The organism is Providencia sp. 2023EL-00965, from assembly GCF_033550225.1.
GTDB classification, from domain to species: domain Bacteria; phylum Pseudomonadota; class Gammaproteobacteria; order Enterobacterales; family Enterobacteriaceae; genus Providencia; species Providencia manganoxydans.
The window spans coordinates 1-230,686 of record NZ_JAWUEH010000007.1; the positions used below are offsets into that span (position 1 = coordinate 1).

General features: G+C 40.2%; 196 protein-coding genes, 3 tRNA genes, 1 rRNA gene, 1 other RNA gene, 1 pseudogene and 1 other annotated feature (1 of these 203 cut by a window edge). Of the genes and pseudogenes, 125 read left to right on the top strand and 77 right to left on the bottom strand.

All coding sequences use genetic code 11. From position 1 onward, the window contains the following. The first annotated feature begins 2 nt into the window (after positions 1–2). Both rrf and SC428_RS10320 read left to right on the top strand, forming a co-directional pair. Positions 3–118, top strand: a 5S ribosomal RNA gene (rrf, locus tag SC428_RS10315). Positions 119–314: 196 nt separating this feature from the next. Beyond that, the gene (locus SC428_RS10320; RefSeq protein ID WP_318707482.1) at positions 315–1,862 is read left to right on the top strand and encodes an HAL/PAL/TAL family ammonia-lyase; all 1,548 of its coding nucleotides are present in this window, start codon (positions 315–317) and stop codon (positions 1,860–1,862) included. Positions 1,863–1,867: 5 nt separating this feature from the next. Here the strand turns inward: SC428_RS10320 and idi are convergent, their stop codons facing one another. The 4 genes from idi to SC428_RS10340 all read right to left on the bottom strand — a co-directional run bounded on the left by idi (position 1,868) and on the right by SC428_RS10340 (position 5,894). Then, positions 1,868–2,383 carry an isopentenyl-diphosphate Delta-isomerase gene (gene idi / locus SC428_RS10325; RefSeq protein ID WP_272580455.1) on the bottom strand — a complete coding sequence of 172 codons (516 nt, stop codon included), beginning with the start codon at positions 2,381–2,383 and terminating at the stop codon, positions 1,868–1,870. Positions 2,384–2,524: 141 nt separating this feature from the next. Next, positions 2,525–3,181: a two-component system response regulator NarL gene (gene narL / locus SC428_RS10330; RefSeq protein WP_070927025.1), complete on the bottom strand. Its 657-nt coding sequence runs from the start codon at positions 3,179–3,181 to the stop codon at positions 2,525–2,527. A 36-nt stretch (positions 3,182–3,217) separates the two neighbouring features. Continuing rightward, positions 3,218–4,936, bottom strand: a complete 1,719-nt coding sequence (narX, locus tag SC428_RS10335) for a nitrate/nitrite two-component system sensor histidine kinase NarX (protein WP_318707486.1) — start codon at positions 4,934–4,936, stop codon at positions 3,218–3,220. Positions 4,937–4,967: 31 nt separating this feature from the next. Next, on the bottom strand, positions 4,968–5,894 hold the full coding sequence (locus tag SC428_RS10340) for a DUF808 domain-containing protein (protein WP_318707488.1): 927 nt from the start codon (positions 5,892–5,894) through the stop codon (positions 4,968–4,970). Positions 5,895–6,242: 348 nt separating this feature from the next. Between SC428_RS10340 and SC428_RS10345 the strand changes: the two genes are divergently transcribed. From SC428_RS10345 to SC428_RS10370, 6 genes are all read left to right on the top strand, one after another. Further along, a complete protein-coding gene (locus tag SC428_RS10345; protein WP_070927019.1) occupies positions 6,243–7,226 on the top strand; it encodes a glycosyltransferase in 984 nt (327 codons plus the stop codon). Positions 7,227–7,456: 230 nt separating this feature from the next. After that, on the top strand, positions 7,457–8,227 hold the full coding sequence (locus SC428_RS10350) for a helix-turn-helix transcriptional regulator (RefSeq protein WP_070927017.1): 771 nt from the start codon (positions 7,457–7,459) through the stop codon (positions 8,225–8,227). Between the two features lie 220 nt (positions 8,228–8,447). After that, a complete protein-coding gene (locus SC428_RS10355; RefSeq protein WP_140182516.1) occupies positions 8,448–9,749 on the top strand; it encodes an NAD(P)/FAD-dependent oxidoreductase in 1,302 nt (433 codons plus the stop codon). Positions 9,750–9,796: 47 nt separating this feature from the next. Further along, positions 9,797–10,165 (top strand): cupin domain-containing protein, encoded by a 369-nt coding sequence (locus SC428_RS10360; RefSeq protein WP_070927014.1) that lies wholly within the window; start codon positions 9,797–9,799, stop codon positions 10,163–10,165. Between the two features lie 27 nt (positions 10,166–10,192). Then, positions 10,193–11,686, top strand: coding sequence for an aldehyde dehydrogenase family protein (locus SC428_RS10365; RefSeq protein WP_318707492.1), 1,494 nt, complete (start codon positions 10,193–10,195; stop codon positions 11,684–11,686). A 142-nt stretch (positions 11,687–11,828) separates the two neighbouring features. Continuing rightward, positions 11,829–12,572 (top strand): SDR family oxidoreductase, encoded by a 744-nt coding sequence (locus SC428_RS10370; protein ID WP_070927010.1) that lies wholly within the window; start codon positions 11,829–11,831, stop codon positions 12,570–12,572. A 28-nt stretch (positions 12,573–12,600) separates the two neighbouring features. Here SC428_RS10370 and SC428_RS10375 read toward each other — a convergent pair whose 3' ends face one another. Continuing rightward, positions 12,601–13,272, bottom strand: coding sequence for a LuxR C-terminal-related transcriptional regulator (locus SC428_RS10375; protein ID WP_070927007.1), 672 nt, complete (start codon positions 13,270–13,272; stop codon positions 12,601–12,603). 397 nt (positions 13,273–13,669) lie between these two features. Here SC428_RS10375 and SC428_RS10380 point away from each other — a divergent pair, with 397 nt between their 5' ends. The 7 genes from SC428_RS10380 (at position 13,670) to SC428_RS10410 (ending at position 21,941) form a co-directional block, all read left to right on the top strand. Then, positions 13,670–15,163 (top strand): APC family permease, encoded by a 1,494-nt coding sequence (locus SC428_RS10380; protein WP_318707496.1) that lies wholly within the window; start codon positions 13,670–13,672, stop codon positions 15,161–15,163. Beyond that, on the top strand, positions 15,126–15,743 hold the full coding sequence (locus SC428_RS10385) for a DUF3156 family protein (RefSeq protein WP_081335918.1): 618 nt from the start codon (positions 15,126–15,128) through the stop codon (positions 15,741–15,743). Before SC428_RS10380 ends, SC428_RS10385 begins: the two co-directional genes overlap by 38 nt. 61 nt (positions 15,744–15,804) lie before the next feature. Continuing rightward, positions 15,805–17,382 carry an alpha/beta hydrolase-fold protein gene (locus tag SC428_RS10390; RefSeq protein WP_233445781.1) on the top strand — a complete coding sequence of 526 codons (1,578 nt, stop codon included), beginning with the start codon at positions 15,805–15,807 and terminating at the stop codon, positions 17,380–17,382. 189 nt (positions 17,383–17,571) lie between these two features. Then, positions 17,572–19,011 carry an alkaline phosphatase gene (phoA, locus tag SC428_RS10395; protein WP_140182525.1) on the top strand — a complete coding sequence of 480 codons (1,440 nt, stop codon included), beginning with the start codon at positions 17,572–17,574 and terminating at the stop codon, positions 19,009–19,011. Positions 19,012–19,420: 409 nt separating this feature from the next. Next, a complete protein-coding gene (locus SC428_RS10400; protein ID WP_070927001.1) occupies positions 19,421–21,073 on the top strand; it encodes a Na/Pi cotransporter family protein in 1,653 nt (550 codons plus the stop codon). Then, positions 21,057–21,584, top strand: a complete 528-nt coding sequence (locus SC428_RS10405; RefSeq protein ID WP_318707501.1) for a GNAT family N-acetyltransferase — start codon at positions 21,057–21,059, stop codon at positions 21,582–21,584. The genes SC428_RS10400 and SC428_RS10405 overlap by 17 nt, the downstream gene beginning before the upstream one ends. A 96-nt stretch (positions 21,585–21,680) precedes the next feature. Beyond that, entirely contained in the window at positions 21,681–21,941 is a 261-nt protein-coding gene (locus SC428_RS10410) for a DUF1435 family protein (protein WP_070926997.1), read from the top strand. Positions 21,942–21,969: 28 nt separating this feature from the next. On the opposite strand, the gene SC428_RS10415 is transcribed toward SC428_RS10410, so the two are convergent. The 3 genes from SC428_RS10415 to rsmC all read right to left on the bottom strand — a co-directional run bounded on the left by SC428_RS10415 (position 21,970) and on the right by rsmC (position 23,491). Next, a tRNA-Leu gene (locus SC428_RS10415) sits at positions 21,970–22,055 on the bottom strand. Between the two features lie 54 nt (positions 22,056–22,109). Next, a tRNA-Leu gene (locus SC428_RS10420) sits at positions 22,110–22,195 on the bottom strand. A gap of 282 nt (positions 22,196–22,477) precedes the next feature. Further along, on the bottom strand, positions 22,478–23,491 hold the full coding sequence (rsmC, locus tag SC428_RS10425; RefSeq protein WP_283126613.1) for a 16S rRNA (guanine(1207)-N(2))-methyltransferase RsmC: 1,014 nt from the start codon (positions 23,489–23,491) through the stop codon (positions 22,478–22,480). A 212-nt stretch (positions 23,492–23,703) separates the two neighbouring features. On the opposite strand from rsmC, the gene SC428_RS10430 reads away from it, so the two are divergent. Both SC428_RS10430 and rimI read left to right on the top strand, forming a co-directional pair. Continuing rightward, positions 23,704–24,114, top strand: a complete 411-nt coding sequence (locus tag SC428_RS10430; RefSeq protein WP_318707504.1) for a DNA polymerase III subunit psi — start codon at positions 23,704–23,706, stop codon at positions 24,112–24,114. Then, on the top strand, positions 24,083–24,535 hold the full coding sequence (rimI, locus tag SC428_RS10435) for a ribosomal protein S18-alanine N-acetyltransferase (protein WP_070926993.1): 453 nt from the start codon (positions 24,083–24,085) through the stop codon (positions 24,533–24,535). Before SC428_RS10430 ends, rimI begins: the two co-directional genes overlap by 32 nt. Positions 24,536–24,583: 48 nt before the next feature. On the opposite strand, the gene SC428_RS10440 is transcribed toward rimI, so the two are convergent. Together SC428_RS10440 and SC428_RS10445 are read right to left on the bottom strand one after the other, a co-directional pair. Beyond that, a complete protein-coding gene (locus SC428_RS10440) occupies positions 24,584–25,636 on the bottom strand; it encodes a hypothetical protein (protein WP_283126611.1) in 1,053 nt (350 codons plus the stop codon). A gap of 319 nt (positions 25,637–25,955) precedes the next feature. Beyond that, positions 25,956–27,524: a BCCT family transporter gene (locus SC428_RS10445; protein ID WP_318707508.1), complete on the bottom strand. Its 1,569-nt coding sequence runs from the start codon at positions 27,522–27,524 to the stop codon at positions 25,956–25,958. Between the two features lie 289 nt (positions 27,525–27,813). On the opposite strand from SC428_RS10445, the gene SC428_RS10450 reads away from it, so the two are divergent. From SC428_RS10450 to SC428_RS10460, 3 genes are all read left to right on the top strand, one after another. Next, positions 27,814–28,941 (top strand): aromatic ring-hydroxylating oxygenase subunit alpha, encoded by a 1,128-nt coding sequence (locus SC428_RS10450; RefSeq protein ID WP_140182568.1) that lies wholly within the window; start codon positions 27,814–27,816, stop codon positions 28,939–28,941. Positions 28,942–29,015: 74 nt separating this feature from the next. After that, positions 29,016–30,464, top strand: a complete 1,449-nt coding sequence (locus SC428_RS10455; protein WP_070926989.1) for an NAD-dependent succinate-semialdehyde dehydrogenase — start codon at positions 29,016–29,018, stop codon at positions 30,462–30,464. A 29-nt stretch (positions 30,465–30,493) separates the two neighbouring features. Beyond that, positions 30,494–31,447, top strand: a complete 954-nt coding sequence (locus SC428_RS10460) for a PDR/VanB family oxidoreductase (RefSeq protein ID WP_070926987.1) — start codon at positions 30,494–30,496, stop codon at positions 31,445–31,447. 49 nt (positions 31,448–31,496) lie between these two features. On the opposite strand, the gene SC428_RS10465 is transcribed toward SC428_RS10460, so the two are convergent. Together SC428_RS10465 and SC428_RS10470 are read right to left on the bottom strand one after the other, a co-directional pair. After that, positions 31,497–32,396: a helix-turn-helix domain-containing protein gene (locus SC428_RS10465; protein ID WP_318707511.1), complete on the bottom strand. Its 900-nt coding sequence runs from the start codon at positions 32,394–32,396 to the stop codon at positions 31,497–31,499. Positions 32,397–32,417: 21 nt separating this feature from the next. Beyond that, positions 32,418–33,341, bottom strand: a complete 924-nt coding sequence (locus SC428_RS10470) for a LysR substrate-binding domain-containing protein (RefSeq protein ID WP_140182537.1) — start codon at positions 33,339–33,341, stop codon at positions 32,418–32,420. 104 nt (positions 33,342–33,445) lie between these two features. Between SC428_RS10470 and SC428_RS10475 the strand changes: the two genes are divergently transcribed. From SC428_RS10475 to deoD, 10 genes are all read left to right on the top strand, one after another. Next, positions 33,446–34,513, top strand: coding sequence for a tartrate dehydrogenase (locus SC428_RS10475; protein ID WP_070926983.1), 1,068 nt, complete (start codon positions 33,446–33,448; stop codon positions 34,511–34,513). 239 nt (positions 34,514–34,752) lie between these two features. Continuing rightward, the gene (gene prfC / locus SC428_RS10480; RefSeq protein ID WP_070926982.1) at positions 34,753–36,342 is read left to right on the top strand and encodes a peptide chain release factor 3; all 1,590 of its coding nucleotides are present in this window, start codon (positions 34,753–34,755) and stop codon (positions 36,340–36,342) included. Positions 36,343–36,719: 377 nt separating this feature from the next. After that, complete coding sequence (locus tag SC428_RS10485; RefSeq protein ID WP_070926980.1) at positions 36,720–37,118, top strand: BON domain-containing protein; 399 nt, start codon at positions 36,720–36,722, stop codon at positions 37,116–37,118. A gap of 184 nt (positions 37,119–37,302) precedes the next feature. After that, complete coding sequence (locus tag SC428_RS10490) at positions 37,303–38,457, top strand: patatin family protein (protein WP_070926978.1); 1,155 nt, start codon at positions 37,303–37,305, stop codon at positions 38,455–38,457. Beyond that, positions 38,450–39,259, top strand: coding sequence for a TatD family hydrolase (locus tag SC428_RS10495; protein WP_283126608.1), 810 nt, complete (start codon positions 38,450–38,452; stop codon positions 39,257–39,259). The genes SC428_RS10490 and SC428_RS10495 overlap by 8 nt, the downstream gene beginning before the upstream one ends. Positions 39,260–39,661: 402 nt before the next feature. Then, positions 39,662–40,936 carry a NupC/NupG family nucleoside CNT transporter gene (locus SC428_RS10500; RefSeq protein WP_175442512.1) on the top strand — a complete coding sequence of 425 codons (1,275 nt, stop codon included), beginning with the start codon at positions 39,662–39,664 and terminating at the stop codon, positions 40,934–40,936. 566 nt (positions 40,937–41,502) lie between these two features. Further along, positions 41,503–42,282, top strand: a complete 780-nt coding sequence (gene deoC / locus SC428_RS10505; RefSeq protein ID WP_070926974.1) for a deoxyribose-phosphate aldolase — start codon at positions 41,503–41,505, stop codon at positions 42,280–42,282. Positions 42,283–42,325: 43 nt separating this feature from the next. Further along, the gene (deoA, locus tag SC428_RS10510) at positions 42,326–43,648 is read left to right on the top strand and encodes a thymidine phosphorylase (RefSeq protein WP_070926972.1); all 1,323 of its coding nucleotides are present in this window, start codon (positions 42,326–42,328) and stop codon (positions 43,646–43,648) included. A gap of 65 nt (positions 43,649–43,713) precedes the next feature. Next, positions 43,714–44,937 carry a phosphopentomutase gene (gene deoB / locus SC428_RS10515; protein WP_070926970.1) on the top strand — a complete coding sequence of 408 codons (1,224 nt, stop codon included), beginning with the start codon at positions 43,714–43,716 and terminating at the stop codon, positions 44,935–44,937. Between the two features lie 173 nt (positions 44,938–45,110). Beyond that, positions 45,111–45,827: a purine-nucleoside phosphorylase gene (gene deoD / locus SC428_RS10520; RefSeq protein ID WP_070926968.1), complete on the top strand. Its 717-nt coding sequence runs from the start codon at positions 45,111–45,113 to the stop codon at positions 45,825–45,827. A gap of 69 nt (positions 45,828–45,896) precedes the next feature. Here deoD and SC428_RS10525 read toward each other — a convergent pair whose 3' ends face one another. The 3 genes from SC428_RS10525 to SC428_RS10535 all read right to left on the bottom strand — a co-directional run bounded on the left by SC428_RS10525 (position 45,897) and on the right by SC428_RS10535 (position 47,856). Then, complete coding sequence (locus SC428_RS10525) at positions 45,897–46,400, bottom strand: GNAT family N-acetyltransferase (RefSeq protein WP_070926966.1); 504 nt, start codon at positions 46,398–46,400, stop codon at positions 45,897–45,899. A gap of 115 nt (positions 46,401–46,515) precedes the next feature. After that, positions 46,516–47,364: an AraC family transcriptional regulator gene (locus SC428_RS10530; RefSeq protein ID WP_318707520.1), complete on the bottom strand. Its 849-nt coding sequence runs from the start codon at positions 47,362–47,364 to the stop codon at positions 46,516–46,518. Between the two features lie 30 nt (positions 47,365–47,394). Beyond that, a complete protein-coding gene (locus SC428_RS10535) occupies positions 47,395–47,856 on the bottom strand; it encodes a MarR family winged helix-turn-helix transcriptional regulator (protein ID WP_070926960.1) in 462 nt (153 codons plus the stop codon). 230 nt (positions 47,857–48,086) lie between these two features. On the opposite strand from SC428_RS10535, the gene SC428_RS10540 reads away from it, so the two are divergent. From SC428_RS10540 to SC428_RS10550, 3 genes are all read left to right on the top strand, one after another. Continuing rightward, positions 48,087–49,223 carry an LLM class flavin-dependent oxidoreductase gene (locus SC428_RS10540; protein WP_140187389.1) on the top strand — a complete coding sequence of 379 codons (1,137 nt, stop codon included), beginning with the start codon at positions 48,087–48,089 and terminating at the stop codon, positions 49,221–49,223. Beyond that, positions 49,217–49,687, top strand: a complete 471-nt coding sequence (locus SC428_RS10545) for a flavin reductase family protein (RefSeq protein WP_070926956.1) — start codon at positions 49,217–49,219, stop codon at positions 49,685–49,687. The genes SC428_RS10540 and SC428_RS10545 overlap by 7 nt, the downstream gene beginning before the upstream one ends. 160 nt (positions 49,688–49,847) lie before the next feature. Beyond that, positions 49,848–51,983 carry a hypothetical protein gene (locus SC428_RS10550; RefSeq protein ID WP_318707527.1) on the top strand — a complete coding sequence of 712 codons (2,136 nt, stop codon included), beginning with the start codon at positions 49,848–49,850 and terminating at the stop codon, positions 51,981–51,983. 59 nt (positions 51,984–52,042) lie between these two features. Here SC428_RS10550 and SC428_RS10555 read toward each other — a convergent pair whose 3' ends face one another. From SC428_RS10555 to SC428_RS10575, 5 genes are all read right to left on the bottom strand, one after another. Beyond that, a complete protein-coding gene (locus SC428_RS10555) occupies positions 52,043–54,832 on the bottom strand; it encodes an insulinase family protein (protein ID WP_318707529.1) in 2,790 nt (929 codons plus the stop codon). Between the two features lie 2 nt (positions 54,833–54,834). Then, positions 54,835–56,508, bottom strand: coding sequence for an ABC transporter ATP-binding protein/permease (locus tag SC428_RS10560; protein WP_318707531.1), 1,674 nt, complete (start codon positions 56,506–56,508; stop codon positions 54,835–54,837). 46 nt (positions 56,509–56,554) lie between these two features. Continuing rightward, complete coding sequence (locus tag SC428_RS10565; RefSeq protein ID WP_283126602.1) at positions 56,555–59,329, bottom strand: secretin and TonB N-terminal domain-containing protein; 2,775 nt, start codon at positions 59,327–59,329, stop codon at positions 56,555–56,557. Between the two features lie 118 nt (positions 59,330–59,447). Next, complete coding sequence (locus SC428_RS10570; RefSeq protein WP_140182558.1) at positions 59,448–60,434, bottom strand: FecR family protein; 987 nt, start codon at positions 60,432–60,434, stop codon at positions 59,448–59,450. Next, positions 60,434–60,970 (bottom strand): RNA polymerase sigma factor, encoded by a 537-nt coding sequence (locus SC428_RS10575; RefSeq protein ID WP_318707535.1) that lies wholly within the window; start codon positions 60,968–60,970, stop codon positions 60,434–60,436. Before SC428_RS10575 ends, SC428_RS10570 begins: the two co-directional genes overlap by 1 nt. Positions 60,971–61,160: 190 nt before the next feature. On the opposite strand from SC428_RS10575, the gene SC428_RS10580 reads away from it, so the two are divergent. Further along, entirely contained in the window at positions 61,161–61,943 is a 783-nt protein-coding gene (locus SC428_RS10580; RefSeq protein WP_283126600.1) for an energy transducer TonB, read from the top strand. Positions 61,944–61,963: 20 nt separating this feature from the next. Here SC428_RS10580 and SC428_RS10585 read toward each other — a convergent pair whose 3' ends face one another. Next, positions 61,964–62,728 carry an AhpA/YtjB family protein gene (locus tag SC428_RS10585; RefSeq protein WP_318707537.1) on the bottom strand — a complete coding sequence of 255 codons (765 nt, stop codon included), beginning with the start codon at positions 62,726–62,728 and terminating at the stop codon, positions 61,964–61,966. 113 nt (positions 62,729–62,841) lie between these two features. Between SC428_RS10585 and serB the strand changes: the two genes are divergently transcribed. The 9 genes from serB (at position 62,842) to SC428_RS10630 (ending at position 76,131) form a co-directional block, all read left to right on the top strand. Next, positions 62,842–63,819 carry a phosphoserine phosphatase gene (serB, locus tag SC428_RS10590; protein ID WP_070926942.1) on the top strand — a complete coding sequence of 326 codons (978 nt, stop codon included), beginning with the start codon at positions 62,842–62,844 and terminating at the stop codon, positions 63,817–63,819. Between the two features lie 181 nt (positions 63,820–64,000). Continuing rightward, a complete protein-coding gene (gene radA / locus SC428_RS10595; protein WP_070926940.1) occupies positions 64,001–65,392 on the top strand; it encodes a DNA repair protein RadA in 1,392 nt (463 codons plus the stop codon). A gap of 10 nt (positions 65,393–65,402) precedes the next feature. Next, positions 65,403–66,635, top strand: coding sequence for a multifunctional transcriptional regulator/nicotinamide-nucleotide adenylyltransferase/ribosylnicotinamide kinase NadR (nadR, locus tag SC428_RS10600; RefSeq protein ID WP_070926938.1), 1,233 nt, complete (start codon positions 65,403–65,405; stop codon positions 66,633–66,635). Between the two features lie 360 nt (positions 66,636–66,995). Continuing rightward, complete coding sequence (locus SC428_RS10605; protein ID WP_318707542.1) at positions 66,996–67,706, top strand: class I SAM-dependent methyltransferase; 711 nt, start codon at positions 66,996–66,998, stop codon at positions 67,704–67,706. Between the two features lie 60 nt (positions 67,707–67,766). Beyond that, on the top strand, positions 67,767–70,721 hold the full coding sequence (locus SC428_RS10610; RefSeq protein WP_318707544.1) for a thioester reductase domain-containing protein: 2,955 nt from the start codon (positions 67,767–67,769) through the stop codon (positions 70,719–70,721). Between the two features lie 153 nt (positions 70,722–70,874). After that, positions 70,875–71,456 (top strand): TetR/AcrR family transcriptional regulator, encoded by a 582-nt coding sequence (locus SC428_RS10615; RefSeq protein WP_070926933.1) that lies wholly within the window; start codon positions 70,875–70,877, stop codon positions 71,454–71,456. Positions 71,457–71,686: 230 nt separating this feature from the next. Continuing rightward, a complete protein-coding gene (locus tag SC428_RS10620) occupies positions 71,687–73,837 on the top strand; it encodes a TonB-dependent siderophore receptor (protein ID WP_318707547.1) in 2,151 nt (716 codons plus the stop codon). A gap of 20 nt (positions 73,838–73,857) precedes the next feature. Continuing rightward, entirely contained in the window at positions 73,858–74,991 is a 1,134-nt protein-coding gene (locus tag SC428_RS10625) for an ABC transporter substrate-binding protein (RefSeq protein ID WP_318707554.1), read from the top strand. 18 nt (positions 74,992–75,009) lie between these two features. Then, a complete protein-coding gene (locus SC428_RS10630) occupies positions 75,010–76,131 on the top strand; it encodes a hypothetical protein (RefSeq protein WP_318707556.1) in 1,122 nt (373 codons plus the stop codon). A 201-nt stretch (positions 76,132–76,332) separates the two neighbouring features. On the opposite strand, the gene ettA is transcribed toward SC428_RS10630, so the two are convergent. Both ettA and SC428_RS10640 read right to left on the bottom strand, forming a co-directional pair. Further along, positions 76,333–78,000, bottom strand: coding sequence for an energy-dependent translational throttle protein EttA (ettA, locus tag SC428_RS10635; RefSeq protein ID WP_318707558.1), 1,668 nt, complete (start codon positions 77,998–78,000; stop codon positions 76,333–76,335). Between the two features lie 319 nt (positions 78,001–78,319). Next, positions 78,320–78,982, bottom strand: a complete 663-nt coding sequence (locus SC428_RS10640) for a polymer-forming cytoskeletal protein (RefSeq protein WP_318707560.1) — start codon at positions 78,980–78,982, stop codon at positions 78,320–78,322. 616 nt (positions 78,983–79,598) lie between these two features. Between SC428_RS10640 and sltY the strand changes: the two genes are divergently transcribed. Continuing rightward, positions 79,599–81,512, top strand: a complete 1,914-nt coding sequence (sltY, locus tag SC428_RS10645; protein WP_140187220.1) for a murein transglycosylase — start codon at positions 79,599–79,601, stop codon at positions 81,510–81,512. 151 nt (positions 81,513–81,663) lie between these two features. After that, positions 81,664–81,987: a trp operon repressor gene (trpR, locus tag SC428_RS10650; protein WP_070926923.1), complete on the top strand. Its 324-nt coding sequence runs from the start codon at positions 81,664–81,666 to the stop codon at positions 81,985–81,987. Positions 81,988–82,297: 310 nt separating this feature from the next. Here trpR and yjjX read toward each other — a convergent pair whose 3' ends face one another. Next, a complete protein-coding gene (yjjX, locus tag SC428_RS10655; RefSeq protein WP_070926921.1) occupies positions 82,298–82,834 on the bottom strand; it encodes an inosine/xanthosine triphosphatase in 537 nt (178 codons plus the stop codon). Positions 82,835–82,886: 52 nt separating this feature from the next. Here yjjX and gpmB point away from each other — a divergent pair, with 52 nt between their 5' ends. After that, complete coding sequence (gene gpmB, locus SC428_RS10660; RefSeq protein ID WP_070926919.1) at positions 82,887–83,534, top strand: 2,3-diphosphoglycerate-dependent phosphoglycerate mutase GpmB; 648 nt, start codon at positions 82,887–82,889, stop codon at positions 83,532–83,534. A gap of 38 nt (positions 83,535–83,572) precedes the next feature. Here the strand turns inward: gpmB and robA are convergent, their stop codons facing one another. Then, on the bottom strand, positions 83,573–84,469 hold the full coding sequence (gene robA, locus SC428_RS10665; RefSeq protein ID WP_070926917.1) for an MDR efflux pump AcrAB transcriptional activator RobA: 897 nt from the start codon (positions 84,467–84,469) through the stop codon (positions 83,573–83,575). A 252-nt stretch (positions 84,470–84,721) separates the two neighbouring features. Here robA and creA point away from each other — a divergent pair, with 252 nt between their 5' ends. Further along, positions 84,722–85,198: a protein CreA gene (creA, locus tag SC428_RS10670; protein WP_070926915.1), complete on the top strand. Its 477-nt coding sequence runs from the start codon at positions 84,722–84,724 to the stop codon at positions 85,196–85,198. Positions 85,199–85,372: 174 nt separating this feature from the next. Here the strand turns inward: creA and arcA are convergent, their stop codons facing one another. Further along, the gene (gene arcA / locus SC428_RS10675) at positions 85,373–86,089 is read right to left on the bottom strand and encodes a two-component system response regulator ArcA (RefSeq protein ID WP_070926913.1); all 717 of its coding nucleotides are present in this window, start codon (positions 86,087–86,089) and stop codon (positions 85,373–85,375) included. Positions 86,090–86,877: 788 nt separating this feature from the next. Here arcA and thrL point away from each other — a divergent pair. From thrL to thrC, 4 genes are all read left to right on the top strand, one after another. Then, positions 86,878–86,946, top strand: a complete 69-nt coding sequence (gene thrL / locus SC428_RS22185; RefSeq protein WP_071599685.1) for a thr operon leader peptide — start codon at positions 86,878–86,880, stop codon at positions 86,944–86,946. After that, positions 86,885–87,006: a sequence feature (Thr leader region), on the top strand. (Overlaps the previous gene by 62 nt.) 24 nt (positions 87,007–87,030) lie before the next feature. Then, positions 87,031–89,490, top strand: coding sequence for a bifunctional aspartate kinase/homoserine dehydrogenase I (thrA, locus tag SC428_RS10680; RefSeq protein ID WP_318707566.1), 2,460 nt, complete (start codon positions 87,031–87,033; stop codon positions 89,488–89,490). 3 nt (positions 89,491–89,493) lie between these two features. Then, on the top strand, positions 89,494–90,423 hold the full coding sequence (gene thrB, locus SC428_RS10685) for a homoserine kinase (protein WP_070926911.1): 930 nt from the start codon (positions 89,494–89,496) through the stop codon (positions 90,421–90,423). 3 nt (positions 90,424–90,426) lie between these two features. Continuing rightward, complete coding sequence (thrC, locus tag SC428_RS10690) at positions 90,427–91,719, top strand: threonine synthase (protein ID WP_070926909.1); 1,293 nt, start codon at positions 90,427–90,429, stop codon at positions 91,717–91,719. A 404-nt stretch (positions 91,720–92,123) separates the two neighbouring features. On the opposite strand, the gene SC428_RS10695 is transcribed toward thrC, so the two are convergent. From SC428_RS10695 to yaaA, 4 genes are all read right to left on the bottom strand, one after another. Next, positions 92,124–92,693, bottom strand: a complete 570-nt coding sequence (locus SC428_RS10695) for a hypothetical protein (protein ID WP_318707569.1) — start codon at positions 92,691–92,693, stop codon at positions 92,124–92,126. A gap of 63 nt (positions 92,694–92,756) precedes the next feature. Then, positions 92,757–92,969: a hypothetical protein gene (locus SC428_RS10700; protein WP_070926905.1), complete on the bottom strand. Its 213-nt coding sequence runs from the start codon at positions 92,967–92,969 to the stop codon at positions 92,757–92,759. A gap of 357 nt (positions 92,970–93,326) precedes the next feature. Beyond that, entirely contained in the window at positions 93,327–94,316 is a 990-nt protein-coding gene (locus SC428_RS10705; protein ID WP_070926903.1) for an aldo/keto reductase, read from the bottom strand. A 173-nt stretch (positions 94,317–94,489) separates the two neighbouring features. Then, the gene (gene yaaA / locus SC428_RS10710) at positions 94,490–95,266 is read right to left on the bottom strand and encodes a peroxide stress protein YaaA (protein WP_070926901.1); all 777 of its coding nucleotides are present in this window, start codon (positions 95,264–95,266) and stop codon (positions 94,490–94,492) included. Positions 95,267–95,550: 284 nt separating this feature from the next. On the opposite strand from yaaA, the gene tal reads away from it, so the two are divergent. Continuing rightward, complete coding sequence (gene tal / locus SC428_RS10715; protein ID WP_140182773.1) at positions 95,551–96,504, top strand: transaldolase; 954 nt, start codon at positions 95,551–95,553, stop codon at positions 96,502–96,504. A 376-nt stretch (positions 96,505–96,880) separates the two neighbouring features. After that, positions 96,881–97,459 carry a molybdopterin adenylyltransferase gene (mog, locus tag SC428_RS10720; RefSeq protein WP_070926899.1) on the top strand — a complete coding sequence of 193 codons (579 nt, stop codon included), beginning with the start codon at positions 96,881–96,883 and terminating at the stop codon, positions 97,457–97,459. 74 nt (positions 97,460–97,533) lie between these two features. Here mog and satP read toward each other — a convergent pair whose 3' ends face one another. Continuing rightward, on the bottom strand, positions 97,534–98,100 hold the full coding sequence (satP, locus tag SC428_RS10725) for an acetate uptake transporter (RefSeq protein WP_070926897.1): 567 nt from the start codon (positions 98,098–98,100) through the stop codon (positions 97,534–97,536). Positions 98,101–98,438: 338 nt separating this feature from the next. Here satP and dnaK point away from each other — a divergent pair, with 338 nt between their 5' ends. From dnaK to nhaR, 4 genes are all read left to right on the top strand, one after another. Then, positions 98,439–100,352: a molecular chaperone DnaK gene (gene dnaK / locus SC428_RS10730; RefSeq protein WP_070926895.1), complete on the top strand. Its 1,914-nt coding sequence runs from the start codon at positions 98,439–98,441 to the stop codon at positions 100,350–100,352. Positions 100,353–100,462: 110 nt separating this feature from the next. Continuing rightward, on the top strand, positions 100,463–101,602 hold the full coding sequence (gene dnaJ / locus SC428_RS10735; RefSeq protein ID WP_070926893.1) for a molecular chaperone DnaJ: 1,140 nt from the start codon (positions 100,463–100,465) through the stop codon (positions 101,600–101,602). Positions 101,603–102,141: 539 nt separating this feature from the next. Further along, on the top strand, positions 102,142–103,314 hold the full coding sequence (gene nhaA / locus SC428_RS10740; RefSeq protein ID WP_140182774.1) for a Na+/H+ antiporter NhaA: 1,173 nt from the start codon (positions 102,142–102,144) through the stop codon (positions 103,312–103,314). A gap of 308 nt (positions 103,315–103,622) precedes the next feature. Continuing rightward, a complete protein-coding gene (gene nhaR, locus SC428_RS10745; protein ID WP_070926891.1) occupies positions 103,623–104,546 on the top strand; it encodes a transcriptional activator NhaR in 924 nt (307 codons plus the stop codon). Positions 104,547–104,598: 52 nt separating this feature from the next. On the opposite strand, the gene rpsT is transcribed toward nhaR, so the two are convergent. Continuing rightward, the gene (gene rpsT, locus SC428_RS10750) at positions 104,599–104,859 is read right to left on the bottom strand and encodes a 30S ribosomal protein S20 (RefSeq protein WP_070926889.1); all 261 of its coding nucleotides are present in this window, start codon (positions 104,857–104,859) and stop codon (positions 104,599–104,601) included. A 589-nt stretch (positions 104,860–105,448) separates the two neighbouring features. Here rpsT and ribF point away from each other — a divergent pair. The 6 genes from ribF (at position 105,449) to SC428_RS10780 (ending at position 112,027) form a co-directional block, all read left to right on the top strand. Continuing rightward, entirely contained in the window at positions 105,449–106,387 is a 939-nt protein-coding gene (ribF, locus tag SC428_RS10755; protein WP_070926887.1) for a bifunctional riboflavin kinase/FAD synthetase, read from the top strand. 28 nt (positions 106,388–106,415) lie between these two features. After that, positions 106,416–109,226, top strand: coding sequence for an isoleucine--tRNA ligase (gene ileS, locus SC428_RS10760; RefSeq protein WP_070926885.1), 2,811 nt, complete (start codon positions 106,416–106,418; stop codon positions 109,224–109,226). 3 nt (positions 109,227–109,229) lie between these two features. Then, positions 109,230–109,730 (top strand): signal peptidase II, encoded by a 501-nt coding sequence (lspA, locus tag SC428_RS10765; RefSeq protein ID WP_070926883.1) that lies wholly within the window; start codon positions 109,230–109,232, stop codon positions 109,728–109,730. A 159-nt stretch (positions 109,731–109,889) separates the two neighbouring features. Beyond that, on the top strand, positions 109,890–110,360 hold the full coding sequence (gene fkpB / locus SC428_RS10770) for an FKBP-type peptidyl-prolyl cis-trans isomerase (RefSeq protein ID WP_070926881.1): 471 nt from the start codon (positions 109,890–109,892) through the stop codon (positions 110,358–110,360). Next, on the top strand, positions 110,341–111,294 hold the full coding sequence (ispH, locus tag SC428_RS10775; protein ID WP_070926879.1) for a 4-hydroxy-3-methylbut-2-enyl diphosphate reductase: 954 nt from the start codon (positions 110,341–110,343) through the stop codon (positions 111,292–111,294). Before fkpB ends, ispH begins: the two co-directional genes overlap by 20 nt. A gap of 55 nt (positions 111,295–111,349) precedes the next feature. Continuing rightward, positions 111,350–112,027: an HAD family hydrolase gene (locus SC428_RS10780; RefSeq protein WP_254679858.1), complete on the top strand. Its 678-nt coding sequence runs from the start codon at positions 111,350–111,352 to the stop codon at positions 112,025–112,027. Positions 112,028–112,071: 44 nt separating this feature from the next. Here the strand turns inward: SC428_RS10780 and SC428_RS10785 are convergent, their stop codons facing one another. Further along, a complete protein-coding gene (locus SC428_RS10785) occupies positions 112,072–113,091 on the bottom strand; it encodes a TerC/Alx family metal homeostasis membrane protein (protein WP_070926875.1) in 1,020 nt (339 codons plus the stop codon). Between the two features lie 419 nt (positions 113,092–113,510). On the opposite strand from SC428_RS10785, the gene dapB reads away from it, so the two are divergent. The 3 genes from dapB to carB all read left to right on the top strand — a co-directional run bounded on the left by dapB (position 113,511) and on the right by carB (position 119,177). Further along, a complete protein-coding gene (dapB, locus tag SC428_RS10790; RefSeq protein ID WP_283126356.1) occupies positions 113,511–114,332 on the top strand; it encodes a 4-hydroxy-tetrahydrodipicolinate reductase in 822 nt (273 codons plus the stop codon). A gap of 445 nt (positions 114,333–114,777) precedes the next feature. Next, on the top strand, positions 114,778–115,941 hold the full coding sequence (carA, locus tag SC428_RS10795; protein ID WP_070926871.1) for a glutamine-hydrolyzing carbamoyl-phosphate synthase small subunit: 1,164 nt from the start codon (positions 114,778–114,780) through the stop codon (positions 115,939–115,941). A 14-nt stretch (positions 115,942–115,955) separates the two neighbouring features. Continuing rightward, entirely contained in the window at positions 115,956–119,177 is a 3,222-nt protein-coding gene (carB, locus tag SC428_RS10800) for a carbamoyl-phosphate synthase large subunit (RefSeq protein WP_318707588.1), read from the top strand. Positions 119,178–119,366: 189 nt separating this feature from the next. On the opposite strand, the gene SC428_RS10805 is transcribed toward carB, so the two are convergent. Then, the gene (locus SC428_RS10805) at positions 119,367–119,765 is read right to left on the bottom strand and encodes a hypothetical protein (RefSeq protein ID WP_318707590.1); all 399 of its coding nucleotides are present in this window, start codon (positions 119,763–119,765) and stop codon (positions 119,367–119,369) included. A 319-nt stretch (positions 119,766–120,084) separates the two neighbouring features. Between SC428_RS10805 and SC428_RS10810 the strand changes: the two genes are divergently transcribed. Continuing rightward, positions 120,085–121,110, top strand: a complete 1,026-nt coding sequence (locus SC428_RS10810) for a MerR family transcriptional regulator (protein WP_070926867.1) — start codon at positions 120,085–120,087, stop codon at positions 121,108–121,110. 198 nt (positions 121,111–121,308) lie between these two features. Here SC428_RS10810 and SC428_RS10815 read toward each other — a convergent pair whose 3' ends face one another. Together SC428_RS10815 and metC are read right to left on the bottom strand one after the other, a co-directional pair. Next, a complete protein-coding gene (locus SC428_RS10815; RefSeq protein WP_070926864.1) occupies positions 121,309–121,980 on the bottom strand; it encodes a DedA family protein in 672 nt (223 codons plus the stop codon). 183 nt (positions 121,981–122,163) lie between these two features. Further along, a complete protein-coding gene (gene metC, locus SC428_RS10820; protein WP_070926862.1) occupies positions 122,164–123,348 on the bottom strand; it encodes a cystathionine beta-lyase in 1,185 nt (394 codons plus the stop codon). Between the two features lie 489 nt (positions 123,349–123,837). Between metC and exbB the strand changes: the two genes are divergently transcribed. The 4 genes from exbB (at position 123,838) to yedF (ending at position 128,055) form a co-directional block, all read left to right on the top strand. Beyond that, positions 123,838–124,761, top strand: coding sequence for a tonB-system energizer ExbB (gene exbB, locus SC428_RS10825; protein WP_272580409.1), 924 nt, complete (start codon positions 123,838–123,840; stop codon positions 124,759–124,761). 8 nt (positions 124,762–124,769) lie between these two features. Beyond that, complete coding sequence (gene exbD, locus SC428_RS10830; protein WP_070926859.1) at positions 124,770–125,198, top strand: TonB system transport protein ExbD; 429 nt, start codon at positions 124,770–124,772, stop codon at positions 125,196–125,198. A 1,406-nt stretch (positions 125,199–126,604) separates the two neighbouring features. Beyond that, a complete protein-coding gene (gene yedE, locus SC428_RS10835) occupies positions 126,605–127,819 on the top strand; it encodes a selenium metabolism membrane protein YedE/FdhT (RefSeq protein WP_070926857.1) in 1,215 nt (404 codons plus the stop codon). Beyond that, a complete protein-coding gene (gene yedF / locus SC428_RS10840) occupies positions 127,816–128,055 on the top strand; it encodes a sulfurtransferase-like selenium metabolism protein YedF (protein WP_004926886.1) in 240 nt (79 codons plus the stop codon). The genes yedE and yedF overlap by 4 nt, the downstream gene beginning before the upstream one ends. A gap of 157 nt (positions 128,056–128,212) precedes the next feature. On the opposite strand, the gene SC428_RS10845 is transcribed toward yedF, so the two are convergent. Together SC428_RS10845 and rdgC are read right to left on the bottom strand one after the other, a co-directional pair. Continuing rightward, positions 128,213–128,722 (bottom strand): GNAT family N-acetyltransferase, encoded by a 510-nt coding sequence (locus SC428_RS10845; RefSeq protein WP_283126350.1) that lies wholly within the window; start codon positions 128,720–128,722, stop codon positions 128,213–128,215. A 181-nt stretch (positions 128,723–128,903) separates the two neighbouring features. Further along, on the bottom strand, positions 128,904–129,809 hold the full coding sequence (rdgC, locus tag SC428_RS10850) for a recombination-associated protein RdgC (protein ID WP_140182781.1): 906 nt from the start codon (positions 129,807–129,809) through the stop codon (positions 128,904–128,906). A gap of 174 nt (positions 129,810–129,983) precedes the next feature. Here rdgC and mak point away from each other — a divergent pair, with 174 nt between their 5' ends. The 8 genes from mak to SC428_RS10890 all read left to right on the top strand — a co-directional run bounded on the left by mak (position 129,984) and on the right by SC428_RS10890 (position 140,869). Next, entirely contained in the window at positions 129,984–130,892 is a 909-nt protein-coding gene (gene mak / locus SC428_RS10855; RefSeq protein ID WP_318707630.1) for a fructokinase, read from the top strand. Between the two features lie 301 nt (positions 130,893–131,193). Beyond that, positions 131,194–133,143 carry a bifunctional 2',3'-cyclic-nucleotide 2'-phosphodiesterase/3'-nucleotidase gene (locus SC428_RS10860; protein WP_140182783.1) on the top strand — a complete coding sequence of 650 codons (1,950 nt, stop codon included), beginning with the start codon at positions 131,194–131,196 and terminating at the stop codon, positions 133,141–133,143. 871 nt (positions 133,144–134,014) lie between these two features. Beyond that, entirely contained in the window at positions 134,015–134,290 is a 276-nt protein-coding gene (locus tag SC428_RS10865; protein ID WP_070926849.1) for a helix-turn-helix domain-containing protein, read from the top strand. A gap of 116 nt (positions 134,291–134,406) precedes the next feature. Further along, positions 134,407–134,919, top strand: coding sequence for a fimbrial protein (locus tag SC428_RS10870; RefSeq protein WP_318707634.1), 513 nt, complete (start codon positions 134,407–134,409; stop codon positions 134,917–134,919). 199 nt (positions 134,920–135,118) lie between these two features. Continuing rightward, positions 135,119–135,868, top strand: coding sequence for a molecular chaperone (locus tag SC428_RS10875; RefSeq protein ID WP_318707636.1), 750 nt, complete (start codon positions 135,119–135,121; stop codon positions 135,866–135,868). A gap of 15 nt (positions 135,869–135,883) precedes the next feature. Next, entirely contained in the window at positions 135,884–138,352 is a 2,469-nt protein-coding gene (locus tag SC428_RS10880; protein ID WP_318707638.1) for a fimbria/pilus outer membrane usher protein, read from the top strand. A gap of 7 nt (positions 138,353–138,359) precedes the next feature. Then, complete coding sequence (locus tag SC428_RS10885; protein WP_318707640.1) at positions 138,360–139,559, top strand: fimbrial protein; 1,200 nt, start codon at positions 138,360–138,362, stop codon at positions 139,557–139,559. A 137-nt stretch (positions 139,560–139,696) separates the two neighbouring features. After that, the gene (locus SC428_RS10890) at positions 139,697–140,869 is read left to right on the top strand and encodes a fimbrial protein (RefSeq protein WP_318707642.1); all 1,173 of its coding nucleotides are present in this window, start codon (positions 139,697–139,699) and stop codon (positions 140,867–140,869) included. A gap of 165 nt (positions 140,870–141,034) precedes the next feature. Here SC428_RS10890 and SC428_RS10895 read toward each other — a convergent pair whose 3' ends face one another. From SC428_RS10895 to SC428_RS10905, 3 genes are all read right to left on the bottom strand, one after another. Then, complete coding sequence (locus tag SC428_RS10895) at positions 141,035–141,337, bottom strand: hypothetical protein (RefSeq protein ID WP_070926840.1); 303 nt, start codon at positions 141,335–141,337, stop codon at positions 141,035–141,037. Positions 141,338–141,878: 541 nt separating this feature from the next. Further along, entirely contained in the window at positions 141,879–142,478 is a 600-nt protein-coding gene (locus SC428_RS10900) for a nitroreductase family protein (RefSeq protein WP_070926838.1), read from the bottom strand. A 308-nt stretch (positions 142,479–142,786) separates the two neighbouring features. Further along, positions 142,787–143,644, bottom strand: coding sequence for a MetQ/NlpA family ABC transporter substrate-binding protein (locus SC428_RS10905; protein ID WP_070926836.1), 858 nt, complete (start codon positions 143,642–143,644; stop codon positions 142,787–142,789). Between the two features lie 328 nt (positions 143,645–143,972). On the opposite strand from SC428_RS10905, the gene SC428_RS10910 reads away from it, so the two are divergent. Both SC428_RS10910 and SC428_RS10915 read left to right on the top strand, forming a co-directional pair. Beyond that, a complete protein-coding gene (locus tag SC428_RS10910) occupies positions 143,973–145,007 on the top strand; it encodes an isopenicillin N synthase family dioxygenase (protein ID WP_140181870.1) in 1,035 nt (344 codons plus the stop codon). 42 nt (positions 145,008–145,049) lie between these two features. Beyond that, on the top strand, positions 145,050–146,336 hold the full coding sequence (locus tag SC428_RS10915) for a cystathionine gamma-synthase family protein (protein WP_318707650.1): 1,287 nt from the start codon (positions 145,050–145,052) through the stop codon (positions 146,334–146,336). A 40-nt stretch (positions 146,337–146,376) separates the two neighbouring features. On the opposite strand, the gene SC428_RS10920 is transcribed toward SC428_RS10915, so the two are convergent. Next, positions 146,377–150,054: an AAA family ATPase gene (locus tag SC428_RS10920; RefSeq protein WP_318707652.1), complete on the bottom strand. Its 3,678-nt coding sequence runs from the start codon at positions 150,052–150,054 to the stop codon at positions 146,377–146,379. Further along, positions 150,051–151,271: an exonuclease subunit SbcD gene (sbcD, locus tag SC428_RS10925; RefSeq protein ID WP_318707654.1), complete on the bottom strand. Its 1,221-nt coding sequence runs from the start codon at positions 151,269–151,271 to the stop codon at positions 150,051–150,053. Before sbcD ends, SC428_RS10920 begins: the two co-directional genes overlap by 4 nt. A gap of 300 nt (positions 151,272–151,571) precedes the next feature. Between sbcD and phoB the strand changes: the two genes are divergently transcribed. From phoB to brnQ, 3 genes are all read left to right on the top strand, one after another. Beyond that, the gene (gene phoB, locus SC428_RS10930; RefSeq protein ID WP_070926825.1) at positions 151,572–152,261 is read left to right on the top strand and encodes a phosphate regulon transcriptional regulator PhoB; all 690 of its coding nucleotides are present in this window, start codon (positions 151,572–151,574) and stop codon (positions 152,259–152,261) included. A gap of 20 nt (positions 152,262–152,281) precedes the next feature. Further along, positions 152,282–153,595 (top strand): phosphate regulon sensor histidine kinase PhoR, encoded by a 1,314-nt coding sequence (gene phoR, locus SC428_RS10935; protein ID WP_283126341.1) that lies wholly within the window; start codon positions 152,282–152,284, stop codon positions 153,593–153,595. Between the two features lie 679 nt (positions 153,596–154,274). Beyond that, positions 154,275–155,600 carry a branched-chain amino acid transport system II carrier protein gene (gene brnQ, locus SC428_RS10940; protein WP_140181880.1) on the top strand — a complete coding sequence of 442 codons (1,326 nt, stop codon included), beginning with the start codon at positions 154,275–154,277 and terminating at the stop codon, positions 155,598–155,600. A gap of 66 nt (positions 155,601–155,666) precedes the next feature. On the opposite strand, the gene ggt is transcribed toward brnQ, so the two are convergent. The 4 genes from ggt to SC428_RS10960 all read right to left on the bottom strand — a co-directional run bounded on the left by ggt (position 155,667) and on the right by SC428_RS10960 (position 160,099). Continuing rightward, positions 155,667–157,433 carry a gamma-glutamyltransferase gene (gene ggt, locus SC428_RS10945; protein ID WP_070926819.1) on the bottom strand — a complete coding sequence of 589 codons (1,767 nt, stop codon included), beginning with the start codon at positions 157,431–157,433 and terminating at the stop codon, positions 155,667–155,669. 218 nt (positions 157,434–157,651) lie between these two features. Further along, complete coding sequence (locus SC428_RS10950; RefSeq protein ID WP_140181884.1) at positions 157,652–158,272, bottom strand: hypothetical protein; 621 nt, start codon at positions 158,270–158,272, stop codon at positions 157,652–157,654. Between the two features lie 281 nt (positions 158,273–158,553). Continuing rightward, a complete protein-coding gene (locus SC428_RS10955) occupies positions 158,554–159,156 on the bottom strand; it encodes a peroxiredoxin C (protein WP_070926815.1) in 603 nt (200 codons plus the stop codon). Positions 159,157–159,490: 334 nt separating this feature from the next. Continuing rightward, positions 159,491–160,099, bottom strand: a complete 609-nt coding sequence (locus SC428_RS10960) for an ACP phosphodiesterase (protein ID WP_070926813.1) — start codon at positions 160,097–160,099, stop codon at positions 159,491–159,493. Between the two features lie 396 nt (positions 160,100–160,495). Between SC428_RS10960 and queA the strand changes: the two genes are divergently transcribed. The 10 genes from queA (at position 160,496) to thiL (ending at position 170,113) form a co-directional block, all read left to right on the top strand. Next, positions 160,496–161,566: a tRNA preQ1(34) S-adenosylmethionine ribosyltransferase-isomerase QueA gene (gene queA, locus SC428_RS10965; RefSeq protein WP_318707660.1), complete on the top strand. Its 1,071-nt coding sequence runs from the start codon at positions 160,496–160,498 to the stop codon at positions 161,564–161,566. Positions 161,567–161,651: 85 nt separating this feature from the next. Next, positions 161,652–162,779 carry a tRNA guanosine(34) transglycosylase Tgt gene (tgt, locus tag SC428_RS10970; RefSeq protein WP_070926809.1) on the top strand — a complete coding sequence of 376 codons (1,128 nt, stop codon included), beginning with the start codon at positions 161,652–161,654 and terminating at the stop codon, positions 162,777–162,779. A gap of 93 nt (positions 162,780–162,872) precedes the next feature. After that, complete coding sequence (gene yajC, locus SC428_RS10975; protein WP_004905542.1) at positions 162,873–163,205, top strand: preprotein translocase subunit YajC; 333 nt, start codon at positions 162,873–162,875, stop codon at positions 163,203–163,205. A 27-nt stretch (positions 163,206–163,232) separates the two neighbouring features. Next, positions 163,233–165,080, top strand: coding sequence for a protein translocase subunit SecD (gene secD / locus SC428_RS10980; RefSeq protein WP_081335912.1), 1,848 nt, complete (start codon positions 163,233–163,235; stop codon positions 165,078–165,080). A 10-nt stretch (positions 165,081–165,090) separates the two neighbouring features. Further along, a complete protein-coding gene (gene secF / locus SC428_RS10985) occupies positions 165,091–166,059 on the top strand; it encodes a protein translocase subunit SecF (RefSeq protein ID WP_070926805.1) in 969 nt (322 codons plus the stop codon). Positions 166,060–166,237: 178 nt separating this feature from the next. Then, on the top strand, positions 166,238–166,687 hold the full coding sequence (gene nrdR / locus SC428_RS10990) for a transcriptional regulator NrdR (protein ID WP_070926803.1): 450 nt from the start codon (positions 166,238–166,240) through the stop codon (positions 166,685–166,687). A gap of 3 nt (positions 166,688–166,690) precedes the next feature. After that, the gene (ribD, locus tag SC428_RS10995) at positions 166,691–167,806 is read left to right on the top strand and encodes a bifunctional diaminohydroxyphosphoribosylaminopyrimidine deaminase/5-amino-6-(5-phosphoribosylamino)uracil reductase RibD (RefSeq protein ID WP_318707719.1); all 1,116 of its coding nucleotides are present in this window, start codon (positions 166,691–166,693) and stop codon (positions 167,804–167,806) included. A 173-nt stretch (positions 167,807–167,979) separates the two neighbouring features. Further along, a complete protein-coding gene (gene ribE / locus SC428_RS11000; RefSeq protein WP_070926801.1) occupies positions 167,980–168,450 on the top strand; it encodes a 6,7-dimethyl-8-ribityllumazine synthase in 471 nt (156 codons plus the stop codon). A gap of 26 nt (positions 168,451–168,476) precedes the next feature. Next, positions 168,477–168,893 carry a transcription antitermination factor NusB gene (nusB, locus tag SC428_RS11005; protein WP_070926800.1) on the top strand — a complete coding sequence of 139 codons (417 nt, stop codon included), beginning with the start codon at positions 168,477–168,479 and terminating at the stop codon, positions 168,891–168,893. A gap of 230 nt (positions 168,894–169,123) precedes the next feature. Then, the gene (gene thiL / locus SC428_RS11010; protein WP_318707723.1) at positions 169,124–170,113 is read left to right on the top strand and encodes a thiamine-phosphate kinase; all 990 of its coding nucleotides are present in this window, start codon (positions 169,124–169,126) and stop codon (positions 170,111–170,113) included. A gap of 516 nt (positions 170,114–170,629) precedes the next feature. Here the strand turns inward: thiL and dxs are convergent. The 3 genes from dxs to xseB form a co-directional block, all read right to left on the bottom strand. After that, the gene (gene dxs, locus SC428_RS11015; protein WP_272580395.1) at positions 170,630–172,498 is read right to left on the bottom strand and encodes a 1-deoxy-D-xylulose-5-phosphate synthase; all 1,869 of its coding nucleotides are present in this window, start codon (positions 172,496–172,498) and stop codon (positions 170,630–170,632) included. Between the two features lie 517 nt (positions 172,499–173,015). After that, the gene (gene ispA, locus SC428_RS11020) at positions 173,016–173,933 is read right to left on the bottom strand and encodes a (2E,6E)-farnesyl diphosphate synthase (RefSeq protein ID WP_070926797.1); all 918 of its coding nucleotides are present in this window, start codon (positions 173,931–173,933) and stop codon (positions 173,016–173,018) included. A 3-nt stretch (positions 173,934–173,936) separates the two neighbouring features. Then, positions 173,937–174,188: an exodeoxyribonuclease VII small subunit gene (xseB, locus tag SC428_RS11025; RefSeq protein ID WP_070926795.1), complete on the bottom strand. Its 252-nt coding sequence runs from the start codon at positions 174,186–174,188 to the stop codon at positions 173,937–173,939. A 217-nt stretch (positions 174,189–174,405) separates the two neighbouring features. Here xseB and thiI point away from each other — a divergent pair, with 217 nt between their 5' ends. Continuing rightward, complete coding sequence (gene thiI, locus SC428_RS11030; RefSeq protein ID WP_070926794.1) at positions 174,406–175,857, top strand: tRNA uracil 4-sulfurtransferase ThiI; 1,452 nt, start codon at positions 174,406–174,408, stop codon at positions 175,855–175,857. 82 nt (positions 175,858–175,939) lie between these two features. On the opposite strand, the gene yajL is transcribed toward thiI, so the two are convergent. Then, positions 175,940–176,533 carry a protein deglycase YajL gene (gene yajL / locus SC428_RS11035; protein WP_318707726.1) on the bottom strand — a complete coding sequence of 198 codons (594 nt, stop codon included), beginning with the start codon at positions 176,531–176,533 and terminating at the stop codon, positions 175,940–175,942. Then, positions 176,493–177,407: a 2-dehydropantoate 2-reductase gene (gene panE / locus SC428_RS11040; RefSeq protein WP_318707728.1), complete on the bottom strand. Its 915-nt coding sequence runs from the start codon at positions 177,405–177,407 to the stop codon at positions 176,493–176,495. Before panE ends, yajL begins: the two co-directional genes overlap by 41 nt. Positions 177,408–177,512: 105 nt before the next feature. Between panE and SC428_RS11045 the strand changes: the two genes are divergently transcribed. Next, the gene (locus tag SC428_RS11045; RefSeq protein ID WP_140181946.1) at positions 177,513–178,004 is read left to right on the top strand and encodes a YajQ family cyclic di-GMP-binding protein; all 492 of its coding nucleotides are present in this window, start codon (positions 177,513–177,515) and stop codon (positions 178,002–178,004) included. Between the two features lie 77 nt (positions 178,005–178,081). Here the strand turns inward: SC428_RS11045 and SC428_RS11050 are convergent, their stop codons facing one another. Next, on the bottom strand, positions 178,082–178,879 hold the full coding sequence (locus SC428_RS11050; protein WP_283126333.1) for an SDR family NAD(P)-dependent oxidoreductase: 798 nt from the start codon (positions 178,877–178,879) through the stop codon (positions 178,082–178,084). Positions 178,880–179,160: 281 nt separating this feature from the next. Here SC428_RS11050 and SC428_RS11055 point away from each other — a divergent pair, with 281 nt between their 5' ends. From SC428_RS11055 to SC428_RS11065, 3 genes are read left to right on the top strand one after another with little or no spacing between them, the layout of a single operon-like run. Continuing rightward, positions 179,161–180,447, top strand: coding sequence for an MFS transporter (locus SC428_RS11055; RefSeq protein WP_318707730.1), 1,287 nt, complete (start codon positions 179,161–179,163; stop codon positions 180,445–180,447). 3 nt (positions 180,448–180,450) lie between these two features. After that, positions 180,451–180,816: a nuclear transport factor 2 family protein gene (locus SC428_RS11060; RefSeq protein ID WP_070926785.1), complete on the top strand. Its 366-nt coding sequence runs from the start codon at positions 180,451–180,453 to the stop codon at positions 180,814–180,816. Between the two features lie 29 nt (positions 180,817–180,845). Beyond that, positions 180,846–181,670, top strand: a complete 825-nt coding sequence (locus SC428_RS11065) for a MoaF C-terminal domain-containing protein (RefSeq protein ID WP_070926783.1) — start codon at positions 180,846–180,848, stop codon at positions 181,668–181,670. 81 nt (positions 181,671–181,751) lie between these two features. Here the strand turns inward: SC428_RS11065 and SC428_RS11070 are convergent, their stop codons facing one another. The 9 genes from SC428_RS11070 to SC428_RS11110 form a co-directional block, all read right to left on the bottom strand. After that, positions 181,752–183,116, bottom strand: coding sequence for an MFS transporter (locus tag SC428_RS11070; protein ID WP_318707733.1), 1,365 nt, complete (start codon positions 183,114–183,116; stop codon positions 181,752–181,754). Positions 183,117–183,911: 795 nt separating this feature from the next. Continuing rightward, positions 183,912–184,799 (bottom strand): heme o synthase, encoded by an 888-nt coding sequence (cyoE, locus tag SC428_RS11075; RefSeq protein ID WP_070926781.1) that lies wholly within the window; start codon positions 184,797–184,799, stop codon positions 183,912–183,914. A gap of 12 nt (positions 184,800–184,811) precedes the next feature. Beyond that, positions 184,812–185,144, bottom strand: a complete 333-nt coding sequence (locus SC428_RS11080; RefSeq protein WP_070926779.1) for a cytochrome o ubiquinol oxidase subunit IV — start codon at positions 185,142–185,144, stop codon at positions 184,812–184,814. Further along, positions 185,145–185,759 (bottom strand): cytochrome o ubiquinol oxidase subunit III, encoded by a 615-nt coding sequence (locus tag SC428_RS11085; RefSeq protein WP_140181908.1) that lies wholly within the window; start codon positions 185,757–185,759, stop codon positions 185,145–185,147. It lies immediately after the preceding gene. Further along, complete coding sequence (gene cyoB / locus SC428_RS11090) at positions 185,749–187,740, bottom strand: cytochrome o ubiquinol oxidase subunit I (protein ID WP_140181910.1); 1,992 nt, start codon at positions 187,738–187,740, stop codon at positions 185,749–185,751. The genes SC428_RS11085 and cyoB overlap by 11 nt, the downstream gene beginning before the upstream one ends. 4 nt (positions 187,741–187,744) lie before the next feature. Beyond that, complete coding sequence (gene cyoA / locus SC428_RS11095; RefSeq protein WP_140181911.1) at positions 187,745–188,692, bottom strand: cytochrome o ubiquinol oxidase subunit II; 948 nt, start codon at positions 188,690–188,692, stop codon at positions 187,745–187,747. Between the two features lie 428 nt (positions 188,693–189,120). Next, on the bottom strand, positions 189,121–189,894 hold the full coding sequence (locus SC428_RS11100; RefSeq protein WP_070926775.1) for an outer membrane protein OmpK: 774 nt from the start codon (positions 189,892–189,894) through the stop codon (positions 189,121–189,123). A gap of 246 nt (positions 189,895–190,140) precedes the next feature. Continuing rightward, entirely contained in the window at positions 190,141–191,652 is a 1,512-nt protein-coding gene (locus SC428_RS11105; protein ID WP_140181913.1) for an AmpG family muropeptide MFS transporter, read from the bottom strand. Between the two features lie 250 nt (positions 191,653–191,902). Next, a complete protein-coding gene (locus SC428_RS11110; protein ID WP_318707739.1) occupies positions 191,903–192,481 on the bottom strand; it encodes a YajG family lipoprotein in 579 nt (192 codons plus the stop codon). Between the two features lie 375 nt (positions 192,482–192,856). Between SC428_RS11110 and bolA the strand changes: the two genes are divergently transcribed. The 9 genes from bolA to SC428_RS11155 all read left to right on the top strand — a co-directional run bounded on the left by bolA (position 192,857) and on the right by SC428_RS11155 (position 203,809). Continuing rightward, a complete protein-coding gene (gene bolA, locus SC428_RS11115) occupies positions 192,857–193,171 on the top strand; it encodes a transcriptional regulator BolA (RefSeq protein WP_404826916.1) in 315 nt (104 codons plus the stop codon). Positions 193,172–193,527: 356 nt separating this feature from the next. Continuing rightward, a complete protein-coding gene (gene tig, locus SC428_RS11120) occupies positions 193,528–194,832 on the top strand; it encodes a trigger factor (protein ID WP_318707741.1) in 1,305 nt (434 codons plus the stop codon). Positions 194,833–195,512: 680 nt separating this feature from the next. Further along, positions 195,513–196,133, top strand: coding sequence for an ATP-dependent Clp endopeptidase proteolytic subunit ClpP (gene clpP / locus SC428_RS11125; RefSeq protein ID WP_070926768.1), 621 nt, complete (start codon positions 195,513–195,515; stop codon positions 196,131–196,133). 102 nt (positions 196,134–196,235) lie between these two features. Further along, positions 196,236–197,513 carry an ATP-dependent protease ATP-binding subunit ClpX gene (gene clpX / locus SC428_RS11130; protein ID WP_070926766.1) on the top strand — a complete coding sequence of 426 codons (1,278 nt, stop codon included), beginning with the start codon at positions 196,236–196,238 and terminating at the stop codon, positions 197,511–197,513. Positions 197,514–197,721: 208 nt separating this feature from the next. Continuing rightward, positions 197,722–200,160 (top strand): endopeptidase La, encoded by a 2,439-nt coding sequence (gene lon, locus SC428_RS11135; RefSeq protein ID WP_070926764.1) that lies wholly within the window; start codon positions 197,722–197,724, stop codon positions 200,158–200,160. 212 nt (positions 200,161–200,372) lie between these two features. Further along, the gene (gene hupB, locus SC428_RS11140; RefSeq protein WP_175442508.1) at positions 200,373–200,648 is read left to right on the top strand and encodes a nucleoid-associated protein HU-beta; all 276 of its coding nucleotides are present in this window, start codon (positions 200,373–200,375) and stop codon (positions 200,646–200,648) included. A gap of 172 nt (positions 200,649–200,820) precedes the next feature. Beyond that, entirely contained in the window at positions 200,821–202,689 is a 1,869-nt protein-coding gene (ppiD, locus tag SC428_RS11145; RefSeq protein WP_318707745.1) for a peptidylprolyl isomerase, read from the top strand. Positions 202,690–202,835: 146 nt separating this feature from the next. After that, on the top strand, positions 202,836–203,204 hold the full coding sequence (locus SC428_RS11150) for a ComEA family DNA-binding protein (protein WP_283126327.1): 369 nt from the start codon (positions 202,836–202,838) through the stop codon (positions 203,202–203,204). A gap of 173 nt (positions 203,205–203,377) precedes the next feature. Continuing rightward, positions 203,378–203,809, top strand: coding sequence for an acyl-CoA thioesterase (locus SC428_RS11155; protein WP_070926758.1), 432 nt, complete (start codon positions 203,378–203,380; stop codon positions 203,807–203,809). 50 nt (positions 203,810–203,859) lie between these two features. Here the strand turns inward: SC428_RS11155 and queC are convergent, their stop codons facing one another. Continuing rightward, positions 203,860–204,558 carry a 7-cyano-7-deazaguanine synthase QueC gene (gene queC, locus SC428_RS11160; protein ID WP_070926756.1) on the bottom strand — a complete coding sequence of 233 codons (699 nt, stop codon included), beginning with the start codon at positions 204,556–204,558 and terminating at the stop codon, positions 203,860–203,862. A gap of 197 nt (positions 204,559–204,755) precedes the next feature. Between queC and SC428_RS11165 the strand changes: the two genes are divergently transcribed. The 5 genes from SC428_RS11165 (at position 204,756) to amtB (ending at position 210,664) form a co-directional block, all read left to right on the top strand. Continuing rightward, positions 204,756–205,217: an Lrp/AsnC family transcriptional regulator gene (locus SC428_RS11165; RefSeq protein WP_070927053.1), complete on the top strand. Its 462-nt coding sequence runs from the start codon at positions 204,756–204,758 to the stop codon at positions 205,215–205,217. 80 nt (positions 205,218–205,297) lie between these two features. Next, entirely contained in the window at positions 205,298–207,043 is a 1,746-nt protein-coding gene (locus SC428_RS11170) for a SmdA family multidrug ABC transporter permease/ATP-binding protein (RefSeq protein ID WP_070926753.1), read from the top strand. Next, positions 207,040–208,824: a SmdB family multidrug efflux ABC transporter permease/ATP-binding protein gene (locus tag SC428_RS11175; RefSeq protein WP_070926752.1), complete on the top strand. Its 1,785-nt coding sequence runs from the start codon at positions 207,040–207,042 to the stop codon at positions 208,822–208,824. The genes SC428_RS11170 and SC428_RS11175 overlap by 4 nt, the downstream gene beginning before the upstream one ends. A 207-nt stretch (positions 208,825–209,031) precedes the next feature. Continuing rightward, positions 209,032–209,370 carry a P-II family nitrogen regulator gene (locus tag SC428_RS11180; RefSeq protein ID WP_070926750.1) on the top strand — a complete coding sequence of 113 codons (339 nt, stop codon included), beginning with the start codon at positions 209,032–209,034 and terminating at the stop codon, positions 209,368–209,370. 4 nt (positions 209,371–209,374) lie between these two features. Beyond that, positions 209,375–210,664, top strand: a complete 1,290-nt coding sequence (gene amtB / locus SC428_RS11185) for an ammonium transporter AmtB (protein WP_404826915.1) — start codon at positions 209,375–209,377, stop codon at positions 210,662–210,664. A 144-nt stretch (positions 210,665–210,808) separates the two neighbouring features. On the opposite strand, the gene tesB is transcribed toward amtB, so the two are convergent. After that, the gene (gene tesB / locus SC428_RS11190; protein WP_070926746.1) at positions 210,809–211,675 is read right to left on the bottom strand and encodes an acyl-CoA thioesterase II; all 867 of its coding nucleotides are present in this window, start codon (positions 211,673–211,675) and stop codon (positions 210,809–210,811) included. A gap of 303 nt (positions 211,676–211,978) precedes the next feature. On the opposite strand from tesB, the gene SC428_RS11195 reads away from it, so the two are divergent. Both SC428_RS11195 and ffs read left to right on the top strand, forming a co-directional pair. After that, the gene (locus SC428_RS11195) at positions 211,979–212,437 is read left to right on the top strand and encodes a YbaY family lipoprotein (RefSeq protein WP_318707753.1); all 459 of its coding nucleotides are present in this window, start codon (positions 211,979–211,981) and stop codon (positions 212,435–212,437) included. A gap of 116 nt (positions 212,438–212,553) precedes the next feature. Then, an RNA gene (gene ffs, locus SC428_RS11200) (signal recognition particle sRNA small type) lies at positions 212,554–212,650 on the top strand. Between the two features lie 487 nt (positions 212,651–213,137). Here ffs and SC428_RS11205 read toward each other — a convergent pair. From SC428_RS11205 to gloB, 4 genes are all read right to left on the bottom strand, one after another. Then, entirely contained in the window at positions 213,138–213,341 is a 204-nt protein-coding gene (locus tag SC428_RS11205) for an HHA domain-containing protein (protein WP_004927064.1), read from the bottom strand. 77 nt (positions 213,342–213,418) lie between these two features. Then, positions 213,419–213,787, bottom strand: a complete 369-nt coding sequence (gene tomB, locus SC428_RS11210) for an Hha toxicity modulator TomB (RefSeq protein ID WP_070926742.1) — start codon at positions 213,785–213,787, stop codon at positions 213,419–213,421. A 565-nt stretch (positions 213,788–214,352) separates the two neighbouring features. Next, positions 214,353–215,696: a murein transglycosylase D gene (gene mltD, locus SC428_RS11215; RefSeq protein WP_318707761.1), complete on the bottom strand. Its 1,344-nt coding sequence runs from the start codon at positions 215,694–215,696 to the stop codon at positions 214,353–214,355. 81 nt (positions 215,697–215,777) lie between these two features. Continuing rightward, positions 215,778–216,533 (bottom strand): hydroxyacylglutathione hydrolase, encoded by a 756-nt coding sequence (gene gloB / locus SC428_RS11220; RefSeq protein WP_070926738.1) that lies wholly within the window; start codon positions 216,531–216,533, stop codon positions 215,778–215,780. Between the two features lie 33 nt (positions 216,534–216,566). On the opposite strand from gloB, the gene SC428_RS11225 reads away from it, so the two are divergent. Then, on the top strand, positions 216,567–217,292 hold the full coding sequence (locus SC428_RS11225) for a class I SAM-dependent methyltransferase (protein WP_318707763.1): 726 nt from the start codon (positions 216,567–216,569) through the stop codon (positions 217,290–217,292). Between the two features lie 10 nt (positions 217,293–217,302). Here the strand turns inward: SC428_RS11225 and rnhA are convergent, their stop codons facing one another. After that, positions 217,303–217,773 carry a ribonuclease HI gene (gene rnhA / locus SC428_RS11230; protein WP_070926733.1) on the bottom strand — a complete coding sequence of 157 codons (471 nt, stop codon included), beginning with the start codon at positions 217,771–217,773 and terminating at the stop codon, positions 217,303–217,305. Between the two features lie 54 nt (positions 217,774–217,827). On the opposite strand from rnhA, the gene dnaQ reads away from it, so the two are divergent. Both dnaQ and SC428_RS11240 read left to right on the top strand, forming a co-directional pair. Further along, positions 217,828–218,589, top strand: coding sequence for a DNA polymerase III subunit epsilon (dnaQ, locus tag SC428_RS11235; protein WP_070927051.1), 762 nt, complete (start codon positions 217,828–217,830; stop codon positions 218,587–218,589). A gap of 114 nt (positions 218,590–218,703) precedes the next feature. After that, positions 218,704–218,780, top strand: a tRNA-Asp gene (locus SC428_RS11240). A 207-nt stretch (positions 218,781–218,987) separates the two neighbouring features. Here the strand turns inward: SC428_RS11240 and SC428_RS11245 are convergent. The 8 genes and pseudogenes from SC428_RS11245 to SC428_RS11280 all read right to left on the bottom strand — a co-directional run. Then, positions 218,988–219,350 (bottom strand): hypothetical protein, encoded by a 363-nt coding sequence (locus SC428_RS11245; protein ID WP_154628752.1) that lies wholly within the window; start codon positions 219,348–219,350, stop codon positions 218,988–218,990. Then, positions 219,347–219,739 (bottom strand): hypothetical protein, encoded by a 393-nt coding sequence (locus SC428_RS11250; RefSeq protein WP_036967295.1) that lies wholly within the window; start codon positions 219,737–219,739, stop codon positions 219,347–219,349. Before SC428_RS11250 ends, SC428_RS11245 begins: the two co-directional genes overlap by 4 nt. Then, entirely contained in the window at positions 219,732–220,595 is an 864-nt protein-coding gene (locus SC428_RS11255; RefSeq protein ID WP_318707775.1) for a hypothetical protein, read from the bottom strand. The genes SC428_RS11250 and SC428_RS11255 overlap by 8 nt, the downstream gene beginning before the upstream one ends. 143 nt (positions 220,596–220,738) lie before the next feature. Beyond that, positions 220,739–221,473: an outer membrane protein gene (locus tag SC428_RS11260; protein WP_036941098.1), complete on the bottom strand. Its 735-nt coding sequence runs from the start codon at positions 221,471–221,473 to the stop codon at positions 220,739–220,741. A gap of 627 nt (positions 221,474–222,100) precedes the next feature. Further along, entirely contained in the window at positions 222,101–222,937 is an 837-nt protein-coding gene (locus tag SC428_RS11265) for a DUF932 domain-containing protein (protein WP_318707781.1), read from the bottom strand. A gap of 59 nt (positions 222,938–222,996) precedes the next feature. Next, the gene (locus tag SC428_RS11270) at positions 222,997–223,422 is read right to left on the bottom strand and encodes an antirestriction protein (protein ID WP_154628748.1); all 426 of its coding nucleotides are present in this window, start codon (positions 223,420–223,422) and stop codon (positions 222,997–222,999) included. A gap of 91 nt (positions 223,423–223,513) precedes the next feature. Then, positions 223,514–224,386, bottom strand: a complete 873-nt coding sequence (locus SC428_RS11275) for a GTPase family protein (protein ID WP_004924756.1) — start codon at positions 224,384–224,386, stop codon at positions 223,514–223,516. 230 nt (positions 224,387–224,616) lie between these two features. Then, a pseudogene (locus tag SC428_RS11280) lies at positions 224,617–224,855 on the bottom strand (IS6 family transposase); the annotation flags it as partial. Positions 224,856–225,075: 220 nt separating this feature from the next. Here SC428_RS11280 and SC428_RS11285 point away from each other — a divergent pair. From SC428_RS11285 to SC428_RS11315, 7 genes are all read left to right on the top strand, one after another. Continuing rightward, positions 225,076–225,234 (top strand): hypothetical protein, encoded by a 159-nt coding sequence (locus tag SC428_RS11285; protein ID WP_318707789.1) that lies wholly within the window; start codon positions 225,076–225,078, stop codon positions 225,232–225,234. A gap of 218 nt (positions 225,235–225,452) precedes the next feature. Beyond that, positions 225,453–225,698, top strand: coding sequence for a helix-turn-helix transcriptional regulator (locus SC428_RS11290; RefSeq protein WP_318707807.1), 246 nt, complete (start codon positions 225,453–225,455; stop codon positions 225,696–225,698). A 390-nt stretch (positions 225,699–226,088) separates the two neighbouring features. After that, positions 226,089–226,865 (top strand): fimbria/pilus periplasmic chaperone, encoded by a 777-nt coding sequence (locus SC428_RS11295; protein WP_004927133.1) that lies wholly within the window; start codon positions 226,089–226,091, stop codon positions 226,863–226,865. A 5-nt stretch (positions 226,866–226,870) separates the two neighbouring features. Next, entirely contained in the window at positions 226,871–229,366 is a 2,496-nt protein-coding gene (locus SC428_RS11300; RefSeq protein ID WP_195848264.1) for a fimbria/pilus outer membrane usher protein, read from the top strand. Positions 229,367–229,374: 8 nt separating this feature from the next. Then, positions 229,375–229,791 carry an AfaD family invasin gene (gene afaD, locus SC428_RS11305; protein WP_121875207.1) on the top strand — a complete coding sequence of 139 codons (417 nt, stop codon included), beginning with the start codon at positions 229,375–229,377 and terminating at the stop codon, positions 229,789–229,791. Positions 229,792–229,866: 75 nt separating this feature from the next. Next, positions 229,867–230,382 carry a hypothetical protein gene (locus tag SC428_RS11310; protein WP_154628745.1) on the top strand — a complete coding sequence of 172 codons (516 nt, stop codon included), beginning with the start codon at positions 229,867–229,869 and terminating at the stop codon, positions 230,380–230,382. A 37-nt stretch (positions 230,383–230,419) separates the two neighbouring features. Then, positions 230,420–230,686, top strand: partial view of a hypothetical protein gene (locus SC428_RS11315; protein ID WP_004915994.1) — the 5' portion only. It continues 246 nt past the right edge of the window; only the first 267 of its 513 coding nucleotides appear in the window; its start codon is at positions 230,420–230,422; its stop codon lies beyond the right edge, outside the window.

Sequence of the window (230,686 nt, forward strand, 5' to 3'; positions counted from 1 at the left end):
TGTCTGGCGGCAATAGCGCGGTGGTCCCACCTGACCCCATGCCGAACTCAGCAGTGAAACGCCGTAGCGCCGATGGTAGTGTGGGGTCTCCCCATGTGAGAGTAGGGAACTGCCAGACATTAAATTAGTGAAGAAGCCACCCATTGGGTGGCTTTTTTGCGTTTGGATGATAATTTATACTTTATGCAGCTAATTATTCAGCTAATTTATTTTAGTTAAGATATAAAGATTGAGTCAGCTGATTTTAATTGGAATATATAAATATTTATTTTTGAGGTAATTGTATATTACTCTCATTCATTAAAAGAATATTTATGATAAAGCTCAATGGAAATTCATTAACTCCTTCGATTGTTGAATCAATAGCTAATGGCGAGAAAGTTTGTGTTGATCCTTTCGCTATGGAAAAAGTTAAATTAGCTCATAGCATACTCATTAAAGCTGCATTGCAAGGTGTAAAAATATATGGTCTTACTGTTGGGGTTGGATTAAATAAGGACCAAGAGTGGATTGACCTTAATGGTAAATTAACCAATGAAGTCATAGAAAAATCAGTACAGTTTAATATTAATTTATTACGCGCCCATTCAGTTGGTGTTGGTGCTAGTATAGAAAAAAATATTGTTCGAGCTTTAATTGCAATTCGATTAAATAATCTATTATCTGCTCATAGTGGTATCCAACCAGCTATAATCAACAGTTACATTGCATTTTTGAATTTAGATATAATCCCTGTAATTCCAGTTGTTGGATCAGTTGGTGAGGCTGATATTACTATTATTAGTCATGTTGGTTTAGCAATGATCGGCGAAGGAAATGTTATTTATAAAGGGAAGCAATGTGTTGCGATAGATGCATTAAGTGATGCAAAAGTGCCGCTCATTAAACCGTGGGCAAAAGATGCTTTATCCATTCTGTCTTCGAACGCTTACTCAGCTGCGATAGCTTCTCTTGCGCTTGCAAAAATGGCACGTTATTTAGATATTAATGAAATAGCCTATAGCCTCACCTTACAGTCATTGAATGGAAATCTCTCACCATTTAATGAATTAGTGTTATCTGTACGACCATATGATGAAGTTAATGCTATGGGGGATAAATTGCGTCAGCTTACATCTGGCTCATCACTTGAGTTATCAGATCCTTCCCGTGAATTACAAGATCCCTTAAGTTTTCGTTGTGGTGTTTATATACTGGCTGCTTTACGCAAATACTATGATGAAGCTTATTCTCAGCTATATATTCAATTAAATAGCTCAGATGATAACCCATGTGTTTTGCTCGATAATATAGATGAAGCTGATTATAGTGATAGCGTTGTTCCTAGTGCAAATTTCGAAACGTTACCTTGGGTTTTAGCGCTTGAAAATCTACAACTCGCATTGGCACATAACGGATTATCTCAAGTTCAGCAAATTATCAAATTTAGTGATCCTAGACTCACGCATTTAAGCCGCTATCTCGGGGCAGATAAAACAGTACATGGTCTTGCAGCATTAGAAAAAACCGCAGTCTCACTTGGAACACAAATTAAACTATTAGCCTATCCAGTTTCCTTAGATTATTTACCGGTTTCTGGTGGTGTTGAGGATATCGCAACTAATGCGCCTTTATCGGCGGATAGATTATTAGCACAGATTTTATATAGTTTTGATTTATTATCTATTTTGTTGCTTTATGCAGCTCAAGCGATTGATCTTAGAGTTCAAAAAAATAAAATGTTAAGGCTGTCACCCTCTGCTTTAAATCTTTATTCTAGGATTAGAGATAAGGTTGGATTTATTGAGGCGGATAGAAGTTTATCAACAGATTTATCAGTAATTAACCAATTAATTACTAATTGGGATAGAAATTGCCACTAAAAAAATCAATTAAATTTGAGTTGTGGATATTTATTGATAATTAATTTAAACCAAGGTGTAAATTGTTCGGGATTTTGTTTTATCTCTTTCTGTAAAGCTGAAGGATGCAGCCAACGGATCGCAGATACTTCATCGGGATTTGGTATAATGGTACCGTCATAGTTACCGATGAATAGATGATCGTATTCATGCTCAGTTAAGCCGCCGTTGACTTGAGCATGATAAAGAAAATGACCAACATGTGAAAGTTGGGTAGTGAAGCCCAGCTCTTCCATCAGCCTACGCTTAGCTGCAACCATGGTATCTTCATTTGGTGCAGGGTGACTACAACAGCTATTAGCCCATTGTCCTGCTGAGTGATATTTATGAGCTGCACGTTGTTGGATCAGTAATTCACCTTTGCTATTAAAAATAAACACTGAGAAAGCGCGGTGTAGCTTACCAAGCTGGTGTGCTAAGAGTTTCGGCATGATACCTACAGGTGTATCCAACTCATCAACTAAAATAATATCTTGTTCCATGGGGTCTTATCTTTCATCATCTATCTAATTTGTGGGATCATATTACAGTTTTATTCGAATTACTTGTAGGTTTGAGCTTTATAAGTGAGTAATGTAATTACTCACAGCTATTCAAAATGATAGCTGTGAGTTAGCCAATTGTTATTTTTGCTGAAGTACCCATACCGCTGCTTCAACTCGTGATTTAAGATTCAATTTCTTCAATAAATGCTTCACATGGACTTTGACTGTACTTTCCGCAATATCCAATTTTCGAGCGATCATTTTGTTTGCAAGCCCTTGGGAGATGAGTTCTAAAATATCAGCTTCTCTTGGCGTTAAAGACAGTAGGTTATTGCCTGTCTGTGGTCGTGTCGCTTTTAGTGATTCAGCAAGTACTGAGGTTAAAGCAGGACTTACTACCATTTTACCGCTAGCAGCTTCTTTAAGTGCAGTAATAAGCTCCTCTGGCTCCATATCTTTCAATAAATAGCCATCAGCGCCACGTTTAAGTGCATTGACAAGATCTTCACCGTAATTAGAGACAGTGAAAAGTATAATACGGCCTGATAGCTCGCGCTTTCTTAGTTCGTCTAAAGTTTCAAAACCATTCATACCGGGCATATTTAGATCTAGAAGGATAAGATCTGGATCCTGTTCTTCTGCGATCTTGATACCTGCCGCGCCATCTCCTGCTTCACCAATGACGAGTAATGATGGTTCAAGGCTAATCAGTTGTTTAACACCATTTCTTAGCATTGGATGGTCATCAATCAGTAAAATTGTTGATTTCTCATTTGTTATATTTGTATTTTCCATGAATTACTCTGCTCTAAAAAATAATGAATCTATACATTAAGTTATAGCTAAGGAGAACGTAACTTCAACCTTTGTTCCACCTTGCTCTCTTGGAATAATATTGCACTCACCATTTAAGCTAAGTGCTCTTTCCCTCATTATAATTAACCCATAATGGTTTTGTTTTTCAGGTGTAGAGCCTATTCCTTCACCATTATCTTCAATAATTATTGTTACGGTGTTGGAATTTTGTTGGAGAGTGACTTGTGCCCAATTTGCATGCGCATGTTTTAATATATTGCTAAGCGCCTCTCTGATAATCTGTAAAATATGAATGGATTGATGTGGTGAAATACTTTTCGCGGGTAGATGGTAGTGTAATAAAATTTCGAAGCCCATTTTTTGACTAAACTCATCGATAGTACTTTTTAGTGATGGAAGTAGCCCTGGTTCGGTTAATTTTAATCTGAAGGTTGTTAGTAGCTCTCTGAGTTGGCTGTATGCTGTATTAATTTCCCCTCGCATTTCCCCTAGTAGTTGCTGATGTTTTTCAGGTAATGGCTGAGGCTGCATTTGCAAGTAGCTGATCTGCATTTTTAGGCAAGAGAGTGATTGAGCGATAGAATCATGTAGCTCTCTAGCGATAGCTGAGCGCTCATCCATAATCAGGAGCTGCTGCTGTTGCTCTATTTGGTACTCCATTGCGAGCATGCCTGATATTTGCTTCGCTAACATCAATACTAGGTTATTTTCTTCTTCAGATAATTGTTGATCTTGTCTCATCTCACCAATAATGACACCGTATCGGTGAATATTGTCAGAAAGTTCCCACGACAGTGAAGTTATTGGTTCCTCACAAATTTCAGTTATGCTATGAATTTCATGAAAATATTCTTCATTACTGTCTTCATAGAGTTTTAAATTGACACTTGTTAGTCGTGTAATGCTTTGCAGTTCATTAAGTACTTTTTGTAATCTTAAATCTAGTGGTTCAGTAGAGTGCAGAGTTTGGTTTGACTGATATAGATAGGAAAGCACTCGGTTCTTATTACGTAGGTCTGCTGTTTTTTCGGCAACCCTTGATTCTAGTCGGTGATAGCTTTGCGCTAGCTCATCGGACATTTGGTTTAAGGTTAAACCAAGAGCATTCAATTCATCTTGTTGATTATTACTTGGATAGCGTTGACTAAAATCTTTTTGGCCGATGGCATTAACCATTGAGAGTAACTTCATCCATGGGTAATAAATTTTACGTCGCAGATGCCAAATGGTAGCCATTAATAATAAAAATACTAAAACAATAAAAATCATTTGTGTCATTGCGACATAAGCAATTTTTCGTTCAGTTTTTTCATCAATATCATGAACAAGCTCATCAAGTTTATTAACGAAGGCGATAACTTCATAACGAGCGTCATTAGATGTATTTGCATTTAATAATGAGGGACGCAAAGTGGTTTGCCAGAAATCATCTAGTTCACCTAGTTTGGTGGTGAGTGCCTCAGCTTTAGCTACTTGCGTTAATTCAGGGCTCGATAAGTCGCTTTCGAGCTCTGAAAGATATTGCTTTGAATCGTCATTTAAAGGTACTAAAGAGAGTAGCCGATAGCTTTGCATGCGAAGGGAGCCTGACTTATTAATGGCATGAGCATTGCCTTGTACACCAATGATGATGCGATTTGAAATCGTCATTCCAATGATACCAAGCACTGCAATAAGTAACATTAATCCAATGATTTGACTAATTATAGAAAATCGACGATGGAATGTCGGCATACCCAGTTCCTTCCCAAATACTCGCCATACTTCAAGTTGTTAAACGTGATTTAATTTGTTTTATTAGCGTTATCAATAGTACCAGTACAATACCAAAAATAAGTCCAAAAATAAGGTTAGCGATTGAAGGTATAACGAGGTGCATAATCGAGCCGATAGCTGGGGTTAGTAATGCGGCTAAGGCAATTTCTTCAATCCACTGATAGATGAATGTAATACCGTGAGTTAGTATACCACCCCCAACCATAAACATCGCAGCAGTTCCAACTACTGATAATGTTTTCATTAAGTACGGTGTCGCATAAATTAAGCTTTTGCCTAATTTACTGAGGAATTTTGAGTTTTTTTTCTGTAAATAAAAGCCAAGATCATCGATTTTAACGATCCCTGCCACAATTCCATACACCCCAACAGTCATCACTATGGCTATGATAGAAAGAATTGCTAGCTGGTTAATTAGTGTTGTAGAAGAAACAATACCTAGTGTGATAGCAATGATTTCGGCAGATAGTACAAAGTCAGTTCGTATGGCTCCTTTGATTTTATTTTTTTCGAAAGAGGCTATTTCTTCCGGTGACATGGTGGCTTCTTGTTCTTTCTTTTCGCTATGTTCTTGAGGGGCATGAAGGTATTTATGCATCAATTTTTCAGCACCTTCAAAGCAAAGGTAAGCGCCGCCAATCATCAATAGTGGTGTTACTGCCCAAGGGATAAAAGCGCTAATCAATAGTGCAAGTGGTACTAATATCAATTTGTTGATAAACGATCCTTTAGCGACCGCCCATACGACAGGGATTTCTCGTTCTGCTCTGACACCAGTGACTTGTTGTGCGTTTAGCGCTAGGTCATCGCCAAGTACCCCAGAGGTTTTTTTCGCGGCCATTTTGGTCATAACCGATATGTCATCCAATACGGCGGCGATATCATCAAGTAAAGCGAGTAAGCTTGTTCCGGCCACAGTTTTTCCCTTATTATCTGAGTTAACGTACATTTAATGTTTGTTAGGTCGATATTGCGATAATTAGCTCATTGGTAAAAGAGGGAATAAGTCTGATTTAAGTAAAAATTACACTTATGGTGTAATAAAGTGTGAATATTGATCTGTGATAATGGAACCAAAGTATTTATTTTTTCTCTAATAATTTAATTTTACCTTGAGATGAAATTGTTTGGTCGGTGATTTCAAAAAGATAATTAATATACTCTCAATGATTTCAAATATGATTAAGTCGCTGTATGAAATATGCAGAGTATCAAGTGGCTAGCCTAAGTGGCTGGTTAATATAGGATTTTATAAGGTTAATACATGTCTTCCCATCCTGTTTTGAGTATTGTGGTTGCCGTTTATAATGGTGAAAAATTTCTTCCTCATTTTTTTGATAGCTTATTAGCACAAAACCTCAGTCACTGGGAGCTTATCGTGGTCAACGATGGCTCTAAAGACAATAGTGAAGAGGTCATCCGTCAATACCAAGACAAATTTAGCCATTTTAAATTACTAACACAGGAAAATCAGGGCGTTTCAGTGGCTCGTAATACAGGGATGGCGCAAGCCACAGGTCAATATATTACTTTTCCTGATATTGATGATGAAATCAGCCCTAAAATGTATGGCCGCTTATTGGAAATTGCACTAGCAGGTGACTTAGATGTGGCTACCTGTAATGGAACTTATATTTATACCAATGGTGATGCCCCAAAAGCTATTTTTCCACCGAATAAAGTGCCTTCAACCGGTGTGATTAGTGGTCCTGAGTGGTTAGAAATGGGGTTAAGTTCACGCAAATTTTTGCATGTCACTTGGTTAAATCTCTATCGTTTAGAATTGATCCGTCAGCATAATTTTTCATTTGAACCAAAGCTGCATCATCAGGATATCCCTTGGACAACAGAGCTATTACTGGTGGCAAAGAAAGTACAGTTTATCAATGAACAGTATTACGATTATTTGATCCATAACCAGTCGGTTTCTCACTCATTACAAGGTGATGAGCGTTCAGTACGTAAGATCAATACGTATTTGAAGATTATTGATATGTTATTGGCGATTTACAAACGTTACCCGGAGCAAGTTAAGCAAGCGCCTGCTTGTTTGTGGCAAGTGGGTAAAGAAGGGTTGGGGGTCATTCAAGCCATACTTGCAATTAAGTCGCCTGAAATTCAGCGTGAGATGGCTCAGAAATTTATTGAAAGTGGCTATTGGGATGTTGTTTGGTCTCACGCAACAACCATCAAATTAAAATGGCGTTTGATCCGCCGCTATACAAAGCTAAAAGCGGCTGCTAAGTAAGTCATTTAAGGGAGTTTATGTGTTAATAAGCTCCCTTTTTTAATGTGCTTTTATTTAGTCTCTATTAACATATTATTAATACTTTCGGACGATAATGTGATTTGATTAACATATTAATAACAATTGATTTGAGTTGCATGAGATAATGTGGTCTTTATAGGTATTTGGCAGGTGATTCTCTGGTACAGCAAAATTGGGTTTATTAATAAGTTGATAATATTGGAGGCAGAATGGAAAACTATCTGGATAAACTACCTGATGTGATTGATTCTGTTGCGACTAACCAGTTTTATCCTAATTTGTTGACGTGGTTATCTTCTTTTATTGTATTTGATAACGCGATTGTTTACTCCTTTGAAAAAAATGCCCCCCCACGCTTCTTATCTAAAGTTGAAAAACGCAATAGTGATAGTGTAAATCGTATTTATCAGCGTGGTGCTTATTTAATGGATCCGTTTTATCAGGCCTTGCAAAAGGGAACGGGTTCGCAGGTATTAACATTAAGAGAGCTTGCGCCTAAAGGTTTTTATCATACTGATTACTATCTCAATTTTTATCGTAAAACAGGTTGGTGTGATGAGGCAGCACTCTTGCTAGAAATTACCAGTGATAGGCAGTTAGGGATCTTTTTTGGTAATGAAGACGAGCCATTTCTATCAGAGAAAAGAACGCAGGCTCCATTAAAAGAAGCTTTTGAAATTATTCGCAGTATGGCGAAACTGCACAAAGAAATTTCCCCGAGTGAAGTCTCTAGCCATTACCGGTTGGCAGATATGCAAACACGATTTGGTCTGACGCCAAGAGAGTGTGAGGTGGTGGAATTGATCCTTGAAGGCAAAGGCTCACCACAGATTGCTCAATCATTATTTATTAGTTTAGGTACAGTGAAAAATCATCGGAAAAATATCTATCAGAAATTAGATATTAATTCTCAAGGTGAATTATTTAACTTATTAATGGGTCACGCTCGTCACACTTCAAGCCGTAATCATTTATGTTAAGAATGGATTTTTATTCATATCATTAACATTATCTATTTTTTTAATTGATTGATAAAGTTGAGTTTATTTATATTTTGAATATTTATTGTTTATATCAAAATATTCTACTCACATCACAAATGTTAAATCAATGTTTCAAATGTCCCTAAAGGGCTATGTAAATGTTAATGTTGGGTTAAGATAATCGTGGTTATGACAAGATACTAACAGGGTATCCAATATGAATAACCAAGTTGAATCATTAACCTATTACGCAGCGACCAAGAAGTATGATCTTCGTTTCCCCACACTGAAAGAAGATCTTGATGTTGATGTTGTGATCATCGGTGGTGGCTTTTCCGGTGTGAATACCGCGCTTGAACTATGTGAAAAAGGGATCACTAATATTGCGATCATTGAAGGCCGCCATATTGGCTATGGTGGTTCAGGCCGAAATGGTGGGCAGGTGATGGCAGGGATCGGTCATGACCTTGATGTGATCAAAAAGCACGTTGGCTCAGAAGGGTTAGAGACAATATTTAAAATTAGTAATATGGGCGCAGGCATTATTCGTGAACGTATTGCGAAATATAATATTGATGCTGACTTTTGTCATGGCTATGCCTATTTAGGGAGTAATAAACGTCAAGAAAAAACCTTGCGGGGTTGGTTGACGGATTTTAAATCAGTGTCACCAGACGAAGAAATTGAGTTTTATACGGGTTCTGATCTAAAACAGATCATTGGTTCAGATGCTTATACCTGTGGCATAAAACACATGGGAGGGGGGCATGTTCACTCTCTGAACTTGTTATTAGGTGAAGCAAAAGCGGTCACTGATTATGGTGTTAAAATTTTTGAAAATAGCCAAGTTCTTAATGTGGAATATGGCGATACCGTAACGGTACGCACAGCTATGGGTTCTGTTCGTGCGAAAAAAATGCTCTGGGCATGTGACTCATTTTTGAACGGCTTAGAGCCAACCATCTACCCAAAAACGATTAATACCTATGCTTATCAGCTGATGACGGAAGAGTTATCTGACGAAATGATTGAGCGTATTAGTCCGATCCGTGGCGCATACAGTGATATTCGTCCAGTTATTGACTATTACCGAGTGACCAAAGAAAACCGTTTATTGTTCGGTAGCTCAACCCATTTTCTTGAATACATTCCATCTGATTTAAAAGCGTGGAACCGTAACCTAATGCTGAAAATTTTCCCTTATTTGAAGGATGTGAAAATTGAATTGGCTTGGGGAGGTCCGATGGCATGTAGTGCCAACCTGTTCCCTCAAATAGGTTCATTGCCGGGACATAATAATATCTTCTTTGTACAAGGTTATTCAGGTTTCGGTGTAACGCCGAGCCATATTGTGTGTAAGGTATTGGCAGAAGGAATGGCAGAAGGCTCACACCGTTATGATTTAATGAGTTCGATTCCTCATGCCAATATCGCAGGTAAAGATAGCATGCGTAATGTGATTGTATCACTGGCTAAAATTTGGCATCAAACCTCGGGTTATTGGCAAGGGCGCCGCTAGAGCAACAGTTTTTGTATCATTTATATAATATATAGAAGGGTAAAATCATGATTAGTCCATTACTGTTAAACAAACCACTTCCTGAACTACTCAATATTGGTAGTGTAACTAATTTAGGTTCTGTGGTTGTTGAGGGTGACCCGCAAGCAAGTGTTGCGATGATCCACGGTGAGCCAACTGATAACCTAACATGTGGTATTTTTGCTTGTACTAAAGGCAAATTTAAAATGGTTTACCCATTCGATGAAATGGCGACTGTTCATGAAGGTTCAGTGAAATTAACGGATGTCAAAACAGGTCAAACTGTTGAATATCATAAAGGTGACACTTGGTTTGCTGCGAAAGGCACTGAAGTCCTGTGGGAGATCACCGCTGAGCGTTTTGTTAAGCATTATCTTGCTTGTGTAAACGCGTAATTAACTTTTAAAAGTGGAGTGATAACGATGAGTCAATTAGCCTTATTGCCGGAAGTTAGCGCCTTCTTACAGCGCCAACATGCACATTTTATTAACGGTCAGCCTGTTTCCGGTAAGGGAGAGGCTTATTTTGAAGTCGTTAACCCGGCCACTGAACAAGTTATTGCTAAAGTGAAAGAAGGCACGAAGGCTGAAGTCGATGCAGCGATGGAAGCCGCCTATGGTGCTTTTCATGGGGCGTGGGCGCAAACTACACCTATGGAAAGAGGGAATTGCCTCAATCGTTTAGCTGATTTGCTTGAAAAGCATTTAGAGGAACTGGCGCAGTTAGAAACTTTGTGTTCAGGTAAAACTATTCAATTATCGCGTTTCCTTGAAGTTGGCTCTGCTGCGCAGTTTTTACGCTATTTTGCTGGTTGGGCAACAAAAATCAGTGGTGAGACACTGAATGTTTCTCTACCTTCTTTTAAAGGTGAACAGTATTCAGCCTTCACTCAGCGTGAACCCGTTGGCGTAGTTGCAGGGATTATTCCTTGGAACTTTTCGATTATGATTTCCATATGGAAGTTGGCGGCAGCACTGACTTGTGGTTGTACTATTGTTCTCAAACCAAGTGAATTTACACCGCTGACGATGCTAAGAGTTGTCGAATTAGCGAAGGAAGCGGGTATCCCTGATGGCGTTATTAATATCATTAATGGTGGTGGGCGTGAAGTTGGCCCTGCATTAATTAGTCATCCTCTTTGCTCAAAAGTGACTTTTACAGGCTCTGTACCGACGGGTCTTGCGGTAGGCCGTGCGGCGATGGAAGGTAAATTAACACGCGTAACCCTTGAGCTGGGAGGTAAAAATGGTGCTGCTTTCTTAGCTGATCTGCCAGTTGAAAAAATTGTTGATGGTATTATTGAAGCAGGCTATTTGAATCAAGGGCAAATTTGTGCAGCAGCAGAGCGTTTTTATATTCCATCATCACTGATTGATGAGGTTTTAGCTCAGCTGAAACAGCGTCTTTCTACATTTAAAATTGGTTCTCCATTGGATGAAACCACTGAGATGGGGCCTTTAGCTAATAAGGCTCATTACGACAAAATTTTAGGGCTATTTGATAAAGCACGTAAAGAAGGCAATGAAATTATTTATGGTGGTCAGCCTATTACCGGTGCTGGTTACTTCGTTCCGCCTACAATCATTCGAGCTAACAGTCCAAATGATGCATTAATGACAGAAGAAACATTTGGGCCCGTCGGAACCTTCTTAAGTTACGATGATGAAGAAGAGCTCATTAAGCAAATGAACAGTACACCTTTTGGTCTTGCAGCAAGCCTTTGGACTAATGATTTAAGTAAAGCGATGCGTATGATTTCTCGTATTGAAGCAGGAACAGTATGGGTAAATATGCATACGTTCCTTGACCCCGCAGTTCCATTTGGCGGCATCAAATCTTCTGGGATCGGGCGTGAGTTTGGTAGTGCTTTTATTGAGCATTACACCGAGTTGAAGTCAGTCATGATCCGTTATTAGTATTAACGTATTGATTTTATAGTGGTTGCCCAGCAAATGCTGGGCTTTTTTTATTCACATTTAATCTGAAAATAAAATTAACAATTGAATAACAATAAATAATTGCCTACTGTGGAAGCTCATCGCTTATAAGGAGTTTTTAATGAAGAATGTATTAATTACAGGTGGAAGCAGAGGGATTGGCAGAGCGACGGCAATACAGCTTGCTGGCTTAGGAATGCAGGTGATTATTAACTATAAAAATAATAAAGTTGCTGCGGATGAGGTGGTTAATCAGATAACTGCGACTGGTGGTAAAGCTGTTGCTATCCAAGCGAATATTGCGGATGAAAGCGAAATTACGCAGATGTTTGCTACCATTCGTGAACAGTATGGCGATTTAGATTACTTAGTGAATAATGCAGGTATTTTATTTCAGCATAGTACGACGGAACACCTTACAGCAGAACGTATTAATCAGGTATTAGCAACGAATGTGACAGGGCTACTGATTTGTAGTCGAGAGTTTATTAAAAGTGCGCGCCACTTTGATAGCTTTCAAGGAAAGGCAATTGTTAATGTATCTTCTATCGCTTCGCGTACAGGATCGGCTGGGGAGTATGTTGACTATGCGGCTTCCAAAGGCGCAGTAGATACAATCACAAAGGGCCTTTCAATTGAATTGGCTGAATTAGGCATTCGTGTCAATGCTGTGCGACCCGGTGTGATTTACACAGAGATCCATGCAGATGGTGGTGAGCCTGAGCGTGTCGACCGTGTTGCACACGTTGTGCCAATGAAAAGAGGGGGAAAGCCCGAAGAGATCGCTGATGTGATCACATGGTTACTGAGTGATACGTCATCTTATGTGACTGGCGCTATTATCGATGCGGGTGGCGGTCTATAGTATTTTAATGATGTGAGTCGCTGAGTACTCACATCATCTTTTCTTGGCGAATAATAAAACCGGATGAAACAAGCTCGGTTCGGTTACTGACATTCGCTTTAGTGAATATATTGCGTAAGTGCGTTTTCACGGTAGACAATGAAACGCCAAGTAGCAGTGCGATACGTTTATTACTTGCTCCCTCACGTACTAAGTGAATGATTTCTTGCTCTTTAGGCGTGTAAGAGACCAGTGAATCAGGCAGTATGTCAAAGGTCATTAGCTCTGCAATAGGTAAAATAGCATTCAATCGCATCACTTCTTGTTGCTGAAACGGCCTATCACGCAGTACGGAGATACCTGCAATGATTTTATTTTTACGGCGAATAAAAATCTCAGCCATATCAGTAATATTATTGGGACGCATAAAATCATTATAAAACTCTTGGCTCTGCTGTTTCATATCAGGCGCCATTCTAACTAGACGTAAGTCATCGCCTCGGAATTTATCAGGATGCAGCGGATCTAATTGATAAAAGTGCTGTAAGTAATCTTGATGCATGCTAGAACTGATCCCATATAAAACATGATTATCAGGTTGCCAAAAATCATCCACTAAGTAGTAAACGGATGCTGAAACAGGAATAATATGGGCGATTGTGTTTAAACAACAGTTAATTAATGTTCGCTGGTGGTAGCACAAAGGTGGTGTTTTCATCATATTCCCTTCCATAGAGAGCCTAATTATTATCATGCAATTATTTTTCGTTAACATAAAATAAACATGTTAATAACGTGAGCTTGGTTACAATATTTGAACTTCACTGGCAAGGGGCCAATAGGCTAAATGCATCTATCGGTATATTTCGTTGTGTTTTTATTAATATATTAATGAAGTGATAAGGTGTTATCTATTGATATTCCATGCTTTATCTTTTTTTTGATTAATTAATTCGGTACTTTTCGCCAACTCCTTTCTCTTTTCCTCCCCCGATAGGTATCGTCCTTTAGGACGATAGCGACATGTTTGTGCTTATTTTTATAGTGGCAATGCAGTCATTTTATTTTTACAAAAAATTCACAATCACGACTGTGTTCCAGAAAGAGAGGGAAGCAAAATGAATATGTCCTCAAAATTAACGTCTCACATTGAGAAGGGGAAAGTTGGTTTTCCAACAACTTTAGCGAGTTCTGTGGGCGTGATTATGGCAAGTCCTGTTATTTTGACGGTGACGAGTGGTTTTGGCATTGGTGGCGATACTTTTGCTTTCGCCGTATTACTGAGCTTTATCATGATGCAGGCTCAATTGACGACGTTCTCCGAAGCGGCGGCTATTTTACCAACATCAGGCTCGGTTTATGATTATATTTCATGTGGTATGGGGCGCTTCTGGGCGATAACCGGAGCGTTGTCAGCTTATTTAATTGTGCATGTATTTGCGGGAACGGCAGAAACGATTTTGTCGGGGATCATGGCATTAGTTAATTTTGAAAGCTTAAATACCGTAATGGAAACCAGTAATACCTCTTGGATGGTTGGGGTAGGCTTGGTGATCACATTTGGTCTACTCAATGCTTTAGGGATTGAAGCTTTCAGTAAAGTTGAAGTCGTGCTTACCTTTGCGATGTGGAGCACCTTAGTTATTTTCAGTATTGGTGGATTATTGATCCCTTTCCACACTTCTGTTGATGGATGGTTTGGTCAAGGTTTGAATATTTCTGATCCGACTCTTGTTTTGAGTTTTGTTGGTATGGCGATGTTCATGTTTGTTGGCTGTGAGTTGGTCACGCCAATGGCGCCTGAAATTAAAAACTCAGCTAAAGTTATTCCGCGTGCGATGGCAACAGGGCTGTGCGGTGTCGCATTTTGTATGTTTTTATTTGGCGCGGCGATGACAAATCAAGTCGAAAACGTCATTGTTGATCCGACAAATAATGTTAGCCTGCTAGAAACACCGATGGCTATCCCTGCTTTTGCTAGCCAAGTTTTTGGTGATATTGGTAAATATTGGATTGGTATTGCGCTATTGCTTGCTGGTGGAGCAACGATTAATACATTAATGGCAGCGGTTCCGCGGATCCTTTATGGGATGGCGCTGGATGGTGCGTTACCTCGTATATTTGCTTACTTGCACCCACGTTTTAAAACGCCAGTCTTTGGGATCCTTGTTGCAGTAATGATCCCTTGTCTGCACACGTTTGCTATCCAAGGTGATTTAGATCGCATCATGCCATTGGTATTGGCTGCTGTATGTTCTTGGGGCACGGCTTATCTGTTAGTCACTGTTTCAGTCATATTATTACGTATACGTCGTCCTGACTTACATCGTGCGTATCGTTCGCCATTTTTTCCTATCCCACAAATTATTTCGAGTGTAGGGATTATTTTAGCCATTGTGTATATCACCCCTCCAGGAATGAATAAATCGGATGTTTATATTCCATTTATTATTATGTTAGGACTAACTGCCAGCTATGCATTAATTTGGACGCTCTTTGTGCAAAAGGTTAATCCATTCAAACCCGTTCCGGTTGAGCAGGTGTTATCAAGCACATTTACAGAGGAAGAGTTAAATGGAGGTAAAATTGAGCCATTACGCAACCTCGCCTAAATATTCTTTCTGGCGACGCTTAACGCAAAAGCGTCTGCCAACAGGGTACCAGCAAGGCTTAACGCTAAATAAAGTGGAGCGTGATATTTTGCCTTATCAGTGTGAATGGGGAGCTCCTGGGGAGCTCCTTATCCGCCCACAAGATGAATTAACGATCTGTGTCACGGAAAGAGTTAAAACACTGTTTATGGCATTTATTGTGTTTAGTCGATTTTCGGTAACGGGAAATTGTCGGCAAGCTATCAATGCACAAGTCACCGTGAAAACAAGTGGTAATTTACGTAAAAAACATATTGATTTTGTATCGAAGGATGAGCAAGGACAATCGTTAGTGAGCTTACTAAAGCAATACCCAATCATTACCAGTACGCTTGAAGAGTTAGATTTTAATTATTGCCATTTAAACATTAAACATGGTGTATGGCATTGTGAAATTGAGCCTTTTACTGCATCTGAAATGGTTAGCAGGATCCCTGCCACAAGGCGTTATTTACGGTTAACTTCCGAGCAAAGACATCGTTTATTGAGCGCTTTACAGTTGATTCACCAATTTATGGAAAAACATTTTGTTAATCATTGAGTTTGAAATATTAATTTGATAGTAATACTTTCCATTAAATAAATTTTTAATGGAAAATGATGTGAAATCTTTACCGTTAATCGGCTGTATTTTGCTTTCATCGGTTGCTATGTCAGCTGTTGCAGAGTGTATTCGTTTAGATGAGCTGTCCTCTTCTATTGAGGGCGTGCATGATAGTGAAGGTCATAGCTGTTTGTTAGTTGAAATTTCGGATAAACAGGTTGTTCGCCAAGAAGGTGATGGGATCGCTGAAGCGACTTTACTGAAAAGCAGTAAGGCACCAATTCGTGTTCTTTTACAGGGTTGGCCGCAGTCTGAAACGCACGCTATTTCTTATATTGCCCCAAAAAAAGGTCAATATTACCTCAAATTACAAGGTGTACCAGAGCAGCCATGGCATCTCAAATTTAATTTAGCGGATTATCAGCCTTTAGCGATTGAAGCTGAACACAAGATTGATAGCCCTAAGTTACAAGCCTTACTTGATGCACATCAGCAAGATAAAACCACTGATGCTTTTTGGCAGGAGATCAAATTGCAGGGCACTCCCTTGATTGAAGATTACAAGAAAGGGCAAAAGAGAGTGACTTTTTTATGGCGAGGTGCGCAGTCGAATGCCTATATATTGGGGGCGCCCTCGGGTAATCATGAAACGATGGCGAGAGTGCCGAATAAGGATATCTGGTATCGTAGTTTCATTGTGCCAAATGATACGTTGTCGCAATATAAAATAGCACCTGATGTTCCAAAGATTGCTGAAGGTGGGCTGGCGCAACGTAAAGCGATTTTAGTCACGGCGCAAGCAGATCCCTTTAATACTTATGCTGTTCCTTCATTTTTTAATGATCGTTATAACCGGTTTTCTTTATTGTCTTTAGCGCCAGAAAAACGTCAGTGTGATTTTGCCAAAATTGAGCGTCATCAGCTTAATGGTCAATTAGAGTCATTTTCATTTCAAAGCAATATATTGAATAATAATAGAAAAATTTCAATATACCGCCCGGCTGTCGTGATGAAACAACCTTCAGTACTGGTACTACTGGATGGACAAACTTATCTTAATACTTACAAAATGGCAGACTTTTTTGATAAGTGGATGCTAGAAGGCAAAATACCGCCTATGTATGTGGTGTTTCTAGACAGTATTAGTTCTGAGCATAGAAATAATGAATTGCCTCCAAACAGTGACTTTCCTGAAATGCTTGCCAAGGAGCTCATGCCGTTATTGCGGGCAAAAGGGATCAATGCGCCAGCTGAATCAACGATCATTGCAGGATCGAGCTATGGTGGTCTAGGGGCAACATGGAATGCATTAACTCACCCTGAGCTATTTGGTAATGTGATCAGTATGTCTGGTTCATATTGGTGGGCGCCTAAAGGGAAAGATCCAGAATGGTTGATCCGCGAAATAGAACAGATGTCAAAGAGACCGTTACGTTTCTATTTAGAGGCGGGGTTGTTTGAGCAACGGGGTAGCTGGGGAGGGATCATCCAGAATCATTATCGGTTATTGGATGTATTAAAACATAAAGGCTATCAAGTTGAAGCAACTGAATTACCGAGTGGACATGATTATGTTTCTTGGTGTGAAACACTGTATGAAGGAACTCGCTATTTAAGCGGTAATACCGCTAAGTAATTCGCTATTTTTCATGCTTCAAAACACTAAAAGGCAGTTCATTGATGACTGCCTTTTTGCATATTAATGACAATCATCTTTTTTTCGACATAAAACCTTCATCCAACTGTCATCTAGCTAGCTTAGCATGCCAATCATTATTCGAAGCAACTTAATATTTAAACTTCTTTTATTGGCAAGGAAATGATTATGACAGGTCATTGCATGAAATCGATTTTAGCTGTTGCTGTGAGTACAATGCTTTTAAGTGGTACTCTGCCAGCAAATGCAGCAACACCAAACGATGCAGTTTCAGAAAATCGCGCGGCACAAGGTGATATAACCCAATTTGGTGGTGCTCGTCGTTTAGCACAAGAACAAACTGATATCATGAAAGCCGCTTTGCACAATGGACAAGCTAAGAACGTGATCCTGTTTATCGGTGATGGGATGGGCGATTCTGAAATTACGGTTGCACGCAATTATGCTGAAGGTGCTGGTGGCTTCTTTAAAGGCATTGATGCACTACCGATTACGGGTCAGTATACCCATTACGCATTAAACAAAAAAACCAAGAAACCTGACTATGTAACGGATTCTGCTGCGTCAGCAACTGCGTGGTCATCAGGTGTGAAAACCTATAATGGCGCGCTTGGTGTTGATGTTTTCGATAAAGATCACGATACCTTAATTGAGCTGGCTAAACGTAATGGTAAAGCGACGGGGAACGTAACCACGTCAGAAATTCAAGATGCGACACCTGCTGCTCAATTTTCCCATGTTACAGCCCGTAAATGTTATGGTCCTGAAGAAACGTCAGAAAAGTGTGCGACGAATGCCTTAGAAAATGGTGGGCGTGGCTCTATCTCTGAGCAGCTACTCGTGACGCGCGCCGATGTTACATTAGGTGGTGGCGCGAAGAGCTTCAAGCAAGTGGCGAAGGCTGGTGATTACCAAGGTAAAACGTTAGAAGAGCAAGCGAAAGAACGTGGTTTTAACATTGTTCGTGATGCAAAATCACTGGAAGCCGTCACTGTAGCTAACCAAGACAAGCCAGTGTTAGGTTTATTCCATGAGGGGAATATGGCGGTGGCTTGGGAAGGACCTAAAGCAACACATTACGGTAATATTAATAACCCACCACTTGAATGTAAGCCGAATTCTAAATTAGATCCTAATGCACCGACATTGGCTCAAATGACAGAGAAGGCCATTGATTTATTAAAAACCAACCCAAATGGCTTCTTCTTACAAGTTGAAAGTGCTTCTATCGATAAACAAGATCATAAAGCGAACCCATGTGGTCAAATTGGTGAAACCGTCGCATTGGATGAAGCGGTGCAAGTTGGCTTAGAGTTTGCGAAAAAACATGGTGACACTTTAGTTATCGTGACCGCTGACCATGCGCACTCTAGCCAAATTATTCCAGAAGGCACTAAATCAACGGGTTTGACACAAGCGCTGATCACGAAAGATGGTTCTGTGATGGTTGTGAACTACGGTAACTCTGAAGAAGATGATTCACAGGAGCATACAGGTGCACAACTGCGCGTTGCGGCTTATGGTCCACATGCAGCCAACGTTATGGGTCTGACTGACCAAACTGATTTGTTCTTTACCATGCGTGATGCCATGGGATTGAAACAATAAAACCAACCTTGTAAGTTAAATCCTCTGCGACAGGATGTTGTAGAGGATTTTTTATTTTCCCTTCCAACTATCATCCTTCATATTAATGCTAAATTACATTATGAACTTTGCGTTAATTAGTCGATTCATGTATAAAAATTATTTGGCGTTGAAGTTTTATTTGTTCGTGTTGCCTTATCATTAATCAGATTATCGCTTTTAATAACACTTCAAATTTTAACTTTTTGAAAAATAAAGAAAATAATGTATAATGAAGTGTTTTTGTATTAGTCGCCTCATTCTTAAACATCTAATGATTTCATCTATTGAACCGTATTATGACCGTTTTTAGCTGGTCATAAAAAATCTCTAAATTTCAATAACTGATTGTTTTATTTAAAAAATATAAATATATAGGATTCAAATTTCAATGTTGCCCCTTTTACATCTTTTATCATCGGTCGCATTGCTGGTTTGGGGAACACATATTGTCCGTACTGGCATCATGCGAGTTTTTGGTGCTGACTTAAGGCGTATTTTAGGAAAAAGTGTAAGTCGTAAATCAAGCGCATTTCTCTCCGGCGTCGGGGTCACCGCACTCGTTCAAAGTAGTAATGCAACAGCATTGCTGGTCATTTCTTTTGTCTCTCAAGGGTTAATTTCATTAACGCCAGCCATGGTCATTATGCTTGGCGCTGATGTCGGTACTGCATTAATGGCCCGAATTTTGACATTCGATCTTTCATGGCTATCTCCATTGCTGATCCTGATTGGGGTGGCAACATTTTTAAGCCAAAAAAAGAATCGTACAGGGCAAATTGGTCGCGTAGGAATCGGTCTAGGCCTGATTTTATTAGCCTTACAACTGATTGTGGCATCGGCAGAACCGATTACTCATGCGGATGCTGTAAAAGCCATTTTTACGTCATTAAGTGGCGATGTAGTATTAGCATTGTTGGTAGGTGCACTATTTGCCATGGTCAGCTATTCAAGTTTAGCTGCGGTATTGTTAACTGCAACGCTAAGTGCGACAGGCTTAGTACCACTTTATATTAGTTTAAGTATTGTGATTGGTTCTAATATTGGTAGTGGCTTACTCGCTATGATGAGCAGCCGCGGGCAGAATGAAATTTCTCGCCAAGTCGTGTTGGGGAGCTTGTTATTTAAACTGATTGGTTGTGTGGTGGTATTACCATGGGTAAAACCGATCGCACAATGGATTGGTGAGTATGGTTTTAATGCGGCTGAAGTAGTTATCTATTTCCATGTTTTTTATAATCTTATTCGTTGCCTAGTGATGTTGCCTTTTGTCGGGCCAATGGCTAAATTCTGTAATCGATTGATCCCCATTTCACCTTCTGCTGAACAGCAAATAGCCCCTCGTTATTTAGATAAAAGTGCTTTAGAAACCCCATCATTGGCGATTGCGAATGCAGTACGAGAAACGCTGAGAATGGGAGATGTGCTGGAGCTAATGTTACAGCGTTTTAGGGATGTGCTTAATGGTAATAAAGAACAAAAAAGAGAAATTAGCCGCTTAGAAGAAGAAGTCGATATGCTGCATAGTAGTATTAAGCTTTATTTGGCTCAATTGCAGCAAAGTGAGCTAAGCGAAGAAGATTCAAGGCGTTGGGCTGAAATTATTGATACGGCTTTTAACCTTCAGCAATCTTCAACGATTATTCATCGCATGACTTCTGAATTGGTGAAAAAATCAATTGATAATCGTCGTTCATTTTCGAATGAGGGCTTTAAAGAATTGCTGTCATTACTTGAACGATTACAGGCTAATTTAAATTTAGGGATGTCAGTGTTTGTCTCAGCTGATATTGATAATGCAAAACGTTTACGTCGTGCTAAGCATCGTTTTCGCTTGATCAATCAGCGTTTTGCCTATGCACATGTGGAAAGATTACATGAACAAAACATGCAAAGTTTAGATACGAGTAACTTACATGTCAGTTTATTGGGTGATATGAAGCGACTAAATTCATTATTTTGTGCTGTTGCATATCATGCCCTAGAAGGTGTCGCTGAGAGTCGTAAAGAGCAAATGAGTTTGGAAAATGAGAAAAATACGTGAGTTACAAAGGGATGAAATCCCATCTGTTTGGTCGATAGATAGAACTGAATTAATTGAACATTTATATCTACATGAAAAAGGGCAGCTAGTTCTATCAGCACAGCGTTTTGACATGAAAGGCTGGCCAGAAGGTGAGCCTGAGGCTTATACCCCACATCTGCTTGAGAGTTATGACAATGGTGCGGTATTTATTGGAGTATTTGATGAGAACATATTAATTGCTGCGGCCAGTCTTGATAATATTTGGCGTGGGGAAGCTCATAACTTACTGCAATTATCATTTTTACATGTTAGCAAGCACTATCGTGGCGAAGGGTTAGGTGGGATGCTTTTTAAGCGATGTTGTCAGCTGGCAAAAGAGAAGAAAGCTGAAGGGCTTTATATTTCTGCAACGCCCTCTGAAAACACAGTACATTTCTATCAATATATGGGATGTAAATTGATTGATAAGCCTGATCCTGAGCTATTTGCGTTAGAGCCAGAGGATATCCATTTTATTTATCCATTTTGATGACAAATAGCGTCGCTTTCTTAACAAAAAACATTGTTTTTTGCTAAAAACAAGATATGATTGATAATCATTATCATTTAAATTGTTGAGGTAGCGATGCCAAATAGCGTAACCAAAAGCACTGATCTGCGCCGCTCTACTGCGGGATTATGGGGTGTTTTCGCCGTTATTTTGTTGAGCGTGATTTATCTACTCAGCAATATGGGGATGAACAGCCTAAAAATTATCACCATTATCACCATGCTGATGACTGCCGCTATGTTATTCAGTCGCGGCTCTCGGCGTTTGCTGATTGTTCCTGCTGTTATTGCTCTTCTCTGTAGCTTGGTCGCATTGGTGTTACAACATAATGCTTAAAAGTGAAGGGAGTGAGATAAGTTAACAGTGGTGCGAAAGGGGGGACTTGAACCCCCACGCCCGAAGGGCACTAACACCTGAAGCTAGCGCGTCTACCAATTCCGCCACCCTCGCAAATACTGTTAATTATTAAAAGAACTATCGGTCTATTTAAAAACAAGGCCTGCATGGTGCGAAAGGGGGGACTTGAACCCCCACGTCCGAAGGACACTAACACCTGAAGCTAGCGCGTCTACCAATTCCGCCACCCTCGCAATATCAGACTCTATCTTATGTTGATAGCACGCTGCGGATTTTAGGCTAATTTAGTCAGACGTCAATAATTTTTTTACTGTTCGCGAGATATTTGAAGTAAAAAAGGCCAACACTTCTGGTTGGCCTGAGATTGACGACGAAGCAGTATAAAGTAGAGTTTCTCTGCTTCGTGTTATTGGCTGAAAATCAACGGATTGATTTCCCTAATTTATTTTAAAAGCTCAGTCACTGCCGCCAAATATAAGACGTTTGCCCGACTGTGATATTATATTTATTGGTAATTAACGTTTGGTCGCTTGATAAACTTTAAATTTACCTGTTTTAGCTAACAACTCATGGCTACCAAAGGCCTTATCAAGCATGTCAGGGTAAGGTAAGAACGCATTTGCGACGATACGGAATTTACCTCCTCTTTTTAGGTACTTAGGCGCCTGATAAATCATATTTTCTACTGCGCTGTAACTGGTATTAAGACCATCATGGAATGGTGGATTGGAGATGATCCAGTCAAACTGGTCATTAATGTCAGAGTAGACATCGCTAGCAATGACCTTTCCTGTTAATTGGTTAGCTTGCAATGTTGCGGTAGAAGACATCAGCGCAGCAGCACTCACATCACTGAGTGTTAAGGTGGCATCAGGGTTATTTTTTCCAATCACTGCCGCTAATACGCCATTGCCACAGGCAATATCAAGGACATTACCCATTACAGGTTCATTAAGAGTAGAAAGAAGTAAATCACTGCCAATGTCCAATTCATTATGGCTGAATACGCCAGGAAGAGCATGAATTTGTACATTTTCAGCTTCATAGCGGCGCCACCAGCGCGTAATATCGAACTGAGTTGGCTGTTCTAGTTCACCATAATACAGACCACAACGTCTAGCTGAGTCAATTTTTTGCAGTGTTGCAATGCCTTCCATGATGGATTCTGCGCTTTTGACACCACTACGGTTTTCACCGACCACGAAAATTTGGCTACCCGCTGTGAGGTGTGTGCACAGATCGTCGAGCTGAAAGCAGGCTTCTTGTTTGTTTTTTGGCCAGAAATAGATCAGAGTATTGCAAGGGCGGATAAAGTCAGCATCAGCAATTGCAGCAAATTGCGCATTTGTCCCCATTAAGCTACTTAGGCTTTTCCAGCGATGATATTGGTTAGTGATAACACGAACACTTGCAGCTTCTAAAGTCGCGGCGAGTTCATCTTGAATATCACCTGCCAAGACCACATGACGTTCTGTAAAGTGCTCAAGATGGCGCTGGATAACTTCACTAGCGGGGGTTAGTAGTGACATAATTAAAAATCTCCTTACTTGTCATACTTTTGATACTTCAGGTTGCAGCGTTTTGGCATATCCAGCAGCAACAAATTACTTGCAATAGGTATGCAAACCCAATTATTTTGCGCACACTTTATCAGAAAACAGGGAAATAGCATTGCTATGTTGGCGCTATTAGTCCCCTTTGATAAGATACCTTACTTAACATAGCGACTGGAAAGAAATGAATGGCACGACGTGACAGGCTTTTAAATCAAATGGGTATCACTCAATGGATAGTGAGAAACCCTGCTGTATTGCGCGGTGAACGTGGTGTAAGAATTCCAGATTCGGCTAAGCTGATTATTATTACTGATGAGAGCCTAGATTTAAACCATCGTCTGCTGAAAGATATTTTTTTGGCCATGAAAGTGGATCCTACGGATGTGGTTTGTATTAATTCGGAACAATTGTCGATGCTCCCAACACCGATAACGATCAATTGTTGGGTCTTAGGCAGTCAATCTCATCTTGAAAGTATAAAAACAACCTTTATATCTCCTGTATTAGATGAGCTGATAGCCAGCGATAGCGCTAAACAGGCACTATGGAAGCAGATTTATCAATATGACGAAAATTTCAGCACTAAAGCAGTCTGATCTTGCCACCGCATTCTTAATTGAGAAATTAAGCCATGATTTTCCTTGGTCTGAACGTGTTTTCTATGGAAATCAGGGAGAAAAATATCATAATATTAAAATTTCTGTTGATAATCAGATTGTTGGGTTTGCTATAACACAATGTATCCTTGATGAAGCAACGTTATTTAATATTGCGATACATCCTGATTACCAAGGGAAGGGTTATGGACGTGTTCTCATGGAGCATTTAATCGATGATCTCTCTAGTAAAAATGTCTTAACGCTGTGGCTTGAAGTGCGTGAGTCTAATGCCGCTGCATTACATCTGTATGATAAGTTAGGGTTTCATCAAGTGACGGTACGCAAAGATTATTATCCTGCAAAGGAAGGGCGTGAGGATGCCTTGATTTTGGCATTAACCTTGTTTAAAGATGAATGATTTCATTATAAGTAGCCACAGCCAGTAATACGCTGTGGCTGAGTTTATTTATCCTTTAACAATTAAGGGATCTTGATTAATGAGAAGATAATCCACATTTTTTCGGTAACCAAATATACGTACAAGCACTCGTCGATTATCTTTAACGGTACCCCTGCAATGAAAGCTGAGAGGGTTATTAATCACAAGTGTTCTATTTGGTTGTAGGTTTATTTCCTCAAATTCAATCTCAGCAGTAAGTTGACTAAATTTAGTATAGGTGTCTTTTATAAATTTTGATGCAGCAGGATCAACAGAAAAACGTTCTGAATTATAATTTGCAGTCAGTTTTCCTTCATGGCTTAAGCTGAGTATTGCGATATGTGTTCCTCCTGCACTTTTACCTTCACTTGCCGTTTTTGCGGCGCGAAAATTAAAGTTTTCACTCGCTAAAGCAACGATTTCTTCTTTGGATAACTGGCTTAATACTCGTTCAATTGGCGCTACTTTTGTTGTTTCTGATAATGGATTCCACCTTGCTGTAAGGATCAATGATGAAGGTGATGGTGAATGCCCTTGCTCGACTTTTGTTGATGAGTAATAAGGATCTTCTGTGTGAGGAACGACGGCTTTACCTGAGTGAGAGCTACCATCGGGTGCTTCACTGGCAAGTTTTTGGGTACCACCTCCACGAAAGTTTGCAACAATGCGCACAATTTTACCTTCATTTTCAGAATCAAACGCAAAAGTTGTTTCATTGAGTAAGGCTAATATGATTTGTTCTTGGGAGGCTAATTTTAAAACTTCAATATCAGCTTCAAGCTCTTCAAGGGTAGGAAATTGATTTTCCTGAGGTAGTTTTATGGGATTGCCATCAATATCCGTATTAAGGAAACCATCAAAAACTAAGTGAGTAATTTTTCCTGTAATATAATCATTAATTAACTTCTTATCATTATCATTAAATAATTCGAAGAGCTCTGTGGCGATATCCTCTGCTAATTTTTGATTACCCTTTTCTTGAGGTCCCCCTTTTAATGCTAATTGATAGGATTTTTCTTGTAAAATAACGGCAATTTCTTCACTTAAGAAAATATAAGGCGTTGATTTATTTGTTGGCATGATTTTATTATACCTATAATTAACCTGATGAATTGTATTGAATAATAAACTTGGTTTTTATATATCCAGTTCATTAATTAGATAATAATAAAATATAAAAACAATTAAATTATAGAATGTATTATAGACTAATAAATTACTTGCTATTAATCACGTCGTGAGTTGTTTTTGATGATTGAAATAATGCTTTTGATTTTATTTTTATAGGTGGATTTAAAACTATTTTAATGATGCTTATTTCTTATTATTAATTTTAGTTATTTTTAATAAAAAGCCACCGTATTATACAGTGGCTTAATTATTTTAATATGATTATTAATTACTCAGATAGTTTTTCTGTCGCGGGTAAAATCGGTTTCCCAGCAGTTATTTTAAGCTTCTTTCGGTATTTTTTTTCTGCTTTTTCAAGACTAATTTCTTCATTTAATCCTTTATAGGTTGAGTAACACATTATTAGCATCAAAATAGAAAGAGGGATTGCAGTGGCGACAAGCGCAGATTGTAAACCGGATAAGCCGCCCGTGATGATCAAGACGATAGCGATGGCGGCAATGACCACTCCCCAAATGGTTTTCGTCGTATGAGTTGGATTTGGGTTACCATTTTCACTGACCATTCCCAGCACAAATACTGCGGAATTGGCTGAAGTAATGAAAAATACCATGACCAGTACCATCGCCAATATGCACATAAAAGTACTGGCAGGGAAGTAATCTAAAAATTTAAAAAATGCGGATGTCACATCGGTTTTAACGGCTTCAGCGAGTGCCTTTTGTCCCATATTTTGAATCAAATGGATGGCAGAGCCTCCCATTACGGCAAACCAAGTAAATGAGCCGAGTACAGGGATGAATACAGCACCAATCATAAATTCTTTGATCGTACGGCCTTTAGAGATCCTAGCAACAAAACTTCCCACTAATGGCGCCCATGCGATCCACCATCCGAAATAAAATAGTGTCCAGTTGGCAATCCACGCGCCATCATTATATGGCTCTGTACGGAATGACATGCTGACAAAGTTTTGTACATAATCACCGATACCCTGAAAAAGGACCTTTAAGATAGTTTGTGTTGGGCCAGCAAACAGAATAAAGCCCATCAATGCAAAGGCTAATAGCATATTCAGGTTTGATAGATGCTTGATTGCACCTTGTAGTCCCGAAATGGTTGAAGCGATATAAATGACTGTCACGATGGCAATAATGGCGGCTTGGATCCAAATACTAATCGGCATTCCCCAGAGATAATTCATACCCGTATTAACTTGTAGAGTACCAAAGCCAAGTGATGTGGCGATGCCTATAACAATCGATAGAACAACGAGCACATCAATCCATTTACCAATGGATCCTTTGATGCGATCACCAATCAGGGGGTAGAACACTGAGCTCAGTGATGAAGGTAGTTTTTTTCTGAATTGGAAAAAAGCTAATGATACACCGACTAGCGCATAGCATGCCCAAGCAGATACACCCCAGTGCAAATAGACATATTGCATGGCAGTTTTGGCTGCTTGTTCCGTGTAACCAGTACCGACGGGAGGGCTAATGTAGTAAGACACGGGTTCAGCGACTCCCCAAAAGACTAAACTGATCCCAATAGAGGCGCTAAATAGCATACCGACCCATGTGGCGGTGTTGTACTCAGGGCGATCGGCATCATCACCAAGTCGAATATGACCAAACTTGGAGAAACCAAGGTACATACAAAAGCTAAAAAAGATAAAAACGGCTCCGAGTATAAACCAGCCTAAATTGTTATAGATAAAACCCAGAGAGTAATTTGAAAATGCTTCGAGTTTGTCAGGTATAAAAGCGCCTAAGCTAATTAATGCCAAACTAAAGGCGAGCGATACGTAAAATACTGATTTCTTATTATTCATCATACCTCTTCTCCAGTTGCTCACTTATTTTTATGTCTTTTAATGAGAGTTGGTTTGCAGGAAATGCTACTGTTGGTTTACAGAGAATATCCATGCAAACATTATGCAGTCAACAATTAATTAACCATCAATTAACATTAATTGGTTTGGTGATGTATTTATGTTTTTGATTTTTATTGATTAAATTTGTTGTGTGCTATTTTTGTTAACTTTTTATTTGATCATTATTGAGATCTGGATTAACATTCTTAAAAACAATGTTAACTATAAGTTTACATAAGTGAGGGCAATGATGAGCAATGCAAACAAAGTCATTTCAATTAATGATCACCTTGATATTGATAACGCATGGACGATCCCTGCACGCTATTACACATCTGATGATGTATTTGAATTTGAAAAAGAAAATATCTTTGCTAACTCTTGGGTATGTGTTGCCCATTGTAGTGAAGTTAAAGAGAAAAATGCTTATATCACTCGCCAATTGATTGGAGAGAGTCTGGTCATTGTCCGAGGCAGAGATGACGTTTTGCGGGGCTTTTATAACGTATGCCCACATCGTGGACACCAGCTAATTAGTGGTGAAAGCGGCAAAATGAAGAATGTAATTACTTGCCCTTATCATGCGTGGGCATTCAAACTCGATGGTCAGTTAGCTCATGCAACTAACTGTGAGAATGTCAATAATTTTGATGCAGAAGCAATGTCGCTGAGCAGTTTCCATGTTATTGAACATGCAGGATTTATCTACATTAACTTGACGCAAGGTGAGCCTCAACCGATTGAAGAGCAATTACCTGGTTTAGCGGCCAAAATGGAAGAAGCTTGTTCTGTGATCCGTGATTTGAAATTAGCTGCTCGCTTTGTTAGCCAGACTCCCGCTAACTGGAAAACGATCGTTGATAACTATATCGAATGTTATCACTGCCCAACTAACCACGTCAGTTTTGCCAGCTCGGTCGATGTGAATGTGTATGAGCACCAATTGAATGAGAACTGGACTGTACAGATTGGTAAGGCTAAGCCGTCGGAATCATCATATCAATTTGATGAGTCGGTGCTTGATCCGCGTTTCTTCGGATTTTGGATCTGGCCTAGCACCATGTTTAACATGCCTCCAGGTGGTGATTTTATGACTGTCATCTACGAATTTCCTACCAGCGCAGGTGAAACTTTGCAGCATTATGATATCTATTTCCTCAATGAAGAATTGACTGAGTATCAGAAAAACTTAGTGGAATGGTATCGGACTGTTTTTCGCCCTGAAGATCTGCGCTTAGTTGAAAGTGTACAAAAAGGGCTACGTTCGCGAGGTTACCGTGGGCAAGGGCGGATCATGGCTGACAGGCAACGAAGTGGGATCAGTGAGCACGGTGTGGCGCACTTTCATAAATTACTGGCGGGCGCTCATACTGCGTAACCGTTAAGGGCTGGTGACCTTTATGAATGATTTTTAAAAGGTCGACAGCCCCTAGCACTATGGAGGAACCACTTATGAAAAAACTGATTAATTCGTCATTATTTCGCCAGTCCTGCTATATCAATGGTCAATGGGTTGATAATGCAAAAACCATTTCAGTCACTAATCCTGTCGATCAATCTGTGTTGGGAACGGTTCCCAGTCTCTCGATTGAGCAAGTGAATGATGCAATTATCAAAGCACATCAAGCCATGGAGGGATGGGGAAAATTAACTGCAAAAGCTCGTTCTATTATCTTACGTCGTTGGTTTACCTTAATTGAAGACAACATTGATGATCTTGGCCGACTGATGACATTAGAGCAAGGCAAGCCATTACAAGAGGCCAAAGGGGAAATCCGCTATGCTGCATCCTTTATTGAGTGGTTTGCGGAAGAAGGTAAACGTGTTTATGGGGAAACGATCCCTCAGACGGTAACTAGCAATCGTATTTCAACAATTAAACAGCCCATTGGTGTTTGTAGTGCGATTACCCCATGGAATTTTCCTGCTGCGATGATCACACGTAAAGCCGCTCCAGCACTGGCTGCGGGCTGTAGCATGATCATAAAGCCCGCGTCCGAAACGCCTTTTACTGCCTTAGCACTGGCCGCACTAGCCGAACAGGCGGGGATCCCTGCTGGGGTATTTAACATAGTAACTGGTGAGTCTAGAGTGTTAGGCGAACTGCTGACCAAACATGAATTAATCAGTAAGTTTTCGTTTACGGGATCTACGCAAGTGGGTCGACAGTTGTATGCGCAGTGTGCATCGACGATCAAAAAAACCTCCTTGGAGCTTGGTGGCAATGCCCCATTTATTGTGTTTGAAGATGCCGATATCGATAAAGCGGTGGATAGTGCAATTCAAGCTAAATTTCGTAACGGTGGGCAAACCTGTGTTTGTGTGAATCGTTTTTATATTCATGATGATATTTATGAGCAATTTTTAGAGAAATTCGCTGATAAAGTGGCAAAGCTACGTGTAGGTAACGGCCTTGATGAAGAAACAGATATTGGCCCGATGATCACAGCGCGTGCTATCAGTGGAATGGCGGAATTAGTTAAAGATGCGTTAGCAAAAGGGGCTCGCCAGTTGGTACTTGGTCATGAAATTGTTGAACAAGGCAATTTTATCAACCCAAAAGTGTTGGTGGATGTTGATGATTCTATGGATATCGTTCATGAAGAAATTTTTGGGCCAATTGCAACGTTGATCCGTTTTTATGATGAGGAAGAAGTCATTAAGCGTGCAAATAACACCATTTATGGTTTAGCCGCTTACTTTTTTTCTAAAGACATTAGACGTGTATATCGTGTCGCGGAGAAATTACAAAGCGGCATGGTTGGGGTCAATACAGGCATGATTTCAAATGAGGTTGCACCATTTGGTGGGGTTAAGCAATCTGGCTTAGGTAAAGAAGGTTCGCGATATGGAATTGAAGATTACCTCAGTGTGAAATATCTGTGCATTGATGTTGCTTAAGTAATAACGGATTCAAAGAAGGAATTGTTATGAACCAACAAAAAATAGCTGTTCATGTGAGCCGCATAGAGCAAGTTAGCCCTACTATTAAAATGTTTGAATTCATTGCGAAAGATACGGTGCTGGATCCGTTTAGTGCAGGGAGTCATGTGACGGTGCATATGAATGAAGAAATGGGGTTACAACGTGCTTACTCGCTAATTAGTGATCCAAGTAACAGTGATCATTATCGTATCTCTGTATTGCGAGATGAAAACTCTAAAGGCGGTTCTGCTTATATGCATGAGCAACTCGCAGAAGGGGATGTCGTTTATTTGTCTCCAGCAGAAAACTATTTTTCATTGGAGCATGACGATTCCTGTAAGCATATTCTTATTGCCGGTGGAATTGGTATTACCCCATTTATGTCATATCTGTATGAATTGGAACAAACAGGGATGAATTTTGAACTTCATTATTGTTTCCGTGATCAAAACAGCGCAGCATTTGTTGAACAACTTCAGCAGCAAATTGGGGAACACCTATATCTGTATGATAATGCGAAAGGGCAGCGTTTATCTGTTGAACAATTGATTAAAGAGCAACCTGAAAATAGTCATGTGTATGTCTGTGGGCCTGAATCGCTGATCAATGCTGTCATTGAGCATGGTAATACTCACTTAGGAAAAGAACGGGTACATTTTGAAAACTTCGGTGAAGTGGCAAATGAGGGAAATGCATTTGAGGTTCATTTCCAACGCTCAGGTTTTAGCTTGAATATTGGCGAAGATATGTCAATTTTACAGGCAATCGAAGCAGATAAACGTATTCAGGTAGAGTGCTTATGCCGTAATGGTGTCTGTGGTACCTGTGAAACAGCTATTTTAGAAGGTGAAGCAGATCATCGTGATCACTATTTAGATGATGATGAACGCGCAGAGCAAAAAACCATGATGTTATGTGTTTCACGTGCTAAAACGAAACGGTTAGTATTAGATCTTTAACCATTATTGGGTATTGCGGATCTGACAGCCCCTATGGGGCTGTTTGAATTTATTTAAGTTGAAACATTAAAAATGGTTGGTTTTCATCGTTTAGATGGTATGACGCACTAATCTCTTGATCTTGAAAATGTATATGGCCATGACCTGTCTGATATACCTTTTCTAACCATTCTTTATGGTTAATTGCGAGCTGATAAAGAAGTCGTTGTAGTTCTAAATAATCAATATCAATAGATTGGCTTTCTAGATTACTCGTTAAAATTTCGCACGCCTTATCGGTAAATACCACAAGGTGATTAAAATGGGCGAGAAGTACATTAAAATAGCATTTGATTTTACTGAGTCGAAGCTCTGTATTTTTACGCTCAGTATTGTCCAAACTGATGCCAACGAGCTTGGTGACCTTACCATTAGGCCCTTTTACACCAGTTGCTCGTGATGTGATCCAGCGATACCCATCATCCCATGCGATTTTAAAATCCATTTCATGAGCGCCACCCTCACGAATGATTTTTGAGTAGCCATTAATCAATTTTTCTTTGGATTCTTGGTTCATTAATGCCCAAAAATCATCGTTAGTGGTAATTTTGATCCCGTAGACATCTTCTACGTTATCTGAGTAATTAAGTTCACCGGTGAGCAAATCCCATTCCCAAGTGACAATTTCAGTAGATTCTTGTAAATGAACTTCATTGATATTGCGGATAACCGAAGAAGGGAATGCTGCTGATGAATGATTGGCATATTCGCCATATTTGAGCCAAATCTTATCAACATTTAGCAATTGGGCTAAACTTTCAAGGTTGCTTTCATCAATCATGCCTCCTTTTGTCCATTTGTTGACTGCTGTTCGAGATATTCCAAGTGCTTCAGCAGCTTTTAACTGGCTCATTTTTTTTTGTTTCAATAAGGCCAGCAAACGTTGTCCAAATGTTTGCATTTCTGTCATCGACTCATATCCACCTATTGTTTATTCATCCTGAAATTGATGCGGTAAATGTTTTGATAAGTATTGCTCTAGATTTTCAATAAACACGCGTAAATTTGCATTATTACGGGTTGTTCTTGAATAAACAGCATATACATCAGCGGGTTGATGCCATTTAGTGAGTACTCGCGTCAATTTTCCTGTTTCCAGCTCGGGTAAAACACTCCATAACGAACGAAGTAAAATGCCTTCACCACCAAGGCACCATTGCTTAGCCACATCACCGTTATTGACCATTAATTTGCTATTTGGCGCAATCATCATGCTTTCAGTTTGGTGCTGTAATTTCCATTGTGCAGGTGCTTGATTGCGTTCTTTAATTGTGATGCAAAAGTGTTTTTTCTCAAGCTCTTGTGGGTGAGTAGGGTAGCCATTTTGTGCTAAATAAACAGGGGCTGCACAGAGAATACGTCTATTTTTAGCGATCCGCTTAGCGATATAGTGATCAGGAATAGTGCCACCAATATAGATATCAAGATCGATATTTTCACTAATAATATCGACAGATCTATCGGTTAATGTCAGATCAATACCTAATTGCGGATAATTGGCGCGTAATGCTAAAATAAAAGGATTTAAATAAGCGCTACCAAAACCTGTACTACAACTGACCCTTAATTCACCTCGAATTTCTTCACGGCATGCTTTCAAAGCATTGTGCATGTTATCGAGTTCTAACAATAGCTGCTCACCACTTTTCAGCACTATTCTGCCTTCATGGGTCAAACTTATGGTACGAGCGCTACGTAATAATAGGGTTTGTCCGAGATTTTCTTCGAGAAGTTTAATCCGCTTTGAAACATAAGCGGGGGAAACAAGCAGCAACTCCGCAGCACGCGAAAAACTCATTAAGCGCGCGACAGTAATAAAAACCTTAATGTCTTCTAGTGCGGGTAGCTTGTTCATAGTTTGTAAACCTAAAGATTACACTTTGTCGCTATACTTTATCACAGCAACTCATAAACTGGAGATCTTACTGATAAAAATCACTGTTGTGGGAGAGCCGTAACATGTCACAATTTAATATTGCTGTTATACCGGGTGATGGGATTGGAACAGAAGTTATCCCTGAAGGATTAAAAGTATTAGAGGCTGCGGCGTCTAAATATCAAGTAAAATTTAACTTTACTCACTTTGATTGGTCTTGTGAAACTTACCATCGCACAGGCCGAATGATGCCTGAAGATGGTTTAGAGCAGTTAAAAAAATTTGATGCGATCTTTTTAGGTGCTGTTGGCTTTCCCGGTGTACCTGATCATATCTCGCTATGGGGGTTATTATTACCCATCCGCCGTGCATTTAATCAATATGTCAATTTGCGTCCTGTGCGTTTATTTGAAGGGATCAAATCACCTTTAGCGGACAAGAAACCCGGTGATATTGATTTTTATGTTGTACGTGAGAACGTTGAAGGCGAATACTCTGCAATTGGTGGTATTCAGTATGAAGGGACTGATGATGAAGTCGTTTCCCAGCAAAGTATTTTTACACGCAAAGGTACGGATCGTATTTTAAAATATGCATTTGAGTTAGCACAATCCAGAGAGAAAAAGCATTTAAGTTCAGCGACGAAATCAAACGGTCTTTTCCATTCAATGCCTTATTGGGATAGTCGTTTCGCGGCTATGGCAAAGCAATATCCAGATGTTAAAGTTGATCAATTCCATATTGATATTTTTGCGGCTAATTTAGTTCGAATGCCTGAGTTTTATGATGTCATTGTAGGATCTAATTTATTTGGTGATATTTTGTCTGATTTAGGGCCTGCTTGCACAGGCACAATAGCGATTGCACCTTCGGCAAATATCAATCCAGAAAAGCAATTTCCATCTATGTTCGAACCTGTTCATGGGTCAGCCCCTGATATAGCGGGAAAAAATATTGCTAACCCAATTGGTACTATCTGGGCTGCCGCAATGATGATGCAGCATCTTGGCCATACTGAGATGCACGATACCATTATGAACGCAGTTGAAACGGTGATTAAACAACGTGACCATTTAACTCGTGATATGGGCGGTAATGCAAGCACTCAGCAGTTAGGTCAAGCGATAGCCGATTTGATTACTGCAAAATAATCTTTTGAACCGCATTAAAAATATCTCTTTTGCTCCAAGGTTAAAAAAACATCTTATCAACCTAGATAATTTTCTTGGCTCTAGGTTGATAATGTGATGCTTTGATTGTTTATAACCCCAAGATCTGAGAAAATGGCCGTCAATTTCGATTAACAAAACGGATTTGCTGAGCTAAGAGCCACCTATTGCCTCTCCTAATGCATGTACAAATCTGTATTCAGACAAAAAAGAACGGTTAAATGGCAGATCAGAATTTTCTACATGAAGTCAACGCGCGCAGGACGTTTGCAATCATCTCTCACCCTGACGCAGGTAAAACCACCATCACTGAAAAAGTATTATTGTTCGGACAAGCGATTCAGCGTGCGGGAACAGTAAAAGGTCGTGGCTCTAACCAACATGCAAAATCAGACTGGATGGAAATGGAGAAGCAACGTGGTATTTCGATTACGACGTCAGTGATGCAATTCCCTTATCATGATTGCTTAGTTAACTTGCTCGATACCCCAGGGCACGAAGACTTCTCGGAAGATACTTACCGGACATTAACCGCAGTTGACTGCTGCTTGATGGTGATTGACTCAGGTAAAGGGGTTGAGGATCGTACACGTAAATTGATGGAAGTCACCCGCTTACGTGATACACCTATTCTAACCTTTATGAATAAACTTGACCGTGATATTCGTGACCCAATGGAGTTGATGGATGAAGTGGAAAATGAGCTTAATATTGCTTGTTGTCCAATCACATGGCCAATTGGTTGCGGTAAGCTATTTAAAGGGGTTTATCACTTATTGCGTGATGAGACAATCCTTTATCAAACAGGCCAAGGCCATACCATCCAAGAAGTACGTATCATTAAAGGTTTAGATAATCCTGAATTGGATAAAACGGTTGGTGATGACCTTGCAGCTCAATTACGTGATGAATTAGAACTGGTCAAAGGGGCTTCTCATGAGTTTGATCATGATGCCTTTTTAGAAGGTGAATTGACGCCAGTCTTTTTCGGTACCGCATTAGGTAACTTTGGCGTTGACCATATGCTTGATGGGTTAGTGCAATGGGCTCCAGCACCACAACCACGTAAAACGGATGTACGTGAAGTTGAAGCAACAGAAGAGAAATTTACAGGTTTCGTCTTCAAAATTCAGGCCAATATGGATCCTAAACACCGTGACCGTGTGGCCTTCATGCGTATTGTTTCAGGCACTTATGAAAAAGGCATGAAATTGCGCCAAGTTCGCACCAAAAAAGATGTGGTGATTTCTGATGCTCTGACCTTTATGGCGGGTGATCGTTCACATGTTGAAAATGCTTTTGCGGGCGATATTATTGGATTACATAATCACGGTACTATTCAAATTGGTGATACTTTTACGCAAGGCGAAGATCTGAAATTTACGGGTATTCCTAACTTTGCGCCTGAGCTATTCCGTCGTATTCGTTTACGCGATCCACTGAAGCAAAAACAATTACTGAAAGGGTTAGTACAGTTATCAGAAGAAGGTGCTGTACAGGTTTTCCGCCCGTTAACCAATAATGATTTGATTGTTGGCGCAGTTGGTGTGCTTCAGTTTGACGTGGTGGTCGCTCGCTTGAAGAGTGAATACAACGTTGAAGCTATTTATGAAGCGGTTAACGTTTCAACGGCGCGTTGGGTAGAATGTGATGACGTGAAGAAATTCGAAGAGTTCAAACGTAAGAATGAACAAAACCTTGCATTGGATGGTGGTGATAACTTGTCTTATATTGCGCCAACCATGGTTAACTTGAATTTAACGAGTGAACGCTACCCTGATGTAAAATTCCGTAAAACTAGAGAACACTAATTTCTTTAAGTCACCCACTATTGAAAAATCTATTTTAATAGTGGGTTTTCTCCTAATTGTCATCGATTTTCGAATACTCTCCTGTTTTTTTGTCTAAAGTTTGCAGATTGCTCTGGCTTTTACGTGAGAACGCTTTATTTCATGAGGCTTTTCTCATAGTCTATATACTATAAATAATTCGAAATGCAGCGAGAAGACAAACGAACAACTCATTAGGCACATAGAAAATCTGTGATTGTCGTGAGAGGATCTTGTCATCCTACCTTAATGCAAGGTGCTGCGGCTTGAAGTATGACGAATAGAGTTATCTATTAGCATGGGTTATCTGTATTCGTCATACTCTAATCTTTAAAACAGCAGTAAAAAGGAAGGTTAAGATGAAAAATTCAGTACTTTTACGTTCTTTATTGGTTATTGGGTTAAGTGGTTCTTTATTTGCTTGCAGTGCTCCTTTGAAAGAGCAAGCATCTGATACTTGGGACAGCGCCGTGAAGACCGCAGACATTGCCGGTAAAGATACGAGTGAAGCGGTATCGAGCGGTGTGAAAAGTACCGATAATTATATCGATGATTCCTCTATTACAGCTCAAGTAAAAAGTAAGCTACTGACAACCAGTGGTATTGACAGTAACTCGATTTCAGTAAAAACCGTTAAAGGTGTGGTTTATCTCTCTGGTTTTGTTAAATCAGACAGCCAAGTAGACAAGGTCGTTCAGGTTGTCTCAATGGTTAATGGTGTGAAATCAGTACAAAACGGTTTAGTTGTTGCGAATTAATATAATAATTTAAATGCGGTTAAATTAAGTTATTGACCAGATTATATTAGTTGTAAGCAATAAAACTGAGCCTCTATCTCAAAGAGGTTCAGTTTTTGCTGATTGATTTATGGCAATCGTGTCTATTGATGGCTATATCGCTAAGTGAGGCCCACTAGACAGAAATCATTGTCAGGGGACTTGTATGGGTAAACATATAGCGGTCACACTCGGTAGTATTGAACCTCTAGCTTTTTTTGATGAACTCAATAAAGGTAAAACTGCGCTTATCTGCGAAGGTGGTGGCCAACGTGGTATTTTTACTGCGGGGGTACTGGATGAGTTTTTAAAGTCAGGCTTTAATCCATTCGATATCATGATCGGTACTTCTGCTGGTGCGCAGAATCTTTCAGCGTATATCTGCGGGCAACATGGTTATGCACGACGCGTAATCACTCGCTATACGACCAGCCCTCTTTTCTTTAATCCACTACGTTTTATCCGTGGCGGTCATCTTATTGATCTAGATTGGTTAGTCGAGAGCACATCAAAAGAGTTCCCTTTACAGATGCATGCAGGTCTTGAATTAATCAATGCGGGCCGTGAATTTTATATGGGAGCGAGTCGTAGTGATGATTTTGAAGCTGAGTTTTTGCAACCAACAGAAGATACATGGTTAGATATTATAAGAGCTTCCAGCGCAATTCCTGGCTTTTATCGTACAGGTGTTGAGTTTAATGGAACGTTATACCATGATGGCGGGATCAGTGCTGCAATTCCTGTGGAAGAGGCATACCGTCGTGGCGCTGAAACTATTGTAGTGATCCGCACTGTACCTTCTCAAATGTACTTCACTCCTGAATGGGTTAAAAGAATGACCCGTTGGTTAGAAGGGGAAAAGTATGGTTTGCAACGTATGGCTGCTATGCTAAAAGTGCATTTGAAAAGTTATCGTCGCACCCAAGAGTTTATTGAAAATCCGCCAGATAATTTGCAGATTTTTGAAATCTACCCACCAACACCGTTAAAGAGCAGTGCATTGGGAAGTCGCTTATCATCGCTTAATCAGGATTATCATACAGGGCGCCGTTGCGGTCGTTATTTTATCGCTGCTTTGGGGCATAATTTCGCCATGGATAATGACTCATTAAATCGCTTTAGTTTTGAAAATGCAGCGCATGAAGAGATGCAAATCCAAGAGGACTATGCAGAAGCCTTGTTTGAGGCGAAGCACTCAGGGGAATTGCTGGCTCAAAGCCACGCGAAGAAAGTGACGGATACAGCGCAAGCAATTATGACAGGTGCGATACTGGCAGCCAATGAAGAGGAAGCTAAACAGGCCAACGAAAAAAATGACTAGACTATTCGTTGATACACATTGTCATTTTGACTTTCCACCTTTTATTGATGCGATGGATGAAAGCCTTGCATCAGCCAGCTCGGCAGGGATCTCTGATATTATTATTCCGACGGTTAGTGTGGATAATTTTGAGCGAGTTTGGCAATTAGCACATAGCTATTCTCAACTACATGCCGCGATGGGGTTTCATCCACTGTACTTAAATCGGTTTCAAGAACAGCATTTTGAATCACTATTGTTTTATCTCACCCAGCATAGTACTAAATGCGTTGCTATCGGTGAGATTGGTCTTGATCTGTATATGCAGGATCCCTTATTTGAGCTGCAACAGAAAATATTGATTGAACAACTCAAGTTAGCAAAGCGTTTTGATTTACCTGTGATTTTACATTCGCGTAAAAGCCATGACCAGCTAGTGGCGATTTTACGCCGCTATTTAGTGCCTGCATGTGGTGTCGTTCATGGCTTCGCAGGGAGTCTATCGCAAGCTCAAGCCTTTATTAAATTAGGCTATTTTATTGGTGTAGGCGGAACCATTACTTATGAGCGAGCGAATAAAACCCGTCAAGCGATAGCTCAATTGCCTTTAACGTCTTTAGTTTTTGAAACTGACGCGCCTGATATGCCAGTATCAGGGTTTCAAGGTGAACCGAATCGCCCTGAACGTATTCAAATAATTTTTAAATCGTTATGTGAACTGCGGCACGAAAGCCCAGATGAAATTGCCGAGCAACTGTATATAAATAGTCTATCATTATTTAAGCTAGACTCATCATGTTCCAAGTTGCAGGGGGAAGACTAGGCGATGCTTACCGAGTCACTGAGTTTATCTATGCTCCCCATCTATTTTTGCTGGTCGCCTACCTGCAACTCGAATGATTGAGAGTATACATCGTTAAAGCCACTTTAAATTTATTGCCAATGGCTATTAATTGATGTGGTTTCCTTTCCTTAATCCATCCAGTTTTTCACCTATTTGTTACGTCCTTTTGTGCTTTCCAGATTAAACTGATAATAAAATGTGACCTTAATCACAAGAACTGAATTTTTGTTACTTTTTGCACTGCGTATTTGTGACGAAGGTTGCGGGTTATTGAGGTGGACTAGGTATAATCATCGCACAAAGAGTCAAGGAAACGGGTACGTTTCTTTATCTACATCAATCTATAATTAAGTGAACAGGGATACTTCCATGCAACTCATTATGAGTCTGGTCGGGATGGCGGTGCTGATAGCTATCGCCGTGCTATTTTCCAGCAATCGTCGAGCGATTAAACTCCGCACTGTTGGCGGAGCTTTTATCATTCAAGTCGTGATCGGCGCTTTTGTTCTTTATGTTCCAGCGGGTCGTAGCGTATTACAGGGGATGTCTGATGGCGTTTCTAAGGTAATCAGCTATGGTCAAGATGGTATGAGCTTTATTTTTGGCGGCCTTGTTTCTGACAAAATGTTTGAATTGTTTGGCGGCGGTGGATTTATTTTCGCATTACGTGTACTGCCAATCATTGTTTTCTTCTCTTCTTTAATCGCGGTACTTTACTACCTAGGCATTATGCAATTGGTTATTAAAGTATTGGGTGGTGGCTTACAAAAAATACTGGGTACATCAAGAACTGAATCACTATCTGCCACAGCCAATATCTTTGTTGGTCAAACAGAAGCGCCATTAGTGGTGCGTCCATACATTTCAACGATGACAAACTCGGAATTGTTTGCGGTGATGTGTGGTGGTTTAGCCTCCGTTGCGGGCTCGGTATTGGCAGGTTACGCACAAATGGGCGTACCAATGGAATACCTGATTGCGGCGTCGTTTATGGCGGCTCCGGGTGGATTGTTGTTTGCTAAGCTATTAGTTCCTGAAACTGAAGAAGCTTGTGATAATGTTAATGCAACTGATTTGGTTGCAGAAGATGAACGTCCTGCGAATATTATTGACGCCGCGGCATCAGGTGCAGCTTCTGGTATGCAGTTGGCGCTAAACGTAGGGGCGATGTTATTAGCATTTATTGCGTTAATTGCCCTGATCAACGGCATTCTTGGTGGGATCGGTAACTGGTTTGATTATCCACAGCTTTCTCTTGAGTTAATTCTTGGTTGGGTGTTTGCCCCAATTGCTTACTTGATTGGTGTGCCATGGAGTGAAGCCAATATTGCGGGTTCATTTATTGGGCAAAAAGTCGTTGTTAACGAATTTGTTGCCTTTATGAACTTTGGCGAATATATGAAACCAGATGCTGATGTGTTGGCAGCAGGTAAACAAGTCCTGTCTGATCACACTAAAGCGATTATTTCATTTGCACTGTGTGGCTTTGCTAACTTGTCTTCTGTGGCGATTTTACTCGGTGGTTTAGGTGGCATGGCGCCTAATCGTCGTAGTGATGTTGCTCGTCTTGGCATGAAAGCTGTTTTGGCAGGTACTCTCTCTAACTTAATGAGTGCAACTATTGCTGGTTTCTTCTTAACCCTAGCAATTATCTAGTCTATCTATACTCTAAATAATTCGAGATGCAGGTAGGCGACCAGCGAATAAGACCTTAGTCACATTCAGTATGTGACTAAGGTCGAGCGGACATAGTCAACAGCACTGCAACGTGAAATCTAATAAGTCTATAATCTGAAAAGGGCATTTGCCCTTTTCAGTTCATATATTCAGTTATATTCTTTCTACTTTTACGCCCACATCAGCATTTTTGAACTACTCTTAATGGCATAAAATGAAAAAGAAAAGCCATTAGAGAGAATAAAAATGAAATGAAATAGCGTATAATTGCGATAATGTTCACAAGTTTTTATTTAACAATGTAACGTTCAGGCAATTAATGTGATTTGTAGCACACAAAATAGCCTAGTTCTATGGTCAAATAGGTACAAGTAAGCTGCTATGGACTGCTAGTTCTCAGAGTGGATGCACTCTAGGGCATTGTGCGGTGAGAAGGAATTCAGCTGCTACATTCGGGTTTTCGAGTAGCATCTTTAAGGAACCAAGCCCGCTCGCCAACAAAGAACGTGTTGTTCTGACAGAATTCACAACGTTGGAGAGTTTTTATGACTGATTTAACCGCAGCTGCGCAACGCGCACTGAACCTGATGGATTTAACTACCCTAAATGACGACGATACGGATGAAAAAGTGATCGCGTTGTGTCATCAAGCAAAAAGCCCTGCGGGCCAAACTGCTGCCATCTGTATTTACCCTCGTTTTATCCCGATTGCACGTAAGACTTTACGTGAGCAAGGTACTCCAGAAGTACGCATTGCTACAGTTACCAACTTCCCACATGGTAATGATGATATTGATATTGCATTGGCTGAAACTCGTGCTGCTATTGCTTATGGTGCAGATGAAGTCGATGTGGTTTTCCCTTATAGAGCTTTGATGGCAGGGAATGAAAAAATTGGTTTTGATTTAGTGAAAGCCTGTAAAGATGCATGCGCACAAGCGAATGTATTATTGAAAGTGATCATTGAAACAGGTGAACTTAAAGATCCTGCTCTTATCCGTAAAGCGTCTGAAATTTCTATTAAAGCGGGTGCGGATTTTATCAAAACATCAACAGGTAAAGTACCGGTTAATGCGACTCTCGAAAGTGCTGAGATCATGATGCAAGTTATCCATGATATGGGCGTTGCAAAAACAGTGGGCTTTAAGCCTGCTGGTGGTGTTCGTACGGCAGAAGAAGCCGCTCAATACTTAGCATTAGCAGATCGTATTTTAGGTAAAGGCTGGGCAGACTCGCGCCATTTTCGTTTTGGTGCATCTAGTCTGCTAGCTAACTTGCTGAATACACTTGGTTTCGAAACAAAAAAATCAAGTAGTAGCTATTAATTTAAGCAATTACCTAAATCCTGTTTGAGTTAAGGAGCATACCGTGTTTCTGGCACAAGAAATTATCCGTAAAAAACGTGATGGTAAAGTACTGAGTGAAGAAGAAATTCGTTTCTTTATTAATGGCGTTCGTGACAATTCCGTTTCAGAAGGTCAGATAGCTGCTTTGGCAATGACCATTTATTTCAACGATATGACAATGGATGAACGTGTTGCACTAACGTTAGCAATGCGTGATTCAGGCACTGTATTAAATTGGAAATCACTAAACCTCAATGGCCCGTTAGTTGATAAACATTCTACGGGGGGGGTCGGTGATGTGACTTCACTGATGTTAGGCCCAATGGTGGCAGCATGTGGTGGTTACGTGCCAATGATTTCAGGGCGTGGATTAGGTCATACCGGGGGAACGCTAGATAAGCTCGAAGCAATCCCTAATTTTGATATTTTTCCAAATGATGAGCGTTTCCGTGACATTATTAGTGATGTTGGTGTGGCAATTATTGGTCAAACTAACTCACTCGCACCGGCTGATAAACGTTTTTATGCGACACGTGATATCACGGCTACCGTAGATTCAATTCCATTAATTACGGCATCTATTTTAGGTAAAAAATTGGCTGAAGGCCTTGATGCATTAGTTATGGATGTCAAAGTTGGCTCAGGTGCATTTATGCCAACTTATGAAAAATCAGAGCAACTTGCAGAGTCAATCGTTAAAGTGGCGAATGGTGCGGGTTGTAAAACTACGGCTTTACTGACGGATATGAATGAAGTACTGGCTTCTAGTGCAGGTAATGCGGTTGAGGTACGTGAAGCGGTACAATTTTTAACGGGTGAATATCGTAATCCACGTTTGTATGAAGTGACTATGGCATTATGTGTTGAAATGCTCGTGTCAGGTACTTTGGCTGCCAATAGAGATGAAGCACGTCAGAAACTACAAGCGGTGTTGGATAATGGTAAAGCCGCGGAAGTCTTTGGACGCATGGTTGCTGCACAAAAAGGCCCAAGTGATTTCGTTGAGAATTATAGCAAATATCTACCTACCGCCGTATTGAACAAAGCGGTATATGCAGAGAAATCAGGCATTGTTAGCGCTATGGATACCAGAGCACTGGGTATGTCCGTGGTGACATTGGGCGGTGGGCGTCGCAAAGCAACAGATCCGATTGATTATAGCGTTGGTTTAAGCGATATCGCGGCACTGGGTGCAACAGTTGATAGCCAAACACCACTTGCTATTATTCATGCTAATAGTGAAAAAGCGTGGGAAGAGGCAGCGAAAGAAGTACGAGCTGCTATGGTGATTAGTGATAAAGCACCCGAAACGACGCCAATGGTTTATCGCCAAATTAGCGAATAATTAACAAATTAGTTTTATCAGTGGCTCTTCCCAACGATTGGGAATGATGACGCAGGAGAGAAGTTATGAAACGTACATTTATTATGGTGTTGGACTCTTTCGGGATTGGTGCTGCGGGTGATGCGCACAAATTTAATGATGAAGGCTCAAACACATTAGGCCACATTGCGGATGCTTGTGCGCGCGGTGAAGCAGATAAAGGCCGTAAAGGTCCTTTGCATTTGCCTAACTTAACCAAGCTAGGGCTGGGTAAAGCGGCTGAAGAATCTTGTGGTAAATTTCCTGCGGGCCTTGACCCTAATTCAGAGATCATCGGCGCTTATGCTTATGCAAGTGAGCTTTCCTCTGGTAAAGATACGCCGTCTGGTCACTGGGAAATCGCGGGTGTTCCTGTTTTATTTGATTGGGGTTATTTCGCTGATCATGAAAACAGCTTCCCACAAGAACTGCTCGATATTATTGTGAAACGTGCAAATCTCCCTGGCTATTTAGGTAACTGCCATTCTTCAGGTACAGTGATCCTCGATCAACTGGGTGAAGAACACATGAAAACGGGTAAGCCAATTTTCTATACCTCGGCTGACTCGGTATTCCAGATTGCTTGCCATGAAGAAACCTATGGCTTAGATAAATTGTATGAGTTATGCGAGATCGCTCGTGAAGAACTCACCAATGGGGGTTATAACATTGGTCGTGTTATTGCTCGTCCATTTATTGGTGATAAAGCGGGTAATTTTGAACGTACCGGTAACCGACATGACCTTGCTGTTGAACCACCAGCACCAACCATGCTGCAAAAATTAGTGGAAGAAAAACAAGGCGAAGTCGTTTCTATTGGTAAAATTGCAGATATCTATGCGCACGTTGGTATCACTAAAAAAGTGAAAGCAACAGGTATTGATGCCCTGTTTGATGCAACAGTAAAAGAAATGAAATTAGCGGGCGACAAAACCATTGTCTTCACTAACTTTGTTGACTTTGACTCTGCTTATGGCCACCGTCGTGATGTTGCTGGCTATGCAGGTGCGTTAGAGCTATTTGACCGCCGTCTACCTGAACTAATGGAATTAGTTGAAGATGATGACATTTTGATCTTAACGGCAGACCATGGTTGTGACCCAACATGGGAAGGTACTGACCATACACGTGAGCACATTCCTGTTTTAATTTATGGACCAAAAGTCAAACCTGGCTCTTTAGGCCATCGTGAAACCTTTGCTGATATTGGACAAACGGTAGCGAAATACTTCGATCTATCACCAATGGAGTACGGTAAATCAATGCTGTAAGTGATGATACTCATCATCGAATATGACTGAAATAAGGCAGGAAACTGCCTTATTTATTTAACCCCTTAATAAAAATTGGGCATTTGCCGTAGACAGCCAGTAGAGTGACTGGCTACTATATCGGACAGTTACGCTAAACCATTTAATTGAATGATTTATAAGGAATAATGATAATGGCTACTCCTCATATTAATGCAGAAATGGGTGATTTTGCTGACGTCGTTTTGATGCCAGGTGATCCATTACGTGCAAAATATATTGCAGAAACTTTCCTTGATGACGTTCGTCAGGTGAACAATGTACGTGGCATGCTAGGTTTCACTGGGACTTATAAAGGCCGTAAAATCTCTGTTATGGGACATGGTATGGGGATCCCATCTTGCTCTATTTATGCAAAAGAGCTGATCACCGATTTTGGCGTGAAAGTGATTATCCGTGTTGGTTCATGTGGCGCGGTAATGGATGATGTTAAGCTACGTGATGTGGTTATTGGTATGGGGGCATGTACTGACTCGAAAGTTAACCGTCAACGTTTTAAAGATCATGATTTTGCAGCAATTGCTGATTATGAATTGGTTCACAATGCGGTTGAGGCTGCAAAAGCGAAAAATGTGAATGTACGTGTAGGTAACTTGTTCTCTGCGGATCTGTTCTATTCACCGGATCCTGACATGTTCAAAGTAATGGAAAAATACGGCATCCTGGGTGTTGAAATGGAAGCTGCGGGTATTTATGGTGTTGCTGCGGAGTTTGGTGCACGTGCACTGACTATCTGTACGGTGTCTGATCATATCAAGACTGGCGAGCAAACCACTTCAGATGAACGTCAAACCACTTTTAATGAAATGATCGAAATCGCTCTGGACTCAGTTTTGTTAGGCGATAAATAATTATTGTTAGAGCAATCATTTTGTTGATTCTTAGGTGCCGTACAAATTATGTACGGCATTTTTACAGTACTAGCCGCGTTTTTTATTGATTCGGCTCATCACAATAGCGTCAACGTATTCGCCATCACGGAAAGCGTAATCACGCATAATGCCTTCTTGTTCAAAGCCAAATTTCTTATATAGTCCAAGGCCATTGTCATTGAGGGCATAGACTTCGAGCTCGATACGGCGCACATTGAGCCAGTTGTCACAGTAATCGACCATCACTGCCATTAATTTAGAGCCAATACCTTTACCTTGATGGTGATGACTCACCGTTACGCCAAAGGTAGCTGTATGGCGACGGCGGATCTGACTTGGTTGATAAACGCTTAGAATGCCAACCACTTCATCATCAAGAGTTGCAATAAAATGAGTGACCAGAGGATCATTAGAGCTTAGCCGAGTTTCCCAAATTTTTGTTGATGGGTAAGGAAGCTGTAGCGTATTCGCATAAGCAGCATAGTCGGTGTGCATTTGTGTCAGGGCAGGAACATCGTCAATGGTTGCTCTGCGGATAATTATATCACTCATAATGTAATGTCTCTTCAACTCTTTTAGATATCAATATTATTAATCACACTAAGTATGTTGATTGTCAATTGATAATCTTAAAATATGAAACATTAAATTGAATAGTTTTAACCACTTATCGTGGATGATTAAACAGGGTGCCTTTCAAGCTTTGGCTTGGAGTTTCACCAAATCGAGCTTTATATTCAGCACTAAAGCGCCCCATATGAGCAAATCCCCAACGTAAAGCAATTCCAGTGATATTATTAACATCTCCAGATAAAAGCTCTGAACGAACTTTATCTAATCTTAATGTTTTAAGGTATTGCATTGGGCTGACATTTAAAAAATGACGAAAGCCACTGTATAAGCTGCGTGAGCTGACACCTGCGACCAGAGCAAGCTGCTCCATCGTAATATTTTCATGAGCATGGATATGCAGAAAATCTTGTGCTTTTTTTACATGTCTAGGACAAACATTGCTGATCCTTTGGTTGTTGCTTGCGCTGTGATTATGAGGAAATGTTGACAGGATAGAACTGACAATGAGCTTTTCCAATTGGCTCACAACGTGCTTTTGTTGTCGCAATACTTCGTGATCAGAAATACAGCTGAGTAAATATTTCGCGAGATGGCGCCAAGTACTGGCATTATAGCTAGAAAGCGCCGTTTCAAATACTATGGGGGTATCAATCAGATGGCCAAGTTGGCTCACAAGTGTTCGTTCTAAAAGTGAATAAGGAATAAAAATTAGCAGTATTTCTTCTCGATGATTCCATATGAGTTGGCTAGAATTATTTTGATTAATCAATACAATATGTTCATTGTTTTGGTCAAAATAGGCAGTTCCATCAAACAATGCCGCATCACTGCGAAGAGGTATATGCAGTATAAAACAATTGGCTTGCTCTTTATGTTGAATTTGAACAGTATCTCCATAGCGTAAATAATATAGTTTTAATTCACCAAATGTTGTCATACTCATAATATCCTCTTTATTTTTCAAGAATATATTTCACTCTTTTGTTAGGCTATTTTTCAATGTGCTTAACAAATCATAAAGCAATGCCTTATCCTGTGGATTGATATTTTTTAACAATCCATCTAGCCATTTTTTATGTTCAATTGAAATTAATTCAAATAATTCATTGCCTTGTGGTGTTATTTTTATATAGTTTGAACGACGATCCTGATCATTAAGGATCCTTTCTGCTAATCCCATTTTCTCTAAGCCATCAACGAGGCTGGTGATATTGCCATCGGTAACTAACATCAAACGAGAAAGCTCTTTCATTTTGATCCCTTCCGGATGGCGCTGTAATTGCGACAATAAATCGAATCGTGGCAGGGTAAATTCAAAATTTTCCCTTAACTTTTTACGTAGATCCGTTTCGATTAACTTGACGCAAGACAACATACGTAACCAAAGTTTCACATCAGAAGTATCATTTCTCGATTCGTTTTCTTGATTGCTCATTCCTTTAAAACTCCTTATTGGTCATAAATCTTTTTTCAATATTTAACTAATTGAATTTTAATTGAATTAAATTTTAAAGCGACTTTTGTGTCCTTAATCTCATTTTTTGATTGATTTATAACCAATAGTCAAATACTTTAATATTAAATACTTTAACATTAAACTATTTAAGTTTGAAGTATTTTTGCTGTTGTAATGTGGTAAGCAAACTATAACTGTGAGATGAAATAATGAAAAAAATAATATCAAATCAGATGTTTAACGATAATAAATTTAAGCTTGGTCTATTTGCAGCAAACTGTTCAGGAGGGATGGCGGTCACAAAAATCCCCGAACGATGGAATAATTCATGGGAAAATAATTTACAAATGGCGGAGATCGCCGATGCTGCTGGCATCGAATTTCTTCTGCCAATAGCAAGATGGATAGGTTACGGCGGTGAAACCAACTTTCATGGTAATGTTTTAGAAACCATTACTTGGGCTTCAGCACTACTTGCTAGAACACAACATATTAGTGTTTTTAGTACAGTTCATACTTCGTTTAATCACCCTGTCGTTGTGGCAAAACAGATCGCAACTATGGATAACATTGGTCATGGTCGAGCGGGTCTCAATGTGGTTTGTGGGTGGAATCGACCTGAATATGAAGCGTTAGGTGGGGAACTGCCTTATGATCATGAAAGTCGTTATGCCTATGGCCAAGAATGGGTTGATGTAATCAAAGCGTTATGGAAAGAAGAAAAACCGTTTGATTGGCATCGTGAATTCTTTAATTTGAAAAATACCTACGGTTACCCACATCCTCTGAATAAAAACGTACCGATTTTAAATGCGGCAGGCTCCGCTCAAGGGCGTAAATTTGCGATCCGCAATGCTGATTTCCTTTTCACTTCCACAATTACCTTAGAAAGCTCAGAAAAAGAAATTGCAGAGCTGAAACAGCAAGCGGAGCAAATCAAAAGAGAGACTGCGTTGAATATTTTAACTTTTTCTTATGTGGTATGCCGTGAAAACCGTAAGGAAGCAGAGGAGTATCATGAATGGTATTCACAAGAACATGCTGATTGGGGAGCCGTTGATAATGTTATTCGTTTAATGTTTGAAAATGCCGAGTCCTTTCCGAAAGATAAACTCAATTTTATTCGTAACCGTTTTTCTGCGGGACATGGGGGATATCCTTTGGTCGGAACGCCTGATGATGTCGCTGATGGTATTGAACGTTTGTCTAAAGCAGGATTTGCAGGTTCAACATTAGCATTTGTGAACTATGCAAAAGAGCTGCCATATTTCTGCCAAGAAGTATTACCACGATTAGAGGCAAAAGGTTTGAGATTGCCATTTAACGGGGAGAAAGATGTATGTTAACTGCTGATGATTTCAAACTCGGTATGCGTAAGCTAGCGCTACCTGTTGCGGTGATTTCAGTGAAATCTGATGAGCAGCGTAATGGGCTAACCGCATCGTCATTTTGTTCTGTGAGTGTTGATCCCCCTCGTTTCTTGATTTGTGTAGGAAAAACGGCGAGTGCACATCCGCAAATTAGCATTGGTGAAGGGATTGCAGTTAATGTGTTGTCAGAAACACAGCATGAACAAGCAATGCAATTTGCCAGCAAAACGCATAAAGGCGAGCAACGTTTTAGCTTAGGTGAATGGAATACATTACACACTGGTGCACCAATATTAGATGATACAACCATTAGTTTTGATTGTATTGTCGATAATATTATTGATGATGTCACTCACAGCATTATTACTGCAACGGTGGTGGCACAGAAGCATACCGATAATATGTGCTTACTGTATCGAGAGGGTAAGCCAATGGTGTAGATATCGCCTATCTAAGTAGCTGATAACCTAAATGGGGGATGCATTTGCTTCCCCCATATTGTTTAGATATTCATAAAAAAGCTATCCCGTTATTTGAAAGAAATGTTAATTAGGTGTGATTAAAGTGTTCGTGAGAATACTATTGAGCTAAGGATACACCATGCCATTTTTTCATAAAGTAGATTGCTCTTCTAGTTTAACTAAAGGTGAAGTTTTATCTAATAAAATATTTAGCTACTGTTATAATAGTAAGTTTAGAACTAAATCAGAGACTGAATCTAAAGCAATTTTCCTAGGTAGACTTCATCAAGTGAAAATTGCTTGTCATGGTAAAGAATACTATAAGCTAATAGGTATTTTAAATGGCTGTCTTAACCATGAAGGAATAAAATCTAAAACATTTTGTGATGAAATACGAAGGATAATTATTCAAGAAGCAGAACCTGTAAGGCTAGAAGATGAAAAATATTATTCAAGTAACATCCTATTAGGGAACAAGAAAGAAAAAGCGACTTGTACAGGCAGTAATCCATTTGAAGGGGTAATTTCACTTAATATAAAAAGAAAAGATATTAAGCAGAAACATCTTGATGAAATAGATAGAATAGCAAAAAATTGGATGTCAGATGATAGATGGGGATCAATTCTACTTGAAGCGCAAGTTTTAGCATTGAGTTGTAGAAGCAAAGTGGTTTATGAAAAAATAAATAAAATTTTAAATAAATTCAAAGTTGAAACACCAGCATCTTCTACGCAAAATCAAATAGTTCATAGCTCGATTAGAGTTAAGGTGGCCCCCCAATCTTCTGGCACAGAAAACACCTGTGGTATTTCCTTGAATCAATCTCAGGTAGCGACAATAAGCCAAGAGAATGATTCAAATATGAGTTGCTCACATAATGATAATAATAGAATCGCATTGGGCGTTAGACAAGAGGAATGTGCGCATAATAAACAAGTGACAGATTTATTAAGAGATATTTTATTCGTGATTGGCGATAAGAAAAAACTAACCAAAACAGATAAAAAAATTATTACGGAAAAAATTATTGCGTTAAAAAATAGTGATTTTATCAATGTTTTTGAATATATAGATAAGGCATGGTTATATTTAAAAGATAATAACAATATTAAAAGTAAAAAAATAAGAGAACAAGTGGAACGATGTTTCCATAATGCTCTTAATACAAGAAATGAACATCAATATAATAAGAAGAAAGTTAAATGTAAAATCAAGTTAGATACAAATTCGGAAAAGAAAAAAATAAGAGAGCTCTGTGATATAACTAAAGAAACCGTAAGTAAAATTAAAGTTAGAGTACAGGATAAATCTTTAGAGGTGATTGCTCGAGATAGGATCCGGCCAGAAGATACATTTGAAGATATACTTAATAAGAAAAAAGACAATAAAACTATTTCAGAACATACACGGAACGAAATAACGAAAAGAATAGAGGAGATAAAAATCGGGAAAGATAATTTTAGTATTGTTTCTGAACTCAGTAAGAAAAAAGAATATTTATTAAAGTTAGGAATGAAAACATTAGTTCATGAATGGGTATTAGCAATTTTAGAATTTCATATAGCATTAACAAAGCTAAGCTCAAAATTTAATGTGGAAAAATTCGGAATAAGAAATATATTAGAGGAAGTGGATCTTAAAAGCATACAGGTTGATAATGTTATTGCCGATCTTGATAAGATTATGTCTAATATTGATGAGGTAAAGCAAAAAGCGGAGTTTGTTGCGCGGTGTAAAATAATCTATAATCTTTTAAAGGATAATATCTATTATTTAGATACTGAAAAAATAGTGCCTTTCATTACTAAACGACTGAATTTTGATATTGAACAGTTAAAATCTGAACTGGATAATTCAAAAGAAATATCTAAAGAAGAACAAATAGAATTAAAGGAAGCTAAAGATAATCTTTTAGATATTTTAAATAAGGTACCTAATAATTCAATTGGTAAAATCAGTCATCTTATTGATAATGAAAAAAATAATAAGGATTTGCCTGTAAGTGAACTCATTAAGAAAATAAATCTGATCAGTAAAATTATTTCTTTGGATAACAGAAATATAAATCTGGAACTGTTTTTTTCTGAACACCTCAAATTATCAGTTGATATGTTGATTAAAAAAGAAGATAAATTATGGTATAAGCAATTATCTTTTAAAGAGAAAATTCAATTTAAAGGTAAGAAAATTTGGCATTCATTAATGAGTATAGCGAAAAACATTAAACATTCAATTACTGCATTTTTCATAAGAAATAATCATTATACTGGATAACATCCGCCGCAACGATTTAAATAACCAACAGCGTAATTAAGCTGTTGGTTATTCTGAGGTTATGGTGTCATCATAAACACTTTTGTGTTTTGTCCTAAATATTGATGAGCAATACGGTTAATATCTTCTACCTGCAACTGATGAACTATCGTAGTTTCTTGGTTCAAACGTTGATACAGCTGGTCATCAGCGGCAATTTGTGCCAGAGCCTCTGTCCAATAACCTGAGCTATCCGTCACTTGTTTATTTTCAGTCAGCCAAATATTTTTGGCCTCAGTAAGTTCTTTATGACTAATACCCGACGCTTGTAGCTGTTGAAGGGTTTTTTGCGCAATTAGCGCCATCTCATCAGCACGTTCCGGAGACGTGGTAAAATTGAGTCGCGCAAAATAGTAAGGCTGTGGTTTTTTGGCTAACATTTGAGAAAAACCAAGCGCATAGATGCCGCTGGCTTTTTCGCGTAATTCACTGCGTAAGCGCTGACTCACTATGGTATCTAGCAATTGCATCGCCAATTGATCTTGTTGTGTCCATTTTGCCGGTGCGGCAAATTGAATGCTTACCATGCTTTTATCACTGCTACTTATTGGGTAACGTTTATTGAAACTCGCCATCTTCGGCATGATCCCTTGATCACGCCATGCGAGCTGGTGATTATCGGCTGGGATCGAGGCAACCCACTGCTCTAGCTGTGCTTTAAGCTGTTTGCTATTGACAGCACCGGTGATCACTAAGGTCATATCTGCCGTTGAGGTAAGTAGCTGACGGTTTGCTTGTTGCAGCTGCCCTGCCGTAAAGTGTTTCCAGCCACCCTGTGGGTCAACAGTTAATAATTCACCATGCTGATAGCTTTCCTTATTAATATTATCTAGGAATGTCCGCTCAACTGGGGTTTTGGCTAAGTTTAATGCAAATGATTGTTTTTGCTGCTCGAGTTTTTCACCACTAAACTGTGGTGCAGTCAGTTTCAGATGCAATAATTGCAATGCAATTTCTAAATTATCAACGGGGGCTTTGCCGCGAAAACCATGTGTCAGCAATTCGCTATAGGGGCGGATCGAGATTTGATTTTGTTTCGCCAGCAAAGCGAGATCGCGAGCACTGTATTCACCATAACCACTGCTTTCAGGCAGTTTTAGGGCCCAATCGGTTAATCCTGCTGTTTGAACAGTTTCAAGTGAACGGCCACCTGCAAGTTGTAAATTGAATTGAATATCATCTTTAAGAGCCTTATCTGCTTTGACAATCACTTGGATGCCATTGCTTAACTGCCAACGTTCTGTTTTTGCAATAGGGAGTGGTGTTTGTTGGCTAATTGATCCTTTGATGACATTGGGTAATTGCAAGGTGATTGCTTGAGAACGCAATGTGAATGGTCCCGGAGAACTGTGACGAATACTTTGCCATTGCTGCTCGAAGGCTGAACGATTAAAGGTGGCTGCGTCAGTATCAGGGCCAATCAATGCCAAGCGAGGGGATGCGATAGTAAGTAAATTGGCAACATGCTGTTGTAGATCTTGTGGCTTGACTGAGTTTATCATTTGATAGCTTTTATCAAGCTGTTGGCGTTTATTCCACATTGGCATATCGTATTCAAGCGCCGTAGTGAGTTGCCCCGCTAAATATTCATTCGTATAGCGCTGCTCTGAAGCGGCTTGTTGACTCAATTTTTTCAACATTGCTTGACGTGCGCTATCCAGCTCTTCTTGGGTGACGGGCTCTGTTGCTAAACGTTGTAACTCAGTAAATAGCACTTCAGTGGCAGCTGTATAGTCACTACCTTTAGGATGAATAATCATTAACTGCTGGAGGCGCTGGTTATCTAGCATTGATCCTTGTTCATTGATGCTAATCGCAGGCAAAACATCATTATCAACTAACACTGAAAAACGTTGATTCAAAATAGCTAGCCATAAGCTATCCATTAGGTCTTCATATTGCCCTTGGTGCGTGTTTAGTGGTGCAGTCACATCTTTTTGTAGTGCGAATTGAATAAAACGCGCCCCCTGTTCTTTATCAAATACAGGTTGAATTAACATCTGAGTAGAATGGGCAAATTGCTTCCACTCAGGGTTATCTTGAGAAGGTACAGTAGGTTGAGGTAACGCAAACAATGTATTGATGTCGTTACGTACTTTACTGTTATTGAAATCACCAATGACTAATAAAGCCATGCGCTGTGGTTGATACCATGTTTGATAATAGTTTTTAGCTTGTTCGATCGGTGCTTGACGAACAATATCTAATGAGCCAATCGGGTTACGTTGTGCATAGCGGCTGCCATGATAACGTAACTGTTCAAGGCTATCGTTAATGCGATAGCCCATTCCTTGACGTAAGCGCCACTCTTCAATAATCACTGGGCGTTCGGTTTCAAATGCTTCCTGATCGAATGTCATATTCGCTGCCCAATCAGCAATTACTTGTAAACCTGTTGAAACTTGTGCGGGTGTCGCTTTCGGCAGTGAAAGTTTATACAGTGTTGAATTGAGACTCGTGATGGCATTGACATGGCTGCCTAATTTTAGCCCTTGCTGTTCCAGTTGTTTAAAACCCGTGGTGCCGGGGAAGTGCTTAGTGCCTTTAAATGCCATATGTTCAGTAAAATGTGCTAACCCAAGCTGTTGTTCATTTTCTTGTAGTGAGCCACTTTTGACTAATAAACGCAGTTCTACACCCGGTTGATTACGTTGTAGTAAATAAACCTGTAACCCATTATCCAGTTGATAATGTTGTAGATCGCTACGAACAGGTAACTGAGCCTGCTTATTTTCTCGGTGAGTGGCATGGTTGGCACAACCACTAAGTAGTAAGCCAATCAAGGCGGTCAATGTGATTTGACGAAACATAATCAGATGTTCCTATGAGGTTCAATTAATGGGAATTGCTGATCGGCTAATGGCCATAAAAAACGTTGATGGCTAACCAATACAATTGCGCTGTCAGGGAGTTGAGCTTTGAGCAGTTGCAACATTTCAAGGGCACTATTTTCATCGAGCGCTGAAGTGGTTTCGTCCAATAACATCAGCGGTGGGCGATTTAGTAATAAACGCGCAAACATGATGCGTTGCTGTTCACCGCCAGAGAGTCGATTGTGCCAATCCGTTTCTAAGCTGAGCTGGTGATGTAGCTTTTCTAGTCCAACTTGGCTTAACACATGTTTAAAGTCGGCTTCTGTAAATTGGGAGCTATATTTTGGGTAAGCGAGCAAACTTTCTAGGCGGCTAACGGGTAAATAAAGCCGTTGCGGGATCCACATAAGATGGTTTGTCCGCTCAATGTTGCCAGTAAAGAATGGCCAGTGGCCGCTTAAAGTACGCAGCAATGTTGATTTACCAATGCCTGAGCGGCCTGAAATAATAGTCAACTGCCCTTGTGCAGCGGTTAGTGTTAGCGGTTCAAATAAGGTGCGATTATCTGCCGTTGAAACGGAAAGCGTTGCATTAAGCGCTGGCTGCTGCTCAGTAATGCTAACTTGTGCAGCTTTATCGTTTTCCAATAAGATCACAAAATTATACAGTCGCGAAATTGTAGCTTGCCAAGCCGCTATCTCCTTGTAAGCAAAGATAAACCAACCTAATGAGGTGGCAACGCTGCTAAAGGCTTGGCGAAGTTGCATTAATCCACCTAACATAATTTCACCAGCAAGGAATTTAGGCAGCGCAAGTAAGACAGGGGCCAGCGCGGTCACTTGTTGGTAGCCAACGGTATAGAAGGACAAGTTTCGTTCACAACGGATCAATCGATTCCAGTTGCCAACAATTTCACCAAATCGATGCATCAACTCTTTTTTGTCTTGGCTTTCGCCTCGCTGACCTGCGATGGCATCACCGTGCTGGCGGCAATTGATCAGCGTGCTACGGTAATCGGCCTCGCGACGCTGCTTATCCATATTTAAACGGCGTAGTGGGAAACCAATCCATTGAGTAAGCGCAATACCAATAATGGTGTAAATGATACAAGCCCAAAACATATAACCGGGAATTGTCCAGTCGCTATCCGCAAATTGAAAGGACAAGCTACCTGAAAGGGTCCATAGAATGGTGGCAAATGACACCAGTGTCAGCATGGAGTGTAAGAAGGTGACTAACAAATTTAGTGTTGATTCAATCAGTAAGCGAATATCTTCTGCAATACGTTGGTCTGGGTTATCAGGCTCTTGTGAGGTTAGGCGTAACATATAGTGTTTGCTATTGGGCGATAACCAGCGGCTAAGTACCTGTTCAGTCATACCTTTACGCCAACGGATGATTAACATTTGTTTGAGGTAGTTCCCCATAACGACCACCAAGATCAAGCCGCTCACTAACACGACAAAATATTGCAGTAGGCCATAGAGTGCCTGTCCATCCAGTTTTTGCAGGGCGTTATAGAAGTCGCCATTCCACATGTTCATTCTCACGTTGAACCACACTGAAGAGAGTGTCAGCCCCAGTGAAGCAGCAAGTAATAGCCAGCAGAGAAGGGCAGAACGCTGCCCCCAAAATGGTTTAACTAAGTAGAAAAATTGTTTTAATGTCTTCATGACGTTTTAATAGCTCACATTGCTAACTAAAATTTATAGAGGGTGTTTAAAGGTCATAGTTAACCTGTAGCCAGAACTGGCGACCGGGGTCATAAGACTTCAACACTCTGTCTTCAAACACAAAACGGTCAGCAATATTTTTATTATTTAGGATGTTGTTCACTTCAACGGAGAAACCAAAACCATAGGCAAAGTCTGGTTTCCAGCCGAGGCGCGTATCCCATGTGTATTTACTGGCGAAATGTTGCTTGGTGTATTTGCGAACTTGCCCATATTCAGGATCAAAGGCATAAGCATTGTCATAGCGGACGGCTTGGTTACGCGCTCCCCACCATTGCAGGCGGTTGTACCAAGTCAGATCGTAATCATCCCAAACACTGGTCAACTCTAAATTGAATTTAAAGGGGGAATTAAAACTGGTTGAAGGTAATTTGGATGCGTCGATAACTTTACCGTCATACCAAACTTTATTGAGATTAACCTTATTCGCTGGATCGAATGCGTTATAGCCTGAATCTTTGGGAGTATTACTTTCGCTTTGTTGCCATGTGAGTGATGCGGTCATCACATGAGAAGCTTCTGCCCATTCCCACGGTTGGCTATTGTTGACAGAAAGCGTCACGGTATCATGTGAGCTGCGTCCACCGTTATCAAATGAGCGAATACTGCGTTTATCAGCATCACGAGTGTCATATTTGGTGCGGGTTCTGACTTCGTCATAGCCTTCACGATGTACATATTGCAAGCGCCATGTTGTCGACAGCACCTCTTGTTGCAGTGCAACAGTCAGCTCATCGTTATATGGGGTTTTCAGTGAATCAATACCTTCGTAATCTTTTTTGTTATCCCAATCGTTTTTGTTAGGATCAAGAGAGCAGGGATCAAACTCACCATAGCTATTACATATTTGCATGCCATCATTTTGTGCGCCATATAACGCATAGGTGAGCATAGAGCGGCCGTAGTAACGGTTAGCCCCTGCAATAATTTGGGTTTTTCCATCACCAAAGACGTCATAGTTACCCGATAAACGAGGCGCTATGTTAGTGCGGTTTACAAAGTCATCTCGATCAACCCGAACTCCCGGACGCAACGTTAGTTTGCCAAATTGAATGTTGTCATCAAGGAAGAACGCGTAATTGGTATAGTCAGCGGAGTGTTCTCCCGCTTGGAAGCGGGTGACATTACTGAGGTAACCACTGTAGGTGGCGTTATTATCTACGCTACCTGTATAGGTATAACGGAAGTAATCTTTATCGCGCTTGTAAGTTCCTTTGGTGAAATTAAGCTCAGCGCCTAATGTCGGTTTATGAGTGAGCCCTAAACCATCTTCAATGGCATTAAAACGCATCACACTCTTTAAACCATGGCTTTTTTGTTTTGAGGTTAAATCCCCTAAACCACCACTGCTACTCTCTGCGGTTTGCCAAGTTTGATAATCAATCGCACGCACAGTGAGTGAATATTTTTGGTCATCTGTACGCTCATCTTTTAGCTCTTGAGTATTGGCGGTTAACTCTAATTGGCCAATATCAAATTGATGTTTAAAGACCGCGGTAAACCCTAGCCCATCATGGGTTGAGTCATAACCTGAATTCATCACAGAAGCAGAAAATAGACGGCTATCATAAGATGCATAATTAGCAGAAAGGTCTAACGTGCTTTTGTCGGTAAGATCGAGCGAGTATTTCAGGAAGTAATTATCAGATGTGCGGTGCTGTTTTTTTTCACCTGATGCAAAATCAACCATTTGTACTTGGTTGTTTTCATCAAAGATGACAGAGTCACCTCCAGTCACTGTCATTGGGATCGTAGAGCTACGGCGAGATGCGGAGAAGACAATACCTGAGTTTTCACTGACACCTAATTCAAACCAGCCGCCGAAATCATCTTTATCATAGCGATTTTGGAAACGAGCAGGATTCGCTGTGTCATTTTTAGAGGTGTTGATACCGAGAGAGGGATCGTGGAACAAATTATTCCAACCCGAACGCGTTAATCGATAATAGGCATGGGCGCTATTTTCACCTTGCCAGCGACGGCTATTGACCTCAACTGTCCCTCCAGTAAAGCCACCAAACTCAACAGGTATGTTATTGTCATACACTGCCATGCTGTCGATTAGACGACTGTCGATATAAATCCCCTGATCGCTACTGCTTAACCGTGTGGCAGTTTCACCAAGGCCATTATCTGCGGGATCAAAGTCATTATTAAAACTCACGCCATCAAGACGGTAAGCATTTTGGTAACTGCTAGAACCATGAATTGAGATACGAGAAGGTTTTATTTCTCCTTGGTTCATGGAGTTGCTGTCGTTATTAGCAAACTGAACGGCTGGGTTGGTTTTCATTAAATCAGTGATATTGCCATCACCCGTATTGCGTTGGCTGATCTCTTCAGAAGTTACATATTGAGGTGCAGACATCACATCAGTAGCAGGATGGTTTTGTACCACACCTGAAACTTGGGTCTCGGGTAGCACTAATGTGCCTTGATTGAGGTTTTGTGGACGAATGACTAATACACCATTTTCATTGATCAGTTCTAACCCGCTACCGATAAGTATTTTTTGTAATGCGGTTTGTGCGGTGTAGTTACCTGATAGTGCTGGTGCACGTAATCCATTAAGTTGGTTTTTATTATAGAGTAATTGAATTTGTCCTTGCTGACTGATTTGCGCGACAGAAGTCGCAAGTGGTTGTTCTGGTAGTGTAAATGTAACCTCTTGCGCTATTGCTGATTGGCAAACTATTGCAGTACTCGCTGCAACCAATAATGCAAGTGGCTTAAGCCGTTGGTGTGTGAATCGAATTGACATGAGTATCCCTTATTCCTAAGCGGCACAAATCGTGTGCTGAAAAATTGCTAAATCAATAACAACTGCTTAGGAAGAGGGTTAAATGAGAATTATCCTCACCTACAAATCGAAATAATTTTCATTTATTTTTTTTGTTTTGAATAATCAATACGTTATTTTTGTCTTGATAAACGACTTGGACAGGTAATAGCATCGGGAGCGCTTGGAAGAATTGATCGGGTTGGTGTAAATTGATGCGCCCTGAAATCTTACTTTGTGCGAGTGTTGGAGGGGAAAGCTCAACGTTGATAGGGGAATAGGTTTTCAGTTGTGCAAGTACTTCAAATAAGGGCTTATCAGTGAAACTCAGCTCACCAAAGCGCCATCTGGCAATATCGAACGGTGTTACTTTACTCACCTTAGCTGGGCTATTGGCGGCTAAGCTGACGGCATTATCACCAGCAAATAAATAAATGGTTGGCTGCTGTTTTCCTGTTTGTAGGCTAACAATGCCTTTGTTAACACTAACGGCAATTTGTTGGTGCGCTTTATCAACTTCAAACTCCGTACCAATCACCTGAATACGTCTTTCATCCGCTAGGATCACAAATGGGCGATAGGGATTAGATTTAACTTTGAAATAGGCGCTGCCGCTGTCTAAATAGATTTGACGAACTTCGGTTTCATAAGCGACACGGATGCGTGTTTGGCGATTGAGAAATAGCGAGGAACCATCGGATAATATGACTTCTTTTGGTGCTTCATTAGCGACAAGAGTCATATTATTCAATAGCATGGATGGAAGATGGCTATAGGGTAGAAATAGCACCGCGGCAATAAACAAGGCGGCAAGGGTATTTCCCAATGGTCGCCAAAGCCGAAAAAACAGGCCTTTTTTCGGTTTGTTTATATTAATTGCCGGCCTAGGCATCGCATCGAATTCACGCCAAACACCCGCAATTGCCTCATAGGATTTAGCGTGCTCTGGTGATGTGGCTAGCCACAGTTGAAACTGCTCCACTTGCTCTGAGGTCAGCTGTTGACTGTGGTTGCGCGTAAACCACAGTGCAGCTTGTTCATCAATTGTGTCTAGATCATCTGGCTCGTGTATCGATGTGTGAGTCATTAATTTTTATTGCTCTGATTATCAAGATGCTTTTTACAGTGGACTAAAGCAGCAGCAATGTGTTTTTCTACCATACTAATAGAAATTTCCATGCGCTCTGCGATCTCGCTTTGTGATAAGCCATCGAACCGATATAACAAAAAAGCCTCTCGTCGCCGAGGGGGTAAGCTTTCTATCGCATCACTTAACCATTGAATACGTTGTTGCTGCTCCAGTATCTCACTAGGATCGGCCTGTGTATCGGTTAGATTTTGTTCCATTAAGGTTTCATCAACCTCGAAGGTTGATTTTGCCTGACGTTGGTTACGACGCCAATGATCAATTAAGACATGATTGGCGATTTTGAACAAATAAGCTCGGCTCTCTTTGATCGGAGATTGTTCTTTTCTGTTAAGCCATAGTGTAAACACATCCTGTGATAAATCATCAGCATCATTGCTATTACCTAGCCGATTGCGGAAAAAGCGGACAAGCTGGCTATAAGTTGACTGATATGCCCCACTGATTTTGCGGGCAAGGGATTTATCGATCGTCATTTTCGCTGGTGCCAAAAAAGTTACGAATGTGCATCACACATTCAATGATGAATTTAAATTGCTTATTGTAATAATACTTTTAAAAATCAATCGTTTGATTGAAAATTTGACAAAAGGTTAATAATAATGAATATCATTTTCGTTCGTATTATGCCTATAATCTGCAAAAAATAAAGTCGTGAGGCAAAATATGAGCAGTATTGCGGGCAAGATTGAGCGCCCGGTTTTACGTCCGTTGGGCGGTTTGTTTTTAAGTCTTCTTTTCCATGGAACAATTGCAGTCATGCTTATTGGTTGGTTTACGACAAACCTGCCAAAAACAGGGGTTTTACCGCCTGCAATATCTCTACAACTGGGGGTTTATCAACTTGAGCAGCACTCAGAGCCTGAAGTTAACCATGCCCCTAAACAGCAAATGGCAACTCGTGAAGAGATTTTGCCAGATGTGATTGAAAAAACGGAAAAACTACCGGAAACACCATTAGTTGATAACGGTAGCTTAACTAAGGTAAGTGAAAAAAAACGCCCACCCAAAAAGAAACCGGCACAGATTAAAAAAGTCGTAGAAGAAGCTCCCGTAAATACACAGGAATCGGCGGTGACTTCAGTGCCAGCGGCAGGTCGTGAGTCTCATAATAGTGCTAATTTTTCGAGCCATGCTTCTGAGGCAATCAGTGGTCACCATGGCTGGCAAAGTGAGGTTCATCAGCGTTTAGCTAAAGCGAAGCGCTATCCAAGAGCAGCCTTACGTTTCCGTTCAACTGGGGTTTCTCAGGTTAAAATTACTGTCGATAGTCAAGGTGAAGTGGTAAGTGCCAGTTTAATTAATTCATCTGGCACTAAAATCTTAGATAAGGAAGCGATTGCGACGATCAACCGTGCAGCGCCATTTCCCGCTCCCCCTGAAACGATGTTAATTGATGGGCGAGTCGAGTTGATCGCGCCAATTGTATTTGATACCACATCGATTTAATAAGGTGGCTGAGACATTGCTCAGCCCTTTTGTTCTGGTGCTTTTGGTTTATTAGTCTGATTTTTCGCTCTACGTTTTTTAGGGCGATGAGGACGCTGCTCCGCTTTTTTCTTCTCTGAGTTCGGTTTTCTTAGTTGGCTACTCGCCGTACTTTCTTCTTCATTGGTATTGTCTTCATTGACTACCAATTGCGGAGGCATGTTTTTTCCTTTCTTTTTCTTGGCACGGAATAAAGTGTTTGCTAATACGATCCCAATGCAGGTCGCCAACAAAATAAAGAAACGTAAAACGTTGGTGCTATTATCAGCCTGCTGAATTTCAGTGGTTAATAGCTCTGTATCAATGGTTAGGCGTAGGTAGCCTTTAGGCTCTTCTTTTCCCGGAACAGGCACCACTAACTGGTATTGAAAGGGGGGAATTGATTGATTGTTATCAATGGCCAGTCGCTCACGCACAGGGACTGCTTCCCCTGCGCTAGCAATCAATGTGCCACTAGCGGAGTAAATACTTGCATCCAAAATATATTGGTCTTTCGTAATGTTATTCAAATTAGCGATAATGCGTTCGCGATTAAAATCTTTGCTGCCTGAAACGATATAATCGGATAAGCTGAAAGCCACTTGCTCGGCTAAAACACGGGTTAGCTGTTTGTATTGCTCAACGCGGTTTTGGTTTTGGCTGTTTCCTAAATAGGAAATACCATGCATTAATAAGGCAATTAATGCCACACAGATAACAATTATGACTGTTTTGTGAAGCTTGAAGGTTAGTTTCATAGAAATCATTAAGTGCTCTTTGACTATTCTCTGGCATCATGGTGCCAGAGCTTATGAAGATAGGATAGTTTTAGGCATAATTTTATTATAAAACATTGAGTCGATTACAGGAGCAAATTTTCATGTCAACGAGTTTGACCTATTGCTATTTACCCGATGAAATTCACAAATGGCCGGGGTTGCCATTATCGCTGAGCGGGGAAGAAGTGATGCCTTTAGATTACCGTGCAGGAGATAGCGGTTGGTTATTATATGGTCGCGGTTTAGATAAAGCACGTATCAGTGATTTTCAACAACGCTTAGGCATAGCAATAGTCATCGTTTCATCATGGCGAATTGATGATTATCAAGTGGTTCGCATCGCAGGTAGCATCACACCTCGAATTAAAAAATTGGCAGATGAAAGTTTATTGGATGTTGTGCCATTAGGTCAGATCCCGCGCTTGCGTTCACCGGGGATCTTGTTGATGGATATGGACTCCACCGCAATCCAGATCGAATGTATTGATGAAATAGCACGTTTGTATGGCGTTGGCGAGCAGGTTTCTGAAGTTACTGAACGTGCAATGCAAGGTGAACTCGATTTTACTGAAAGCCTGAAAGCACGAGTGGCGCTGCTAAAAGGTGCGGATGTGATGATCCTCCAACAAGTCATGGACACACTACCACTGATGCCTGGTTTAACTAGCCTAGTCAGAAAACTGCAAGCGATGGATTGGCATGTCGCTATAGCATCGGGCGGCTTTACCTTCTTTGCTGATAATTTACGTCAACAATTGAAATTAGCGGCTGCTGTTGCCAACCAACTTGAAATCAAAGACGGCAAATTGACCGGTAAAGTTAAAGGACCGATAGTGGATGCCAAATATAAAGCACAAACTTTAGTGAAATTGGCAGAAAAGCTGGAAATCCCACTAGAACAAACTGTAGCGATTGGCGATGGGGCTAACGATTTAAAAATGCTGCGTAAGGCTGGGCTGGGTATTGCCTATCATGCAAAACCGAAGGTGTATGCTAGAGCGAAGGTGGCTATCCGTCACGCCGATCTCATGGGCGTGATGTGTGTGCTTAGTGGTGGCCTAAAACACGAAGAACGCTAATATTCGTCATATTTCGCGCCGTGGCGTTGTTGGCTGCACTCACTAGCCGCCTAGCCACAACACGAACTATTACACATGGTGGAATTTTTTTGCGCAATGATAATTAACATATTGATGTTTGTTGGTTAGTCTGAATTAATTTAGTGAATATATTGGTAACAGAGCAATAAGGAGCGATATTGTGGCAAAAGGTGCAAAAAGGGCATTTGTGTGTAATGAATGTGGGGCAGATTACCCGCGTTGGCAAGGGCAATGTAGTGCCTGCCATGCATGGAACACCATTACAGAAGTGCGCCTTGCCTCAAGTAGCTCCTCTTCACGTAATGATCGATTAACTGGGTATGCAGGTAATGCGGCTGGTGTGAGTCGCGTCCAAAAATTATCAGACATCAGTCTTGAAGAGCTACCACGTTTTTCAACGGGTTTTAAAGAATTTGACCGCGTACTAGGGGGCGGGGTGGTACCAGGAAGTGCCATTCTTATCGGTGGTAACCCCGGCGCGGGGAAAAGTACACTATTGCTGCAAACGATGTGTTTGTTGTCTCGTGAAATGAAAACCCTCTATGTGACAGGGGAAGAATCCCTACAGCAAGTTGCAATGCGTGCGCATCGTCTTGGTCTACCGACTGATTCATTGAATATGCTGTCAGAGACCAGTATTGAGCAAATATGCCTTACTGCGGAGCAAGAGCAGCCAAAATTGATGGTGATCGACTCAATACAAGTCATGCACATGGCAGATATTCAATCTTCACCGGGTAGTGTTGCTCAGGTTCGAGAAACTGCCGCTTATTTGACTCGTTTCGCAAAAACCCGTGGGGTAGCTATTATTATGGTGGGTCATGTGACCAAAGATGGCTCTTTGGCAGGCCCTAAAGTACTCGAACACTGTATTGACTGCTCAATCATGTTAGATGGTGATGCCGATAACCGTTTTCGGACATTGCGCAGCCACAAAAACCGTTTTGGCGCAGTTAATGAATTAGGGGTATTTGCCATGACGGAACAAGGCCTGAAAGAGGTGAATAACCCATCGGCAATTTTTTTAAGCCGTGGTGATGAAATTACATCTGGTAGTTCAGTCATGGTGGTATGGGAAGGGACTCGACCATTGCTGGTGGAGATCCAAGCCTTGGTTGATCACTCGATGATGTCTAATCCACGTCGTGTTGCCGTTGGTTTAGAGCAAAACAGACTAGCAATTTTATTGGCTGTTTTACATCGTCACGGTGGCTTGCAAATGTCGGATCAAGATGTGTTTGTTAATGTCGTCGGAGGGGTTAAAGTGACTGAAACCAGCGCGGATCTTGCGTTACTCCTCTCGTTAGTTTCCAGTTTTCGTGATCGTCCATTACCAAGAGATTTGGTGGTTTTTGGTGAAGTTGGCTTGGCTGGTGAAATCCGTCCCGTACCTAGTGGGCAAGAACGTATTTCTGAAGCGGCAAAGCATGGTTTTAAACGTGCAATTGTACCGCATGCTAATATGCCTAAAAAATCTCCACCTGATATGAAAGTATACGGAGTAAAAAAACTTGCAGATGCGCTAAGTGTAATGGATGAACTCTATGAGTAAAGGAAAATAGATGGCTGAATTTGATTATCTGAAGAATGCAATTAAGCAGGCTGGCTATACGCTCCAACAAGTTGCTGATGCCTCTGACATGACCAAAGGTTATCTGAGCCAGCTAATTAACGATAAAATTAAAAGTCCTAGTGCGCAAAAAATTGCCGCTTTGCACCGTTTTCTTGGATTAGAGTACCCAAATAAACAGAAAACTATCGGTGTCGTATTTGGTAAATTTTATCCCTTGCATACAGGGCATATCTATTTGATCCAGCGCGCCTGTAGCCAAGTGGATGAACTACACGTTATTCTCTGTCATGACGAGCCACGCGATAAAGATCTGTTTATGAACAGTTCAATGTCACAACAGCCTACGGTGAGTGATCGTCTGCGTTGGTTATTACAGACATTTAAATACCAAAAAAATATTCATATTCATTCCTTTGATGAGCAAGGTATAGAGCCATATCCACATGGTTGGCAAGTATGGAGTGATGGTATGAAAGCGTTCTTAAACAAGAACAATATTCATCCAAGCTATATCTATTCTAGCGAAACCAATGATGCCCCTCGTTATAAAGAGCATTTAGGAATAGAAACTATTCTAATTGATCCTGAACGTACTTTTATGAATATTAGTGGTAATCAAATTCGCCAAGCACCATTCCGTTATTGGGACTATATTCCTACTGAAGTGAAGCCGTTCTTTGTTCGTAAAGTTGCAATACTGGGGGGAGAGTCAAGCGGCAAATCAACCTTAGTCAATAAGCTAGCCAACATTTTTAATACTACCAGTGCATGGGAGTTTGGGCGCGATTACGTTTTTTCCCATTTAGGCGGAAATGAGATGGCATTGCAATATTCGGACTATGACAAAATTGCATTAGGCCATGCCCAATATATTGATTTTGCGGTTAAATACGCCAATAAAGTGGCTTTTATTGATACGGATTTTATTACCACTCAAGCCTTTTGTAAGCGTTATGAAGGGAAAGAGCATCCATTTGTACAGGCACTGATCGACGAATACCGTTTCGATTTAGTGATCGTTTTGGAAAATAACACGCCATGGGTTGCAGATGGCCTACGCAGCTTAGGTAGCAATAAGGATCGCCAAGAGTTTCAATCACTGTTAATTGAAATGTTACATAAGAACAATGTTGAATTTGTTCGTGTTGAGTCGCCTGATTACGATAGCCGTTTTTTAACCTGCATTTCATTAGTTCAACAACTATTAATGTTGGATGAATAAATTATAAAGGTGCCTGAAGATAGTTGGCACCTTTATATTTCCTCTCTTATGTTATTTCAATAAAGTTTAGATGCTATATACTCGTTATACTTCAAGTTGCAGGATTGTTGACTACACTCAGTGAGTTGAGTCACAGAGTTTATCTATGCTCCCCGCCTATCTTCACTTGTCGGCTAACTGCATCTCGAATTATTTAGAGTATATATTTAAAATTTTATGAGTATCATTAAGATATTTATTGATATATAGCTTATGTTTAAATTATATTTATAATTGATTTTTTTTATTATTTCTATTTGTTTTTTTAAAGATTAAATTATCATTAATATAATGAACATGATATGAGTGATAAACAACGATATGTCACAATTTGATCTTTTAGCTCCTATTTATGACAATATGGATATTTTACCATTCAGGAAAGAAATAGAGATTCCTTCTGTATTAAAAATGCTTGGTGATATATCTGGAATGAGTGTTTTAGATTTCGGTTGTGGCTCTGGATATTACGCATGTTTATTGAAAAAACGGGGAGCCAAACGTGTTGTAGGTTTCGATATAGCGAATGGGATGTTGGAATATGCGAGAAACAAAGAATTAATAAATCCTCTCGGTATTGAATATGTATCAACATTAGATAACTTAGAACAGCAATTTGATTTAGTGTTAGGTGTCTATGTTCTTCCTTATGCGGACAGCCGTGAAAAATTGCAAAGTATGGTTAATAATATGGTTAAGCTAATTCGCCCAGGTGGACGGTTATTAACATTACCATTAAATCCGAAATATTCGATCATCTCTGATTATTATGTGCCATATGGGTTTAAAATAGTAAGCGATTTCCCTTATCAAGATGGCTCAACGTTTCAATTGCATCTTCTGTATAATACGCCACATATTATTAATGGTTGGTATTGGTCTTATGAAGTTCTTAATAATGCGTTTAAAAAATCAGGATTGACTAATATTCAATGGTCAAAGCCTAATGTTAAAGACTCATCATTATCAACACAATTTAGTCGGTATATCAATAATCCTCACACAGTAATGGTTAGCGCTAGTTACATTTAATTTATATCTATTTTAATTATGATTTTTTATTCCTTCCCTATTATTTAAAAGAGATTTTTAATGACATTAATTGAACATTTTAATAAGTGGTGTTGTTTAACACCTAATGCTATAGCAATTATTGATAAAAATGAAAAAATAACATATCAAGAGTTAGATAAATACAGCGATGCCATTGCTGATAAATTAATTAAAATAAATGTTGGTATAGGGGATTTTATTCCGATAGAAGCAGTCAGGACTGTAGATTTTGTGATTGGTTTATTAGCGGTAGTGAAAGTAGGGGCTGCCTATTCTATTATTGATGCATCTTATTCAATAAGGAGAAAAATAGAAATCGTTGAGAGAATCAACGCAAAGATTATATTAACTTGTCTTTCTGACATGGAAAATCATTATAAGATTAAAGCATTAAGTATTAGTGAATTAAAATATGATAATTACGGGAACATTGATTATATAGTGGATCCATCAGATCCATTATATGTCGTTTTTACTTCTGGGACGATGGGGGCCCCTAAAGGGGTTGTAATTGAACATTCATCTATAGAACAGTTTTTAGTGTGGCATAATAATCAATTTACTGTTAATCATTCTTCTCGTTTTACCGCGATGGCAGCACTCGGATTTGATGTTCTTCAATGGGAGGTCTGGGCACCGATTATTGCAGGAGGTACGCTTTATATATTAGATGAGGAAATAAGGAGAGATGCTGAGCTTCTTGTTAACTTTTTTGATGAAGAATGTATTACACACGCCTTTGTCTCTACGGTCATGATACCTGATGTTATTGCAGCTGAGCGTAAAATACCAAAGAAACTGCAATACTTATTTACCGGGGGCGAAAAATTACCGCCAGTTAATATTGCTCACCTTCCATATAAACTCATTGATTGCTATGGAGCAACTGAAGCTTCTATTTGGTCTACATGGTATGAAGTGACAAATTCGACACAAGATGAACCCTCTTCTATTATAGGAAAGCCTAGAAAATGTGTTGAGCTTATGGTTTTAAATCAAAATTTTTGTGAAGTTATAGATGGCGAGATTGGTCAAATTTGTATTGCGGGTCCTAGCCTTGCTCGTGGCTATTTAAATGATGAGCTCCAAACTAATAAAAATTTCATAAAACATCCTACTAAAGATAACGAGCGTATTTATTGTACTGGTGATTTTGGCAAAAAATTAGAAGACGGAAGATATCAATTTTTAGGTCGTATTGGAAATCAGGCAAAAATACACAGTTATATAGTTAACTTAAATGATATAGATACTGTTATAGCAAGAATAAAAGGAGTTAAGCATGTTTACGTGGGGGCTTTTCTATTAGAAGAAATGGATGAAATGGAAATCATTGCTTTTGTCATTTTACATAAAAATATAGAGAAAAATAAAAAAGCGATCATTGATATCCGTAATAAAGCTAATAGTGTTATTCCTGAATATATGCGGCCGATAAAATATTTACTTGTGGATTTTTTTCCTAGAACTAAAAATGGTAAGATTGATAAGTATTTATTATCTGACTGGGCTGAATGTGAAATCAAAAAAATAAAAAATAAAAAACCTGAGCAATTAAATAGTGTAGAGAAATCTTTATTTCATATTTTTGCTCATGTACTCGGACATTGTGATTTTTTAGCAAATGATAGCTTTTTTGATATAGGTGGCCATTCTCGTCTAGGCATAAAAGTTGCTAAAATGATTTCTAGTCAATTTAATATATCTTTTAGTGTTTCTGATTTATATCGTAATCCATCAATTAATTCGTTAATGAGTAAGGTCTTTCTTGAAAATAAAATAGTGCCATTAGAGCCAATTAAAAAATTAAAAGAGGATGCATTGTTGCCTGAAGATATCATCTTTAACATACAGCCTACATGTGACAATAAAAATACTAAGAAGCATATTTTATTAATTGGGGCTACAGGGTTTATTGGTATTCATTTATTTACTGAGTTGCTAAAGCAGCCAGAGCTTGTTATTCATTGCTTGATAAGAGCAAATGATCAAGTTTCAGCATTGGAACGACTTAAGCAATGTATTTTTTTATATAAAATTAAACTGATAGATTGGGATATGTCTCGAATAAAAGTGCATGCCGGCGATATGTCGAAGTATCGTTTAGGGCTTTCACCGGATACTTATGAATCATTGTGCCAAAAAATAACTATGATTTATCACTCTGCAAGTGACGTTAATTTTATTAAACCTTATGGAGCAGAGAAAAGTAATGATATTGCTGGAATAATTTCTTTAATCCGCTTTGCCTCAATGGGAAAGAAAAAAGTGATGATATTACTATCAACAATTTCTGTATATAGTTGGGGACATCATTTTACAGGCAAAAACGTGATGTCTGAAGGGGAGGATATTGATCAAAACCTCCCAGCGATTGAGCTGGATACAGGTTATGTAAAAGCTAAGTGGGTTGTTGAAAAATTAGTACAGCAAGCACAGGCTAAAGGGATGCCTTTAATGATTTTTAGACTTGGATATGCAACCTATCATAGCCAGAGTGGGGTGACTGCAAATTATCAATGGTGGGGGAATTTAGTTAAGACGTGTATAAAATATCAAGCGATACCAGATTTAACATCATTTAATGGCGCTTTCACGTCAGTTGATTATATATGCAAGTCGATTACTCATATTTCAAAAAATAGTCATGCTATAGATAAAGTCTTTAATTTGGTTCCAGCTGTAGAAAATACTTTAATGACCAATGATTTTTTTATCCTTTTAGAAAATTACTTTAATTATCAATTCGAACGATTACCATTAAGTCAGTGGTGTGAAATGTGCATAAATGACTCTAACTCATTACTTTACAGTATGTTGGCAGTGTTTGAAGAACCTATATATAACGATAAGAGCTTGATTGAATTATATCAATATACATACCATTTTATGAGCGATAATACAGAGCAATTTTTGCAGGGAAGTGGTATTGAGCAACCAAAATTTGATCAAGCAGAATTGTATCGTTATTTAATAAATTTAGGGTGCATGTAGCAAGGGGTAAAATACCTTTTAAAATCTAACTTTTAGAGGGAAAAATAGTTTGCGATTTCATCTATTCAGAGTATAGATTTAAGTATGTTTACATTAAATGCTATGATGGCTTTTTACCTCCGCTGTTCGCTACATAGCATTAAGAGAAATATCATGACAATACAACCTAAAAAGCCAAGAACAAAACCCGCAGAAGAACGGTTAGATGACCTGATGAATGCAGCGGAGAAACTGTTTCTTTCTAAAGGATTTGTGAGTACCACAGTCAGTGAGATTGTCTTGTCTGCTGATGTTGCAAAAGGGACTTTTTATCACTATTTTCAATCTAAAAACGACATTATGGAAGCGTTACGTACCCGTTATATGGATTGGTATTTAGGGCATATTCAAGCTGAACTGGACAAACAAGACAGTGCCTACGCGAAATTGAAATCGTGGTGTGAAAACAGCGTTACATACTATGTTGAAAAGCAAAATATTCATGACATGCTTTTTCACGATGAATATCACGGGCGTGGCAATGATCATGAAACCAGAGCTGTTGAGCAAATTAAAGCTATTCTGGCTTTCGGTGAAAAAACACAACAATGGCCGGCTTTGCCTCCAGAGCTAATGGCCACAATGCTCTATCATGCTATGCATGCTGCTGTTGATAACTTATCAAATACTACGGAATACAATCAGCATAATTTAGGTGAGATCCTTTATCAGCGTTTCCGTCTACTTCTTAGTTAAATTTGTCAGATATCTCTTCGAGAATATTATTTAGCTAATTTTTATGTCTTCTTTTTATGAAGACATATTTTGCTAAATATCAAATAGTTAACCATATCCTTCATTGCTATATTGATGATAAACTCGTCTTTTTAAATGCAAATGATTATTAATTAAGTTGACCGGTGGTCGGTCGGCGATCTATGCTAGCGCCATTAAAATTTCATCTTTACTTCATTGGCTTATATTGTATGGATAATTTCACTTCCCAACGCTGCACACAGACAACCATTGGTTTAATGATTTCTTCTGCGTTAATTTGTTCAAGTACGGTTAATGCCAGTTCAACAGCTGATGTATTAGTAGTCACTGCGACAGAAAATAGCGATACCGAACCAAGAGGGTATGCCACTAAGACACAATCCACGGCAACCAAAAGCTCAGCTTCATTATTAGAGACACCTCAATTTGTTTCGGTTATCAAACGTGAGCAAATGGATACATTACCATCAGAATCTCTGAGTCAGGCTTTACGTTATAGCGCAGGGGTGACCAGTGAAAAATATGGGGCATTTGGTAGCGGTATCGATTTTTCAAAAATTCGTGGGTTTGACGCCGATTATTATTTAGATGGTTTACGGGTCATTGGTAACAGTGGAATTTGGGGGCCGCAAATTGACTCGTGGACGTTAAATAGTATTGAAGCGGTTCATGGCCCATCATCTGCTCTTTATGGTCAAGGAGGTGCAGGTGGTGTGATCAACATGCAGTCTCGTCGACCAACCGCTCAAGGCTCCCATCAAATTCAATTTCAAAAAGGCAATTTTGATAATAATGCGGTCAGGTTTGATTCAACTGATGCATTGAATGATGACGAAACATTATTGTATAGAATAAATGGATTGGCACTCTCTAGCGATTCACAAGTTAATTCATCTAAGCAATCCCGTTACTTACTGGCGCCCTCCATCACTTGGCAGCCTAGTGACGAGTTCAGTTGGACTGTTTTAAGTCAATATCAACGTGACCCTCATATGGGGCACTACAATACATTGCCTGCTCAAGGGATAGGTTTACTGCCTAACTCGAACGGCAAGTTAGATTTGACTCAAAACTACAGTGATCCTCAGCATGAGAAATCAGAGCGAACCCAATGGTCTATCACTTCACTCGTTGACTACCAGATCACACCTTCCTTTACGTTCAAACAGAATATGCGCTATTCGGATGTTGATACGCATATTAAACGCGATTTTACTCGTGGATTTCTAGCGGGAGACCGCTTACTAACAGCGGTGTATCAAGATTCACCAAGTAAATCTAAAACGTTAGTGGCTGATAACCAATTGGTTTATAAATTAACGTTAGGCTCAGTAAATCATGAATTACTTTCTGGTTTTGATTATCAAACAGGAAAACTTGATAAAGATTGGTGGGGGTCACAAACGGTAAGTTTTGATCCATGGATAAAACCACATCATCCTGAGTTTCAACCTTATCCAGTCTCTCGCACATCAACAACTCAACGTTTTGATCGTTATGGTATTTATTTACAAGATCAACTCAGTTGGCAGCAATGGGATTTGATCCTCAGCGGTCGTTACGATTGGTCGTATTTAGATACCGATAATAACCTCACAAAAACAACACAAAAAAATGATACATCAGCATGGAGTCAACGTATTGGGCTCACCTATGCTTTCGAAAGTGGTTTTTCACCGTGGATCAGCATTTCTGACAGTTTTGATCCTGTTTTAGGGACCGATGCTGAAGGTCACTCTTTTATCCCCACTGAATCAAAACAAACAGAATTAGGGCTGAAATACCAAAACCAATCAGGCGATTTAATGCTAAGTCTTGCCGCATATGAACTTGAGCAAAAAAATGTCACCACGCATAACCCATTAAACCCTGATTACTATAACCAAACGGGTAAAGTGCGTTCCCGTGGCATTGATTTCGAAAGTCGGATCGCAATCACCCCTTCACTCAATATGATGCTTAATTATGCTTATACCGATAACAAAATCACAGAAAGCCAAGACCTCTCAGTTCTGAACAAGCACCCTGTTCAAGTGCCTAAGAATAGTGGTTCTGCATGGGTAGATTATCGTTTTCATTCACCTTATTTAGATGGCGCTCTAGTGGGGGGAGGTGTTCGCTATTTAGGGGAAACATGGGGTGATAATACCAATACATTTAAGGTTCCTGCGGTATGGTTAGGAGATATCAGCGTTAGATACCAAATGGATGCCTTAGTGCCTGAATTAGTCGGAATGGAACTGGGTGTCACTGTGAGTAATATCACCAACAAATCTTATATTGCGAGTTGCACTAGCGCGACTTATTGCAGTATTGGCACCGATAGAACGTTACTGACTACGCTCAATTATTATTTTTAATTCCCTTAGGTAAAAAATATATGACAGCTTCCAAAAGGGATTTCATCAAAGCCGGATTGGCAACAATGGTACTGAGTGCAGTGCCATCTTCTGTCCTTGCAAAAAAAAGGCCCATCGTTAGGGATATTCTCAATCGTTCTGTTGAGTATCCCGAAAAGATTGAGCGTATCTATTTAGCCGATTCTTCATTAGTTTTTCTCTATGCAACATTACGTGGTCGCCATTTCTTACAAAAGCTAGTGGCGATCCCAAGTAATTTCCGTACCGCTGACTTACGTAGTTATCAGCAATACAGTCATGCTTTTCCTGATATAAAAATGCTTCCTCACTTGCCAGCGATTGGTGGAGCTCAGGTTAATTTAGAAACGGTCTTGGCATTGAAACCTAACATTATTTTCACAACGACAGGTACGTACGCAGGGCTCCAAGCTAATGGTTTACTGACCTTATTACAGCGGGCTGGTGTCTCAGTCATCGTACTTGATATGAGCATTGATCCTATTGCCAATACACCCAAAAGTATTTCAATTATGGCGGAGGTGTTAGGGCTACAAAACCGAGCTAAGCAAATAAATCAGTTTATTAAGACACATTTAGATATTGTAAAAACTCGCTTAATGAGCGCTAAACCTGAAGCGATAAACGTGCTACTCGAAAGAGCTGCTGGCTTTTCCGAGGAGTGTTGCTTCGCGTATGGTAATGGTAATTTTGCACAGTTCTTAACCTTTGCTGGAGGGGTTAATGTGGCAAGCCAATATATTGGTACTACTTATGGCGTGCTTAATCAGGAAACCATTATTCACACTAAGGCACAAATGGTGATTGTTACGGGAACTGACTGGAGCGGTTATAACCCAAAGGGTAATTGGGTTGGATTAGGGCCGGGCGCTAATTTATCAATTGCTCGGCAAAAGCTTCGGCTGTTAATGGAGCGTAACGCTTTTAAAACACTCACAGCAGTGAAACAACGGCAAGTTCATGCTATTTGGCACACTTTCTATGACAGCCCCTTCGGTTTTATCGCTATTTTAAAATTTGCTAATTGGTTATATCCAACGTTGTTTGCGGATTTTGATGCCAATAACGTTTTTCAGTCTTTTACTGAGCAATTTCTGCCCGTTGAGTGGGAAGAAGGTTACTGGGTTTCACTTTAATAAAAGGATTATACAACAATGATTTATTCCCCTGATCCGCTACGTCAGCAAGTTGAAAAACAAAGCAATGGCCAACGAACAATAATTTACAGCCCTAAAGGCCAACCTAATTATGTATTTATTGTCCCTCGTTTTAATTTAGAAACGATAGATAAAAACCTAGGTAGCGGTATTCATCCTGCATTTATCGTAAATAATAAAGCTATCGATGCTTTTTTTTACTCTTGCTATTCTGCCAGTTTACGGGATGGCGAGTTAGTGAGCCAACCTAATCAGATACCTGCCTGCAATCTCGATTTATTGCAATTTCAATCTTTAGCCAAGAAAAGCGGACAAGGTTGCCATATTAGTACTAACGCACAATGGTGTGCATTAACTGCACTTATTAATCAAAATAATTATATTGTGCAAGGAAATACAGATTATGGCAGAAATTACCTTAATATTGATGAAAGTCGCTCCCGTATTGATGGTTTAGCGATTGGTAGCAGTGAGGGCACACCGACCACACGTACAGAAACACAATGGAAAAGTTGGCATCATAATCATCAGCTGACAGGGATCAGTGATCTTGTTGGCAACCTTTGGGAGTGGCAAACGGGTGTTCGTTTACATGCAGGTGAAATTCAAGTTATCCCAAATAATGATGCGGCGATTCTTTCAGGTGACTCAATATTAGATTGGTGTGCTATTGATATGAATACAGGAAAATATATTACGATAAATAGCCCAAACAGCGCTAAATATGACTCCCCGATAGCCAAATTAGATGGCAACGCGGGATCTCCTGTTATTTCACAAAATATTTTAAATTTTAATGGTGATCCTACAGATTCTAGCTATCCCGCAGGGTTGCTCGATAGCCCTTTCCGACTTGTTGCTACCGCTAATCAGGAAAACATTCCTAGCTTACTGAAGGTATTAGGACTGGCACCTTATCAAAACAAGCAAGTTGATGACCAAATCTATTTACGTAACTATGGAGAACGTGCTTTGATGCGTGGTGGGGCTTGGTATTCACAAGCAAGTGCAGGGATCGATGCGCTATGTCTCAGTCATACGGCAAAACATAGGAGTATGACAGTCGGGGCAAGAACGGCTTGGCTATACTCGTCATACTTCAAGTTGCAGCGTTGTTGACTACGCTCATGCGCACCAGTCACATACTTGTGTATGCTCCTAGCGACTCATTCACTTGTCGCCTAGCTGCACCTCGAATTATTTAGAGTATTAACTTGTCATACTTCAAGTTGCAGCGTTGCTGATGATGTCTCGCTGAGTTTATATCTCGACATATTTTGTTATGCCCCCTTTAATAAAAAGGGGGCTATTAGCTGAAAGCTACTTAGTTATACGCTTATATTTGATACGATGCGGTTGCAGTGCATCGGCACCAAAGGTACGTTTTTTGTAGTCCTCATATTCACTAAAGTTACCTTCGAAGAAAGTGATATTACCTTCGTCTTGGTAATCGATGATATGAGTCGCAATACGGTCAAGGAACCAACGGTCATGCGAGATAACCATTGCACAGCCTGGGAACTCCAGCAGGGCGTTTTCCAATGCACGTAAGGTTTCAACATCGAGGTCGTTGGTTGGTTCATCGAGCAGTAAGACGTTACCGCCAACTTGCAATAGTTTTGCTAAATGCAAACGACCACGTTCACCACCTGATAATTCGCCAACGCGTTTGCCTTGGTCGACACCCTTGAAGTTAAAGCGGCCAACATAAGCACGGCTTGGGATCTCAAAGTTACCAATACGCATGATATCTTGACCGTTAGAGATCTCTTCCCAAACGGTTTTGCTGTCATCCATTGAATCACGGAACTGATCAACGGAAGCGATTTTTACAGTATCACCAAGAGTGATGGAGCCTAAATCAGGTTGTTCTTGGCCTGAAATCATACGGAACAACGTTGATTTACCTGCACCGTTTGGACCGATGATCCCAACAATTGCCCCTTTAGGAATGGAGAAGCTAAGGTCATCGATAAGAACGCGGTCACCATAGGATTTGCTTAGGTTCTCAACTTCGATCACTTTATCCCCTAAACGTGGTCCAGGTGGAATAAACAACTCACTGGTTTCATTGCGTTTTTGGTACTCGACGCTGTTAAGCTCTTCAAAGCGAGCCAAACGTGCCTTACCTTTGGATTGACGACCTTTAGGATTTTGACGGATCCACTCAAGCTCTTTCTCAATAGACTTACGGCGAGCAGCTTCCGTTGACGCTTCTTGCGCCAGACGCTGATCTTTTTGTTCAAGCCAAGATGAATAGTTGCCTTCCCATGGAATACCTTCACCACGGTCAAGTTCAAGGATCCAACCTGCGACATTATCGAGGAAGTAGCGGTCGTGGGTAATGGCCACAACAGTACCTTCATAGTCATGTAGGAAACGCTCTAACCATGCAACCGACTCAGCATCTAAGTGGTTAGTTGGTTCATCGAGCAGTAGCATATCCGGTTTTTCTAGTAGCAAACGACAAATTGCCACGCGGCGGCGTTCACCACCGGATAGGTTTTCAATTTTTGCATCCCATGCAGGAAGACGCAAAGCATCTGCTGCGCGCTCTAACTGATTATCCAAGTTATGGCCATCTTGTGCAGAGATAATTGCTTCTAGTTCACCTTGTTCTTTGGCTAACTTATCGAAATCTGCATCTGGATCTGCATAAGCGGCATAAACTTCATCTAAACGTGTTAACGCATTTTTTACTTCAGAAACCGCTTCTTCCACGGCTTCGCGCACCGTATGTTCAAGGTTAAGTTTAGGCTCCTGTGGTAGGTAGCCAATTTTTATACCCGGTTGAGGACGTGCTTCCCCTTCAATTTCAGTATCGATACCAGCCATAATGCGCAGTAGCGTTGACTTACCAGCACCGTTGAGACCTAAAACACCTATCTTAGCGCCAGGAAAGAAGCTCAGAGAGATATTTTTCAAAATATGACGTTTCGGTGGAACAATTTTCCCCACTCGATACATAGAATAGACGAATTGAGCCAATTTACTTTACCTATTGTTTTATAAATGAAAGTTCAATACTTGAAGTATGACGAGTATATATTGCTGCATTATACCTTAGCGTAGGCTGGTTGCCGCAAACATTTATGCGATTCACTCTAATTGTTCCTCATCTTAAGTCAACAGTTGTGTGTTTTTTAGATAATAGTGTTCAGGAACGGGGTTATACAGATATCTATCGGCGTATACTTTAACGCGATGTTCAGAATGATTGATGGCCAGTTGAAGATGAGTCTTGGCATTATTAATTTTATAGCAGTGATTACTGCTATAAAATTAATTTAATGGAGAAATAAAAGGGTTATTGAACGGATACGGTGGGGGTTTCTAGTTTTACGACATCTGGTTTATTTTTAACATCACTGAGTTGTATTTTTTTATCTGTTCTTTCTGATGTTCCTGTAAAAACCCCGCCTTTTTTAATGGTAAGGTTTTTGGTTTGACAGATGCCATCTAGCTGACCATTTTCTAAGATATCTAAATCTTCAGAAACACATAGTCCTTTCATTTTTCCATTAATAGAGATGGTTTGGGCATAAATTTCACCTTCAACAACCCCTTCTTTTTGGATAGTCACAACGCCATTATTGCTACGAATACTTCCTTTTACATGGCCAAATATTTGGATGTCATCATCTAAAGTTAAATCACCCGAAATATGACAACTGCTTGAAATAGAGGTGCTTTTTCTAGGGGCGGCAGTTTGTGTCAATTTTTCTTCTTTTGTTTCAATAACGTCTTTACTATCAGCAGATAAGTTTGTTTTGGTTGGTTCAATTGAATTATCTTTATTTTTTTTCGCAAACATCTGTTTATTCCTTGTAGAGAGTAAATAAAAAATAATGAAGAATATGATCAAGAAAGGCAGAGATACAATCGAAGTATGAATATCAGTTAATACGTATATTAAAAGATAAGCCCACCCACAGCCTAAAATAGAAAAAAATAAATTTTTGAAATCCATATCCTATCTCATTTTATTTTAAAGGTTTTATACTCTAAATAATTCGAGGTACAACTTGGCGACAAGTAAACGAGTCGCTAGGAGCATACATCAATAGATGACTGGTTCGTGTGAGCCTAGTCAACAGTGTTGCAGCTTGAAGTATGACGAGTATAGGTTTATTCCAAATGAGCCAGTTTAAATTCACTAATCATAATATTTAACCGTAAAGATGCATGTTTGTCCATTTTTAAACGGCACTGATACTCTTATTTTAGGTTATATAGATAATTGTGCTTAATTAAAGCCAAGCTTTAGGTTGTTTTTTTATTTAATCGATTGTTTTAAAATGAATTTTTATTATGTTATTTTAATGCTATCTTATGACTTAATTTGGCTTTTTATTCGACTTATTGAGTATGTAATACCTCATTTTGAACAATATCTATTGATTAAGCTATATTTTAGTGGGTTTTGATATCGTAACGCTATTTATCTCTATTGAATTTAAATTCAAGAACTCTCTGGTTCTTTTTAAAGCAAAAATTCAGCTTAATGGCATTCATCAAGTGTATACTCTGAGTATGTACTCTAATAGTGATAACTCTGCATACAGTAGGAACTAGGGACGTATTAAATGAAAAAATTATTGCTAGCAGCTCCAATTGCCATGATGTTGGTATCTACAGCAGCATGGGCAGACTCTTTACAAGCACAAAGAGATCGTTATCAAGCCATCAAACAAGCTTGGGATGCTAAGCAAATGGATGAAGTTGAACGTTTATTACCAACGCTGCAAGACTATCCATTATACCCTTATTTAGAATATCGAGAACTAACTCAAGATCTTGATATTGTTTCACCAAGCCAAGTACAAAAATTCATTGATGCACATCCTACATTGCCCGTAGCTCAAACATTGAAAACACGTTTTATCAATGAGCTTGCCCGTCGCCAAGAGTGGAAATCGTTACTGGCTTTCACTCCTGAAGAGCCAAAACCTGCGCAAGCAAAGTGTAATTATTACTACGCAAATTGGGCCACAGGTAATAAAAACTTAGCGTGGCAGGGGGCTGAGAAATCATGGTTAAATGGCCGTTCTATGCCAGAAGCTTGCGATAAGTTATTTAACGAATGGGAAAAAGCGGGCTATTTGACACCTGAAATGATCCTTGAGCGGATCCATCTTGCTATTGATGCAGGTAATACTTCAATGGCGGCTTATCTCGCGAAACGTTTGCCACCAAGCTATCGAACAATTGGTGACGCATTAGTTAAGTTACAAAATGATCCTGCATCTGTGACTCATTTTGCAAAAACAATGACACCAACCGATTTTTCACGTCAAGCAACCATTGCGGCATTCAGCCGTTATGCACGTCAGTCACCTGATGCCGCACGTACTGCATTACGAGGTATTAGTAGCGCGCAAAAAATGAATATGGCTGAAACGCAAAAAATGAAAGACAGTATTGCTTGGCAATATATGGGCGATGTCACGCCTGAGCAGGCTAATTGGCGAGATGAAACAATTGCTGAAACAAATTCTACGACTCTCAAAGAGCGTCGTGTTCGTTTAGCACTTGGCTTAGGGGATAAAGCTGGGGTGGCGCATTGGTTAAAACAATTACCAGCCGATGCTAAAAATAAAGAAGAGTGGCAATACTGGCAAGGGATCACTTTAATCGACGAAGGGAAAAAAGCCGAAGGTGAGGCAATATTACGTAAGCTCATTAATGGTCGTGGTTTTTACCCAATGGTTGCAGCTCAGAAATTAAATATTGAGTATCCGCTGTATATTAAAACGGCTGAAAAACCAGAAGACAACCTTGATAAGTTGCCTGAAATTCAGCGTGTTCGTGAATTGATGTATTGGCAAATGGATAACCTCGCTCGAACCGAATGGGTTAGCTTAGTCGCCTCCTTGCCTGCTAATCAGCAAGAGCAATTAGCGCGTTATGCGTTTAACCATAATTGGGCTGATTTGAGTGTGCAAGCAACGATCACCGCAAAATTATGGAATCATTTAGAAGAACGTTTCCCTCTGGCATGGGAAAAAGAGTTTGAGCGTTTCACAACCGATAAATCAATCTCAAAAAGTTATGCAATGGCGATCGCAAGACAAGAAAGTGCGTTTAACCCACAGGCTCAGTCTCCAGTAGGCGCGACAGGTCTTATGCAATTAATGCCAGCCACCGCCAAACATACCGTACAAAAACAAGGCATCAGTGATTATGTCAACACAAGCCAATTGACCAATCCTGTAAAAAACATTGAGATTGGTACTGCCTATTTGGATGATGTTTACCAACAATTCTCGCATAACCGTATTTTAGCCAGCGCAGCCTATAATGCGGGTCCTTCAAGGGTGACGCGTTGGTTAGGTAATAGCGGTGGTCGTATAGATGCGGTGGCGTTTGTTGAAAGCATTCCTTTCTCAGAGACCCGTGGTTATGTGAAAAACGTGCTGTCCTACGATATTTTTTATCGCTACTTTATGGGGCAAAATGGACCTGTTTTAACGGATAATGAGTGGCTGATGAAATATTGATCCCTGAATTGATTATCGATACTTGTCATGTTTTAAGTTGCAGCGTTGTTGACAACACTTAGCTGCAACTCGAATTATTTCATGTTATGTAGGTGATTTGCTAAAGAGTATGTTATGATTTTGTACTAGTTAAATAGTATGGTTGGATAACATGACAGCAAATCACCTTAATGACCCGGCACTCACCACCAATGAGAACGATGACTGGCAACGCTTCGTTAAGTTACTTCAGCTTGCATTTGAGCAAGATTTACAGCATCCGATATTACAATTATTACTGACACCCGATGAGCGCACAGCTCTGGCGACTCGAGTACGTATCGTTCAAGAATTGATGCGCGGTGAGATGAGCCAAAGGGAGCTGAAAAATGAGTTAGGAGTAGGTATTGCAACCATAACTCGCGGTTCCAATAGTTTAAAATCAGCACCACAAGATGTTAAAGCTTGGTTGGAAGAACAATTACTTAAAAAGTGAAATGTGATACAGCCATAAATCATACTAAAGGTGTCTGGGCGATAAATAAGTCTCTACTCGTCATACTTCAAGTTGCAGCGTTGTTGACTACGTTCATTCACGTCAGTCACATCGTTTTCTATGCGCCTAGCGATTCGTTCATTTGGTCGCCTAGCTGCACCTCGAATTATTTAGAGTATAAATAGTGTAAATTGTGTCATTGATGCAAACAATAAGGGGCAAAGACTGCCCCTTTTGTTATTTTTTCGTTATACTCGGCGTGTGTATCGTGTTGCAGTATTTAATTGATAGTACGCCTCACGATGCTGAATTAATCTTCTATCTGGTTTAGCTCTTTATAAATTTCATGCTTAATGGGAACCAGTGCCAGTATCAGTGCTTGTTGGTAAACACTTGTGCGTGTAAGTACCCCGTTAGTGAAAAAGCCAATAGCGCCGCCTTGTTGTTTGATATTATCAATACCGGTTAAATCCGCCATCTCATCGCCAAGCTCACGTCCTTCACGGATACCTGCGAGAACTTTTTCAGGGATCATAATACTCGCTGAACGTGACTCTCCACGGATTTGTTTATGTTCAATCACAATCCATGCAAAAGTCATGTCTTCATCGATGCCGGCTTCGATACCGACCCAGAAATCGGCTTCTGGACGTACTTGTCTTGATGCCATGACGCGTTGTCTTGCACCTGTACGGGTTTCATTATTACCGATTGGTTGCTGTGGAACGCTGCTATCAACGTTAATATCTTCGATTTGATAACTGCCTGGCCCAAAAACAGCATCGAAAGCAAGATGAATTGCTTTAATTTTGGCAGGATTAGTCGTTGCAGCTATAACTTGGTACATTAATTATTTTCCTTTGAACACATACTTTACAAAGTAATAACGGAACACATCTATGTTACAGGTTTATCTTGTTCGCCACGGCGAAACCGAATGGAACGTGGCTCGTCGTATACAAGGGCAATCTGACAGCCCACTTACTGCTACCGGTCGTTTGCAAGCTAGGCAGGTGGCCGAAAGAATAAAGTTAGAAGGCATTACCCATATTATCACTAGTGATATGGGACGCACACGTGAAACTGCACAAATCATCGCTGATGTTTGCGGGTGTGAAATTATCACAGAACCGCGTCTTCGTGAACTAAATATGGGCGTTCTTGAACAACGTGAAATCGAAACCCTAACAGAACAAGAAGAACAATGGCGTAAAAGCCTTATCGATGGCACCCAAGGCGGGCGGATCCCGAATGGCGAATCGATGGAGGAGTTATACCTACGTATGTTTGCTGCATTAAATAGCTGCTTAGAGCTTCCAGAAGGAAGCCGACCATTGTTAGTCAGTCACGGGATCGCATTAAGTACATTACTAAGTCGTATTTTAGGCGTGCCTGCCTACTCAGAGCGCCGCTTACGTTTACGTAACTGCTCGATTTCACGTGTTGATTATCAAAATAGTCCTTGGCTAGCTAATGGCTGGATAGTTGAAAGCACCGGTGAGGTGACCCACTTAACTCAACCTGCTTTGGATGAACAGCAAGCGTAGCTTAATTTGGAGTTTCAGATTATTGAAACTCCAAATCATTACCGCCTAATTGGAATATAATAATCAAAAGCAGCAATATGTGATTTTGGGTCATCATTCTTATAATTAATATCGCTTACTTTGATATCTTTAAGTTTATAATGCTCAATATCGTAGCCTGGCCTGCGAGTCAGGTTTAGCTTAGGCAGATACACCCCATATATTTGATAAAGAAACTCTTGCATTGCACCACTTGTCGGTTCACCGCTAAAGCTAAACTTCACATACTCCCCAGCAGGGATGGTTAAATGGCTATATTCGGCGTTGTTAAAGCTAGCATCTTCAGGCTTAACCGCCGTTGTATAAAATACCGTTTGTTCATCTTCTTTTTCAGTGTTATGGATAGCATGATGCAAGCCAAACACTTCAGAAGCGATACTTGTTGTATGGTCTAGATAATAATGCCAGAACGTTTGGCGCATCTGTGAACAAGCACTTGACCACTCTTCGAGAGCATAAGAACAGCTTTGCTCTAAGCCGATTAATGGCTGCTCCTGCATTTGAACAAACTCATGATCTAAATGGCGATGGTCATCCAAAATAATTGGCGGGCAAATACCCGTAGCACACCATTCGTCAGTACGGCGATAATAAGCAGGTGTTAAGCTAAATTGCTTCTTAAATGCACGAGTAAACGTTTGTTGTGAATCAAAGCGATACTGTAGTGCAATATCAAGAATTGGGCGACTGGTAAGGCGTAGAGCAACAGCTGCACGAGAAAGTCGACGAGCGCGAATATAAGCGCCTATCGCTTGGTCAGTCACGTCTTTAAACATCCGTTGTAAATGCCACTTGGAGTAACCGGCTTTTGCCGCAACATTATCGAGTGATAGGGGTTTATCTAAGTTATCATCGATCCAGCGTAGGAGGTCACGAATAATATTTGTTTGATCCATGTATATCCCCAGTCGAGAAGACTTTAAAAACAGATATAGGTTATCAAGGAACGCCTATTCTATATCAAGTTACCTTTTTCGTTTATAGTAAAAGAGTTATATTTACCATTTAGTTATATATTCAAAAGAATTTGAGTTGTGAGTAGGCCGCTATTTCAGTGCCGCCAGCCCCTTGCAACTTGAAGTATGATGAGTATCAAGATGCTGCCAACGTAAGCGAAGCCGCATCTTCTGGTTGAAAAGGAAACCTGTATGCGTTTTGGCAAGTTAAAAAAAGTATTTTTGGCATCACTAGTATCGGCATTACCTTTTGCGACATTTGCGGAGGAGATTGGCTCAGTTGATACCGTATTTAAAGTTTTTGGGCCAGATCATAAAATCGTTGTTGAGGCATTTGATGATCCTGATGTAAATAATGTGACTTGCTACTTAAGCCGTTCAAAAACCGGGGGGATCAAAGGTGGCTTAGGTCTTGCAGAAGACACGTCCGATGCCGCTATTTCATGCCAACAAGTTGGTCCTATTGAGCTCAATGATCGTATAAAACGTTCACCTAAAAAACCACATGTGGTATTCCAAAAACGTACTTCATTGGTATTTAAAAAGCTACAAGTGGTGCGCTTTTATGATCCTAAACGTAATACGCTAGTTTATCTCACTTACTCAGATAAAATGATTGATGGCTCACCGAAGAATGCAATCAGTGCCGTGCCTATCATGCCATGGTAATCATACATACTTGTCATACTTCAAGGTGTAGCGCTATTCGTTAGGATATAAGTGTGTTGTTCATGTGTTACCTAGCTACACCTCTCATTATTTAGCGTATAGATTAAATAATATAGAGTGCGGTAAAAACAAAAACCGGCGGGATGGCCGGTTTTTTATCGATAGCGAGACGAATTATTCGTCCAAATCACCACAGAAACGGTACCCTTCACCATGGATGGTAGCAATGATTTCCGGAGTATCCGGTGTTGATTCGAAATGTTTACGAATACGGCGAATAGTCACATCCACTGTTCTGTCATGTGGTTTCAATTCGCGGCCTGTCATTTTCTTCAGTAAGTCCGCACGGGTTTGAATTTTACCTGGGTTCTCACAGAAATGTAGCATGGCACGGAACTCACTACGTGGTAATTTGTAGTGTTCACCGGCTGGGCTAACTAATGAACGGCTATTGATATCAAGCTCCCAGCCATTAAATTTATAACTTTCAACTAAGCGGCGCTCTTCTGTACCACCTGATAAGTTCATGGTGCGAGAAAGCAAATTACGTGCACGGATCGTCAACTCACGAGGGTTAAACGGTTTAGTGATATAGTCATCAGCACCAATTTCGAGCCCGAGGATCTTATCAACCTCATTATCACGGCCTGTTAAGAACATTAAAGCGATACTTTCTTGTTCACGCAATTCACGAGCCAGCAACAGGCCATTTTTACCTGGTAAGTTAATATCCATGATGACTAAATTGATGTCATGCTCAGAAAGAACATTGTGCATCTCTTCGCCGTCAGTAGCCTCGTGGACAACATAGCCTTCCGCTTCAAAGATACTTTTTAGCGTATTGCGTGTGACAATCTCATCTTCAACAATTAAAATGTGTGGGGTCTGCATATTTGCTACCTAAAGTTTTAAAATAAAATTAGTGAACACATAAGCCGCTTCCAAGATTAGGTGGTTTTGTTTTTATGTTTTTTGGAAAAACGCGTCTATGAGTTATAAATTAGTTGTCGAGTCAACGTTACTATATAATACTCGCCATACTTCAATTTGCAGCGTTGTTGGCTATGCTAACTCTCACCAGTTACATAGTTTTCTATGCTCCTAGTGACTCATTCACCTATCGCCTCGCAGTAACTTGAATTACTTAGAGTATACTATTGCCTCTGTTATTATCAGATTCAAAAATGAATCAAAATTTAGGCACTTTCCCAACGTTGGGCTGTTAACAGCAATATAACAGCTAATACTGCATTTACCACCTAAAAAAATAACTTTTGTTGATACATATCAAAATCAATTGTAGCACGTTAACAAAATTTGTTAGTAAGAAAACGTGACAAATTCTATACATGTTTAACTATCAGATAATGCCTTACGATTTGCTAAGTTGCATTCTTGTATATTTTTGAAAGCTGTATTAAAAATAGACATAGTGCTGACAAAATCTCTTAAAAAAATCATAAAAATTTTATATCGACATTTGTTAATTTTTTGGTTTTAAAAGTTACCGCTTGGTGGGTTGTTCCATTTTCTGCTCAATTTTTATTTAAGATATAGAATAATTTTTGATAAGTTACCGCTAGCAGAGAACGCTTTTTTTGCAAATAAATTTGACATTTTTAGGTAATTGCTTTAACCGTATAGGGAGAAAGTAACAAATTAAGAGACAGACAGAATTTATGCGTAACATCAGCCTGACAACGATTATTATTACCACCACCGTAACCACAGGAAACGGGGCGGGCTGACGCATCCAAAAAATAAAAAATGAAAAAGCCCGCATCCAATAAGATGTGGGCTTTTTTTTGGTGTTAAATCAGGAGAGGAATACCATGCGTGTGCTTAAATTTGGCGGTACTTCGGTTGCAAATGACGAACGAGTACTCAATGTTGTTGACATCGCTGAAAGTAAATTGGCTGATGGACAAGTGGCTTTGGTGTTATCAGCACCAGCAAAAATCACGAACCATTTAGTCGCAATGATTGATAAAACGGTTGCAGGTCAGGATGTCATCACGCATGTGAATGATGCAGAAATGATTTTTGCTAACCTCCTAAAAGGATTGAAAGAAAAACAGCCGGGTTTTGAATACGACAAGTTGAAAAAACTGACTGAACAAGAATTTGCACAAATTAAACAAGTACTGCATGGTATTACTCTTCTAGGCCAATGTCCTGATAGCATCAATGCTTCAATCATTTGCCGAGGTGAAAAACTCTCTATTGCAATCATGGAATCAGTGCTAAAAGCACGCGGGCACAACGTTACCGTGATTAATCCAGTTGAAAATTTACTCGCTGTTGGTCACTACCTCGAATCAACGGTCGATATTAACGAATCAACCAAGCGCATCGCTGACTTAAATATCCCGAAAGATCACTTTGTATTAATGGCGGGTTTCACCGCAGGAAATGATAAAGGTGAATTAGTGGTATTAGGCCGTAATGGTTCCGATTACTCAGCAGCCGTGCTTGCCGCTTGCTTACGCGCTGATTGTTGTGAGATCTGGACTGACGTTGATGGGGTTTATACTTGCGATCCCCGTTTGGTACCTGATGCACGCTTATTGAAGGGAATGTCTTATCAAGAAGCGATGGAACTCTCCTATTTTGGCGCAAAAGTCTTGCATCCACGCACTATCGCCCCAATTGCTCAATTCCAAATTCCTTGCTTAATTAAAAATACCACCAACCCAAGTGCACCGGGAACTCTGATTGGTGATGGTCAAACTGATGACAGTACACCAGTCAAAGGGATCACCAACCTTAATAATATGGCGATGATCAATGTCTCAGGCCCCGGTATGAAAGGAATGGTTGGCATGGCAGCACGTATTTTCTCGGTGATGTCACGCAAAGGGATTTCTGTCGTACTGATCACTCAATCATCTTCTGAATACAGTATCAGCTTCTGTGTGCCTCAAAATGAGTTAGGCCGTGCACGTCACGCATTAGAAGAAGAATTCTATTTAGAATTGAAAGATGGTGTATTAGACCCTCTGGATGTGATGGAACAACTAGCGATCATTTCAGTCGTTGGTGATGGTATGCGCACACTTAAAGGGATTTCAGCACGTTTCTTCTCTGCATTAACCCGTGGCAATATCAATATCGTTGCGATCGCTCAGGGCTCTTCTGAGCGCTCAATTTCAGCCGTTATCGCTAATGGTTCAGCAACCACCGCAGTGCGTCTATGTCATCAAATGTTGTTTAATGCAGAGCAAGTCATCGAAGCCTTTATCATTGGTGTTGGTGGTGTCGGTAATGCGCTGATCGAACAAATTCGCCGTCAGCAACAATGGTTGAAGCAAAAACATATCGACCTGCGTGTTTGTGGTATTGCGAACTCAAGGGCTATGCTGACCAATATGCAAGGCATTTCACTGGATAATTGGAAACAAGAACTCGATCAAGCAACCGAACCATTTAGCCTAAGTCGCTTGATCCGTTTAGAGCGTGAGTACCATTTCCTCAATCCAGTGATTATTGATTGCACATCGAATCAAGAGATTGCTGAGCAATATGTGAATTTCTTAAAAGATGGCTTTAACGTCGTTACCCCAAACAAAAAAGCCAACACATTATCAATGGATTACTACCATCAACTGCGGTTAGCTGGGGAAGCTTCAAAGCGTAAATTCCTTTACGATACTAACGTTGGCGCAGGTTTGCCTGTTATCGAAAACCTTCAGAATTTACTTAATGCAGGTGATGAACTGGTTCACTTTAGCGGTATTCTTTCGGGCTCACTCTCTTTCATTTTTGGGAAGCTGGATGAGGGAATGTCATTGTCTGAAGCGACAACATTAGCAAAAGAAAAAGGATTCACTGAACCCGATCCACGTGATGATTTATCGGGTATGGACGTTGCTCGTAAACTCTTGATCCTCGCACGCGAAGCGGGCTACCAATTAGAGCTAAGTGATATTGAAATCGAAGCGGTACTCCCTGTTGAATTTGATAGCTCTGGTGATGTTGCAACCTTCATGTCACGTTTACCGCAACTTGACCAACAATTTGCTGATCGTATAAAAGCCGCAGAAGCAGAAGAAAAAGTGTTACGCTATGTTGGATTAATTGAAGAAGGGCGCTGCCAAGTGAAAATTGTTGCCGTTGATGGTAATGATCCACTCTTCAAAGTAAAAAATGGCGAAAACGCATTGGCTTTCTATACACGCTATTACCAACCAATTCCTTTAGTTCTCAGAGGGTATGGTGCCGGTAATGATGTTACTGCTGCCGGCGTATTTGCAGACATGTTACGTACCCTATCATGGAAATTGGGAGTCTGATAAGTGATTAAAGTTTATGCGCCCGCTTCAATTGGTAATGTCAGTGTCGGGTTTGATGTATTAGGTGCGGCGGTATCGCCAGCAGATGGAAGTTTACTCGGTGATTGCGTCACTGTTGAGGCGGCTGAACGTTTTTCTTTACACAATAAAGGGCGCTTTGTTTCTAAGTTGCCCAAGAAAAATGAACACAATATTGTTTATCAATGTTGGGAGCTATTTTGTGAGCGGTTAGGCAAACCTTTAAATGTTGCGATGACGCTCGAAAAAAATATGCCAATTGGTTCCGGTTTAGGGTCAAGTGCTTGTTCTGTCGTCGCTGCATTAATGGCATTGAATGAATTTGCAGGCCAACCTTTTGATGAAACCACCCTACTAAGTATGATGGGAGAGCTTGAAGGCCGTATTTCAGGTAGCGTGCATTATGATAATGTTGCCCCTTGTTATTTGGGTGGTTTACAGCTGATCATTGAGCAAAATGGTATTATTTCTCAGTCAGTTCCTGCATTTGATAATTGGTATTGGGTCATGGCTTACCCTGGAATTAAAGTCTCTACCGCAGAAGCCCGAGCCATTTTACCTGATAGCTACCCACGCCGTGATATTGTTAACCATGGGCGTTATTTATCAGGTTTTATCCATGCTTGCCATACTGGTCAGCCTCAACTGGCTGCGACCATGATCCAAGACGTGGTTGCGGAACCTTACCGCACACAACTGCTTCCAGGGTTTGCAGCAGCGCGTAAAAATGCTTATGAAATTGGTGCGCTTGCATGTGGCATCTCCGGATCTGGCCCAACACTGTTTGCGATTTGCGATGATCGACAAATTGCAGAGAAGATGGCTGATTATTTACAACAACATTATATTCAGAACGATGAAGGCTTTGTGCATATTTGCCGTTTGGATCTCAAAGGTGCAAGGACAATAGGGTAAACAATGAAACTGTATAACTTGAAAGATAATAGCGAGCAAGTTAGCTTCGCACAGGCAGTCAAACAAGGTCTTGGTAAACAACAAGGTTTATTTTTCCCGCAAGAGTTACCTGAGTTCAGCGCTGCTGAGATTGACGAGCTACTGAAACTCGATTTTGTGACTCGTAGCAGCCGCATATTGACGGCATTTATTGGTGATGAGATCCCAGAAGCGGAGCTTGCGGCACGGGTTAAAGAGGCATTTGCTTTCCCTGCACCTGTTACACAAGTTGAACAAGACGTCGCGACGTTAGAGCTGTACCACGGTCCAACACTGGCTTTTAAAGACTTTGGTGGCCGTTTTATGGCTCAAGCTTTAGGGCAGGTTGCAGGCAATCAGCCGGTGACTATTTTGACAGCGACATCGGGTGATACAGGTGCTGCGGTTGCACATGCTTTTTATCGTTTGAATAATGTTCAAGTGGTTATTTTATATCCAGAGGGCAAGATTAGCCCGCTGCAAGAAAAACTATTTTGTACTTTGGGTGAAAATATTCACACCGTTGCTATCAAAGATGATTTTGACGCTTGCCAAGCATTAGTTAAACAATCTTTTGATGATGAAGAGCTGAAAAAAGCACTACATTTAAATTCGGCTAACTCAATTAACATCAGCCGCTTATTGGCTCAAATTTGTTACTATTTTGAAGCAGTCGCTCAGATCCCAGCCGATAAACGCCAACAATTAGTCATTTCAGTTCCAAGTGGTAACTTTGGTGATTTAACCGCAGGGTTGTTAGCGAAATCAATGGGACTGCCAATCAAACGCTTTATTGCGGCGACGAATGTGAATGACACCGTGCCTCGTTATCTTGAACAAGGTGAATGGCAACCTCATCAAACAGTAGCCACACTGTCAAATGCGATGGATGTGAGCCAACCGAATAACTGGCCTCGCATTGAAGAATTATTCCGTCGTAAGGGATGGTCGCTAAAAGATCTTGGCCATGGTGTCGTAACAGACGAAGTAACGAAAGAAACCGTTCGTGAGCTAGATAAAAAAGGCTATATTTCTGAACCTCATGCTGCTGTTGCTTATCGCGTTTTGCGTGATCAGCTGCAAGAGGGAGAATATGGTTTATTTTTAGGAACGGCGCATCCAGCCAAGTTTAAAGAAAGTGTAGAGGAAATTTTAAATAAACAATTACCTTTACCGCAGGCTTTAGCAGAGCGTGCAGATTTACCTTTGTTATCGCATTTCTTGCCTTCAGACTTTATGCAATTAAGAGCGTTTTTAATGGAGCGAGCACCTAAATAAACGTTTATTTAGGAAAACGGAAGCGAACTGCTTCCGTTTCAGATTGTTGACAAACAGGGTTGTTTGACAATAGCGATATAAAGGTTATTTGAAATAAACTTAGAAAATCATTTATTGATTTTCGAATGCTAATACAAAGCGGGAAAAACCACATTTGTGTCCCGTTTTGTCAGCAACCTTCAACGAAAGTGTATGACGCCCACTGTCATGTATCATAGTCATTAAAGTAAATTATGTTAAACATATTATACTCGGCATACTGCAATCCTAGTGCTGCTAGCTGCGTTCACTTACACTCATTACCGCATTTTCTCTGTTCGCCAGCACGTGGAATTATTTAGAGTAAATAACGATATCACCACCAAAAAGTAAAATATCTTACTTATTGGTCAATTTATTGATTTTCATGAACCCTTACCATCTGAACCGTTTCTTCCTCCATTAGGCCCACCAAAGCCACCTCGACCACCTTCACCCCCTCCAGAGCCAGCATCGCCGCCATTGCCACCATTACCGCTTCCCGAGCCATTTCCACCGTTCCCTCCGTGTCCTCCATGTCCACCATTTCCACCGTTCCCTCCATTTCCATTTCCAGTTCCATTTCCGCCATTACCGCCGTTCCCTCGTCCATCACCATTTCCTCCGTTTCCTCCGTCTCCCCCATTTATACCGCCACTTCCGCCATTTCCTCCATTGCCATTACTACCTGATTGAGCATTGCCGCCATCTCCTCCGTGGCCATCTCCAGATCCATTCCCACCATTTCCTCCGTTGGTACCATTGCCTCCACTACCTCCACTACCTCCACTGCCTCCATTATCATTATCATGAAGATGGAATACGTTATTTACGCTTGAGATGGCATGTGGAATGAATGAAGTTAATGGGTGATAGATATAATTTGATGAATAACATTGTATTGAGAAAGGGAATAAAAATAGAACACCTATTGTTGTCAGCAATTTTTGTCGCATAATTATCTCCAACCCCCTTCTTCATTGAAGGGGGATTAACCAAATAGTTAAGTTACTTAGAGCTTAGTAACCATTCCCACCATTCCCGCCATTACCTCCGTTGCCACCATTCCCTCCATTTCCACCATTACCTCCATTGCCGCCATGACCACCATCGCCTCCGTCCCCTAAATACTTAATGGTTGTAGATATTGGTTCTACTGACAGTGGAGCTGTTGAAGCAAAAGCAATAGTTGGAATAAACAGTGCAGCAATAAAGATAGATTTTATTTTCATATAAATTTCTCTTGGTTAATTGATTAAATAAACTGCACTGTTAGTTTAGTTTTTCTGGATTATTGATCAATGAAATTAAATCGTCAAATTTACATGTCTTTATAACAAATTTTATTTTAATTTATTTTTTGATAAAAAAATCATAGAAATAAATTTTGTTTTGATTTTTGTTCTTTAAATTAATTTCATGTTTTATTTGATTGGTAATTTAATTATGAAAAATAATTAGAAAGGATAATTTAAGTAGGGTGACTGTTTTTCAGTGAAGTAATGGAAAGGAAACCGCCTCTTATTATGAGAATGTAAGAGGCAGGTTATTAAAGATATTCAATAAAGAGTCGTATTTTTAGGTAAATATTAGTCTTCAAGTATTAATTCAATTGCTTTTAGCTCTTCTTGTGTGAATTGACGGTTCTCAATAATACCTAAAGCATCATCAATTTGACTGACACGACTAGCGCCAATTAGCACTGATGTGACTCTATCATGACGTAAGATCCAAGCGAGTGACATTTGGCTGAGTTTTTGTCCTCGGCTAAGAGCCAGCTCATTAAGTTTTTTTACTTTACCAATGACTGCTGAAGTGAGCCTTTCCGGTGGGAGAGAAGGGTTACCAGCGGCTCTAGAATCGGCTGGAATACCATTTAAATAACGATCGGTCAGTATGCCTCCCGCTAAAGGAGAATAGGCGATTGAGCCGACACCTTCATCTTCTAAAACATCAAATAATCCTTCTTCAGGATCTCGTACTAGCATCGAATAGCGAGGTTGATGAATAAGGCAGGGGGTGCCAAGTTGGTTAAGAATTTCTATTGCTTCTTTAGCAAGTTCAGCTGGGTAGTTTGAAATCCCGACATATAAGGCTTTGCCTTGGCGAACAATAAGATCAAGCGCTCCCATTGTTTCTTCAAGTGGTGTGTCAGGATCGGGGCGATGATGATAAAAAATATCAACATAATCTAAGCCCATTCTTTTTAAGCTTTGATTTAGGCTTGCGATGAGATATTTTTTGCTTCCCCAGTCACCGTAAGGGCCATCCCACATCGTAAAGCCTGCTTTAGATGAAATTATCATTTCATCTCGATAGGGTAAAAAATCTTGTTGCAGAATACGGCCAAATTGGCTTTCCGCAGCTCCGGGTGGAGGGCCATAATTATTGGCGAGATCAAAATGGGTTATTCCATGATCGAAAGCATACCTTAGCATGGCTCGACAGTTATCTTGTGGTTTATTGTCACCAAAATTGTGCCAAAGACCTAAAGAGATAAGAGGGAGCCTTAATCCACTACGACCACAAAGGCGATATTCCATATCTGTATAACGATGAGCATTGGCAATATAAGGCATACTTCACCTCCAAATTGTTGGCAGAAAGACCTAGATTATATTGTCATAACCGGAGAGTGCACTCTGAGGAATCAATGCTAATTGATGACACAATACGCTATTTTTAGCAAATTTGTGATATGGGATAAAAAATAGGGGGGGTGACAGTGATTAGCCCATCACCCTAAAGATGATTAGTGTTGTTCAGGACGGGTAAAAATCAGCTCATTACCTTGAGATTGACTCTCATCAAACTGATATCCTTCAAGATTAAAATCTGCTAGTTGATCCGTTTTCGTGAGTTTATTTTGAATAATAAACCGGCTCATTAAGCCACGAGCTTTTTTAGCATAAAAGCTAATCACTTTATATTTACCATTTTTCTCATCAAGGAAAACAGGCTTTATCATCACTGCATCTAATTTTTTGAGATTAACGGATTTGAAATATTCGTCAGAAGCGAGGTTAACTAAAATTTGGTCGCCTTGAGCTGCGATCGCTTGGTTTAAATGGTTAGTAATGATGTTACCCCAAAACTCATATAAATCTTTGCCACGAGGGTTTTTCAAACGTGTTCCCATTTCAAGACGATAAGGTTGCATTAAATCGAGAGGGCGTAATAGCCCATATAAGCCAGATAAGATACGTAAGTGTTGTTGAGCAAATGCAAAGTCTTGTTCGCTGAAGGTTTCTGCTTGCATACCTGTGTATACATCACCTTTAAAAGCAAGAATAGCTTGGCGAGCATTTTCAGGGGTAAAATCTGCATGCCATTCACCAAAACGCGCGGCATTAAGGCCTGCTAGCTTATCGCTAATTTTCATTAGGCTAGAAATATCAGCAGGGGAAAGCTCACGGCAAACATCGATAAGTTGCTGTGATTCACCCAGTAGTTCAGGTTGAGTGAAAGTTTGCGTGGCAAGAGGGCTTTCATAATCTAATGTTTTAGCAGGTGAAATAGTGATGAGCATGACATGATCCCTATAATAAAGTGACGACCACCACTGTACCAAAAAATATGCATAAATGGCTAATCGATGAGATAAGTAAAAACAATTTTTCTATTTTGTCGTACTGTGATTATGCTTAAAAGAAGCTAAAAGGATTCAGTTTTTATTTAACGTGCGAAAACGATTGCATATCAATTAGTTGTTGCCGAATGGTTTTAGTCGCTTGCAGCAACTTAGATGCGTGATATTATCATTGTACGGTGCGGCGTTTGCCACAATTCCTTTATAACAACGAGATTAAAGAAATGACCGATAAATTAACTTCCTTACGTAGTCTAACCACCGTTGTTGCTGATACGGGTGATATTGAAGCGATGAAGCTTTATAAACCACAAGATGCGACAACTAACCCATCGTTGATCCTAAATGCAGCGCAAATTCCTGAATATCGTAAACTGATTGATGAGGCTGTTGAGTGGGCTCGTAAGCAAAGCAGTAACCGCGAACAACAGGTTATTGATGCTTGTGACAAACTGGCAGTAAACATCGGTCTGGAAATTCTTAAACTGGTTCCAGGACGTATTTCAACTGAAGTTGACGCACGTTTATCTTATGACGAAGAAGCGTGTATTGCTAAAGCACGTCGTTTGATCAAACTGTACAACGAAGCGGGTATCAGCAATGATCGCATTCTGATTAAACTGGCATCAACGTGGCAGGGGATCCGTGCGGCGGAGAAACTGGAAAAAGAAGGTATTAACTGTAACCTGACTCTGTTGTTCTCTTTTGCTCAAGCACGTGCTTGTGCCGAAGCAGGCGTATACCTGATTTCACCATTTGTTGGTCGTATTCTTGATTGGTATAAAGCTAATACAGATAAAAAAGAGTATGCACCACAAGAAGATCCAGGTGTGGTTTCAGTGACTGAAATCTATAACTACTACAAATCACATGGTTACAAAACGGTGGTTATGGGTGCAAGCTTCCGTAATGTAGGTGAAATTCTGGAATTGGCTGGTTGTGACCGCCTAACCATCTCTCCTGCACTACTGAAAGAGTTGTCTGAAGCACAAGGCGAAGTTGTTCGTAAACTCACTGATGCAGGTAAGACAAAAGAACCTGAAGCTAAGTTAACTGAATCTCAGTTCTACTGGCAGCATAATCAGGATCCTATGGCGGTTGATAAACTGGCTGAGGGTATCCGTAAGTTTGCAATTGACCAAGAAAAACTGGAAAAAATGATCGTAGAACTACTGTAAGTTCTTGTATTGTTTTCCAAGAGCCCAGCGTGGATAAAGCGCTGGGCTTTTTGTTTTTAATGGTGATCTGAAACTAAAAACATGACGTAGTCATATGCTGCGTATTGCGATCTGAGAGTCGATAAATTTAAGCTTAATGGGCAACTGGTGTTACTAGGTTACTCATGGATTACAGGGGCATTATCATTATATCTGTGACGTATTGGATCCCATGAACATTTTTATAGTGCTCAGAACAAGCGGACAAAATGATTTAAAATTAATTAAATGAACAATTTTTTCATCTCGCTTATAGCCATAGCAATATACAGCACTGAAAGCTCACATCTTCCGTGATATTATAAACACTTTCTGTTGGTTACTTATTGAGGTTGGTATGGATGAATTGCGCATAGGCTTAGTTTCGGTCTCTGATCGTGCTTCTGGTGGAATTTATGAAGATAAAGGCATTCCGTCTTTAGAAGCTTGGTTGGCGAAAACGCTAACGACACCTTTTAGAATTGAAACTCGCCTGATCCCTGATGAGCAAATCATGATTGAGCAAACTCTTTGTGAACTGGTGGATGAATTCGCATGTCATTTAGTGTTGACAACGGGTGGAACGGGGCCTGCGCGTCGTGATGTTACACCGGATGCAACGCTTGCAATTGCAGATCGTGAAATGCCCGGGTTTGGTGAGCAAATGCGTCAAATCAGTCTGAAATTTGTACCGACAGCGATTCTTTCTCGTCAAGTTGGTGCGATACGTAACCAAGCATTAATTTTGAACTTACCGGGGCAACCAAAGGCGATCGCTGAGACGCTTGAAGGGTTAAAAGATGCTGAGGGAAATGTGATTGTTTCAGGTATTTTTGCCAGTGTACCTTACTGCATTCAATTACTGGATGGGCCATATGTAGAAACCGACCCTACAGTTGTGAAGGCTTTTAGACCAAAATCGGCGATCCGTTCTTAACGGCCTGCTTTTCAGCATGATGAATATATGTCAGGTGAGTTGATTGATATCTCACCTGACTATATCAATCTAAATTACCCACGCTGCCCAATTGGCAGAATGGTTTTGCCATATTGCTCATTCAAGACTTCAGCCATGCCCAAGTAAAATGCACTAGCACCACAAATAATACCTTCGAAACCCGCAATCGTTAAAAGGGTTGTATTGCCAGTTAAATTACCGATCGCTAAAAGAGCAAACAGAACGGTTAAGCTACCAAATACAAATTGTAAGACAAAGTTAGCTTTAAATGTTCCAAGGAACATGAAAAATGTAAAAATTCCCCAAATTAGCAAATAGATCCCTAAAAATGCAGGGTCAGTCGCTTCTGCCAAACCCATTGTTGGTAAAAATAATAACCCAACTAATGTCAGCCAAAACATACCGTATGAACTAAATGCTGTTGCACCAAACGTATTTCCTTTCTTATATTCAATAAGTCCGGCAATCACCTGAGCAATACCACCATAAAAAATTCCCATGCTCAAAATAACTGATGAGAGAGGGAAAAAACCTGCGTTATGGATATTAAGCAGAATTGTTGTCATACCAAAGCCCAATAAACCAAGTGGGCCTGGATTCGCAATAGAGCTGGATTGCATATAACCTCTGGTGAAAATTATTAAAAATCAAATAGATATATAATTACTCTGCCGGTTGAATTTAGCAGGCGGCGAATCATACGCAGTTTTTATTGCTGAAACAATGATCGGAAGACAGGTTTTTTTGTAAAAAATACCAAATTTTTTTAAGTCATCCCCTTGATGAATGAATTTACGACCCCATCTTTAATGCATCCCTCGTTATCAATCGCAATTATTGCCTAACGCAAAAAAAAATTGAGGTCTGGAGTAAAAACTCCCTTGAAAATGAAATATTGAGCCTCATATAGATTGATAACGAAATTGTATAGAAAAGAATTCCTTTGGAGGCGTTTTAGATGGGTAAAATTATTGGTATCGACTTGGGTACAACTAACTCATGCGTTGCAATTATGGATGGCACTACTGCGCGTGTTCTAGAGAACAGCGAAGGTGATCGTACAACTCCTTCCATCATTGCGTACACACAAGATGGTGAAATTTTGGTCGGTCAGCCAGCAAAACGTCAGGCTGTGACCAACCCAGAAAATACACTATTTGCGATCAAACGTTTGATCGGCCGTCGTTTCCAAGACGAAGAAGTTCAGCGCGACGTTGCAATCATGCCATACAAAATTATTGCGGCAGATAACGGCGATGCTTGGTTAGATGTGAAAGGCCAAAAAATGGCACCACCGCAAGTTTCAGCTGAAGTTCTGAAAAAAATGAAGAAGACAGCGGAAGACTACTTGGGTGAACCAGTAACAGAAGCTGTTATTACTGTTCCTGCGTACTTTAACGATGCTCAGCGTCAAGCAACTAAAGATGCGGGTCGTATCGCTGGTCTAGATGTTAAACGTATCATTAACGAACCAACAGCAGCAGCATTGGCTTATGGTTTAGATAAAGAAGTTGGTAACCGTACTATTGCGGTATACGACTTAGGTGGTGGTACATTTGACTTATCAATCATCGAAATTGATGAAGTTGACGGTGAAAAAACCTATGAAGTTCTAGCAACCAATGGTGATACTCACTTAGGTGGTGAAGACTTCGATAACCGTTTGATCAACTACTTAGTCGAAGAGTTTAAGAAAGAGCAAGGCGTTGATCTGCGTAACGATCCGCTGGCGATGCAACGTCTGAAAGAAGCGGCTGAGAAAGCGAAAATCGAGCTTTCTTCTGCTCAACAAACAGATGTAAACCTGCCGTATATCACTGCGGATGCAACAGGTCCTAAACATATGAATATTAAAGTGACTCGCGCTAAATTAGAGTCACTGGTAGAAGATTTAGTTAAACGCACAATGGAACCAGTTAAAGTTGCTCTGCAAGATGCTGGCCTGAGTGTTAACGACATCAATGACGTGATCTTAGTTGGTGGTCAAATCCGTATGCCAATGGTGCAAAAAGCGGTTTCTGACTTCTTTGGTAAAGAACCACGTAAAGATGTTAACCCAGATGAAGCGGTTGCGATTGGTGCAGCAGTTCAAGGTGGTGTATTAGCAGGTGATGTTAAAGACGTACTGTTACTTGATGTAACGCCACTGTCTTTAGGTATCGAAACAATGGGCGGCGTGATGACTTCGTTAATCGCGAAGAACACCACTATCCCAACTAAACACAGCCAAGTGTTCTCTACTGCGGAAGATAACCAATCAGCAGTAACGATCCATGTTCTGCAAGGTGAGCGTAAGCGTTCAAGCGATAACAAATCACTGGGTCAATTTAACTTAGATGGTATTCAACCGGCTCCGCGTGGTATGCCACAAATCGAAGTGACTTTTGACATTGATGCGGATGGTATCCTCCACGTTTCTGCGAAAGACAAAAACAGTGGTCGCGAGCAAAAAATTACCATCAAGGCTTCTTCTGGTTTGAACGATGAAGAAATCGAAAAAATGGTACGTGACGCGGAAGCGAACGCAGAAGCGGACCGTAAATTCGAAGAGTTAGTACAGGTTCGTAACCAGGCAGACCAACTGATACATGGTACTCGTAAACAAATCGAAGAAGCAGGCGATAAACTGCCAGCTGAAGATAAAGCAAACATCGAAAAAGCAACATCTGAGCTAGAAGCTGCAAGCAAAGGCGAAGATAAAGCGGATATTGAAGCGAAAATCCAAGCATTAGTTGCAGCTTCAGAAAAACTTCTGGAAATGGCACAGCAGCAAGCACAAGCTGGTGCAGCAGGTGCTGGGGCTGAAGCGAAGAAAGATGACGATGTTGTTGACGCTGAGTTCGAAGAAGTTAACGATAAAGACAAAAAATAATGCCCTTAGCGGGCGCAGTGACCTTGCTAATGGTTATTAATGGTTACTGATACCGAACACGGGCGTCGAGGAAACTCTACGCCCGTGTCGGCATGTTAAGGGTAAAATAAATGGCGAAAAGAGATTTTTATGAGGTATTAGGCCTCGAAAAAAATGCTTCTGATAAAGACATCAAGCGAGCATACAAGCGCTTAGCGATGAAATATCATCCTGATCGTAATCAGGAAAACAAAGAAGAATCGGAATCAAAGTTTAAAGAAATAAAAGAAGCTTACGAAGTGCTATCTGACGAGCAAAAGCGTGCTGCATATGATCAATATGGCCACGCTGCGTTTGAGCAAGGTGGTATGGGCGGCGGCGGCGGCTTTGGTGGCGGTGCTGACTTTAGCGATATCTTTGGTGACGTCTTCGGTGATATTTTTGGAGGCGGCCGTAGACAACAGCGCCCAAGCCGTGGTTCTGATCTACAGTACAACATGGAGTTGACTCTTGAAGAGGCTGTCCGTGGAGTGACCAAAGAGATCCGTATCCCAACTTTGGAAAGCTGCGATGTCTGCCATGGTAGTGGTGCGAAACCTGGAACGAGTGCGGACACTTGCCCAACCTGTCATGGTATGGGACAAGTGCATATGCGTCAGGGCTTCTTCTCGGTTCAACAACCATGCCCAACCTGCCATGGCCGTGGTAAGGTGATTAAAGACCCATGCAACAAATGTCATGGACATGGTCGTGTTGAACGCTATAAAACATTGTCAGTTAAAATCCCTGCTGGGGTTGATACTGGTGATCGCGTTCGTTTATCAGGCGAAGGTGAAGCAGGTGAAAACGGCGCGCCAGCGGGTGATCTGTTTGTTCAAGTCCACGTGTTGCCACATAATATTTTTGAGCGTGATGGTAACAACTTACATTGCGAAGTCCCTATTAACTTTGCAATTGCAGCATTGGGCGGTGAAATTGAAGTCCCAACCCTCGATGGTCGCGTGAAACTGAAGATCCCAGCAGAAACTCAAACAGGTAAAGTTTTCCGTATGAAAGGAAAAGGTGTGAAATCTGTTCGAGGTGGATTGCAAGGTGATTTGATGTGCCACATTGTGGTTGAAACACCCGTTAAGCTTAATGAGAAACAAAAAGAATTGCTCAAAGAGTTCGGTGAATCATTGGGTGGTACTAGTGGTGAAAAAAATAGTCCACGTTCAAAACGCTTTTTAGATGGCGTGAAGAAATTCTTTGATGACCTGACCAACAAATAATAATTATATTATTACTTCTTCATTATTTTAAAACACTCGCTTTTGCGGGTGTTTTTTTATCCGCTAAGCTTGGTGAAGAGTCTTTCTGCTTAAAAGACACCGCTGATCGTGATGAATCTTAGGCTAAATTAACCTATCACTCTTATCCATAGCGCATTTTGTGAAGCGATTGCTATTTTGTCTGTTATTTATTGCAAAAGATGCACAGAGCTTCGAGCACGAACGTAAATAAATCACCAATATTCACAACGTTGCAGACGAAAATTGAGCGTGGGTTTAAGCTTATATAACTTGTTTTAATAAGTGAAAAGGCAATAGCGTAAACCTGAGTGTTTGATTTCGGAGTTCTTCAATATGAAAAAGGGTGAGCAAATTCAAATTAATTTGTCTATATTAAAATTTAATGATTATTTAGCATATTTAGTGAGCTATTTCTCTAAATGCTCGTTAAATTCGAATGATAATGGATAAATAAACGATTTTTTACGAATCAATGATTAGCATAGTATTAACACTCTGTTTATTTTGAGGTTAAACATATGACAGCAATCATCCGTAAATTTTTAAGGTTAGAAGCAGCAGGAGGGCTACTCCTGATCATTGCTGCCATAGTCGCATTAATTATGGCAAATTCGCCATTTCAGGGGCTATATCAGCAGTTTTTAGATATTCCAATCGCCGTTAAAATTTCATCATTAGAACTCGATAAGCCATTAATTTTATGGATTAATGATTTTTTGATGGCCATTTTCTTTCTTGTTGTTGGTCTTGAAGTTAAGCGTGAGCTACTTGAAGGATCATTAGCAGGTAAAGATAAAGCTATTTTCCCAGCTATTGCAGCTTTAGGCGGAATGTTAGCACCAGCTCTGATTTATTTATTATTTAATGGAGCAGATGAGGTTACTCGTCAAGGTTGGGCAATACCCGCCGCAACAGATATCGCTTTTGCATTAGGGGTGATGGCGTTATTAGGTAAGCGTGTACCGACGGAATTAAAGGTATTTTTATTGGCGCTTGCCATTATTGATGATCTTGGTGTTATTGTCATCATTGCATTTTTCTATACTAATTCACTGTCTATGGTTGCGCTGGGCTTAGCGGCTTTATGTGTAGCGATATTGATTATGATGAATTGGCGGCGGGTTGAAAATACCGCAGCTTATTTAGTTATCGGGCTAATTTTGTGGGTATGTATACTCAAATCAGGGGTTCATGCGACGTTAGCCGGTGTTATTGTTGGCTTCTTGATCCCACTTCGTGGCACCAATAATACTAAGCCATCAGAAGAGTTAGAACATGTATTGCATCCATGGGTTGCCTATATGATTTTACCAATATTTGCTTTTGCAAATTCAGGGGTTCAATTAAATGGTGTGACACTAGATGGTTTGATGAGCACATTACCTTTAGGTGTTGCCGCAGGATTATTATTTGGTAAACCACTAGGGATCTTTCTATTTAGTTGGGTTTCGGTAAAACTTGGTTTTGCCAAATTACCGGAGTCAATTAATTTGAAGCAGGTATTCGCTGTATCTGTCTTATGTGGAATCGGTTTTACTATGTCTATTTTCATCACTGGCCTTGCTTTTGATGGGCTGGATGAAAGCTACAGTACCTATTCACGGCTGGGTATTTTGATAGGTTCGACACTTGCCGCATTTTTAGGTTATTTTTTGTTAAAGGTAGTGTTACCGAAAGGTCAACAAAAATAGTGATTGTCTGAATTCCAATAATTTCAGAAATAAATAGTAAGAATTTCCGAGTTAATCCATTATGATGTACCCGCAGTATTCACTTTTTGTGCTGCGGGTATTTTTATAATAGCTCCTGAAAAAGGGCATGTAGACTCTAAATAATTCGAGATGCAGGTAGGCGATAATCGAAGACAGGTGGAGTGCATAGAGAAACACTGTGACTCAGAAAGCGATTATGTCTTAACGAAAATCCCCGCATCTTGAAGGCATGATGAGTATAGAACCAATATGGTCAGGCGACTATTGGTGGTATGGAAGGAAATGATATGCGGGTTTCACATCTTAATTTTAACCATCTTTATTATTTTTGGCATGTATGTAAAGAGGGTTCAGTGGTTGGGGCCGCTGATGCGTTGTATTTAACGCCTCAGACTATCACAGGGCAAATAAAAGCATTAGAAGAGCGGTTAGGCGGTAAACTATTTAAGCGGCAAGGGCGTGGTTTAGTGCCGTCTGAGCTTGGGCAGCTTATTTTTCGCTATGCTGATAAAATGTTTATGCTTAGCCAAGAGATGCTTGATATTGTCAACTATAGCCGAGAATCGAACTTGTTGTTTGATGTCGGGGTTGCTGACGCGTTATCAAAACAGCTGGTGAGCCGAGTATTAGAAACGGCGGTGGTTGAGCATGAGCAGATCCACTTACGCTGCTTCGAATCTACTCATGAGATGTTGCTTGAGCAATTAAGTCAGCACAAGCTTGATATGATCCTATCTGATTGTCCTGTGGATTCATCACAACAAGAAGGTTTGTTTTCTGTGAAGCTAGGCGAATGTAGTATGAGTTTCTTTTGTCGCCAACCGGTGCCTAAGAAGCCATTCCCTGAGTGTTTAGAAGAGCGTCGCTTGTTAATACCCGGTCGTCGTTCTATGTTAGGTCGCCACTTACTCACGTGGATCCGTAATAAAAACTTGGAAGTTGAAGTTCTCGGCGAATTTGATGATGCCGCTTTAATGAAAGCGTTTGGTGTGTCTCATAATGCCATATTTGTGGCGCCTTCATTATATGCAGCAGATATTTTGGCTGGAGAAGACGTGATCGAATTAGGACGGCTCGATAGCGTGAAAGAAGAGTATTTTGTTATTTTTGCTGAACGTATGATACAGCATCCTGCTGTTCAGCGTGTCTGTAATAAAGATTTTTCAAATCTATTCTCAACACCCTTTGATAAGCTTGAGAAAAAAGTTTAACAGACAAAAAAACCGGCAAGAGCCGGTTTTTTTAGCTAATCAAGAAGCAAAATTACATTGCTTTGATTTGAGCAACTAAGTTAGCTTTATGACGAGCTGCTTTATTTTTGTGGATCAGGCCTTTAGTGGCGTGACGATCAACAATAGGCTGCATGTCATTGAATGCTTTCTGAGCCGCTTCTTTATCGCCAGCAGCGATAGCAAGGTAAACTTTCTTGATAAAAGTACGCACCATAGAACGACGGCTAGCGTTGTGCTGACGACGTTTCTCAGATTGTATAGCGCGTTTCTTAGCTGATTTGATATTAGCCAAGGTCCAACTCCCAAATGTATTCTATTGAGGACAATTCAAAGGTCGAGGAATATGCCCTTTCGGCCTTCATTTGTCAATGGATTTGTGCAAATAAACGTCGTGTACTTCGACGTAAGTGCGTTTGTGAATGGTGCAAGATTCTATCAGCAAATGCTAGAGGAATACAGATCTTCGCACGAAAAAAAGCGTAATTGATGCTAGATAATAAAAAATTTTTTAGTCGAGAAAATTTTTAAGATAGTGAATAGGGGGGTGAGTATGAATATCGAACAATAGTTGTTTGATTATTGGTCATTGATTACAATGAGTTGCACTTGTAGCTGTGAAAGTCAGAAAATTTTACGATTTTTCGAGACCTCAGCGCAAATTTGTTGTATTGATAATCCATTGGTTGTCCCTATATTTTGATCTTTTTATTTGCGATGGGTAATTTGCAACCATCCTCTAGGTATAGAGTCGTAAGAAATTGACTCTATAATGGGTGTGATGATCAAAAAATGGTGATTAAATGAAACCTTTTACGAACTTGGGTTAACCTTAAGCGTCGTACAAGGTATAATCCAGCTATTTCCTCGGTATTGAGCCTGTTATGGAGCTAATTCGCGGTATACAGAATATCCGGGCGTACCATCATGGTTGCGTACTGACTATTGGTAATTTTGACGGTGTCCACCGTGGACATCAGGTTTTACTTCAAAATTTAAAACTGAAGGGTGAGCAGTTGGGATTACCCACTGTCGTGATGATTTTTGAGCCTCAGCCACTTGAGTTTTTTATTGGTGATAAAGCGCCAGCTCGTTTGACTCGCTTGCGGGACAAAGTGAAATACTTAGCAGACAGTGGTATTGATTACCTTCTTTGTGTTGAGTTTAACCAACATTTTGCCTCACTGACGCCGTCTGAGTTTGTGGCTGATTTACTGGTTGAAAAATTGGGTGTGAAATATCTCGCTATTGGCGATGATTTCCGTTTTGGCAAAAATCGCATGGGGGACTTTGCGTTCCTTCAGCAAGCAGGAAGTCAGTACGGCTTCGAAGTCGCGGATACAGAAAGTTTTTGTGATTCAGGATTGCGTATTAGCAGTACAGCGATCCGCAAAGCAATACAAGATAATGATCTAGTATTAGCAGAAACATTATTAGGTCATCCATATCGTATTAGTGGGCGTGTGGTTCATGGTAACCAACTTGGTCGTACCATTGGTTTTCCGACTGCAAACCTGCCATTAAAACGATTGGTCACCCCTGTTATGGGTGTGTATGCTGTAGAAGTACATGGTTTAGGAGATAAACCCTTGCCCGGTGTGGCCAATATTGGTACGAGGCCAACGGTTTCTGGAAAAGGGCAACAATTAGAAGTCCATCTAATTGATACTACTATGGATTTATATGGACGTCATATTGATGTCGTATTACGTAAAAAAATACGTGATGAACAGCGATTTGCTTCATTAGATGCCCTGAAGGAGCAAATCGCTAAAGATGTGATTACAGCTAGGGATTACTTAGCTGCAACAGGTGTCAGATAATTTAGCGGAAAAATGGAACTGAGAATCGATGAGTGACTATAAAAATACCCTGAATCTACCAGAAACAGGGTTTCCAATGCGTGGTGATCTCGCAAAACGCGAACCACAGATGTTAGAGCGCTGGTACAAAGAAGGTTTGTATCAAGCAATCCGTAAAGCAAAATCGGGCAAGAAAACATTTATTCTGCACGATGGGCCTCCGTACGCTAACGGCAGTATTCATATTGGTCACTCAGTTAACAAAATTCTCAAAGACATTATTATTAAATCCAAAGGGTTGGCGGGCTATGATTCCCCATACATCCCTGGTTGGGATTGCCATGGTCTACCGATTGAACATAAAGTTGAACAAATCGTTGGTAAACCGGGCGAAAAAGTATCCGCCGCTGAATTTCGTGCACAATGCCGTCAATACGCTAAAGAGCAAATTGAAGGGCAAAAAGCTGACTTTATGCGTCTTGGGGTATTAGGCGAGTGGGATAAGCCTTATTTGACGATGGATTTTAAAACCGAAGCTCACATTATCAGAGCATTGGCTAAAACTATCGCTAATGGTCATTTAGTGAAAGGGGCGAAACCGGTTCACTGGTGTACAGCTTGCGGCTCTTCATTAGCCGAAGCGGAAGTTGAATATTATGACAAAACATCACCTTCTATTTATGTGCGCTTCCCAGCAGTAGATAGCCAAGCGGTCTACGAGAAATTTGCAACGACAGGTGATAAAACACCTTCTTTGGTTATTTGGACAACCACACCTTGGACACTGCCTGCTAACCGCGCGATTTCTTTGAACCCTGAGTTTAAATATCAGTTGGTTGAGGCTGACGGCGACGTGACTATTCTTGCGGCTGATTTAGTTAAAGATGTCATGACAACCGCAGGTGTAGAGTCATGGAAAGTGCTTGGTGAGTGTGATGGTAGTGCACTTGAATTATTGCGTTTCCAACATCCATTTATGGGCTTCGATGTTCCGGCAATCTTAGGCGACCATGTCACGTTAGATGCAGGTACAGGTGCAGTCCATACGGCACCGGGCCATGGTCCAGAGGACTATGTAGTTGGTCAGAAATATGGTCTAGAAACAGCAAACCCAGTTGGGCCAGATGGTTGTTTCTTAACAAATACCTATCCAACACTTGATGGTGTATTTATTTTTAAAGCTAATGACCTGATTGTTGAGCTTCTGAAAGAAAAAGGGGCTCTGCTGTACAAACAAGCCATTTCTCATAGTTACCCATGTTGTTGGCGCCATAAAACACCAGTTATTTTCCGTGCGACACCACAATGGTTTATCGGCATGGACAAAAATGGCTTACGTGAGCAGTCACTGAAAGAAATTGATATTGTTCAGTGGATCCCAGGTTGGGGGCGTGCACGTATCGAATCAATGGTCGAAAATCGCCCTGACTGGTGTATCTCTCGTCAACGTACTTGGGGTACTCCAATGTCGTTGTTCGTACATAAAGACACTGAAGAGCTGCATCCTCGTACATTAGAATTGATGGAAGAAGTGGCGAAACGTGTCGAAGTTGATGGCATCCAAGCATGGTGGGATCTGGATCCTGCTGAATTACTTGGCGAAGAAGCTGAAATTTATCGTAAAGTGCCGGATACTTTAGACGTTTGGTTTGATTCAGGGTCAACACATTTTGCTGTTGTGGATGCACGTCCTGAATACCATGGTAATTCAGCAGATATGTACCTTGAAGGTTCAGACCAACATCGTGGTTGGTTTATGTCTTCACTCATGCTATCGACAGCAATGAAAGGCAAAGCGCCATACCGTCAAGTATTGACACACGGCTTTACTGTGGATGGTCAAGGTCGCAAGATGTCTAAATCGTTAGGTAACACCGTTAGCCCACAGGATGTGATGAACAAACTTGGTGCTGATATCTTACGCTTATGGGTGGCATCAACTGATTATACTGGTGAAATTGCGGTTTCAGATGAAATTTTGAAACGTGCAGCTGATTCTTATCGCCGTATTCGTAATACAGCTCGTTTCTTCTTAGCTAACTTAAACGGTTTCAATCCAGCGACTGATATGGTGAAGCCTGAAGATATGGTGGTGTTAGATCGCTGGGCGGTAGGCCGTGCACTAGCAGCACAGAAGGAAATCGCAAAAGCTTACGACGAATATGATTTCTTATCAGTTATTCAGCGCTTAATGCATTTCTGCTCAATCGAAATGGGCTCTTTCTATCTAGACATCATTAAAGATCGTCAATATACCGCGAAGAGCGATAGCCTTGCGCGTCGTAGTTGCCAAACAGCACTGTTCCACATTGTTGAAGCGTTAGTGCGTTGGATTGCGCCTGTACTTTCCTTCACTGCTGATGAAGTCTGGAATGAAATGCCAGGAGAGCGTGCTAAATACGTATTAACAGAAGAATGGTACGATGCACTGTTTGGCTTAGATGCTTCGGAAGAAATGAACGATGAGTTCTGGGCGGAGTTATTGGCTGTTCGTGGCGAAGTGAACAAGGTGCTTGAACAAGCACGCGCAGATAAACATATTGGTGGTTCATTAGAGGCTGCTGTGGTGTTGTATGCAGATAAAGACTTGGCCGCGAAACTAAATTGCTTAGCGGATGAACTGCGTTTTGTGTTGCTAACTTCCCAAGTGACTGTTGCAGATATCGCTTCTGCGCCAGCGGATGCACAGCAATCAGAGCTGAGTGGCCTGAAAATTGGCTTTAGCAAAGCATCTGGTGAGAAATGCCCTCGTTGCTGGCACTATGCTAATGATGTAGGCTCCGTTGCTGATCACCCTGAATTGTGTGGTCGCTGTGTCACTAACGTAGCCGGTAACGGTGAACTACGTAAGTTTGCATAATAAATGAAGAGACCAATTTGTTCTACTGGATTGCGCTGGCTGTGGTTAACAGTCGTGCTGATTGCATTGGATTTAGGGATTAAGCAGCTTGTCTTGAAAGAGATGAACTTGTATGAACCACATCCAATTATGCCTTACCTCAATCTTATGTATGCGCAAAACTTTGGCGCTGCATTTAGTTTCTTAGCGGATGAGGGCGGCTGGCAACGCTGGTTCTTTGCTGGTGTGGCAATTGCGATATCTATCATTCTCATTGTAATGATGTATCGTCAGAGCGCACAAAAACGGTTAAGCAATATCGCGTACGCTCTGATCATCAGTGGAGCAATTGGTAATCTGAGTGACCGCTTAATGCATGGTTTTGTTGTCGATTATATTGATTTTTATATTGGTAATTGGCACTACCCAACATTTAACCTTGCAGATATCGCTATCTGCTTAGGTGCGGCATTGGTGATCCTCGAAGGCTTTTTGCCAGATAAAAGCAAAAAGAAAGAGGATTAACAGGTAAAATAGATTGAATCATTCGAGGTGCAGCTAGATGGCGGGGCTCTGACTTTGTCTAAATGCTTTTAATCCGAATGAAAATTGGCCATTAAAGGCCAACAGCACCTAGCCCGGTTCTTCCGGGCTAATTTATATGATAGAAAATAGGTTCGGTTTATGTCGACTCAGGTACAGCCGCATAGCGCGGTATTGCTGCATTTCACAATGAAATTAGAAGACGGTTCAACGGCGGATTCTTCATATAGCCAAGGGAAACCGGCGCTGTTTAGTTTAGGTAATGGCTCGTTGTCACCTGAATTGGAGCAGCAACTTTTAGGGCTGAGTATTGGGGAAAAGAAAAGTTTTTCTTTACCGGGTGATGTCATATTTGGAAAACATAACCCTGATTTGGTCCAATACTTTTCCTTGCGTGATTTCACTGAAACAGGGATACCTGAGATTGGCACGATCATGCTTTTTACTGCAATGAATGGCAGTGAGATGCCAGGGGTAGTAAAATCAATAGAGGGTGAATCGATCACTATTGATTTTAACCACCCACTCGCAGAGCAACAAATCAGTTTTGATATTGAAGTGCTTGAGATTGACCCGCAATTGGAGAGTCAAAATGCAAATATTAATGGCTAACCCTCGTGGCTTTTGTGCAGGGGTAGACCGCGCAATCAGCATTGTTGAAAGAGCGTTGGAGCTTTATGGCGCCCCGATTTATGTCCGTCATGAGGTGGTTCATAATCGTTATGTCGTTGATGACCTGCGTCAGCGTGGTGCTATTTTTATTGAAGAGATCTCTGAAGTACCTGATGGTTCTATCTTAATTTTCTCTGCACATGGTGTTTCTCAAGCGATACGCCAAGAAGCGCGCTCTCGCGATTTAACCATGTTGTTTGATGCCACATGCCCTTTAGTGACCAAGGTACATATGGAAGTTGCTCGTGCAAGCCGAAAAGGCAAAGAAGCTATCCTTATTGGCCACGCAGGACACCCTGAAGTTGAAGGAACAATGGGGCAATACAGCAACCCTGAAGGTGGAATGTACCTCGTTGAAAGTCCTGAAGATGTTTGGAAATTACAAGTTAAAGACGAAGACAACCTCTGTTTTATGACGCAAACAACGCTTTCGGTTGATGATACATCTGATGTGATTGATGCATTAACTCAGCGTTTCCCTAGTATTGTGGGTCCCCGTAAAGATGATATTTGCTATGCGACGACCAATAGGCAGGAAGCCGCACGTGAACTTGCAGAACGTGCTGATATAGTGCTGGTGGTTGGTTCGAAAAACTCATCAAACTCCAACCGTTTAGCTGAGTTAGCCTCTCGGATGAAAAAGCCAGCCTATTTAATTGATGGTGCGGAAGATATTAAAACTGAGTGGCTAGCGGATAAAAATATTATTGGACTGACGGCCGGAGCTTCTGCGCCTGATATTTTAGTCCGTCAAGTCATTGATAGGCTCCAAGAACTTGGCGCGAATGATGTCGTTGAGCTTCAAGGCCGCGAAGAAAATATCGTGTTTGAAGTGCCTAAAGAGTTGCGTGTTGAAGTTAAAGAAATTAGTTAATTAGCATTAATCATCCCGCTAGTTAATTTAAATAATTAGGGGGATGTATTATTTTTTGGAGTCTTCATTGGTACCGGACAATATTACCAATTCATCTAATGTGCTCTCTGTATTTGATTTTGATGGCACATTGACTTATCACGACAGTTTTATTCCCTTTTTGAAGTTTACGTTTGGGAAGTACCGTTTTTCACGCAAAATTATTAAATTAGTTTTGCCTAGCTTACAATGCGCTAGACGTAAATTGACCAGAGATGAACTGAAAGAAGTCTTAATTAGAACCTTCTTAACGGGGGTTGATGAAAAGTGGCTGAGAGAAAAAGCCGAGCAGTTCTGTCAAACTTATTGGCCTAAATTAATGCGCCCAGAAGGGGTATTAGGGGTGGCCGCTGAGGTCGAAAGTGGTGCTGAAGTGACTATTTGTTCTGCTTCCCCTTCCCTTGTACTTAAGCCTTTTGCAGAACGACTAGGTATTAAATTGATTAGCACTGAACTCGAAATCATTGATGGCAAATTAACAGGTAATTTGGTTGGACAAAACTGTCGTCGTGAGCAAAAAGTGAAGCGTTTAGAGCAAGTATATGGTGATTTAAGCCAATATCATTTGAGGGCATGGGGTGATACCCGAGGCGATTTTGAATTATTGCAAGCGGCACAAGATGCGCATTGGCGTCACTTTCATAAAAAGCACTACCGTTATAAATATCGCGATGTGATCGCGAAAGATCAGTAATGGTAAAACCTCTTGATAACGTGATTATCAAGAGGTGAGTGTCGTTAGTTATTCTTTTTTGGAAAAATCACACTTGCCAGCACACCTATGGCTAATACCGCAAGGATCACCCATAAACTGATATTCGTTGAAATGGTGTAACCGTGGTGCCAGAGGTGGTCGGTGGCATTCAGCGCTAATTTCCCTGCCACGAAAAATAGCAACACAATTACCGCTTTTTCCAGATAGACTAAATATTGTTTTAATGCCTCAAGGACAAAGTACAAAGTACGTAAACCCAGTATGGCAAACATCATCGCGCTATAAACAATCAGTGGTTCGCGGCTGACGGCAATAATTGCAGGCACCGAATCGAAAGCAAACATAACATCCGATAATTCAATAATTGCGACACATAGCATTAGTGGTGTTGCATAGTAGGCTGCTTTGGTCACTCTTCCTACTTTGATATTTTGGTTTTCAGGTTTACTGAGTTCGAGATCAACTTCTTTTTGGGTTAATAAAAAAGCATTGCCGCTGATCTTAGGCCAAATAGGAAAAAAACGCTTAACTAACCGATATGCAAGATGCTGTGAATAATCTTCTATTTCATCATCATCACGCTGTTTTAGCATCATAACTGCTGACCACGCCACAACGAATGCAAAAATCAGTTCAACATATGGCCCTAGGCTAAGTAGCCCCGTGCCGATAGCAACGAAAATGCCTCGGAAGACGATGGCGCCAATAACTCCCCAATACAAAATACGATGTCGATAATGATTAGGGACTGAGAACCAAGAAAAAATAGCCATCATTAGGAACAAATTATCAACGGAGAGTACCTTTTCAAGGACATAACCTGTGATAAACAAGCTTGCTACCTCAGAGCCATGATGTAAATAGAGAAATACAGCAAAAACCATTGCAATAACTACCCAGAACAGCGACCAAAAAATGGCATTTTTAAGGGTGATTGCTTTATCTGAGCGGTGCATGAATAAATCGATGGCAATAGCGCCGATAGCTAATGCGATGAAAACGATAACGGTTTCTGTTGGAAAGCCAATGTGAGTGTTAGCCATATGATAGAGAGCTACCTTGCTTAAATCGAACAATTGTGACGATAAAACATAAGTCTAGACCTGTTAGCATGTGATTCACAGCCATTTTTTAGACTCGTCATACTTTATTGCAAACGGTTTAACAACTTTTTCTGATAATTCTAGCGCGTTGTACGCTTTTGTTAATAATTGGTGATTATAGCTAGCGTGGTTTTGATGGGCTGGTTAATCTATATATACTTGTCATACTTCAAGATGCAGGGGGGACTACGCTACGTTCGCCGAGTCACATAGTTCATCTATATTCCCCGCCTATCTTAGCTTGTTGTTTACCCGTATCTCGAAGTATTTAGAATAGAGTAATGAGTTTTTAAATTATGCAGTGGCTCTCAGGTTTGTGAGCGTATAAATCCACTACAAGATGACTAAAAGGATATTAAATGACGAATTCAACAGTCCGAGTTGCCGTTGTTGGCGCTGGTGGGCGTATGGGACGCCAACTCATTCAGGCTGCACAACAGCAAGAGGGTATTCAACTAGGCGCAGCAATTGAACGAGTTGGTTCTACACTGGTTGGCACTGATGCGGGTGAATTAGCAGGTATTGGTAAATTAGGCATTTCGATTGTTGATTCGTTAGATAAAGTTGCTAATGACTTTGATGTGGTCATTGATTTTACTCGCCCAGAAGCAACCTTGCAGTATTTGGCTTTCTGCCGCGCAAATAGCAAAGCGATGGTGATTGGTACTACAGGGTTTGATGAACAAGGTAAACAAGCGATTGCTGATGCCGCTAAATCTATTCCAATTGTATTTGCGGCAAATTTCAGTGTCGGTGTTAACGTTGTTCTTAAATTATTAGAAAAAGCGGCAAAAGTAATGGGTGACTATACCGATATTGAGATCATTGAAGCCCATCATCGTCATAAAGTGGATGCGCCATCCGGTACGGCACTGGCGATGGGTGAGTCAATCGCTAGCGCACTGGGTAAAGAGCTAAAAGATTGTGCTGTTTACTCACGTGAAGGATATACAGGCGAGCGCGAAGCTGGTTCAATTGGTTTTGCGACTGTACGTGCAGGCGACATTGTTGGTGAGCACACGGCTATGTTTGCTGATATCGGTGAGCGTGTAGAAATAACACATAAGGCTTCCAGTCGGATGACGTTCGCAAATGGGGCTATTAGGGCTTCAGGTTGGGTTATCCTGCAAAAGTCTGGGTTGTATAATATGAAAGATGTCCTTAACTTGGAAAACATTTAATTATTTTGATTTTAAAATGCTAGGCAAATCATGGTGTTTTAGTTTTATTTGTCATGATTTGCTTTGTTGTTATTGATTTTTTGTTTTTGTTGTTGTTTTTAATTGTTATTACCTCCGTCTGTATCCTTTTTGTCTAAATAATCATCTTTTATTATCCCTAAACATGCTTTATCATCAATTATGCAACTAATTCGGTTTGCAACCGTTTACTTTGTGTTTATGGCTGCTTGTTTTAGTGCTCAATACAATAAAAGTTAGGCTGATACCCAAAAAAGTAAGAAAAAAACGAAAAAAATGCGTTTTTTTCTAGACAAGACCTCATCTCATCATTAGAATGCGCGCAATTTGCCAAAAATTGCTTAAAAACGCATTTTGGCATTGATTTAGATCCTCAAATCTGAATTAATATGCACTAATTGTGATTTATTATTCCCTGGAGGGTGTTTTGATTAAGTCAGCTATACTGGTTCTCGAAGACGGAACCGAATTCCACGGGCGCGCCATTGGTGCTGAAGGGGCCGCTGTTGGAGAAGTCGTTTTCAATACGTCAATGACCGGATATCAAGAAATAATTACCGACCCTTCCTATTCCCGCCAAATCGTTACTCTCACTTATCCTCATATTGGTAATGTCGGCACCAATGCCGATGACGAAGAATCCCCAGAAGTTCATGCACAAGGTTTGATAATTCGTGACCTACCATTGGTTTACAGTAACTTTCGCGGTCAGGAAGGTCTATCAGAATACCTGAAGCGCCATAACGTTGTTGCAATAGCTGATATTGATACACGTAAACTGACGCGTTTGTTAAGAGAGAAAGGAGCGCAGAACGGTTGCATTATTGCTGGTGATAACCCTGACGTAGCATTAGCGCTGGATAAAGCACGCGCATTTTCTGGCCTGAACGGCTTGGATTTGGCGAAAGAAGTTTGCACTAAAGAAGCTTATACTTGGACTCAAGGTTCTTGGACTCTAGAAGAGGGTCAGCTGGGCGCAAAAAATGAAGATGAGCTACCACTACATGTTGTGGCCTACGATTTTGGCGCGAAACGTAACATTCTACGTATGCTAGTTGACCGTGGCTGTCGTTTAACGGTGGTGCCAGCGACAACATCCGCAGAAACAGTGTTAGCGATGGATCCAGATGGTATTTTCTTATCAAATGGCCCTGGCGATCCGGCTCCTTGTGATTATGCAATCAAAGCAATTCAACAATTCTTAACCACAGAGATCCCTGTTTTTGGTATCTGTTTAGGTCATCAATTATTAGCGCTAGCCAGTGGTGCGAGTACCGTAAAAATGAAGTTTGGGCACCACGGTGCGAATCACCCAGTCAAAGATGTAGATCAAAACGTTGTGATGATCACCGCTCAGAACCACGGTTTTGCGGTTGATGAATCAACATTACCCGACACATTACGTGTGACACATAAATCATTGTTTGATGGCACTCTGCAAGGTATTCACCGCACAGATAAACCAGCATTTAGCTTCCAAGGTCACCCTGAAGCAAGCTCTGGTCCTCACGATGCGGCACCACTGTTCGACCATTTTATCGAATTGATTAATGAATATCGCCAGAACCAACCAAGTCATAACGCAAAATAATCGGGAGCAATAAAATGCCAAAACGTACAGATATAAAAAGTATTCTGATCCTAGGGGCTGGCCCGATTGTTATCGGCCAAGCGTGTGAGTTTGACTATTCAGGTGCGCAAGCGTGTAAAGCATTGCGTGAAGAAGGCTATCGCGTCATTTTAGTTAACTCCAATCCTGCAACCATCATGACTGACCCAGAAATGGCCGATGCAACTTATATTGAGCCTATCCATTGGGAAGTGGTACGTAAAATCATCGAAAAAGAGCGTCCAGATGCAGTATTGCCAACAATGGGTGGGCAAACAGCGCTGAACTGTGCATTAGAACTTGAGCGCCAAGGTGTGTTAGCTGAGTTTGGTGTGACGATGATTGGTGCGACTGCTGATGCTATTGATAAAGCCGAAGATCGCCAGCGCTTTGATAAAGCAATGAAGAAAATTGGTTTGGATACCGCTCGTTCAGGTATCGCGCACAATATGGAAGAAGCCTATGCGGTTGCTGATGATGTTGGTTTCCCTTGTATTATCCGCCCTTCCTTTACAATGGGTGGTACGGGTGGCGGGATCGCTTATAACCGTGAAGAATTTGAAGAAATCTGTACGCGAGGCTTAGATCTCTCACCAACTAATGAGCTACTCATTGATGAGTCGCTGATCGGTTGGAAAGAGTATGAAATGGAAGTGGTACGCGATAAAAACGATAACTGCATTATCGTGTGTTCGATTGAAAACTTCGATGCGATGGGGATCCACACAGGCGACTCAATTACCGTTGCACCGGCACAGACGCTGACGGACAAAGAGTACCAAATCATGCGTGATGCCTCAATGGCAGTACTGCGTGAAATCGGTGTTGAAACGGGGGGCTCAAACGTTCAGTTTTCAGTTAACCCGAAAAACGGTCGTTTGATTGTTATCGAGATGAACCCTCGTGTATCACGTTCTTCTGCATTAGCTTCTAAAGCAACAGGTTTTCCAATTGCTAAAATTGCTGCCAAATTGGCAGTCGGTTATACCCTTGATGAGTTAATGAATGACATCACGGGTGGCCGTACACCTGCATCGTTCGAACCTTCAATTGACTATGTAGTGACAAAAATCCCTCGTTTTAACTTCGAAAAATTTGCGGGTACTAACGATCGCCTGACAACACAAATGAAGTCAGTGGGTGAAGTGATGGCAATTGGTCGTACATTCCAAGAGTCGATGCAAAAAGCCTTACGTGGCCTTGAAGTTGGTGCGACCGGGTTTGATCCGAAAGTGAGCCAAGAAGATCCCGAAGCGTTGACTCGGATCCGTCGTGAATTGAAAGATGCGGGTGCTGAGCGTATTTGGTATGTTGCTGATGCATTCCGTGCTGGTCTCTCTGTAGATGGTGTCTTTAATCTGACGAATATTGACCGCTGGTTCCTTGTACAAATTGAAGAGCTCGTGCGCTTAGAAGAGCAAGTGGCAGAGCAAGGAATTAATGGGTTAACTAAAGACTTTTTACGTGCATTGAAGCGTAAAGGCTTTGCCGACGCTCGCTTAGCAAAATTGGTGGGGGTCTCTGAAGCAGAGCTACGGAAGCTACGTCAAGGTTATGACCTGCACCCAGTATATAAACGTGTGGATACTTGTGCCGCGGAATTCGCCACTGATACCGCTTATATGTACTCCACATATGAAGAAGAGTGTGAATCAAACCCTAATTCAGATAAACCAAAGGTGATGGTGTTAGGCGGTGGCCCAAATCGTATTGGTCAAGGAATTGAATTTGACTACTGTTGTGTTCATGCATCATTAGCGCTGCGTGAAGATGGCTATGAAACTATCATGGTGAACTGTAACCCTGAAACGGTTTCAACCGATTATGATACTTCAGACCGCCTCTACTTTGAGCCAGTAACGTTAGAAGATGTGTTGGAAATTGTGCGTATTGAACAGCCTAAAGGGGTAATTGTTCAGTATGGCGGGCAAACACCATTGAAATTGGCGCGTGCATTAGAAGCCGCTGGTGTACCCGTGATTGGTACTAGCCCTGATGCGATTGACCGTGCAGAAGATCGTGAACGCTTCCAGCAAGCAGTCAACCGCTTGAATCTAAAACAGCCACAAAATGCAACCGTGGCAACCATCGAACAGGCTGTTGAAAAAGCAGCAGGGATTGGTTATCCGCTGGTGGTTCGTCCCTCTTATGTTCTAGGTGGACGAGCAATGGAAATCGTTTATGACGAAACGGATTTACGCCGTTATTTCCAAACAGCGGTGAGTGTGTCAAATGATGCACCAGTTCTGTTAGATCGCTTCCTTGATGATGCCGTTGAAGTTGACGTGGATGCTATCTGTGATGGCGAAATAGTCTTGATTGGCGGGATCATGGAGCACATCGAACAAGCGGGTGTTCACTCAGGTGACTCTGCATGTTCATTGCCCGCTTATACACTTAGCCAAGAAATCCAAGATGTGATGCGTGAGCAAGTACGCAGTTTAGCTTTTGAATTACGTGTTCGTGGCTTGATGAACGTACAGTTTGCGGTGAAAAACAATGAAGTGTATTTGATTGAAGTTAACCCGCGTGCCGCACGTACGGTGCCATTTGTGTCTAAAGCAACAGGGGTTCCACTCGCGAAAGTGGCTGCTCGCGTGATGGTTGGACAATCATTGACAGAGCAGGGCATCACCAAAGAAATCATTCCTCCTTATTATTCTGTGAAAGAAGTGGTACTGCCGTTTAACAAATTCCAAGGCGTTGACCCTATTTTAGGGCCTGAAATGCGTTCAACGGGCGAAGTTATGGGGGTTGGCCGTACATTTGCAGAGGCTTTTGCTAAAGCGATGTTAGGCAGCAGCTCGACCATGAAAAAATCAGGGCGTGCTTTATTGTCGGTGCGCGAAGGGGATAAGACACGTGTTGTTGATTTAGCCGCTAAACTACTGAAACATGGTTTTGAGCTAGATGCGACCCATGGTACCGCGATTGTACTGGGCGAAGCAGGGATCAACCCACGTTTAGTCAATAAAGTTCACGAAGGGCGTCCACATATTCAAGATAGGATCAAAAATGGTGAGTACGATTATATCGTTAATACCACTGCGGGCCGTCAAGCTATTGAAGACTCTAAATTGATCCGCCGTAGTGCCCTACAGTATAAAGTGCACTATGACACTACATTGAATGGGGGTTTTGCAACAACCATGTCATTGAGTGCTGATCCAACTGAGAAAGTGATTTCAGTTCAGGAAATGCATGCGCTGATCAAATAACTAAATCGTCAGTTCAGTCAGCCCTGTTATTGAAAAATAACAGGGCTTTTTTGAGCACATTTACTCTAAATAATTCAAGAATGCAGGTAGGCGACAAGCGAAGATAGCCGATGAGCATAGGAAAACTATGTGATTCGGGTAGCTGAGTGTAGTCAACAACCCTGCAACTTGAAGTATGACGAGTAAAATTTATTGGATTGCTTGGCGATGCTTAGATATCTTATATTCAATATCCTTTATCCACGAAACCTTTAAGTCATGGAATTGTTGGTCGGCTGCAAATAGCGCCGCACCTCGTAAAGACAATTCACGAATATCATCTTGTGGGATATTGGCCACACTCATTTCGCGATTGTATTGACGAAATGATTCCATTTTATTATCACAGTAGCCCAGAGCAGCTTCGGCGATCTCCGTGGCTGATTGATTATTTTTACTCGCAATATCAAAAGCATATTGGTCAATACAGGATTTTGCTTCTTCTGCTTTTTCATAGCCGGGAGTACTAGGCTCACCAATATCTAAGCTATCAGCGAACCCTATTACAGGAAGTAAAAGCAATCCAATGGATATTGCTTTTATGTTCATTTATTCACCATCATTTATAAGTGTGGATTATTCGGCGGAATTATACACTCGTCATACTTCAAGTTGCAGGGCTTTTCATTGCGGTATCAGTGACTACTTCACGCTCAGCGAATCGCAGTGGTGGCCTATGCTTCCTAACTATCTTCGCTTGTCGACTACCTGCATCTCGCATTATTGAGAGTATAATCAGCGCCATAGTGATCTGCTACAAGAAAAAGATAAAATTATACAAAAGAAATATATTTTAAATGATAACGAGTGTATTGACTCTCACGTAACGTGAGGCATTAACCTGCAAGTCGATCACAGGAGGACAAAGATGCTATTTCAAGTGGGTGAAATTGCCCAGAAAACAGGGCTAACTATTCGTACACTTCATCATTATGAAGAAATAGGGTTATTAGTTCCGACTGCAAGAACCGATGCAGGTTATCGTTTGTATAACGTACAATGTCTTGAGCGTTTGACACAAATTCAAATGTTAAGGCAAGTGGGCGTAAAACTTAAAGACATCGGTGAGATCTTAGATGGTCAAAGTGGTGATATGGCGCAAATGCTGCAAGAGCGTATTGATGCTCTGTCGGCACAAATGAAGCAGATGGCACAGTTGCAATATCGATTGGAGCAGCTTCAGCGGCAGATGCAGGCTGGCGACATTCTCACTCAGACTGATTGGTTTTCCATTTTGGAGATGATGTCCATGTATGATAAGTACTTTACACCAAAAGAATTAGAGCAGATGCCACTGTATACGGCTCACACCCTAAAGAGCGAAGAGTGGCAGCAACGAGTTAGTACAGTCAAATCCTTAATAAAGGAAGGGGTTGCACCTAGCTCCGAGCAAGCAAAGAAAGTCGCAACGGAATGGATGATAGCGCTGGAACGTGATACTGGCGGAAGCCCCGATTTTTTTGCTCGCCTAAACACGATCCATTTATCAGACAATGAATTTGCTATTTCATCGGGTATTACTGAGGAAATGATTGAGTATGTTGCTAGAGGGTTTAGTGAACATCAGCTAGATATTTTCAAACCCCACTTAACGGAGCCACAATTTGCTTTTGTTCAAGAACACTATTTTGAATCAGGTAGAGTGTGGCCTGAGCTGATCGCTGGTCTCTATAATGCACAAAAAGCGGGTCTTCCACCTGAATCAGCAGAGGTTCAATCATTGGCTCAAATGTGGTTGACCATGTTTAATCAATTTACTGGTGGTGATCCCGTACTACAGGAAAAAATTCGTCAAATTTACCAAGAGGATCCTGTTATTTCTCGTGGCACATGGATGACCCCTGAAATTGGGCAATATCTGTTTGCTGCACTGACAGTTTATTTTGCTCACTAATAAATCATTTGCCGCCTTTAAGAGGCGGCTCGATGTTGTTGACGAAGCGGGATAAAAGCGTGGTTTTTCCCGCTTCGTGTTATCAGCCGAAAATCAATGAATTGATTTTGCTCGTTTATTTCAACACTCTAAACAACTACCGCCAAGCAGAATACGTTTGGCGGTAGTCTGTGCATCCTTTAAGAGACGGCTTTTTGCTTATTCTGTTTTATTACTGAGAGCTTTACGATGCTTCCAATACACCATAATCGACCCTATTAAACCACCAATAAGTAGCAATACAGGTAAAATCATCAGCACACTGATGACGACCTGTTCATGCTGTTTGATAAATGGAATTTGGTTCAGCGCATAGCCCAGTGTGACGATAATCCCGACCCACAACAGCCCGCTTAACCAATTGAATAACTGAAAACGGCGATGACTCAGTTCAGAGAGTCCTGCAAGGACAGGCAATAATGTTCGCACAAAGGCTAAGAAGCGGCCTATCAACAGCGCATATAGCCCCTGTTTATGAAACATATGGTTCGCTTTTTCATGATATTCATGAGGGATTTGCGCTAGCCAACGCTTAACTAATTTTGTTTCGCTTAGCCATCTTCCCTGTAGAAAACCTAGCCAACAACCAACGCTTGCTGCGGTAGTAAGTAATAAAATCGTTGGGATAAAACTCAATACACCTTTCGCGATTAATGCACCTGAAAGGATCAATAGGGTATCACCGGGTAAAAAGGCTGCGGGAAGCACCCCATTTTCTAAGACGATGACCACAAAGAGAACTGTATAAATAACCCAAAGTACTTCTGGATTGGAGAGTTTAAGAAAATCGTGGTGCCAAAGTGCCAGTACGATTTCGCGTAGTACTTCCATAATCGTTCCTGTATTTACGAAAAAAGCTGCGAAAAAAGCGAATTCTTTATTATATTACAGGAAAAAATGACGCTAAGTTTGATTTGTTTACTGAATGTGTGGATTAGTTGAAATTTTAATAGGGGTCATACCAATACTTTCATATTAGCAAACACTATGAAAGTATTGGAAAAAAATACATGCTTAAATGCGTTCAAATGCCAATGCCAGATCATCAATCAGATCTTGTGGATGCTCTAGGCCAACATGGATACGGAAAAAGGTGCCGTCATTAGGTTGGAAATCGTATTGACGCATACTTAATAGATCTTCTTTTTGGTAGCCTAAAATTAATGATTCATAGCCACCCCATGAATAGCCCATTTTGAAGTGGCTAAAATGGTTTAGAAAATCTTCAAATTGCTGCTGGGAGAGACGTGATTTTAGTTGAAAAGAGAATAATCCATTGCTGCCGCTAAAATCGCGAACAAAAAATGAGTGTCCCGGGCAAGAAGGTAAAGCTGGGTGGTAAACAGATTCAACTTCAGGCCGTTGTTCTAACCATTGTGCAACAGTGAGGCCACTACTTTCATGCTGTTTTAAGCGCGTGGCTAATGTGTGCAAACCACGTCCAGCCATATATACCGTATCGGGATCCGCGGTTTGACCAAGTAAATAGGAATTTTCACGTAATGTCTTAATACAGCGTTGATTGGCAACAGCAATGCCTAACATTGAATCTGAATGACCATTGATATATTTGGTAGCAGATTGGATTGAAATATCAATATCGAGTAGCAAAGGTTTCAGTAATACACCTGCGGCCCAAGTATTATCAATCATGATAATCGTTTCAGGTGCTTGTTGGCGGATAGCTTGAACAATCGCAGGAAGATCATGTATTTCCATGGTAATAGAACTAGGTGCTTCTAAAAAAACAATACGTGTATTAGTGCGCAATAGTTCGGCAATACCAGCGCCGATTAACGGATCAAAATAGTCGGTTTTAATGTTTAGCTTGGTAAGGATTTTGTCACAAAAATTTTGTGTCGGATCGTAAGCTGAGCCTGTGACTAGAATATGATCGCCAGAAGAAACAAAAGATAATATTGAATTGGTAATAGCAGCTGCGCCAGAAGGGTATAATACTGTGCCTGCACCACATTCAAGTTCAGTCATGGCCTCTTGGAAGGCAAAGTGTGTTTGGGTTCCTCTGCGACCATAAAAAAGGACTGAATTTGCCCTATTTTGTGTCGCATGGCGCTTCTCTTCAACAGTGTCAAAAATCACTGACGAGGTGCGCTGAATAATTGGATTAACACCTTTTTGGGTATATTTAGGATTTCTGCCAAGATGGACAAGTTGTGTTTCGGGGCGGATCTTTGCCATATTGTGTCCTTGCACTTGCTTAAAGTAGGGAAACCGGAAAGTCGTTAATTGAAGTTAAATGATTTGATTGAGGAAGTACATGCTTTAACTTTCAATCTGATTTTTTTTCATGTCAGCTTAAAATAACCTCATGATTGCAATGGGCTTGTTTGCTTTAGAGCAAAAAATAATAAAAAAATGCTGAATAGTAATGATAATTACTATCAATTCGCGTCATGTTTGATATTATCAGCACCGTCATTTTTAAAAATGACACATTAGGCGAGGGAACTTCGCTTTTATAGGTTAGTCGGTGACTGTAAATACAATATCATCGGCACACATTTTTACTCTAAATAATTCAAGGTTGTATTAGTGACAAGTGAACAAGTTGCTAGGCGCATAGATAAGTATGTGGCTGGTGCGAGTGAGCATAGTCAACAACACGATAACTTGAAGTATAACGAGTATATTAATAGAACACAGAAAAAGAGAATATAAGGCCAACTGATGCGTAAACTAACAGCTTCTATTCTATTGGCGATGGGCCTGATGGGAACTGCATATGCGGATACCACACCAGAGACAACCCCAACATCAGCTCAAACAGCACCGGCTGCTTCGGGTTCTGAAGCAAATAACCCATCCGCAGCGACGCCAATTGCACAAAATCAAGCCAGTGCTGAAAACAATACATCAGCACCTGTTATCAGTGAAAGCATTGAAATTGCACCTGAAAACCAAGGCGGTTTCGACAAAGATTTATCGGTTTGGGGGATGTATCAAAACGCAGATAATGTTGTTAAAACCGTTATGATAGGGCTGGTTATTGCATCAATTATCACATGGGCATTGTTCTTCTCTAAAGGTATTGAGCTATTAGTTGCTCGTCGACGCTTGAAATCAGAAGCAAAAGCATTAGCAGAAGTTAAATCGCTTGATGAGGCGGTTAGTATCGCGAGCAATTTCAAAGCAAATAGTGTGACTAGTTTGTTGCTTAATGAAGCGGTTGCTGAAAGGACACTGTCTGCACAAAGTACTGATTTAGCGGGTATTAAAGAACGAACTGGCTTCCGCTTAGAGAGAGCGATTGCTGCAATTAGCCGCTATATGGGGCGCGGTAATGGGTATTTAGCGACTATTGGCGCAATTTCGCCATTTGTGGGGCTATTTGGTACCGTTTGGGGGATCATGAATAGCTTTATTGGTATTGCTCACTCACAAACAACTAACTTAGCTGTTGTGGCTCCTGGGATTGCCGAAGCACTATTAGCAACGGCGATCGGTCTGATTGCGGCAATTCCAGCTGTGGTTATTTATAACATTTTTGCTCGTATGATTAATAACTATCGTGGTCAGATTGGTGATGTTGCAGCACAGGCTGCGCTACTATTAGGTCGTGACCTCGATCTGGCAAATAGTAAAGCAAGGTAACAACGATTATGGCAATGCGTTTAGGCGATGAACAAGATGATAGCGGTGAAATGCATGAAATTAACGTAACACCTTTTATTGATGTTATGTTAGTCCTTCTGATCATTTTTATGGTTGCTGCTCCATTAGCAACGGTTGATATCAAAGTTGATTTACCTGCTTCGACAGCAAAACCACAGCCGCGTCCGGAAAAACCTGTATTCCTAACAGTAAAATCAGATAGCCAGCTATTTATTGGCGATCAAGCGGTAACAAAAGAGCAGCTAGCAACATCACTAGATGCTGCAACCAACGCCAATAAAGAGACCACCATATTTTTCCAAGCGGATAAGACCGTTGACTATGAAACAATGATGGATGTTATGAATGCATTACGGCAGTCAGGGTATCTCAAGATTGGTTTAGTTGGTATGGAAGCGACCGCCCCTAAGCAGTAAATCATATAGCTTTGTACAACGCGTTTTACCTCATTTGAGATAAAACGCGTTTTTTGTTACTCATTATTGGTTGAGTCTCCTTTCATTTATGCCTGTAATCATTAATTTTTTGAATTAATGTCATCGTTTTATGGTTAAAAAATGTATAAAAAATGTAACTTATATGTTCATTATTTTTGTTTTTTTCACTAGATTAGTTCACTAAGTGATTATTAAAAATAAACCATTTTTTCTTTATGGGATTATTTAATTTTGAATAATACTAAGTAGTTACGCGTAACTTCTAACTCGAAAATAGTGTCAATTTAATCTAGGTAATATATAACTTATTGTTATTTAAATAATAAATATAATCCCTTGTAGTTTTGATGAATAGAATGTGAATTTATTCATTTTTCGTGTTACTGAGTAAATAAGGTAATAGAATAAATTAGATTAATACTTATTAAGATTCAATATATATGAATAAATAAATATAATAATTAAATTTTAATCTATTTCCAGATAAGGAGAGTTTATTAAATAATTAGTTTTGTAACATTTTCAAGATATCAGTAATTATGTAAATTATATCTAAAAATATATATTAATGTTTTTTCAAAACATGATGTTTTGCATATTACTATGATTTTATTGTTCTTTTTACTTTTTCTTTGATGATTTTAGTTAAATGAAAAAAACACTTGCGCAACAATTATGTTGCGTTATAATGCAATCAATAACATTTGGAAATACTTTTAAATACTTTTCATGTTTTAAACTATTTATTTTCTTTATACGCCAAACTAGGGAAATATAAATTAACCTTGATCTCTTGAGTTAACAAAAATAAGTTTTACCACTTTTTTGCTTTAATCATGAATCGGTTTATTAGTTGAAGAATGTTATTCTGAAGTCAAATGGGCTGATTTCAGACTACGCATAGCAATGCAACGCCTTAACAGGCAATTTCATATTATACTCCTCTATTATAGATAAATAAGACTACACATTCATGCGTTATCTCTGATAACGCTTTTTTTTGTCTTAAATTTAAGTTAAAACAACGAATTATTTTTTATCTAGTAGTTGCACGCCGATGTTCTCTGCTAGCTTTTTATGCTAATTAGACCAATTGCGGTCTATTTAAGTATGACTAGCATTATTTAAACAAATATCTTCACGAAATGAATTATCGGAGTATTATGTTACCTCTACTGCTGTGGGGAATATACTCGTCATATTTCAAGTTGTAAGGCTTTTCGTTGAGGTATAAGTGACTATGCTTAGCTAGTCGGGTCACATAGTTTTTCTATGCTCTCCCTCTATCTTCACTTATCGCCTACCTACACCTCGAACTATTTAGAGTATAGATACAACAGCGGGCTTCTCTGCCAGGTACTGGCGTGAATCAATTGGAAGTTAACATGACTTGGTCTGAGTTTAAATCTCACTATCTCATCCGTTTTTGGAAACCTTTACCTGCCGTTATTGCAGCAGGTGTTCTCTCGACATACTACTTTGGCTTAACTGGCACATTTTGGGCTGTAACTGGTGAATTTACTCGTTGGGGTGGGCACATCTTACAGCTCTTTGGTGCTGAGCCTGAAAATTGGGGATACTTTAAAGTCATTGGTTTTTCGGGTAGCCCATTAGATAGAATTGATGGCGTAATGATCATCGGGATGTTTGCTGGATGTTTCGCTGCCGCGCTATGGGCAAATAACGTTAAACTACGAATGCCTCAACATCGGATCCGTATTTTCCAAGCGATTATTGGCGGTATCATTGCTGGGTTTGGTGCTCGCTTAGCAATGGGGTGTAATCTTGCCGCATTTTTCACTGGGATCCCTCAATTTTCTTTACACGCATGGTACTTTGCTATCGCAACTGCGGCAGGCTCTTACTTTGGGGCTAAATTCACGCTGATGCCAATGTTTAGGATCCCCGTTAAATTGAAAAAAGTTTCTGCGGCCTCCCCTTTAACACAGCGGACTGATGTCGCTAAAAAACGCTTCAAATTAGGGATGACGGTATTTTTAATCGCCATTGCATGGGGGTTTTATACCTTATGGGATGCGCCTGTACTCGGTATCGCCATTTTGTGTGGCATAGGGTTTGGTTTACTGATTGAACGTGCTCAAATTTGCTTTACTTCTGCATTCCGCGATTTATGGATCACGGGAAGAACTCACATGGCAAAAGCGATTATTATTGGTATGGCTGTCAGCGCGATTGGTATTTTTAGTTATGTACAACTCGGTGCCACACCAAAAATATTGTGGGCGGGACCCAATGCGGTTATTGGCGGATTGCTGTTTGGCTTCGGGATAGTGTTAGCTGGAGGCTGTGAAACAGGTTGGATGTATCGGGCTGTTGAAGGGCAAGTTCATTATTGGTGGGTTGGTTTTGGTAACATCATTGGAGCGACCATTCTGGCTTATTATTGGGATGATCTGGCCCCTTGGTTAGCCACTGATTTTGATAAGGTCAATTTACTCGAAACATTTGGTCCGCAAGGCGGCTTAGCTGTAACTTATTTGCTATTAGCATTAGCCTTTATTTTAATGTTGGTATGGGAAAAATATTTTTTCCGTAAGCGCACACAAACTCAAGCAATAACAACAACGGAGGCATCATGAGCCATAAAGAAATTATCCCTGACTATCGATTAGATATGGTTGGTGAGCCTTGTCCTTATCCAGCAGTAGCAACACTAGAAGCGATGCCATCGTTAAAAAAAGGGGAAATATTGGAAGTGGTGAGCGATTGCCCACAATCGATTAATAACATCCCTTTAGATGCAAAAAATTATGGCTATACGGTGTTGGATATTCAACAAGATGGGCCGACTATACGGTATTTGATCCAAAAATAATCAATCTCCATCAGATACCCGTCATACTTCGCGCCGCAGCGTTGTGCGCCTAGCTGTAACACGAATTATTTAGGTTATCTTATTGATTTTTTTTAAATATTATAAGACTAAATTTTAGTGATGTTATTGGCGGGATAGGGGATATCCCGCCGTTGGATTATTGATCTTGCCAGTGGGTTAAATCTAAGACAAGTTCACATTCATCATCAACATAAGCGCCAGTTGGGATAAAACCGAGCTTTTGGTAGAACTCAAAAGGACTTTCTTCTCCTTCGCCACAGCTGTTATATAGACGTGGATAACCTTTCTTTTTTAAATAACGAATCACTTGCAGTAAAGCTTCTCGGCCAAAACCTAGTTTTTGATAGGGCTCTGCTATCATAAAACGCCATAGCATAATGCCATCATATTCGAGTTCATCATCATCTAACCCAGAGTGCAGCATGATAAAACCAACGGGAACATCATCAGCATATATACCTCGATACCATGCACAATCTGAAAATTGAGCTTCAACAATAGAGTATGCATTATCCGCTACCATACTACGTTGTGCTTCACTAAGTGTATGGCTTAACAGACAAATTTCAGAGAAGTTATCTGCCGTAATTTTTTGCAGAGTGACAAGTGAATGTTCATCCACTTCTGGTTCGATGAGCTCTTTCATAACAATTCCTGCGATTGAAGTTTGACCTTATGGTTGCGACTTGATTATTTTTGTTATTGAAATGTAATTCAGCAGAGATTTGGCGGGTAGTCAATGACTTAATAGTGGCAATGCTAGCAAGGTCTAAAAAGTGATGGCAACACGATGAAATTGTGTTGCCAATGATAAAATAAATTGTTGATTAATGTTCGGCTTCACCACCGAGGACATCAATAAGGCGAGTGATAAGCGCACTGAGTTCGCCTGTCATTAGGGCATAATCGGCATCAAAGCGCTGAGCATAATCTTCTTTGCCAATATCATCGTTTTGTTCTTTTAATGTATCACTGAATTTTAACCTTTTTAGTGAACCATCATCCGAAAGCATAAACTGTATGCGCTCTTCCCAATCTAAAGCCAATTTAGTGACTAATTTTCCAGCTTCGATATGTGTGGCTATTTCGTCGGAAATTAATTCCTGTTTTTTACAACGGATAATGCCGCCCTCCTCAAGGATGGCTTTTAATTCAGCTTCATCCATCACAGAAAAACCTTGAGGTAGGGAGCCCGAACGGATCCACTCGGTTAAAGTCAGTTCGATTGGATCTTTAAATGTGAGTGGTACTACAGGAAGTGAGCCTAGGCTTTTACGCAGTAAAGCCAAGTTGTCTTCGGCTCGTTTCGCACTTGCTGCATCAACAATAATTAATTGATTAACAGTATCAATCCATATATAGGTTTTGCTGTATTTGCTGAATGCTCTAGGCAGTAATGCATGAACGACTTCATCTTTAAGGGAGTCTTTTTCTGTTTTTTTCAGTTTACGACCTTGGTCAGCTTCCAGTTTTTCGATTTTATCTTGTAGTTCTTGCTTAATCACTGGAGAAGGTAACATTTTCTCTTCTTTTTTCGCGCAGATCAGAATTTGGTTACCCGCAGCGTGAGTTAAAGAGTCAGAACCCTTCATTGGTGACACCCAACCTGTTTGCATCATGTCTTGGCTACCGCAAGGGTGATAGGCGAGAGGGGCAAGCTGTTTTTCTAGATCGTCAGCACTGAGTGTCAGATCACGATTCAGACGATAGACCAATATATTCTTGAACCACATGAAAAACCTACCTTTGTTGATGGATTGCCTATTTTAGCCGATGGCTATGATAACGAATTGTCAGTTATTAAGCGAAAAAAAATGCCCTATCACATAATTTATTACGTGTAGCAGTATTAATGGCATGTTTTCTATACACTATAAGTACAGAACGAATACTCAGGTGGAGCAACGATGAGAATTGGAATTGATCTCGGTGGTACTAAGATTGAAGTTATCGCACTGGATGATGATGGTGAGACTTTATTTAGAAAACGGGTCGCGACGCCTCGTGGTGATTATCAAGCAACACTAAATGCAATTGTGAGTTTAGTTAGCGATGCAGAATTAGCAACAGGGCAAAAAGGCACTGTTGGTGTCGGTATTCCAGGTACATTATCTCCAGTAACAGGACGGGTGAAGAATGCAAATTCAACATGGTTGAATGGGCAGTTTTTTGATGCGGATTTAGCCAAGCTGCTAGGACGCCCCGTAAAAGTGGCGAATGATGCGAATTGTCTTGCCGTATCAGAGGCCGTTGATGGCGCAGGCAAAGGCGCTAAAGTCGTGTTTGCCGTTATTATTGGGACTGGATGCGGAGCAGGAATTGCAATTAATGGGCAAGTGCACTCAGGGGGAAATGGTGTTGCTGGGGAATGGGGGCATAACCCACTACCTTGGCAAGATGAACAAGACCATGCATTTTTTCAGGGTGAACAATGTTATTGCGGTTTAGTTGGCTGTACCGAGCTTTTTGTTTCTGGAACGGGGTTCATGAGTGACTATCGCAAGTATACAGGTGAAACAAAAACAGGTTCAGAGATTATTGAATTGATTGGGGCAGGTGATCAACATGCGACGTCTGTGATGCATAACTATCAGTCGCGTCTTGCAAGAGCATTGGCCCAAGCCATTAATATGTTAGATCCTGATGTTATTGTGCTTGGTGGGGGAATGAGCAACGTCGATAATTTATATCAAACATTACCGCCATTAATTAGAAATTGGGTATTTGGACGTGAATGTGATACACCAATTCGCAAAGCAGTGCATGGCGATTCGAGTGGTGTACGTGGTGCTGCGTGGTTGTGGCCGCAAAATTAGGTATGACAATGATGACTTTTTGTGACTTATATTCAATTAAATCAATCTAATTAAGATAGGTAGTGACTTCACTTTATATCAAGTGCACTGTTTACATTCGTCACGCTGCAAGTTGCAGCGCTTTTCGTTTAGGTATAGGGCTATCCGAGGCCACATACTTATATATGTACAGCGAGATAATATCACTTGCTGCTTAGCTGCACCTCGAATTACTTAAAATCTATGAAGATCTTAAAATAGGGTTTTGAGCACTTTTCTGACTAAAAATGATTTTGCATCAATTTGTGTAGAGGAATTACAGATGAATAATATTTTTAAACTGTCGGCGCTAGCTTTGTTTATCACATTGAATGCCAATGCTGCGACAGTTGATTTACGTGTTATGGAAACGTCTGACATTCATAGTAACTTGATTGATTTTGATTATTATAAGGATAAATCAACAGATCAGTTTGGGTTAGTTCGAACTGCAAGTTTGATTAAAGCGGCTAAAGCTGAAGCAACGAATGCTGTGTTGGTGGATAACGGTGACTTAATTCAGGGCAGCCCATTAGCAGACTACATGGCAGCGAAAGGCATCGAAGAAGGGGGATCCCATCCAGCCCATAGTTTAATGAATACCATGGGGTATACCGTAGGTAACTTTGGTAACCATGAATTTAATTTTGGGTTGGATTACCTGAAAAAAGCCATTGCTGGCGCTAAATTTCCTTATATAAACGCGAATATTATTGATGCTAAAACGGGGGAAAACTTTTTTACACCTTATATTATCGTTGATACGCCAGTTAAAGATCGTGACGGCAAAGAGCATAACTTGAAGATTGGCTATATAGGTTTTGTTCCACCACAGATTATGATTTGGGACAAACCAAACTTAAGCGGTAAAGTTACCGTCAATGATATTACTGAAACCGCCAAAAAATTTGTGCCGCAAATGAAGAAAGAAGGTGCCGACATCATTGTCGCGATCCCGCACTCAGGCTTCTCTCAAGAGCCATATAAAGCGATGGCTGAAAATTCCGTTTATTACCTGAGCGATGTTCCGGATATTAATGCCATTATGTTTGGTCATTCACATGGTGTATTTCCAAGCAAGGAATTTGCAAATATTAAAGGGGTCGACATTGCCAAAGGAACGGTTAATGGGATCCCTGCTGTTATGCCTGGGCAATGGGGCGATCACCTTGGTGTCGTTGATTTGGTATTAAACAATGATGACGGGAGCTGGAAAGTTGTTGATGCAAATGCACAGGCGCGCCCTGTTTATGATAAAGCCAATAAAAAACCATTAGTTGAACGTGATAATGAATTGGCTAAAATCATTGATAAACCACACAATGAGACGCGTCAATTTGTTAGCAAACTGATCGGTAAAGCTTCTGACAATATGTACAGCTATTTGGCCTTAGTCCAAAGTGATCCAACGGTTCAGATCGTGAATGATGCCCAAATTGATTACACCAAACACTATATTCAAGGTGATCCTGATCTAGCCGATCTGCCTGTTTTAGCTGCTGCTGCACCATTTAAAGTCGGAGGAAGGAAAAATGCACCGGATGAATTTGTTGAAGTAGAAAAGGGCGATTTAACTTTCCGTAATGCCGCAGATTTGTATTTATATCCTAATACGTTAGTTGTAGTGAAAGCGACAGGCGCAGAAGTCGTTGAATGGCTTGAGTGCTCGGCTGGTATGTTTAATCGTATCGATCCTCAATCAACATCACCTCAAAGCTTAATCAATTGGGATGGTTTCAGAACTTATAATTTTGACACCATTAGTGGAGTTAGCTATCAAATAGATCTGACTCAGCCTGCAAAATATGATGTAGATTGTCAGCCTGTAAGCCCACAGTCTAATCGCATTAAAAATGTCACTTATCAAGGGAAGCCAATAGATCCTAAAGCGACCTTTTTAATTGCAACCAATAACTATAGAGCTTATGGCGGTAAATTCGCTGGAACAGGGGACAACCATATCGCGTTTGCATCACCCGATGAAAATCGTTCAATACTCGCTTCTTATATTGCCAAGGTTTCTAAACAACAAGGGCAGGTTGCAAGCAAAGCAGATAACAACTGGTCTTTCTTACCTATCAAAACAGATAAGCAATTAGATATTCGTTTTGAGACATCTCCAACAGAGAAAGCAGCAGCATTTATTAAGCAACATTCACTGTATCCGATAAAACAAGTAGGAACAGATAGTATTGGTTTCGCTATTTACCAAATTGATTTAACTGAAAAATAAGTGAAATATTAATTAAGTATGGCTTTTGATTAATAATAGAACCCCTCGTTATTATTTATATTATATTAATAATAACGAGGGGTTCTATTTTATGTGTATTTTTAAAATTAAAAATATAAAAAATGTAATAATTAAAATGTAAAGAAAGTAAAATTTAATGAGACTTAGGTTTCTAAAAACAAAACATTAATTTTTTTATATACTTTAAAATTGAATTAATTCCTAAATTATTTTAGAAAGTGATTTTTAATGATGTTCAGTTTTTAATATTTTTAGCTTCTAAGATTAAATATCTTTCTCATTTTCCTCTTATTAATTAATCAAAATAAATCTATCTTAAATTGATATTTTGATGCTGTACACTTATGAAGTAATGTGAGAGAAATGTTGGTTATGTAAAAAAACACATATCTTTGTTGTGATTTTTTGAATTATTAGTGATTTTTCATAAGAAAATATCTCTAATAGACTATTATCTTAAGATGATTATATGATAAAAAAATACAACTCATAATATGGGTAATAAGGGTGATAATCTAAAAATGTAGCTAAGGTAATATATATTTAAACATAAAATGATTTTTTTTGGTGTTAATGTCGATTTTTCGATTTAAAGTAGGGTTTTACTCCTCATTATCTCTGTCTTGTTTGAAAAAATAGTGGTTAATTCTGGTTTGTTGTTTCTTAATAACATTATGTTTTTATTGATTTTGTTTATTTCTATTTGCTCTTGATGTTGCTAATTAATTAAGTTTCTTTATCTACTCGCGAATGAGTGGGGTTATTTGTTTTTAAATGCCAGATGCGTAATATATTGGGTATCAACTGATCTGAAGCAAAACATGAATAATAAATTCAGAGGTACCCTCACATGGAAATTGAAAGATATAAATACTCATTGTCAATTGGACAAAGAATTAAATCACTCAGATTACAAAATGGTTGGAGTGGTGAAACGCTAGGTAAAATAACTGGAATAAGCCAACAGCAAATTTCCCGTTTTGAGCGTGGAATAAATAGAATTGATGTTGAATCATTAGCTAAATTTGCTAATGCATTTAATGTGAATATCGTAGTTTTATTATCTGATTATGACAAGACTATTTACGACAAAAATATATTTGTTGCAAATACCTTAGTTATTTAAATTCGGGATGTAGTATTAAAAGGATTTAGCCCAACTGTAGTTATCAATATGTGTAGTTAATCATCCTTATTTTAATAATAAAGGATAGGACTCGTTTTATCTTACAAAGGTCAAATATGAAAAAATCTCTTTTAGTTTTATTAGTTGCATCTTCAGTTTCGGCATCAGTTATGGCAGCAGATGGTACTATTACTTTTAATGGTGAAATTACTGCAACAACTTGTGATATCACTTCAAGCAATGGCGGAAAAGACTTCACCGTTACTTTACCAAAAGTGTCTACGACAGCATTAGCAAATGCTGGTGACATTGCTGGTGTTACACAATTTGATCTGATATTGGAAAACTGTACTTCAAACGTTGCTGTTGCAGCAAGTTTTGAAAATACAACCAATACAGACGCAAGTAATGGTAACTTAAACCCAACAACAGGCCCTGCAAATGTTCAGATCCGTTTAGCTGACTCTACTGGTACTCAAGCTAAAGTAAACGGTGGTGCAGCTGGACAGACAAATATTGTCAATGGTAGTGCAACACTGCCATTCCAAGCTTTCTACTTTGCTAAAGCTCCTGTAGTTGATGCTGGTATTGTTACTGCTCAAGTTAATTATACAATAGTATATCCATAATAGTAGTAATGTCAGGGGCACTGTCCCCTGACATTAATAATCGGCAAAGTGGAAATGTATTTTCCACTTTGTTTTAAAACATAACACATATTAACTATAAAAATCATTTAGAGCTATTCAGTAAGATGGTGATTACTACTCTTCTTTTTATTTAAAATAATTTATTTAATTAGATAACTAAGTTTAAGGTTGGAATATTATGATAACTCGATTATCAATTATAAGAAAATTAATTTTATTGTTTTCATTTTTTGTTATATCAACATCTGTTTATGCTAGTGTGGTTATTAATGGAACTCGTGTTGTTTATAATGAAAAATCTAAAAGTAAAATTGTTCAACTTGTTAATGAAAATAAGTGGCCAGCCCTTGTTCAAGTATGGCTAGATAATGGCGATCCAAATGAACCGCCTGAAAAAATTAAAACTCCATTTGCTATTACTCCTCCAATATTCAAAATGGGAGCAAATTCAGGACAAAATCTACGTTTAACTTATCTTGGTGAGCCATTACCAAAAGATAAAGAATCAATTTATTATTTGAATGTATTAGAGGTACCACCAGAAGATCAGGATGCTATTGAAAAACAACAAAATACTATGCAAATAGCGATTAGAACAAGAATCAAATTGTTTTTTAGACCTGAAGGGCTGGGTATGCCTGCATTAGTTAATGAAAAACTTAATTTTTCATTTGTAAAATCGGCTAAAGGTAATCAAGTATTAGTAAAAAATAATTCACCTTGGTATATCACCTTGCAGGATGTTTCTATTTCAAATGGCTCAAAAAAATTAAAACTAGAAAGTAATATGGTCGCACCATTTTCTACAATAGAACTAGGTAATGAACAAAGTAATTCAATACCCAGTGAATATCTAAACTCTAAAAAAGTGAACTACAGCGTAATTAATGACTACGGTGGTGTGGATCACTATGAATCAAATATATAATTAAATGGTATTGACATGAAAATTAAATTAATATTTTTATTTGTTTCCTTGTCTTTAGGGGTTGGTAGATTGGCATTTGCTATAGATGAAAAACCAAGTGAAAAAAAATATTCATATCATGAGGGGTTTTTAGTTGGTAATGCTAAATCAATTTCTATAGATAAATTATCTGAGGATCAAATCCCTCCTGGAGATTGGTCTGTTGATATATATTTAAATAATGAGTTTCTCTATAACAAGAACGTACTTTTCTATGAAAATGGTAATGGAAAAGTTGTTCCTTGTTTAACACAAGAAGATATTGATAATTTTAATATAAAACCTGAGTTTTTATCATTAATAACATCCAATGGGAAATGTGAAGATCTAAATACTCTATCAAATGATGTTCAAGTTAGCTTAAAGCAAGATGAATTACGTTTAAACGTATTGATTCCTCAAGCTATGGTGGAACAATATGCACGCGGCTACGTGCCTATAAGCTCTCTCAATGAAGGTGTTCCCGCGTTATTTATGAATTATAGCGTTAACGGATATAGCAGTCGTAGCCATGGGAAAGACGAACATTCTGCATATGGTAATGTTACCGCAGGGCTAAACTTAGGATTATATCGGATCCGCCATCAATCAAGCTTACAGTATAACCAAAATGATAGATTTCAACATGAAAGTATTCGAACTTATGTTCAAAGAGCTATCCCTGAAATTGAAAGTGAATTAACCGCCGGGCAATCATTTACTAGCGGTAGTATTTTTGACAGTTTTTCCTACACAGGTGCCGAATTAGCGACCGATAATCGTATGCGTCCACAATCCTTACAGGGATTTGCACCAACGGTGAGAGGGATTGCTAATAGTAATGCACGAGTAAGAATTATTCAAAATGGCTATACAATTTACGAAACTAACGTATCACCTGGTGAGTTTGAAATTAATGACCTTTATGCAACGGGTTACGGTGGTGATTTGACGGTGGAAGTGACTGAAGCAAATGGCAGTGTTTCAACATTTATTGTTCCATTCGCAACGGTACCTGGTTTATTAAGGCCTGGTCAGATTGATTATAGTATTGTGAGTGGTGAATTACGTGGCCCAGAAACGTCTTCGAACATATTTGTGCAATCGACAGTCCAATATGGCTTAAGCAATATACTAACACCATTTATAGGTATCCAATATTCCAATAAATACCAATCAGGTCTATTGGGTTTTGCTGTTAATACTCAAATTGGTGCTTTTAGTTTTGATATGGCTAGTTCTAAGGCTGAATTAAATAACGATAAAACGTATCAAGGTGCTCGAGCTAGGGTGACATGGAATAAAGATATTCAAGCCACTAGCACTAATATTGCTTTAGCGGGTTATCGTTATGAATCACAAGATTATTTAAGTTTATATGAGGCGGATACATACCGTAATAGCTATTTGTATAATGGTGAGTCTATTAACCCAAGGCGAGCCCAATATGTTTTAACGGTAAATCAAAATTTAGCTGATTACGGTACTGTCTATGTGAGCGGAGCATTACAAACTTGGCGTGATAATTTACCAGATAGTAAACAATTACAAGCTGGTTATATGAATAACTTTAAAGGTATAGGGTATAGCCTGACTTATATGAAGCTATATCGAAATAATGTTCAAGGCGGTGATAATAACTATATGTTAAATGTTACTGTGCCATTCTCTCTTTGGTATCCAGAACAAAATACCGTATTAAGTAGTTCAGTAACACGTTCTGACTCTGATAATCGCTGGTCAAATAATACTAGTGTAAGTAGTTCTTTTGGTGAAGACAATTCTATTTCTTGGAACATGACGGCGAGTGATGTTGGTCATTCAAATAGCAGTTTTTCAACTAATATCCAAAAAAACTTTTCATCTACAGCTGTTAATGCCGGTTATTCTCAAGGACGTGATTATAAATCACTCTCTGCAAGTGCTAATGGAGCCCTGGTTATTTATGAAGGCGGTGTTCTTCCTTCACGTTATTTAGGTGATACTTTTGCGATTGTTGAAGCAGAAGGTGGTGAAGGTGCATCTATATCATCGTGGAATAATATTGTTTTAAACAAGAAGGGGCAAGCTGTTGTTCCATCATTAATGCCATATCAATATAATACACTTTATCTTAATTCTGAGAATATGAGCTCAGATGTTGAAATTGATAATAATATGGCAAAAGTAGCTCCTTATGCTGGAACTGCGGTATTAGTGAAATTTAATACCCAGAAAGGAATTAATGTATCTTATCGTATACTCTTGCAAGATAAAACAAATGTACTATTTGGTGCTGATATTTATGATGAAACTAATAATAAAATTGGATTGGTTGGACAAGGTGGCTTAGTTCATTTTATTTCTCAATCTAATAGTGGAAATGTTTTTGTGAAGTGGGGGGATAAAGAAAATCAACGTTGTAAATTTAGTTATAACATTTCCAATAATAATTCTATCCCTGAATCTATTTGCTATTTTTATTGAGGTGAATATGATTATTAATAATACAATTAAATTAACTATATATGCAACTTTACTACTCTCCTCTTTTTGGGCGAATGCAACATGCTCTATAGTTACACAAATTCCTTCACTGCCTGCCGTTCAAATTGGCTCTTTAAATCCAATTACAATTTCTGGATTACAGTTTCAGCCATCAGGGACAACGTTAAGTTTGGATTATGTTTCTGGAGCACAAATGTCTGAACTTCATGGAATTAATCCCGAGACCGTACTCTTTCGCTGTGCAGCAACAGATGCATCTCAAATATTTGAAGGTTTCTATATGTTTAGAGCCTTCTCTGAGAATTTAACACCCGCTCAAACGATCAATGGTAGTCCTTATTGGCCAATCTGGGTCACATCCGGTACCAATTCTCCCATTTCAGGTGTGAATTATGAGTTTTTTTTGGGAAATGGCATAAATGCAAGTACTGCATTTGGAAATCAACCTAACTGGTCGAAACGAATTGATTATGATATTGATCCAAATAATTCAAATTTTATTTTGATAAAAGGAAAACATTTTTCTGGTGTTACAAATCATCAGGTTCGCTCAAATATTGCTGTAACAGCAAGTGGATTTAATCCAGAAATACCTAGCGCTGTAAGAGGATTTGTGTTTTTTAGAGGGCCTGGTATCAATGATACCATGGCTTCGAATGGTGGTAATGGTACTCCGAATACATATGGATCATTCTATAGAATTGGTTTACATGGAACGAGTACGAGTACAATTAACTCATGCGGTTTAGAGAGAAATGATTCAAATGTTGCATTGGGAACTCACTCTTCAAATGCTTTACCTTCATCTCCAGTAAACTTTTCTGTTACAGTTAAATGTACCACTGGTGCGACAGGAGTGTATTATGGCTTTGCTCCAGGGATTGAAAATATAAGTAATAACGTTACTGATGTTTTACTGCTTGATCCTAATTTAGGTGCAACAGCAAAAGGCGTTGCCATTGAAATTTCTGATTCAAATAATGGAAAAATACCTTTATTAAATATTGCTAGTGGTGGTGTTATTTCCAGCTCTAATAACTGGAAACCCTTATCCATACCTTCATCAGGAGGGCCTACATCATCCTTAGATGTTAATTTTTCAGCTCGAATAGTTCAATATGGTAGTGAGCCAGTTACACCTGGAATAGTTCGAAGTAAGGCTACTTTTATGTTAAATCAGCATTAAATCACTTATGTTGAAATATTTGAGCTTTATATTATCAATGGTTTACTTTGGGTAATGATTTTATGAATTAACTTACCTGTATTTATTAATTTAAAATTAAACATTATTTGGCAAATGGCCATTAGGATTAATATTCTATGTTCACAAATAAAATGGTTTTTTTATTTTTTATTTTTTTCTATTTCTCTAAATTAGCTTCCGCTGCTTGTGTTTCTCAAAATGGTGGTTTACCTAGTGTTAGAGAAATTATACTCGGTTCTAGAGTGGATTTAGGTGTATATTCATTAACATTTCAACCAGCAGGTACACCATTATATATAGAGTCTTTTTCAAATGCGCAAATGGCTTCTTTACTCGGAAGAACATTAGAAACAACTGTTTTTCAATGTGATATAGGTGATGAAAATAATATATTTGAATTGTATTATTTACCTCTGAATGCTGCTAACGGTGTAGATAATCAAAATCCTATGTATAATGCAGGAGGAATAGAGTATTGGGCAGTACAAGCACCTTCATTAAGTTTCCAAATATATTTAGGAATGAGCAAGTCGGTTAGCGAACAGTATCATAATACGATAACTAAAAAGCCAATAGGTTATGATATTGATCCTGTTAACAGTAATAAGATCAATATTAAATTGAAGCATTTTTCAGGAGTTTCGCTTGAGCAAGCGAGATCAAACAATGTTGTTACTGCAAATGGTTATAACCCTCCAATTGCAGGGTTTTCACGAGGAATAATTGGTTTTTCAGGTCCAAACATTAATGCTACGCCTACGAATAGGACTTTCCCTCCAGTAGGGACTTATTTGCCAATTCGCATGCGCGGTGTAGGAGCTAGAATTATTGCAACTTGTGGTATTCTAAGTGCTCAGAATACTGTTTATTTAGGCCAAGTACCAGCAACAAGCGTTACTTCAATGTCAATGACACCAATACCTTTTAGTTTTACATTACAATGTGGTGCTGGTGTGCCCATAAAATATGGGTTTGCTCCTGGTGAAGAGAATCGAGCTGCAAATGAAATCAATTATTTACTGTTAAATCCAAGTTTAGGGTCTACAGCTAAAGGGGTTGCCATTGAAATATTGACTGAAGCAGGAAACAGAAACCAATTGTTGAATTTGGGGGCAATAGGAGGCTCTATTCCCTCAGTAAATAACTGGACTACAGTGGATACTGCTGGTGAGACTCAAACTGTAAATATACCACTTAAATTTTTTGCGCGTTATGTTCCTTATGGTGGAGTGCCGATAACCGCAGGTAAAGCCAATAGCCAAATGACGATAATGCTAAATGCTAACTAAGGTTATGTTGGAAATTGTGATTAAATATTTTTAACTTAATAATTCACAGTAAAAACTCGGGATAAGTATGTGCTATACCATTTATCCCGAGTGACTTAAAATAACTTACTACTAGATAATGTTTCAGTTATTTTTATTGAGTAGAACTGGTATACCTTTCTAAAACTAGTCATAAGTAATATTCAAAGTCGGTTTGTTGTTAAATTGGTTGTATTCCACTTTTACAAAATCAGAGCTAAGGCTTTTGGCATTTTTTAGCGAACTGGTTTTGGTCAAGTTTTTACCATTACGGTAGCACTCAAGGCCAACTTGCTCACTATTCGCGACCTTCACTTCACATTGTGGTTCGTAAACATAGCCAAAAAAGGTGATAGTACCGCCACCAATTACATTGGAAGCGGCATAGGCAAAAGAAAAACTAGAAATGAGTACAGCAGTAACAGTGGCAAGTAAGGATAAGCGTTTCATAGTCTATCTCCTAATTGAACTAGCACATACTCGTCATACTTCAAATTGCAGCGTTGTTGAGCGACTTCACGAGCTTATTGCTCAGCTGCATCTCGAGTTATTCATGATGAATACAACAAATTCGAGTAGCGCGTTGCGGGTTCTCATTTATAAGTTTAGTTCAATTGCGAGTAATTAATATGACATATGCTAAGAAAATATGCATTTCACATAGTTTATCTCGCATGTGAGGGATTTTTAAACGATCATACTGCTGTATAATCTTCTGCTCTGGTAATGAAAATAGCCTGTTTACCGAATAAAAACCGGAAACAGGCTAGGAATGGATTTGTTTTAGGTGTTTTATTAACAATTATTGTTTTGATGCTTTTAGGGAAAATAAACTTTTAAACGAACTAAATAACTGCTTAGAGAGCTACCTTTAGTGGGTTTATTGTTTGATCCCATGGTGTTGGCGTATCATGAAAGGTGTAAATGAAAAGTGTGAACGGTATTTGCCCTTGTTCTTTGTCGATACAAGGGCAAATTGAATGATTAAATCTTACTTGAAGATTTTGAATCTTGCTTCGTCATCCATAAAGTCTTTGTCACCAGCTGGTGCATTGATAGAACCAAATACCATTTGAGCACGTAATACCCAATTATCTGGTGTACCCCATTCTTTTTGAACGTGGTTATCAATTAGTGGGTTGTAGTGTTGTAATGATGCACCCACATTTTCTTGTGCTAATGCAGTCCATACTGCGAATTGTGCGATACCGCTTGCTTGTTCTGACCAAATAGGGAAGTTGTCTGCGTACAATGGGAATTGCTCTTGTAAGCCTTTAACGACATTCATATCTTCAAAGAACAAGATAGAACCAGCACCTGCTGCAAAACTATCAATTTTTTGTTCAGTTGCGGCAAAAGCTTGAGCAGGAACAATAGCGCGCAAAGTTTCTTTGGTTAAGTTCCACAATTTTTTATGTTGTTCACCAAATAAAATAACAACACGTGACGTTTGTGAGTTAAATGATGAAGGAGAATGTTTGACTGCTTCTTTAATTAGTTTTGTAATATGATCGTGAGAAACAGGTAATTGATCGCCTAGGTTGTAAATAGTACGACGGTTTTTAATCATTTCGATAAATGCGTTTGACATGTAAGTCTCCTAGCTATTTATTAGCGCACGGTATTATATGAACAGTTCCAGACGCTGCTATTCATTTGATGAGTACTACTATATCGTTGTGGTTAAAAAATCATAGAAAAAAAATTTAACCGTAAAGTTCAAATTTTTAGGCTAAGTTAGTTTGCTAATAAAATTGTTAATATTCAACTAATTAGTTGTGTTTTAGCACTTTTTGTGTAAATGGGTGAGTGATATTAAGGGAAATTAATGAAGAGAACTGAATAAGGGGAGTAGGGTATAATTTGATATACCCTACAGAAAGACTGATACATATAAATTTATTTAAGAGATGCTAAAGGTTGGGATATTTGTATTTTTGTCCCCCCAAAGTTATCACGAATATAGTTCTTAACTGCTTCAGTATGATAAATTTTTTCGAGTTTACTAAATGCAGGGTTATCTTTATTCTCTGTTTTGACGACTAACACATTAATCATGTCATTAATGCTACCATCATTCTGTTCGCGGAATAAAGAATCACTTAAAGCATTTAATCCTCCTTCTTGTGCGGCGGTATTACCAATAACGGCGATATCAACATCGGGCAAAGCTCTTGGGCCATGAGCATATTTTATTTGTTTAAATTCTAACTGTTTGGGATTATCAATAATATCATTAACAGAACCGGTTGCTTGGTTAAAATTAGGTTTTAATGTAATTAGTTTTGCTTTTTGTAATAATAATAATGCTCTTGCATGATTGGCGGTATCATTAGGGATCGCGACGAGTGCGCCATTAGGTAATTCATCTAACTTTTTATATTTAGATGAGTAAACAGCCATTGGCTCAAAGTAAGTTGTGGCAATAGCCGTTAATTTATTGCCATTATTTTTATTAAAGTCTTTCAAAAATCCCCAAGATTGAAATGCATTCACGTCAACATCACCATCGATAGTTGCAATATTGAGGGTGACACCATCATCAATAATTTTAACATCTATGTCTAAACCGGCATCTTTGGCTGCCTGTGATTGGGCAATAAATTGCCAAATATCCGCATCGCTACCATGACTACCAATAATGATTTTTTGCTCCTGAGTGCTGCTATTGGTGGTTTGTTTGGCCTCATCCTCTTGTGAACAAGCAATCAAAGCAGAAACGGAAAGTGCTAATAATAATGCAGCTATTTTTTTCATTAAAGTATCCCAAACGTGTTATTTAAGAATATATAAGCAGATTGCGTAGAGGTAATTGAAATAACATTTCATCAGTAAGAATAACTTTTAGTTATATCTCTATATTATTAATAAATTGCTATATATTCGTCATACATCAAGATGTAAGGTTGTTGACTACGTAACGCCCAGTGAGTCGTAGAGTTTAGCTATACTCCTCGTCTATCTTCGTTTGTGGTTTATCTATACCTCCAATTATTTAGAGTATATCGATATACTTTTAAATTATTTTAGTATTTTATTAACGTGCTATTTAATTAATAAAACTAACAACTCATAAGGTTTTATTATGTCAGCATATCCACTACCGATTATTGATCTTCGTGAATTAGATGATCCAAGTACCCGTGAAAACTTCTATCAAAAATTACGTTTTACAGCACGTGAAATCGGTTTTTTTTATCTTATTGGGCACGATGTTTCATCGGAACAACGAGAAAATTTATTAGCCACCACGAAACGCTTTTTTTCTTTACCAATAACCGAAAAAAGTAAAATAGATATGAGCCATTCAAAACATTTTCGTGGCTATACTGGGTCAACACAAGAAAATACGCGTAATCAACCTGACTATCGAGAACAAATTGATATTGGTGAAGAGCTGCCTGCATTATCTTTAACAGAACAGGATCCTATTTGGTTTAATTTGCAAGGGCCAAATCAATGGCCTGATGCATTACCTGAATTAAGAGAGCAGGCGCTGGCTTGGCAATCGGCTATGAGAGCAACTGCAATTAAATTAATTAAGGCATTTCTTGTTGCATTAGAGCTTCCTGAAAACAGCTTTGATCCTATTATTGCTGATCCTGCCCAGCATTTATTGAAACTAATTCATTATCCTGCACGTGAAAATAGTTTTAATGGGGAACAAGGTGTTGGTGCACATAAAGATGCAGGGATCTTAACTTTATTATGGCAAGACAACATTGGCGGATTGCAGGTTGAGACGGATAGTGGTTGGGTTGATGTTGCACCTTTAGAAAATGCTTTTGTTGTCAATATTGGTGAGGTTTTTGAATTAGCCACCAATGGCTACCTACGTGCGAATGTTCATCAGGTAGTTAGAAAGCAAAACAGCGTGTCACGCTATTCGATCGCCTATTTTATTACGCCGAGTGTATTTGCGAATGAAGTACCCTTATTACCTCTACCTGCTTATTTGGCTAAACAAGCATTGGGGCCTGATAGCGATCCACTAAACCCTTTATTTACGAATTTGGGTAAAAATGCCATCAAAGGGCGACTACGTTCACATTTATCAGTAACGCGCCAATTTTATCCGGAGGAATACGAGCAAATAATTAAAAATAGCAATATCTTATGATGTACTTAGCATACAGCTGAGCGTTTATTTTATTGGAGTACCATGATGTCAAATCGCTATTATAAAAAAGAGCTTAACGGGCACACATTAGCAGCAGAAACATTAATGATGAGCTATGGATATGATCCACAGCTTTCAGAAGGTGCGATTAAGCCCCCTGTATTTTTAACTTCTACATTTGTATTTAAAACGGCACAGGAAGGGAAAGCATTTTTTGATATGGTTAGTGGGCGCACACCAATGCCTGAAGATCAAAAACAAGGGCTTGTATACTCTCGTTTTAATCATCCAAACAGTGAAATCGTTGAAGACCGGCTCGCGTTATATGAAGGTGCGGAGAGTGCGGCACTGTTTTCTTCAGGGATGTCAGCGATCACTACCTGCCTAATGGCATTTTTGAAGCCTGGAGATGTATTACTGCATTCTCAACCATTATACGGTGGAACGGAAACGCTATTCTTAAATACATTGGCCCGTTTTGGTATTACTTCAATTCCTTTCGCAAATGGCTGCGATGTGGAATCGATAAGAGAAGTGATTAAAGGTGTTGATCCAGCTAAAAACATTGCAGCTATCTATATCGAAACACCTTCGAATCCATTGAATACGTTAGTGGACATTCACTTATTGAGCGAGCTAACCAAAGAGATAGCGCAAACGCGTCAAAACGAGAAACCACTATTGATCTGCGATAACACCTTACTTGGGCCAGTTTTCCAGAAACCGTTATCATTAGGTGCTGATTTAAGTGTGTACTCACTAACTAAATATGTTGGGGGTCATTCTGATTTAGTTGCCGGTGGTGTTGTTGGTAGCCGTCAGCTATTGAATAAAGTTCGTGCGCAACGTAATGCGATTGGTACACAGCTTGATCCGCATTCAAGTTGGATGCTTGGACGTTCACTGGAAACATTACAGTTACGCATGGAAAAAGCCAATGATAATGCCCTGCAATTAGCGACGTTCTTGCATCAACACCCCAAAGTCAAAAAGGTCCATTATCCTGAGTTTTTACCACCAGAAAGTATTGAATATCAAATCTATCAACGTCAATGCACAGGTGCAGGTTCAACCTTTTCAATTAATGTCGGAGAGAATGAAGAGGACGCATTTAATTTCTTAAACCATCTGGCACTGTTTAAGCTTGCGGTGAGTTTAGGTGGTACAGAATCTTTGGCTTGCCATCCTGCATCGACAACCCATTCAGGGATTGCAGCATCAGTTCGCCAAGCAACAGGTATTGAAAGTAACTTAGTCCGCTTATCAGTAGGAATTGAAAACGTTAATGATTTAAAGCAAGCGCTATCGCAGGCTTTGGATGCTATCTAGTTTGAAAAATTGCAGAGGCATTAGCCTCTGCGGATTGTTTTTAGTTAACTCGATATTGGCTAGGTAATTCACTAAATCCAAAACCATTGGTTTTTTTCACGGGGATCTGCACAGGTATCCGTTCTTTCATTGCCTCAACATGGCTAATGACCCCAATGGTTTTACCTGAGGCATTTAGACTTTCTAAAGCATCTAAGGCGATATCCAAGGTTTCTGGATCGAGCGTCCCAAATCCTTCATCAAGGAATAATGATTCCAACTGCGTTTTATTGCTCACCATATCCGATAACGCCAATGCCAATGCGAGGCTGACCAAGAAACTTTCGCCTCCGGAAAGGGTTTTGATATCCCTGATGGTATCGGCTTGCCAGACATCAATCACTTGTAATTCAAGATCAGAATTATGGCTCCGTTTTAAGATATAACGCCCATGTAGCTTATCGAGCCGCTGATTGGCGAGCGAAATAAGACAATCAAAGGTTAAGCCTTGTGCATAGCGACGGAATTTATCTCCCTCGGCAGAGCCAATTAATTCATTGAGTAGTCCCCAATCATCACAATGCGCTTGGCTTTGTTCTATTTCCTGTAATAGGCCACGCTGTTGGTGGCGTTGCTGCTTATCAGTATTTAGCTGACTGATAATTTGCCCTTGCTGCTGATTGAGATTTTTTATTGCATTATCAAGTTCATTAATATCATGCTGCAATTGTGCTTGCTGGGTATTTAACATCTCTTTTGGCTGTTGTGCCAAATGCTCTTGTAATGCTAACTCACCTTCTTTATAACGTGTTTCTGCTTGTATGCAGGATTGCTTTAATTGTTGATGTAATTGTTCTAATCGCAATTTTTCTTCAGCTGATAATAACGCTTCCAAAAATGTCTGCTGTGTCGCAAAAGGGCTGTTTATCAGTGCTTGATTAAAATGTTCTTGGGCGCTGCTCTGTTGTTGCTGGCCCTTCTCAATCGCACTGCTAACTTCACGATAGCTCCCTTTTAGTGATGCGATTTCTTTTTCACGATAAGTCACTTGCTCGTTGAGCTGTTGTAGCTGAGTGGTGATCTTCTCTTGTTCTACGCGTAATTGGCTGACAAATTGTGAGATGGATTGACCTCCCAGCAATGATTGTCGCGAGTGCTGCTTTTGTTGCAGTAACAGTTGCAGTTGTTGTAACTGCTGTTGGCTATTTTCTAATTGTTGTTTCACCGTAGCTTGTTGAGCGACTTCGGCCTGTAACATAGCCTCTGTGACGGCAATTTTTTTGGTGAGATCTTGGATGGCCTGTTTTTTGACTTCATATAACTGACCGCGTTTTTCTAGTCCATCAAACCACTGAGAAATGTGTTCATTAGCCGGTAATTGAAAGGCTGATAATGACGATTGCAGTTGTTGATGTTGTTCATTATATCGTTGTTGCTGAGTCACTAGCTGCGTTTGGGTTTCATCGATTGAGCGTTGAATGTGCTGTATGCGCTCATCAAGTAAAGTTAACGTTGATTGTTGCTGCTTATTTAATGATTGTTTTTCATGCAACTGATGCTTTGATTGCTGATATTCACGTTCTAGTAACGTGAAATCCTCCAAGAGCTGTTGTTGGCGAGAGAGCTGTTGCTGGCTTTGATTGAGCAGCTGCTCTACGGCGCTTTGCTCAATCGCTAAATCATCAATCATTGCTTTCTGACAGGTTGTTACCCACTGTTTTTGTATGTGACTTTCTTGATTGGCAAGTTGTAATAGTGCTTGCTGGTTGTCCTCTTGCCGTTGAATATCCTTTTGCAATTGTGTTTGTTGAGTGACTAAGGTGTGTTTGAGTTGCTCAAATTGCGTTGTTAGTTCATGTAAACGTTGTTCTGTTTGGCTCGGCTCAATGGCTTGATATTCGGTTACCGCAGGGTGTTCAGTTGCTCCACAAAGTGGGCAAGGGTTACCTGCGATCAGCTGTTGGCGTTCTGTTTCTAAGCTGACTATTTTTTGTTCTAATCGTAATCGAGCCTGTAAATCGGTTAAATGTGGCTGAGTATGGCTAATTTGTGTTTCTATCTGTTGGCACTGTTTTTCAACTTGTGTGATTGATTGGGTAATCTCTTTTTGTTGAGTTAATTTAATTTGCTGCTGATTTTGCAGCTCTTGCCATTGAGTAAGCAGAACGGGTAACAATTGTAGATGCTGTGCTGTTATGCGCAATTGCTCAACAGATTGGCTAATTTTTTCAAGATCATGAGTTTCCAGCCATGCTAAATATTTTTTTTCAATTTGCTGGTAAATAGCACTATCTTGCTCAACTTGTTGTTGAAGTTGCGCATATTGTTCGGTTTGTTGCTTTTGTTCATTGCATAACGTTGCATATTGTTGTTTTAGTGTCTGCTGTTTCTGTTCAAGCTGGGTAACTTGTTTTTTAGATTGTTCAAGATATTGCTCCTGTTGACGCCATGAAGCAATATGTTGCGAAATTAGTGCATCTTGTTGGTTTTCTTGTAAATAATGCTGAATAGTGCTGAGTTCTGTATTTGACAGTGTTATTTGCTGTTGAGCACGTTCAATTACGGTTTGTTTTGTTTGATGTTGGGATTGATATTGATTTTGTTGCTCTAGTATTTCTTTAATTTGCTGATTTAAATTAATAATTTCGTTATCTAATGGGCGAACTTGGTTATCGATCACTAACGTTTGTTGCTGGACGTAGCTTAGGTGCTGCGTATTTTGCGTATTAACTTGTGTTAATTGTTCTTGTAATGGAGCTAGCTGTTGAGTCTGAGTATTTAGAGCCAGTAAAAGATTTTGCTGTTTTTCTAATAATTCATTTAGTGATTGTTGTTGGCGCTCTACATCTTGCCATAGAGGGCGTAGGTGCTCAGCAGGGATGTTATCAGTGAGTTTTTTTAGTTCAGGTTCAGCTAATTGATAGGCACTTTGAGCTTGTTGCAGCTCTAATTGCTGCTGTTGTAAACGTATATTGAGTTGCTGTTGGCGTTGCTGCCAATGTAGTATTTGCTGATTTTGTGTACGCTTTTGATTTAACTCTATTTCTTTTTCAGCCAAACGTTGTTGTTCAGTGAGTAATGTTTGATATTCATCTTCTGTGAGTAAGTGAATACTTTGTGCACGAGCTTTTAAAATTTCTAAATCATTTTTAACGTGTTTGTGCTGACGATAAATGTAACTCGAGATTTGGCTATAAATTTCGGTGCCAGTGATTTCCTCAAGTAAATCAGCTCGTTCTTTTTCACTGGCATTCAAAAAGGCTGCAAAATCACCTTGAGATAGAAGGATTGATTTAGTGAAACGGCCAAAATCGAGCCCAGTAATTTGAATAATTTGCTCTCTGACTTCACTGATTTTCTCAGCGATAATTTTGCCATCATTCACCGTGGCTAACTCGGCCTTCGGTGACTGTAATTTACCATCAGGCTTATTACTTGCGCGTCTTTGGCTCCAAAAAGCGCGGTAGGCTGTTCCTTTCACTTCAAACTCAACTTCCGCAAGACATTCGCCTGTGTGACGGGTCATGAGTTCATTTTGGCTGGCTGATAAGGTATTTAAACGCGGAGTTTGATGATAAAGAGCAAGACAAATCGCATCTAACAGTGTTGTTTTACCAGCTCCGGTAGGGCCAGTAATGGCGAATAGGCCTTGGCTGATAAAAGGTTCTTGGTTAAAGTCAATTTTCCATTCACCTTTGAGGGAGTTAATATTTTTAAAACGTAAACTCAGTATTTTCATGCGTCCCCCTCAAGCTCAGAACGTAATGCATCGTGAGATTGTTTAAATAGCAGTAAGAGCCGTTGTTCTTTTTCTTTATCGCCCAGTTCTTCTTCTGTTAAGCGACGTAAAAACACCTCTTCGGCGGTAAGCTCATTTAATGTTTCATTGGCGAGAGCTGCCTGTTGGCCTTGCGGCTGCTTGCGAGCTCGACGTAACAAAACCACGTCAACAGGTAAATCTTTAACCAATGCTTCAATACGTTGCTGTATATCAGCAAGGTAGTCTTGGCTGGCAACCTCGATATCCAGCCAAATGGGTTGAATACTGTCATTATTATCTATTTCATTTAGCTGCTTTTGGATATCGGCAAGTGATCCTTTGAGGGTTTTTAATGGCTGAAATATAGGGATCGGTAATTGTTGAATTTGAGCGATATCACTGCGATCGAACTCCACTAAACAAACGCTTTTTTGTTGTTCAGCTTCATCAAAACTTAATGCAATAGGTGACCCGCAATAGCGAATGTGCGGTTTTCCGCCGATGACTTGTGGACGATGGATATGCCCCAATGCAATATAATCGGCAGGGGGAAAGGCTCCTGATGGAAAGGCATCTAGGGTGCCGATATAAATATCCCGCACAGAATCAGAAACTTCGGCACCAACAACGGTTAGATGACCTGTGGCAATAATCGGAATTTCAAGCCCCAGAGCTTCACGTTGTTGCCGGGCTAGTTGATAGCTACACTGATAATATTCACTAATTGCATTTTGTAGTGAGAGCTGTTTTTGTTCGCTACTTTGCCCTGCAACACTGAGTTGAATATCCCTTGGGCGCAGAAATGGGATAGCGCATAGTAATGCCCCAGGCTCACCTTGTGCATTTTTAAGCGTGATGACATGGGGTTGACTACCCGAGGTGACAACATCAGTATTTAAATAAGCCAGTAGTGAGCTGGTTTCATTTAACACAGAAACGGAATCATGATTACCGCTGAGTATCACCAATTGGCAGCCAGTTTGTTGTAAAGAGACGACAAATTGGTTGTAAAGTTCTCTTGCATAGCTGGGCGGTGAGCCCGTATCAAAGATATCACCGGCAACAATGACAGCATCAACCTGATATTGTTTAACTTGTTCGATTAGCCAAGTTAAGAAATATTGGTGTTCCGCAGCACGGCTTTTTGTAAAAAAATATTGGCCAAGGTGCCAGTCAGAGGTATGGATGATACGCATCAATATAGGTTCCTAAGGATGACTAATCGTCATATTTAAAGTTGCAGTTACCAACGCTATCACTTGAAGTATGACGAATACTGGAATTGAAATTATGCTAATTGAACGTTATGCAGTATACCTTATCAGAGCGCGTTGATGCGGAGAATTGTCGTTTTGCTCATATGACCTCGATATTTCACTAAAATGACAATTATTATCGGACTATCATCATTGAGTGTTAACATTCATAATTCTGTCATAAAAGTGACGCATAATGATTTTACTTTTAATAATCTCTTCTTATTTACAGGATTAATCATGGCAAGACGCATTCTAGTAGTTGAAGATGAAGCGCCCATCCGAGAAATGGTTTGTTTTGTACTAGAGCAGAATGGTTTTCAGTCTATTGAAGCTGATGATTATGATTCCGCAATTGCGCAGTTAGTTGACCCGTTACCTGATTTGGTGTTATTGGATTGGATGATCCCGGGTGGTTCAGGGATCCAAGTCATTAAACATATGAAACGTGACAGTGACACGCGTGATGTGCCCGTGATGATGCTGACTGCGCGTGGGGAAGAGGAAGACCGAGTAAAAGGGCTAGAAGTTGGGGCTGATGATTATTTGATTAAGCCTTTTTCACCAAAAGAGCTGGTGGCTCGTGTTAAAGCCATTTTACGTCGTATTTCGCCGATGGCGACAGAAGACATCATTGAAATGAACGGGTTAACATTAGATCCAACCTCTCACCGTGTCAGTAGTCAAGATACGCCTATTGATATGGGGCCAACGGAATATAAATTACTGCATTTCTTTATGACTCACCCTGAGCGGGTGTATAGTCGTGAGCAGCTACTTAATTATGTTTGGGGCGCAAATGTTTATGTAGAAGATCGCACCGTTGACGTACATATTCGCCGCCTTAGAAAGGCATTAGAAGTCGAAGGGCATGATAAAATGGTGCAAACAGTTCGTGGTACGGGCTATCGCTTCTCAACGCGTTACTGATAACTAAAGGGGATACCCGCGTGCTTGAACGCTTATCATGGAAACAGCTGATTTGGGGGCTGTTTTTATTTATTTTACCTGCATTAATTTTATCTTTATTTATCGGCCATCTTGCATGGCTGTTGGTGATTTCGCTTGCAGCAGCGTTGATTTGGCATAGTTATAACTTAATGAAACTGTCATATTGGTTATGGCTAGACCGTAGTATGCTCCCTCCTGATGGTAAAGGTGGATGGGAACCCATATTTTACGGGATATATCAAATGCAACAACGTAATCGTAAACGTCGTCGTGAGCTAGGACAATTAATTAAGCGGTTTCGAAGTGGGGCTGAATCTTTACCTGATGCCGTGGTAATGATGACGCTTGAAGGGAATATTTTTTGGTGTAATCGCCATGCCCAACACTTATTGGGTTTTCGTTGGCCTGAAGATAGTGGGCAACCTATTTTTAACTTACTACGTTACCCTGATTTTAGTCGTTATTTTACCTTACAGAATTATGAGCAACCGTTAACGCTTGAGCTGAATAGTGGTGCGATTGTTGAATTTCGTATTCTTCCTTATACGGAAGGTCAATTATTAATGGTGGCTCGCGATGTCACTGAAAAACGTCGGTTAGAAAAAGCACGTAGAGATTTCTTTGCTAACGTAAGTCATGAGTTACGCACGCCATTGACGGTTATTCAGGGGTATCTTGAAGTGCTGGATGACCAAGAAAATACCTCACCCGCCAATAAAAAAGCCCTTCATGTGATGCAAGAACAAGCACACCGTATGGATAGCTTGGTTAAGCAATTATTGCAACTATCACGTATTGAAGTGGCTCCACAAATTAGTTTAGATGAGCAGATTAATATCCCTGTTATTTTAAAAATGATTGAGCAAGAGGCGATTAGCTTAAGTCAGGGGCGGCAACAATTTGAATTTTCTGTCGATGAAAAATTACGTGTTTATGGTAATGAGGAACAACTGCGTAGTGCGGTGGCAAACTTAGTGTATAACGCGATTACTCATACACCTGAAGGTTCAACTATTCGTGTTAGTTGGCAGAAAAATCATCATGGCGCACGCTTTAGTGTGGCGGATAATGGTACGGGGATCCCTGCCGAACATATCCCTCGCTTGACCGAACGTTTTTATCGTGTTGATAAAGCAAGGACTCGCCATGGGAGTGGCGGAACAGGTTTAGGCTTAGCCATCGTCAAACATGCTTTACAACATCATAATAGCCAGTTAGTGATCACCAGCCAACTTGGCAAAGGCAGTGAGTTCTCTTTTACTTTACCACCGGTGTTGATTGTAACTGATAAGAAAACGGTTAAGACAGTATAAATAACCCCTAACATGATCCTCGATGAAAGCGGCAGCTAGTTGCCGCTTTTGCTCGTTAATTCAACGTATATATCCCTTTTTTAGATGTTTATTTGTTCTTTTTTAGTGATAAAAGCCAGTAGCCAAGGTCAACTTTCTCTAAACTCTAGCGACTTCTCAGGTCATTCGATATTCTATTTCCTCGTCCTCATCTAGCCACTGTCATGGTAAATAGCGAGAGTGAATAATCGCATATTGATTGTTTTTTGTTCAAATCATATAGTGTATATTCGTAGTTTACTGACAGTAATCACTGGCTAGCAAAAATACTTTAGTGTTTTATGCTTGTTTTCTGGTTTGCTATTGCCTTTTTACCCTATAAAAGTTTTACTTGTAGCCAGTTATTGGCGATTTTCCCTATTTTCTGAGTTTTCATCTTGCCTGATGTGATAAATAATACACATTGTATTGTTAATGGCTTGTTAATTAAAATTCTATGCTCTACATGGTTCGAGGTATAACTAGGCGGCGAGTGAGTGAAGTGCTAAGGGCATACAAAGGTATGTGACTAGTCGGAACGAATGATGCCATTAGTGTTGTAACTTGAAGAGTGACGAGTGTGTCGTCAATTATAATTCAAAGAGATACCTATAGGCGTCTCTACATTTTCTAATATCGTTACATAGATTTAATATAAAATATGGCTCATCGTTTAACATCCAGAGATATTATTGCCTTAGGTTTTATGACCTTTGCGCTATTTGTTGGGGCTGGAAATATCATATTTCCACCTATGGTCGGCTTACAAGCAGGTGAACAAGTTTGGACCGCAGCCCTTGGTTTCCTTGTAACTGGCGTTGGTCTTCCCGTTTTAACCGTTATTGCACTAGCTAAAGTCGGTGGTGGCATTGAATCCTTAAGTACACCTGTAGGCAAAACCGCAGGTTTATTACTTGCCGTTGTTGCTTACCTTTCAGTTGGGCCTTTATTTGCGACACCTCGTACCGCAACCGTATCATATAAAGTGGGCATAGCACCGTTACTTGGCGGTGAATCTGACATCTCGCTATTGATTTACAGTGCGGTCTATTTTGTGTTAGTGATCGGTATTTCATTGTATCCGGGAAAATTACTCGACAGTGTTGGCCACATACTCGCACCGGTGAAAATGCTGGCTTTAGCTATCCTTGGCGTTGCTGCGGTATTGTGGCCGGCAGGTGAACCACTGCCTTCAACAGATGCATATCGTGATATGGCATTCTCTAATGGATTTATCAATGGTTATTTAACCATGGACACGTTAGGGGCGATGGTATTTGGTATTGTCATTGTTAATGCTGCGCGTTCGCGAGGAATTGAAAACTCTTCATTATTAACGCGTTATACTATGTGGGCTGGTTTAATTGCAGGGGTATTGCTGACACTGGTTTATCTATCATTATTTAAATTAGGTGAAAACAGCGCATCAATTATTCCTAATCCACAGGATGGGGCAGACATTCTGCACGCGTATGTTCAATATACTTTTGGCGATTATGGTAGTTTCTTCCTAGCTGTTCTGATTTTCGTTGCTTGTATGGTGACGGCGGTCGGTTTGACTTGCGCTTGTGCTGAGTTCTTTAGCCGCTATGTGCCGATTTCATATCGTACTTTAGTGTTGATACTTGGCGTGTTTTCTATGGTGGTCTCTAACCTTGGCTTAAGTAAGCTGATTGCATTTTCTGTTCCTGTGTTAGTGGCGATCTATCCACCTTGTATTGTGTTGATCTTACTTAGCTTCACGCTCAAGTGGTGGCGTAACCCAAGTGTAGTGATTGCACCAACTATGTTGACGAGCTTTGTGGTTGGGTTGATTGGCGCTGCAAAAGCATCAGATAACTTGAAAGATTATATTCCTGAATGGATGACCTCTATTCCATTGTATCAGCAAGACTTAGCGTGGTTATTGCCTTCGATTGTCGTGCTAATTGTTGCCGCTGTTTGTGATCGGGTGGTGACGCCAGCAACTGAGCATCATCAGGCTTAATAGAACTATATTAAAAATCAAAAGGAGCAAATTTGCTCCTTTTGATTTATTTGAAATAGGGATAGTTTAATTAACGCCAACAGCACTACCCGCAGGGCGTCTTACATCGTTTGCCCCATAGATATAGCCTTGGCGAACTTTACCTGAAACAGCGGAGTCATTACCTGAAGAATCCGTTTTGTCACCTTTTGCATCAGGTACAGGAACCATAATCAGCTCAGCGGCTCCCCATGGGGTCTGCTCCACCATCTTGTAGCCCATCTTATCAAGTAAGGCTAAACTATCTTTAGAGACGCCTCTTTCTTCATAATAGACCTCATCAGGTAACCATTGGTGGTGGATCCTTGCAGCATTTACCGCTTCTTGTGGCGGCATGCCATGGTCGATAATATTCAATGCGGTTTGTAGGGTAATTGAGATAATACGCGATCCTCCCGGTGAACCAAGTACTAGGAACACATGGCCATCTTTAGTCACAATGGTTGGGCTCATTGATGAAAGTGGGCGCTTACCGGGGGCAATAGAGTTTCTTTCCCCTTGCACTAGCCCATACATATTTTTTTCACCGACTTTAGTGGTGAAATCATCCATTTCATCATTTAAAAAGAAGCCGGTACCCGGCGGGATCACCACTGAGCCAAAACGGCCATTGATGGTATAGGTGGTTGAAACCGCATTACCTTTATCATCGACAACAGAGTAGTGAGTCGTTTCTGGTTTTTCATGTGGGCCAACACCCGGCTGAACTTGAGTTGATGGTGTGGCTTGATTTGGTTTGATCTCTTTGCGCAGTTCTTCCGCATAGGCTTTGCTCAGCAATTTATCCGTTGGATTATCGACAAATGCGGGATCACCTAAGAACGTATTTCTGTCCATATAAGCATGGCGCATCGCTTCTGTTAACGTATGGATATATTCGGCGGAATTGAAGCCCATTCCTTTAAGATCATAGTTTTCTAATATATTCAGCGTTTGGCAAATCGTTACACCACCTGAGCTAGGTGGTGGCGCAGAGATAAATTTATAGCCACGATAGGTGCAGCTAACTGGTGTTGTATCGGTGATCGTGTAATTTGCAAAATCGTCGGCAGTTAAGATGCCGCCATTCTTTTTAGAGGCTTGTTCAACAATTTTAGGGATCTCGCCTTCATAGAAAGCCTTAGGTCCTTCTTTTGCTATTTTTTCCAGTGTATTAGCTAGATCGGTTTGTACTAATAGATCACCTGGTTGGAAAGCGCTACCGTCAGGCTTTAAAAAGATGCGTGCCACTTCAGGATCTTGCTTAAAGCGATCTGTCGTCGTATCTAGTACGTCAGTATCTGCTCGCGTCAAAATAAATCCTTCTCTGGCTAATTTAATCGCCGGCTCCATCACTTGTTGGCGACTCATGGTGCCATATTTTTCAAGAGCATAATCAAGGCCTTTGACAGTACCTGGAACACCGGAAGCTAAATAACCATAAAGGCTGGCATCTTTAATGAGTTTGCCATCTTTATCGAGATACATGTCTGCATTAGCTGCTTTAGGGGCCGTTTCCCTGAAATTGATAAAAAGATCGTTGCCATCAGCAAGGTGGATTGTCATAAAACCACCACCACCAATATTGCCGCAGCATGGGTTAACGACTGCTTGTGCATAACCAACAGCAACAGCAGCGTCGACCGCGTTACCACCAGCCTTAAGGATATCAGCACCAATCTGTGATGCTAAATGTTGAGAAGATACCACCATGCCTTTTTGTGCCTCAACAGCAGGCTCTGAGGCAGCAAATAACTGAGGTGAGATAAGTAGCGAAAGTAGTAGGGCAGAAGGGCGCCATGATGTTTTTATCATTAGTATCTCCTGATGAATGTATGAGATTATGTAACATAAACGACTAATGTGAATTATTTGTTAATCATTTGTACGCTTAATGTATAGCATAAAATAGTTGAGATAACTGAAGGATAAAACTGAAAAGTGTTAACAAAATGCTAAAAAATTTATTTTGAGGGAATTTTTCGTGGCAATAATGAGGCACACAGGGGTGCCTCTAAAGATATTTTTTGAGTTTATTTTTGATTAAATAAGGCGATATGGATCCAACCATTATTGGTTAGAACTAAAGGACTTTGTTGTGATTTTTCAGCTCGTTCTTGGCTGGTTTTAATTTGTGGATAAGCGGCAATCACTTTTTCATTTTTAGCCCAAGGTGCGACGTCTTCAATCTTTTGCTTGAAATTAGCAATTGAAACTTTTTGTCCACCACGCTCAGCTGGCTCAGTAAAGTTAGTGACTTCGGTGACGACAAATTTACCGGTGCAGAAGCTACCACGACCTGAGAAATCGGCTTTTGTCGCGTCAAAGAATTTTTGACCTTCGCTAGTTAACGTAAACTCTACGCCATCACCTGATTTCTCAGTGCCCCACATATCCTTAACAACAATTTGTTTGTTCGCTTTATTTAATAGTCCCGCATCAACCAAAGTATCTAATTGTTCAATAGTACGTGTATTGGATGGTGCTAAAAAACCAGCAGGGAATGAGCCCGTATTAATACAAATAGCAGGTTTTGTATCGAGATAATCTTGAATGGATTTTTTGAAATTACTTTCAGATGCCGTTTGGTTATTATCACAGCCAGCAAGTGCCACCCCAGCAATAACAATGGATGCTAACATTTTGAACTTCATGACATTTATCCTACTTTGTGATTGTTTTAGTGATTAAGCTAAAAAATGTAACTAATTATTGATAAATGTAACCATATTATAAATCATGAAACCATGAAAGTATGGTTCGCTATATATTCTTAAATATATTGAATTTTAAGTTTAATTAAGAATTTTCTAGCAATCGCTATTGCAAAAAAGATGACAAGACAGGAGGGAATAATATGAGGGCAATCTCTAAAAATGGAAAAATCGGCACAAGCAACGCCTATGCCGATCTATAAAAACTTAAAAGGTCTTAATTACAGACCCGTTGCGTTTTTGGTCAGGTAGTCAGCAACGCCTTTAGGAGATGCGTTCATACCTTCTTTTCCTTTTTCCCACTGAGCTGGGCAAACATCACCGTGCTCTTCGTGGAATTGCAGCGCATCAACCATACGCAGCATTTCATCGATATTACGGCCTAATGGTAGGTCGTTAACGACTTGGTGACGAACAACACCATTTTTGTCTACTAAGAAAGAACCACGCAGAGCAACACCTGCTTCTGGGTGCTCGATGCCGTAAGCTTTCATGATTTCACGTTTGATATCAGCAACCATTGGATATTTAACTTCACCAATACCGCCATTATCAACAGGAGTTTTACGCCATGCGTTGTGAACAAACTCGGAGTCAAAAGAGACACCAACAATTTCAACGCCACGTTTTTTGAATTCTTCATAACGGTGATCAAATGCAATCAATTCTGAAGGACATACAAAGGTAAAATCCATTGGCCAGAAGAAGATCACAGCTGCACGGCCGTTCAGGTGGTTTTTTAGGTTGAAGTTATCAACGATTTCACCGTTACCAAGAACAGCTGCCGCAGTAAAGTCAGGGGCTTGACGTGTTACCAGAACCATAATTTACTCCTATGAGTTTGAATTAAAGGCTTTCTATATATACTCGGTATACTTCGAGTTGCCGCGCTTTTTGGTTAAAACATGGTGATGATGTTCATTCAACGCCAGCCACATAGTTTTCTATGTTCCTAGCGACTCATTCACTGGCCACCGAGCAGCCTCTCGAATTATCTAGAGTATATTTATACACTGTGGAAGAATATGGAATTCCCTACAAACAATAAAGGTATAAATACCAATCGTTGTGATAGCTTTTGCCTATCAATTGTAGCAATTTAATAAATTAACATCAATACAATAATTTTAATACAACAAAGTGCAAGTGGTATAGCGATCAAGTTGTCGATGTTGTGAGGTTACCGACAAAAATTCGTTGCTCAGCTTTATTAACCATCTGTGGGTAAAATTCGAAAAATAGCTGTTCGAGCTCAGTGTAGTGCAATAAAAAGTCATTAAAAGAACCACTGAGTGCATGCAATTTAGGCCGTCTACGTGCCATTCCATTTAATGATTTACCGATATACGCTTTTTCAGCGTAACGAATTAACCATTGTTGTGGCCAAAGAAACTCATTTAACTCCTGAAATCTTTCAGGGGTATGACAAAGATCGGGTTCGATTTGAGATCGTGCAAAATGCACAAAATTACTCAACGACATCGTAGGTTCAATGATATTCCAATGCAAAGAAAGAAAATGATCCCAGACCAGATCAAGCGTGATGGGGGCAACACGACGATAATCATCACGAAACAATAATTTAGCTTGTTTGACTAAAGGGTGAGTATCGGTCGCTTTATCAACGGCTCGATGCATAAAAATACCTGTAACAACATCAGGCGGATAGAGGCCTTCGGGATTACCTCGAACAAAATCGGCCATTAAATTGCCAAGCAAGGAACTATTGGCTTTGTGAGCTAGATGTAGGTGAGCTAAGAAGTTCATGTGGTTATCATATACTCGATACTATCTTAATAATACCCGATGCTATCCTAATAATACCCGATGCCTTTAAAATTATAGCTGCGTTCGCCACACAAAACGAACCTATGTATGCTCCTAGGGGTCAATTTGCTAGCTGCCTTGCTCTAATTCGAAATTCATGGGGTATAAGATCGAGTTAGGGAAAAGGGAAAAGGGAAAAGGGAAAAGGGAAAAGGGAAAAGGGAAAAGGGAAAAGGGAAAAAGAGAAGCGTTTTGTTTTTAATTAAAGAAATGGCGGATTTTGCAAAACATTTGTTACATAAAAACAGTTTTTTCGGCAAAAATACGCTTATTTCTTGCGCCTTCGAGTCCTCAGCACTAGACTAGTCGCCTGTTTTTTAGATCGAAGTTAAGACAATGCGTGTTTCCGATTTTACTTTTGAATTACCTGAAGAATTAATTGCCCACTATCCTCAAGCGCAAAGAAGCGCGTGCAGACTGCTGAGCCTCGATGGACCAACGGGGAAACTGACCCATGGTATTTTTACCGATGTTCTAGATAAACTGGCGCCCGGTGATTTGTTAGTTTTTAACAATACACGGGTGATCCCTGCACGCTTATTTGGCCGTAAGGCGAGTGGCGGTAAAATCGAACTACTTGTCGAAAGAATGCTAGATGAGCATCGTGTATTGGCGCATATTCGGGCATCTAAAGCGCCAAAAGAAGGTGCTGAGCTGGTTTTAGGTGAAGATGAAAGCGTGAATGCGACAATGGTAGCGCGTCATGGTGCCTTATTTGAAGTGCGTTTTGATGATCCACGCGATGTATTGAGTATACTCAATCAAATCGGCCATATGCCATTACCACCTTATATTGATCGACCTGATGAAGAATCAGATAAAGAACTTTATCAAACCGTCTATAGTGAGCGTCCGGGCGCCGTTGCTGCACCGACAGCAGGTTTACACTTTGATGAACCACTATTAGAAGCGCTACGAGCAAAAGGTGTCGAAATGGCCTTTGTCACCTTGCATGTTGGTGCGGGTACATTCCAACCTGTTCGGGTTGATAGCATTGAAGATCATATAATGCATTCTGAATATGCAGAAGTGCCACAAGATGTTGTTGATGCGGTATTAGCTTGTAAGGCAAGAGGAAACCGTGTTGTTGCGGTAGGAACAACCTCAGTACGCTCATTAGAAAGTGCGGCTAAAGCCAGCCAAGATGCGCTGATAGCACCATTCTTTGATGATACGCAAATCTTTATATATCCAGGTTATGAATACCAAATCATTGACGCATTGATCACAAACTTCCATTTGCCAGAATCAACGTTGATTATGTTAGTTTCTGCGTTTGCAGGGTATAAAAATACCCTACAAGCCTATAAAGAAGCAGTTGCACAGCAATATCGTTTCTTTAGTTATGGTGATGCGATGTATATCACCTGTAATCCCGATGCTCGTCATGAGCAGGTTGGAGAGTAAGTTAATGTAGGCAACAGCAACGCTGCTTGCTGATAAAAGTGAAAATCAGCATCGGACTGTTTTTCTGATGCTAGGAGACATAATAGTGAAATATGAATTACAAACCACGGATGGCAAAGCGCGTCGTGGTCGTTTGATTTTTGAGCGTGGTGTGGTTGAAACCCCTGCGTTTATGCCTGTTGGTACTTATGGAACCGTTAAAGGCATGACGCCTGAAGAAGTTAAAGAAACGGGCGCACAGATCCTTTTAGGTAACACGTTCCATTTGTGGCTACGCCCTGGGCAAGAAATCATGAAATTGCACGGCGATTTGCATGATTTTATGCAATGGCAGGGGCCGATTTTAACTGACTCAGGTGGTTTCCAAGTCTTTAGTCTTGGTGCAATGCGTAAAATTAAAGAAGAAGGTGTGCATTTCCGTAATCCAATTAACGGTGAGAAAATCTTCTTAAGCCCTGAAAAATCAATGGAAATTCAGTACGACCTTGGTTCTGATATTGTGATGATTTTTGACGAATGTACGCCATATCCTGCTGATTGGGATTACGCTAAAACGTCAATGGAAATGTCTTTACGTTGGGCTGCACGTAGCCGTCAGCGTTTTGATGAGTTAAACAATAAAAATGCGTTATTTGGCATTATCCAAGGCAGTGTTTACGAAGATTTACGTGATATTTCTGTTAAGGGGCTGGTGGAGATTGGTTTTGATGGGTACGCTGTAGGCGGTTTGGCGGTTGGTGAGCCAAAAGAAGATATGCATCGTATTTTAGAGCATGTTTGCCCGCAAATACCGGCTGATAAACCTCGTTATTTAATGGGTGTCGGTAAACCTGAAGATTTAGTTGAAGGTGTCCGTCGCGGTATTGATATGTTCGATTGTGTGATGCCAACTCGAAATGCGCGAAATGGACATTTATTTGTCACCACTGGCGTGGTAAAAATTCGCAATGCGAAATATAAATCGGATACAGCCCCACTCGATTCAGAGTGTGATTGCTATACTTGCCGCCATTATAGCCGTGCTTATTTGCACCATCTCGATCGCTGTAATGAAATTCTTGGCGCAAGGTTAAATACCATTCATAATTTACGTTATTATCAACGTTTAATGGCGGGTATTCGTCAGGCGATTGAAGAAGGAAACTTCGACGAGTTCGCTAAAGATTTTTATCAGAAGATTGGGAAAACCCAACCTTCGTTAAATATGGAATGAATTTAAGTGCGAAATAGGTTGAACCTGTGTAGCATAGCAGGCTTGGCTGTACTTATGTTTTAAATTGCGTTCAATAACAATGAGGAAAGTTGAATGAGTTTTTTTATTTCTGAAGCAGCGGCATCCGCAGGCGCTCCAGCACAGGGTAGCCCATACACAATGGTTATCATGCTTGTCGTTTTCGCCCTGATCTTCTATTTCATGATCCTGCGTCCACAGCAAAAACGTGCTAAAGAGCACCGTAAACTGATGGAATCAATCACTAAGGGTGATGAAGTTTTAACGACCGGCGGTTTGATTGGACGTGTAACCAAAGTTTCTGAAACGGGTTATGTTGTTCTTGAACTGAGTGAGAACACTGAAGTAACCATCAAACGTGATTTCGTTGCTGCCGTTTTACCAAAAGGCACAATGAAAGCTATTTAATTTCTGATTTTCCCGAAGGGAACTGCCGTGCTAAACCGTTATCCTTTGTGGAAGTATCTGATGCTGATCGCTGCGATCCTCATCGGTCTGCTTTATGCGCTTCCAAACCTATATGGTGAGGATCCGGCTGTTCAGATCACTGGCGTGCGGGGAACCGCCGCCAATGAACAAACGCTGATCCAAGTCCAAAAAACGTTAGAAAAAGACAATATCCAAAGCAAATCTGTCGCTTTGGAAAATGGGGCTGTACTTGCCCGATTCAACAACTCGGATATCCAGCTACGCGCCCGTGAAGCACTGGTGAGCGCACTGGGTGATCAATATGTTGTTGCATTAAACCTTGCACCAGCAACACCGAAGTGGTTAGAAGCTGTCGGTGGTGAGCCAATGAAACTTGGCCTTGATTTGCGTGGTGGGGTTCACTTCCTGATGGAAGTGGATATGGATACTGCATTAGGTAAGTTGCAGGAACAAAACATGGACGGTATACGCAATGACTTGCGCCAAGCAGGCATTCCGTACTCATCTATCCGTAAAGGCGACAATTATAGCGTTGAAGTGCGTTTCCGTAACGCTGATGATCGTAGCCAAGCAGAGAAAACACTGGCTCGTAAATTCCAAGATTTAGTGTTTTCAGATGGTAGCGACAATACCATGACTGCCGTAATGACGGATGAGCGTCTACGTGAGGCTCGTAACTATGCTGTATCTCAAAACATTACGATTATTCGTAACCGTGTAAACCAATTAGGTGTTGCCGAACCATTAGTTCAACGCCAAGGTGCGGAGCGTATTGTTGTTGAGTTACCGGGTATTCAAGATACTGCGCGCGCTAAAGAAATTCTTGGTGCGACAGCCACATTGGAATTCCGTTTAGTCAACCAAAGCGTTGATCCATCAGCGGCTGAAAGTGGTCGTGTACCGGGTGATTCTGAAGTTAAATATGATCGTAATGGTGTGCCTTACGTACTGTATAAGCGCGTTATTTTAACGGGTGATCATATTACTGATTCAACGTCTGGCGGCGATGAAAACGGTGCTCCACAAGTAAGCATTGGTCTTGATAGTGCTGGTGGTTCTACCATGTCTGATTTTACTCGTGATAATCAGGGTAAACTCATGGCAACACTGTTTGTTGAATATAAAGACAGTGGCAAGAAAGACGCTGAAGGCCGTGTGATTTTGGTCAAAGATGAGAAAGTCATCAATGCTGCCAATATTTCAGCGCGTTTCGGTAGCCAGTTCCGTATTACAGGTATTCAAGATCCAAACGAAGCTCGCCAGCTATCACTATTGCTGCGTGCGGGGGCATTGATTGCGCCAATTCAAATCGTTGAAGAGCGTACCATTGGTCCAACCCTTGGTTTGCAAAATATCGAGCAAGGTTTGAAAGCCTGTTTAGCAGGTCTATTAGCATCAATCCTGTTTATGATTATTTATTATCGTAAGTTTGGTTTGATTGCCAGTACGGCACTGTTTGCAAACTTGATTATGATTGTTGGTGTGATGTCCTTGTTACCAGGGGCGACGTTAACCATGCCAGGTATTGCCGGTATTGTATTAACTCTTGCCGTTGCGGTCGATGCCAATGTTTTGATCAACGAACGTATCAAGGAAGAGCTGCGCAATGGGCGTTCCGTCCAGCAAGCGATTCATGAAGGTTATAAAGGCGCCTTCTCAAGTATTATCGATGCAAACCTGACAACATTGATCACTGCAATTATTCTGTACGCAGTGGGTACAGGGTCAATCAAAGGCTTTGCAATTACGACAGCTATCGGTGTCGCCACCTCTATGTTTACAGCTATTATCGGTACGCGTGCAATCGTGAACCTGCTATATGGCGGTAAACGTGTCAACAAGCTGTCAATTTAAGGAGCACGTTGTGGCACAGGATTATACTGTTGAACAATTGAACTATGGCCGTAAAGTTTATGACTTTATGCGCTGGGACAACGTTGCCTTTGGTATTTCTATCGTATTGCTGATCGCATCAATTGTGATTATTGGAGTTAAAGGCTTCAACTGGGGGCTTGATTTCACTGGTGGTACCGTCATAGAAATCAACTTAAGTCAGCCTGCGGATTTAGATAAAATTCGTGAGAGTTTATCTAATTCAGAGCACAAAGATCCGTTAATCCAAAACTTTGGTAGCAGCCGTGACATTATGATCCGTCTACCACCAATTGAAGGAACAGCGGGTCAAGAAGTTGGTAAAGAGATCATTACTATCATCAATAAAAATGTTGATGAACAAGCGACAGTTAAACGTATTGAGTTTGTTGGTCCAAGTGTTGGGGCTGAGCTGGCTCAAACAGGTGCATTAGCACTGTTAACGGCGCTGATCTGTATTTTGATCTATGTTGGCTTCCGTTTCGAATGGCGTCTAGCAGCAGGGGCCGTATTAGCGCTTGCACATGACGTTGTGATTACGTTAGGTATCCTATCTCTCTTTCATATTGAGATAGATATGACCATCGTGGCATCGTTGATGTCGGTGATTGGTTACTCACTGAACGACAGTATCGTGGTATCTGACCGTATTCGTGAGAACTTCCGTAAAATTCGCCGTGGTACGCCATACGAAATCATGAACGTCTCTTTGACTCAAACATTAAGCCGTACCATTATGACATCAGCAACGACATTATTAGTGGTTCTGATGCTGTATATCTTTGGTGGCGCGATGTTAGAAGGCTTCTCACTGGTTATGTTAATTGGTGTGACCATCGGTACCATCTCATCTATCTATGTTGCTTCTGCATTAGCACTGAAGATGGGTATGAGACGTGAACATTTGCTTCCACCGAAGGTTGAGAAAGAAGGCGCTGACCAAGAGTCTTTATTGCCATAAAGGTGTTTTCACCATGGTTAATGTTTTGGGTTAAGCGTTAAAACAATCTTTCTAGTTTACTGAAAAGTAAAACACAAAACTAAAACACCCCGCTAGGCTTTAAATGTACAGCCTTGCGGGGTGTTTTTTATTAAGCACTGAGTTACACTGTTTACCCGAAATAAGATCAGGAAACACTATGCATTGCCCATTTTGCTCAGCTGTGGATACGAAAGTAATTGACTCGCGTCTAGTTGGAGAAGGCTCTCAAGTACGTAGACGTCGTCAATGTCTCGTTTGCCATGAACGCTTCACCACCTTTGAAGTGGCGGAACTTGTTATGCCACGGGTAATTAAGAGTGATGAAGTACGTGAACCTTTTGATGAAGAAAAACTCAGCCGCGGTATGCAAAAAGCATTAGAAAAACGACCAGTTAGCGCGGATGCAGTTGAACAGGCTATTATCTCCATCAAATCAAAATTACGTGCAACAGGTGAAAGGGAAATTCCTTCTAAACAGATTGGTAATTTAGTGATGGATGAACTGAGAAAACTGGATAAGGTCGCTTATATCCGTTTTGCTTCAGTGTACCGTAGCTTCGAAGACATACGTGAGTTCGGCGAAGAGATCGCTAAATTGCAGGATTAAAGCATGATAGAACAAGATAGCATCTATATGGCGAGAGCCCTAGAGCTCGCTGAAAAAGGCCGTTTTACAACGTCACCTAATCCAAATGTTGGCTGCGTTATCGTCAATAATGGCGAAATAGTGGGTGAAGGCTATCATCAAAAAGCAGGCGAACCACATGCAGAAGTACACGCATTGCGAATGGCCGGTGAAAAAGCCAAAGGAGCGACAGCTTATGTTACGCTAGAGCCTTGTAGCCACCATGGGCGCACACCACCTTGCGCTGAAGCTTTAATTAATGCAGGGGTTAGCCGTGTCGTCGCCGCAATGCAAGATCCCAATCCTCAAGTAGCAGGGCGAGGCCTATATATGCTATCTAAGGCAGGCATTGAAACGGCCAGTGGCGTATTAATGGAGCAGGCTGAGGCGCTAAATCGTGGTTTTCTAAAACGCATGCGTACGGCATTCCCATATATCCAATTAAAACTCGCGGCTTCGCTTGATGGTAAAACCGCTTTGCAATCTGGGGAAAGTAAATGGATCACCTCAGCGGCGGCTAGGAAAGATGTTCAAATGTTGCGAGCACAAGCCAGTGCAATTTTAAGCACAAGTAATACTGTGTTAGCGGATGATCCATCATTGACAGTTCGCTGGAATGAACTGCCTACCGATATTCAAGCTATTTATCCTGAAAATGCATTACGTCAGCCTATTCGTATTGTTTTGGATAACCATAATAGAGTCACCGCTCAGCACAAAGTCACTCAGCTTGAAGGGGAGTGCTGGTTAGTGCGTCCAAAACCAGAGGCTGATGTCATGTGGCAAGGGCAAGTCGAACAACTCGCGATCCCTGCGGATGATAACGGTATTGATCTGGTTATTTTGATGATGCAATTGGCTAAGCGAAACGTAAACAGCATTTGGGTTGAGGCTGGGCCAATATTAGCAGGCTCATTATTGAAGCTTGGTTTAGTCGATGAGCTCATTGTATATATTGCACCTAAATTACTCGGTGATACGGCGCGTGGCCTAGTGAATTTTCCTGCGCTTGCTCATTTATCAGATGCGCCAAAATTTGAATTTACTGATGTGCAGAAAGTCGGTGATGACTTGCGTGTCAGACTACGTCCTGTGTGGTAATTGAAGTTTTTTATGGTTTTGCTGAAATTCAACCACGCGGTTAGTGAAAGAATGTGATAAAATCCGCGCCCCATGGGGTATATACTTTAAATAATTCGAAATGTAGCCGCTATACCTTAGTGCAAAGTGCTGCAATTTGAAGGATGACAAGTATAATTAATTTAAGGAAGGCTATGAACGTAATTAAAGGTGTTGTTGCCGCGCCACAAGCGCGCGTCGCTATTGCAATCGCTCGTTTTAACAACTTTATTAATGATAGTCTGCTGGACGGCGCAGTTGATGCGCTAGAGCGTATCGGCCAAGTTTCTCAAGACAACATCACTGTTGTATGGGTACCGGGTGCTTATGAACTGCCATTAACAGTCAAAGCATTAGCTGAAACGAAAAAATATGATGCAGTTATCGCTTTAGGTACCGTAATCCGTGGTGGAACGGCTCACTTTGAATTTGTTGCTGGTGAATGTAGCTCAGGCCTCTCTCACGTAGCAATGAACAGTGAAGTACCTGTGACCTTTGGTGTCTTAACCACTGAAAATATTGAGCAAGCGATTGAGCGTGCTGGTACAAAAGCAGGTAACAAAGGCGCTGAAGCTGCATTGACTGCATTAGAAATGATTAATGTACTTAAAGCTGTAAAAGGCTGATTTAGTTTTTATTTAAGGGGAATCTTGTGAAACCTGCTGCTCGTCGCCGCGCTCGTGAGTGTGCTGTACAGGCCATCTATTCATGGCAATTATCTGGCAATAATGTTTCTGATGTGGAATATGAATTTATTGCTGAACAGGACATGTCTGACGTTGACGTAATTTATTTTCGTGAACTGTTGTCAGGTGTAGCGAACAACGCTATTAAACTTGATCAACTGATGGCACCTTTTTTATCTCGTCAACTGGAAGAGCTGGGGCAGGTAGAGAAAGCGATTTTACGTGTCGCTATGTATGAACTTAGCTTCCGTGAAGATGTTCCTTACAAAGTTGCGATTAATGAAGGCATCGAACTCGCTAAAGTATTTGGCGCAGAAGATAGCCATAAATTTGTTAATGGTGTTCTTGATAAGGCTGCACCTGCTGTTCGCCGTAAAAAATAAAATTGCTCAGGGTCCCCTCCTGTAATAGTACTATGCTCTAAATAATTCTAGGTGCAGTTAGGTGACAAGTGCGCATGAGTATTGTCACCATATGTTAACCAAAAGCACTGCAACTTGAAGTATGGCGGGTATACAGTAGTAATAAGATAGACTGCTTATGCGGTCTATCTTTATGTCTATTATTTTTTAATAACGAAGTTCCCAAGTATAGCGAAAACGGAAAACCTACCATGTCATATGGCGAATTTGACCTCATCGCGCGTTATTTTAATCGTCAAAAAACGAATCGGCGTGATGTAAACATCGGTATTGGTGATGACTGTGCCTTGATGACTATCCCAGAAAAGCAGCAACTTGCTGTAAGCACTGATACTTTAGTTTCTGGCATTCATTTCCTTCCTGATATATCACCAGCAGATCTTGCCTATAAATCATTAGCTTCCAATTTAAGCGATCTTGCCGCGATGGGCGCTGATCCTGCATGGGTTTCCTTGGCGATCACGCTACCTCATGTTGATCCAACTTGGTTAGAGCAGTTTAGTGATAGTTTGTTTGAACAAATTAACTATTATGGAATGCAATTAATTGGTGGTGATACTACACGTGGTCCTATGAGCCTAACTTATACGGTACATGGACTTGTGCCTACGGGGAAAGCGTTATCCAGAGCCGGTGCTCGTAACGGTGATTGGATATATGTGACAGGAACGCTTGGTGACAGTGCTGCGGGTTTAGCTCTGCTACAAGGGCGTTTAGATATTGCGGATCAAGAGCACAGATCGTGGTTAATTGGCCGTCATTTACGACCCCAACCTCGCATTTTACAAGGGCAAGCGCTACGCAATTTAGCCTCTTCAGCAATTGATATTTCAGACGGGCTGATTTCTGATCTTAACCATATACTGAAAGCAAGTGGTTGTGGAGCACATATTAATTTAGATGCTTTGCCTTTATCACAAGCATTGAAGCAAAATTGCTCTCAAGAACAAGCTCAGATTTGGTCGCTTAGCGGCGGTGAAGATTATGAACTTTGTTTCACTATCCCTGAAATTAATCGTGGTGCGTTAGAAATGGCACTAGCACATACAGGGGCGCATTTTACGTGTATTGGGCAGATCAAACCTCAATCGGAAGGGATCCGTTACTATCATGATAACCAAGCAGTTGATGTGAACCTAAAAGGGTTTGATCACTTTGTTTTGGAAAGTGTAAATAGTTAAAGGATCAAAATAATATTATTAAAAAAGTCCATGTCAGTTGCTGATATGGACTTTTTTATTGATTATTTATCATCAGATAGTGATATTTATTGATTATCTATAATATAAAAATAATATCTATTTCTTACAGCTTGAGTTATGAAAATATAATTGAAGTAATTTTTTCGGTATAAAATCAACTAGCGTTAGTTCAATAAAGGCTACCGATAATTATTTGAATTAAAACAAATAAGCTTTTGGGATTGGCAAAAGAAAGCTGCCAAAAGGCAGCTAAAATAAAATGAGGCGTATATCCCATAAAAGTATGAGATGTTTTTGTCAATATTGACAGAAATTCTTATGAGGGCAATTAGGTATTAAAAACATACTGAACTTTATTTGAGATAAAAGCAAGATCCTTTTAAAAGAAATTTGATTTAAATTGATCGTAGCTATGCTTTTTTAAAATAACGGATCTTTAAAATAACGCTAAAAAAGCAGGTATTGAATAACTCCAATACCTGCTTTTTTTAGGGATTAAGCTTTCTGTTGATACTCTTCAATAGCTTTGATGATGCCATCGCTATCGAGACCTAAGTCTGCAAGCACTTCTTGTTGGCTACCTTGTGAAATAAAGTAATCAGGTAGTCCAAGATTCAATATAGGTAGGATCTTTCGTTGGTGCATGAGAAACTCGTTAACACCGCTACCTGCACCGCCCATAATCGCATTCTCTTCCAAAGTTACGATTAGATCGTGGCTATTAGCCATTTCTAAAATCAATGCTTCATCAAGTGGTTTAACGAAACGCATATCAACAACAGTTGCATTGAGTTTTTCAGCTGCAACTAACGCATGGCTGAGTAATGTACCAAAACATAAGATGGCAATTTTTTCACCTTGACGGCGAATAACACCTTTACCGATAGGTAATGGCGCTAAAGGCTGTAATTCTGCCCCTGTACCAGTACCACGAGGGTAACGTACTGCACTTGGTCCATCACTATAGTGATAGCCTGTATGCAGCATTTGGCGACATTCGTTTTCATCGCTTGGTGTCATGATGACTAGCGTTGGAATACAGCGTAGATAAGACAAATCAAACGATCCTTGGTGGGTCTGCCCATCAGCCCCTACAATACCTGCACGATCAATTGCAAATAAAACAGGCACTTTTTGAATAGCAACGTCATGGATCACCTGATCATAACCACGTTGTAAGAACGTAGAGTAGATAGCTACGATTGGCTTATAGCCGCCAATCGCTAATCCCGCGGCAAAAGTTACGGCATGTTGCTCGGCGATGGCAACATCAAAATATTGATCAGGGTACTCTTTTGAAAAGCGTACCATGCCCGATCCTTCACGCATTGCTGGGGTGATCGCCATCAATTTGTCATCATTTTGTGCTTCATCGCACAACCAATCACCAAAGATCTTCGAATAGGTTGGGCCGGTTTCTTTGCTTTTTGGCAAGGTAAAGGTACTTGGATCAAACTTAGGTACGGCATGCCAGCTGATAGGATCTTTTTCTGCGGGTTCATATCCACGACCTTTTTTAGTCATGATATGTAGAAATTGAGGGCCTTTTAGATCACGCATATTTTTTAGCGTTTGCACCAGCGCGATCACATCATGGCCATCAACAGGGCCTATGTAATTAAAGCCTAATTCTTCAAACATGGTGCCTGGAACGACCATGCCTTTGATATGTTCTTCAGTTTTCTTTAATAGCTCTTTAATGGGAGGCATATTAGAGAAAACTTTTTTACCACTTTCACGTAACGTGGTGTACAACTTGCCTGAAAGCAGATGCGCTAGATGATTATTGAGTGCGCCAACATTCTCAGAAATTGACATCTCATTATCATTTAGGACAACTAACATATCAGGCGCGACATCACCAGCATGGTTCATCGCTTCGAATGCCATACCTGCTGTGATAGCACCGTCGCCAATCACACACACCGTTTTACGGTTTTTATCTTCTTTTTCAGCGGCGATTGCCATACCTAGGCCAGCACTGATTGAAGTCGATGAGTGACCAACGCTCAATACATCATATTCGCTTTCTCCACGCCATGGGAAAGGATGCAAGCCATTTTTTTGACGGATAGTATCAATACGATCACGGCGACCCGTCAAAATTTTATGGGGGTAGGCTTGATGACCAACATCCCACACCAAGTTATCGAAAGGCGTCTTATAAACATAATGTAATGCAACGGTGAGTTCAACCGCGCCTAAACCAGAGGCAAAATGACCGCTAGAACGACCAACACTACTAAGTAAAAACTGCCTGAGTTCATCACACAGCTTAGGCAAGCTCTCTTTTGGCAGTAAACGTAGCTCTTCTGGTGTTTCTGCCAGCGCTAGTGTTGGATACTTAGCGATATCAATACTCATTAGGGGCTCACTACTATTTATAATTGTTAATAAAGTAATATACTCGTCATACTTCAAGTTGCAGCGTTGTTGACTGCATTCACTCGCACTAGTCACATACTTTTGTATGCTCCTAGGGACTCATTCACTTGTCGCCTAGCTGCACCTCGAATTATTTAGAGTATGACTCGTCATACTTCAAGTTGCAGCGCCTCTCGTTAAGGCGTGGTGACTGCTCTCATTTATACCAGTCAAAGTGTCTTTTATGTTCCTAGCGACCTATTATCTTATCGTCTAGCTGCCCTTTCGAATGACTTAGAGTATACACATTAAGTGGCATCGTTTTTTGCAAGCAAAATATGCCTTTGCCACAGTAATATTTTTACTACTAGTGTGTTATTCAGTTATCACAGAATGGTGATTTGAATCACATAAGAGTATAGCGCCGGTCAACCCAGCGCTCGAATTATCTAAAGTACATATCTATTATGCCACCTTTATCATTCTTCGTCTGAATGTAAAATGACATTGTATTACATTAGCTTTTTCGCTCGATAATGAAATTGGCAAGTGCGACTAAGGTTTGTGTATTATAGCCTTGAATTTCAATTATTTTTAATGCTTCTAGCGCAGTATAATACAATTCACGGGCTTTTTCCTGAGCGGCTTCAAGCCCCAACAATGATGGATAAGTGCTTTTCTCATGTTCTGCGTCTGAACCTTGGCGCTTACCGGTCACCTCACTGTCACCAACCACATCTAAAATGTCATCTTGTACCTGAAACGCGAGGCCGATAGCTTCTGCATACTTATCTAGCGCTGGTAAAATTTGATGGCCTTTTGTTCCTGCTGAATAGGCTCCCATACGAATTGCGGCACGTATTAAAGCTCCCGTTTTATGTTGATGAATACGCTCAAGTGCCACTAAATCTACCTGCTTGCCTTCGGCTTCGAGATCTAATGCTTGGCCACCACACATACCTGCTAAACCGCTTGCATAAGCGAGCTCGGCTAACATAGCAATTCTGTCTTTATCTGTAACATCAGGCATTGAGCCAGATGACAATAATTGGAATGCCAATGTTTGCAACGCATCCCCAGCAAGGATGGCATTTCCTTCGCCAAATTTGACATGGCATGTGGGCTGTCCACGTCGTAGATCGTCATCGTCCATCGCTGGAAGGTCGTCATGGATCAGTGAGTAGGCATGAATGCATTCAACAGCTGCTGCGGGAACATCAAGATTATTGCGACTCACGCCAAGCATTTCACCTACGGTATAGGTCAAAAATGGACGTAAGCGCTTACCCCCGAGAAGGGCGCCATGCTTCATTGCCGCTGCAAGGGGTAAATCAGAGAATGGAAGTGCATCTAAGGCATGCAATAAATATTGATTAACTCGCTCATACGCTTGCTGCTGCTGTACTGCGAAGCTGTTAGAATGTTGTTCAGACATAATTTATTCAGTATCGGGTGAAAAATCATCAAGCGCTTTGTTTTCATCATCGCTCAGTAGGATCTGAACGCGTTGCTCAGCCTGTTGTAGGACTTTTTGCCCTTGCTTAGCGATTTGGATGCCACGTTCAAACTCATTGAGTGCATCTTCTAGGGGTAGCGAGCCAGACTCAAGACGAGAAACAATTTCCTCAAGTTCTTTAAGCGAATTTTCAAAGCTAACTACTGGGACTTGTTGAGGTTTTTCTTTAGCCATATTTCTTTAACCGCAAATGTTCAATCATTCGACTAGGGTGTTTTATTCATTCAGCAGACTAACTTAGTCTGACAGCGGATACAATTTATTATTGGTGTTTTTAGATTCAACCCGCAAGATGGTGCTATAATACGCTTCTTTATTGACAATTGGTAACCTGTGCGTGTGTCTCTTTCAATACGTTCATTTGCCCCTACAACATTAACATGCAGCTATTATGAAGTTTATCATTAAGTTATTTCCAGAAATTACCATTAAAAGCCAGACCGTTAGGTTACGTTTTATTAAGATCCTAACCAGTAATATTCGCAATGTGCTTAAGCCGCTAGGTGAAGAAATCGCGGTTGTTCGTCATTGGGATAACATTGAAGTGCGTGTTAAAGGGGAAACAAAGCACGACGAAATTTGTGACATGCTCACACGTATCCCTGGTATTCATCATATTTTAGAAGTTGAAGAAAAACCGTTTACTAGCCTACATCATATCTATGAAATGGCACATGAGGCATACGGTGCATCGCTAGAAAATAAAACCTTTTGTGTTCGTGTAAAACGTCGAGGCAAGCACGAATTTACCTCGATTGAGGCAGAACGTTATATTGGTGGTGGTTTAAACCAACATATCGCTTCAGCAAAAGTGAAACTCACCGATCCTGACACCACAGTCCATCTAGAAATTGAAGATGAAAACCTGATCCTCGTGAAAGCACGTTACGAAGGCATTGGTGGCTTTCCTATCGGTACACAAGAAGATGTATTGTCTCTCATTTCAGGGGGCTTTGACTCAGGCGTTTCCAGCTATATGTTAATGCGCCGAGGTTGTCGAGTTCACTATTGTTTCTTCAACTTAGGTGGTGCGGCTCATGAAATTGGCGTAAAACAAATCGCTCATTATTTATGGAACCGTTTTGGCAGCTCACATAAGGTACGCTTTATTGCGGTTAACTTCGAACCCGTTGTGGCTGAAATTCTAGAAAAAGTCGATGATGGCCAAATGGGCGTTGTGTTAAAACGTATGATGGTACGTGCTGCCTCAAAAGTGGCTGAGCGTTATGGCGTTCAAGCGATAGTCACGGGTGAGGCATTAGGACAGGTATCAAGCCAAACCTTAACTAACTTGCGTTTGATTGATAATGCTTCAGATACATTGGTACTGCGCCCACTAATTTCTCATGATAAAGAACACATCATTAAAGTCGCGCGCCAAATTGGTACAGAAGACTTTGCGAAAACCATGCCTGAATACTGTGGTGTGATTTCGAAAAGCCCTACGGTAAAAGCAGTCAAAGCACGTATCGAGGCCGAAGAAGCAAACTTTGATTTCACTATTTTAGACTCAGTGGTTGAGCAATCACAAAATATTGATATCCGCCAAATTGCGCAAGAAAGCCGCGAGCAAGTGGCTGAAGTTGAAATGGTGAGTGAGCTTTCAGCTGAAAATGAAGTGATCTTAGATATCCGTTCCCCTGATGAACACGAAGACAAACCGTTGGCGATTGAAGGGATAGACGTTAAACACATTCCATTCTATCGTCTTGGTACTCAGTTTGGTGATCTACCTAAAGAGAAAACTTACTTATTATATTGTGACCGTGGTGTGATGAGTCGTTTACAGGCGCTCTATTTGCAAGAGCAAGGTTTTAATAATGTAAAAGTTTATCGTCCATAAATTGTTCATTTCGACAAGATAAAAGCCGAGATGGCTGTACCGTACCCCCAATAGTTGGATAGCCAATTACTGGGGGTTTTTATTATTGTTCTAAATAATCATTAATACCGGGTGGGAGTACGAGCTGTGAAGCAACGTTTGCCGCGGTATCACGGCCAACCAGTAATTCAATCAATTTTAAGGCGAAATCAAAGGTAGTTGCAGGTCCTTGACTAGTCAGTAAATTAACTCGCTCATCAAAATAAACGCGTTTATCAACCCATTTGTTGGCTGCAATTTGCTCTCGTGTGCTTGGGTAGCCTGTCATATTGCCGATAGGAAATAATTGATGATATTCCAAAACCATAGCGGGTGCTGCACAAATAGCGGCGACAATTTTTCCATCCAGATGCATTCTTCTGACTTTTTCAACCACCAATGGGCTATCTCTAAATGTTTCGGCGCCTCCCATTCCTCCTGGAAGGACTATCGCATCAAAAGGTTCATCGGCCACTTTGATAAGTGGTGTATCTGCAATTAATTTAATTCCTCTTGATGCAGTTATTGCCACTGAACCATCGTCGGTCACGCTTGCTAAGGTGACTGCGATCCCAGCCCTGACTAATAGATCGGCAGTTGTTACCGTTTCTATCTCTTCACTGCCATTGGCGATGCATATTAGTACGGAAGCCGTCATTTTTTTCTTCTCGTTGTTTAATCAAATGGTATAGGCGATCATTTTCTGGTGTATTTAGCCCATGTGCGCGTGCTTGTTTAATCAGATAACCGGTAATGTAGTCAATTTCAGTGCGTCGTTTGTTACGAATGTCTTGCAACATAGAAGAATAGTTATCTGCGGTATTATGGATAATGCCATAAATATAATCAGTGAGCTGTAATTTATCGGTATGCAATCCTTCTATATCCATCACTTGGCAAATTTCATCAATTAATAAATTGATTTGGGCTGTATGGTTTAGTAATTCACCATTTTTGCAATCATGGATAATGGTTAGCGGGTTAATTACGCAGTTTGCGGCAAGTTTTTGCCAGCAGGTTGCTAAAATATCATTATGCCACGCAACATCGGGTAGGGCTGTATGCAAAATATCCGCGATAGGATAGCAATTTTCAGCAATTGAGTTAACCGCACCAATGTGAGTTATGCCATTTGCAACATGAAAGACTTGATTATTTTTTTGCCAAGCGGCATGCGTTGTAACACCCGATAAAAATGGCTGACGTAAAGGTGTTAATTCATCTAATGTCCCCATCCCGTTATGCAGTAATAAAATTGGGCAGGATTCAGGGATATTATGAATTAAAGGGAGTAGTGCATCAGACACTTGCCATGCTTTTAAGCAGACAATAATTAGCTCACTATGTTGTAGATGATTAAGGTTGTTGCAAGGGATCAGTTCACGAAAAACGCGACCATCAGGTTCATTAACATCAACGAATAAATCAGACTGAGCCATACGTAGCCAGCCTTGGATATCATGGCCTTGTTGGGCTAGCGCAGCGAGCCATAGCTTGCCAATGGCACCACAGCCAATAAGCGTTATTCTCATATTCCTCCTAAAGGCAGTGATGAGTGTAGATTTCCAGTATAGTACTTTTGCTATCAATAGAAAGCAGCTATCATGCATCATATTGATTATCAGGAGGTCTTAACCATGCCATCATTTGATATTGTATCTGAAGTTGAAATGAATGAAGTACGAAATGCGGTAGAAAATGCCGAGCGTGAATTAACCAGTCGTTGGGATTTTAAAAATGTGACGGCGAGTTTTGAGTTAAACGACAAAAGTGAATCCATCAAGGTAACCAGTGAGTCCGATTTTCAGGTTCTACAATTACTGGATATTTTAAGAGAAAAAATGTCTAAACGCGGTATTGATGGCGCAGTATTGAATGTCCCTGAGGAGATTGTTCACAGCGGAAAAACTTATAGCGTTGAAGTGACCTTAAAACAAGGTATCGAGTCAGCGGTTGCTAAGAAAATTGTCAAAGCAATTAAAGATAGCAAATTGAAGGTACAAGCTCAGATCCAAGGTGAGCAGGTTCGTGTCACTGGAAAATCGCGCGATGATTTGCAATCTGTTATGGCGTTAGTGCGTTCAAGTGATTTAGGGCAACCTTTCCAATTCAATAACTTCCGCGACTAGTTTTACTGTTGCAGTAATCCGTCATTGATTTGATAGGTACTTTTGCTAGATAAAGTACCTATCAATAGGACTTTACGTTATGCCCTGATAGCGCCTTCAGTAAAAGCGAGAGTGGGCAAATCAACGGCTGTTGCACCTCCATCAATAACCAGTGTTGTTCCTGTAATGATTGCGGCATCAGCTGAGCACAAAAATTTGCAGGCAAGGGCGATTTCTTTTGGTGTAGCAGGGCGTTGTAATGGAACATCACGGCAAACGTATTGGTAAGCTTCATCTAACGTAAATTGATACTGATTGATCAGCGGTTGCATTTCTTCATCAGCCATTGGCGTTTTTACCCATCCAGGGCAAATGGCATTGGCTCTTACGCCTTGACGACCATAATCACGAGCAATAGAACGCATTAACCCAATGATTGCATGCTTTGCGGTAACATATCCACAAACTTCAGGCCCTGATGCTAATGAAGCAATTGAGCCAATAAAAAGTATGTTGCCTTGGCTTTGAACTAAATTAGGTAGGCAAGCACGGGCACTCGCAAAAGCACTGTCTAAATTAGCGGTCATAGCCTGATGCCATTGGTGGTCACTGATATCTTCGGCTTTACCTATCCCCATCGCGCCTGCATTACAAATCAAAACGTCTATAGTATCGGTATGTTGTTTAATTTGCGGTAAAATAACCTCATTCCATGAAGTTTCAGTGGCGGCATCAGCAGTAATGGCGATAGCGCCAGTTTGATAAGCAACGGTTAGCAAAGGTTCAGCTCGTCGACCAATAATAAAAACGTTGTCTCCCAAAAGCGTAAATAAATGGGCACAAGCCTCACCAATCCCTGTTCCACCGCCTGTAATAACGATATTCCTTGGTTTCATATTTCCTCTTTTTTATTTTAAAATTTTAGCCCATATAATTAATATAGAAATAATTAACTTTGAATGAATATCGACCTAAAGAATGATATTCTAAAATATAATAAAAACATCTGGCTAATTTATTTTTTTATTAATTGTTTTTATAAATTAATTTTATTTTTCTTTCGTTGAGTTGTTTTAAATAGATAAAATATATCATTAACAAAATAATAACAAATAAATTGACTTGCTAGATTAGGCTAAATAATATCTGAATAAGCCTAATTTTTGAGGTTTTAATAATGAAAATAATTATTAGTAAATTAAATTTATTTAGCTATGAAAACAAATTATTACTACTTTTATTTTGTGTATTTGGCTGTGTTTTTGTTGATCGCTTGTCCCTTTCTTTTTTATTTCCGATGATGTCAGATGAATTAAATCTTACTAATGCACATCTTGGAATGCTATCGGCTATTTTAGCGCTATGCTGGGCATTATCTGGCGCTGGCTTAGGGGCGATATCAGACCGCTTTAATATTAGAAAGCCAATGTTAGTGATTTGTGTTGCGATGTTCTCTATATTCTCAGGGCTTTCAGGGATTGTGTCTTCATTTGCTCTATTATTAGTTTTTCGAGCCTTTATGGGGATCGCTGAAGGGCCTGTATTGCCAATATCGCAATCTTTGATGTTAGAAGCATCACAAGTTAAACGCCGTGGATTAAATATGGGCTTAGTTCAAGCCACGGCTCCGGGATTGCTTGGTGCAATTATCGCACCGCCACTTATTATTATGATTGCTCTCGATTATGGTTGGCGTAATGCCTTTTATATGACCGTAATTCCTGGTTTGATATTAGCTTTCTTGATTTATAAATTGGTCAAAATTAATGGTAATAAAAATCTGACGACTGATATAGCGGATAGCAAATTTGAAAAAAATGAAAAAGAAATAGCAAAAAACAGTTATAAAGAAATTTGTAAAAATAAAAATGTTATCTTGTGTATTTTTATATCTTGCTTTTTTGTGACATGGTTTATTCTTATTGTCACTTTCACACCGACTTTTCTTGTCAAAGAGCGTGGCTTCAGTGAACAATCTATGGGGTTGATTGTCAGTGCTATTGGTTTTGCGTGGGTATTTTGGGGAACTGTGATCCCCGCGATTTCTGATCGTCTAGGCAGAAAACCTATTCTTATCTTTTTTTCATTGATTGCAATGAGCTGTCCTTTATTTCTTTGCTATATCAATAATCCATTTTTATTAGGGATTATTGTTTTTTTGACTTATACCGGAATGGGCTGCTTTACTTTATTCATGGCAACAATTCCTTCGGAAACCGTATCTAGAACCATGATAGCCTCAACATTAGGCTTGATTATGGGAATTGGCGAGTTTATTGGTGGCTTTGTGGCACCTTTCACCGCTGGGTTTATTGCTGATAACTATGGACTAGCTAGCCCTCTGTTGATCGCTTCAGTTGGTGCATTACTTTCTTGCATTCTAGCCTGCTTTTTGAAAGAAACCGCGCCATTGGTTATTGCAAAGCGAACACAATCAAAATCTATGCCTATAACAGGAGAGTGAACGATGTCAGATACTCTATTAAGCGAAATCAATAGCACTGTACAATCCTATTTTCTTGGAATGCATCATCGCGATATTGGCTTGCTTACCCAAGCTTTTCATCCAGATGCTCAATTATTTGGCTATCTTGTGGGGGAATTTGAAAAATTATCGTTATCACAGTGGCTAGATAAAATCAGTCATATGCCGATCCCGTCTGAATGTGGTGAAGTTTTTTCTATGCAGATTGTCACTATTGATATTTCTGGGGGAATAGCCAATGTGAAAGTCAAATTACTCTACCACGGATTGCAATTTATCGATTATTTATCTCTTGTTGAAATCGATTCACGTTGGTTGATTGTGAATAAAACGTTTAGCAGTCAGTAATGATATTAACTTAGAAAAAGAAGGTGAATATGTCGAGATCAGAAAAACAAGATGTATTAAACCAAAATGCTGAATCTGGCTGGAAAAATTATGATGATTTTGCAAAAGGAATTGATACGAATCGATTACCTAATACACAGGATTGGTTAGATAAAACCATCACTATAGAGTATTCAGATGGCGGTATTATGGAGTTACAATTTGTTCAGGGAGAGCAAAGTCACCTATTGGTTAATTGGCAATACAACGATGAATATGGTTGTGATCCCTGCGAAGAAGTTTGTACTTCAAAAGATCATTATTTTTTCGATATTCAGTTTACGGATAAACAAAATGAAAGTTTAACCTTGATCTTAAATATAGCAACACGGCGCGTATTAACTGTTCGTAGCATTTTATTACCGGAGGGGAAAGTTAGTAATGGCTCGCGGTTAGTACAGCATTTTCAGGCTGGGGTGATCCTTGGTGGTGAGGTCACGGGTGAGGAGCCTCGGCCAACTCGTGAGCTTATTGGTTATAGAACACTGAATGTTTATAGTCCTAATCATTATTACGAACACTTCTATGTTAATTCAGAACGCTATGCATGGCAGAATTTACGTGGTGAGCAATTCGGTCATGGTGATATGGATTATGCTACCTGCTACAAATTTGAAGAAGACATGTATATTTTTACGTTTAGAGAAAAAATTATCCCTGTTTGTTCGGTATTTTTCTTTGATTATATTATTGGCCGTTGTACAGGAAAATTTTTGGGTATCACCAGTCAAGGTGAAATCCAAACTTCACGTGCGGGAGCCTTTATTTATAAAATGAGCTATAACTGCTATCCAACAGGTATAGCACCACGATAAAAACAGTCATATTTTAAATGATCGCATGAGTTGACTGCACTTTTTGCCCTATACTCGAAACAACAGAAGGTGCAGTTATCATCAAAATTGTGAGATAACTGTTTCTAACTGCTCTCTTGATGTGGCTTTTCTATCGACTTTAAGATACACACTGTATTCTTGGGCAACAACGACAACGTCAATAACACCGGGTTGTGATGCTAACAATGCTTGCAACCGTGTGCTATCTGTAAAGTGGCTAGGTAATTCTAAGCGAATACTACTGACATAAGGTGGTTGCTGCATGGTTAAGCTAACGATAAGCCATATTGCTGTTAATAATAGCCCACCAATAAACACCGCAGCGGCGCCATTAACATCATATAACCAGCCACCAAGTATTCCCCCGATAGCAACACCGATAAATTGGCTGGTGGAATAAACCCCCATTGCAGTCCCTTTATAGCTAGCAGGCGCTTCTTTACTGATCAGTGAAGGCAGAATGGCTTCCATGATATTAAAAGCAACGAAAAAGAGTTGCAGGCCGACAAAGATCACCCATAAATGATCACCTGATAGCCATAGCGTGATTTCAGCCAATGCGAGTAGGGTAATACAAAAAATAAATACCTGTTTCATTTTACGGTGTTTTTCAGCATAAATAATGAAAGGTAGTACTGAAACAAACGCGACTAACATGGTGACTAGGTAAGCTTTCCAATGATCTTTGGCTAAATAGCCCGCTTTTTCCATAAGTAACGGCAAAGCTACAAAGCTAGACATTAATAATGTATGTAAGCTTAATATACCAAAATTGAGTTTAAGTAATTGTGGCGCCGTTAGAACTGCTCGTAGGTTACCTTTCACAAAGGCGGATTCACGGTTAGTGACGTGATTATGGCTATTAGGGACAACAAATAGAGTAACGACGATGGCTCCGCCTGCCAGTAGCGTTATTCCCCAAAACAGCCCACTCAAACCAACCCAATGGGTAATAATAGGACCCAAAACCAACGCGATAGCAAAAGTTATACCAAAACTAATCCCCAAAAATGCCATCGCTTTAGTACGGTTTTGTTCTCTGGTCAAATCTGACAGTAAGGCCATAACCGCCGCGGAGATTGCCCCTGCACCTTGTAAGGCACGGCCAATAATAATACCCCAGATAGAATCACTCATGGCTGCCAGCACACTGCCAATAATAAAAATGATCAATCCGAATACAATGAGAGGTTTACGACCGATTTTATCTGACAGTAACCCAAATGGAATTTGGAAAATGGCTTGGCTTAATCCATATATTCCGATAGCTAAACCCACTAAAAATTCAGTAGAGCCTTTTAAGTGGATGCCATAGCTGGTCAAGATAGGTAATACCATAAACATCCCTAACATGCGTAGGGAAAAAACAGATCCTAACCCCCAAGTAGCGCGGAGTTCGTTAGGCGTCATTTTGTTGTCATTCATAAATACTCGTCATACTTCAAGCTGTAGCTGTGTTGGCTTCATTCACTAACCCTAGTCACATACTTTTGTATGCTCCTAGGGATTAGTTACATTTGCCGCCTTGCTACAACTTGAATTATTTAGAGTATTCTACTCGTGAAACTTCAAGCTGTAGCTGTGTTGGCTTCATTCACTAACCCTAGTCACATACTTTTGTATGCTCCTAGGGATTAGTTACATTTGCCGCCTTGCTACAACTCGAATTATTTAGAGTATTCTACTCGTGAAACTTCAAGTTGTAGCTGTGTTGGCTTCATTCACTAACCCTAGTCACATACTTTTGTATGCTCCTAGGGATTAGTTACATTTGCCGCCTTGCTACAACTCGAATTATTTAGAGTATTCTACTCGTGAAACTTCAAGCTGTAGCGGTGACCTCTTTAATTACAAACGCTATTCACATCATTACTCATGGGGTTAGGGATTAGTTGCCTAGCTGAACCCCGAATCTTTAGAGTAGATAATTATTTACTAGTCAGAAAGGCTTTGTTTATCTAGCTATTTTAGAAGTGAATATCTCGTTATTAGAACATAAAAGTTATTCAGTAGGGTAGGCTAATTAGTGCAAATAAAAACGGCAGGACAAGCCTGCCGTTAGAATTAATTTGGTTATACTCGCCATCCTTCAAGTTGCAGGGCTTTTCGTTAAGGTATAAGGGACTAAGCTTAGCTAGCCGAATTACATAGTTTATCCATGCTCATCGGCTATCTTCTCTTGTCGCTTACCTGCAACTCGAATTATTTAGAGTATAGAAATTATCTCACCAAAGCTATAACAGTATCGGTTGAAACTGTCGGATCAACTGACATCATCACGCTTAATGAAGTAATCGCAACGATGGAGAAGATAAACAGTTTACGAGCCCAAACACGGTCATCATTTTCGGTTTTAAAACCAGAAATTGCCATGCCAAGCCACCAAAGACTGACCGCAGCACCCACCACGAGGTATTTATACCCTGCGTAACCACTGATGGCTAACATCAAAGTGGCAACCATAAATGCCAAGATGTATAAGAAGATATGTGTCTTAGCGACAGAGATCCCCTTAATAACAGGCAAAACAGGAATATTGGCTGCTTTATAGTCTTTAAAACGGAAAATCGCGATAGCATACGAATGTGGCATCTGCCACAAACTGAAGATCAATAACAGGATCAGTGCACCTGTATCAAATTCGTTTGTGACTGCGCAGTAACCGATAACCGGTGGCGCTGCGCCTGATAAACTACCAATTAGCGTGCCATAGACTGATTTACGTTTCATATATAGGCTGTAAATACCTACATAAACGATGAAACCAATTACCGCAAGGAGCATTGCCAGAGCATTAGCTGCTACAAGAAGTAGCAGCATGCCAGCAATACCTAATGCAGCGGCGTAAATCAGGCTAATTTTCGGGTCAATCAGCCCTTTAACTAAAGGGCGATTCTTCGTTCTTTCCATGATACGGTCGATATCACGGTCGATATAGTTGTTAAAAACACAACCAGAAGCCACGACCAGTGATACACCCAGCAAAGTCGCAATAAACAGCGGATAATCAATAGTGCCTTTTGAGGCCAGTAGAAAACCGCCGATCACAGAAATTAGATTTCCGAAAATAATTCCTGGCTTGGTCACTTGCAGGTATTGCTTAAACATATCGGCAACTCTTTAGTCGAGCATCATATTGATGTTCAGGTTGTACATAATCCACAGAGAGCCAACGACAACGATACCGATGATTAGCATAGTGAACAGGAATGCTACCAGGTTCCAGCGCTCATCTGATGAAGTATTCATGTGCAGGAAGCATACTAAATGTACGAGGATCTGCACAACAGCCATACCAACAACTGTCCAAAGGATAGCTGCTTGTGAAGCTGTGCCTTCCATCACCATCCAGAAAGGAATGACTGTCAAAATAACCGACAGTATAAAACCAATCATGTATGTTTTTACGCTACCGTGGCTTGCTCCAGTGTGAGCATCTTTTGCATGACTCATTTAAATAGCCCCCAGAAGATAAACAACGGTAAATACACAGATCCAAACAACATCTAAGAAGTGCCAGAACAAGCTCAGGCAGTTCAAACGAGTTTGGTTCACGTCAGTAAGACCACGACGAGTGACTTGAATCATCATAATAATGATCCAAATCAGACCAGCAGTTACGTGCAAACCATGTGTTGCAACTAAAGCAAAGAAGCCAGACAAGAAACCACTACGGTCAGGGCCAAAGCCTTCAGCGATCAGTTCGTGGAATTCATAGACTTCCATGATAACGAAGCCAAGACCGAGCAGGAAGGTTGCGAACAGCCATAAATTGACTTGTCCAATCTTACCTTTATGCATTGCAATCATGGCGAAGCCGTAGGTGATACTACTAAATAATAGTAGGAAAGTTTCACCTAAAACGAACTTCAAACTGAAGATATCTTTACCTTCAGGGCCGCCCGCAGTTCCATCAGCCAGAACAACATAAGTTGCAAATAAACTGGCAAACAGAATAAGGTCACTCATGATATACAGCCAGAAACCAAATACTTTAGTTCCGCCTGCATCGTGGTGCCCATGCTCTGCATGGGCTGCGTTATGATTAGTCATAGTGTTAGTTGACATCGTTCACACCTGCCTTACGTAGGTCTTCAAAGTGCTTATTCTCGATTTCCTCGATTTCAGCAACAGGTACGTAGTAATCAACATCTTCGTCGAAGCTTTTTGCAATCCAAGTAACAATCATGCCACCGAAACCAACGATTGCCAGCCACCAGATGTGCCAGATCATCGCGAAACCTAAAATCAAGCTAAATGCAGCGATAATCACGCCAGCGCCTGTATTTTTTGGCATATGAATTTCTTCATATGAAGTCGGTTTCTTATGAGCGATGCCTTTTTCTTTCATATCCCACCATGCATCGCGAGTTTGAATATTTGGCTCAATCGCGAAGTTGTAGAATGGTGGTGGAGAAGAAGTTGCCCACTCCAGTGTACGTCCACCCCATGGGTCACCGGTTAAGTCGCGGTTTTCATGGCGGTCACGGATACTCACAATGATTTGGATAACTTGACATGCAATACCGATAGCGATCAATGCAGCACCACAAGCAGCAGCAACTAACATTGTATGGTATGTAGGGTCAATGTTTTGGCTTAAACGACGGGTCATACCCATGAAGCCAAGAATATACAACGGCATAAATGCTAAGAAGAAACCAGTGATCCAGAACCAGAAGGCACGAACACCCCATTTCTCATTCAGAGTAAAGCCGTACGCTTTCGGGAACCAGTAAGTCATACCTGCGAAACAACCAAATACAACACCACCAATGATAACGTTATGGAAGTGAGCGATCAGGAATAGACTGTTATGCAGAACGAAGTTTGCACCTGGAACCGCTAGCAGAACACCGGTCATACCACCAACAGAGAAGGTGATGATAAAGCCGACAGTCCACAGCATTGGCGATTTAAACTCAATACGACCTTGGTACATAGTGAATAGCCAGTTGAAGATCTTAACCCCAGTTGGGATTGCGATAATCATCGTAGCGATACCAAAGAAGGCGTTGACGTTCGCCCCTGAACCCATCGTAAAGAAGTGGTGCAACCAAACGATGAAGGACATTACAGTAATAACGATAGTCGCCCACACTAAGGAAGTGTAACCGAACAAACGTTTTTTGGAGAAAGTCGCTGCAATTTCTGAGAACACACCGAATACTGGTAGAACAAGAATATACACCTCTGGATGGCCCCAGGCCCAAATCAGGTTGATGTACATCATCATGTTGCCGCCCATATCGTTAGTGAAGAAATGGGTGCCCAGATAACGGTCAAGAGTCAGAAGGGTAATAGTGACAGTTAAGATAGGGAATGCTGCCACGATCAGTACGTTAGTACACAGTGCTGCCCAGCTGAATACTGGCATTTTCATCATCGACATACCCGGTGCACGCATACGGATAATGGTCGCAATAAAGTTAACACCAGTTAATAGAGTACCAATACCGGATATCTGGAGACTCCATATCCAATAATCCACCCCGACCCCGGGGTTGTACTCCAAGCCAGATAATGGCGGGTAAGCCAACCAACCTGTTTGAGCGAATTCACCAACCCCTAAAGAGATGTTGATTAAAACAACACCCACTACAAAGAACCAGAAGCTCAATGAGTTAAGGAATGGGAAAGCAACGTCACGCGCACCAATTTGCAGAGGAACAACTAAGTTCATCAGACCAACAACGAAAGGCGTAGCCATGAAGAAAATCATGATAACGCCGTGCGCGGTAAAGATTTGGTCATAGTGGTGAGGGTTTAAGAACCCTTCTTGGCCGGCAGAAGCAAGTACTTGCTGACCACGCATCATGATGGCATCCGCGAAACCACGGAACAGCATGACCATTGCGACAATGATGTACATGACACCAATTTTTTTATGGTCAACAGAGGTTAACCATTCTTTCCACAACCACTTCCATTTACCGAAATACGTAATCGCACCAACTAGCGCTAATCCGCCAAGAACGATAGCAATTAGTGTGATAACGATAATAGGTTCATGGAGCGGAATTGCGTCTAGTGTTAATTTTCCGAACATGCCCTTATTCCTCAACGCCAGTATGAGCAGAATGGCCCATATTCATAGTGTGACCTGTATTTTCATCTTTCGATTCAACAGGAGCGTGACCCTTATGATGCTCATGGCCAAACTTGAGAACGATGTCGTTATACAGGTTTGGTTTCACGCTAGAGAAGTAGGTAACAGGAACGTTTGTGCTAGGCTTCGCGACTTCGTCGAAAGCTTGCATGGTATCCATTGTTTTCGGTGAAGCTTTCACCTTTTGTACCCACTCATCAAAACCTTGACGATCAGCCGTTGCAATCGCATTAAACTTCATATCAGAGAAACCGTGGCCACTATAGCTTGCAGAGAAGCCTTTGTAGGTACCTGGTTCATTAGCGATTAGGTGAAGTTTAGTTTGCATACCTGCCATTGCGTAGATTTGGCCACCTAAAGATGGAATGAAGAACGAGTTCATCACCGAATCAGACGTAATTTTGAAGTTAACTGGGACACCAGTAGGGAATGCGATTTCATTCACTGTTGCGATGCCTTGCTCTGGATAGATGAATATCCATTTCCAGTCAGCTGAAATAACTTCAATAGTGACAGGTTCCTGATCACTGACTAATGGCTTATATGGGTCAAGCTCATGAGTCGTTTTCCAAGTGATAGCACCTAGAATAATGATAATGATGATAGGAACAGTCCAGCAGACTAACTCAATTTTATTTGAGTGAGCCCAGTTAGGACGGTAGGTTGCTGATTTATTGGATTCACGATATTTTCTAGCAAAGATAAACGCCATGAAAATAACCGGGATCACAACAACGAGCATTAAGCCGATTGCAATAAGAATCAGCTCTTTTTGTTTAACGCCAACGGCGCCTTTAGGATCCATCAACACCATATCGCAGCCACCTAATAGTAAGGCAGCAGCAACCAGTGAGATTGCCCCAATGCTTTTTTTGTAGTTCATAAGTCTCATCCACGACCCCAAATGACAAAGATTCTAATTGTCGTTTCATCAGTGGGGGCATTCTACGGTAAGGTTATGTGAGTGTAAACAATTGTAAGGTAAAGAAGCTGGATTGTTAGCTCTTTATGTTAATATGATCACATGTGAAGAACTTATGATGAAAAAGTTAAAGCTTATCTAATTTATAGGCATTCTTTGCTAAAACAGAACAGATTTTAAAGTATCTTTGTCATTTATCAAAGAAAAATATATACAAAAGTGAGCTAAAAACAGGGAAACTGATATGAATGTTAAATAAAATGGTAGGTAAATATACGATTATTTATCAAGATAAGGCAGTTTTCACTACCTTATCGGCAAAATAGCTAAGAAAAATTTTTACTTCATTGAAAATAAAAGAGTGTTTTTAAAATTTTATTACAATCAAATAGGCCGTCTTAGAACGTATACTTTAATGTATAAATGATCGCATCTTGATAAAAATCATCCCCCAATTTATTGTCTGCATAGCGGTACTGGACACCGGCTGCTAAGTTTGGTGTTGCATTCCACCAAAATGCTAGCGCCCCGTTCACCCCATCACGTCCGCCATTTCCGTAACGCTTATGACGAGCAAACTCCATTTCATGCCAGTTAGTGATCATGAAGTTTTCTTCAAACATCTTAAAGCCATAGCCTGCAACCCAACCAACGACATAGCCGTTATTGCCTGAATAGTAAGTTTGGTCAACATAGTGCATTGCCACAAAAGGTTTAAACCACAGATCACCAAATGAAGTGTTATAACCTAAACCGTATAACGTATTGACTTCATGGAAATTACCGCCATATTTTGCACCTGGCATTGACCATGTACCATATACGTGACCATAGACGTTGAAACCAGTATCACCTAAATAGAAGCGACCTGTTGTTTTGATGGTATAGCGTTGGTTGCGTCCCGGTTCTGTACGACGTTTGTGGAATGGGTTTTCTACATCAAAAAAACCGTATAGCTCACCCCAATTAAAATTAGCTCCGCCTTCTAATTCAATATAAGCAAAGTCTTTTTTACGAGTGGTATTTTCTGATTTAGTTTCAGTGCGGTGAGACCAGTCTAGATAGTTGACATTGATATCCGCGAAACCATTCTGATAGCCTAAAAAGTCGTCAGCATTGGCCGTTCCAGCTAAAGAAGCGATTGCCGCGACGCAGAGAAGTTGTTTTTTCATGATATATTATTTTCGTTTGAGTATTAACGAGATTTATTGTTGTCAGCCGAAAGGCTGATTAGCCCTTAACGTGTGAGATATTAGACTTTTCATTTGCAATAAAAAAATATATTTCACGCAATGAGTGATGTCTGTCACGTTATGGCGATGGATATATCAATATTTGCTAGTCAGATCTAATTTAAAAGGTCAATAAAAACCCTAACCGAATTAATTTCAGTTAGGGATGATTTCATTGTTAATATTTTATTTCTTAACTATTTTGCGGACAGCGAAGAAATCGAGACAGCCACCAATGATTAAACTGAGTGCACCAATACTTGCGCCAGTATTGAAAATAAAGTTTTTATATTCAGGTAATGCAAGCCAAAGAGAAATGTAATTGGTGAATAAGTAAATTTTGACTGAAGCAAACGAGGTAAATAAGAGGGTTAATAGCCATAGAGCCAATATACCAATTGCGGTTAAAAGGATATAAACGGCAATTTTATACGCTTGTGGGTACAGCTCCCTGCGTTGGAATAACCCTGTGGTTTGCGTATAGGCTAAAGAGGTTTTACAGGCAAGTAATAGAAGGATACTGGGTACCGCAACAACAATAGAAATAAGATAGAAGGTTGGCCAGCCATAAGAAAGCACCACAATACTGGCAACTGGGCCGATGTACACACGAGCTATCGCCGAAAGTGCGGATAATAAAGCGAATTGTGTTGCCGACAATGATTTATTACATAATGTCATCAATAACGCTACGAATGCCGCGGTTCCCATCCCTGAAAAAATATTTTCGATAACAATGATTGAACCCATACTGATAATGTTTGGTGGCGTTACCGCAAGGAACCAGTAGCCGATGTTTGAAGCGCCTTGCAAAATACCAAACACCAATAAGGCGTTAAAGAGGCTCATGTTCTTCATGAGGTAACCACCAAACAAAGCCCCAAAAATAGTGGCAGCCATACCGACGGTTTTATTGACCGCGGCAACTTCACTTAAGGTGAAACCAAGACCACTTAATAAAAAGTTAGTACTTAGCGCCATTACAAATGCATCACCCATCTTATAAAACACGATTAATAAGAGGACTAACCATGCATTGTTACGGCTAAAAAATTCGGAAAGTGGCTTATAAATCGCATCTTTCAGAGAGGCAGGAGGGGTCCCATTATCTTCTGGCTCTTTGGCGAGTAGCGTTGCAAAAACACCAATTAGCATCAGCCCTGCCATTACCATATAGAGCTGTTGCCATGTGAGGAATTTATCTGCCATCCATAATGCGAGCCCGCCAGAAACTAACATGCTGATGCGGTAGCCCATCACAGAAACCGCAGCCCCAAATCCTCGTTCTTCAGCGCTGAGTAAGTCTGTTTTGTAGGCATCAAAAACAATATCTTGCGAGGCAGAGCAAAAAGCCACCATAACTGCGAACGCAGCGAGCCACCATAAGTGCTCCGTTGGGCTCATGAAACCCATCGCTGCAATGCTGATGATCAAGAGGATCTGCGTTGTTAGTAGCCATCCTCTACGGCGCCCAAGAAAAGAAGGGGTATACCTATCCATCATTGGAGACCAAAGAAATTTTAATACGTAGGCTTGACCAACAAGAGAAAAGAAACCAATCGTTTTTATATCAACATTTTCGACGGTCAACCAGGCCTGTAGCGTACCTGCCGTCAGTGCTAGAGGAAGGCCAGAAACAAAACCTAATAGGATTAAAATGACTGAGTTAGGCAGTTTTGGTAATAACGAGTGGGACATAATCTTCCTAATATGTGCTTGGTAGATACTCGTCATAGTTCAATTGCAGCGTTTTTGGTTAGGGGGCTAAGCTCACTGACGCCAGTCGCCGTATTTTTCATCCCCTTACCGCTCGCTTAGCTGCATCTTGAATTATTTAAAGTATATTTAAAATACCAATTATTTTGTAAAAGTGGCGCTTCCGTGTTCTTTTAACTTATATATAGATGATGAGAGCCAACTACAAACAAACTCTCATCATAACGTGAAATTACCGCGTGTTTTGACGGATAAACTGGGTTAACTCTTGGTCATTAGCCATATCAGCGATTAAATCAGTTAAAGCAAGATTGATGGCTTTTTCGATTTTTTCGTTACTTGCGCCAAGTAATTCTTGGTTGTTGTAATTACGCGTAAACGTACGTGATTTGGTTGAGCCATTAGGTGCTGTGGCTGTAACCGTTACGCTTGAATTCACAGTAATATTATGGCGTAAGCTCCCCTCAGAGACTTGAGCATTGAGTTGATTTAGCTGGACAACGAGGTTCACATTAGCAGGTGAGGACACCATAAAACCACGAGCGGCCATCTGTTTTTCAACGGCTTCTTGCATTAAATAACGAGGATCACGAGAAGGTGATAGCACCACTAAACTACCATTACGATTGATCTCTGTTAGTGATTTTGAGGTTCTATTATCCACACTACTCACACTAATTGCGGTTGCATTGAGTGTTGGGTTACGTGCAGGTAAAGTGATCTTAGGTTCAAGCGATAAGGTATTGTTGCTGGTTGCACAACCCGCTAGAAGAAATAGTGCAAAAAGAGGAAAACACAGTTTTCTTAACATAATTTTTTCCAGTTCATCTTTCTTAATTGAGTGTGTTCCGCTATGGTGTAACACTCATCCATTGAGTTAGGGTATATACTCGAAATCCTTCAAGTTGCAGTGTTGTTGACTACGCTCAGCTAGCCGAGTCATAGAGTTTATCTATGTTCACCGCCTATGTTCGCTTATCGCCTACCTGAATCGCGAATTATTTAGAGTATAAATTGCCATTTGACGCTTCTTTCTTATGAATGGTTAGACAACTATTTCTGAAAAAATTCGTCAAAGTAGGTATTAATCATATCATTGTGAATGATTCTCCACTATCAGTACAAAAAAAGATAATGAAGAACGATAATCTAGGAGCAATTTAGGAGTTATTTTATGGGGCACAACATGCAATCTCATATCCAGCAAAAGTTACAGGCTGCCTTTGCGCCAGTTCATTTGGAAGTGATTAACGAAAGCTATCAGCACAACGTTCCTGCTGGTTCAGAAAGCCATTTTAAGGTCGTACTCGTGAGTGAACTATTTGAAAATAAACGTATGGTTGGTCGCCACCGTGAAATTTATGCTATTTTGGCGGACGAACTAGCGGGGAGTATTCATGCATTAGCCCTTCATACTTATACGCCTACTGAGTGGGAGGGATTAGCAGATACTGCATTAAACTCCCCTGCATGTCGTGGTGGTGGTAAAACAAACGGTTGATTGACATATAGAGACCGTTACTGTCATTGTGATGGAATAATTGATTTCGTTTTATGATGTCAACATCCATATCGATGGTGATTTTTTCTTCAATTTGCTTGAAGAATGTTTATTTTAGTCAGAAAAGTCACAAATAAAGAGGAATAATCGCTTCTTTTATCAGCTTTTCTCGACTCAGAGCATCCGCATCGGTATAATGTTGCGTCTAATTTTCAGTAAGGTTTCGGGACGCTTCTGATATCAGGGATGACCGTTGTGAAAACAACGCCCCGGTTCTGGAAGGGAGATGGTCATTATGATTTAATGGCATAACTCTGGAGTAGACCGATCACTAAGATTTTTTTTGAGGTAAGAAGATGCAAGTTTCTGTTGAAACGACTCAAGGCCTTGGGCGTCGTGTAACAATCACCGTTCCTGCTGCCGATATTGAAAAAGCAGTAAACAGCGAGCTAGTCAGCGTCGCGAAGAAAGTACGTGTTGATGGTTTCCGTAAAGGGAAAGTACCAATGAACATCGTTAAGCAGCGTTACGGCGCGTCTGTTATGCAAGACGTTCTGGGCGATGTGATGCAACGTAACTTCATCAACGCTATCGTTGAGCAAAAAATCAATCCAGCTGGTGCGCCAAGCTACAAGCCTGAAATGCTTGAAGATGGTAAAGATTTTGTTTACTCAGTGGAATTCGAAGTTTACCCAGAAATCGAACTGAAAGGTCTGGAAACTATCGAAGTAGAAAAACCAGTTGTTACTGTTAAAGATGAAGATCTGGAAAACATGCTGGAAACTCTGCGTAAGCAACAAGCTCAATGGAAAGAAATCGCTGAAGCTGCAACTGCTGATTCACGCATTACTATCAACTTCACTGGTTCTATCGATGGTGAAGAATTTGAAGGTGGTAAAGCAGAAGATTTCGCACTGGTTATGGGCGAAGGTCGTATGATCCCTGGCTTTGAAGATGGCATCGTTGGTCACAAAGCAGGCGAAGAGTTCGATATCGAAGTTAACTTCCCAGAAGATTACCATGCTGAAAACCTGAAAGGGAAAGCAGCGAAATTTGCTATCGTTCTGAAGAAAGTTGAAGAACGTGAACTGCCAGAATTCACTGAAGAGTTCATCAAGCGTTTCGGTATTGCTGATGGCACTTTAGAAGGCCTGCGTGCAGAAGTACGTAAAAATATGGAACGTGAGCTGAAAAATGCGGTTCGTAACCGTATTAAAGCACAAGTTCTGGATGGTCTGGTTAACGCAAATGAAATCGACGTTCCAGCTGCTGTCGTTGATGGCGAAATCGACGTTCTGCGTCGTCAAGCTGCTCAACGTTTCGGTGGTAACGAACAACAAGCGATGGAACTGCCTCGTGAACTGTTCGAAGAACAAGCAAAACGTCGCGTTGTTATCGGCCTGCTGTTAGGTGAAGTGATCAGCTCTAACGAACTGAAAGCTGACGAAGATCGCGTTAAAACTCTGATCGAAGAAATGGCATCAGCGTACGAAGATCCAGCAGAAGTTATTGAATACTACAGCAAAAATAATGAGCTGATGAACAGTGTTCGTAACTTAGCGCTAGAAGAACAAGCTGTTGAGAAAGTATTAGAAGCAGCTAAAGTAACTGAAAAAGAAACTAACTTCACTGAACTGATGAATCAAGTTCAAGCTGGCTAATTTCATTTTTTAAGTTATGCAAATTAGAAACCCGTGATGCTGTGCTGCATTGCGGGTTTTTTGTCAATTTGATTATACTCGTCATACTTCAAGTTGCTGCTTTGTTGACCTCGTTCAGCTAGCCGAGTCATAGAGTTTATCTATGCTCCCCGACTATCTTCGCTTGTCGCCTAGCTGCACTTCGAATTATTTTGAGTATAAAATAGTCTTGAAAATAACATTTATGCCCTAATTTGATTAAAGGCGGTACGGTATATTTTAGTTATATTGGCTGAATATTGTTGGGTTAACGTAAGCAACAAATCCGTGAATCCTTACAGACTTGTGTTAAACTATTTTAAAGTGCGTCTTATTTTCTACGACATAATCACTCTATGCTCTAAACTATTCAAGGTCAGCTAGGGACAAGCGCATGAGATACTAGGTGCATACATAAGTGTGTGGCTAGTGTGGGTAAGCGAAGGCAACAATGCTGCAACTTGAAGCATGATGAGTATAAATAAGTGCACATTTCTTCGAAGGCTTTTTAGTCAACTTAAAAGCGTAGAAGCGGTGAGATGATTGTGATTTATGCAAGATAAAGATAATTTTTAAAGACAAACTGTTTGTTTGCTGCCCAAAAGATAAGCAAACAGTCAACTTAGGCGCAAGCACCAGAAAGTTTTTAATAGGAGATTTCGATGTCACATTTTGGCGGTCAGGAAAACCTAGCATCCCAAATGGCACTTGTGCCAATGGTCATTGAGCAGACCTCTCGGGGTGAACGTTCATACGATATTTATTCACGTCTGTTAAAAGAACGTATTATCTTCCTGACAGGTCAGGTGGAAGATCATATGGCGAACCTCATCGTCGCACAGATGCTATTTCTGGAAGCAGAAAACCCAGAAAAAGATATCCAGCTTTATATCAACTCGCCGGGTGGTGTGATCACCGCGGGTATGTCAATTTATGACACCATGCAGTTTATTAAACCTGATGTTAGTACGATTTGTATGGGGCAGGCTTGCTCTATGGGCGCTTTCTTGCTGACTGCTGGGACAAAAGGTAAACGCTTCTGTTTGCCAAACTCGCGTGTGATGATCCACCAACCTTTGGGGGGTTATCAAGGTCAAGCGACAGATATTGAGATCCACGCTCAGGAAATCCTGAAAGTTAAGTCTCGAATGAATGAATTGATGGCATTGCATACGGGTAAATCGATTGAAGAGATTAACCGTGATACTGAACGTGATCGTTTCTTATCTGCAAATGAAGCCAAAGAATATGGGTTGGTTGATCAAATTTATACCAGCCGTTAATTAGTTAGGGTATTCCCTGAATATTGAAGAAATTTATTGCTCTGTTTCGGGTTATCAGATGGTAATTAAACAGGGCAATTTGACGATAAGTGAGGTCAACTGATGACAGAAAAGCGCAAAGAGGGGTCAGGTAAACTGTTGTACTGCTCTTTCTGCGGAAAAAGTCAGCACGAAGTCCGCAAGCTGATTGCAGGTCCGTCAGTCTATATCTGTGATGAATGTGTCGATTTATGCCTCGACATCATTCGTGAAGAGATTAAAGAACTAGCTCCTCATCGTGAACGCAGTGCACTGCCGACACCCCATGAGATCCGCGAGCACCTTGATGATTATGTCATAGGTCAAGAACAAGCGAAAAAAGTTCTTGCTGTCGCAGTGTATAACCACTACAAACGTTTACGTAATGGTGATACCACTAACGAAGGTGTAGAACTGGGTAAAAGTAACATTTTGCTGATTGGGCCAACAGGTAGTGGTAAAACCCTGCTTGCTGAAACATTAGCGCGTTATTTGGATGTCCCTTTCACCATGGCGGATGCTACAACATTAACCGAAGCCGGTTATGTAGGTGAAGATGTTGAAAACATCATCCAAAAACTGCTCCAAAAATGCGATTATGATGTAGAAAAAGCCCAACGTGGTATTGTTTACATCGATGAAATTGACAAAATTTCTCGTAAATCAGATAACCCATCGATCACCCGTGATGTTTCAGGTGAAGGTGTGCAACAAGCGTTGCTAAAACTGATTGAAGGCACGATTGCAGCCGTTCCACCACAAGGTGGCCGTAAGCATCCTCAGCAAGAGTTTTTACAGGTTGATACCTCTAAGATCTTATTTATCTGTGGTGGTGCTTTTGCTGGCCTAGATAAAGTGATCGGTCAGCGTTTAAATACACGTTCAGGCATTGGTTTCGCAGCAGAAGTGAAAGGCGAATCTGAAAAAATTACTGAAGGTGAATTATTAGCGAAGACTGAGCCAGAAGATTTGATCAAATTTGGTTTGATCCCTGAGTTTATTGGTCGTTTGCCAGTTGTGGCAACATTAACAGAACTTAGTGAAGAAGCATTGATCCAAATTTTACAAGAGCCGAAAAACGCATTAACTAAGCAATATCAAGCGTTATTTAACCTTGAAGGAACTGAATTAGAGTTTCGTGAAGATGCGTTAAAAGCAATTGCTAAAAAAGCGATGGCACGTAAAACGGGTGCCCGTGGCTTACGTTCTATTGTGGAAGCTGCGTTGTTAAACACAATGTATGACCTACCTTCTATGGAAAATGTAGAAAAAGTGGTGGTTGATGAAAACGTTATTAACGAACAATCTGAACCATTACTGATCTACAGCAAGCCTGATGCTCAAGCCTCTGGTGATAATTAACACCTAAGATTTAGCAGTAACAATTTATGAATGAAATGAGGGTTATCCCTCATTTCATTTTTTATCTTCAATGACCCATTGAATGCTAAAATCTTATCCCCATATAGTTTATATTCTGAGTGTGGTTTCTTTGCTCCTAAAATAAACATTTTTTGAGCAATTGTTGGAAACCCTTAAACTAGCGCAAGCTAAACGAAGAGAGAGCTTTATGAATCCTGAGCGTTCCGAACGCATTGAAATACCAGTATTGCCTCTGCGTGATGTAGTGGTGTACCCACATATGGTGATCCCACTGTTTGTTGGACGTGAAAAATCCATTCACAGTCTGGAAGCAGCGATGGATCATGACAAGCAAGTAATGCTCGTAGCTCAAAAAGAAGCTTCAACTGATGAGCCTGGAGTCAATGACCTATTTTCAGTTGGTACTGTTGCTTCAGTTATCCAAATGCTAAAGCTGCCTGATGGCACCGTTAAAGTTTTAGTTGAAGGCCTAAGAAGAGCACACATTAGTAGCTTGACTGATAATGGTGAATATTTCATAGCACAAGCCGAATATTTGAAGTCAGAATCTGAGAAAAATAGCTCAGAGGCTAAAGATTTTTATAACGAAGCTGCTGCACCTGCGGCAGAGCTTCTTGATGAAAAAGAACAAGAAGTTCTTTATCGCACGATTGTTAGTCAGTTTGAGAGCTACATCAAACTCAATAAAAAAATTCCACCTGAAGTACTGACTTCACTGCATTCCATTGAGCAAGATCAGCTGGATAAACTTGCTGATACGATTGCCTCTCATATGCCATTGAAATTGGCTGATAAACAGCGAGTGCTGGAGATGGCAAATGTAGCAGAGCGTGTTGAGTTCCTGATGGCAATGATGGAGTCAGAAACTGAATTACTGCAAGTTGAGAAACGCATCCGCAACCGTGTTAAGAAGCAGATGGAAAAAAGCCAACGTGAATACTATTTGAATGAGCAAATGAAAGCGATTCAAAAAGAGCTTGGTGAAATGGATGATGCTCCTGACGAATATGAAGCGCTAAAACGCAAAATTGAAGAAGCAAAAATGCCAAAAGAGGCACATGAAAAAGCAGAAGCGGAATTGCAGAAGCTAAAAATGATGTCTCCAATGTCAGCTGAAGCCACGGTTGTGCGTAGCTATATCGACTGGATGGTTCAGGTACCATGGCACGCACGCAGTAAAGTAAAAAAAGACCTCGTGAAGGCTCAAGAGATTCTCGATACTGACCACTATGGTTTAGAGCGTGTAAAAGAACGTATTTTAGAGTATCTGGCAGTACAAAGCCGTGTCAGCAAGATCAAAGGGCCTATTTTGTGCTTGGTAGGGCCTCCGGGGGTTGGTAAAACCTCACTTGGCCAATCTATTGCTAAGGCAACTGGCCGCCAGTATACCCGTATGGCGCTAGGTGGCGTACGTGATGAAGCGGAAATCCGTGGGCATCGTCGCACCTACATCGGTTCCATGCCGGGTAAATTGATCCAGAAAATGGCAAAAGTAGGCGTAAAAAACCCACTGTTCTTACTCGATGAGATCGACAAAATGTCATCAGACATGCGTGGTGATCCAGCTTCAGCCTTGTTAGAGGTATTGGATCCTGAGCAAAACGTCGCATTTAACGACCATTATCTGGAAGTTGATTACGATCTTTCTGATGTGATGTTTGTTGCAACATCAAACTCAATGAACATACCGGCTCCGCTGCTTGATCGTATGGAAGTGATCCGTCTGTCAGGTTATACGGAAGATGAAAAACTGAATATTGCTAAACAACACTTACTGTCGAAGCAAATTCAGCGTAATGCCCTGAAAAAAGGTGAATTAACCATTGATGACAGTGCATTAATTAGTATCATTCGTTATTACACTCGTGAAGCGGGTGTTCGTAGTCTTGAGCGTGAGATTTCGAAACTGTGCCGTAAAGCGGTTAAATCCTTATTGATGGATAAAAAGCTTAAACACATCGAAATTAATGCTGATAACCTGAAAGATTTCTTAGGGGTTCGCAAATTCGATTACGGCCAAGCAGATACTGAAAACCGCGTCGGTCAGGTAACTGGTCTGGCATGGACTGAAGTAGGCGGTGATCTATTAACTATTGAAACGGCTTGCGTACCGGGTAAAGGGAAACTGACTTATACAGGTTCTCTTGGTGAAGTGATGCAAGAATCGATTCAAACTGCCTTAACAGTAGTACGTGCACGCGCAGAAAAACTGGGTATTAACAGTGATTTCTATGAAAAACGTGATATTCATGTACACGTGCCTGAAGGTGCAACACCGAAAGATGGCCCAAGTGCTGGTATTGCGATGTCGACAGCGCTGGTTTCTTGTTTAACAGGTAACCCAGTTAAAGCTGACGTGGCAATGACAGGTGAAATTACCCTAAGAGGATTAGTGTTACCTATCGGTGGTTTGAAAGAAAAATTACTGGCTGCACATCGTGGTGGTATTAAAACGGTGTTAATTCCATTTGAGAACAAGCGTGATTTGGAAGAAATTCCAGAAAATGTTATTGCTGATTTGGAAATTCATCCAGTGAAAACGATTGAAGAAGTACTCTCTTTGGCATTAGTGAACCCACCATTTGGTGCGGAAGTCGTAAAAAATAAGTCGAAAAGAGTGAGCTGAATCAAGAAGTTTAAATAAAAATGAGGCTGATGACCTATTTAGGGGTTGTCAGCCTTTTTTTTCGTCGCTAATTTAACGATGATTCTGATAATTATTTGGATGTTATCTGTTCTCTTGCCATTGGCATTAAGGATTGATATAACGGCTGCATCATTAATTAGCTTAATAGCCTAATTAAGATCATAGTCAAAACTAATATGGGGATGATAAGAGTGAATAAGTCTCAACTGATTGATCAAATCGCTTCTGAAGCGAATATTTCTAAAGCTGCAGCTGGTCGTGTTGTTGATGCATTCGTTGCATCTGTAACTGGCTCACTGAGCAAAGGTGATGATGTTGCTTTAGTTGGCTTTGGTACATTCACAGTTCGTGAACGTGCTGCTCGCACAGGACGTAACCCACAAACAGGTAAAGAAATCAAAATCGCTGCGGCGAAAGTACCTGCTTTCCGTCCGGGCAAAGGTTTAAAAGACGCGGTTAATGGTTAATCCAGTTTTATTTTGAGTTTGTTTTATTTTTTCTAAAACTCACACTGACTGAATATTATTAATCAGCTAATATAGAGGCGCATCATGGAAATGATGCGCTTTTTTTTCAATCTGGGTTAAGATTAGCGTATTATTAGGAAATGAATTCAACCAAGCGGAGTTAAGCCTTTTTATGATGGACAATCTACGCACGAAAGCGAACAGTCCTTTTATCAAAGTGCTACTGGCTATTATTATTCTGTCATTCGTGCTGACAGGGGTTGCCGGTTACATGATTGGTGGGTCGAGCAATGATGCTGCCGAAGTAAATGGACAGTCAATTAGCAGGGAGCAACTACAACAGGCTTTCTCGCAAGAGCGTCAGTCCTTACAAGAGAATTTGGGAGACAGATTCTCTGAAATAGCTGGTAATGAAGAAGCCATGAGAGCATTGCGTGCTCAAGCACTTGCCAACTTAATTAATAGTGAGCTGATTAATCAGTATGCGCAAGAATTAAACCTGTCTGCGAGCGATGCGCAGATAGAGAAAGCGATTTTCGCGATGCCAATTTTCCAAACTAATGGTAACTTTGATAGCGAAAAGTATCGTTTGATATTAAAGCAATATAATGTCAATGCGGACAACTTTGCTGCCCAAATCCGTAATGATTTGGTGCGCGCACAGTTAGCTAAAGCTTTCACAGGCAGCGATTTTGCACTTCCTTCAGAAGTCAAAACGTATGCGGAGCTATTTTTACAAGAGCGTGAAATTCGCACAGCGACGTTATCATTAGCGGATGCACAAGCTAAACAGTCTGTGACTGAAGATGAAATTAAAGCTTACTATGATGCAAACCACGATAGCTTCATTTCACCTGAGAAAGTTAAAGTCAGCTACGTTGAGATTGACGCAACGACGCTGCCAGAGCAAACCGTTTCTGATGAAGAGCTGAAAACCTACTATGAGCAAAACCTGAAAAATTATACTCAGGCGGAGCAAAAGCATTACAGCATGATCCAAGTCGCCTCTGAAAAAGAAGCGAATGCAATCGTCGATGAGCTAAAAGCAGGGGCTAATTTTGAAACCCTCGCGGCTGAAAAGTCGACTGATAAATTCAGTGCTGGCAATAAAGGTGTTATCGGTTGGATGGAAGAGGCGTCTACCCCTGCTGAAATTGCTGACGCTAAGCTAACAGAAAAAGGTCAAATTTCTGCGCCAGTTAAATCCGGAGAAAGTTTTGTTATTTTCCGTTTGGATGATATTAAACCTGAAAGCGTTAAATCATTTGATTCAGTAAAAGATGGACTGAAAACGACATTAAACCAAGAGAAAAATGTTAAACAGTTCTATGACTTACAGCAAAAAGTCAGTGAAGCTGCAACTAACGATAATGAATCTTTAGCATCTGTCGAAGAAGTTTCAGGCCTAAAAGTGGCAACAACTGACTGGTTTGATAAGAACAATCCACCAGAGGCATTGAAATTCCCTAAAGTGATCAATGAGATTTTCAGTGAACGCCTAGTAGATAAAAATGGTTCTACAGGTATCAACTCTGACGTGATTAACGTTGAAGGTGATCGTGCATTTGTGGTTCGTGTTACAGAGTACAAACCAGAGCAAATCGAATCCTTAGAAACCGTCAAACCTGAAATTGAAGCACTAGTTAAACGTCAAAAAGCAAATGCAGTGCTAAAAGCGGAAGGCGATAAATTGCTTGCTGCACTGAAAGAAGGTAAAGGTGAGTCAGCGCTAAGTGCGGCTAATGTGACATTTACTGCCCCTGAAACGGTTTCTCGTGTTATGCCACAAACACCAATTACTGGTGCAGCGATGGCAATGGCGAAACCAGTAGATGGTAAAGCAACTTATGCAACAGCGCGTGATGCACAAGATAACCTAGTTATCATTCAACTTGATAAAGTAACCGCAGGTAAAGCTTCTGAGGAAGAGTTAGCGCAGTTAACTCGAGAGTATCAAGGCATGATGGCAGCTTCAGTGAATGAAGCATTGATGCTGAACCTGCGTAATAACGCAAAAATTGAAGAGTTCAACGTCGAGTAATTTGGGAAGCTCCTCGCAATTTTTATTGCAAGATAGCATTCTTTGAGGCCACCTTTGGGTGGCCTTTCTTATTTCTACTCTGATTAAAAAGCTTTTCTATTATCTTCTTGGCATTGTGTTATCTCACTTTAAACAGGAGAAACTCGATGTCATGGATGCAATTAACAAAACAGTTTTTAGGTAGTGTTGTGATCATGTTTTCAATGTTGATGTATCAACAGCAAGCATTAGCTAAAAAAACGGAAACTGAGAAACCATCATTAGCAGTAACGAACCAAACGTCTCAGCAGGTTGTCGATGTAACTCATTCTAGCAGTACTCATCAAGTTAATATTAATCAAGCAAGCGCAGAGGAACTGGCTAAGAAACTGAGTGGGATAGGGATCCAAAAAGCAAAGGCAATTGTTGAATATAGGGACAAATATGGTGCATTTAGTTCGTTAGAAAATATTTTAGAGGTGAAAGGAATAGGTCCCTCATTTTTAGAAAAAAATAGGAGTAAGTTAACTCTGTAATTCACTTGGTACCCATTTATGTTTCATGGGTACTTGTTTTAATGTTTCCAATCTGTGATTGCTTCATTAGTGGCTATAACGGCGATGTATATCACATAAACTAAATGATTTGTGCATGAGTCATGATTTTTTGTTATCTTTTTGTAAAAACATGGCGACTGGTCGGAGTAGTTATGGCAACAAAAATAAAAGTGTGTGGTTATCACATCGATGTATTTCAACATGTTAATAATGCACGTTACCTTGAGTTTTATGAAACTGATCGATGGGCTGTAATGGCTAATCAAGGTTTTCTTGAATGGGCACTTAAAAAACAGTTGGCTATGGTGGTTGTAAACATCAATGTAAACTATTTTCAAGGGGCGGTAATTAATGACCAACTAACCGTTGTAACGCGTATCGATAAAATTAACACCAAGAGTGCACTATGCTATCAGCAAATATCACGAGAAAGGAATGGTAAAAAAGAGCTGGTATCAGATGCAGTACTGACATTTGTGATAGTTGATTTAGTTGCGAATAAATCAGTCCCACTTAATGGTGAAATACTAGAGAAATTACAACAACTATCACTCAGTGAGACTGGTGATTTTATTGCGGTTTAAAAGAGAAATCGGAAAGTGTTGAAACACTTTCCGATTACATAAGTACAAAGCTAAGGGAGATCCAGTTTGTTTTTTAAGGAGACTAAAACAGCGTCTTTATTGGCCAAATAATGCGTTAAGCCTTTACTTCTAAGGTGGCAGGCGGCACATTCACCGCAGCCATCGCCTTGTATGCCGTTATAACAAGTCAATGTTTGGGCTCTGACGGTGTCTAAATGGCCATAGTAATCTGCAAGTGCCCATGTTTGTGCTTTATCGAGCCACATCAGTGGGGTTTCGAAACGAATATCTTTTGCCAATCCTAAGCTAACAGCATGGTTAAGAGCTTTAACAAATTCATCTCTGCAATCAGGGTAGCCTGAGAAGTCAGTTTCACAGACACCAGTGATCACTGCCTCAGCTTGGACTTGGTATGCATAAATAGCCGCTAAGGTTAAAAATAAGATATTTCTACCGGGAACAAAGGTGGTTGGTAATTCGCTAGCTTCGCTTTCATGATAATTAGGAACTGGGATGTTATCGCGAGTTAGACTACTCACAGCAAGTTCATTAAGTAGAGTGACATCAAGTGTTTTGTGTGCGGTTGCCCCAAGGGAGTGACTAAGTTTTTGTGCTACTTCAATTTCAAAACGGTGGCGCTGACCATAATCGAAGGTGATGCAATGGACTTCATCATAAGTTGTTAGTGCTTGAATAAGGCACGTTGTCGAATCTTGTCCGCCACTGAAGACAACAACCGCACGTTTCATAAATACTCCCTTTGATAAAAAATAAGTACTGAGTTTGTTCATCAGCCATGTTAGCGGTGCTAGGCTAACATGCACAGACTTAATTTGACCTTTTATCGTTAATTGATGAATTATTTATACTCTTCCCGCCTATTTAGGTAAAATTATTCTATGATATAGCGTAATTAATGGCATTTTATAATCAACAGAGAGCGCTTATGTTAGACAAGATAGATAAAAAGTTACTTCGTTTACTGCAAAATGATAGTAGCCTCTCTTTAAATGCACTCGCAGAACACGTTAGTTTAACTTCAACTCCTTGTTGGAAAAGGTTAAAACGCCTTGAAGATGATGGCTATATCCGCAGTCGGGTGACTTTACTCGATGGCGAAAAATTAGGATTAGGATTGACGGTGATTGTGATGATTAAAACACAACACCATAACAGCGAATGGTATGAGCAATTTGTGTCATTTGTCAGCCAGCTTCCTGAAGTACTGATATTCTATCGTATGGCAGGGGAGTATGATTACTTTATGCAGGTTGAAGTTAAAGACATGAAATCTTACGATCTATTCTACAAAAAACTGGTTAATGGTGTTCATGGGTTGATTGACGTTACCTCCAGTTTTGCCATGGAAAAAATTAAATATACGACTGTGTTACCCATCCCTGACTAGCGATGTTAACGCTGTATTACCGCTATTGTTGTTATGATGATAACGATAGACCATTAAACTTGATTCAAGGCTGTGACTAAGTGCGATTATTTTCACAACTACGCTGGTATTTTTTTAGTGAGTGGCGACGTTACTGTGGCGCTGTTTGCTTTTTAATTATTATTGCGATTTTACAACTTGTTCCACCTAGATTAGTTGGCGTGGTGGTGGATGGTATTAGTAACCAAACCATGGCAACCAGCCAGTTAGTATCTTATGTCACATTGATGCTAGGTATTGCGGTTGTTGTCTATGGTTTGCGCTATGTATGGCGACTCTGGTTATTTGGTGCCTCTTATAAGCTAGCGGTACAGCTACGACAAAAGTTTTATCGGCAACTCAGTCTTCAGAATCAATCCTTTTATTTGCGCTATCGCACTGGCGATTTAATTGCTCGTACTACCAATGATGTTGACCGAGTGGTATTTGCTGCTGGCGAAGGGGTTTTAACCTTTGTTGACTCGTTAGTCATGGGCTGTGCGGTGCTACTCATGATGAGTGTCAATATTAGTTGGCAGCTAACGTTATTAGCTCTGATCCCTATGCCAATTATGGCGATAGTGATCAAACGCTTTGGTGACCAGTTACATCACCGCTTTAAGCATGCACAAGGAGCATTTTCTTCTTTAAATAACCATGCACAAGAAAGCCTGACCAGTATTCGGATGATCAAAGCATTTGGCCTTGAAGATCATCAATCGAATCAGTTTGAGCAAGTGGCAACCGAAGCAGGGCGTCGTAATATGCATGTGGCACGAGTAGATGCACGCTTTGATCCAACTATTTTTATAGCTATCGGTATGGCAAACCTTCTAGCAATTGCTGGGGGGAGTTGGATGGTATTACAAGGCACATTAACTCTTGGTGAACTGACTAGCTTTGTGATGTATTTAGGATTAATGATTTGGCCGATGCTTGCTCTGGCTTGGATGTTCAATATTGTAGAGCGTGGTAGTGCGGCGTATAGCCGTATTCGAGAATTGTTGAATGAGCCTTTAGATATTGCAGATGGTCAACAATCTCTAAAGGCAGAACGAGGTAAATTAAGCGTAAATATTAAGGTATTTCGCTATCCTGAAGCTGAGCGAGTGGCATTACATGATATCCGTTTCGATTTGCAACCAGGACAATTTTTAGGGTTATGTGGCCCAACAGGCTCAGGCAAGTCAACATTAATTACTCTACTTCAGCGGCAATTTGATGTCACTGAAGGTGAAATTTGTTATCAGGGCCATTCGTTACCAACTATTCAACTTGATGAGTGGCGTAGCCGGTTAGCGATTGTTAATCAATCGCCATTTTTATTTTCTGATACTGTTGCAGGCAATATTGCGTTAGGCCATCCACAGGCAACGGTTGAGCAAATAGAAGAAGCCGCACGAATTGCCTGTGTACATGATGATATTTTGAGGTTGCCTGAAGGCTATCAAACTCAAGTCGGTGAACGAGGTGTTATGTTGTCTGGTGGGCAAAAGCAACGTATTTCTATTGCTCGTGCTATTTTACAAAATGCAGAAATTTTAGTCTTAGATGATGCGTTATCCGCTGTGGATGGGCAAACTGAATTTACAATTTTACAAAATCTTAGCCGTTGGCGTGAAGGAAGAACGCTGATCATCAGCGCACATCGTTTATCTGCATTGGTTGAAGCGGACAATATTCTGGTTTTATCCCAAGGGAGTATCGCGGCGGAAGGTATTCATACAACGCTATCGGTTCAATCAGGTTGGTACAAGGATATGTATCATTATCAACAGATTGAAGCAGCTTTGGACGGTGATTTATGAGTCAGAAGAAGCCTCTTTGGCCTGCATTAAAGCGTCTAATGGGTTATGGAAAAGTACATCGTGGAACGATGTCGGTAGCAATTATCATGTTATGGGTTGCAGCGGCGGCGGAAGTGAGTGGTCCATTACTGATTAGCTATTTTATCGACAATATGGTTGCTAAGAAGCAAATAATTATGCCATTAGCCTTATATATGGTGATTGGGTTTGTGGTGTTACAGGTTTTAGCGGCACTACTTCATTATTACCAAACGATACTTTTTAATAAAGCCGCGGTTGGTGTTGTACAAGCGCTACGCACTGATGTGATGAACTCCGCGTTAAGGCAGCCTTTAAGTGCTTTTGATAAACAACCTGTAGGGCAAATTATTTCTCGGGTAACCAATGATACTGAAGTCATTAAAGACTTATTTGTTATGGTTGTGCCTACGGTATTTCGTAGCTTAGCGCTTATCTGTGCCATGTTGATTGCGATGTTTACCCTTGAGTGGCGAATGGCTTTGGTGGCGATTATGATTTTCCCCGCTGTGTTGGTGGTGATGTTTGCTTACCAACGCTTAAGCACGCCAATTGTCAGACGAGTACGCTCTTATCTGGCTGAGATTAACAATGGTTTTAATGAAGTGATTAATGGTATGACGGTCATTCAACAGTTTCGCCAGCAAGCTAGATTTGGTGAGAAAATGTTGCAAGCGAGCGAAGATCATTATCATGAACGTATGAAGGCATTGAAATTAGATGGCTTATTATTGCGTCCTCTTTTGAGTTTGTTGTCTGCATCTGTTCTGTGTGGGCTACTATTTTTATTTGGTATTGATGGTGCTACAACGATAGGTGTTGGTGTTTTATATGCTTTTATTAACTACCTTGGGCGTTTAAATGAGCCATTAATTGAACTGACCTCTCAGCAGTCTATGTTACAACAAGCTGTAGTATCAGGGGAGCGAGTATTCGAATTAATGGATAGCCCAAAACAAGGTTATGGTGAGCATGCAGCTCCATTAAAAAGCGGTGCTATTGATATCCAACATGTATCATTTGCCTACCGTGAAGACAAAAAGGTACTCAATGATATTAATCTTCATGTACCAGAAAATAGTTTTGTTGCATTAGTGGGGCATACAGGGAGCGGTAAAAGTACTATCGCTAACTTGATTATGGGATATTACCCATGGCAACAAGGTGAAATCTTGCTTGATGGTCGCCCTTTACATTCGTTGTCGCATCAAGTTTTGCGTAACGGTATTGCTATGGTGCAACAAGATCCTGTTGTACTCGCCGCTTCTTTCTTTGATAACGTTGCCTTAGGGCGCGATGTGTCACAAGACAAAGTTTGGCAGGTGCTAGAAATGGTGCAACTTGCTGAACATGTGCGCTTGTTACCGGATGGTTTAGATTCAATGCTTGGTGAACAAGGTAATACATTGTCAGTTGGTCAGAGGCAGCTGCTGGCGATGGCTCGTGTGTTAGTTGTTACACCAAAAATTCTTATTCTTGATGAAGCTACAGCCAATATTGACTCAGGCACTGAACAGTCTATTCAAAAAGCGCTACGTATTATTCGTCAAACGACCACTTTGGTGGTTATTGCACACCGTTTATCAACGATTGTTGATGCGGATCAGGTGGTTGTGCTCCATCGTGGTGCAATTGTTGAGAAAGGAAATCATATGCAATTACTACAGCAAAAAGGGCGCTATTATCAAATGTATCAATTACAGCAAGTTGGTGAATCTTTAATCCAACATGATGATACTGAGTCTGAAACGGTACTCATTTAGTTTTTTTGCACACTTATAATGCATTTTGCAAGGCCACTCAGTTGAGTGGCCTTTTCTTTTGTCATGACTCTTTGAATTATAAGTGTAATTAATTTTGGCACGCTATTTGCTCAACACTATTTACTCTAAGTATTTTTGCGGTTGGTCTTGTTGTTATGGGAAATATTTAGCATGGGGTGACAGGGAATTAAATTAATTGGAGGCAAAATGAAATACATCATCGCAATCATTAAACCTTTTAAGTTAGACGAAGTAAGAGAAGCGCTTTCAGATATTGGTGTCCAAGGTTTAACAATTACTGAGGTTCGTGGATTCGGGCGCCAAAAAGGTCATTCTGAATTATATCGTGGTGCAGAGTATGTCGTTGATTTTTTGCCTAAAGTACGTATGGAAATTGCTGTATCAGATGAATTTGCCGATCAGGTTATCGAGGCAATCGAAAAAGCTGCAAATACAGGGCAAGTGGGGGATGGAAAAATATTTGTGTTTGAACTGGAGCAGGCTATACGGATCCGTACCGGTGAGAAACAAGATGAGGCACTTTAGGAGAATGGCGATGAGTAAACTATTTCAATGCGTTTATTTGCTACTAATAGCGAGTTTTCCTGCGAGTGTACTCGCATCTGAAGAGGGTATAGATAAAGCCGATAATGCTTTTATGATGATTTGCACTGCACTGGTTTTGTTTATGATTGTACCTGGGATCGCTTTATTTTATGGCGGGTTATTACGTAGTAAAAACGTTCTATCACTTATGGCGCAAACTATGGTGATTTTAGCTCTAGTTTCTGTCATTTGGGTTGTTTATGGCTACAGTCTTTCATTTAGCGAAGGAAATGATTTTTTTGGCGGCTTTAGCCAATTTATGTTGAAAGGAATTAGTATTGAAAGCCTTTCAGCAACGATCCCACAATTTGTACATGTTGCATTCCAAGGGGCTTTTGCTTGTTTAACTGTTGCGTTAGTTGTTGGCGCTTTAGGTGAGAGGGTCAAGTTTTCTGCGGTCTTAATATTTGCCTTTATTTGGACGACTTTTGCTTATATACCAATGGCACATATGGTATGGGGTGGTGGTTTATTAGCACAGGATGGTGCGTTAGATTTTGCTGGTGGAACCGTTGTACACATTAATGCGGCAGTTGCGGGGCTTGTTGGTGCTTACTTACTTGGTAAGCGAATTGGTTTCGGAAAAGAAGCAATAAAACCACATAATTTGCCAATGGTTTTTATGGGGACGGCAATCTTATTTATTGGTTGGCTCGGTTTTAATTCAGGCTCAGCAGGAAGTGCGAACTCAATTGCTGCGCTTGCCTTTATCAATACTGTTGTCGCAACGTCCGGTGCTGTGTTGTCATGGGTGTTCGCGGAATGGATTTTTAGAAATAAGCCTTCGTTGCTCGGCGCTTGTTCTGGCTGCCTTGCAGGATTAGTGGGTGTGACACCCGGTGCAGGCGCTGTTGGTGTTGCTGGTGCACTGATAATAGGCCTAATCTCTGGTATTGCAGGGCTATGGGGAGTGGTTATTTTAAAACGCTGGTTAAAAGTTGATGATGTATGCGATGTATTTGGGGTACATGGTGTTTGTGGCATTGTGGGGTGTTTATTGACAGGGGTATTTGCTTCTGCGGCATTAGGTGGGATGGGATATGTCGAAGGTGTCACCATGATGAAACAAGTCGGTATACAGGCATTTAGTATTATTGTTTGTGTGATATGGACCGCGGTAATTGCCTATCTGGCTTTCTTAATCGCAGATAAAACAACAGGTTTACGTGCAGATATGGAGCAAGAAAGAGAAGGACTGGATATTACCCATCACGGTGAAAGCGCATATAACTAATTATGATGTAAGTTAGTACTAACATTCATGTTATGGGGGCTAATTAAGCCGTAATAGTGGATATCCATGAATAACGATATCACATAAAATATGACAAGGCAGGAAGAATAACTCCCTGCCTTGTTAGTTAGTACTAACATATTTTTAACGAGGCTTTCTTTTACGAATAACCCCCTCTTGAACCGCGGTTGCGACTAACTCTCCTTGTTGATTATAAACTTGCCCTTTAACAAAGCCTCTACCACCTGATGCAGATGGGCTTTCTATCGCATACAGTAACCACTCATCAATTTTAAATGGTCTGTGATACCACATAGAATGGTCGATTGTCGCAACTTGCAAATCCCTCTCCATAAAACCACGACCATGAGGTTGTAGGGTTGCAGGAAGAAAATTATAGTCAGATGCATATCCTAATAAATAATGATGAAGTGATGGGATATCAGGAAGTTGCCCTTTTGTTTTGAACCAAATATAGCGGAATGGTTCTTGGGGAGGGGCATCAAATGGGCTATAAAATTGCACTGGGCGGAATTCAAATGGATTCGGACGTAAAGCATACTTCTTGACTGATTCAGGTAACTGAGCGGCTAAACGTTGGATAATCTCATCTTGAGAGATCAGTTTTTCTGGTGATGGTACTTCTGGCATTAAGTTTTGATGATCAAAACCATCTTCCTGCGCTTGGAAAGATGCGGTCATGAAAAATATGGGTTTTCCATGTTGTATTGCACTGATGCGGCGCGTGCTGAAACTGCCGCCATCTCGGAGTATTTCAACGTCATACACGATAGGGCGCTGGCTATCTCCAGGGCGTAAAAAATAACTGTGAAACGAGTTGATGACGCGATCGTCAGGGATAGTTTGTTCCGCGGCATACATAGCTTGGCCAACAACTTGTCCACCAAAAACTTGGGGTAGGCCAAGATCTTCGCTTTGACCACGGAAAATACCTTCTTCTATTTTTTCTAGCTCTAATAAGCTAATTAAATTTTGCAATTCTGGGCTCATAGCGACCTTGGTATCAATTAAAAAATATCAGATAACTATATTTTCCCATTAATACACAAAAATAGGTAGGCAGTTTTTGTGGTAAGGTTTTTATAGATAAAATCTATATCTAATTGTTATTGAGCTACTTCAACATGGTATGGAAGTGAAAATATTTTTTTGAAATTTTTTGTTACATTTGGAAATGATATTTCATTAATGAGATTTTTTCGCTATAATTGAAGTGTCTTCAGTAAAAAATTGCACCTTAAGATAAATAATATAAAAATATTTTGGCAATGATCTGTTTTTTAGGCACTTATCATGAAATTATACCAAGTCATCATGGGGTTGATCCTTATGACTCTATTAGTGGGCTGTGAGGGAAATAACAATAAAGCGAAAGAAGCCAAGCTTGATCGCTCTCATGATACAACAAATAGGAGTATTGAATCTGGCGTAATTAGCGGGCAAGTTGTGATCCAACAGCGCGTAGCATTACCAGTCAATGCAGTTGTTACAGTCACCCTAGCTGACACGTCAATTGCAGAGCTACCTGCTTTAATTTTATCGCAGAAATATTACGATACGCAGGGTAAGCAATCACCATTCCCGTTTGAATTAAGCTATCAAAAAGATGAAATTCGCTCTAGTGCACATTTGGTAGTGAGAGCGACAGTCTCTGTTGAAGGTGATATTTGGTTTATTTCTAATGTCGAGAGTGTTGTGATTAATAACGGAGTTACTCGGGATATAGAATTGCGTCTTGTACCAGCACAGTAAAGTTAAATACGCTATTGTTGCACAATAAAACAGCATTCAGTGGTGGGTTCCTTGCTATTTCAGTTATCATCAAGCATAATGCCACCTGCTTTTTAGGAAGCAATCTATGGGGGCTCTGTTGGTTCTCCCGCAACGCTAACTTGTTAACTTGGTCAGGTCCGGAAGGAAGCAGCCATAGCAGGGGATGTGTGTGCCGGGATGTCGCTGGCAGGGCCCCCACCCAATTCTAGCTATATCGCTTATTGCTTAATAATGGCCCTCTATTTTAGCCTATCGTTATTATTTATCGTTTTATTGCCACAGTGATATTACACGAAAAATGAGTTCTACTCGTTATCAGACTGATTATGACGTTATATTGACTTTTTTTAGTCGTTTTGAAAGTTTATTTCTCTTACCACTTTAGTTCTAATTTCATATTATTTAAAGAATAAAATGAATGTTATTAATTTTAATATAAACATTTATAAGTTAGAACGGCCTTTATTTATAACATTTTTATTTATAGATGCGAACGAATAAGTTAGATATTAGTGCTAATGTTACTTTATTACTTATCGCTATTATCCAAATGTATAAATTACAAGCGGGGTGGTTGCATTATTTTGTAATGCAATAATAGGGGGATACGAAATATATTGAGCCGATAAAATGAATTATCGGCTATAACCAGTCATTATCTGTGTATATTAATGAGTAGTTACCTAACAAATTTCCAAACCGATGCAGGGATCTTGTCATAAAGTTTATTCATCGTGAGTTCTGCAAGGCGATGGTCAGCAGCCGAGTAAAATAGCTCCAACTCGTCTTCAGATAGTTCATATTTATTTTTCTCGATCACGCGTTCAAGCGTGTCGATAGTCGTGCATTTTCTTAAACGCATCAGATAATCAGTTTTGGTCATAATACCCTTTCTTTTATTGATAATTAAAAAAGCTTTATAACATGCCATGTTATAGTTATTTGGACATAAACGGTATCTTAAGTCTTACTTGCAGGGCACTTTAAATCATCATCAAGTACAGCAACTAGATTTTGATTCATACTCTGCCAATCAATAATCTCACTTAGAGTTATTACAGGGCTACCGAACAAATCATAAGTTTCATCAAGATACTCTTCAACTAATGATATAACGAGATTCTCTTTGGGATATTTTATCTTATATTGCCATACAAAAGCGGCAATATGTTCAATAAGCTCATTAAGGCTGGCACTTTGTGGTGAGCTTAAATCATTTACCCAGTGTGTATTTGTTTTCTGTAAACTAGAAATTGCTTCTCGATTCAGGCTGTTACACAAATATTTTAACTCAGATATATCATAATTTTTGGGTGAATATTCATCCATAATCACCTCCGCAGGCGAGACTAACCTTTGCTATGTGTATTTCTATATCAAAATAATTTAGTGCAAACTAAATAAAACACCTTGAATTACTAACATAAGCATTTATTAATCAATATCTTAGGTTATATAGATTCTGTGTGAAACAGGTGCAATTTTTAGAATTATCAATAATTATATCTGTAATATTCAAATACGGGCTAGCAGCGCTAACTGTTTTCGCTGTGCTAATAATATAGCACTTTTATTACATAAGTCACCACCTGACCAGCAAATTTTTTCAAAATTAATAGTTGATAAGGGTTTTATAGTGCTATTTATATCAATTAAACACAATTTTAAGGAGATTTTATATCGAATCAGAGCTACTTTGCGTTTATTTACAAAAAATAACGATGGTTTTAACTTAAAAAGCGGTGTGTTAAATAATTTGAATGCGATTTTTTAACATAATAGTGAAGGAATTAACGACAATTGAATATGATTTCAATATTGATAAGCATAATTAATTTTTGTTATTCAATATGTAATACCTACCGATTAATCGATAGGTATTACATGTGGGTAATTATAAGTAGAGGTTTAATGTAACGCCAGGTTTTAGATCTGCCATTTTGACACCTGAATTCCAACTCATTAGATCATTTAGCTTGATACCATGTCTTTTAGCAATACTGTAATAAGAGTCGCCTTTCTTAACCCGGTAAGTTTTAGATTTCCGGCTATTAGCGACTGGAGCAACCCCTTTAATTTTTAACATTTGCCCTGGACGAATATTAGCCGTTTTCATGCCATTAAGTTGTTTTATACTCTTACTGGTGGTATTAAATTTTTTGGCGATACTTGCTACGGACTCACCTTTAGCGACTTTGTAATTAAAGTGGCTAGATTTCTGTTGTTGCGCAGGCCTTCTTTTCTGATTTTCAGCGGCAGCCATACGAATATTATCTAAAACTGATTGGTCTGAGAGCGATAGTTTAAGTTGTTCCGCTTTAGCGGTTGGCAACATAATATAATGGGGACCATTTGGTGAAGTAATACCTCGTTTATAACCTGAGTTATAGGTTTTGAGGGACTCTTCTGAAATTCCCGTCAGTTCAGCGGCTTGGATTAATGTAATTTGTTGACCAACATCAACTTGTGTTAATGCCCTATTGCGGTTGCTATGAGGTAACTTAACTTGATATTTTTCTGGAGATCTTAAAATTTGGCTTAATGCTAATATTTTAGGGACATATTGTTTGGTTTCTTTTGGTAAAGATAATGACCAAAAGTCGGTGGGTAGCCCTGCGGCTTCATTCTTCTTGATTGCATTTAACACACAGCCCTCGCCACAATTATAGGCAGCCAAGGTTAATTCCCAATCATGACCAAACATGATGTTTAAATTTTCGAGCAAATCAAAAGCAGCCTTAGTCGATGTGACAAGATCACGGCGTTCATCTACCCATTGATCTTGTTTTAAACCATAAGATCGTGCGGTGATAGGAACGATTTGCCAAAGACCAGCAGCTTGGGCAGGGGAAGTTGCTTTTGGATTGAATGAACTTTCAATGATTGGAATTAAAGCTAATTCCATCGGTAAATTACGATTATCAATTTCATCCACGATCCAATACATGTAAGGTTCAGCCCTTAATGTGACATCGTAGAGAAAACTCTGTTTTGTGTAGTAATTGTTGGCTTGTTCCCTGATGATAGCATTATCAGGTATATCCATCTTCAGCTCATCACTGATATACCCCCAAAGGTCATTATCCATCTTTGGAAGTTGTCTACTTGCTGCCTGATTATGTGGAGCAATGGTTTCTATAGTGTGGTTTGCTGAAGACCTGTTCTGCTTGGTTTTTTGTGGGGAAGCTTGGCATCCGGCCAGCAGAACAATGGCGATAATCGTCGCTATTGTCTTCATTGTGTCATTATTCTTCATTGTTGTATGTGTGAAAGTCGAACAATAATACTGAGCAGACACAAAGAAGACAATAATTAAACGCTAATAATGATCTTTTAATTGACGTAAAACGGTAAAAATTGCTCTAAGTGGTGGATTAGCTTGATTAATATTCATGTTTTTTTGTAGTTCAACATTATCACATTGTAAAAAAACATTTATTTTTCGCTCAGTTCCAAGTGTGGTGGGTACTGTTGCCTGATTTTTACTGCGTTTAAGGTCAATTTCTTGTTGATATTTGCTAATTTGCAGATTATCAGGCCAAATATGATGAGCAAATTTAAGATTAGATTGTGTGTACTCATGAGCGCAACAGATAAGAGTATCATCGGGGAGAGCCGCTATTTTTTGAATTGACTGAAACATTTGCTCTGGTGTTCCTTCAAAAATACGACCGCAACCACCTGAAAATAAAGTATCGCCACAGAAGAGATAAGGCGCTTGATAAAAACCAATGTGTCCAAGGGTATGTCCCGGTAGCCCAATCACATGAAAATCAAATTCACCGATTTTTATTTGGTCACCTTGGCTAACTAATTCAGTGGCACCTTTAGCTTCTGTTTCTTCTGGCCCAAAAACAGGCAATTGACTAAATGATTGCAGAATGCCTTTTACACCGCCAGTATGATCATGATGGTGGTGAGTGAGCAAGATAGCGATTGGAGTGAGTTTATTTTGTGCCAATATTTCGAGAACAGGTTCTGACTCTGCTGGGTCAACAATGATACACTGTTGATGATTATCCGATAGGATCCAAATGTAGTTATCATTTAAAGCAGGAACTCGTATTAACTCCATAATGACCTCTAGGGTTTGATTAAGGGGAATTTGATGAAGCCAGCGCGTATTGAAAAAAAATTCCAGATACCAGTATCTTGGTCTGATATTCCTTTCGGGCGACAATATCGCCAAGCACTACAATACCAGCTTCGTCCTTGGTGGCCAAAAATGTTTGGTTTTCATTTGCTTAAATTAGGACATTTAAGTACCGAGATCGACACTGAAGAATGTATGATAGCCCATCAATTTAGCGTGGGGAATGATGATCCGCGATTTCATGTCTTAGCAGAGCCTTTGGCATTACCATTTGCTGATAAATCTATCGATGCTTGTTTGATCTCTCATATGTTGGCATATAGCCATGACCCACACTGGGTGTTGCGTGAGGTTGATAGGGTGTTGGTTGATGACGGTTGGTTAATTATTTCAGGTTTTAATCCATTTAGTTTACTAGGTATAGGGAAAGCGCTCCCTTTTCTTCGTAAGCAACAGCCTTATTGTAGTCGTTTCTTCCCAACATTACGGGTATTTGACTGGCTTAGTGTACTAAACTACGAAGTGCTCTATCACCGTAATTGCCAAGTATTCCCTTGGCATGATCCTGAAAATTGGTTGAATAAGCACATCGGTGGGGTTGGCGCATTAAATGTTATTGTTGCCAGAAAACGAACTTACCCATTAACACCGACTCTACTTAAATTTAAACAACCAAAAGTTAAGATTGGGACAGCTATTGGGGCCGCAAAGCGCATATCTAGTCGTTCAAAGAATCGATAAGAGATATTGGCTAGTCTTGAGCTGGTTGATAGCCTGTATCTTCTTGTGTTGGTGATTCAGCAGCTTGCCTTGCAAGCTCGTCACATTTTTCATTTTCAGGGTGCCCTGCATGCCCTTTTACCCAGCGCCAATCAATGGTGTGTCGAGTAATCGCTTCATCAAGACGTTTCCATAGATCTACATTAACCACTGGCGATTTATCTGCTTTACGCCATTGGCGACGTTTCCAGTTATGGATCCATTGCGTAATTCCTTGGCGAACGTATTGGCTATCGGTGGTTAAAATAATATCACATGGGCGTTTTAGCGATTCGAGCGCAACAATTGCTGCGAGCAGCTCCATTCGATTATTGGTTGTCATAAAAAAACCTTCACTGAGTGTTTTTTCATGTTGTTGGTAACGAAGGAGAACACCGTAACCACCGGGACCTGGATTACCCAAACAAGAACCATCAGTGAAAATTTCTACCTGCTTTGTCATTTCTGTTACACTCTACCTTATTCATTAATCCTTAGTTTGACACAAAAATTCATGATGAGCACGGCGATAACAAGACAAATTGTCCTTGATACTGAAACGACAGGTATGAACAAGCTAGGCGTTCATTACGAAGGCCATTGTATTATTGAAATTGGTGCCGTTGAGGTGATTAACCGTAGATTAACGGGGCGTAATTTCCATGTTTATATTAAACCTGACCGTTTAGTTGATCCTGAAGCATTTGAAGTTCATGGTATTAGTGATGAATTTTTGCAGGATAAACCTGTATTTGCCGATATTGCGGATGAGTTTCTCGAATTTATTCGTGGCGCAGAGCTTATTATCCACAATGCGCCGTTTGATATTGGTTTTATGGATTATGAATTCCGCAAATTGAATAAAGGGATACCACCAACGACTGAGTTTTGCCAAATTACAGATAGCTTAGTCATGGCGCGCCAGCTATTCCCCGGAAAACGGAATAACTTGGATGCTTTATGTGATCGTTACTTGATTGATAACACTAAGCGAACTCTTCATGGCGCGTTATTGGATGCGGAGATACTTTCCGATGTCTATTTAGCGATGACAGGTGGGCAGACATCACTTGCTTTCTCAATGGATGCAGATACTTCAACTGAAAACTATGTGGAAGAAGTCCAGCGCATTGAGCGTCCTATGACAGGTCTTAAAGTATTGTATGCCTCAGATGAAGAACTTATCGAGCATGAAAAAAGGCTAGATATTGTTGATAAAAAAGGTGGAAAGCCTTGTCTGTGGCGTCAAACACCTGATGAAGAAGAGACGCTCCATTAATATAAAGGTTTTTTTAAGGCTAAAAACTGTTCAACTGCACGATTTTTCAAGAAAAAGTATTGACTGTCTTTGGAAGTGTTCGTAATATGCTCCCCGTTCCCTGAAGGAACATTCGGAGCGGTAGTTCAGTTGGTTAGAATACCTGCCTGTCACGCAGGGGGTCGCGGGTTCGAGTCCCGTCCGTTCCGCCACATTATAACGCCATGCTATTGATTAGCATGGCGTTTTTGTTTTTGAGGTTATTATGGTATGCCATCCAGTATGCCATTTTATTTTGGTTCTCCTTCAATTGCATTAGTGAGTATTGGACGCAATACAGGTATATAGTGAACTCTAATTAAGATGGACAATAATGAAGGTGAGGTTACCCACCTTCAATTATTATTTTATCATGAGTGCTAATTCTTAGTCATGCACTCAAATATCCCCAATGTGTTTATGTTCGAGGTACTAACCCATCCGAGTTTAGCTGATTCAGGTAAATCATCAAAAAGTGTTATGGCATGGTAGAGTTGTACCCATTGTTCATCAGCTGTTCGTTTAGCGACCCAGAATTGTTCTTTTCCTGATGTGGGTTGATAGTTGATAGACTTGGAAGCTCTATCGGGTTGATCATAAACCTGAAGCGTACTGGCAGGAGATGGGCTGAACTCAACACAATCTCGATAGGTTGGCTTAGGTTGTTTGCCGAAATAAATCCCCAATATGACGACTGCGATAATTCCCACAAAAGGAAGGCTATTTAATGTGCGATTTTTCATTGAAAGATAACCTCCACATGGTCAATGTGTTTTCCTTGACTGTAAGCATCCAGCCACACTTTTTTGTTAATACGGGATAAGCGGTAATAGGTATCGAGAGGGCCGTCTTCACAATCGCCAGTTGATGTACTAAATAGTTGGTTGGTTTGACTATCAATCACTTCGGCAATTACGAAGGCACATTTAGCGCCCAGATTTACTGTGCTCGTGACGACATAACGTCCCTCGAGGTAATCGTCAACACGACAATCCTTATCGGCAATCGCTTGGTTATTACACATTGGTGTAAAACCACTTTTATCGATGGCGGTATCAAATACATTCGTGTTAAAGGCGCTCGCGGTAAAATTGAGGCAAAACACCATGAAAATAAATACGTATTTAGTCATGATTTATCCTCATTGTTGAACCGTCTTTCTGATGGTTGTTTTTCTGGTAGGTGAGTCGACCTAATGTGATTGCAATAGCCAGTTCGATAAAAAATAGCAGGAATAATCCGAACATATTTAATCGGTTAGGCAATAGAACGTTAAGGAGTGCCAGTAGCGCTAAGATAACAAGGGAAATGATTGTTGACAGGGTTATCCTGAGTTTCCGAGAACGCGTTGCCGTGTATTGTTGTAGGAAGTCATACCCCCAATACCCCACATAACCTGCGATAGTACCCGCTAGAATCACCATGATATTGAGATTGATTTGGTTGCCAATGCCTATCGCTAAGGCATTCATAATGACAAGGTATAGCGCTAAGAATGTCATTAAACGGAAAATAGGATGCGGGTATTGAAATGGATGGGATACATTTTTAACGGTATGGATATAGACAATAACGCCAGCGCTCAGTCCGATAAGGCAGGCGAAAAGGAGGAAAATAAAAAAGTATTCATAAAGTATAAAAATTAAAGCATGGTCAAAAACCATAAAAGGAATAATCCCGATGAGCAATAAGTAGATAACACATAAAGAGGCGATGAAAGCGAAGACGAATGCCAAAATTTTTCGCGTTAGCATTAAACGGAAAGGGATACCCTTAAACCCATAAATGACCCACAACAATATTTGAGAAATCAAGAGTGGAGCTAACATCGCGATAAGGTAATACAGTAGATACATTAAGGGCTTACCAATAAATGAGTCGATACTATAGTGATTGGCGATGATGACTGTAAAACCGAATACTAGCACTAAGCTAATGATGAAAAAAATTCGTTCAACACCTAAACGAATATGATTAATTGAATTCATTTTTACCTCTTTTTATTACAATTTTTTTGTGGTTGAAATTTAACCGTGGTTATTTTTTTTGTTTAATCAATAAAATAGCCAACATCAAAAAGGCATGTTGGCTAGGTAAGTTGAGGGTAATCTTTAAGGCTGAATGACAGAGATTAGAAACGGTAAGTCAGACCAAGCATGATATCGTTGGCCTTCACTTTGATTTTTGACGTATTTTCCCCATCACCTACCGCTGTCGTGATGTCGGCTTTTCCGGCATCTAAATAGCGATAACTCAGCCCCATATCCCAATCGTCATTGATGGCATAGTTCACCCCCGCACCGACACTCCAGGCAAAGTTATTGGCGGTATGCGTGTGAGTATCATGCAGAGAGAGTCCTGGGGTATAAGCATCAGCACGGGTGGTTTTAAAATCCACGGCCGCATAGCCTAGCCCGACAGAGATATACGGCGTGAAATTTGAGCTATTTTTAATGTCGTAGTACCCATTGACCATTAACGTATTGAGTTTGATTTGGTTTTTAATATCACGAGTTTGATGTACGCCATTACGCACACGGTCGCGGATATTGTAGGTTGAATTCGCTTTATCACGCGCCATAAATTCCAATTCAGCTCGAACAGGGATATCAAACTGATTGGAAAAGTCATAACCTAACGCAAGTCCGCCGCCAAATACACCCGTACGATGGCTATCTCCATTTTTTGTACCATTATCACCGGCATCAGCATAGCCGCTGTAGACAAACTGCTGGCCAGACATTTGCACAATGGATGCGCCCATTTTACCCGTGATATAAAGCCCCGTTTTACTGTCATTCGTGTTAGCGAATGCCGGTAATGAAATGCACCCCATTAGGGCGGAAACAATAAACGCTTTTTTCATGATTGATTTCCTTTTAATCAACATCACATTAAGTATGGTTGAATCGCGTTATGTCAGTGGAAGGCATGAAAGATTTGACTCAATCACCTTAATATCACTGACATAAAGATAATTTAGCGTGAGACAGTTTAACTTAATCGATCTGTTTTACCTATTAATAATTAAAATACGATCGGTAATATCGATCATAACTATCAATAAACGGTTATCGATCGGCGTAATCGATCAACTGTTGTTTTGGTGCTTAAATAAGAAAAAGCGTTGATGAGAGAGTGAGTCAAAATGGAAGGGAATAAAATGATGTTTAAAGAATGCTCTCCTTTCTTGAATAGGTTGGTATGCTCGATATTATCAAGTACCAAAATACGGGATAAGTCTTTATGTTAGCGCTAACGCTTTATAAGCAACGCTGTTTACTCATGTTATAGATATGAAAACCGAACTCCGTTAAGACCCAATGGTTTGATGTATTCCAGTGGATTAAGCCTTTTTTCTCCAGCGAGTTGAGCGCCCTTTTGTTGCTGAGTGAGCCATAATTGAGTTTCACATTACTCAAGGTTTTTAGTTGCCGTTCTGATAATTTCATCGCGTTCACCGTAAGATCCAATTATTTAACGTATACTGTGGCTATAGTTGTTCGCGTCCAGAAAAGTGCGCATGCATTTGTTCTGTCAGTACCCACAACGCTTTATTGAGCTTAATATCCCCATCTATCCCATTCACTGAACGCGTGCGAGCGCGTTTACCTTTGGCATTCCTGCCTGATAATCCTCCCTTGATTAAATTTTCCTGCAAACGTTGGTAGACGGTCCAAAGATCGTCTTTCTTATCTTCAAAGCGGCGAGGTTGTAACACTTGGGCTTCAGTGATCGGTTGATGTTCTTCGCCATAACGATACATGAGAGCGGCTTGGGCGAAGATCTGTTGTGCTGGTGGCGGTAATAGTAAGGACTGCATTTGCTCACGTTTTTCAGCGATAGCATCAAACGTATCTAACATTTCGTAAGCCCCTTCAATCACTTTATCGACGACATTACCTTTATGGGGAACTCTGACCTCCCCAAAGGTATCGCCACAAACCAGCCCATTTTGACAAACATAGCGAAAAAAGCCCGGTAACATTTGATAACTGCTTGAACCATCATGGCTATTAAGTAAGATGATTTCAGGCACTTGGCTACCCGTAATTTGGTCATGACGTCGGAGCCGTAACATATGCTTAGTATGATCACGACGGCTGTCATCTCGCACACGAGTTTGGCATGCAAAGAATGGATAAAAACCTTCTTTTTGCAGGCTATCCAATAAGGTAATCGTAGGAATATAAGTATACTTTTCGCTACGAGATTCATGCTTTTCTTCAGAGAACGCACTGGGTACGGTGCGAAATAACTCTTCGAGAGTTAACGGGCGGTCACGGCGAATGCTATTCGCCGCACCAAAGCGGGATGCTAAGCGAGTCATAATGAATTTCCTTTAAAATTAAGTGGATAGGTAATACGAAGGCGTAAATAAGGACGTGGTTAATCGATTAGATGGAAAATGGCGGAACGTTCTGGGTGTTGCGCAGCATAATCACGCAATTGATAAAAGCGATCGACGAGGGTGTCACTTTCCGTTTGAAATGACCATAAACTGTACATCATCAAACACACGGCAATGCCTGCGGCTTCACAACTGACGTTGGCTTCGTTACCGTTATGTGGGTTGAACAGCGTCAGTGTCTCTTGAGGTAAATCGGGATAAATAAAGGCGCCACCATTGGATAAGGTACAATATTCCCAATACCCGCCGTGGTAGTCATCACAAAACTGCCCCATAGTGGTAAAGATGACCACTTCAAAGGTGGTCCAGCCTTTCACACTCCCGAAGTGGTTGAGCCAAAAATCCAGGCGTTGTTCATTGGGGACGAGTGTCATTGCAATAGCGGATTCAGTTGTATTATTCATCAGTTGATACTCCAAGAAAAAGAAATAAAAAAGCGTCAATCCCGTTAAGGACTGGCGCTTGATGTCATCAATGTTGTATTAATGTAAGAAGCTAAAAGAATATGCTCCACAGGGATTTAGCAACGGATACGATGCTATTTTTGACTGTATTCATCGTTCCTTTTATTAATGCAGGCAGGGGAAGGATATCTATCAGAGTATCGACGATATCACTGACGCATTGCCCAAAATCGTTACGTGCGGCGTTCTCCACGGATTGCGTCCGGTAAGCGCTGTTTAGTTGCCTAGCTACCCCGCTACTGGCTTGCGCCGGTAACGCCTGTATGAGTTGCTCTGCTAATTCAGTGAGTTGATAGTTTTCGACCGCAGAAACTGTTATCACAGGATGATGTGGCTTAAAGGCGGTTATGACGGCTTGTTGCTTTAATTTTAAGTTATAGGTCTGCTCTGAGGATGGTTGATGCTTGTATTCATCCCACTGGCGACAAGGCTCTATTTTATCGGCTTGGTTCAAGACAAATAGAAATTGATTAGGTTGGTAACCGCATTTCTTCGTGAGAAAGCGATAACACTGTTCATCAGAAGACCATGCTCGGTCATCGGCCTTGAGAACCCAAATGATTAAATCGAGTTCTGGTAATAAGTTGCGATAGAGCTGGTGGTACTCTTTATCTCGCTCAAGGCTTTCCCCCACACCGGGTAAATCAATAAAGGTGAGTGTATGGTTGTTCATCGTCATACTGAAGCGTTGCGCTTGGCGTGTGCAGCCGGAGACATCACTCACAGGCGATAGTTGGGATTGGAACAGCGCATTTAGCAGACTGGATTTTCCAGCCCCTGTTTTACCCATTAGACCAATGGTAGGGGAGTAATTGATGAGCTGACTGAGTTGGTTAAAAAATGATGTTTTAAATGAAAAGGGAAAGACTGCGAGAGCCTTCTCCAGTTCAATATGTTGATTCATACAAACTCCTTGAAAATAAAATTATCATTATTCAAGGTGATAATATATATTTGAAATTATTTTAAATTTTTCTTTTTAACTAACAGTATGAGTTCTTCAATGGGATCCCGTGGTAGATCAATTTGATCAATCATCGCCTCGATAATTTCGTTAATATTTTTATTATGATTTTTGGGTCATGTATTCAATCCGGTTGTTGAGAGTTTTGATTTGCCGTTGTTCCAAGTTATACCGTTAACTTTGACGTAGGTTTCATCGAGCTGCCAAGAGGAAACCGATCGAATGAATTGATATTTTTTGCATTTTTTACGGAGAATGGGGGCATACTCAATAAATCAACGATAAATCGTTGAGCGGTGAGCGTATCACTGACGTTGGCATAGCCTAATGTCGTAGAACCATACCAACGCAAGCACCAAATGATGATCGGGGGAGCAAAATGTTTCCATTTAAGCTCATTCGATGGCATGGCCTATTTCTAATAAGACATAATCAATACTGTGAGTGTTTCTCACTTAGGTCATTTTTGCAACAAGCCCGTTTTAAGACACTATCAGACAAACCGTTCTTTAAGTCAAAATACCCCGTATTCCTCTGTGGAGCCATTTCATTTTGCTTTTTTTAATTCAGTTGAAACTAAGATTATTTTTATCTAAGAAAATGGTTGGTTAGATTTAAAGTGTAACAAAATGAAAAAAATAAAGACGTTTTATCACAAAATACAGGGAACGGTATTTTTAGAAGATTTCACCAATAAAAAATCAATTACGCGCCATGCGGGAAAAATACTTGTGGATCAATCGGTTGAATACTCTCTGTGGGGGTGGGGGTTGCCTTTTGATCGATAAAATCGATCATTTATCAGTTGGCGATAGCTGAAACCTATCAAATTTGACTTATTTGATCGTTATAATCGTTTTTACAATTGTTCAGAGTCTATTTATATTGAATTCACATTAATCGCAGCTGTTAAATAATTTTTAGCCTTGTTATCACTGAGTAACCAATAATGAATGGAGTTAATGTATGCGCTCTGAAAATGAAATTAACTGCACTCAGGATTTAAATAAAAAACTGGGGCTTTTTTTTAAGAGAAAATAGATTAAAGGTGAATTTGACAGGCAAAGAACTGGGGCGGCTGATGCATGTTAGTCAGCAACAAGTTTCTCGGTATGAGGTCGGTGTGACCAATTTGACAATCTCGCAATTAAATCAATATTTGATGGTGCTAGGTATTTCTTGGCAAGATCTTATTCGGAATGTGATTGAGGAATATAATTGGGAATTCATTTTTAATCGTCATTTACCCTGAATCACTAATTAATTTAAATATCGTTAATCATGCATGGTCATTAGGTCAACAATAGAACGTCTTAATCTATTGTTGGTGGTCGTTATTTTTAAATGACGGAACGAAAATAAGAAAAAGAAAGTTTATAGAAATACACTTTTCTATCTTTGCCTGATTTCAATTAAACAATTAAATAATTAAACCGATATCGAAGGTGTTCTTACGTGCCTTTGTTGCGTGCTCACGCAGCCCGCCAAATGCGAATGAATACACAATGATGAAACAGCGATAAGTAGTAATCAATAAGGTTGTATAACTCTTTAAGTGGGAGTGCGTTTTATACAACGGTATTTTAATAAAATACGGGTCTATTAAATTAGGCTGCTTAGTTTTTAAATGGGGTAATGTTTAATGAGTCATAAAAAGGTTAATAAAATTGTCATGTTATGGGTGGCTTTGTGTGTAACTCAGACATCTGTAGCAAATTCATCCCCAACTAATTTAGTTCATGAAACGCAAAAGTTCTCTGTGGAAACGGGCGCAACAAGAGTTATTTTTACGCCGAATTCTCAAGGTTCAACTTTAACGGTAACTAATCCGCAAACATACCCGATTTTAGTACAGTCGGAAGTGTTACAAGCAGATAAAGAAACAAAATCGTCTTTTGTTGTCACCCCACCGTTATTTAGATTGGATGGTGAGCAAAGTAATCGTATACGTATAATCAATACTGAAAAATTAGGTCCTGATGATAGGGAGTCATTGTATTGGTTATGTATAACGGGTATCCCACCAGAAATTGATTCGGATTGGGTGACCGAAGATGAAAAATCAAAACAATTGGACTCTGCCACGTTATTAACTCAGATGAGAATAAAATCGTGCATTAAGTTAATCGTTAGGCCTAAATCGATTGCTAATAAAACAGCACTAGATGTTGCATCATCAATTGAATGGATAAAAGAGGGTGAGCGTTTAAAAATACATAATCCAACACCTTATATTTTTAATTTTAAAGATATTAGTATTAATAATAAAAAAGTTAGCCTTCCTGACTCTGGGTATATCCTACCTTATAGCGATGCCACTGTGAGCGTTAAAGCTGTGGGTGATAGTACCGTTTCATGGCATTTAATTACCGATTTTGGTGGTGAAAGTAGAAAGTTTGAATCCAAAATAAAAGGGTAGTAATGATGAAATTTAAATTAAGCATATTCGCTTTAGCTATTTTATCATTTTCGTCATTTAATTATGCACAGCAATATACATTTAATTCAAAATTAATAGAGGGGGTTGATGGTGACTCTATTGACCTCTCTTTATTTGAAGGTGGAGGGCAGTTGCCAGGGACTTACTTGGTTGATGTCCTGATTAATGGCAGGCAAGTTGGTACATCATATATCCGTTTTTCAAAATTGGATGAGGATGACGAAAAATCGCTCTTGGTTCCCTGTTTATCAAGTCTTCAGCTGGTGCAGTATGGTGTTGATATTCAGGAAACAGAATCCCAAGTTGAGCAAACGGAAGATGCATGCTTTGATATTGCCTCGTTATCTGGTGCTAATGCCCATTTTAATTTTAACGCCCTGACCCTTGAGTTAAGCGTTCCTCAAATTTATTTAAAGAAATCCACAAAAGGGATAGCGAATCCTGAATTATGGAATGAGGGAATAACGGCGTTTATTTTAAATTATAAAGCTACAACAACACATACTACGTATAAATCAAATGTTCGAGAATCAAATGATTCAACGTGGGTTCAACTTAATTCGGGATTGAATCTTGGTGCTTGGCGTATCAGGAATAACTCCACATGGAAAAATACAAAAAGTGATACCAATCAATGGGAGAATATTGCTTTATATGCGGAGCGTGGATTATATAGCTTAAAGAGTCGCTTAACGTTGGGCGAACGTTATACCTCAGGTGATGTGTTTGATAGTGTTCCATTTCGAGGGGGCATGCTGGCTACGGATGATAAAATGTCACCCTCTAGTCAGTATCAATATTCCCCAGTAGTGAGAGGTGTTGCACGAACGCAAGCGCGTGTGGAAGTGAAACAAAATGGTTACACCATTTATGATGGTGTTGTGGCACCGGGTCCATTTGAGTTAAATGATTTATCGGTGAGTGGGGCCTCGGGCGATATTACGGTGACGGTTTGGGAAACGGACGGTGCTCCTCAGGAGTTTGTTATCCCCTATCAAGCACCTGCGGTTTCAGTTAAGGAAGGCTACCTTCGTTATAGTGTCATGTCAGGTCAATACCGGCCGAGTGATGACAATATAAAAAAGCAAGCGTTGGCTCAAGGGACCGCAATTTATGGTTTGCCTTGGGATATGACGGTTTTTACCGGAATACAGTTAGCGGAGCATTACCAATCACTGTTGTTAGGTGTTGGTAAGACGTTAGGGAATTTTGGTGCTTTGTCGGTTGATATCACCCAAAATCACAGCCAACGTTGGGGCCATGACACTCAAGATGGTCATTCTTTACAATTTCGTTACAACAAAGAATTTGACAGTAATACTCAGCTATCTTTAGCCAGTTACCAATATGACAGCAAAGGGTTCGACTCATTATCAGATACCTTAAATACATATACAAAAAACGGTTGGAAAAACAATGAATCTTCTAGCTATAAACAAAAAAGCCGTTTTGCGGTCACCTTGAATCAAGGGTTAGCTGAGCGGGGAAATATTTCGGCATCAGGTTATCGAGATGATTATTGGGATCGTTCTGGCTCCGATAATACTTACAATATAAGCTATTCTGTTTTAATCCGAAATGTAACAGCGTCACTGAATTGGCAGAAAACGCAATATACGAGAGAAAATGGACGTTCTAGTAATGATAATATCATCAGTGTTTGGCTAAGTGTGCCATTAGATGAATGGGTCGGCGGGAGTACCCGAGTATCTTATCGTTACACGGAACCGTCCAATGGTGGGGATACCCATGCGGTAGGGTTATCAGGTAATGCTTATGAGCAACGCTTGAATTGGAATATAAGTCAACAATACAAAACTAATTCGGCAGAAAACTCAAATAATGGAACGTTGAATCTTCAATGGCGAGGAGCATCAGGGCAGATAAATTCCAATTACAGCTACAGCAATCACTATAATCAAACGGGGATTGGTGTCAGTGGCAGTGTGGTGGCACATAGGGATGGTATTACATTGTCTCAACCATTTGAAGGGACGGCTGCGCTCATTGAAGCACCGGGGGCCGCAAATGTTAAAGCCAGTAGTTTACCTGGGATTGAAACGGACGGAAGAGGTTATGCGATTCAGCCATATTTAATTCCTTATCAGGAAAATACGATTACGCTTAACCCTGCGAGTTTTTCATCGGACATTGATGTTAAAAATACCAATACTAAAGTGGTACCAACGGAGGGGGCGGTTATCCCTGCCAAATTTATAACCCAAATTGGTGCTAAAGCTTTATTTAATTTGAAATTTAAAAATGGCAAAGTCGTTCCCTTTGGGACGCTAGTGACAGTTGATAATCGTTTGGGGATCAATGGTATTGTCGGGGAACAAGGTAATTTGTATTTATCGGGTATTCCTGAAGAAGGTCTATTACAGATTAAATTAAAAAATGAGGTATGTTCAGTTAAGTATCAATTACCGCCTAAGAAGAACAATGATATTTATTATCAGTTAAGCGCAATTTGTCAGTAAGGAAAAAGATGAAAATAAATAAAATTATCCTGTCCTTCGTTCTCCTAGGATGGGGGGGAGCAACAAGTGCTTTATCCTTAAATATTAGACCTGTTGATGGATTAAAATCAGGGGTTATTACCGATGGGACGTTACTGGCGAAAGGCGAGATTTCTGATAATGGCGATTATTGTGGATTTAAAATATGGAGTGATGCTCCATTAAATAATGGCAGGTCACAACGCTATCGTTTATTTTCATCAGGTAAGCAATTGAATATACGTTTAAGTGCCCCAGAATTAATTCATGATGAATTAAATAAAATTAGCATTATAAAGAGCAAAAATAAAACGGAACTCTTTGAGATTGTCTCTGATGGAACACAAAAAATATCGTCTGCATCATGGGAAATTATATTAAACGGTTCTGTATTGAAGTGTCAGTAATATTTTAGTTTTTTTGTACCTATCGCACATTATTCTATTTTGGAATGGTGCATATATAAATAAAGGAAAGTAGAAATGAAATTGAAAAAAGTCAATGGGTTTAAATTATTATTAGGTGTTGCGGCAATCGCAATGAGTTCACAGGCGGCATTAGCAGCGGGTATCGCGAGTGATATCTTCACTGGAACAGCCAATGCGACTTATGCGTTGGGGCAAGGGCCACAACTCACTATTACCCCTGTAGACAATCTAAGAGCTGGGCTATGGCAAGTTGATAAACCTATTGCTAACTTCAGCGTTTCAAATCTAGATGGGCACGATCACTATGCCATTAGATGGACACCGGGAACATTTACTCCAGCGTCAGCAGACCTTACTAAGAATGCAGTTATTCTCTCTGGAAAAAATAATCCAAATAATAAACTTGAAGCTTTCTTTTATGCGAGCGACGCTTCTCCGTCAAAATCTGAGACAGAGTGGTTCATTTATCCATCATCAGTGACCACTGATTCTATTGGAGCTGTAGTACACAAGATGATTAATGCGGACACTTATGTTGTGTCATTAGATGCTGCATTTTGGGCTTTATAAGTTATTACAATTAATTTGAATATTTAAGAGAGTATGTATGAAAAAGTTAAAAGTCGCTTTATTGGCATCTATTATTGCATTTGTATCAACAGGTTCAGCTATTGCAGATGAAATCGATTCTCAGGTTGTAACAGCAACGGCCGATGTGATTTTTACAGCTAGGGGAACGGCTTCAGTTACATTAACCGCGAGTGATGATCTTGTTGCTGGTCCGCAAACTGCAGGTACACAGGTTGCGACGGGCTTAGCTGAAGCGACAGAAAGTTCAGTGGCGATCCGCTGGACTCCGGCATCTGGTACAGTA

Coding starts and splice junctions, on each gene's coding strand:
- ribD (WP_318707719.1), top strand. CDS start 166,691: ATGATAGAACAAGATAGCATCTATATGGCGAGAGCCCTAGAGCTCGCT.
- SC428_RS10960 (WP_070926813.1), bottom strand. CDS start 160,099: ATGAACTTCTTAGCTCACCTACATCTAGCTCACAAAGCCAATAGTTCC.
- deoC (WP_070926974.1), top strand. CDS start 41,503: ATGACTGATTTAACCGCAGCTGCGCAACGCGCACTGAACCTGATGGAT.
- SC428_RS10400 (WP_070927001.1), top strand. CDS start 19,421: ATGTTGCCCCTTTTACATCTTTTATCATCGGTCGCATTGCTGGTTTGG.
- SC428_RS10955 (WP_070926815.1), bottom strand. CDS start 159,156: ATGGTTCTGGTAACACGTCAAGCCCCTGACTTTACTGCGGCAGCTGTT.
- SC428_RS10445 (WP_318707508.1), bottom strand. CDS start 27,524: ATGATGAATAATAAGAAATCAGTATTTTACGTATCGCTCGCCTTTAGT.
- phoB (WP_070926825.1), top strand. CDS start 151,572: ATGGCAAGACGCATTCTAGTAGTTGAAGATGAAGCGCCCATCCGAGAA.
- SC428_RS11255 (WP_318707775.1), bottom strand. CDS start 220,595: ATGAATTCAATTAATCATATTCGTTTAGGTGTTGAACGAATTTTTTTC.
- SC428_RS10785 (WP_070926875.1), bottom strand. CDS start 113,091: ATGGCTAACACTCACATTGGCTTTCCAACAGAAACCGTTATCGTTTTC.
- yedE (WP_070926857.1), top strand. CDS start 126,605: ATGACTTGGTCTGAGTTTAAATCTCACTATCTCATCCGTTTTTGGAAA.
- SC428_RS11270 (WP_154628748.1), bottom strand. CDS start 223,422: ATGAATAATACAACTGAATCCGCTATTGCAATGACACTCGTCCCCAAT.
- SC428_RS10470 (WP_140182537.1), bottom strand. CDS start 33,341: ATGAACAAGCTACCCGCACTAGAAGACATTAAGGTTTTTATTACTGTC.
- SC428_RS10950 (WP_140181884.1), bottom strand. CDS start 158,272: ATGAAGTTCAAAATGTTAGCATCCATTGTTATTGCTGGGGTGGCACTT.
- SC428_RS11275 (WP_004924756.1), bottom strand. CDS start 224,386: ATGAATCAACATATTGAACTGGAGAAGGCTCTCGCAGTCTTTCCCTTT.
- SC428_RS11150 (WP_283126327.1), top strand. CDS start 202,836: ATGTCATGGATGCAATTAACAAAACAGTTTTTAGGTAGTGTTGTGATC.
- dapB (WP_283126356.1), top strand. CDS start 113,511: ATGACGAATTCAACAGTCCGAGTTGCCGTTGTTGGCGCTGGTGGGCGT.
- SC428_RS10355 (WP_140182516.1), top strand. CDS start 8,448: ATGAATAACCAAGTTGAATCATTAACCTATTACGCAGCGACCAAGAAG.
- SC428_RS10630 (WP_318707556.1), top strand. CDS start 75,010: ATGATTTATTCCCCTGATCCGCTACGTCAGCAAGTTGAAAAACAAAGC.
- mltD (WP_318707761.1), bottom strand. CDS start 215,696: ATGAAGACAATAGCGACGATTATCGCCATTGTTCTGCTGGCCGGATGC.
- thrA (WP_318707566.1), top strand. CDS start 87,031: ATGCGTGTGCTTAAATTTGGCGGTACTTCGGTTGCAAATGACGAACGA.
- SC428_RS11050 (WP_283126333.1), bottom strand. CDS start 178,879: ATGAAACCAAGGAATATCGTTATTACAGGCGGTGGAACAGGGATTGGT.
- SC428_RS10465 (WP_318707511.1), bottom strand. CDS start 32,396: ATGACAGAAATGCAAACATTTGGACAACGTTTGCTGGCCTTATTGAAA.
- rdgC (WP_140182781.1), bottom strand. CDS start 129,809: ATGTGGTTCAAGAATATATTGGTCTATCGTCTGAATCGTGATCTGACA.
- SC428_RS10860 (WP_140182783.1), top strand. CDS start 131,194: ATGAATAATATTTTTAAACTGTCGGCGCTAGCTTTGTTTATCACATTG.
- SC428_RS10550 (WP_318707527.1), top strand. CDS start 49,848: ATGCCATTTTTTCATAAAGTAGATTGCTCTTCTAGTTTAACTAAAGGT.
- SC428_RS10890 (WP_318707642.1), top strand. CDS start 139,697: ATGTTCACAAATAAAATGGTTTTTTTATTTTTTATTTTTTTCTATTTC.
- SC428_RS11285 (WP_318707789.1), top strand. CDS start 225,076: ATGAAAAAAATAAAGACGTTTTATCACAAAATACAGGGAACGGTATTT.
- yedF (WP_004926886.1), top strand. CDS start 127,816: ATGAGCCATAAAGAAATTATCCCTGACTATCGATTAGATATGGTTGGT.
- SC428_RS10380 (WP_318707496.1), top strand. CDS start 13,670: ATGAATATGTCCTCAAAATTAACGTCTCACATTGAGAAGGGGAAAGTT.
- tig (WP_318707741.1), top strand. CDS start 193,528: ATGCAAGTTTCTGTTGAAACGACTCAAGGCCTTGGGCGTCGTGTAACA.
- satP (WP_070926897.1), bottom strand. CDS start 98,100: ATGCAATCCAGCTCTATTGCGAATCCAGGCCCACTTGGTTTATTGGGC.
- exbD (WP_070926859.1), top strand. CDS start 124,770: ATGGCAATGCGTTTAGGCGATGAACAAGATGATAGCGGTGAAATGCAT.
- SC428_RS10495 (WP_283126608.1), top strand. CDS start 38,450: ATGACTAGACTATTCGTTGATACACATTGTCATTTTGACTTTCCACCT.
- clpX (WP_070926766.1), top strand. CDS start 196,236: ATGACAGAAAAGCGCAAAGAGGGGTCAGGTAAACTGTTGTACTGCTCT.
- deoB (WP_070926970.1), top strand. CDS start 43,714: ATGAAACGTACATTTATTATGGTGTTGGACTCTTTCGGGATTGGTGCT.
- nrdR (WP_070926803.1), top strand. CDS start 166,238: ATGCATTGCCCATTTTGCTCAGCTGTGGATACGAAAGTAATTGACTCG.
- mak (WP_318707630.1), top strand. CDS start 129,984: ATGAGAATTGGAATTGATCTCGGTGGTACTAAGATTGAAGTTATCGCA.
- ggt (WP_070926819.1), bottom strand. CDS start 157,433: ATGATAAAAACATCATGGCGCCCTTCTGCCCTACTACTTTCGCTACTT.
- metC (WP_070926862.1), bottom strand. CDS start 123,348: ATGGCAAAGATCCGCCCCGAAACACAACTTGTCCATCTTGGCAGAAAT.
- SC428_RS10615 (WP_070926933.1), top strand. CDS start 70,875: ATGACAATACAACCTAAAAAGCCAAGAACAAAACCCGCAGAAGAACGG.
- rsmC (WP_283126613.1), bottom strand. CDS start 23,491: ATGTCACTACTAACCCCCGCTAGTGAAGTTATCCAGCGCCATCTTGAG.
- SC428_RS10805 (WP_318707590.1), bottom strand. CDS start 119,765: ATGAACATAAAAGCAATATCCATTGGATTGCTTTTACTTCCTGTAATA.
- SC428_RS10900 (WP_070926838.1), bottom strand. CDS start 142,478: ATGTCAAACGCATTTATCGAAATGATTAAAAACCGTCGTACTATTTAC.
- SC428_RS10555 (WP_318707529.1), bottom strand. CDS start 54,832: ATGTTTCGTCAAATCACATTGACCGCCTTGATTGGCTTACTACTTAGT.
- SC428_RS10345 (WP_070927019.1), top strand. CDS start 6,243: ATGTCTTCCCATCCTGTTTTGAGTATTGTGGTTGCCGTTTATAATGGT.
- SC428_RS10870 (WP_318707634.1), top strand. CDS start 134,407: ATGAAAAAATCTCTTTTAGTTTTATTAGTTGCATCTTCAGTTTCGGCA.
- SC428_RS10640 (WP_318707560.1), bottom strand. CDS start 78,982: ATGGATTTCAAAAATTTATTTTTTTCTATTTTAGGCTGTGGGTGGGCT.
- SC428_RS10915 (WP_318707650.1), top strand. CDS start 145,050: ATGATGTCAAATCGCTATTATAAAAAAGAGCTTAACGGGCACACATTA.
- SC428_RS10875 (WP_318707636.1), top strand. CDS start 135,119: ATGATAACTCGATTATCAATTATAAGAAAATTAATTTTATTGTTTTCA.
- SC428_RS10460 (WP_070926987.1), top strand. CDS start 30,494: ATGAACCAACAAAAAATAGCTGTTCATGTGAGCCGCATAGAGCAAGTT.
- SC428_RS10485 (WP_070926980.1), top strand. CDS start 36,720: ATGAAAAATTCAGTACTTTTACGTTCTTTATTGGTTATTGGGTTAAGT.
- SC428_RS10880 (WP_318707638.1), top strand. CDS start 135,884: ATGAAAATTAAATTAATATTTTTATTTGTTTCCTTGTCTTTAGGGGTT.
- panE (WP_318707728.1), bottom strand. CDS start 177,407: ATGAGAATAACGCTTATTGGCTGTGGTGCCATTGGCAAGCTATGGCTC.
- SC428_RS10385 (WP_081335918.1), top strand. CDS start 15,126: ATGGAGGTAAAATTGAGCCATTACGCAACCTCGCCTAAATATTCTTTC.
- SC428_RS10565 (WP_283126602.1), bottom strand. CDS start 59,329: ATGTCAATTCGATTCACACACCAACGGCTTAAGCCACTTGCATTATTG.
- SC428_RS11300 (WP_195848264.1), top strand. CDS start 226,871: ATGAAATTTAAATTAAGCATATTCGCTTTAGCTATTTTATCATTTTCG.
- serB (WP_070926942.1), top strand. CDS start 62,842: ATGTCAACGAGTTTGACCTATTGCTATTTACCCGATGAAATTCACAAA.
- ileS (WP_070926885.1), top strand. CDS start 106,416: ATGAGTGACTATAAAAATACCCTGAATCTACCAGAAACAGGGTTTCCA.
- xseB (WP_070926795.1), bottom strand. CDS start 174,188: ATGGCTAAAGAAAAACCTCAACAAGTCCCAGTAGTTAGCTTTGAAAAT.
- SC428_RS11245 (WP_154628752.1), bottom strand. CDS start 219,350: ATGAAAAATCGCACATTAAATAGCCTTCCTTTTGTGGGAATTATCGCA.
- bolA (WP_404826916.1), top strand. CDS start 192,857: ATGCAATCTCATATCCAGCAAAAGTTACAGGCTGCCTTTGCGCCAGTT.
- SC428_RS10475 (WP_070926983.1), top strand. CDS start 33,446: ATGTCACAATTTAATATTGCTGTTATACCGGGTGATGGGATTGGAACA.
- SC428_RS11295 (WP_004927133.1), top strand. CDS start 226,089: ATGAGTCATAAAAAGGTTAATAAAATTGTCATGTTATGGGTGGCTTTG.
- SC428_RS11105 (WP_140181913.1), bottom strand. CDS start 191,652: ATGTCCCACTCGTTATTACCAAAACTGCCTAACTCAGTCATTTTAATC.
- SC428_RS10455 (WP_070926989.1), top strand. CDS start 29,016: ATGAAAAAACTGATTAATTCGTCATTATTTCGCCAGTCCTGCTATATC.
- SC428_RS10410 (WP_070926997.1), top strand. CDS start 21,681: ATGCCAAATAGCGTAACCAAAAGCACTGATCTGCGCCGCTCTACTGCG.
- SC428_RS11060 (WP_070926785.1), top strand. CDS start 180,451: ATGTCAGATACTCTATTAAGCGAAATCAATAGCACTGTACAATCCTAT.
- deoD (WP_070926968.1), top strand. CDS start 45,111: ATGGCTACTCCTCATATTAATGCAGAAATGGGTGATTTTGCTGACGTC.
- ispA (WP_070926797.1), bottom strand. CDS start 173,933: ATGTCTGAACAACATTCTAACAGCTTCGCAGTACAGCAGCAGCAAGCG.
- SC428_RS10450 (WP_140182568.1), top strand. CDS start 27,814: ATGAGCAATGCAAACAAAGTCATTTCAATTAATGATCACCTTGATATT.
- SC428_RS11260 (WP_036941098.1), bottom strand. CDS start 221,473: ATGAAAAAAGCGTTTATTGTTTCCGCCCTAATGGGGTGCATTTCATTA.
- queC (WP_070926756.1), bottom strand. CDS start 204,558: ATGAAACGTGCGGTTGTTGTCTTCAGTGGCGGACAAGATTCGACAACG.
- SC428_RS10440 (WP_283126611.1), bottom strand. CDS start 25,636: ATGCCAACAAATAAATCAACGCCTTATATTTTCTTAAGTGAAGAAATT.
- lon (WP_070926764.1), top strand. CDS start 197,722: ATGAATCCTGAGCGTTCCGAACGCATTGAAATACCAGTATTGCCTCTG.
- SC428_RS11080 (WP_070926779.1), bottom strand. CDS start 185,144: ATGAGTCATGCAAAAGATGCTCACACTGGAGCAAGCCACGGTAGCGTA.
- SC428_RS10920 (WP_318707652.1), bottom strand. CDS start 150,054: ATGAAAATACTGAGTTTACGTTTTAAAAATATTAACTCCCTCAAAGGT.
- cyoE (WP_070926781.1), bottom strand. CDS start 184,799: ATGTTTAAGCAATACCTGCAAGTGACCAAGCCAGGAATTATTTTCGGA.
- exbB (WP_272580409.1), top strand. CDS start 123,838: ATGCGTAAACTAACAGCTTCTATTCTATTGGCGATGGGCCTGATGGGA.
- SC428_RS10580 (WP_283126600.1), top strand. CDS start 61,161: ATGAGCAGTATTGCGGGCAAGATTGAGCGCCCGGTTTTACGTCCGTTG.
- SC428_RS10910 (WP_140181870.1), top strand. CDS start 143,973: ATGTCAGCATATCCACTACCGATTATTGATCTTCGTGAATTAGATGAT.
- trpR (WP_070926923.1), top strand. CDS start 81,664: ATGACAGCAAATCACCTTAATGACCCGGCACTCACCACCAATGAGAAC.
- SC428_RS11110 (WP_318707739.1), bottom strand. CDS start 192,481: ATGTTAAGAAAACTGTGTTTTCCTCTTTTTGCACTATTTCTTCTAGCG.
- SC428_RS10570 (WP_140182558.1), bottom strand. CDS start 60,434: ATGACTCACACATCGATACACGAGCCAGATGATCTAGACACAATTGAT.
- ppiD (WP_318707745.1), top strand. CDS start 200,821: ATGATGGACAATCTACGCACGAAAGCGAACAGTCCTTTTATCAAAGTG.
- SC428_RS10530 (WP_318707520.1), bottom strand. CDS start 47,364: ATGAGTATGACAACATTTGGTGAATTAAAACTATATTATTTACGCTAT.
- thiL (WP_318707723.1), top strand. CDS start 169,124: ATGTCATATGGCGAATTTGACCTCATCGCGCGTTATTTTAATCGTCAA.
- creA (WP_070926915.1), top strand. CDS start 84,722: ATGCGTTTTGGCAAGTTAAAAAAAGTATTTTTGGCATCACTAGTATCG.
- thiI (WP_070926794.1), top strand. CDS start 174,406: ATGAAGTTTATCATTAAGTTATTTCCAGAAATTACCATTAAAAGCCAG.
- SC428_RS10625 (WP_318707554.1), top strand. CDS start 73,858: ATGACAGCTTCCAAAAGGGATTTCATCAAAGCCGGATTGGCAACAATG.
- SC428_RS10695 (WP_318707569.1), bottom strand. CDS start 92,693: ATGCGACAAAAATTGCTGACAACAATAGGTGTTCTATTTTTATTCCCT.
- SC428_RS11250 (WP_036967295.1), bottom strand. CDS start 219,739: ATGACTAAATACGTATTTATTTTCATGGTGTTTTGCCTCAATTTTACC.
- afaD (WP_121875207.1), top strand. CDS start 229,375: ATGAAAATAAATAAAATTATCCTGTCCTTCGTTCTCCTAGGATGGGGG.
- prfC (WP_070926982.1), top strand. CDS start 34,753: ATGGCAGATCAGAATTTTCTACATGAAGTCAACGCGCGCAGGACGTTT.
- arcA (WP_070926913.1), bottom strand. CDS start 86,089: ATGCAGACCCCACACATTTTAATTGTTGAAGATGAGATTGTCACACGC.
- cyoA (WP_140181911.1), bottom strand. CDS start 188,692: ATGAGACTTATGAACTACAAAAAAAGCATTGGGGCAATCTCACTGGTT.
- tomB (WP_070926742.1), bottom strand. CDS start 213,787: ATGGATGAATATTCACCCAAAAATTATGATATATCTGAGTTAAAATAT.
- SC428_RS11265 (WP_318707781.1), bottom strand. CDS start 222,937: ATGACTCGCTTAGCATCCCGCTTTGGTGCGGCGAATAGCATTCGCCGT.
- SC428_RS11225 (WP_318707763.1), top strand. CDS start 216,567: ATGAAGCCAGCGCGTATTGAAAAAAAATTCCAGATACCAGTATCTTGG.
- idi (WP_272580455.1), bottom strand. CDS start 2,383: ATGGAACAAGATATTATTTTAGTTGATGAGTTGGATACACCTGTAGGT.
- SC428_RS10360 (WP_070927014.1), top strand. CDS start 9,797: ATGATTAGTCCATTACTGTTAAACAAACCACTTCCTGAACTACTCAAT.
- rimI (WP_070926993.1), top strand. CDS start 24,083: ATGACGAAAATTTCAGCACTAAAGCAGTCTGATCTTGCCACCGCATTC.
- cyoB (WP_140181910.1), bottom strand. CDS start 187,740: ATGTTCGGAAAATTAACACTAGACGCAATTCCGCTCCATGAACCTATT.
- SC428_RS10845 (WP_283126350.1), bottom strand. CDS start 128,722: ATGAAAGAGCTCATCGAACCAGAAGTGGATGAACATTCACTTGTCACT.
- SC428_RS10525 (WP_070926966.1), bottom strand. CDS start 46,400: ATGAGTGATATAATTATCCGCAGAGCAACCATTGACGATGTTCCTGCC.
- dxs (WP_272580395.1), bottom strand. CDS start 172,498: ATGAGTATTGATATCGCTAAGTATCCAACACTAGCGCTGGCAGAAACA.
- clpP (WP_070926768.1), top strand. CDS start 195,513: ATGTCACATTTTGGCGGTCAGGAAAACCTAGCATCCCAAATGGCACTT.
- SC428_RS11070 (WP_318707733.1), bottom strand. CDS start 183,116: ATGAATGACAACAAAATGACGCCTAACGAACTCCGCGCTACTTGGGGG.
- SC428_RS11055 (WP_318707730.1), top strand. CDS start 179,161: ATGAAAATAATTATTAGTAAATTAAATTTATTTAGCTATGAAAACAAA.
- SC428_RS11045 (WP_140181946.1), top strand. CDS start 177,513: ATGCCATCATTTGATATTGTATCTGAAGTTGAAATGAATGAAGTACGA.
- SC428_RS10885 (WP_318707640.1), top strand. CDS start 138,360: ATGATTATTAATAATACAATTAAATTAACTATATATGCAACTTTACTA.
- SC428_RS11085 (WP_140181908.1), bottom strand. CDS start 185,759: ATGTCAACTAACACTATGACTAATCATAACGCAGCCCATGCAGAGCAT.
- ribE (WP_070926801.1), top strand. CDS start 167,980: ATGAACGTAATTAAAGGTGTTGTTGCCGCGCCACAAGCGCGCGTCGCT.
- SC428_RS10605 (WP_318707542.1), top strand. CDS start 66,996: ATGTCACAATTTGATCTTTTAGCTCCTATTTATGACAATATGGATATT.
- gpmB (WP_070926919.1), top strand. CDS start 82,887: ATGTTACAGGTTTATCTTGTTCGCCACGGCGAAACCGAATGGAACGTG.
- SC428_RS10610 (WP_318707544.1), top strand. CDS start 67,767: ATGACATTAATTGAACATTTTAATAAGTGGTGTTGTTTAACACCTAAT.
- narX (WP_318707486.1), bottom strand. CDS start 4,936: ATGCCGACATTCCATCGTCGATTTTCTATAATTAGTCAAATCATTGGA.
- SC428_RS10540 (WP_140187389.1), top strand. CDS start 48,087: ATGAAAAAAATAATATCAAATCAGATGTTTAACGATAATAAATTTAAG.
- queA (WP_318707660.1), top strand. CDS start 160,496: ATGCGTGTTTCCGATTTTACTTTTGAATTACCTGAAGAATTAATTGCC.
- SC428_RS11205 (WP_004927064.1), bottom strand. CDS start 213,341: ATGACCAAAACTGATTATCTGATGCGTTTAAGAAAATGCACGACTATC.
- thrC (WP_070926909.1), top strand. CDS start 90,427: ATGAAACTGTATAACTTGAAAGATAATAGCGAGCAAGTTAGCTTCGCA.
- SC428_RS10535 (WP_070926960.1), bottom strand. CDS start 47,856: ATGAGCAATCAAGAAAACGAATCGAGAAATGATACTTCTGATGTGAAA.
- robA (WP_070926917.1), bottom strand. CDS start 84,469: ATGGATCAAACAAATATTATTCGTGACCTCCTACGCTGGATCGATGAT.
- SC428_RS10815 (WP_070926864.1), bottom strand. CDS start 121,980: ATGGAAGTACTACGCGAAATCGTACTGGCACTTTGGCACCACGATTTT.
- phoA (WP_140182525.1), top strand. CDS start 17,572: ATGACAGGTCATTGCATGAAATCGATTTTAGCTGTTGCTGTGAGTACA.
- yajC (WP_004905542.1), top strand. CDS start 162,873: ATGAGTTTTTTTATTTCTGAAGCAGCGGCATCCGCAGGCGCTCCAGCA.
- SC428_RS11155 (WP_070926758.1), top strand. CDS start 203,378: ATGGCAACAAAAATAAAAGTGTGTGGTTATCACATCGATGTATTTCAA.
- SC428_RS11195 (WP_318707753.1), top strand. CDS start 211,979: ATGAAATTATACCAAGTCATCATGGGGTTGATCCTTATGACTCTATTA.
- tesB (WP_070926746.1), bottom strand. CDS start 211,675: ATGAGCCCAGAATTGCAAAATTTAATTAGCTTATTAGAGCTAGAAAAA.
- SC428_RS10370 (WP_070927010.1), top strand. CDS start 11,829: ATGAAGAATGTATTAATTACAGGTGGAAGCAGAGGGATTGGCAGAGCG.
- sltY (WP_140187220.1), top strand. CDS start 79,599: ATGAAAAAATTATTGCTAGCAGCTCCAATTGCCATGATGTTGGTATCT.
- nhaA (WP_140182774.1), top strand. CDS start 102,142: ATGACAGCAATCATCCGTAAATTTTTAAGGTTAGAAGCAGCAGGAGGG.
- yajL (WP_318707726.1), bottom strand. CDS start 176,533: ATGACGGCTTCCGTACTAATATGCATCGCCAATGGCAGTGAAGAGATA.
- fkpB (WP_070926881.1), top strand. CDS start 109,890: ATGTCGACTCAGGTACAGCCGCATAGCGCGGTATTGCTGCATTTCACA.
- SC428_RS10350 (WP_070927017.1), top strand. CDS start 7,457: ATGGAAAACTATCTGGATAAACTACCTGATGTGATTGATTCTGTTGCG.
- narL (WP_070927025.1), bottom strand. CDS start 3,181: ATGGAAAATACAAATATAACAAATGAGAAATCAACAATTTTACTGATT.
- dnaK (WP_070926895.1), top strand. CDS start 98,439: ATGGGTAAAATTATTGGTATCGACTTGGGTACAACTAACTCATGCGTT.
- rnhA (WP_070926733.1), bottom strand. CDS start 217,773: ATGACAAAGCAGGTAGAAATTTTCACTGATGGTTCTTGTTTGGGTAAT.
- SC428_RS10500 (WP_175442512.1), top strand. CDS start 39,662: ATGAGTCTGGTCGGGATGGCGGTGCTGATAGCTATCGCCGTGCTATTT.
- dnaJ (WP_070926893.1), top strand. CDS start 100,463: ATGGCGAAAAGAGATTTTTATGAGGTATTAGGCCTCGAAAAAAATGCT.
- SC428_RS10865 (WP_070926849.1), top strand. CDS start 134,015: ATGGAAATTGAAAGATATAAATACTCATTGTCAATTGGACAAAGAATT.
- yaaA (WP_070926901.1), bottom strand. CDS start 95,266: ATGCTCATCACTATTTCACCTGCTAAAACATTAGATTATGAAAGCCCT.
- dnaQ (WP_070927051.1), top strand. CDS start 217,828: ATGAGCACGGCGATAACAAGACAAATTGTCCTTGATACTGAAACGACA.
- SC428_RS10560 (WP_318707531.1), bottom strand. CDS start 56,508: ATGAAGACATTAAAACAATTTTTCTACTTAGTTAAACCATTTTGGGGG.
- SC428_RS10365 (WP_318707492.1), top strand. CDS start 10,193: ATGAGTCAATTAGCCTTATTGCCGGAAGTTAGCGCCTTCTTACAGCGC.
- SC428_RS10375 (WP_070927007.1), bottom strand. CDS start 13,272: ATGATGAAAACACCACCTTTGTGCTACCACCAGCGAACATTAATTAAC.
- SC428_RS11310 (WP_154628745.1), top strand. CDS start 229,867: ATGAAATTGAAAAAAGTCAATGGGTTTAAATTATTATTAGGTGTTGCG.
- SC428_RS10430 (WP_318707504.1), top strand. CDS start 23,704: ATGGCACGACGTGACAGGCTTTTAAATCAAATGGGTATCACTCAATGG.
- SC428_RS11180 (WP_070926750.1), top strand. CDS start 209,032: ATGAAATACATCATCGCAATCATTAAACCTTTTAAGTTAGACGAAGTA.
- SC428_RS11065 (WP_070926783.1), top strand. CDS start 180,846: ATGTCGAGATCAGAAAAACAAGATGTATTAAACCAAAATGCTGAATCT.
- SC428_RS10585 (WP_318707537.1), bottom strand. CDS start 62,728: ATGATTTCTATGAAACTAACCTTCAAGCTTCACAAAACAGTCATAATT.
- SC428_RS10320 (WP_318707482.1), top strand. CDS start 315: ATGATAAAGCTCAATGGAAATTCATTAACTCCTTCGATTGTTGAATCA.
- nadR (WP_070926938.1), top strand. CDS start 65,403: ATGGCTGAATTTGATTATCTGAAGAATGCAATTAAGCAGGCTGGCTAT.
- yjjX (WP_070926921.1), bottom strand. CDS start 82,834: ATGTACCAAGTTATAGCTGCAACGACTAATCCTGCCAAAATTAAAGCA.
- SC428_RS10405 (WP_318707501.1), top strand. CDS start 21,057: ATGAGAAAAATACGTGAGTTACAAAGGGATGAAATCCCATCTGTTTGG.
- amtB (WP_404826915.1), top strand. CDS start 209,375: ATGGCGATGAGTAAACTATTTCAATGCGTTTATTTGCTACTAATAGCG.
- SC428_RS10810 (WP_070926867.1), top strand. CDS start 120,085: ATGCTATTTCAAGTGGGTGAAATTGCCCAGAAAACAGGGCTAACTATT.
- carB (WP_318707588.1), top strand. CDS start 115,956: ATGCCAAAACGTACAGATATAAAAAGTATTCTGATCCTAGGGGCTGGC.
- SC428_RS10545 (WP_070926956.1), top strand. CDS start 49,217: ATGTTAACTGCTGATGATTTCAAACTCGGTATGCGTAAGCTAGCGCTA.
- ispH (WP_070926879.1), top strand. CDS start 110,341: ATGCAAATATTAATGGCTAACCCTCGTGGCTTTTGTGCAGGGGTAGAC.
- SC428_RS10705 (WP_070926903.1), bottom strand. CDS start 94,316: ATGCCTTATATTGCCAATGCTCATCGTTATACAGATATGGAATATCGC.
- lspA (WP_070926883.1), top strand. CDS start 109,230: ATGAAGAGACCAATTTGTTCTACTGGATTGCGCTGGCTGTGGTTAACA.
- SC428_RS10620 (WP_318707547.1), top strand. CDS start 71,687: ATGGATAATTTCACTTCCCAACGCTGCACACAGACAACCATTGGTTTA.
- nhaR (WP_070926891.1), top strand. CDS start 103,623: ATGCGGGTTTCACATCTTAATTTTAACCATCTTTATTATTTTTGGCAT.
- SC428_RS10490 (WP_070926978.1), top strand. CDS start 37,303: ATGGGTAAACATATAGCGGTCACACTCGGTAGTATTGAACCTCTAGCT.
- SC428_RS11100 (WP_070926775.1), bottom strand. CDS start 189,894: ATGAAAAAACAACTTCTCTGCGTCGCGGCAATCGCTTCTTTAGCTGGA.
- mog (WP_070926899.1), top strand. CDS start 96,881: ATGGATGAATTGCGCATAGGCTTAGTTTCGGTCTCTGATCGTGCTTCT.
- gloB (WP_070926738.1), bottom strand. CDS start 216,533: ATGGAGTTAATACGAGTTCCTGCTTTAAATGATAACTACATTTGGATC.
- SC428_RS11175 (WP_070926752.1), top strand. CDS start 207,040: ATGAGTCAGAAGAAGCCTCTTTGGCCTGCATTAAAGCGTCTAATGGGT.
- SC428_RS10700 (WP_070926905.1), bottom strand. CDS start 92,969: ATGAAAATAAAATCTATCTTTATTGCTGCACTGTTTATTCCAACTATT.
- brnQ (WP_140181880.1), top strand. CDS start 154,275: ATGGCTCATCGTTTAACATCCAGAGATATTATTGCCTTAGGTTTTATG.
- SC428_RS10895 (WP_070926840.1), bottom strand. CDS start 141,337: ATGAAACGCTTATCCTTACTTGCCACTGTTACTGCTGTACTCATTTCT.
- ribF (WP_070926887.1), top strand. CDS start 105,449: ATGGAGCTAATTCGCGGTATACAGAATATCCGGGCGTACCATCATGGT.
- tal (WP_140182773.1), top strand. CDS start 95,551: ATGACCGATAAATTAACTTCCTTACGTAGTCTAACCACCGTTGTTGCT.
- sbcD (WP_318707654.1), bottom strand. CDS start 151,271: ATGCGTATCATCCATACCTCTGACTGGCACCTTGGCCAATATTTTTTT.
- SC428_RS11165 (WP_070927053.1), top strand. CDS start 204,756: ATGTTAGACAAGATAGATAAAAAGTTACTTCGTTTACTGCAAAATGAT.
- SC428_RS10905 (WP_070926836.1), bottom strand. CDS start 143,644: ATGAAAAAAATAGCTGCATTATTATTAGCACTTTCCGTTTCTGCTTTG.
- SC428_RS10575 (WP_318707535.1), bottom strand. CDS start 60,970: ATGACGATCGATAAATCCCTTGCCCGCAAAATCAGTGGGGCATATCAG.